205 protein-coding genes and 4 pseudogenes (2 of these 209 only partly in view) are annotated in these 229,443 nt (G+C 61.1%); 88 read left to right on the top strand and 121 right to left on the bottom strand.

The features are described 5' to 3' along the window. The 8 genes and pseudogenes from PSH76_RS30525 to PSH76_RS30490 form a co-directional block, all read left to right on the top strand. Positions 1–781: pseudogene (locus PSH76_RS30525) on the top strand (IS110 family transposase) (it extends 549 nt beyond the left edge of the window). 228 nt (positions 782–1,009) lie between these two features. Beyond that, positions 1,010–1,777, top strand: coding sequence for a DeoR/GlpR family DNA-binding transcription regulator (locus PSH76_RS30520; protein ID WP_032894387.1), 768 nt, complete (start codon positions 1,010–1,012; stop codon positions 1,775–1,777). 10 nt (positions 1,778–1,787) lie between these two features. Further along, positions 1,788–3,620 (top strand): glutamine--fructose-6-phosphate transaminase (isomerizing), encoded by a 1,833-nt coding sequence (glmS, locus tag PSH76_RS30515; protein WP_032894388.1) that lies wholly within the window; start codon positions 1,788–1,790, stop codon positions 3,618–3,620. A 145-nt stretch (positions 3,621–3,765) separates the two neighbouring features. Then, positions 3,766–4,593, top strand: coding sequence for a heteromeric transposase endonuclease subunit TnsA (locus PSH76_RS30510; RefSeq protein ID WP_017781026.1), 828 nt, complete (start codon positions 3,766–3,768; stop codon positions 4,591–4,593). Between the two features lie 13 nt (positions 4,594–4,606). Continuing rightward, a complete protein-coding gene (locus PSH76_RS30505; RefSeq protein WP_017781027.1) occupies positions 4,607–6,667 on the top strand; it encodes a Mu transposase C-terminal domain-containing protein in 2,061 nt (686 codons plus the stop codon). Continuing rightward, entirely contained in the window at positions 6,660–8,270 is a 1,611-nt protein-coding gene (locus PSH76_RS30500) for an ATP-binding protein (RefSeq protein ID WP_017781028.1), read from the top strand. The genes PSH76_RS30505 and PSH76_RS30500 overlap by 8 nt, the downstream gene beginning before the upstream one ends. A gap of 1 nt (position 8,271) precedes the next feature. Further along, a complete protein-coding gene (locus PSH76_RS30495; RefSeq protein WP_017781029.1) occupies positions 8,272–9,774 on the top strand; it encodes a TnsD family Tn7-like transposition protein in 1,503 nt (500 codons plus the stop codon). Next, the gene (locus tag PSH76_RS30490; protein ID WP_017781030.1) at positions 9,767–11,389 is read left to right on the top strand and encodes a Tn7-like element transposition protein TnsE; all 1,623 of its coding nucleotides are present in this window, start codon (positions 9,767–9,769) and stop codon (positions 11,387–11,389) included. Before PSH76_RS30495 ends, PSH76_RS30490 begins: the two co-directional genes overlap by 8 nt. Positions 11,390–12,047: 658 nt before the next feature. Here PSH76_RS30490 and PSH76_RS30485 read toward each other — a convergent pair. From PSH76_RS30485 to PSH76_RS30375, 23 genes and pseudogenes are all read right to left on the bottom strand, one after another. Then, entirely contained in the window at positions 12,048–13,019 is a 972-nt protein-coding gene (locus tag PSH76_RS30485; protein WP_017781032.1) for an ExeA family protein, read from the bottom strand. Next, positions 13,009–14,646: a DDE-type integrase/transposase/recombinase gene (locus tag PSH76_RS30480; protein ID WP_202820957.1), complete on the bottom strand. Its 1,638-nt coding sequence runs from the start codon at positions 14,644–14,646 to the stop codon at positions 13,009–13,011. The genes PSH76_RS30485 and PSH76_RS30480 overlap by 11 nt, the downstream gene beginning before the upstream one ends. 4 nt (positions 14,647–14,650) lie before the next feature. Continuing rightward, on the bottom strand, positions 14,651–15,226 hold the full coding sequence (locus PSH76_RS30475; RefSeq protein WP_021263840.1) for a recombinase family protein: 576 nt from the start codon (positions 15,224–15,226) through the stop codon (positions 14,651–14,653). Between the two features lie 453 nt (positions 15,227–15,679). Further along, on the bottom strand, positions 15,680–16,123 hold the full coding sequence (locus PSH76_RS30470) for a trans-aconitate 2-methyltransferase (protein WP_021263841.1): 444 nt from the start codon (positions 16,121–16,123) through the stop codon (positions 15,680–15,682). A 62-nt stretch (positions 16,124–16,185) separates the two neighbouring features. After that, the gene (locus PSH76_RS30465; RefSeq protein ID WP_021263842.1) at positions 16,186–17,589 is read right to left on the bottom strand and encodes an MATE family efflux transporter; all 1,404 of its coding nucleotides are present in this window, start codon (positions 17,587–17,589) and stop codon (positions 16,186–16,188) included. Positions 17,590–17,647: 58 nt separating this feature from the next. Then, positions 17,648–18,034, bottom strand: coding sequence for a VOC family protein (locus PSH76_RS30460; RefSeq protein WP_021263843.1), 387 nt, complete (start codon positions 18,032–18,034; stop codon positions 17,648–17,650). A 67-nt stretch (positions 18,035–18,101) separates the two neighbouring features. Further along, on the bottom strand, positions 18,102–18,578 hold the full coding sequence (locus PSH76_RS30455; protein ID WP_021263844.1) for a VOC family protein: 477 nt from the start codon (positions 18,576–18,578) through the stop codon (positions 18,102–18,104). Positions 18,579–18,621: 43 nt separating this feature from the next. Continuing rightward, on the bottom strand, positions 18,622–19,056 hold the full coding sequence (locus PSH76_RS30450; protein ID WP_021263845.1) for a glyoxalase/bleomycin resistance/extradiol dioxygenase family protein: 435 nt from the start codon (positions 19,054–19,056) through the stop codon (positions 18,622–18,624). Positions 19,057–19,130: 74 nt separating this feature from the next. Beyond that, a complete protein-coding gene (locus PSH76_RS30445) occupies positions 19,131–19,586 on the bottom strand; it encodes a VOC family protein (RefSeq protein ID WP_047472104.1) in 456 nt (151 codons plus the stop codon). After that, the gene (locus PSH76_RS30440; RefSeq protein WP_021264033.1) at positions 19,583–19,741 is read right to left on the bottom strand and encodes a hypothetical protein; all 159 of its coding nucleotides are present in this window, start codon (positions 19,739–19,741) and stop codon (positions 19,583–19,585) included. Before PSH76_RS30440 ends, PSH76_RS30445 begins: the two co-directional genes overlap by 4 nt. Positions 19,742–19,766: 25 nt before the next feature. Beyond that, the gene (locus tag PSH76_RS30435) at positions 19,767–20,210 is read right to left on the bottom strand and encodes a nuclear transport factor 2 family protein (protein WP_021264032.1); all 444 of its coding nucleotides are present in this window, start codon (positions 20,208–20,210) and stop codon (positions 19,767–19,769) included. An 86-nt stretch (positions 20,211–20,296) separates the two neighbouring features. After that, positions 20,297–20,689, bottom strand: a complete 393-nt coding sequence (locus PSH76_RS30430) for a YciI family protein (RefSeq protein ID WP_021264031.1) — start codon at positions 20,687–20,689, stop codon at positions 20,297–20,299. A 54-nt stretch (positions 20,690–20,743) separates the two neighbouring features. Continuing rightward, positions 20,744–21,124, bottom strand: a complete 381-nt coding sequence (locus PSH76_RS30425; protein ID WP_021264030.1) for a YciI family protein — start codon at positions 21,122–21,124, stop codon at positions 20,744–20,746. Between the two features lie 75 nt (positions 21,125–21,199). Continuing rightward, positions 21,200–22,492 carry an RNA polymerase sigma factor gene (locus tag PSH76_RS30420; RefSeq protein WP_079398510.1) on the bottom strand — a complete coding sequence of 431 codons (1,293 nt, stop codon included), beginning with the start codon at positions 22,490–22,492 and terminating at the stop codon, positions 21,200–21,202. Positions 22,493–22,575: 83 nt separating this feature from the next. After that, positions 22,576–22,884 (bottom strand): annotated as a pseudogene (locus PSH76_RS30415) (recombinase family protein); the annotation flags it as partial. Between the two features lie 176 nt (positions 22,885–23,060). Continuing rightward, positions 23,061–24,125, bottom strand: coding sequence for a LysR family transcriptional regulator (locus tag PSH76_RS30410; RefSeq protein ID WP_021263988.1), 1,065 nt, complete (start codon positions 24,123–24,125; stop codon positions 23,061–23,063). 22 nt (positions 24,126–24,147) lie between these two features. Next, entirely contained in the window at positions 24,148–24,621 is a 474-nt protein-coding gene (locus tag PSH76_RS30405; RefSeq protein ID WP_021263989.1) for a cupin domain-containing protein, read from the bottom strand. A gap of 219 nt (positions 24,622–24,840) precedes the next feature. Next, positions 24,841–25,821: a GlxA family transcriptional regulator gene (locus tag PSH76_RS30400; RefSeq protein ID WP_021263990.1), complete on the bottom strand. Its 981-nt coding sequence runs from the start codon at positions 25,819–25,821 to the stop codon at positions 24,841–24,843. Positions 25,822–25,931: 110 nt separating this feature from the next. Further along, positions 25,932–26,330 carry a periplasmic heavy metal sensor gene (locus PSH76_RS30395; RefSeq protein WP_021263991.1) on the bottom strand — a complete coding sequence of 133 codons (399 nt, stop codon included), beginning with the start codon at positions 26,328–26,330 and terminating at the stop codon, positions 25,932–25,934. Further along, a complete protein-coding gene (locus PSH76_RS30390; RefSeq protein WP_021263992.1) occupies positions 26,327–26,776 on the bottom strand; it encodes a hypothetical protein in 450 nt (149 codons plus the stop codon). Before PSH76_RS30390 ends, PSH76_RS30395 begins: the two co-directional genes overlap by 4 nt. Next, positions 26,773–27,393, bottom strand: coding sequence for an RNA polymerase sigma factor (locus PSH76_RS30385; RefSeq protein WP_046127927.1), 621 nt, complete (start codon positions 27,391–27,393; stop codon positions 26,773–26,775). Before PSH76_RS30385 ends, PSH76_RS30390 begins: the two co-directional genes overlap by 4 nt. Continuing rightward, on the bottom strand, positions 27,390–27,779 hold the full coding sequence (locus tag PSH76_RS30380) for a hypothetical protein (protein ID WP_021263994.1): 390 nt from the start codon (positions 27,777–27,779) through the stop codon (positions 27,390–27,392). Before PSH76_RS30380 ends, PSH76_RS30385 begins: the two co-directional genes overlap by 4 nt. Before the next feature lie 50 nt (positions 27,780–27,829). Next, a complete protein-coding gene (locus PSH76_RS30375) occupies positions 27,830–28,261 on the bottom strand; it encodes an EF-hand domain-containing protein (RefSeq protein WP_021263995.1) in 432 nt (143 codons plus the stop codon). 234 nt (positions 28,262–28,495) lie between these two features. Here PSH76_RS30375 and PSH76_RS30370 point away from each other — a divergent pair, with 234 nt between their 5' ends. The 5 genes from PSH76_RS30370 to PSH76_RS30350 all read left to right on the top strand — a co-directional run bounded on the left by PSH76_RS30370 (position 28,496) and on the right by PSH76_RS30350 (position 32,014). Then, positions 28,496–28,921, top strand: coding sequence for an EF-hand domain-containing protein (locus tag PSH76_RS30370; protein WP_021263996.1), 426 nt, complete (start codon positions 28,496–28,498; stop codon positions 28,919–28,921). Between the two features lie 155 nt (positions 28,922–29,076). Continuing rightward, positions 29,077–29,385, top strand: a complete 309-nt coding sequence (locus PSH76_RS30365; RefSeq protein ID WP_196494983.1) for a BA14K family protein — start codon at positions 29,077–29,079, stop codon at positions 29,383–29,385. Positions 29,386–29,606: 221 nt separating this feature from the next. Beyond that, positions 29,607–30,434 carry a DJ-1/PfpI family protein gene (locus tag PSH76_RS30360; RefSeq protein WP_021263998.1) on the top strand — a complete coding sequence of 276 codons (828 nt, stop codon included), beginning with the start codon at positions 29,607–29,609 and terminating at the stop codon, positions 30,432–30,434. 164 nt (positions 30,435–30,598) lie between these two features. Next, positions 30,599–31,459 (top strand): aminoglycoside N-acetyltransferase AAC(3)-IId, encoded by an 861-nt coding sequence (gene aac(3)-IId / locus PSH76_RS30355; protein ID WP_000557454.1) that lies wholly within the window; start codon positions 30,599–30,601, stop codon positions 31,457–31,459. A 12-nt stretch (positions 31,460–31,471) separates the two neighbouring features. Continuing rightward, a complete protein-coding gene (locus PSH76_RS30350) occupies positions 31,472–32,014 on the top strand; it encodes an AAA family ATPase (RefSeq protein ID WP_000587837.1) in 543 nt (180 codons plus the stop codon). Between the two features lie 481 nt (positions 32,015–32,495). Here the strand turns inward: PSH76_RS30350 and PSH76_RS30345 are convergent, their stop codons facing one another. Beyond that, entirely contained in the window at positions 32,496–32,687 is a 192-nt protein-coding gene (locus PSH76_RS30345; RefSeq protein ID WP_000951934.1) for a hypothetical protein, read from the bottom strand. A 23-nt stretch (positions 32,688–32,710) separates the two neighbouring features. Here PSH76_RS30345 and PSH76_RS30340 point away from each other — a divergent pair, with 23 nt between their 5' ends. The 4 genes and pseudogenes from PSH76_RS30340 (at position 32,711) to PSH76_RS30325 (ending at position 36,668) form a co-directional block, all read left to right on the top strand. Beyond that, positions 32,711–32,938: a hypothetical protein gene (locus PSH76_RS30340; protein ID WP_000248278.1), complete on the top strand. Its 228-nt coding sequence runs from the start codon at positions 32,711–32,713 to the stop codon at positions 32,936–32,938. Between the two features lie 50 nt (positions 32,939–32,988). Further along, complete coding sequence (locus PSH76_RS30335; protein WP_000080860.1) at positions 32,989–34,125, top strand: DUF3883 domain-containing protein; 1,137 nt, start codon at positions 32,989–32,991, stop codon at positions 34,123–34,125. A gap of 114 nt (positions 34,126–34,239) precedes the next feature. Continuing rightward, positions 34,240–35,611 (top strand): annotated as a pseudogene (locus PSH76_RS30330) (IS1182-like element ISCfr1 family transposase). A gap of 691 nt (positions 35,612–36,302) precedes the next feature. After that, positions 36,303–36,668, top strand: coding sequence for a hypothetical protein (locus tag PSH76_RS30325; RefSeq protein ID WP_305493396.1), 366 nt, complete (start codon positions 36,303–36,305; stop codon positions 36,666–36,668). Between the two features lie 150 nt (positions 36,669–36,818). Here PSH76_RS30325 and PSH76_RS30320 read toward each other — a convergent pair whose 3' ends face one another. The 6 genes from PSH76_RS30320 to PSH76_RS30295 are packed head-to-tail and all read right to left on the bottom strand — an operon-like array spanning position 36,819 to position 42,496. Further along, positions 36,819–37,751: a phosphatidate cytidylyltransferase gene (locus PSH76_RS30320; RefSeq protein WP_032894389.1), complete on the bottom strand. Its 933-nt coding sequence runs from the start codon at positions 37,749–37,751 to the stop codon at positions 36,819–36,821. Between the two features lies 1 nt (position 37,752). Continuing rightward, a complete protein-coding gene (locus tag PSH76_RS30315; RefSeq protein ID WP_305493395.1) occupies positions 37,753–38,373 on the bottom strand; it encodes a 1-acyl-sn-glycerol-3-phosphate acyltransferase in 621 nt (206 codons plus the stop codon). 9 nt (positions 38,374–38,382) lie between these two features. Continuing rightward, positions 38,383–38,826: a hypothetical protein gene (locus tag PSH76_RS30310; protein ID WP_032894390.1), complete on the bottom strand. Its 444-nt coding sequence runs from the start codon at positions 38,824–38,826 to the stop codon at positions 38,383–38,385. Continuing rightward, positions 38,816–40,114: a phosphatase PAP2/dual specificity phosphatase family protein gene (locus PSH76_RS30305; RefSeq protein WP_305493394.1), complete on the bottom strand. Its 1,299-nt coding sequence runs from the start codon at positions 40,112–40,114 to the stop codon at positions 38,816–38,818. Before PSH76_RS30305 ends, PSH76_RS30310 begins: the two co-directional genes overlap by 11 nt. A gap of 2 nt (positions 40,115–40,116) precedes the next feature. Next, positions 40,117–41,865, bottom strand: coding sequence for a bifunctional alpha/beta hydrolase/class I SAM-dependent methyltransferase (locus PSH76_RS30300; RefSeq protein ID WP_305493393.1), 1,749 nt, complete (start codon positions 41,863–41,865; stop codon positions 40,117–40,119). A gap of 10 nt (positions 41,866–41,875) precedes the next feature. Further along, positions 41,876–42,496, bottom strand: coding sequence for a CDP-alcohol phosphatidyltransferase family protein (locus PSH76_RS30295; protein WP_305493392.1), 621 nt, complete (start codon positions 42,494–42,496; stop codon positions 41,876–41,878). A 324-nt stretch (positions 42,497–42,820) separates the two neighbouring features. On the opposite strand from PSH76_RS30295, the gene hflK (PSH76_RS30290) reads away from it, so the two are divergent. The 8 genes from hflK (PSH76_RS30290) (at position 42,821) to cfaB (ending at position 51,997) form a co-directional block, all read left to right on the top strand. Further along, complete coding sequence (gene hflK, locus PSH76_RS30290; RefSeq protein WP_305493391.1) at positions 42,821–44,746, top strand: protease modulator HflK; 1,926 nt, start codon at positions 42,821–42,823, stop codon at positions 44,744–44,746. A gap of 9 nt (positions 44,747–44,755) precedes the next feature. Continuing rightward, a complete protein-coding gene (gene hflC, locus PSH76_RS30285) occupies positions 44,756–45,751 on the top strand; it encodes a protease modulator HflC (protein WP_370874672.1) in 996 nt (331 codons plus the stop codon). After that, positions 45,748–46,782 (top strand): protease modulator HflK, encoded by a 1,035-nt coding sequence (hflK, locus tag PSH76_RS30280; RefSeq protein ID WP_032894397.1) that lies wholly within the window; start codon positions 45,748–45,750, stop codon positions 46,780–46,782. The genes hflC and hflK (PSH76_RS30280) overlap by 4 nt, the downstream gene beginning before the upstream one ends. Further along, on the top strand, positions 46,779–48,665 hold the full coding sequence (locus PSH76_RS30275; protein WP_305493389.1) for a cation-translocating P-type ATPase: 1,887 nt from the start codon (positions 46,779–46,781) through the stop codon (positions 48,663–48,665). Before hflK (PSH76_RS30280) ends, PSH76_RS30275 begins: the two co-directional genes overlap by 4 nt. Positions 48,666–48,781: 116 nt before the next feature. After that, a complete protein-coding gene (locus tag PSH76_RS30270) occupies positions 48,782–49,033 on the top strand; it encodes a hypothetical protein (RefSeq protein WP_098949983.1) in 252 nt (83 codons plus the stop codon). Positions 49,034–49,100: 67 nt separating this feature from the next. Continuing rightward, positions 49,101–49,946, top strand: coding sequence for a DUF692 domain-containing protein (locus PSH76_RS30265; protein WP_098949984.1), 846 nt, complete (start codon positions 49,101–49,103; stop codon positions 49,944–49,946). Beyond that, the gene (locus PSH76_RS30260) at positions 49,937–50,725 is read left to right on the top strand and encodes a DNA-binding domain-containing protein (RefSeq protein ID WP_278918728.1); all 789 of its coding nucleotides are present in this window, start codon (positions 49,937–49,939) and stop codon (positions 50,723–50,725) included. Before PSH76_RS30265 ends, PSH76_RS30260 begins: the two co-directional genes overlap by 10 nt. A gap of 87 nt (positions 50,726–50,812) precedes the next feature. Beyond that, positions 50,813–51,997, top strand: a complete 1,185-nt coding sequence (cfaB, locus tag PSH76_RS30255; protein WP_098949986.1) for a C17 cyclopropane fatty acid synthase CfaB — start codon at positions 50,813–50,815, stop codon at positions 51,995–51,997. A 134-nt stretch (positions 51,998–52,131) separates the two neighbouring features. Here the strand turns inward: cfaB and cls are convergent, their stop codons facing one another. Beyond that, positions 52,132–53,571, bottom strand: coding sequence for a cardiolipin synthase (gene cls, locus PSH76_RS30250; protein ID WP_305493388.1), 1,440 nt, complete (start codon positions 53,569–53,571; stop codon positions 52,132–52,134). Positions 53,572–53,701: 130 nt separating this feature from the next. Between cls and PSH76_RS30245 the strand changes: the two genes are divergently transcribed. Continuing rightward, on the top strand, positions 53,702–54,223 hold the full coding sequence (locus PSH76_RS30245; protein WP_003195781.1) for a DUF3617 domain-containing protein: 522 nt from the start codon (positions 53,702–53,704) through the stop codon (positions 54,221–54,223). Here PSH76_RS30245 and PSH76_RS30240 read toward each other — a convergent pair. The 6 genes from PSH76_RS30240 to folE2 are packed head-to-tail and all read right to left on the bottom strand — an operon-like array spanning position 54,220 to position 59,430. Then, positions 54,220–55,557 carry a dihydroorotase gene (locus PSH76_RS30240; RefSeq protein ID WP_305493387.1) on the bottom strand — a complete coding sequence of 446 codons (1,338 nt, stop codon included), beginning with the start codon at positions 55,555–55,557 and terminating at the stop codon, positions 54,220–54,222. The genes PSH76_RS30245 and PSH76_RS30240 overlap by 4 nt on opposite strands. A gap of 3 nt (positions 55,558–55,560) precedes the next feature. Beyond that, on the bottom strand, positions 55,561–56,121 hold the full coding sequence (locus PSH76_RS30235) for a DapH/DapD/GlmU-related protein (RefSeq protein ID WP_005792581.1): 561 nt from the start codon (positions 56,119–56,121) through the stop codon (positions 55,561–55,563). After that, positions 56,118–56,996 (bottom strand): metal ABC transporter substrate-binding protein, encoded by an 879-nt coding sequence (locus PSH76_RS30230; protein ID WP_034134111.1) that lies wholly within the window; start codon positions 56,994–56,996, stop codon positions 56,118–56,120. Before PSH76_RS30230 ends, PSH76_RS30235 begins: the two co-directional genes overlap by 4 nt. Positions 56,997–57,007: 11 nt before the next feature. Then, positions 57,008–57,874 carry a metal ABC transporter permease gene (locus PSH76_RS30225; RefSeq protein WP_003195772.1) on the bottom strand — a complete coding sequence of 289 codons (867 nt, stop codon included), beginning with the start codon at positions 57,872–57,874 and terminating at the stop codon, positions 57,008–57,010. After that, positions 57,875–58,543, bottom strand: coding sequence for a metal ABC transporter ATP-binding protein (locus PSH76_RS30220; protein WP_305493386.1), 669 nt, complete (start codon positions 58,541–58,543; stop codon positions 57,875–57,877). Beyond that, positions 58,540–59,430, bottom strand: coding sequence for a GTP cyclohydrolase FolE2 (gene folE2, locus PSH76_RS30215; RefSeq protein ID WP_305493385.1), 891 nt, complete (start codon positions 59,428–59,430; stop codon positions 58,540–58,542). Before folE2 ends, PSH76_RS30220 begins: the two co-directional genes overlap by 4 nt. Before the next feature lie 128 nt (positions 59,431–59,558). Here folE2 and PSH76_RS30210 point away from each other — a divergent pair, with 128 nt between their 5' ends. Then, on the top strand, positions 59,559–60,770 hold the full coding sequence (locus PSH76_RS30210; RefSeq protein WP_305493384.1) for an N-acetylmuramoyl-L-alanine amidase: 1,212 nt from the start codon (positions 59,559–59,561) through the stop codon (positions 60,768–60,770). Here the strand turns inward: PSH76_RS30210 and PSH76_RS30205 are convergent. Then, positions 60,767–61,135, bottom strand: coding sequence for a glutamine synthetase (locus PSH76_RS30205; protein WP_098949995.1), 369 nt, complete (start codon positions 61,133–61,135; stop codon positions 60,767–60,769). The genes PSH76_RS30210 and PSH76_RS30205 overlap by 4 nt on opposite strands. A 126-nt stretch (positions 61,136–61,261) precedes the next feature. Here PSH76_RS30205 and dksA point away from each other — a divergent pair, with 126 nt between their 5' ends. From dksA to PSH76_RS30185, 4 genes are read left to right on the top strand one after another with little or no spacing between them, the layout of a single operon-like run. Next, positions 61,262–61,666 carry an RNA polymerase-binding protein DksA gene (gene dksA, locus PSH76_RS30200; protein ID WP_032894419.1) on the top strand — a complete coding sequence of 135 codons (405 nt, stop codon included), beginning with the start codon at positions 61,262–61,264 and terminating at the stop codon, positions 61,664–61,666. 27 nt (positions 61,667–61,693) lie between these two features. After that, positions 61,694–62,899: a zinc metallochaperone GTPase ZigA gene (gene zigA / locus PSH76_RS30195; protein WP_278918314.1), complete on the top strand. Its 1,206-nt coding sequence runs from the start codon at positions 61,694–61,696 to the stop codon at positions 62,897–62,899. Then, a complete protein-coding gene (locus PSH76_RS30190; RefSeq protein WP_278918315.1) occupies positions 62,899–63,543 on the top strand; it encodes a DUF1826 domain-containing protein in 645 nt (214 codons plus the stop codon). The genes zigA and PSH76_RS30190 overlap by 1 nt, the downstream gene beginning before the upstream one ends. A 44-nt stretch (positions 63,544–63,587) precedes the next feature. Continuing rightward, the gene (locus tag PSH76_RS30185; protein ID WP_305494507.1) at positions 63,588–64,550 is read left to right on the top strand and encodes a GTP-binding protein; all 963 of its coding nucleotides are present in this window, start codon (positions 63,588–63,590) and stop codon (positions 64,548–64,550) included. On the opposite strand, the gene PSH76_RS30180 is transcribed toward PSH76_RS30185, so the two are convergent. Further along, complete coding sequence (locus tag PSH76_RS30180) at positions 64,544–64,939, bottom strand: DUF3301 domain-containing protein (protein WP_003195752.1); 396 nt, start codon at positions 64,937–64,939, stop codon at positions 64,544–64,546. The two genes, PSH76_RS30185 and PSH76_RS30180, sit on opposite strands and share 7 nt — an antisense overlap. 117 nt (positions 64,940–65,056) lie before the next feature. On the opposite strand from PSH76_RS30180, the gene pdxY reads away from it, so the two are divergent. After that, entirely contained in the window at positions 65,057–65,929 is an 873-nt protein-coding gene (pdxY, locus tag PSH76_RS30175) for a pyridoxal kinase PdxY (RefSeq protein WP_305493383.1), read from the top strand. Positions 65,930–66,060: 131 nt separating this feature from the next. Here pdxY and PSH76_RS30170 read toward each other — a convergent pair whose 3' ends face one another. Beyond that, positions 66,061–66,546: an acyl-CoA thioesterase gene (locus PSH76_RS30170; protein ID WP_305493382.1), complete on the bottom strand. Its 486-nt coding sequence runs from the start codon at positions 66,544–66,546 to the stop codon at positions 66,061–66,063. A gap of 283 nt (positions 66,547–66,829) precedes the next feature. Here PSH76_RS30170 and PSH76_RS30165 point away from each other — a divergent pair, with 283 nt between their 5' ends. After that, positions 66,830–68,587 (top strand): cation:proton antiporter, encoded by a 1,758-nt coding sequence (locus PSH76_RS30165; protein ID WP_305493381.1) that lies wholly within the window; start codon positions 66,830–66,832, stop codon positions 68,585–68,587. A gap of 102 nt (positions 68,588–68,689) precedes the next feature. Here the strand turns inward: PSH76_RS30165 and PSH76_RS30155 are convergent, their stop codons facing one another. The 3 genes from PSH76_RS30155 to uvrD all read right to left on the bottom strand — a co-directional run bounded on the left by PSH76_RS30155 (position 68,690) and on the right by uvrD (position 72,567). After that, complete coding sequence (locus tag PSH76_RS30155; protein WP_003195742.1) at positions 68,690–69,097, bottom strand: SMI1/KNR4 family protein; 408 nt, start codon at positions 69,095–69,097, stop codon at positions 68,690–68,692. Positions 69,098–69,232: 135 nt separating this feature from the next. Further along, complete coding sequence (locus PSH76_RS30150; RefSeq protein ID WP_003195740.1) at positions 69,233–70,099, bottom strand: Tim44 domain-containing protein; 867 nt, start codon at positions 70,097–70,099, stop codon at positions 69,233–69,235. 284 nt (positions 70,100–70,383) lie between these two features. Next, positions 70,384–72,567, bottom strand: a complete 2,184-nt coding sequence (gene uvrD, locus PSH76_RS30145) for a DNA helicase II (protein ID WP_044270067.1) — start codon at positions 72,565–72,567, stop codon at positions 70,384–70,386. A gap of 278 nt (positions 72,568–72,845) precedes the next feature. Here uvrD and PSH76_RS30140 point away from each other — a divergent pair, with 278 nt between their 5' ends. The 3 genes from PSH76_RS30140 to PSH76_RS30130 all read left to right on the top strand — a co-directional run bounded on the left by PSH76_RS30140 (position 72,846) and on the right by PSH76_RS30130 (position 77,709). Next, complete coding sequence (locus PSH76_RS30140; protein WP_032894429.1) at positions 72,846–75,719, top strand: EAL domain-containing protein; 2,874 nt, start codon at positions 72,846–72,848, stop codon at positions 75,717–75,719. Positions 75,720–75,881: 162 nt separating this feature from the next. Further along, positions 75,882–76,748 (top strand): transcriptional regulator HexR, encoded by an 867-nt coding sequence (gene hexR / locus PSH76_RS30135; RefSeq protein ID WP_003177007.1) that lies wholly within the window; start codon positions 75,882–75,884, stop codon positions 76,746–76,748. A 763-nt stretch (positions 76,749–77,511) separates the two neighbouring features. Beyond that, the gene (locus PSH76_RS30130) at positions 77,512–77,709 is read left to right on the top strand and encodes a PA3496 family putative envelope integrity protein (RefSeq protein WP_073526287.1); all 198 of its coding nucleotides are present in this window, start codon (positions 77,512–77,514) and stop codon (positions 77,707–77,709) included. Here PSH76_RS30130 and PSH76_RS30125 read toward each other — a convergent pair. After that, complete coding sequence (locus PSH76_RS30125; RefSeq protein WP_098950000.1) at positions 77,639–78,613, bottom strand: LysR family transcriptional regulator; 975 nt, start codon at positions 78,611–78,613, stop codon at positions 77,639–77,641. The two genes, PSH76_RS30130 and PSH76_RS30125, sit on opposite strands and share 71 nt — an antisense overlap. Before the next feature lie 194 nt (positions 78,614–78,807). On the opposite strand from PSH76_RS30125, the gene PSH76_RS30120 reads away from it, so the two are divergent. Together PSH76_RS30120 and oadA are read left to right on the top strand one after the other, a co-directional pair. Then, on the top strand, positions 78,808–80,223 hold the full coding sequence (locus tag PSH76_RS30120; protein ID WP_003195732.1) for an acetyl-CoA carboxylase biotin carboxylase subunit: 1,416 nt from the start codon (positions 78,808–78,810) through the stop codon (positions 80,221–80,223). 11 nt (positions 80,224–80,234) lie between these two features. Continuing rightward, positions 80,235–82,043: a sodium-extruding oxaloacetate decarboxylase subunit alpha gene (gene oadA / locus PSH76_RS30115; protein ID WP_003195730.1), complete on the top strand. Its 1,809-nt coding sequence runs from the start codon at positions 80,235–80,237 to the stop codon at positions 82,041–82,043. Positions 82,044–82,127: 84 nt separating this feature from the next. Here oadA and PSH76_RS30110 read toward each other — a convergent pair whose 3' ends face one another. Together PSH76_RS30110 and PSH76_RS30105 are read right to left on the bottom strand one after the other, a co-directional pair. Further along, the gene (locus tag PSH76_RS30110) at positions 82,128–83,429 is read right to left on the bottom strand and encodes an autotransporter domain-containing protein (RefSeq protein ID WP_305493380.1); all 1,302 of its coding nucleotides are present in this window, start codon (positions 83,427–83,429) and stop codon (positions 82,128–82,130) included. A 109-nt stretch (positions 83,430–83,538) separates the two neighbouring features. Continuing rightward, complete coding sequence (locus PSH76_RS30105) at positions 83,539–86,505, bottom strand: autotransporter domain-containing protein (protein ID WP_305493379.1); 2,967 nt, start codon at positions 86,503–86,505, stop codon at positions 83,539–83,541. Positions 86,506–86,728: 223 nt separating this feature from the next. On the opposite strand from PSH76_RS30105, the gene PSH76_RS30100 reads away from it, so the two are divergent. Then, complete coding sequence (locus PSH76_RS30100; protein ID WP_305494506.1) at positions 86,729–88,069, top strand: type II toxin-antitoxin system HipA family toxin; 1,341 nt, start codon at positions 86,729–86,731, stop codon at positions 88,067–88,069. Beyond that, entirely contained in the window at positions 88,066–88,344 is a 279-nt protein-coding gene (locus PSH76_RS30095) for a helix-turn-helix domain-containing protein (protein ID WP_305493378.1), read from the top strand. Before PSH76_RS30100 ends, PSH76_RS30095 begins: the two co-directional genes overlap by 4 nt. A gap of 3 nt (positions 88,345–88,347) precedes the next feature. Here the strand turns inward: PSH76_RS30095 and PSH76_RS30090 are convergent, their stop codons facing one another. Continuing rightward, on the bottom strand, positions 88,348–89,118 hold the full coding sequence (locus tag PSH76_RS30090; RefSeq protein WP_014720547.1) for an amino acid ABC transporter permease: 771 nt from the start codon (positions 89,116–89,118) through the stop codon (positions 88,348–88,350). Further along, positions 89,115–89,936, bottom strand: a complete 822-nt coding sequence (locus tag PSH76_RS30085) for an ABC transporter substrate-binding protein (RefSeq protein WP_098950004.1) — start codon at positions 89,934–89,936, stop codon at positions 89,115–89,117. The genes PSH76_RS30090 and PSH76_RS30085 overlap by 4 nt, the downstream gene beginning before the upstream one ends. Positions 89,937–90,050: 114 nt before the next feature. Here PSH76_RS30085 and PSH76_RS30080 point away from each other — a divergent pair, with 114 nt between their 5' ends. After that, a complete protein-coding gene (locus tag PSH76_RS30080) occupies positions 90,051–90,953 on the top strand; it encodes a homocysteine S-methyltransferase family protein (RefSeq protein WP_032894439.1) in 903 nt (300 codons plus the stop codon). A gap of 196 nt (positions 90,954–91,149) precedes the next feature. Here PSH76_RS30080 and PSH76_RS30075 read toward each other — a convergent pair whose 3' ends face one another. From PSH76_RS30075 to PSH76_RS30065, 3 genes are read right to left on the bottom strand one after another with little or no spacing between them, the layout of a single operon-like run. Next, positions 91,150–91,821, bottom strand: coding sequence for a GNAT family N-acetyltransferase (locus PSH76_RS30075; protein WP_305493377.1), 672 nt, complete (start codon positions 91,819–91,821; stop codon positions 91,150–91,152). 10 nt (positions 91,822–91,831) lie between these two features. Continuing rightward, entirely contained in the window at positions 91,832–92,278 is a 447-nt protein-coding gene (locus PSH76_RS30070; RefSeq protein ID WP_047712112.1) for a GNAT family N-acetyltransferase, read from the bottom strand. Next, on the bottom strand, positions 92,275–92,913 hold the full coding sequence (locus PSH76_RS30065) for an FMN-binding negative transcriptional regulator (protein WP_098950008.1): 639 nt from the start codon (positions 92,911–92,913) through the stop codon (positions 92,275–92,277). Before PSH76_RS30065 ends, PSH76_RS30070 begins: the two co-directional genes overlap by 4 nt. 87 nt (positions 92,914–93,000) lie before the next feature. Here PSH76_RS30065 and PSH76_RS30060 point away from each other — a divergent pair, with 87 nt between their 5' ends. Continuing rightward, positions 93,001–94,539, top strand: coding sequence for a PLP-dependent aminotransferase family protein (locus tag PSH76_RS30060; protein ID WP_305493376.1), 1,539 nt, complete (start codon positions 93,001–93,003; stop codon positions 94,537–94,539). A 6-nt stretch (positions 94,540–94,545) separates the two neighbouring features. Here PSH76_RS30060 and PSH76_RS30055 read toward each other — a convergent pair whose 3' ends face one another. The 8 genes from PSH76_RS30055 to PSH76_RS30020 all read right to left on the bottom strand — a co-directional run bounded on the left by PSH76_RS30055 (position 94,546) and on the right by PSH76_RS30020 (position 109,890). Continuing rightward, positions 94,546–95,073: a hypothetical protein gene (locus PSH76_RS30055; RefSeq protein ID WP_305493375.1), complete on the bottom strand. Its 528-nt coding sequence runs from the start codon at positions 95,071–95,073 to the stop codon at positions 94,546–94,548. Beyond that, positions 95,013–99,155, bottom strand: coding sequence for a dermonecrotic toxin domain-containing protein (locus PSH76_RS30050; RefSeq protein ID WP_305493374.1), 4,143 nt, complete (start codon positions 99,153–99,155; stop codon positions 95,013–95,015). Before PSH76_RS30050 ends, PSH76_RS30055 begins: the two co-directional genes overlap by 61 nt. Before the next feature lie 177 nt (positions 99,156–99,332). Next, positions 99,333–100,424 (bottom strand): polyamine ABC transporter substrate-binding protein, encoded by a 1,092-nt coding sequence (locus PSH76_RS30045; RefSeq protein ID WP_305493373.1) that lies wholly within the window; start codon positions 100,422–100,424, stop codon positions 99,333–99,335. Next, positions 100,421–101,455, bottom strand: coding sequence for a histone deacetylase family protein (locus PSH76_RS30040; protein ID WP_305493372.1), 1,035 nt, complete (start codon positions 101,453–101,455; stop codon positions 100,421–100,423). Before PSH76_RS30040 ends, PSH76_RS30045 begins: the two co-directional genes overlap by 4 nt. Positions 101,456–101,582: 127 nt before the next feature. Further along, positions 101,583–102,575, bottom strand: coding sequence for an AraC family transcriptional regulator (locus PSH76_RS30035; RefSeq protein ID WP_278915024.1), 993 nt, complete (start codon positions 102,573–102,575; stop codon positions 101,583–101,585). A 63-nt stretch (positions 102,576–102,638) separates the two neighbouring features. Continuing rightward, the gene (locus PSH76_RS30030) at positions 102,639–107,276 is read right to left on the bottom strand and encodes a hypothetical protein (protein ID WP_305493371.1); all 4,638 of its coding nucleotides are present in this window, start codon (positions 107,274–107,276) and stop codon (positions 102,639–102,641) included. A 114-nt stretch (positions 107,277–107,390) separates the two neighbouring features. Next, positions 107,391–108,368: an asparaginase gene (locus PSH76_RS30025; protein WP_069556857.1), complete on the bottom strand. Its 978-nt coding sequence runs from the start codon at positions 108,366–108,368 to the stop codon at positions 107,391–107,393. A 76-nt stretch (positions 108,369–108,444) separates the two neighbouring features. Then, positions 108,445–109,890: a sodium:alanine symporter family protein gene (locus PSH76_RS30020; protein ID WP_034129133.1), complete on the bottom strand. Its 1,446-nt coding sequence runs from the start codon at positions 109,888–109,890 to the stop codon at positions 108,445–108,447. A gap of 570 nt (positions 109,891–110,460) precedes the next feature. On the opposite strand from PSH76_RS30020, the gene PSH76_RS30015 reads away from it, so the two are divergent. From PSH76_RS30015 to PSH76_RS30005, 3 genes are all read left to right on the top strand, one after another. Continuing rightward, a complete protein-coding gene (locus tag PSH76_RS30015; protein WP_305493370.1) occupies positions 110,461–111,882 on the top strand; it encodes a PAAR domain-containing protein in 1,422 nt (473 codons plus the stop codon). After that, positions 111,879–112,268, top strand: coding sequence for a hypothetical protein (locus PSH76_RS30010; protein ID WP_098950016.1), 390 nt, complete (start codon positions 111,879–111,881; stop codon positions 112,266–112,268). The genes PSH76_RS30015 and PSH76_RS30010 overlap by 4 nt, the downstream gene beginning before the upstream one ends. Positions 112,269–112,808: 540 nt before the next feature. Then, positions 112,809–113,198, top strand: coding sequence for a hypothetical protein (locus PSH76_RS30005; protein ID WP_032894468.1), 390 nt, complete (start codon positions 112,809–112,811; stop codon positions 113,196–113,198). A 129-nt stretch (positions 113,199–113,327) separates the two neighbouring features. Here the strand turns inward: PSH76_RS30005 and PSH76_RS30000 are convergent, their stop codons facing one another. From PSH76_RS30000 to aspA, 18 genes are all read right to left on the bottom strand, one after another. Beyond that, positions 113,328–114,554: a hypothetical protein gene (locus PSH76_RS30000; RefSeq protein WP_305493369.1), complete on the bottom strand. Its 1,227-nt coding sequence runs from the start codon at positions 114,552–114,554 to the stop codon at positions 113,328–113,330. A 451-nt stretch (positions 114,555–115,005) separates the two neighbouring features. Next, positions 115,006–115,965, bottom strand: coding sequence for a PDR/VanB family oxidoreductase (locus PSH76_RS29995; RefSeq protein WP_278915037.1), 960 nt, complete (start codon positions 115,963–115,965; stop codon positions 115,006–115,008). Beyond that, the gene (locus PSH76_RS29990) at positions 115,962–116,996 is read right to left on the bottom strand and encodes an aromatic ring-hydroxylating dioxygenase subunit alpha (RefSeq protein WP_003195686.1); all 1,035 of its coding nucleotides are present in this window, start codon (positions 116,994–116,996) and stop codon (positions 115,962–115,964) included. Before PSH76_RS29990 ends, PSH76_RS29995 begins: the two co-directional genes overlap by 4 nt. A gap of 20 nt (positions 116,997–117,016) precedes the next feature. Beyond that, positions 117,017–117,244 (bottom strand): recombinase-like helix-turn-helix domain-containing protein, encoded by a 228-nt coding sequence (locus PSH76_RS29985; protein WP_032894471.1) that lies wholly within the window; start codon positions 117,242–117,244, stop codon positions 117,017–117,019. A 17-nt stretch (positions 117,245–117,261) separates the two neighbouring features. Further along, positions 117,262–118,404, bottom strand: a complete 1,143-nt coding sequence (locus tag PSH76_RS29980) for an FAD-dependent monooxygenase (RefSeq protein WP_098950019.1) — start codon at positions 118,402–118,404, stop codon at positions 117,262–117,264. Positions 118,405–118,417: 13 nt separating this feature from the next. After that, entirely contained in the window at positions 118,418–119,383 is a 966-nt protein-coding gene (locus PSH76_RS29975; protein ID WP_014720531.1) for a VOC family protein, read from the bottom strand. Then, positions 119,380–120,876: an aldehyde dehydrogenase gene (locus PSH76_RS29970; protein ID WP_305493368.1), complete on the bottom strand. Its 1,497-nt coding sequence runs from the start codon at positions 120,874–120,876 to the stop codon at positions 119,380–119,382. Before PSH76_RS29970 ends, PSH76_RS29975 begins: the two co-directional genes overlap by 4 nt. 9 nt (positions 120,877–120,885) lie before the next feature. Then, a complete protein-coding gene (locus PSH76_RS29965; RefSeq protein WP_032894474.1) occupies positions 120,886–121,689 on the bottom strand; it encodes an aspartate dehydrogenase in 804 nt (267 codons plus the stop codon). Between the two features lie 10 nt (positions 121,690–121,699). Next, positions 121,700–123,385: a thiamine pyrophosphate-binding protein gene (locus PSH76_RS29960; protein ID WP_305493367.1), complete on the bottom strand. Its 1,686-nt coding sequence runs from the start codon at positions 123,383–123,385 to the stop codon at positions 121,700–121,702. Then, on the bottom strand, positions 123,378–124,175 hold the full coding sequence (locus PSH76_RS29955; protein WP_120247433.1) for an SDR family oxidoreductase: 798 nt from the start codon (positions 124,173–124,175) through the stop codon (positions 123,378–123,380). The genes PSH76_RS29960 and PSH76_RS29955 overlap by 8 nt, the downstream gene beginning before the upstream one ends. A gap of 1 nt (position 124,176) precedes the next feature. After that, the gene (locus PSH76_RS29950) at positions 124,177–125,010 is read right to left on the bottom strand and encodes an IclR family transcriptional regulator (protein ID WP_003195671.1); all 834 of its coding nucleotides are present in this window, start codon (positions 125,008–125,010) and stop codon (positions 124,177–124,179) included. Continuing rightward, a complete protein-coding gene (locus PSH76_RS29945) occupies positions 125,007–125,885 on the bottom strand; it encodes an alpha/beta fold hydrolase (protein ID WP_034134084.1) in 879 nt (292 codons plus the stop codon). Before PSH76_RS29945 ends, PSH76_RS29950 begins: the two co-directional genes overlap by 4 nt. A gap of 4 nt (positions 125,886–125,889) precedes the next feature. Continuing rightward, positions 125,890–126,429, bottom strand: a complete 540-nt coding sequence (locus PSH76_RS29940; RefSeq protein WP_014720525.1) for a cupin domain-containing protein — start codon at positions 126,427–126,429, stop codon at positions 125,890–125,892. Positions 126,430–126,442: 13 nt separating this feature from the next. Then, a complete protein-coding gene (locus PSH76_RS29935) occupies positions 126,443–127,210 on the bottom strand; it encodes an SDR family oxidoreductase (RefSeq protein WP_034134083.1) in 768 nt (255 codons plus the stop codon). Further along, positions 127,207–127,983, bottom strand: coding sequence for an ABC transporter permease (locus PSH76_RS29930; RefSeq protein ID WP_034134082.1), 777 nt, complete (start codon positions 127,981–127,983; stop codon positions 127,207–127,209). Before PSH76_RS29930 ends, PSH76_RS29935 begins: the two co-directional genes overlap by 4 nt. A gap of 27 nt (positions 127,984–128,010) precedes the next feature. After that, positions 128,011–129,003 (bottom strand): ABC transporter substrate-binding protein, encoded by a 993-nt coding sequence (locus tag PSH76_RS29925; RefSeq protein ID WP_003195661.1) that lies wholly within the window; start codon positions 129,001–129,003, stop codon positions 128,011–128,013. Positions 129,004–129,042: 39 nt separating this feature from the next. Then, complete coding sequence (locus PSH76_RS29920; protein ID WP_050499539.1) at positions 129,043–129,879, bottom strand: ABC transporter ATP-binding protein; 837 nt, start codon at positions 129,877–129,879, stop codon at positions 129,043–129,045. A gap of 409 nt (positions 129,880–130,288) precedes the next feature. Further along, positions 130,289–131,713, bottom strand: coding sequence for an aspartate ammonia-lyase (gene aspA, locus PSH76_RS29915; protein WP_003195657.1), 1,425 nt, complete (start codon positions 131,711–131,713; stop codon positions 130,289–130,291). A gap of 181 nt (positions 131,714–131,894) precedes the next feature. Between aspA and PSH76_RS29910 the strand changes: the two genes are divergently transcribed. Further along, positions 131,895–132,809, top strand: coding sequence for a LysR substrate-binding domain-containing protein (locus tag PSH76_RS29910; RefSeq protein WP_032894486.1), 915 nt, complete (start codon positions 131,895–131,897; stop codon positions 132,807–132,809). A 62-nt stretch (positions 132,810–132,871) separates the two neighbouring features. Here the strand turns inward: PSH76_RS29910 and PSH76_RS29905 are convergent, their stop codons facing one another. Further along, on the bottom strand, positions 132,872–133,525 hold the full coding sequence (locus PSH76_RS29905; RefSeq protein WP_032894487.1) for a reprolysin-like metallopeptidase: 654 nt from the start codon (positions 133,523–133,525) through the stop codon (positions 132,872–132,874). A gap of 361 nt (positions 133,526–133,886) precedes the next feature. Between PSH76_RS29905 and purE the strand changes: the two genes are divergently transcribed. The 4 genes from purE (at position 133,887) to PSH76_RS29885 (ending at position 136,440) form a co-directional block, all read left to right on the top strand. After that, on the top strand, positions 133,887–134,378 hold the full coding sequence (purE, locus tag PSH76_RS29900; RefSeq protein ID WP_003195648.1) for a 5-(carboxyamino)imidazole ribonucleotide mutase: 492 nt from the start codon (positions 133,887–133,889) through the stop codon (positions 134,376–134,378). An 11-nt stretch (positions 134,379–134,389) separates the two neighbouring features. Beyond that, entirely contained in the window at positions 134,390–135,475 is a 1,086-nt protein-coding gene (locus tag PSH76_RS29895) for a 5-(carboxyamino)imidazole ribonucleotide synthase (protein ID WP_032894489.1), read from the top strand. A gap of 105 nt (positions 135,476–135,580) precedes the next feature. Beyond that, positions 135,581–135,826 (top strand): GlsB/YeaQ/YmgE family stress response membrane protein, encoded by a 246-nt coding sequence (locus PSH76_RS29890; protein ID WP_003195642.1) that lies wholly within the window; start codon positions 135,581–135,583, stop codon positions 135,824–135,826. A 77-nt stretch (positions 135,827–135,903) separates the two neighbouring features. Beyond that, on the top strand, positions 135,904–136,440 hold the full coding sequence (locus PSH76_RS29885) for a DUF3299 domain-containing protein (protein WP_003195640.1): 537 nt from the start codon (positions 135,904–135,906) through the stop codon (positions 136,438–136,440). Between the two features lie 138 nt (positions 136,441–136,578). Here the strand turns inward: PSH76_RS29885 and PSH76_RS29880 are convergent, their stop codons facing one another. Together PSH76_RS29880 and PSH76_RS29875 are read right to left on the bottom strand one after the other, a co-directional pair. Continuing rightward, entirely contained in the window at positions 136,579–137,478 is a 900-nt protein-coding gene (locus PSH76_RS29880) for a D-hexose-6-phosphate mutarotase (protein ID WP_138761980.1), read from the bottom strand. A 58-nt stretch (positions 137,479–137,536) separates the two neighbouring features. After that, positions 137,537–137,941: an acyl-CoA thioesterase gene (locus tag PSH76_RS29875; RefSeq protein ID WP_003176975.1), complete on the bottom strand. Its 405-nt coding sequence runs from the start codon at positions 137,939–137,941 to the stop codon at positions 137,537–137,539. Positions 137,942–138,502: 561 nt separating this feature from the next. On the opposite strand from PSH76_RS29875, the gene PSH76_RS29870 reads away from it, so the two are divergent. From PSH76_RS29870 to PSH76_RS29840, 7 genes are all read left to right on the top strand, one after another. After that, complete coding sequence (locus PSH76_RS29870; RefSeq protein ID WP_192901635.1) at positions 138,503–139,783, top strand: MFS transporter; 1,281 nt, start codon at positions 138,503–138,505, stop codon at positions 139,781–139,783. Positions 139,784–139,969: 186 nt separating this feature from the next. Further along, a complete protein-coding gene (locus PSH76_RS29865) occupies positions 139,970–140,956 on the top strand; it encodes a phosphate ABC transporter substrate-binding protein PstS (RefSeq protein ID WP_003195633.1) in 987 nt (328 codons plus the stop codon). Between the two features lie 484 nt (positions 140,957–141,440). Continuing rightward, positions 141,441–143,474, top strand: coding sequence for an ABC transporter permease subunit (locus PSH76_RS29860; protein WP_305494505.1), 2,034 nt, complete (start codon positions 141,441–141,443; stop codon positions 143,472–143,474). Between the two features lie 15 nt (positions 143,475–143,489). Beyond that, the gene (gene pstA / locus PSH76_RS29855) at positions 143,490–145,160 is read left to right on the top strand and encodes a phosphate ABC transporter permease PstA (RefSeq protein WP_078466300.1); all 1,671 of its coding nucleotides are present in this window, start codon (positions 143,490–143,492) and stop codon (positions 145,158–145,160) included. Between the two features lie 140 nt (positions 145,161–145,300). Further along, complete coding sequence (gene pstB, locus PSH76_RS29850) at positions 145,301–146,134, top strand: phosphate ABC transporter ATP-binding protein PstB (RefSeq protein WP_003195626.1); 834 nt, start codon at positions 145,301–145,303, stop codon at positions 146,132–146,134. 70 nt (positions 146,135–146,204) lie between these two features. Further along, the gene (gene phoU, locus PSH76_RS29845; protein ID WP_003195624.1) at positions 146,205–146,966 is read left to right on the top strand and encodes a phosphate signaling complex protein PhoU; all 762 of its coding nucleotides are present in this window, start codon (positions 146,205–146,207) and stop codon (positions 146,964–146,966) included. Positions 146,967–147,130: 164 nt separating this feature from the next. Then, positions 147,131–148,030, top strand: a complete 900-nt coding sequence (locus tag PSH76_RS29840; RefSeq protein WP_014720514.1) for a response regulator — start codon at positions 147,131–147,133, stop codon at positions 148,028–148,030. Between the two features lie 132 nt (positions 148,031–148,162). Here the strand turns inward: PSH76_RS29840 and PSH76_RS29835 are convergent, their stop codons facing one another. From PSH76_RS29835 to phoB, 3 genes are all read right to left on the bottom strand, one after another. Continuing rightward, positions 148,163–149,503 (bottom strand): hemolysin family protein, encoded by a 1,341-nt coding sequence (locus PSH76_RS29835; protein WP_003195620.1) that lies wholly within the window; start codon positions 149,501–149,503, stop codon positions 148,163–148,165. Positions 149,504–149,772: 269 nt separating this feature from the next. After that, entirely contained in the window at positions 149,773–151,059 is a 1,287-nt protein-coding gene (phoR, locus tag PSH76_RS29830) for a phosphate regulon sensor histidine kinase PhoR (protein ID WP_305494504.1), read from the bottom strand. A 95-nt stretch (positions 151,060–151,154) separates the two neighbouring features. After that, a complete protein-coding gene (gene phoB / locus PSH76_RS29825; protein ID WP_003195617.1) occupies positions 151,155–151,844 on the bottom strand; it encodes a phosphate regulon transcriptional regulator PhoB in 690 nt (229 codons plus the stop codon). A 154-nt stretch (positions 151,845–151,998) separates the two neighbouring features. On the opposite strand from phoB, the gene PSH76_RS29820 reads away from it, so the two are divergent. Then, on the top strand, positions 151,999–152,376 hold the full coding sequence (locus PSH76_RS29820; RefSeq protein WP_032894496.1) for a hypothetical protein: 378 nt from the start codon (positions 151,999–152,001) through the stop codon (positions 152,374–152,376). A 123-nt stretch (positions 152,377–152,499) separates the two neighbouring features. On the opposite strand, the gene ubiA is transcribed toward PSH76_RS29820, so the two are convergent. Beyond that, a complete protein-coding gene (ubiA, locus tag PSH76_RS29815) occupies positions 152,500–153,390 on the bottom strand; it encodes a 4-hydroxybenzoate octaprenyltransferase (protein WP_305493366.1) in 891 nt (296 codons plus the stop codon). Beyond that, positions 153,390–153,953: a chorismate lyase gene (locus PSH76_RS29810; protein WP_305493365.1), complete on the bottom strand. Its 564-nt coding sequence runs from the start codon at positions 153,951–153,953 to the stop codon at positions 153,390–153,392. Before PSH76_RS29810 ends, ubiA begins: the two co-directional genes overlap by 1 nt. 195 nt (positions 153,954–154,148) lie before the next feature. Here PSH76_RS29810 and PSH76_RS29805 point away from each other — a divergent pair, with 195 nt between their 5' ends. The 3 genes from PSH76_RS29805 to PSH76_RS29795 all read left to right on the top strand — a co-directional run bounded on the left by PSH76_RS29805 (position 154,149) and on the right by PSH76_RS29795 (position 155,967). Continuing rightward, complete coding sequence (locus tag PSH76_RS29805; protein WP_014720509.1) at positions 154,149–154,316, top strand: rubredoxin; 168 nt, start codon at positions 154,149–154,151, stop codon at positions 154,314–154,316. Between the two features lie 36 nt (positions 154,317–154,352). Next, positions 154,353–155,501, top strand: a complete 1,149-nt coding sequence (locus tag PSH76_RS29800) for an NAD(P)/FAD-dependent oxidoreductase (protein ID WP_003195591.1) — start codon at positions 154,353–154,355, stop codon at positions 155,499–155,501. A 190-nt stretch (positions 155,502–155,691) separates the two neighbouring features. Beyond that, positions 155,692–155,967 (top strand): HU family DNA-binding protein, encoded by a 276-nt coding sequence (locus PSH76_RS29795; protein ID WP_003213368.1) that lies wholly within the window; start codon positions 155,692–155,694, stop codon positions 155,965–155,967. A 93-nt stretch (positions 155,968–156,060) separates the two neighbouring features. Here the strand turns inward: PSH76_RS29795 and PSH76_RS29790 are convergent, their stop codons facing one another. From PSH76_RS29790 to tssA, 12 genes are all read right to left on the bottom strand, one after another. Then, positions 156,061–156,723 carry a hypothetical protein gene (locus PSH76_RS29790; protein WP_305493364.1) on the bottom strand — a complete coding sequence of 221 codons (663 nt, stop codon included), beginning with the start codon at positions 156,721–156,723 and terminating at the stop codon, positions 156,061–156,063. A gap of 13 nt (positions 156,724–156,736) precedes the next feature. Next, entirely contained in the window at positions 156,737–161,101 is a 4,365-nt protein-coding gene (locus PSH76_RS29785) for an RHS repeat-associated core domain-containing protein (RefSeq protein WP_305493363.1), read from the bottom strand. A gap of 12 nt (positions 161,102–161,113) precedes the next feature. After that, the gene (locus PSH76_RS29780) at positions 161,114–161,548 is read right to left on the bottom strand and encodes a DcrB-related protein (RefSeq protein WP_161903638.1); all 435 of its coding nucleotides are present in this window, start codon (positions 161,546–161,548) and stop codon (positions 161,114–161,116) included. A gap of 15 nt (positions 161,549–161,563) precedes the next feature. After that, positions 161,564–163,507: a type VI secretion system Vgr family protein gene (locus PSH76_RS29775; protein ID WP_032894502.1), complete on the bottom strand. Its 1,944-nt coding sequence runs from the start codon at positions 163,505–163,507 to the stop codon at positions 161,564–161,566. A 142-nt stretch (positions 163,508–163,649) separates the two neighbouring features. Continuing rightward, entirely contained in the window at positions 163,650–166,310 is a 2,661-nt protein-coding gene (gene tssH, locus PSH76_RS29770; protein WP_305493362.1) for a type VI secretion system ATPase TssH, read from the bottom strand. Then, positions 166,303–167,346: a type VI secretion system baseplate subunit TssG gene (gene tssG / locus PSH76_RS29765; protein WP_032894505.1), complete on the bottom strand. Its 1,044-nt coding sequence runs from the start codon at positions 167,344–167,346 to the stop codon at positions 166,303–166,305. Before tssG ends, tssH begins: the two co-directional genes overlap by 8 nt. Next, positions 167,310–169,169 (bottom strand): type VI secretion system baseplate subunit TssF, encoded by a 1,860-nt coding sequence (gene tssF / locus PSH76_RS29760; protein WP_003195564.1) that lies wholly within the window; start codon positions 169,167–169,169, stop codon positions 167,310–167,312. Before tssF ends, tssG begins: the two co-directional genes overlap by 37 nt. Beyond that, positions 169,166–169,681, bottom strand: a complete 516-nt coding sequence (gene tssE / locus PSH76_RS29755; RefSeq protein WP_305493361.1) for a type VI secretion system baseplate subunit TssE — start codon at positions 169,679–169,681, stop codon at positions 169,166–169,168. Before tssE ends, tssF begins: the two co-directional genes overlap by 4 nt. Before the next feature lie 72 nt (positions 169,682–169,753). Next, the gene (locus PSH76_RS29750; RefSeq protein WP_003195562.1) at positions 169,754–170,242 is read right to left on the bottom strand and encodes a type VI secretion system tube protein Hcp; all 489 of its coding nucleotides are present in this window, start codon (positions 170,240–170,242) and stop codon (positions 169,754–169,756) included. Positions 170,243–170,397: 155 nt separating this feature from the next. Then, a complete protein-coding gene (gene tssC / locus PSH76_RS29745) occupies positions 170,398–171,894 on the bottom strand; it encodes a type VI secretion system contractile sheath large subunit (protein WP_305493360.1) in 1,497 nt (498 codons plus the stop codon). A 2-nt stretch (positions 171,895–171,896) separates the two neighbouring features. Further along, complete coding sequence (tssB, locus tag PSH76_RS29740) at positions 171,897–172,403, bottom strand: type VI secretion system contractile sheath small subunit (protein ID WP_003195557.1); 507 nt, start codon at positions 172,401–172,403, stop codon at positions 171,897–171,899. A 54-nt stretch (positions 172,404–172,457) separates the two neighbouring features. Continuing rightward, a complete protein-coding gene (gene tssA, locus PSH76_RS29735) occupies positions 172,458–173,477 on the bottom strand; it encodes a type VI secretion system protein TssA (protein ID WP_032894509.1) in 1,020 nt (339 codons plus the stop codon). A 393-nt stretch (positions 173,478–173,870) separates the two neighbouring features. Here tssA and tagH point away from each other — a divergent pair, with 393 nt between their 5' ends. From tagH to PSH76_RS29670, 13 genes are all read left to right on the top strand, one after another. Continuing rightward, positions 173,871–175,199 (top strand): type VI secretion system-associated FHA domain protein TagH, encoded by a 1,329-nt coding sequence (tagH, locus tag PSH76_RS29730; RefSeq protein WP_305493359.1) that lies wholly within the window; start codon positions 173,871–173,873, stop codon positions 175,197–175,199. A gap of 57 nt (positions 175,200–175,256) precedes the next feature. Next, the gene (gene tssJ, locus PSH76_RS29725; protein ID WP_169855616.1) at positions 175,257–175,766 is read left to right on the top strand and encodes a type VI secretion system lipoprotein TssJ; all 510 of its coding nucleotides are present in this window, start codon (positions 175,257–175,259) and stop codon (positions 175,764–175,766) included. Positions 175,767–175,784: 18 nt separating this feature from the next. Further along, positions 175,785–177,119: a type VI secretion system baseplate subunit TssK gene (gene tssK, locus PSH76_RS29720; protein WP_032894514.1), complete on the top strand. Its 1,335-nt coding sequence runs from the start codon at positions 175,785–175,787 to the stop codon at positions 177,117–177,119. 6 nt (positions 177,120–177,125) lie between these two features. After that, positions 177,126–178,415, top strand: coding sequence for a DotU family type VI secretion system protein (locus tag PSH76_RS29715; protein ID WP_305493358.1), 1,290 nt, complete (start codon positions 177,126–177,128; stop codon positions 178,413–178,415). Next, a complete protein-coding gene (tssM, locus tag PSH76_RS29710) occupies positions 178,412–181,912 on the top strand; it encodes a type VI secretion system membrane subunit TssM (RefSeq protein ID WP_034129106.1) in 3,501 nt (1,166 codons plus the stop codon). Before PSH76_RS29715 ends, tssM begins: the two co-directional genes overlap by 4 nt. After that, positions 181,909–182,562 (top strand): type VI secretion system-associated protein TagF, encoded by a 654-nt coding sequence (gene tagF / locus PSH76_RS29705; RefSeq protein WP_032894519.1) that lies wholly within the window; start codon positions 181,909–181,911, stop codon positions 182,560–182,562. Before tssM ends, tagF begins: the two co-directional genes overlap by 4 nt. Further along, complete coding sequence (locus PSH76_RS29700; protein WP_034129104.1) at positions 182,563–183,282, top strand: PP2C family serine/threonine-protein phosphatase; 720 nt, start codon at positions 182,563–182,565, stop codon at positions 183,280–183,282. After that, positions 183,279–186,257, top strand: coding sequence for a serine/threonine-protein kinase (locus PSH76_RS29695; protein WP_305493357.1), 2,979 nt, complete (start codon positions 183,279–183,281; stop codon positions 186,255–186,257). Before PSH76_RS29700 ends, PSH76_RS29695 begins: the two co-directional genes overlap by 4 nt. Next, the gene (locus tag PSH76_RS29690; protein WP_032894523.1) at positions 186,257–186,961 is read left to right on the top strand and encodes an ABC transporter ATP-binding protein; all 705 of its coding nucleotides are present in this window, start codon (positions 186,257–186,259) and stop codon (positions 186,959–186,961) included. The genes PSH76_RS29695 and PSH76_RS29690 overlap by 1 nt, the downstream gene beginning before the upstream one ends. Continuing rightward, positions 186,961–188,145 (top strand): FtsX-like permease family protein, encoded by a 1,185-nt coding sequence (locus tag PSH76_RS29685; protein ID WP_278918555.1) that lies wholly within the window; start codon positions 186,961–186,963, stop codon positions 188,143–188,145. The genes PSH76_RS29690 and PSH76_RS29685 overlap by 1 nt, the downstream gene beginning before the upstream one ends. Continuing rightward, a complete protein-coding gene (locus PSH76_RS29680; RefSeq protein WP_098950039.1) occupies positions 188,138–189,850 on the top strand; it encodes an SUMF1/EgtB/PvdO family nonheme iron enzyme in 1,713 nt (570 codons plus the stop codon). The genes PSH76_RS29685 and PSH76_RS29680 overlap by 8 nt, the downstream gene beginning before the upstream one ends. 84 nt (positions 189,851–189,934) lie before the next feature. Next, positions 189,935–190,858 (top strand): type VI secretion system-associated lipoprotein TagQ, encoded by a 924-nt coding sequence (tagQ, locus tag PSH76_RS29675; protein ID WP_003195532.1) that lies wholly within the window; start codon positions 189,935–189,937, stop codon positions 190,856–190,858. 124 nt (positions 190,859–190,982) lie between these two features. Continuing rightward, positions 190,983–191,357 carry a hypothetical protein gene (locus PSH76_RS29670; RefSeq protein ID WP_003195530.1) on the top strand — a complete coding sequence of 125 codons (375 nt, stop codon included), beginning with the start codon at positions 190,983–190,985 and terminating at the stop codon, positions 191,355–191,357. Between the two features lie 271 nt (positions 191,358–191,628). Here the strand turns inward: PSH76_RS29670 and PSH76_RS29665 are convergent, their stop codons facing one another. Next, positions 191,629–191,871 (bottom strand): DUF6124 family protein, encoded by a 243-nt coding sequence (locus tag PSH76_RS29665; protein ID WP_057710580.1) that lies wholly within the window; start codon positions 191,869–191,871, stop codon positions 191,629–191,631. A gap of 523 nt (positions 191,872–192,394) precedes the next feature. Between PSH76_RS29665 and PSH76_RS29660 the strand changes: the two genes are divergently transcribed. Continuing rightward, positions 192,395–193,861 carry an S-type pyocin domain-containing protein gene (locus PSH76_RS29660; protein WP_305493356.1) on the top strand — a complete coding sequence of 489 codons (1,467 nt, stop codon included), beginning with the start codon at positions 192,395–192,397 and terminating at the stop codon, positions 193,859–193,861. Further along, the gene (locus PSH76_RS29655) at positions 193,861–194,337 is read left to right on the top strand and encodes a DUF6392 family protein (RefSeq protein ID WP_034134061.1); all 477 of its coding nucleotides are present in this window, start codon (positions 193,861–193,863) and stop codon (positions 194,335–194,337) included. Before PSH76_RS29660 ends, PSH76_RS29655 begins: the two co-directional genes overlap by 1 nt. Positions 194,338–194,524: 187 nt before the next feature. Here PSH76_RS29655 and PSH76_RS29650 read toward each other — a convergent pair whose 3' ends face one another. From PSH76_RS29650 to exbB, 6 genes are all read right to left on the bottom strand, one after another. Then, on the bottom strand, positions 194,525–195,925 hold the full coding sequence (locus PSH76_RS29650) for an aminoacyl-tRNA deacylase and HDOD domain-containing protein (protein ID WP_032894530.1): 1,401 nt from the start codon (positions 195,923–195,925) through the stop codon (positions 194,525–194,527). Positions 195,926–196,137: 212 nt separating this feature from the next. Beyond that, complete coding sequence (recG, locus tag PSH76_RS29645) at positions 196,138–198,213, bottom strand: ATP-dependent DNA helicase RecG (RefSeq protein ID WP_003195525.1); 2,076 nt, start codon at positions 198,211–198,213, stop codon at positions 196,138–196,140. 8 nt (positions 198,214–198,221) lie between these two features. Continuing rightward, entirely contained in the window at positions 198,222–199,142 is a 921-nt protein-coding gene (locus tag PSH76_RS29640) for a hydrogen peroxide-inducible genes activator (protein WP_003195523.1), read from the bottom strand. A 156-nt stretch (positions 199,143–199,298) separates the two neighbouring features. After that, the gene (locus PSH76_RS29635; protein ID WP_003195521.1) at positions 199,299–200,045 is read right to left on the bottom strand and encodes an energy transducer TonB; all 747 of its coding nucleotides are present in this window, start codon (positions 200,043–200,045) and stop codon (positions 199,299–199,301) included. Beyond that, positions 200,042–200,467: a TonB system transport protein ExbD gene (gene exbD, locus PSH76_RS29630; protein WP_003195519.1), complete on the bottom strand. Its 426-nt coding sequence runs from the start codon at positions 200,465–200,467 to the stop codon at positions 200,042–200,044. Before exbD ends, PSH76_RS29635 begins: the two co-directional genes overlap by 4 nt. Before the next feature lie 6 nt (positions 200,468–200,473). Beyond that, positions 200,474–201,457: a tonB-system energizer ExbB gene (gene exbB, locus PSH76_RS29625; RefSeq protein WP_032894531.1), complete on the bottom strand. Its 984-nt coding sequence runs from the start codon at positions 201,455–201,457 to the stop codon at positions 200,474–200,476. A gap of 187 nt (positions 201,458–201,644) precedes the next feature. Between exbB and PSH76_RS29620 the strand changes: the two genes are divergently transcribed. Next, on the top strand, positions 201,645–202,496 hold the full coding sequence (locus PSH76_RS29620; RefSeq protein WP_098950042.1) for an SDR family oxidoreductase: 852 nt from the start codon (positions 201,645–201,647) through the stop codon (positions 202,494–202,496). Positions 202,497–202,959: 463 nt separating this feature from the next. Here the strand turns inward: PSH76_RS29620 and PSH76_RS29615 are convergent, their stop codons facing one another. From PSH76_RS29615 to PSH76_RS29590, 6 genes are all read right to left on the bottom strand, one after another. Continuing rightward, on the bottom strand, positions 202,960–203,700 hold the full coding sequence (locus PSH76_RS29615) for a hypothetical protein (protein WP_003195513.1): 741 nt from the start codon (positions 203,698–203,700) through the stop codon (positions 202,960–202,962). A gap of 56 nt (positions 203,701–203,756) precedes the next feature. Beyond that, a complete protein-coding gene (locus tag PSH76_RS29610; RefSeq protein WP_003176922.1) occupies positions 203,757–204,137 on the bottom strand; it encodes a RidA family protein in 381 nt (126 codons plus the stop codon). Positions 204,138–204,161: 24 nt separating this feature from the next. After that, positions 204,162–206,267, bottom strand: coding sequence for a bifunctional GTP diphosphokinase/guanosine-3',5'-bis pyrophosphate 3'-pyrophosphohydrolase (gene spoT, locus PSH76_RS29605; RefSeq protein WP_003195510.1), 2,106 nt, complete (start codon positions 206,265–206,267; stop codon positions 204,162–204,164). Positions 206,268–206,327: 60 nt separating this feature from the next. Further along, complete coding sequence (gene rpoZ / locus PSH76_RS29600) at positions 206,328–206,591, bottom strand: DNA-directed RNA polymerase subunit omega (protein ID WP_003195508.1); 264 nt, start codon at positions 206,589–206,591, stop codon at positions 206,328–206,330. A 167-nt stretch (positions 206,592–206,758) separates the two neighbouring features. After that, complete coding sequence (gmk, locus tag PSH76_RS29595) at positions 206,759–207,379, bottom strand: guanylate kinase (RefSeq protein WP_003195506.1); 621 nt, start codon at positions 207,377–207,379, stop codon at positions 206,759–206,761. A 10-nt stretch (positions 207,380–207,389) separates the two neighbouring features. Continuing rightward, a complete protein-coding gene (locus PSH76_RS29590; RefSeq protein ID WP_003195504.1) occupies positions 207,390–208,253 on the bottom strand; it encodes a YicC/YloC family endoribonuclease in 864 nt (287 codons plus the stop codon). A gap of 287 nt (positions 208,254–208,540) precedes the next feature. Here PSH76_RS29590 and rph point away from each other — a divergent pair, with 287 nt between their 5' ends. Together rph and PSH76_RS29580 are read left to right on the top strand one after the other, a co-directional pair. Then, positions 208,541–209,263 carry a ribonuclease PH gene (gene rph / locus PSH76_RS29585; RefSeq protein WP_003195497.1) on the top strand — a complete coding sequence of 241 codons (723 nt, stop codon included), beginning with the start codon at positions 208,541–208,543 and terminating at the stop codon, positions 209,261–209,263. Between the two features lie 22 nt (positions 209,264–209,285). Then, a complete protein-coding gene (locus PSH76_RS29580) occupies positions 209,286–209,654 on the top strand; it encodes a DUF4870 domain-containing protein (protein ID WP_032894534.1) in 369 nt (122 codons plus the stop codon). Between the two features lie 59 nt (positions 209,655–209,713). On the opposite strand, the gene PSH76_RS29575 is transcribed toward PSH76_RS29580, so the two are convergent. Next, complete coding sequence (locus tag PSH76_RS29575) at positions 209,714–210,493, bottom strand: exodeoxyribonuclease III (RefSeq protein WP_003195493.1); 780 nt, start codon at positions 210,491–210,493, stop codon at positions 209,714–209,716. 82 nt (positions 210,494–210,575) lie between these two features. On the opposite strand from PSH76_RS29575, the gene pyrE reads away from it, so the two are divergent. Then, positions 210,576–211,220, top strand: coding sequence for an orotate phosphoribosyltransferase (gene pyrE, locus PSH76_RS29570; protein WP_003195489.1), 645 nt, complete (start codon positions 210,576–210,578; stop codon positions 211,218–211,220). 162 nt (positions 211,221–211,382) lie between these two features. Here pyrE and argB read toward each other — a convergent pair whose 3' ends face one another. From argB to coaBC, 4 genes and pseudogenes are all read right to left on the bottom strand, one after another. Then, positions 211,383–212,288 carry an acetylglutamate kinase gene (argB, locus tag PSH76_RS29565; RefSeq protein WP_032894535.1) on the bottom strand — a complete coding sequence of 302 codons (906 nt, stop codon included), beginning with the start codon at positions 212,286–212,288 and terminating at the stop codon, positions 211,383–211,385. Between the two features lie 19 nt (positions 212,289–212,307). Next, positions 212,308–213,714 (bottom strand): annotated as a pseudogene (locus PSH76_RS29560) (phosphomannomutase/phosphoglucomutase); the annotation flags it as partial. Between the two features lie 254 nt (positions 213,715–213,968). Further along, complete coding sequence (gene dut / locus PSH76_RS29555; protein WP_003195482.1) at positions 213,969–214,424, bottom strand: dUTP diphosphatase; 456 nt, start codon at positions 214,422–214,424, stop codon at positions 213,969–213,971. Between the two features lie 5 nt (positions 214,425–214,429). Next, positions 214,430–215,638: a bifunctional phosphopantothenoylcysteine decarboxylase/phosphopantothenate--cysteine ligase CoaBC gene (coaBC, locus tag PSH76_RS29550; protein WP_003195481.1), complete on the bottom strand. Its 1,209-nt coding sequence runs from the start codon at positions 215,636–215,638 to the stop codon at positions 214,430–214,432. 142 nt (positions 215,639–215,780) lie between these two features. Here coaBC and radC point away from each other — a divergent pair, with 142 nt between their 5' ends. Next, a complete protein-coding gene (radC, locus tag PSH76_RS29545; protein WP_305493355.1) occupies positions 215,781–216,455 on the top strand; it encodes a DNA repair protein RadC in 675 nt (224 codons plus the stop codon). 126 nt (positions 216,456–216,581) lie between these two features. Here the strand turns inward: radC and PSH76_RS29535 are convergent, their stop codons facing one another. Continuing rightward, positions 216,582–218,174, bottom strand: coding sequence for an ABC transporter substrate-binding protein (locus PSH76_RS29535; protein ID WP_305493354.1), 1,593 nt, complete (start codon positions 218,172–218,174; stop codon positions 216,582–216,584). 457 nt (positions 218,175–218,631) lie between these two features. Between PSH76_RS29535 and rpmB the strand changes: the two genes are divergently transcribed. After that, positions 218,632–218,865, top strand: coding sequence for a 50S ribosomal protein L28 (rpmB, locus tag PSH76_RS29530; protein ID WP_003176907.1), 234 nt, complete (start codon positions 218,632–218,634; stop codon positions 218,863–218,865). A gap of 11 nt (positions 218,866–218,876) precedes the next feature. Then, on the top strand, positions 218,877–219,032 hold the full coding sequence (rpmG, locus tag PSH76_RS29525; protein ID WP_003176906.1) for a 50S ribosomal protein L33: 156 nt from the start codon (positions 218,877–218,879) through the stop codon (positions 219,030–219,032). 129 nt (positions 219,033–219,161) lie between these two features. Here rpmG and PSH76_RS29520 read toward each other — a convergent pair whose 3' ends face one another. After that, positions 219,162–219,524, bottom strand: a complete 363-nt coding sequence (locus tag PSH76_RS29520; protein ID WP_305493353.1) for a cupin domain-containing protein — start codon at positions 219,522–219,524, stop codon at positions 219,162–219,164. A 230-nt stretch (positions 219,525–219,754) separates the two neighbouring features. On the opposite strand from PSH76_RS29520, the gene PSH76_RS29515 reads away from it, so the two are divergent. Together PSH76_RS29515 and PSH76_RS29510 are read left to right on the top strand one after the other, a co-directional pair. After that, entirely contained in the window at positions 219,755–221,248 is a 1,494-nt protein-coding gene (locus PSH76_RS29515) for an aldehyde dehydrogenase (protein ID WP_003195472.1), read from the top strand. Between the two features lie 159 nt (positions 221,249–221,407). Further along, entirely contained in the window at positions 221,408–222,550 is a 1,143-nt protein-coding gene (locus PSH76_RS29510) for an MFS transporter (protein ID WP_305493352.1), read from the top strand. A gap of 125 nt (positions 222,551–222,675) precedes the next feature. Here PSH76_RS29510 and PSH76_RS29505 read toward each other — a convergent pair whose 3' ends face one another. Both PSH76_RS29505 and PSH76_RS29500 read right to left on the bottom strand, forming a co-directional pair. Then, positions 222,676–224,244, bottom strand: a complete 1,569-nt coding sequence (locus PSH76_RS29505) for a phospholipase D family protein (protein ID WP_305493351.1) — start codon at positions 224,242–224,244, stop codon at positions 222,676–222,678. A gap of 61 nt (positions 224,245–224,305) precedes the next feature. Then, the gene (locus PSH76_RS29500) at positions 224,306–225,730 is read right to left on the bottom strand and encodes a PLP-dependent aminotransferase family protein (RefSeq protein ID WP_305493350.1); all 1,425 of its coding nucleotides are present in this window, start codon (positions 225,728–225,730) and stop codon (positions 224,306–224,308) included. A 166-nt stretch (positions 225,731–225,896) separates the two neighbouring features. Here PSH76_RS29500 and PSH76_RS29495 point away from each other — a divergent pair, with 166 nt between their 5' ends. Next, entirely contained in the window at positions 225,897–226,121 is a 225-nt protein-coding gene (locus PSH76_RS29495; protein ID WP_032894543.1) for a DUF1127 domain-containing protein, read from the top strand. Here PSH76_RS29495 and PSH76_RS29490 read toward each other — a convergent pair whose 3' ends face one another. After that, positions 226,122–227,414: an FAD-binding oxidoreductase gene (locus tag PSH76_RS29490; protein ID WP_305493349.1), complete on the bottom strand. Its 1,293-nt coding sequence runs from the start codon at positions 227,412–227,414 to the stop codon at positions 226,122–226,124. It abuts the gene before it with no gap. Between the two features lie 114 nt (positions 227,415–227,528). On the opposite strand from PSH76_RS29490, the gene PSH76_RS29485 reads away from it, so the two are divergent. Further along, a complete protein-coding gene (locus PSH76_RS29485) occupies positions 227,529–227,882 on the top strand; it encodes a YkgJ family cysteine cluster protein (protein ID WP_003195461.1) in 354 nt (117 codons plus the stop codon). 132 nt (positions 227,883–228,014) lie between these two features. On the opposite strand, the gene PSH76_RS29480 is transcribed toward PSH76_RS29485, so the two are convergent. Next, positions 228,015–228,503: an Lrp/AsnC ligand binding domain-containing protein gene (locus tag PSH76_RS29480; protein ID WP_003176896.1), complete on the bottom strand. Its 489-nt coding sequence runs from the start codon at positions 228,501–228,503 to the stop codon at positions 228,015–228,017. A gap of 156 nt (positions 228,504–228,659) precedes the next feature. Here PSH76_RS29480 and dadA point away from each other — a divergent pair, with 156 nt between their 5' ends. Further along, positions 228,660–229,443 carry the 5' portion of a D-amino acid dehydrogenase gene (gene dadA / locus PSH76_RS29475; RefSeq protein ID WP_305493348.1) on the top strand. It continues 518 nt past the right edge of the window, so the window shows 784 of its 1,302 coding nt (coding positions 1–784); it begins with the start codon at positions 228,660–228,662; its stop codon lies off the right edge, out of view.

Raw genomic sequence — 229,443 nt, 5'->3', positions numbered from 1 at the left:
CGTTGAAGGCGAGCGCGATCCCGATGTACTCGCAATGCTTAGAGACAAGCGTGTTAAAGCCGACCAAGCCACGGTCGCCCGCAGCCTACGGGGTAACTGGCGAGCAGAGCACTTGCATGCGCTGAGTCAGGAATTGGCGGCTTATGATTTCTTGGAAAAACAGATTGGTGAGTGCGACCAAGCCATTGCTTATGCACTTGAACGGCTGCCGACTCTTCAAGCGGATGTTATCGCGCCCAGTAAAACACTACGTAATCCGCACCGTTCGAATGAGCAACAGTTGATCCTGCATCGAGCCTTGAACAAGGTAATGGGGGTGGATTTAACCGCGATCCCCACTATAGGAATCGACACCGCACTGGTCTTAGCTAGTGAGTTGGGAGCGGACTTGTCACGATTCCCGACCTCACAGCACTTCTGCTCTTGGCTCGGACTTGCTCCACCGACGAGGATCTCAGGAGGCAAGCCCCTTCCCGGTAAAACCGTGAAGGTTATCAATCGAGCCGCACAAGCCCTGAAGCAGGCAGCCTCAATCGCCCGCAATGACAAGAGCTTTATCGGTGCCAGCCATCGCGCTCGCCTGACCCGAATGGATACCTGTTGCGCGATCAAAGCGACAGCCCATCAACTGGCGCGCTTGATCTACGCGATGCTGACCAAAGGTCAGCCTTATGTAGAGAGAGGAATCGAGGAATTTGAAGAAAGAAGCCGCGACCGGCAGATGCGTGCCTCGGAGCGCAAGGCACGCAAGCTGGGGATGCAGCTGGTTAAAGCAGCGTGATTTTTAAGAGCAAAAACAATGAGTTATTTTTTGTTTGATAAGAGCGGGCTTGCTCGCGAATGCGCAATGTCAGTCACTGAAGGTGTGCCTGATACACCGCCTTCGCGAGCAAGCCCGCTCCCACATTTGATAGGTGGTGACTTAAAATTCGCTTCCAGTGCTTGACGATCTTTCGCCAATAGGTTTTGATTGCCTTCGTTATCTTTCGAAACGAAACTTATCACTACCATGTCGAAACGAAACACCCCCCAACGACGCCACAACATCCTGACCTTGCTCAACGAACAGGGCGAAGTCAGCGTGGACGAATTGGCCAAACATTTCGAAACTTCGGAAGTGACCATCCGCAAGGACCTTGCTGCCCTCGAAAGTAACGGCCTGCTCCTGCGTCGCTATGGCGGCGCAATCACCATGCCTCAAGAGCTGGTGGGCGACGCTGCTCAGCCGATCTCGGCCTACAAGCGCGCCATCGCCCGTGCGGCCGTGCAGCGTTTGCGTGAACATGCGCGCATCATCATCGACAGCGGCAGCACCACTGCCGCGATGATTCCCGAACTGGGCCATCAACCGGGCCTGGTGGTGATGACCAACTCCCTGAACGTAGCCCGCGCCTTGAGCGAACTGGAACATGAACCGGTCCTGTTGATGACCGGTGGTACCTGGGACCCGCATTCGGATTCGTTCCAGGGCCAGGTCGCCGAGCAGGTGCTGCGTTCCTACGACTTTGATCAGCTGTTCATCGGTGCCGATGGCATTGATCTGCAGCGCGGCACTACCACCTTCAACGAGCTGCTGGGCTTGAGCCGTGTGATGGCCGAGGTCGCCCGTGAAGTGGTGGTGATGGTCGAATCCGACAAGATCGGCCGCAAGATTCCCAACCTGGAACTGCCCTGGAGCAGCGTCCATACCCTTATTACCGATGATCGCCTGCCGCTCGAGGCCCGCGACCAGATCCAAGCCCGCGGCATTACGCTGATATGCGCGGCAATCATCTAGGAGAAGCACCATGTGTGGAATTGTTGGCGCAGTCGCCGAACGTAACGTTACTGCCATCCTGATCGAAGGCCTCAAGCGCCTTGAATACCGCGGCTATGACAGCGCCGGTGTGGCCGTCTTCACCAACGCCGGAAAGCTGGAGCGCATGCGCCGCCCGGGCAAGGTCAGCGAGTTGGATCAGGCCCTGGCCGGTGAGCCGCTGGTAGGGCGCTTAGGGATCGCCCACACCCGTTGGGCTACTCACGGTGCGCCGTGCGAGCGTAACGCCCACCCGCACTTTTCCGGCGACCTGGCGGTGGTGCACAACGGCATCATTGAAAACCACGAAGTGCTGCGCGAACAGCTCAAGGGCCTGGGCTATGTGTTCACCTCGGACACCGACACCGAAGTGATCGCCCACCTGCTCAACCACAAGCTCAAGGACCACAGCGACCTGACCACCGCCCTCAAGGCCACGGTCAAAGAGCTGCACGGTGCCTACGGTTTGGCCGTGATCAGCGCCAGCCAGCCTGACCGCGTTGTGGCAGCCCGCAGCGGCAGCCCGCTGGTGATCGGCCTGGGCCTGGGTGAGAACTTCCTCGCCTCCGATCAACTGGCCCTGCGCCAGGTGACCGACCGCTTCATGTACCTGGAAGAAGGCGACATTGCCGACATCCGCCGTGAAAGCGTGCAGATCTGGGACGTGAACGGTCAGTCCGTCGAGCGCGAAGCCGTGCAATACCGCGATGGCGCCGAAGCCGCTGACAAAGGCGAGTTCCGCCACTTCATGCTCAAGGAAATCCACGAGCAGCCGTCCGTGGTACAGCGCACCCTGGAAGGTCGCCTGAGCCAGAACCAAGTACTGGTGAACGCGTTCGGCCCGCAAGCCGCCGAACTGTTCGCCAAAGTGCGCAACGTGCAGATCGTCGCCTGTGGCACCAGCTACCACGCCGGTATGGTGGCGCGTTACTGGTTGGAAGAACTGGCCGGCATCCCGTGCCAGGTCGAAGTCGCCAGCGAGTTCCGCTACCGCAAAGTGGTGGTGCAACCCGACACCCTGTTCGTGACCATTTCCCAGTCTGGTGAGACCGCCGACACCCTGGCCGCCCTGCGCAATGCCAAGGAACTGGGCTTCCTCGGCAGCCTGGCCATCTGCAACGTCAGCATCAGCTCCCTGGTGCGTGAATCCGACCTGACCCTGCTGACCCAGGCTGGTCGCGAAATCGGCGTGGCCTCCACCAAAGCCTTCACTACCCAGCTGGTGGGCCTGTTGCTGCTGACCCTGTCCCTGGGCCAAGTGCGCGGCACCCTCGCTGAAGGTGTCGAAGCCACCCTGGTGGAAGAACTGCGCCGCCTGCCGACCCGCCTGGGCGAAGCCTTGGCCATGGACAGCACTGTGGAAAAAGTCGCCGAGCTGTTCGCCGACAAGAACCACACCCTGTTCCTCGGCCGTGGTGCGCAATACCCGGTGGCGATGGAAGGCTCACTGAAACTCAAGGAAATCTCGTACATCCACGCCGAAGCCTACCCGGCCGGTGAGCTGAAGCACGGCCCGCTGGCCCTGGTGGACGACGACATGCCAGTGGTCACCGTGGCGCCGAACAACGAACTGCTGGAGAAGCTCAAATCCAACCTGCAGGAAGTACGCGCCCGTGGCGGCCAACTGATCGTCTTCGCTGATGAAAAGGCCGGCATGACCAACGGTGAAGGCACCCACGTCATCAACATGCCGCACATCCACGACACCCTGTCGCCGATCCTCTACACCATCCCGCTGCAATTGCTGTCGTACTACGTTGCTGTGCTTAAGGGCACTGACGTTGACCAGCCGCGTAACCTGGCGAAGTCGGTGACGGTGGAGTAAGCCTTACTGACGTACCCAAAAGGGGTGTGGGATGCAAATAAAGTTTCATCCGTACAAATAAAGTATCATCCTTACAAATAAAGTTTCATCCTAAGCCTGTATCCGCTATGTTGAGGTCATCGACACGGTGGATGCAGGCTTTTTCATGTCTGGAACATTCAAGGGCCTGACCCAGGCACAGATTGATAGAAGGCTCAAGGAGGGGCGTGGCCAAGGCCAGGGACGGGACTACAAGCCGTTCATCTACACCAGGGATGTGTCCTCGTTGGGGCGCTCCCACCGCCTGCCTGGCAGCAAGACCCGGCGTCTGCACCATCTTTTATCCGATCTTGAACTGGCCATTTTCCTGACCTTGGATCGGTCTCCCCAGGTCACTGATATCCGTGAGCAGTTCCCGATGCGGGCCGAAGATACGGTGCGCATCGCCGAGGAACTTGGCCTTGCTCACGGTCGCTACAAAGGAATCCCTCAGGTTCTGACCAGCGATTTCCTGGTGGATTTTGATGACCCCCAGCGCCCATCCGTCGCGATCCAGGCCAAGTACAGTGCCGATCTGCAGAAGCCGGAAGTCATCGAGAGACTTGAACTTGAAAGGCGCTACTGGCAGGAAAAAGGGATTCCCTGGTTCATCATCACGGAGCGCGAGGTATCCAGAGAGGCATTTGCCAATATCCAATGGCTCTATCCGGCCCATGCTGAAGACGACATTGCACAGGATGATCTCGCACACTATCAGCAGCTGTTCTTGCTCGAGTTTCAGCGTCACCCAGACCGGAAGCTGACCGCCATTGCCCAGGAAATGGATACTTCCGGCCAACTGGAGGCTGGTCAAGCACTCTATTGGCTACGCCAGCTGCTGGCTCGGCACTGGTTTCTCTTCGATCTTGACACCCCTTACCGCGTGCTGAAGCCGAAGGATCTAGCTGCCAACCCTCATCAGATTCATCAGGAGCTGATCAGTGTTGTCCGTTAATCAGGTGTTCCGTATGGGAGAGCTCCGAAAGCGCCTGCTCTGGTCCGGTACCGAGCAGGCTGTCTGGATTGATATCGATTTGGACACGGCGCTGCCCGAATCGATATCGGTTGCAGAGCTGGAGCGTCTGATTATTGAGGGTGAGCTGGAGAGCATTGGCGATCCCTTCGAGGAGACGGTCCTTCGGGAGGTGGAGGCAGGCTCCCCTGACCAGCTGAAACGTGATGAGGCGTGGGCGATGCTGGCGGATTATATGCACGATCCCCAGCTTTTCGTGCGGCGCCCCAGAGGGCTCATTGTCGGAAGCATCATGCAACGCCATGGTGTCACCAAACAGACGGTGTACAGATTACTGAGGCGCTACTGGCAACGAGGCATGTGTAGGAACGCCCTCTTGCCGGACTATGTCAACTCGGGTGCCCGTGGCAAGCGCCGAAAGCCGAACAGAGCCAAGCTGGGCAGGCCAAGAGTGGTGATGGCGGGGAAAGGGCGTAATGTCACGCCGGATATCGAGCGCATTTTTCGCCGGGTCATCGAGGAACGCTTGCTCAAGGAAAAACATCCGTCCATTCCTGATGCCTACGCCTCCGGGCTGAACCTGCTCCGTGCTGTTCAGCCGGAGCTGCCGACCTCCGAACTGCCTACATTGGGGCAGTTCCGGTACTTCTATGGGCGCGAATATCATTTCACCGACACCTTGCCGCGCAGGATGTCCGCAGTGGACTTTGCCAAGGACTTCCGGCCGCTCAACAGCACATCGACGACTGAGACCCTGGGTCCAGGATACCGTTACCAAATAGATGCCACCATCGCAGATATTTATCTGGTTTCAGAGCATGACCGCAGCCTTATCGTCGGCAGGCCTGTCGTTTACATGGTGCTCGACGTGTTCAGCCGCATGGTCGTTGGTATGTACGTCGGATTCGAGGGGCCCTCCTGGGTCAGTGCCATGGTGGCATTGGCCAACACGGTCGCCGACAAGGTCGAGTATTGTCGCCAGTATGGTTTGGAGATCGATGCCAGCGATTGGCCGGTCAAGGGTTTGCCGGATGTGATACTGGCCGATAAGGGCGAACTGAACGGCACCAAGGTTGAGGCATTTTCCCAAGCCTTCGGCGTCCGCATCGAGAACGCACCGGCCAGGCGAGGTGATGCCAAGGGCATCGTCGAGCGCTATTTTCGAACGGTGCAGGAGCGTTTCAAGCCTTACGCCAGCGGTGTGGTCGAGGACACTACCAGCCGGAAGCGAGGTGGCCACGACTACAGGCTTGATGCCAGTCTGACCTTGCCCGAATTCACGAAAATCATCATTGCCGGCATCCTCCACCACAACAATTTCCACACCCTGAGCAAATACGACAGGGCTGCGGGAATGCCGGGCGATCTGCCGGCGATTCCAGTCATGCTGTGGAACTGGGGCTTGGCCAGCTTGACCGGTCGGTTGCGCACTGCGCCGGAGGAACTGGTGTGGATCAATCTCTTGCCCCATGAGTCGGCCACGGTTTCGGAGCTGGGAATCAGGCTATTCGGCTGCTTCTACAGTTGCCCGGAAGCAATCAGGGAGGGTTGGTTTCACCGAGGCCAGGGGCGTCGGCCGACAGGGGTAACGGTCGCATACGACCCGCGTAGTGCGGACCATATCTACTTGCGGCCGTCCAATAGTCTCAAGGATTACTGGGTTTGCGATCTTGCCGACCGTAGTCGACGTTTCAGGGGGATGACCTTCTGGGATGTCTGGATACTGTCCAGAGAGGAACGGCGGAGCGATGTCAATGCGGCGTCAAAAGCCTTGGCGGAAAGAGGCAAGCTTCTGGAGCAGATCGAGTCGATTGTTGCCCAGGCAGAGAACGCCAGTCCGCTCAAAACTGGCATTAGCAAGAAAGATCTGGGCACCCAGATCCGCGAGAACAAGCAGCAGGAAAAGCGCCAGGAGCGCCTGAAAACAGCATTTAAACCTGAGAAAGCACAGCGGGCGAAACCCGCGGAGGTGATCCCACTGCGGGGCGAGAAGCAGGAAGATTATGCCTTTCCGGATCTCAGTGACCTGATATTCAAGGAGGAAGAAGATGACTGAAGAATTACAGCGCGGAGTGATTCCCCTGGCGCGTTATCATGAGCAGCAGCTTCCCGAGTATCAGGACAATCCACTCATCAGTGCATTACCTCCGATTCCTGATCTGCAGGAAGTGGTCGGCCTGATGCAGCAACTTCCCAGTTTCGAGCCGCAGGAGGCGCTTCTGGATGGTCGGCTCCGGGCTCATGCCATTGCCCGTCTGTTGCACGGCTTCTTTCAGCCACTCAGCCACCACTTGGAGCTGGAGAGCAAGATCAGCCTGATGATCCGTCAGGGCTACATCGGTCGGAACCCGGCCAGCGGTGCCTGGTATGCACACCTGCAGAATGGCTATCGCCGGGTGGAGGAGGAGGATCTTGATGCGGCGGTGTACCAGAGTGTTACCTCCACAGCCAACAGTTTGTCGCTGTTCGGCTGCTCCGGTTGCGGCAAGACGCGCACGCTGGAGCGGATTCTGGGTATGTACCCCCAGGCTCTCCATCACCCCGATTACAACATCACTCAATTGGTCTATCTGAAGGTCGACTGCCCCATTGACGGTGACCTGGATGAGCTGTGCCTCAGCTTCTTCAACGAGGTAGACAAGATCCTGGGCACCCACTACAGCCGTAGCCACGGACGCAAGAAGCTGGGTACCAAACGTTTGATGGCATCCATGTGCCAGGTGGCCAACCTGCACGCACTCGGAGTGCTGATCATCGATGAAGTTCAGAACCTCAACGAGGCACGCTCCGGTGGTGCCGAAAAAATGCACAATTTTTTCGTGTCGTTGGTGAATACCATTGGCGTTCCGATCATTCAGGTCGGTACTCACCGGGCCAGCAAGTTCTTCCAGCGCACCTTCCGGGCAGCGCGTCGGGTCTCCGGGCTGGGCAGTATTCGCTGGGACAGGTTGCCTCGGGACGAGCACTGGAAGCGCCTGTTGAAGCGACTCTGGAAGTACCAGTGGCTACGAAATGCGGCGCCGCTGGACGATGAGTTGGAATCGACCATGTACGACCTCACACAAGGGGTCATGGACATCGTCATCAAGTTGTTCGCGCTGGCGCAGATCAGGGCAATAGTGACAGGCGTCGAGTGCATCAAGCCGCTGTTGCTGCGCAGGGTTTTCGAGGACGAGTTCAAACCGGTCCACCCGATGCTGGCGGCTTTGCGAAGTGGCAGGCCCGAACTGATCGCTAAATATGACGATCTGCTGATGCCGGAGATCGAGGGACGTTTGCTGACCCTGAGTCGCTCTCTGGATAACCTCCCCCAACCGAAAGCGCCGGCACTTCCGGCAGACGACAAGGCCAAGCGGCTGGCTTCACTGCTCGAAGAGATGGAAATCCCGAGGGATATTGCCATTCCCATAGCCGATGAATTGGTGGTTGAGTATCCGGATATCCCCCTGGCGGCCCTGATTCATAAGGCCACAGCTTACCTCGCACAGGACGTTCCCAAGAGGCCCAGCGTTTCCCGAGTTAAGCGGACGGAGTGGCGATGTCTATCCGAAGAGGATCTGCGTCGACGTTATGCCGATGGGCCTGAAAGTGAGGCCTACGACAGATTCAAGCAGGCTGGTCTGATCCTCGATATGCGGCCTCTGCTGAGAGCGAGCTAACGTGTACTTTCCCAGGCTCTATCCGGACGAGCTGCTCTACAGCGGCATTGCTCGCTGCCGGGTCCATCTGGGGATCAGCAATCACAAAACTCTGCTTCATATGGCGTTCGGTGACAGCAAGGTCGCCGCCATCACCGACCTGCCCACGCACTTGGCCGCTCTGGCGAACAACACTGGGCTGGATACGGCGAACGTGATCATGCATCACACGCTGTTTCCGCTCTATGCCCCCTTCATTCCAGCGAAGCGGCGTAACGATCTGTTCCAGGCCATGCTTGCTTCCGACCGGTCGACCATCGGTCTGGCTGGGTCTTCGGCGGCTTTGGTCAAGTGGCCCGACTGGCTGCGTTACTGCCCTGTCTGTTTTGAGGAAATGGCTGCCCGTTTCGGTGAGACTTATTGGCGGCGAAGCTGGCAGATTAAAGGGGTAGATGCCTGTCCCGAGCATGGCTGTCAGCTCCTGAACTCACCTATCCCGTTCCGTCGAGCGCAGCGGCATGAATTTCATCCGGCCTCGCCATTGTTTCTGCCCTGTGACTCTCGCACGAGCCCGGCGAGCGAAGAAGCTATCAGGCTCGCCAAGACTGCCACGCAACTGCTGGCGCTTGAAGAGGCGCAATCGCCTGGCTACGGTCGCTGGACCAACCTGTACAGGTACCTGGCCACAGAGTGCGGTGCCAGGCGTGGCCGGCAAGTTAGGGCTGAAGTCATATGGGAAAAGATCCTGGAATCTCACTGCAGGAATTGGCTTACTACGAATGGTCTGCTTTCCCACGAAGAGCCTCCGCCCTGGCTGCTGGCGATGTTCAGGAAGCATCGCAAGGGATTCAGTGCGCTGCAGCATCTGATCGTCTGGACTAGCCTGCGCCCCGGCCAGCATGCTGGCGAGCTGATCGGCGAGGCGAAGACACGCCAGGCCGACGTTTCTCCCGATCAGTTTGCCAGGCAACTTCCGGCAAGGGCAGGCCAAACACAGATGTACCGTACCCTTTGGCTGCAAGCACTGGATAATCACGGTGGAGCCAAGGCAGCTCGACAAAATGGCGGGGATGCGTGTTATGCCTGGCTCTATCGTCATGATCGGCACTGGCTGATGGCTGCGAACCAAGCCAGGCAGCGTCGACAGGGCAACAACAGCCACATCGATTGGCGAGCGCGCGACAGGAAGCTAGTACGTCTGCTGATCCGGCTTGGCAAAGACAGCGAAGATGACCTGACCTTGCCACGCAGGAGCCGCAACTGGTTCCTGCAGCAGCTACCCCATCGGGCATCAATTGAGCACCATCTCGATCAAATGCCTCTGTGCCGCACCTTCCTGAATCGCTATGCCGAGTCCGTCGGCGAGTTTCAGATTCGCCGCCTGACTGCAGCGATGCAGGAGGATATTCGGGTCGGCATATCATCCAGGCGCTGGGAGTTGGAAAAGCGTTGTGGGCTGGAAAAAAGCAGTATGGCACCGCTGACCACTGCGTTCATTCGATTGATAGGAAGATGGATTGAATAGGACCTTATTCCGTCAGATCCAGACCGGATCTAGGCTGTTGGCTATTGGAAACTTGTTCAGAGCCCCTACTCCTGGGGCGCAGTGGCGACTGGCGGCACTCTTCGAGGGTAATGGCCAGTCGCAATTGAAGCGGTTTCCACTGGAAATGTCCTGTGTCCTTGCGGTTGGTCGCGAGTTTCCTGGCGAAGAAGGGGCCCCTTACCGGTCCAGTGGTTTCAAGAAGGCGGTGGTGCTGCCTCCAATAGATAGCTGGCGGGAAAGGCAATTGGGTGACTGTCCAAGGCTCGCCAGAAGGCTGGCTGCAAATCCTGAGATATCTGGACAGCGATGCTTTGTGTTCGAGGTTGACGGTCTGACCGTCTGGTTACCGAAATTCGAGCTGGCACGCAAACTGTTCTTCCACGCAGCTTTCATAGTCCGTGCAGCCTTCGAGCCGAATGGTCTAGACATGGCTTTCACAATCTACAAAGAGGGCGATGCTGTTCATATCCATACGCCTACGAAGACGGGCGCGCCAAGTCAGCTTCTCAAAATTAAGGGATATAGGGACCACTTCAGTTGGCTGCTACTGAATCAGGATGTGAAGCGATCCTTCGAGTCAATCTGGCAAAGCCTCAACCAAGAGCAAGAGCGCACATCGCAAGAGTCGGCATATGCCAGGTGGAAGTTCGACTTCATGGCACCCATTTCCCTAGCGGGTACCACCATGAATATGCGAGGCCCTTTTGATCCGAAAAGCAACGAGTTGCTGGTCTGGGAAATCGAAGCGCTTCAAGGCCTCAGCTTCAGCCATCGAGGCGATATTTTTTTCCACCATCCTGCCCTGAAGCAACCAGTGAGGGGAGAGGGTACTGGCTGTGTATCCGTGCCATCGGGAGCTGAAGAGGTGGAAGTAGATGCTATCGAAGAGCCGACTGCTGCCAAGGAACCAAGGCTGATTCATCTACCCGTTGAGGGAATTACTTTTGATGCTCAGTTGAGCACCAGGATTGCCTACAACGGGGAGCGTGCCAGCGGTCATGGCAAGAAGATCGACGATGAGCAATGCCCGAGCAAAGAAGGCCAACTCTTAGGCGTGGCTGATCCTGTGAGCGGTGGCAGCATAGCGCCAGGGGAATTCCAGCAATTGGGCGAGGGTGATAGGGAGGAGCATGAGCGGTTTGCAAATCGCTTCTCGTTGCTCCGTGAGGTCATTGAACAGATCGCTCAGGAGCCTCGAATTACGCTGGTATCACTGGAGGTGAGACCATTGCCACCCGTTCCGCGCTGCAGCTATCACATGCTCGATCACGAAAAACCACGCTGTTATTTGCTGGCAAAATTCAAACTGCCAAACGGCAATCAGCGCTACCTTCTAGAAATAGACACCTCAGACAACCGCAAGACCATGTCAACACGGATCATGGGCTTCAAAGCAGGTGTTGAGGCCGAGAAATGCATCGACAGGATCTTGAGGCAGACAGTGAAAGGTTCGTTGCGCTGGCCGCACACTATGGCGAAGTTCTGTGAGCCTTTGCGCTCTGTACATCACCCGAAAGAAAGCTCATTCGGTGTCAATCATGCCAAGGTGTTCGAATGGAAGCAGCGTATAGAAGCCTGTCTTAGTCGGGAGTAAAAGGCCGGTGGACCCGGCCTTGCGATGCGGGGGCTATTAGGTCACGTAAATGAAAATCTGGGTGCATTCATCACCGGTAGCTACAACCTTGCACTGGATGCGCTCCATGATTTCCTCTCCTAACTGACGCGCTGCGAAGTCGAACCTGAGCAGGTAGGACTTCTCGCTACGCTCGGCCTCCCAATATGAAAGTCCCTGATCGAGCTGGACGGTCAGCTGCCTTCCGGAGCGCAACTGCAGTTGCAGCTGACGGTAGTGCGGCAAAGATGGGAGGCTGAGCACCTCGCCTTCGAAGCCGCAGTACTCCAAAGCCTGACGGATAGCTTCATCGCGCTCCTGAGATGTCCGCCAGTCGTGCCAGCACTGCCAAGGTGAGCGGTTGTCATCTTTCTGGTACTGACGCCCCTGGATGCGGATGGCGAAGTCTCCATCGCTATGCCTGCCCAGCTCATGAATAACGTTGACCAGCAGATTTACGACTAGCTGTAACGACCTGCAAACGAAAACACCCCGACCTGCAATCGACGCGATTTTCGACCGGAATTAACTGCGACTGTCCGGTCCAGCAAACCAGCATTAGCTGCGAATGAACCTGCATTGATCCGTGCGGACCTGCATTCCATTGTCGCCAGCCAGCATTAGCTGCAAATGTCGGGACTCAGATCGGCAAACCCGCTGCCAGCATCTTGTCGCGTAATTCGACGGCCCGAGCCGGGTCGAGCGTGTTGCTGAATAACGCCTTGATCTCGGTAGGCTTGGCGTCGAACTGTTCCACTAGGTCCTTGAGGCGGTAGCCGTGGCGCGTGAGGGTCGGCTCCAGGTCATCCAGCTGTCGCGACAGCACCGAGTGCACGAGTTCCGCCGACACAGGCTTCTCGCCGGTCAGGTAGCCGGCCTCCAGGGCCAGGCTGAGGTGCAGTTGAATTTGCAGTGGCGTGCGCAGCTTGGTGGCCAGCAGGTCAATGGCGTCTTCGGTCAGGATCGACTCGGGTTCGAGCTTACCCTCGGTGCAGGCGTCCAGTAGCCAGTGAATGTATTCGCGCTGACTGCCGGTGATGCCGTCGAGCGAGAAGATGTCGGTGCGGTAGCCGATTTCCTCCATCGTCGGCCGCCGCAGGTCGTTACGCAGCTTGGGGTGTCCGGCCAACACGATCGACAACCGGCCGTTGCCGTCCTCGACCAGTTCCATCAAGCGTTTCAGACCGGTCAGGGTATGGCCGTTGAGGTCGTGGGCCTCATCGACGAACAGCGCAACCGGGCGCTTGTTCTTCCTCACCAGCTCGCGCAGATCGCGCTCACGCTTTTCGCCCTGGGTGGGGATGCGCACCTGCTTTTCGGTGGAGAGGTCGTAGAACAGCGCGGCGATGAAGGTGGCCAGCTTGATGCTGTGCTTCTCGATGGCCAGCGACTTGGAGACCGTGATCTTCTTTTCCTCGTCCATCGCCTGTTGCAGTCGGCGCAACATCACGGTCTTGCCGCTGCCGATGACGCCGCACAGGGCAATCAGCCGCCCTTCGAAGATCGCCCCCTTGATGTCCTTGATCAACTGCTGATGGTGGCCGGTTTCAAAGTAGCCTGCCTGGTTCAGTGGCACCGCCAATCCGTAGTGCTGCATCACTTCAGCCCGCATGTTCTTCTCCTGCTTTCTTGTGGCGGAAGTAGCCCCGCACACGCTCCAATACAATGCGGCGTGTCAGGGTTTCGCTCAGCACCTGGTGGATGAAGGATTGATCGTCGGCGGAGAGCTTAGCCAACGGCTGCGCCAAGTCATCGGCAATGGCGAGCTTGGCGGCGATGGCGCTGGGAAACCGGTATTCGTGCGCCTCGGCATCGAAGGGTTGGCGCAGCAGTGCCATCGGCGTGGCGGGAGGTGCCAGCCGCACGTCGTCGCCGGCCAATGCGGCGATGGGCAGGCCAAGTTGGTCGGCCAGCGCGCGGATGCGATCAGCACGCTCATCCGCCTTGCCGCGTTTGAAGGCGCGGTAACGATGCACAGGGATTGGCCCGGAGACGGGGTAGTAAGGTCCGAAGCGCTCCCCCTCGAATTCGGCATAGAGTTCGTCATCGAACAAGCCCCAGAGCAACACCACGGTTTCGCCGGCCATGTCGGGCTCCACCTCGTAAGCCGTGCCGTCGATGGTGACACGGGCATCGACACCGACCTTGCGCCGCTCGGGTTCGCGGGCGAAGCGGCAGAACTGCTCCCAGGTGCACATCTCGCGCAGGCCCTCGGCTGGCAGGTTGGCCAACCAGTCCTCGATCCGCGAATGCGGTTCGGCACGATGCTCCTGGGTGTTGTAGGTGCACACCAGGTAACTCAGCAGCCACTCGTTGGCTTGGGCCTCGGTTTCCGGCTTATGGAAGTGATACAGCGTCTCGTGAGCCTCCTTCACCGTGCGGAATGGTCGCTCCACCTTGCCTTTCGAGCGGGCCGTGGTGCGGGTGCCATCCTTGCCGGCCGGAATGTGCGTCTGCCATTCGATACTCAGCGCCGCCATGACGTTCTGGAAGACCCGGCGCTTGGCCACCGGGCCGTTGTCCAGGTAGATCATTTTGGGGCGGCCTTGGAAGGGAAAGGTCGGGTCGGCCTTCGGTGCCATGGCGTTGAACAGGAAGCGCAGAGCCGACTCGGCATCTTCGCCATACACACAGTGGTATTCCTGGTAGGCCACTCCGCTGCGGTCGTCCACTACGCTGAACAGCATCAACGTCGGCTCGCCCCTGGCCGGGTCGATCCAGTCCGGCTTGTCGATGTGTTTGAGGTCGGAGGGCGACAGGTCGAATTGCCAACAGTCGTTGCTGTGTGCCGCCTGAAAACGCGTGGCGGGCGGTTGCCGCAACAGTCGTGACTGATCCAGATGCCAGCGGCTGAGGTATTCGTTCGCTGTGCTGCGGGTCAGTATCCCCTTTGGCGCCTTGACCAAGCCCCGCTCGGTTTCCACCCCGTAGTCCTCCAGCAGCTCAATGGCGCGGCGGGTGGACAGGTGTCGGCCTTGCTTGTTGGTGGTGCGCAGCTTCAGCGCCGCGATCAGCTCGCAGTAGCGCTCCAACTCGGCCTGCGGCAACACGCGCGGCCTACCGTGATCGGCGCGGTGGGCCGCGTGGGGTTTATGGAGAAGGTTCAGCGCCCGGTACACGGTGCTCGGTGACACGCCGTACAGTTCGGCTATCGCGGCTACCTGGGCGGTCCGTTCGGGGCTTTTCTTCGGCAGGCGGTCGAGCCGCTGCCGCAACTGCATCAGCGAATCGGTCGGAATGGTTTTACGCCGCCCGCTGGGCATCCCGCTCGGCCTCGGTCAGGTAGTTGTAGAGCGTCGAGCGGCCGATGCCCATCATTCGGCAGATTTCCGCCACGGTATGTTGCCGCTCGTGGTAGAGGCGTAGGGCAAGCTCCTGCTTGGCCGGATCGAGCCGTTTCTTGCGCCCGCCCTTGCGGCCTCGCGCCCGCGCGGCGGACAAGCCGGCCTGAGTGCGCTCGCGGATCAGGTTGCGCTCGAACTCGGCCAGGGCGCCGAACAGGTGAAACACCAGGCGGCCACCAATCGAGGCGGTGTCGATGCTCTCCTGCAAGCTGCGCAGGCCGACGCCGGCGGCGTCCAACTGCTCAACCAGCCGGATCAGGTCCTTCAGTGAGCGGCCGAGGCGATCCAAGCGCCAGATCACCACGGTGTCGCCCCGGCGCAGCGTGGCCAACAAGGCAGTCAGCCCGACTCGCTCGGCCTTGGCACCGCTGGCGGTATCCTCGAACACGCGCTCGCAGCCGGCCGTTGCCAGCGCATCGCGTTGCAGATCGAGGAGTTGGTCGTCGGTCGAGACGCGGGCATATCCAATCAACATGGCCGTCCATCCAACTATTCAGCGATAGTCCAGTGTAGTCGGATGCTGAAAGATGGAGACGGTAGTTGGATGCCCGCGATGCGAGTTTGCGTGGGAATTGCTGTCGTTTTCAGGAGTCGACCGCACGGTATGTCAAGAGTGGACTTCACTAGGCCCGATATGATCGCCCGGATGGGGCGGTGATGCGCTGGACGCTCCTTTGCAGATGATGGCTACCGACCCTGACCCGACGCCCCCTAACGCGAAGGCTGAACAGTGAGCGTTCTTGCCACCGTTCGCAGATTTGTTGATGAGCGAGATCTTGTCATTGGACAGCACGCCGTCGTCTGTCGAATGCCCGATCACTTCTCGGCGCGCCGATCTGCATCATCGATGGGCACGTGCGCAATGGACACCTGACGGGGAGTTGTTAGGAGTCGGATGCACGAGCGGGCGCGAAATCTGGGAATGTACTCAGGCCCCCGCACGATGCATGTCGGCTGGTGCGACCATCATTTGCTCTACCCCATCGATGGCGAGGCGTCCCCCGGGCGCGAGCGCAGCCGCCATCCGCGGCCATGCGCGCGCGCCGGCATCCGGGTGTCGGCCGTCGAACGCGCCGACGCGCACCGCAACGATCAGATCGAAGGGCGCTTCTCCAGGCCCCAGGACGAAGTCCTCTGCGGCGACCTGACGAAAGGACAGATGCCCCGCTGCGATCGCTTCGCCGGACGAGGCCATCGCCTGCTCGATGGCGTGCGCAGAGCGGTCGATGCCGAGCACCTGTCCCGGTGCCACGCGCGCGGCGATCGCCCGCGCGAGCGCACCCGGACCGCAGCCGACTTCGAGCACGCGCAGCCCGGGCCGCAGCGGCAGCGCGTCGAGCATTTGTTGCAGGCGGGGAGAAAGCCGGGCCATGGTGTGAGCTCCTTCAGTGACGGTCACCGCCAGTCGAGGGATGCGAGCACGTATAGCCGCCATCAAACCCGTGCGGCCTTCCAGCGCCCGCGGCTGAACAGCCACAGCGTAAATAAGCCGACTGCGGCCTCGGAGACGAACACGCCCCAGAACACCCCCGAGTGCGCCCAACCCAGCGGCAGGGCCAGCGCCCAGGCGAGCGGGATCTGGATCAGCCAGAAGAACACCAGGTTGATCCAGGTTGGCGTCATCGTATCGCCAGCGCCGTTGAAGGCCTGCACCGACACCATCCACCAGCCGTACACGAAATAGGAATACGCGAGGATGGCGAGCCACTCGCCGCCGATGGCGATCACCTGCGCGTCGTCGGTGAACAGGGCGATGAGCTGGTCATGCAGGAAGAAGAAGGCCACCGACACCGCCAGGGTGAACGCCATGTTCATCCAGCCGATGCGCCACACGGCCGCCTCGGCACGTGCGGGCTGACCCGCGCCGAGGTTCTGCCCGACCAGCGTGGCGGCGGCGTTGGACATGCCCCAGGCGGGCATCAGGGTGAACATCATGATGCGGATCGTGATCGTCGCCCCCGCCACGGCCTCGGTCGAGACGCTGGCGAGGATGCGCATCAGGAAGATCCAGGCGGTCATCGACACGATCATCTGGCCGATCCCGCCGAACGAGGTGCGCACGATCTGCAGCAGCGTCGCACCATGCCAGCGCAGGCTGGCGCGGCGGATGCGCAGGTGTTCGCTGCCGCGCACCAGGATCCACACCTGCATCAGCACGCCGGCGCCGCGCCCGATGTTGGTCGCGATCGCCGCGCCCTCGATGCCGAGCGCCGGGATCGGCCCGAGGCCGAAGATCAGGATCGGATCGAGCACGATGTTGAGCGCATTGGCGACCCATAGCACGCGCATCGCCGCGGCTGCGTCGCCCGCTCCGCGAAAGATGGCGTTGATGACGAACAGCAGCAGGATCACCACATTGCCGCCGAGCATCCACTGGGTATAGCGATAGCCGTGCTCGATGGCCCAGGCGTCCGCCCCCATCAGCCGCAGCAGCTCCTGCGCCCACACGATTCCGGCCAGCGCGAAGGGCAGCGAGACCAGCACCGCCACCAAGATGGCCTGCACCGCGGACAGCGCAGCCTCCTCGCCGCGATGCTCGCCGATGCGGCGGGCGACGATCGCGGTGACCGCCATCGCCAACCCGATCGCGATCGAATACAGCAGGAACAGATAGGTTTCGGTCAGCCCGACGGTGGCCACCGCCGACGGCCCGAGCTTGGCCACGAAGAAGATGTCGACCACCGCGAAGGTCGATTCGAGCACCAGCTCCAGCATCATCGGCACGGCCAGCAGGAACACCGCGCGCTTCAGGGGAATGCGCGTGTAATCGGCGTTCGTGCCGCGCAGCGCGGCGCGAACGTCGGCCCACAGGCCGGTGGAGGCAGTGCCGGTGGACATGCTGGGATCTCCTGTAGGGGGGTTCTAGTTTGGGGGGGGCGGCGGCTGGTCGACGGATTCAGGCCATCGAATACAGGCCGATGCAGTTGCCCTCGGTGTCCGTCACCAGCGCGCAGTGGCCGTACTCGCCGATCGAGAACTTGGGCTTGAACACCTTGCCACCGGCTATTTCGACACGCGCTTGTTCGACGGCGCAATCCTCGCAGCCAAAGTACACCAGCGTGCCACCGCCGCCAGAGGGCACCCCGTCCATCTTGGCCAACATGCCGCCTGCGCCCGGGCCGGGCATGTCCATCGGAAAGGACAGCATCTGCATGTCCTGGGCTTCGCCCTCGGGCGACTTCAGCTCAGCCAGCTGGCACTGGAACACCGTTTCGTAGAACTTGCGCGCGCGCGGCATGTCCTGCACGTAGATCTCAAACCAGACGACGGGATTGGGTTTCATGGGATGCTCCTTGGGGGTTGAGGCATGTGGGTTCCGACCGAAACAGGGTGGGTCAAGGGCAGCGCGCTCAGCGCCCCGCCACGGCCGCCTCGATGGCCGCGACGTCGATCTTGTGCATCGTCATCATGGCTTCGAAGGCACGCCTGGCCTCCTCGCCCCCCGCGGCTATCGCCTCGGTCAGCACGCGCGGCGTGATCTGCCAGGAAAGGCCCCACCGGTCCTGGCACCAGCCGCAGGCATTCTCTGCGCCGCCATTGCCGACGATGGCGTTCCAGTAGCGGTCGGTCTCTTCCTGGTCGTCGGTCGCGATCTGGAACGAAAAGGCCGCGGTCTGCGGGTACGCCGGGCCGCCGTTGAGGCCGAGGCACGGGATGCCCGCGACGGTGAACTGCACGGTCAGTACGTCGCCGGCCTTGCCGGACGGGTAATCGGCGGGCGCGCGATGGACGGCCGTCACCCGGCTGTCGGGGAAGGTCGCGGCGTAGAAGCGGGCGGCCTCCTCGGCGTCCTTGTCGAACCAGAGGCAGATCGTGTTCTTGTGCATGGTCTCTCCTTTCGTGTCGAAGCCGTGTGTGCGGGACAGCCGCTTACGCCTGCACGCCGGGTTGCAGGATCGCCCACTTGAGGCCGAACGGGTCTTCCAGCAGCCCCCAGTCGTCGCCCCAGAACTGGCGCTCGTAAGGAGCGAGCACCTTGCAGCCGGCGGCGACCGCCCGATCCCACCAGGCGTGGCCGTCGGCGACCACGAGTTGCAGGTGGCCGAACTCGCCGCGCTGCGCCGCCGCGTTGCTACCGTCGGCGCATCCGGCGTGATCGGTCATCATCAGCGCGCCGCGATTGATCTCGACTTGGGCGTGGATCAGTCCCGGTGTGCCGTCGGGGAAGGGCATGCGGCCCAGCTCCTTCGCGCCGAAGGCGCGGGCGTAGAAGTCGCAGGCTTCGGCGGCACGGCCAGCCATGGTCATGTAGGGAATCACGCCGTTCATCACGGCGGGGTCGGCGGGGTGGGGTGCGTCGCTCATGGCAGTACTCCTTCGGGTGGGTGAAACGTTTGCGGGTACCTGCTGGTCGTTCGGCGGGTGGCCAAATCGACGGCTCACACCCAGCCTTCGATCTTGAGACCGGAGGCCTTCTCGGCCTCTTCGCGCGTCACCACCTTCACCGTCTGCGCGAACGTCCAGATGTGCCCTTCGGGATCGCGTGCGCGATAGGTCCGGTCGCCATAGAACTGGGTCTGGGGGGGCTGTACGATGACGGCGCCCGCCGCCTTCGCTCGCGCGCAGTGCTTGTCGATGTCCTCGGTCAGGTGAACGTGAACGGTCTGCGTATTCTTGCCGGCGATCGAGGCTGGGCTCGTGTGGTCGGCCGTCCATTCGGTGCCGACCATGATGATGCCGTCGCCGAAGCGCATCTCCGAATGCTCGAGACTGCCCTCGGCGTTCGTGATCACCATGGCGGTTTCGAATCCGAACGCGGCTTCGAGCCATTTCAAAGCCGCCTTCGGATCTCGATAGCAGAGGGCAGGCACTAGCGTCGGGCGCTGCGCGCTCATGACCATGGGCCTCTCGTCGCTTCGTGAATGAGCTCGTCATCCGCGTGACAGTCGAGAATGCTGGCCATGTCGCCGGTCTGGAGCGCTCTCTTCCAAGCGCGAATCAGGTCGCGGACCTGCGCTCCTGGCGGGGTCGTCGAGGTGATGTCGGTCATGGTGTTCTCCTCGGGCTGGAATGCTTCAAGGTTCGAGCCACAGCGCCTTGTAACTCTGCGGGTCGAACGGGGCGGAGAAGTGTTCGTGCACGACCTGCCACTTGCCGTGCTGCTTGCGGAAACAGGCCGTCATGCGCATCCAGCCGGACATCTCCTTGCCGTCCGGTCCGGTACCGCCGCAGCGGTTGAGGCCGTGGGCGAAGGCGAGTTCGTCGCCGGCGGTGATCTGCAGCTCATGGAGTTCGAAGATCATCGGACCGGTGCACATCGTCATGCAGGTTTCCCAATGCTTGCGGTAGGCGTCGGCGCCCTTGAACTGCAGTTGCGCGATCGCATCGAAGGCGACGATGTCCGGCGCGTAGTGGGCGAAGATGCGATCGATGTCCTTGGCGCGAACCGCGTGCGCCCAGTCTTCCAATTGGCTGCGAAGCTCTGTTTCAGTGCGTGCGAGGGTGGATGCGGTGTCCATGACGGGTCTCCTTCGTGTGGGTGAAACGGTCCTGCGTACCGGTTAGTCGATCGGCGGGCAGCCAGATCGACATTCGATCCTCCGGTTCAGCGGGTGGCTTCCGGCGCGGCGAAACCGAGCGCCTGTAGCGTCTGCGCATCCTCCGCGACCGGCCTCACCTCGACGCAGCCGAGCTTTGCTCCCGGGATGCGGGACGCCACCTGGATCGCCTCGTTCAAATCCCGGGCCTCGATCAGGTAGTAGCCGCCGAGCTGGTCCTTGGTCTCGGTCCACGGCCCGTCTGTGACCGACACCCGGCCGTTGCGCACCCGGACGGTGCTGGCGGCATCGGGCGGCAGCAGCCGGTTGCAGCCGAGGTAATGGCCGCTCTGCCGGATGGCGTCGGTGAACTCGCGGTACTCCTCGAAGTGCTTGTCCGCATCGGCACGCGGCATCTGCTCCATCACCTTCTCGGCACAGATCAGGCACAGGTATTTCATGGCTCGTTCTCCTGGTGAATGGTTGATGGGAACCAAATTCGACCCCTACGACGTTCAGCAGTCTTCAGGGTTCGCGTGCCGCAGCACGTCAGCTCTGGCGACGGTTTCGCGGATCGGCCGGATCGGCCGTACTTCGATGCTGCCGACACGCGCTGGCGGGATTCCCGCCGCGAGTCGGATCGCCTTGTCGAGGTCCTTCGCTTCGATCATGTAGAAGCCGGCAAGCTGCTCCTTGGTCTCGGCGAAGGGACCATCGGTGACCGACACCTTGCCCCCACGCACGCGCACCGTGGTGGCGGTATGGACCGATTGGAGCGCTTCCGAGGCGAGACAGTGGCCGCTTGACCGGATCGCCGTGTCGTAGGCGACACAGTCTTCGTCGGGTAGCTCGTCGAGGCGTTGTTCATCGAGGTAGACGAGGCACAGGTATTTCATTGCGTTGCTCCTTCGCGATGGTGTTCGGTTGCGGCTTCCGTACCCTTGGTCGAATGGCAGTTCGCGAGATCGACATCACCCGGACAACTCGGCGAGCCGCCGCTCGAGGAAGCGACGCTCGGGCGCCTGCCGGACCAACGCCAGCGCGCATCGGTAGGCCGCCCGCGCCTCCTCGGTTCTCCCCAGGCGTCGGCACAGGTCGGCGCGGGCGGCGTGCGCGAGGTGGTAGTCGGCCAGCTCGCCGCGGCCGAGGATCGCGTCGAGCGCGGCCAGCCCCGCCGCGGGATCGTGGTGCATCGCCACCGCAACGGCGCGGTTCAATTCCACCACCGGCGACGGCTCGAGCCGCAGCAGCAGGTCATAGAGGGCGACGATCTGCGCCCAGTCGGTGGCGGCGGCGGTGGGCGCCTCGGCATGGACGGCCGCGATGGCCGCCTGTAGCGCGTAGGGGCCGGCGCGGCCCGAGACCAGCGCGTGCTCGACCAGGGCCGTGCCTTCGGCGATCAGCGTCCGGTTCCACCGCGAACGGTCCTGCTCGTCGAGGAGCACCAGATCGCCCTCCGCGGTCGTGCGCGTATCGCGGCGCGACTCCTGCAACAGCATCAGCGCAAGCAGCCCGACGGACTCCGGTTCGGGGAGCAGTTGGGCGAGCAGACGGCCAAGCCGGATCGCCTCGGCCGACAAGTCGGCGCGCGTCAGCGACTCGCCGGCCGAGGCCGAGTAGCCCTCGTTGAACACCAGATAGATCACGCGCAGTACGCTGTCGAGCCGGGCCGGCAGCGCGGCCGGCTGCGGCACTTCATAGGGCACGCGCGCATCGCGGATCTTGCCCTTGGCGCGCACGATGCGCTGCGCGAGCGCGGGCGGTGCGACGAGGAAGGCACGTGCGATCTCCTCGGTGGTGAGGCCGCATACCTCGCGCAGCGTCAGCGCCACCTGCGCCTCGGGCGACAGCACCGGATGGCAGCAGGTGAAGACCAGCCGCAGGCGGTCATCCTCGACGCTGTCGTCGTCGGTCTCTTTGCTCGCCAGGTCGGGCCGGTCATCGAGGTCGTCAACGAAATCGAACCGTGCCCGCCGTCGCAGGCCGTCGATCGCCTTGAAGCGGCCGGTCGACACCAGCCAGGCGCGCGGATTGGCCGGCACACCCTCTCGCGGCCACTGCTCGAGCGCGACACGAAAGGCATCGTGCAGCGCCTCCTCCGCGAGATCGAAGTCGCCGAGCAGGCGAATCAGCGTCGCGAACAGCCGGCGCGACTCGGTCCGGTAGATCACCTCCAATTGCTCGCGCACTGTCCCTGCCGCTCCGGGAGACGTTTCCGGCAAGGGCTGGTGCGATTCGTCCGATGAAACCTTACGGTCGTCCATTTGCGCTTCCTGGGAGTAACGGTGCGGCTTCGAGCCTGTTCCTCACGGCGTACTTTCAACAGCCATTCGTTCTCTGGCAAAGATCATGTTCGCGACAGCAACTTCGCCCCATCCGGGCGCAACTCTCCTTTGGGTGAAACGTGCCTATACAAGGTCTGCCGCGTGATGCCGAGTTCCTGGCAAAGATCGCCCACCTTGGTTTCCGGTTGCCCCATGCTGGCCATCGCCAGACGCAGCTTGGCGGCAGTCATCTTGAACGGGCGCCCCCCTTGCCTACCGCGAGCGCGCGCCGATACGAGCCCGGCAACCGTTCGCTCGGAAATCAACGCCCGCTCGAACTCGGCCAGCGCAGCAAAGATACCGAACACCAGTTTGCCAGCGGCAGTCGCAGTCGCCGTCAAAACCTCGAACGTTCGGACCTGACTCACCTTGTCGCTCATATGACTCTCCTCGTGATTCACGAGGAAAATGAGCCTCAAACCGAAAATCCGCTACGTGGGGTGGCCTACCCGCTTACCATAAGATCATCCTCGCGCATATTTCATCACATCCGACCACGCTCTGACGCTCAGTTGCTTTCACCAGAAGGGTGGCTCTGATTCAGATCGGTCGCCATCGATCGGGCTAAGCTGAGGAGCCGGCGAAGGGCCGGATTGTCGTTGCGCGGCGACCAGATGGCGGAGAATGGAAGGATCTCGGCCGTGATCGGCCGAAACACGATTCCCGGAAAATGGGACGCGGTCATCGCCTCGCTTGTTACAGTCAAGCCGCGGCCAAGCGCTACGAGTGATAGCAAATTGTCCCGACTTACGCGCTGTTCTTGAACCTCGGGGTGGCGGCCGAGGTCGGCTAGGCGCTGTACCAAATAGTCGTGAATCTCTTGTCCGGGCGCGACGTCGCTCACGATGAATGTGGATGTAGCAAGGTCGCGCCAGTCGATTTCGGATTTGGATGTCAGTGGGTGGGAGACAGGCAGGACGGCGAAAACACGCTCGGACCATAAGTGTGCGGTGTCGCAGCCATCCCAAAGCGACGTTCCGGTGAGAAAAGCTACATCAACCCGGAGTTGGCGCACGGCCCCTATGTGGGAATGCGGTTCGCCCTCGACAAAATCAATTCTAACGCCTGGATGGCGATCCCCAAACGTTCGGAAAAGGGTCCAAAGGAAGCCCGAGGCAAGCGACGAAAAGATTCCGACGCGGAGTGTTCCTTCTTCGCCTCTACCGATCTTCGCGACGTCGCGCGTTCCGTCATGAATGGCCTTGAGCCCCTTCCGAGCACGCTGCAGAAATCGCTCGCCGGCAAAAGTGAGCGTAACCCCGGAGCTGTGGCGGTGAAAAAGCGATGCGCCGATCTGATCTTCGAGATCGCGGATACGGCGACTCACGGCTGACTCGCGGACCGAGAGAGCCGCCGCCGCCTTCCTGAAACTTCCAACCTCCGCGGCCACGACGAAATAGCGAATATGGCGCAAACCGAAGCACGGGGTCAGGGTGACAATAGCTTCGTCGGCCGGTGGACTGTCTACCCGGCAATGCTCCGCCCTTATGTTCTGTCGGTCATTGCCAATTCTAGCGACCTCAATCGCGTGCAACGGTGTTGGAGTGCTCGCGATATTCTCGTGCAGACTCATCGGACCACCTCCGCGTCAGCACCTACTCGCTGAACTGATAAGGCGCTCGGGCCGGATTCCCTTTGCTGTCGGTCCAGATGTCGTCCGGAAGGGATCGGTCCCGATGGCAGACAACGCCGTAGTCGGGGTAAGTGATTATGTCGACGGGGGCTCTTGTGCCAACAACAAGGCATCGTGTCGTCGACGCACTCCGGTTCTCAAGGTAGTGACCCACAGCGTCGCCGGCTCGAAATGTCGCCGCGTCGCCAGGTGCAAGAACGGCCTCAGCGTCACCCTCGACCAGGGTGACCGAGCCTTCGAGCACATAGATGAACTCGTCCTCGGCGCTGTGCCAGTGCTTGATCGAGGAACGAGAACCGGGCGGTAATTCTTCGATAAACGCACCGAATTGCGTCAAACCACCGACCTCGCTGATCCAATACACTACGTTGGGACCGCATGGATTGTCGGGCGGCCCTTCCTCGCGGAGCATCTCGTCTGATTTTATTACCGGCATTCAAACTCCTCCAGGGCTGCAGCTACGTTTGCCGATAGCCGAGCCAAAACTGATTGCTCTGTCGTGACGCGGCTGACACTGAACGTAGCCAGCTAGCGCGACGATCAGACCCAGCGGACCTGTCCCTGATGCGTCTCGGGCAGCCTCGCCCTCATGAGGATAGTCGCCGCTAGACGCATCGCTTGGACAAACAACCGTCAACTTCGGCCAGACCTACGATCAGCTGAACCGCTGGCGATACTCGCTGGGTGACACGTCCGCGATTCGCTGGAAGGCTCGACGCAGCGTTTGCTCATCTCTAAAACCGCATACGCTCGCAACTCGCTTCAGGGGTAGATCCCCCTCGGACAGGAGACGTTTGGCCTCTTCAAAACGCATCTTCTCGATTGCGGCAGCCGGGGTTAATCCGACGGCCACACGGAACTTGCGGGTAAAGGAACGCACACTCATGCCAGAGCGGCTCGCCAGTACCTCAACGGAGAGATTCTCCTTTAGATGGCCCGCGGCCCAGGTGAGGAGATCGGAGAAATCGGTGTCCGTCGAAGCCTGAAGCGACAGGCTGGTGCTGAATTGATGCTGATTTCCCGGGCGGCGAAAGTATACCACCAACATCTTCGCGACATCCATTGCAAGCTTCCGGCCGTGGTCATCTTCGACAAGATGCAGCGCAAGATCGATGCCTGCGCTCACACCGGCCGAACTCCAGATGTTGCCGTCGTGTACGAAGATTGGGCCATCAAGAATGGTCGCGCCGTCGCATTTGCGCTTTAGCGTTTCTATGAAATCCCAGTGCGTCGTGGCAAAGCGACCAGCAAGCAAGCCCGCTTCTGCAAGGAGGAACGCCCCGACGCACACGGAGCATACGCGGCGGGAGCGTGGACCATTCTCAGCCAGCCATGCGACTAGCCTAGTGTCGAAGACGCTGTTGTCATTCGGCCTGCCGCCCGGGACGATGATTGTGTCGATCTGCTCGAGGCCGATTTCGCGGAAGGGCCGAGCGAGGATATGCAGGCCGGTCGACGTTGCTACGGCCCCGCCATCCACGGACGCCACCGCGAGATCGTAAAGCGCTACGCCGGTCGTTGCCTTCGAATAACCTGATGCAGTTGAGAAGACCTGCATCGGCCCAACTAGGTCAAGCGCGGTAACGCCGTTGTATGCGATCAGCAATATTTTTCGAACCATCTGGAGCGCGCCCACCTATACCCATCATGCAGAAAACGACTGAAGTATTCCTCGGTTCGATAGGGAAACCTGCCTCCTTCCGGACGAAGATATCGCCCTCGGATGCGCGTCCAACTCCAAATCAATCAGGACGACCTTGTGCGTTCCGTCGAGCGAAGTGCCTCCAAAAGCAGGTCCTGCATCAGGCGCTGGAGCGCATCTGTCGCGTTGCGCACGTCGGTCATCGCCTTCGTCACATCCGCCTCGTTGAGCGGGGACGAACCGGCGACCGAGGCCAATTCGCGACGCGCCTCTCTCAGCTTGCCGAGCGCCGCGACAGTCCGCGGTCTGTTCTCGCGGAGCAATCGTCGGAATTCGGAGCGGACCTCGTCAGGGTAAGCTGAGAACGCACTCTCGGCGAGGATAGACATCGCCGGTGCGTCACGCTGGCTTTTCACTACGTACCCGAGCGAGAAGAAGTTTCCGACCAGCGATGCTGCGAAGACGGCGAACAGAAGCGCTCGCAGCCATGAAAATCGTTTCACAGGCGGCCTCCGTTGCTTCGTGTGACAGTAATGGTCTCCGCAAGCTCAGAAGGCGGAACACCGACAGCAAACGCCAAGAGAGCATTGTCCGATATCTGCGTTTCCACACCGGCGGCCACGTAGCCACCGACCGCTGACACTGTAAGAACAAGTGCCATGCTCGCGGCTGTCGCCGGCATCGACCACGATCCGAGACCGATCGGCAGGCTGAAGGGTCGGCGCTTCGGCAGCGCGATTTTGGCCAACACATTGCGCGCAAGCGCACGCTCGTCAGTCGGCTCGATCGTTGCTTCAAGCACGAGACGGTCGAGTTGCTCTTCCTCGCTGATCGTATCGCGTCGATCAGTCGCTAGAAACAGCAACGCCTCGCGGCGAAACGGTGCCGGCCATGATGCGACATCGGCTCCAAATCGAACTTTCAAACCTTCAAATTCGCCCCTGTTCATCTTGTTTTCCTTCCATTTTGTGGTTCAGCCTTCCCGACCTCCGAAAGCTGGGCGCGTAACGTTCGCCTCGCTCGGACAAGCAGTTGCTCTACTGATCCGGCGCTTGCATCCATCACTTCGGCAATCGCGGGAACGTCGAGGTCGGCGACTGCTCGAAGGAGCAGCGCCATTCGCTGTCGTTCCGGCAGTTTTTCGAGGCCGGCGCGAACGATGGCCAACTCCTGCCGAGCGCCCATCCACGAGTCGACATCGGGGTCTTCCGAAGGAAATCCTTCGTGCGCCTCTTCGAAGCCGATGAACATGCGGAATTTGCGCCAGCGCCTCACGTCGATGCATCGATTTGCAGCGATCCGATAGATCCACGTCGTCGCGCGTCCTTTCGAACGATCGAAGCGCTTCGCGTTCTTCCAGACCGCAATGAAGACGTCCTGCACGACATCCTCGGCTTCATCGGAACCACCAAGATAGCGCCCGGCGAAGAGGCGTAGACCGCGTCCGTGCCTGTCTATCAGCTGCCGAAGGGCAAGCTGCTCGCCCGCAGCCACGCGGGCGAGCAGCACCTCGTCGTCGAGGCGCTCCGGCAGTCTTGCGATTTCCGGGGCACGCGCTTGGCTCACGCGGGCTTACCTCCAGTGGCGGCGAAAGCCGATGCCGACATTTCCGCGCGGGCCGGTGTGAACACCGATGGACCGCACGCCATGGGGGCTCGCGCCGTCACGGTGTTCCCGGAGTAGGTCCGCCCGTTCGGGCCGGTTGCAGAATAGCTGCGCCGGCACCGGTCGACGAACCCGTTGCGGCAGGTCGAATTTGACGTGTAGGTCGCACCATTCGGCCCGACACGTGTCGTCTGGCCGGAATAGATGTTGCCGTCTCTCGTCACGCTACGGGTGATCTGGCCGCCATTCCGCGTATCGCGCGTCCATTCAGCCGACATGGCCGGGGCCGCGCCAAGCAACATGGCAACACCAAGCGCGGCGAAGGTTCTCTTCCAGGAAATAAACATCTTGAACTCCTCAGTACTGATTCAATTCTTGCTCAGAGCTGCGGTCAACCTCAGCGGTCGAACATGATGCCGCGGATGACGAGAAACTCGGCGGCCGACAGCTTCCCGTCGCCATCCCGGTCGGCAAGGTCGAAGAAGAGCGTGCGAGCACGAAATTCGTCCCTCGACACCTTTCCGTCGCCGCTCGTGTCGAGCCGCCGCATCTGATTTCCGAGACGCGCCTGCATGGCCGTCGCGCGATCCATGATCGCATCGCGGAGCATTTCAGTTTCGTCTTCATCGATAACTCCGTCGCTATTCACGTCGAGGCGAGCGAAGAGTTTCGCCCGCGCGGCGACTATCTCGTCGCGCGAGACAGCGCCGTCGTTATTCGCATCGAGCCGCTGAAGAATCGGCGATACCGTTTGCGCGTGAGCCGAGATCCCCGGCAGGGAGAGAGCGGCGACCAGCGCTGAGACCAGCGCGTATGAAGCCTTTTTCATCGAGTGTCTTCCTTCGGTTCTTTGGTTTTCGTCTGCCGATGGGCAGCTACGTGAACCAATACGAACCGCTGGCTCATCTCCTACGCGCTCAATCAAGGATTCCTGACATCTTGGCGGTGGCCGTCGACGGACGCCCCTTGCAAAGAAAAATGCCCGGCGGCGCGTAGGAGCTGCCGTTCCCATGCGTAGAAGCTCGCGTTGATGCCAATCCCACCCGAGGAAGGGGAGAGAATAATGAAGTTGAAATTGCTGGCCTGCGTGATGGTTGTCCTCGCGACTAGCAGCGCTTGCGCGGCGGACGGGCAAAGAGCCCGGCAGGCTTTCCGCCAAATGGACCAAAACGGTGATCGAGCGCTTCAGTTTACCGAGATACAGGCGGCGCGTGCGTCCTTGTTCGACCGGCTGGACGCAAATCGAAATGGCGTTCTCGACAATGGTGAGGCGCAGGCCGCCCTTAAGCGCGTGAGCGAGGGCGGTAGGCTCCAGATGGCAACGGCGGAAGGTCTGGAAACGCAGGCTCGCCGGATGGATGCGAACGGCGACGGCCGAATTACGAGAGCGGAATTCGCTCAATTCATTCCCGATCGGCTTCAGCGCGCCGATGCAAACGGCGACCGTTCACTTTCGCTCTCCGAACTCAGGTCGCTTCGTCAACGCTAATCGTCACCTAGGCTTTCAAAGAACAGGACACACAACGCGATGAGAAAGACTATTGCCTCCATGGGCGCCGCAGCGCTCCTCCTTTTTCCTATGCCGCTCCTGCATCGGCGAATCCTCTCGTTCGATCGTCGGTAACGATCGATAGTGAGGGCCCCGTGCAAGAAGTCGCCCACCGGCACGGCTTCTACGTGGTCCGCGGCGTCCACTACTATAATGGATATCGCGGTGTTGTCGTCGCGCGTCCTGGCTACCGCTTCTATCGAGGATACTGGTTTCCGCCCGCAGCCTTCGCTGCCGGCGTGATCGTCGGCCGAACGCTGGCCCATCCCGTGCCACCGGCGCGCCGTCTGACCGCCGCCCATATCGAGTGGTGCTTCGATCACTATCGGTCATATCGTGCGTACGATAACACCTATCAGCCGTACGACGGTCCGCGCGAACAGTGCTGGTCGCCCTACAACTGACGTAGGAAATGTCGAATGCGTGTGACGAACTGATCGGCAGAGGCACCGCCGGTCGGTTCTTCGTCCATGGGAGAAAGTCGCTGGCGGCAGGTTAGCAGCAAACCTCAAATTGTCGGGCCGAATTCGAAACAGCTCTACGATCTCTTGGCCGAAACTGATGCCGGTTTGTCATTCGACACGACTCCAGGGTCGCTAAGCTGCCGGCGAAACCGGAGGCACCTATGAATCGAGACCTGAACTTCACCCGCCGCGAAGTCTTTTCTGCGCTAACGTTTGCTACAACCAGTGCACTACTAACCAACGATTCGGCCGCGCAAACCGCGGCGAAGGATCAATCGCAGCTGGTCGCCCGCGACTCCGAAAAGCCCTTGACCTGTGGGCTTCTGCTCTTCCCGAATATGACCGCCTTGGACCTTGTTGCGCCCCAGCTGGTGATGTCGAAACTTCCGAATTCAGTCGTTCATCTGATCGCCGAGAGCCAAAGCCCGGTGATGTCGGACAGCGACCTGGCAATCGTCCCGACGATGACTTTTGAACAGTGTCCTGACGAACTGGATGTCTTCTTTGTTCCCGGCGGGCCGAAGGGTACATTGACCGCGCTCCAGAATGATCGGCTTCTCGATTTCGTGTCTCATCGCGGATCACGTGCGCGATACATCACCAGCGTTTGCACCGGCTCCGTCCTTCTCGGAGCTGCCGGTCTCCTCAAAGGTTACAAGGCGGCGTCATACTGGGGCACGCTCGACATGCTTCCAGTGTTCGGGGCGACGCCCGTTAGTGATCGCGTCGTCAAGGATCGAAACCGAATTACGGGCGGCGGGATTACCGCAGGACTCGACTTTGGGCTTGAACTCGCAGCAGAGCTACGTGGCGAGCAGCGCGCGCGCCTGCAGCAATTGATCATGGAATACGATCCCAAGCCTCCTTTTGACAGCGGCTCGCTAAACACGGCATCCGCCGAAACGGTCGCTCATGCGCGTGAGCTTCTTGGTCCTTCGCTGCTTGCTATTCGCGCGGAGGCGGAGCGGGCGGCGAGACGACGCGGATAAACGCTTGGCCAAAAAGCCACCAACGGCGACGGTCCCCCACCTCGGTCAAGCAGCGAGAGGTAGAGTGATATCTCGATAGGTATAGTGTTTTGCAGTTTAGAGGAGATGAGGTAGAGTGATATCTCGATAGGTATAGTGTTTTGCAGTTTAGAGGAGATATCGCGATGCATACGCGGAAGGCAATAACGGAGGCGCTTCAAAAACTCGGAGTCCAAACCGGTGACCTCTTGATGGTGCATGCCTCACTTAAAGCGATTGGTCCGGTCGAAGGAGGAGCGGAGACGGTCGTTGCCGCGTTACGCTCCGCGGTTGGGCCGACTGGCACTGTGATGGGATACGCGTCGTGGGACCGATCACCCTACGAGGAGACTCTGAATGGCGCTCGGCTGGATGACGAAGCCCGCCGTACCTGGCTGCCGTTCGATCCCGCAACAGCCGGGACTTACCGTGGGTTCGGCCTGCTGAATCAATTTCTGGTTCAAGCCCCCGGCGCGCGGCGCAGCGCGCACCCCGATGCATCGATGGTCGCGGTTGGTCCGCTGGCTGAAACGCTGACGGAGCCTCACGAACTCGGTCACGCCTTGGGGGAAGGATCGCCCGTCGAGCGGTTCGTTCGCCTTGGCGGGAAGGCCCTGCTGTTGGGTGCGCCGCTAAACTCCGTTACCGCATTGCACTACGCCGAGGCGGTTGCCGATATCCCCAACAAACGGTGGGTGACGTATGAGATGCCGATGCTTGGAAGAGACGGTGAAGTCGCCTGGAAAACGGCATCGGATTACGATTCAAACGGCATTCTCGATTGCTTTGCTATCGAAGGAAAGCCGGATGCGGTTGAAACTATAGCAAATGCTTACGTGAAGCTCGGTCGCCATCGAGAAGGTGTCGTGGGCTTTGCTCAGTGCTACCTGTTCGACGCGCAGGACATCGTGACGTTCGGCGTCACCTATCTTGAGAAGCATTTCGGAACCACTCCGATCGTGCCTCCGCACGAGGCCGTCGAGCGCTCTTGCGAGCCTTCAGGTTAGAGGCCGTCGACAATGATAATCTGGATCAACGGACCTTTCGGCGCCGGAAAGACGACGCTCGCTAAGCGGCTGCGCGATCGGCGTTCCAAATCGCTGATCTTTGACCCCGAGGAAATCGGGTTCGTGGTGAAAGAAACGGTCCCCATGCCAGCGAGCGGAGACTATCAGGATCTCCCCTTGTGGAGGGGACTTACGATCGCGGCGGTCAGGGAGATTCGAAGGAATTACTCGCAGGACATCATCATCCCAATGACGCTCGTGCACCCGGACTATCTGACTGAGATACTCGACGGGGTAAGGCGGATCGACGATCAGCTGCTGCACATCTTTCTGACGCTCAACGAGGACCTATTGCGTCACCGGATCGCGAACCAGACCATGCATCCTGACCCGAATCGAAATGCGGAGATTCGAGAGTGGCGATTAGCGAATGTCGCCCGATGCTTGGCCGCAAGGGAACGGCTTCCATGCACAACCCGTGTTCTCGATAGTGGTGCACACACCAGCGATGAACTCGCAGCGATGGTGCTCGACGGAATCGATGGGCGCACCTGATCGCCTTCGACGCCTGCGCAAAGCGTAGCGCGAGGGTGGCGGGCTCACGACCAAACGCCCAGAGGTCGATCATCGCAGGGATGTTTGGCTTTGTGGTGCGGACGACGGGACTCGAACCCGTACTCTCACAGAGAAGCAGATTTTCGTACCACCTCGACTTTCGCCGCCGTCTGATGACGTTCGTGGTCTGGACTGTCCCTTCGCCATTGCCCGAAGGCTTTAGGCGCCGCCCGTCCAGTCTCTACACCTTCCCCCGAAGGGGCTTGGCTCGGGATTGGCTTAGGGTATTGCCCGTTAGCGTTCCCCGACTTTGAGCGGTTCTACTCCGCGGATTTCCCCGCGGGCACTCCAATTTTAAAGTCTGCTGCGTCTACCGATTTCGCCACGTCCGCCTTTTTTCGCCGTTCCTAGCGCTCGTGCGATGCACCTATGTTGCACCTAGCGCCGAATCGTTCTTCGTCATCCTGAAAAACCACGTCTCCTAAAGCCTTGCATAGCTTATCTTTTCTCCACCACGAACTTTTTTGTGGGATGGTAGAAAAAAAGACTTTTTAAGTCCGCTGGCTTGCCAGGCCTTGTTAGCTTGTACGGTCATGGTTATCGGGTAAAGAATATTGACGGCATCGCTGGTGTCGGTGGCTGAAAAGCCGGCTCCCATCAGGGCAATAGCCATTTCAGATGCAGGCGTACAGGGCAATGGTCAACAGCTACAGCCTGTCTGACGATTCCGGCGTCATGGCTGCGGCGGCTATCACGCATTTTTTGTTCGGTCAGGCGGTGTTTTCGTACCTCAATGGTTGGAGCGTGTTGATCGGACCTGGTACAGGTTTGGACAGCACGGGCTGCAAATACGCAAGGGATTTAATGGGCCTGGTGGCGTTCACGGCTTTTATCGTGACGTTTCTGTTCAGGGGCTACTCATAATCTCGTGGCTCGGCGGTTCCCGGCACACCATGACAGTAAGGAAGGACCCTGTGTCTCAACTCTCCCAGCTTCGAAGCCCCGCCGCCGTGCAGGCTGCCATCGATGAGTTCGTGCAACTGGGCCGCACGAAATTCCTGGCGCGCCACGGCTACGGCAAGTCCCGCGACTTCCTGGTACGTGATCCGAAGACCGGCACCGATTGCGATTCCAAGGCCATCGCCGGTGTGGCCTTCGGCAAGCAATTTCCCGAGCAGGGCCCGCTCACTGCTGACAGCTTCTCCGGTGGCGAGGCGACCGTCGTTCCGGCGCTGACGCGGCTCGGGTTTCGCATCATTCGCATCGGCGAAGACTGGTCCGAAGAAGAGGTCCTGGCCACGGTCGAAGACTATTTCGACATGCTGCGTGCCGAGGCGGCTGGGGAGCCGTACAACAAGTCCGAGCACAACCAGGCACTGCGCCAACTGCTGAACGGTCGCAGCAAGTCTTCAGTCGAGCTCAAGCACCAGAACATTAGCGCCGTACTCGATGCCCTGGGCCTGCCCTATATCAACGGCTACAAGCCACGCGGCAACAGCCAACTGCTGCTGCGTAAATCCGTACACGCCTACGTTCTGGAACATCAGCAGACGGTCGGCGCTCTTGTCGATGCCCTGGAGGAGGTAAAACTTCCGGGTGACAAAACCTACCGAGCGGCTTTGGTAGAACCACCCGCCCGTGAAGTGCTTGTGCGTACCCCGGCATCTCTACGGCAACGCCTACCGCGAAAGTTCGATTATGCCGCTCGCGATGAAGCCAACCGCAAGCTGGGCCGGGCAGGGGAGCAGTGGGTGATTGGCTACGAACAGCAACGCCTGACCGAGCTCGGCCACCCAGAGCTTTTTCAGCGGCTGGATTGGGTGTCCGACACCCAGGGAGACGGTGCGGGGTTCGACATCCTGTCGTTCGAAGAGGACGCCCATGAGCGCTTCATCGAGGTGAAAACCACCAATGGCGGGGTAGGCTCGTCTTTCTTGGTCAGCCACAACGAACTCGAATTCTCCAAGGAGGCGGGCGATCAATTCCATCTGTATCGCGTGTTCCAGTTTCGGGACGGTCCGCGCCTGTTCACGCTACCCGGCGACCTCAGCCAACATGTGCATCTCAAGCCGACGGACTACCGGGCGAGTTTCCGGAGTTTGGTGGGGTAAAGGCAGGGTTCTGTTGAGCCGAATGGCTGTGTGCGGCCGATTCTGTTGAAAAAGTAGCGGCCTCCCCATGCCGTTGGCAAAATTGCTTTGTCAGCGAGCGTGGGGGCGAACAGCATGATGGGACAGTTACCGGGAGGACAGCAGCGCCTGTTCTACTCGTTCAATCTGGAAGATCACGTCCCGGCCCAACATCTCCTGCGCAGCATCGACCAGTGCTTGGATCTCAGTGATCTACGTGCCTACCTGGCAGATTTCTATAGCCCCATCGGGCGTCCCTCGATTGACCCGGAGTTGATGGTGCGCATGCTGGTCGTCGGCTACTTGCTATGGCATTCGTTCCGAGCGGCGATTGTGCGAAGAGGTGCACCTGAACCTGGCCTATCGCTGGTTCTGCCGGTTGGGTCTGGAAGACGAAGTCCCCAATCACTCGACCTTCTCGAAGAATCGCCATGGGCGTTTTCGTGACAGCGATCTATTCCGCTGGTTATTCAATGAGGTGCTGCGGCGCTGCATGGCAGCCGGCCTAGTCAAGGGTGAAGGTTTCGCCGTCGACGCCAGCATCATTAAGGCGGATGCCAGCCGGCAACGTGGGGTGGCGGGAGATGAGGTCGATTGGAACGATCCAAAGCTCAGCAGCCGCGCAGTGCGCGAGTACCTCGAAGCCCTTGATGAAGAGGCGCTGGCTGAGGCTCTTCCCAAGAAAATTTCGCTCACTGATCCTCAGTCCCGTTGGACAGCAGCGCCAGGTGGCCCGGCCTTTTTTGCCTACTCCACGAATTACCTGATCGACACTGAGCACGGTGTGATCATGGACGTGGAAGCTACCCCGGCGCACCGTACCGCCGAAGTCGATTCGACTAGGACGATGGTCGAGCGTGTCGAGGCGCAGTTCGATCTCACACCGGAACGCCTTATCGGCGATACCGCTTATGGCACCGCCCCGATGCTGGCCTGGATGGTCGAAGAAAAGGACATCGAACCGCATGTGCCGGTGTGGGACAAGACCGAGCGCAAGGACGACAGCCTCTCCAGTAACGACTTTCACTGGAGTCAGGACGCCAATGAATATCGCTGCCCAGCCGGCAAACCGCTACGCAGTGAATGGCGCGCCTTCACCCAGCAAAGGTCGCGGGTAACTAAGGCCAAAACCGTCATTTACCGCTCCAGCCAAACCGACTGCGCCACCTGCCCGTTGAAAGCGAAATGCTGCCCCAACACGCCGAATCGGAAGATCGTCCGCAGCATCCATGAGGCTGCCCGCGACGTGGCTCGACGCATCGCCAAGACACCGGAGTACCTCGTCTCTCGCTGCGAACGAAAGAAGGTGGAGATGCTTTTCGCCCACCTCAAACGGATCATGAAACTCGACCGTTTACGACTGCGTGGCCTAACGGGTGCCACTGACGAATTCACCTTGGCTGCGATGGTGCAGAACCTGCGCCGCATGGCCAAGCTTTTGCCTCAAGGGCCACCGCTGACGGGATAGGTATGCCTGCTACGAGCAGAAACCCTCAAATTAACCCTTAAACCTGAGCAAGGACGCTCAGTGAAACGCCGGAAGGCAACTTGAAGTGGCTTGCAGCCACTTCGACAGCAGGCACACCTGATCGGCAGGCTGCCGCTAAAGCTACTTTTTCAACAGAATCGGCCGATTTGTGCCGGTCGTCAAGGACCGCTTCGGATCACTCTCAACCGGATCGCGGGCCAGCTGATTTGCTAAAACCCGCGCCAAACTCAACGAAGGATTTCGCATGATCCGTTTTTTTTGGCGATCACGCTCGGCCTGATGGTTGGCTGCTCGTCGAGTTCAAGTTCGATCTGATCAGTGAGCGGTAGCGCAAGTGGATCGCCTCAGCCAAGCAGCGTTGTTGCCGGCGGCCGGAAGAAAGCCTTGAACTAGTAGCGGAAAGGATGAAACTTTATTTTTACGATTCTCAGCATTTTCCAAGGTTGAGCGAAAATTAGGATGATACTTTAATGATTCCGGCCTCCATCCCCACAAAACGCTTGCAGATGGCAGAATTGAAATAAGTCATTGTTTTAAATGGATTTTTGCAGGAATTGCTACGTTGCAGGGTCCTGTAGTTAGGATGACACTTTATTTTCCTCCCACAAGGGGCTGTTTTCAACAGCCCCTTTTTTCGTTTTGGATTCGCTCAATTCAAGGATGCGTATTGATGCAAAACCCTTCTGCCACTGTCCAAGCACGTTTGCACAATCGTCGGTTCGTGGTCGCGAATAACGCCCAAGGGGTGTCCGGTACCGGCACCGTGTTTCATTACCAAGTCGAAGACGGGGTGATTTCGAGCACTTACCAGGGGGGCCGAATTAGCCTGGGAACGCAGGTCGGGCGGGTGGCCGGCCCAGATACCATCGAGCTGCTTTATCAGTGCATAACCCTGGATGGGGAACTGCTCGCGGGCTGGTCACGTGGCACGGTAGGTGTGGATCACGCCGGGCTCACAACGCTGAGTTTCGTTTGGGGCTGGCTGTCAGGTGCGACAGGCGGCGGGGAGTCCAGCTATGTCGAGATCACTGCTTAAAGAGCCCGCAGCCGCATTTACTGTAGGAGCGAGCTTGCTCGCGAAAAACGTCAACGATAACGCGTGCTTTCTGAATAAACGCGGTGCCTGTGAGTTTTTCGCGAGCAAGCTCGCTCCTACATGGGGCATTGGGTTTGAGAAAGGTGTGGGTCAGGTCCACCAGTAGCGTACAAGGTGGAAGAAGATCGGCGCCGCAAAGCACACCGAATCCAGCCTATCCAGCATCCCGCCATGCCCTTCGATCATGTGCCCCCAGTCTTTCACGCCGCGGTCGCGCTTGATCGCCGACATCACGATCCCGCCGGCAAACCCCAGCAAGTTGATCAGCAGCGCGATCAAGAATGACTGCCAGGGATTGAACGGTGTGGTCCACCACAACGCCGCGCCAATCAAGGATGACAACAGGATCCCGCCCACAAACCCTTCCACGGTTTTCGACGGCGACAGGTTGGGCGCGATCTTGCGTTTGCCGAACAGCTTGCCGCATACGTACTGCAGCACGTCCGACAGTTGCACCACGATCACCAGATAGGCGATCAGCAGCAGGTTACGGCCTTCGTAGCCCGGTATGTCCAAGGTCAGCAGCGCCGGGACGAAGGACACGCAGAACACGGCGATCATCAAACCCCATTGCACCTTCGATGCACGCTCCAGGAAGTGCGTACTGTCGCCGCCCAGAGAGGCGAGGATCGGTAGCAGCAGGAACACGTACACCGGGATGAAGATCGAGAACAGCCCATACCAGTCGGCGTAGATCAGCAGGTATTGCAACGGCAGGGCCAGGTAAAACGCGGCCACCAGGGCCGGGTAGTCGCTGCGTCGAGTGGGCGTGAGGGTAAGAAACTCGCGCAGGGCGTAGAACGACACCGCGTAGAACAACAGGATCACCGCGCCGGTGCCGAGCCAGAAGGCGATGCCGATGACTACCACCATTACCCACCAGGCGTTTATGCGGGCGTTGAGGTTGTCGATCACGGCATTCGGGTTGCCACGGGTGCGCAGCTTGAGGATCAGGCCGATCAGCGAGGCGATCACCAGGATCGCGCCGATGCCGCCAAATAACATCAGGGTTTGGCTATCCATCTCAGGAATGCTCCGGGGCAAGGGCGAGCAGGGCGTCGCGGCTGCGGGCAAGGAAGGCGGCTTTGTCTTCGCCTTCTTCCAGTTGCAGGGGCGCACCGAAGCTGGTGGTGCATAACAAGGGAAGTGGTAATACGCGACCCTTGGGCATCACCCGGTTCAGGTTGGCTATCCACACGGGGACCAGCTCGGCCTGTGGGTAACTCTTTGCCAAGTGATACAAGCCGCTTTTGAACGGCAGCAAGCCATCCTCCAGATTGCGCGTGCCTTCGGGGAAAATGATCAGCGAATCGCCGCCCTCCAACGCCGCAAGCATGGGCTGCAGAGGGTTATCCACAGGGTCCTTGCGCTCACGGTCGATCAGCACGCCATTGAACACTCGATTGATGATGTAGCGGCGCAGCGCACTCTTGTTCCAGTAATCACTGCCGGCCACTGGGCGCGTGAATTTGCGCAGGTTCTGCGGCAGCGATGCCCATACCAGCACGGAGTCCCCGTGGCTGCTGTGGTTGGCAAAGTAGATACGCTGCACCGGTACCGGCGCGCACCCCAGCCACAGGCTGCGGGCGCCGGTGACGGTGCGGGCCATGGAGGTAATCAGCGTGGCGACCACGGGTTCGAACATGGGAATTCCTTATCCGGAGAAAGGTAGCCAAGGGCTGGCGAGGATGACGCCCAGGGTCAGCAGCGCTTGCGCGCCCAGCAGCCAGGCTTGTTTACGCAACAGTTTGAGGGCGCCACGGCGGCGTTCAGTCCAGGGGCGACCGGCTCGTTTGGGCGATTGCAGGCCAAGCGTCTGCAGGGCCTGGTCCAGGTCTGGCGTGCGGGTAACGTCGCGAGCCAGCAGGGCGAACAAGTCGGCGTCGAAGGCCACCCGCAGCGCCCAATACTTTTGCAACAGCCCCAGCACAATCATCCACAGGGCCAACAGCAAGCAAATGGTGGAAATACTGGCCAGCAACAATTGGGCGAGGCCGAACAGCACACCGAGCAGCGTCAGCCCTGTGGATAACTGATCCAGTGATCGGCCACGGCGCAACAGGCTGGCGACGACCTGAAGTTCCATATCAGCAGGCATTTGGCAAACCCTCCAACGCTTGACGGTGTGCGGGGTGCAGGACCACATCGGCCCGCGCTGTACGAATAATAGCCAGCGCTTGCTCAACCGTGGCGGCGCGCCCCGTGTTCAACAGCCAGGCGGCGACGGCGGTGGCGCTGCGTGAGTAACCGAGGGCACAGCACACCAACAGCGGGCCGCTCGCTTGCAGGCGTTCAATGGCGTGGGCGGCGTTCAGGCATTCATCGGGGGTTGGGGCGATCAGGTCCAGCACGGGCACGCAGACGTAAGCACGGCCTTGTGGATCCATCGGCAGTTCGGCGCATAAGTCGACGATGCTCGCGAATGAGCGCTGTTCACCGGTTGTAGGAATGCGCCCAAGCCAGACGTTATCCACAATCAGGTCCGGCTGTGGATGTTTGCGTGTCCACGCCCGCGAATTGATCCACGCGCCCGCCAGATAAGGCGCATACAACCAGCGTGCGGCAGGCGTCAGGCGGCCATCGTCGCGTTTCTGAAAGCCCGGCGCACCGAGTGCAAGGTAATTGGCCGTAATCAATCCCAAGGAAACCGCTGGCCATAGCAGCCATAGCCACCCGCCACCGAGTACCCAGGCCAGCGCCGTCAGGACCAAGGCACCTAACCCATAGCGCATCCCCAGCCGCCAGCGCTGGGAATCGCGCGTCAATCGCGCGTTCAGTAATGGGCTGGGATGCGCTACAGGCCATAACCACACGCACAGCCATCCCGCGAGGGCGCCTGTGGGTAAGTCGATAAAGTGATGTTGATAAGTGGTCAGCACCGAAACGCCGATCAGCGCGAACCAGCCATGCACCACCCAGCGCCAGAATCCTTGAGTGTGCCGCTGGTACATCACCCACAAGATCACCAGCAGGGCGATATGCAGCGAAGGCGCCTGGTTGAAGGGCTTGTCAAAACCGGCCAGCACTGCAAACAACCAGCCGAACATACCGTCCAGTTCCGGCCGCTCAAACGTGAAGCGCAGTGGCCAGATCAGGAAGCAACTCACGGCAATCACCTGCGCACTCAGCAGGCGCAGCGCATGCTGCTTGAGCTCATGGCGCGTGTTGGGTAGCAGCAGGGAGAAGCCGTAAAGCAGGTCGATGGACCAGTAGGGCACGATGGTCCAGGCCCAGAACGGCATGTGGCTTTCCCAGCCGAACACCAGCGTGCCGACGTCACTACGCTGGCTGGTGACCCAGGTGGCAAAGCCATAGGTGCTGAAAAACAGCGGTGCCAACAGCAGCAGCCAGAGCACCGCTGGTTTCAATAAACCGGGTTCGCGCATGTTCAGATCTTCTGTGCCAGGGACACGGTGAAAATGCCCCACTCATCCACGCGCTGGGTGATCTTGCGAAAGCCCGCCGCTTCGACGAGTTGGTCCATTTCCGCCTGGCTGCGCCGGCGCATCACCCAGGCCTGGCCCTGGCGGTGGCTGGTGAGCGCGCGGGCAATCAGCTCCAGCTGCGGGTGCCACGGTTGGCCGGTGTAGACCAGGTAACCACCCGGCTCCACGGCTTCGGCCAAGCCTGCCAGCGAACCACCGACCATGGCATTGTCGGCGAACAATTCGTACAGGCCAGACACCACGGCCAGTGTCGGCTTGGGGTCCAGGGCCGCCAGGTCAGCGCGGTCGAACGCATCGCCTTTGACGAACTGGGCGATGTCCCCCAGGCCCTTCTCGCGAATCAGCGCGCCACCGTCGCGCACGTTGATGTCGCTGTAGTCGCGCAGCAGGATCGATTCCGGCAGCGGCGATACGCCTTGCAAGGCTTCCAGGATGTAGCGGCCGTGGCCGGCGGCAATGTCGACAATGCGCACTTCGCGTTGGTCATCACGCAGCTTGGCCATGGCCAGACGCAGCAGTTCCTCGACGTTCAGCTTGCGCTGGCGAATACCGCGCCAGCCGATGGAGTTGAGGTAATTGGTGTCGATCATCCGCCCCAGCCCGCCCTTGCCGGCAGGCTTATTGCGATACACGTAGTCGAGCGTGCTGCCGGAGTCGAAACCGGTATCGAAGCCCAGCTTCACCCCGTCCGACAGGTTTTTACCCAAGCCCATGCTGGCGCGGGTCATGCGCCAGTACAGGTCGCGCAGGGAATTGCGCGGCAGCGGCGCGGCCAGGGATTCGGATTCGGCGCAGGTGGCGCCGAGTTTGTCGGCGTCCAGCAGGTTGGCGCGGTCCAGCGGGTGGGCGAAGTTCTGCAAGATAAAGCGTTTGGCGCTGCTCACGGCCACGGCGCGATCACGTTCGCCGAGGGTGTCGTGGAAAAAACCGGGGAGGATATGCAGCTCTTTTTTCAGGCTGCCGAGGCGGTCGAAAAACTGCTGCTGGGGTTTACGGTGCACCACAAAGTCGGAGCCCGAAATAAGCAGTTGGGTCGGCACCTGGATCGCCTGGGCGTCGGCGACAACCCGGTCGGCCGCTTCGTACAGGCCCAGCAGCACGTTCACCGAAATAGCCTTGGTGATCAGCGGATCGTTGTCGTAGGACGCCACGCGTTCCGGGTCATGGCTGAGGAACTTGGCCTTGACGTAGCTGTTGACGAAAAAGTTACCGCGAAACTTGCGCATCAATGCCAGGCCGGGGCGGGCGAAGGGCACGTACAGCTTGACCTTGAAGGCTGGCGAGGCGAGCACCAGGGCGCGGATTTTCGGCGCGTAGTCATGAACCCAGGTGGCCGCGATCACCGCGCCGACGCTTTGGGCGATGACGGCGAGGTCTTCCTCTTCGATGCCGTAGGTGGCATTGATGTGGTCACAGAACGTCTGCACGTCGCGGGCGCTGGTGGCAAAGCTGGGGCTGTCGCCGCGCTCGCCGGGGGATTGGCCGTGGCCACGGGCGTCCCAGGCGAAGAAGTCGAATTCAGGCAGGCCCAGTTCCTCCACCAGGTGGGCAATACGCCCTGAGTGCTCATGGCCGCGATGGAACAACAGGATCGCCTTGCGCGGCCCGGCGCCTGCCGTGGCCGGCCAGTGCCGGTAGAAAAGCTCGACGCCATCATGGGTACTGAAGGTGTGCTGTTGCTGTTCGCGCATCGCAAAATCCTTATGCAGAAGGGGAAGTTTGTTGTTCTTTGAGGCCCTGACGCACCCGGTTGACCAAGGTATAGGCGAGCAGGGCGGCCACCAGCCACATCACCGCCTCAACCCAACCGGCGCCGAGCCAGCCCAGCGCCACGCCAGTGGCCAGCACCCCGAGCACAAACGCCCGGTCACTCTTGCCCATGGGCCCGTCATAACGGCGCGACGCGCCCACCATCGGCCCCAGCACCCCGGCGTACTCGCTGAATACCGCCAGCAGCGTCACCAGCAACACCGGCGCCAGGCTCATCTCGGGGATCAAGGCAAAGGGCAGTATCAGCGCACTGTCGGCGATCACATCGCACAGTTCATTGAGATAAGCACCGAGGCGCGACTGCTGGCCGAATTCCCGGGCGAGCATGCCGTCAATGGCATTGAGGGCCATGCGCACAATCATCCACAGCGGGATCAGTGCAAACAGCCAGAGGTGTTGGGCAAAGCCCGCGATCAACAGCCCCACCAGCACGGAAACAACCCCGGCCAGCACGGTGATCTGGTTGGCGGTGGTGCCGTTGTCATAGAGGCGCTGCACGAGAGGGCGCAGCAGGTTTTGAAAACGCGGTTTGAGTTGGTAGATGGAAATCATGGGGGGTGGCGCTTCCTTGTCCGTGAACCCGCGAAAAACTGTTCTGAAGTGTGCCGACTAATCGCAGCCGACACCAGTGATGGCTCGTGTTTATAGGGGGTTAGTCACATTCTCAGCACAACGAGGGGCCAATGTAGGAGCGAGCTTGCTCGCGAAAAACTCACAGGCGCCGCGTTTATTCAGGAAGCCCGCGTTATCGTTGACGTTTTTCGCGAGCAAGCTCGCTCCTACGGAAGGCACGCCTGTTTTCACCGGGGGTTCGAACAAAAATTTCACGCTTCGTGTTATATCGTAACGAATTGTGTACAAGTGGGCGTTGAGCAGATGCAAGTGGATCTAGAGGCTGACGGGGCTTCGGTTGAAGGCCTCGCGCGTTTTCAGCAAGGGCTGTTCCACGCCCGTCGATTGCGCCAGGCCGGTATCGGCCTGACGACCCTGGCCCTCAGCGGTTGGATATTGGCGCTGTTCGTAGCGTTGTTTGCACCCCTGTCGATCTGGCCGGTGGTATTGATCAACTGCGCCTCGGCCTTGCTGCTGCTGGTGGCCGGGTTACAGTCGGCCTGGTGGGTAGCCGACTGGCGTGCCCAGGCGCTGGAGGCGCCAAGCGGCGAGTTGATCGAACCTGACAGCGAGGCCATTTCTTGGCACAAGGGCCTGATCAACCGGTTCGGCAACGGCCTGTTGGCGCAGATTGGCGCGCCGGTGCTGTGGTTGGGCGGCTGGTCGCTGTTGGCGCTGGTCAGCATCCTGCAGTTCTGGAACCTGGGCTTGCCCGCTGCCGCCATCGGGCAATCGGCAAGTATTGGCGCAGCGCTCGCATTGGCCCTGGCGTTTGGCCTGCTGGTATTCGAACGCCGCCTGGCCCAGGAAACTGCCGCCCAATGGCCGGAAGCCTCACAGTTGGCGCAGTTGAGCCGGATGGCAATTATCTGCCTGGTACTCAGCGCGATCTGCCTGCTGTTTGCCAGTGCAGAGTCGGTCTGGCCGTTGCGCCTGGCCACTCTCATCGGGCTGTTGCCGGCGTTGGTGGCGTTGGAGTTCCTGCTCAGGGGCGTGCTCTCGCTGTTCAGCCCACGCCAGCCGCGCCTCGAACCGCGCTTGATGGCGCAGAGTTTTATCGCCGGCCTGCTACGTTGGCCGCCGCAACCCTTGCTGGCGTTGCAGCATGAACTGCACAACCGCTTTGGCATCGACCTGCGTCAGATCTGGGCCTTTACCTACATGCGCCGGGCGTTTTTCCCGGTGCTGCTGGTGGTGCTGGCGGTAGGTTGGGCGTTGACTGGTGTGCATGAAGTGCCCCTGCAAGGCCGTGGGATTTATGAGCGCTTTGGTAAACCCGTCGAGGTGTTCGGCCCCGGGCTGCATGCGGGTTTGCCGTGGCCGTTGGGCCGCGTACTGAATGTTGAAAACGGCGTGGTGCATGAGCTGGCGACCAGCGTCAGTGACGCCGCCACACCGCAGATGGCTGCCGCGGAAGGCCCGGCGCCGTTGATCGCCAACCGCCTGTGGGACGCCAGCCATGTGAACGACAAATCCCAGGTGATTGCCAGCAGCAGCGGCGACAAGCAGGGCTTCCAGATCGTCAATATGGACGTGCGCTTTGTCTACCGCATCGGCCTCACCGATCAGGCTGCGCTTGCCGCCACCTACAACAGCGCGGATATCCCGACCCTGATCCGCAGCACCGCCAGCCGCATCCTGGTGCACGATTTTGCCTCGCGCACCCTGGATGAATTGCTCGGGGAAGAGCGCACCAGCCTCGCCGACGAGATTGGCCGCAGCGTGCAAGCCGACCTGCAAACCCTCGACAGCGGTGTGGAAATCCTTGCCACGGTGGTCGAGGCTATCCACCCGCCGGCCGGCGCCGCTAACGCTTACCACGGTGTGCAAGCCGCGCAGATCGGCGCCCAGGCGTTGATCGCCCGTGAACGCGGTGCGGCCAGCGAACAGACCAACCAGGCGCTGCTTCAAGCCAGCACTGCCCGCGATCAGGCCCAGGCCAGCGCCCGCGAAGTGAACGCTGGCGCCCAAGCAGCAAACCTGCGCTTTGCCGCCGAACAAAAGGCCTACGCCGCTGCGGGCCAAGCCTTCGTGCTGGAACAGTACCTGGGCCAACTGAGCCAGGGCCTGGCCCAGGCCAAGCTGCTTATTCTGGATCATCGTTTGGGCGGCGATAGCGCGCCGACGATCGATCTGCGTTCTTTTACCTTGCCCGCCGACCCGTCGGCGCCGCGCAAAGCCGTTCAATAAGGAGTTCGTCTGTTGAGCGCTCATTCCCACGATCATGATCACGGTCATCACCACCATCACGGCCACCACCATCACGGCGATGAACAGGCGGCCGGGCCTTTTCCCTGGCGCCGCATGGCGTGGGCGGTGTTGCTGGTGCTGTTTGCCGTGGCAGCGGCGAGCCTGGTGCAAGTGCGTTCCGGCGAGGCCACGGTGATTACCCGCTTCGGCAACCCCGCGCGCGTGCTGCTGGAGCCGGGCCTGGGTTGGCGCTGGCCGGCACCGTTCGAAGCGGCGATCCCGGTGGACCTGCGCCTGCGCACCACGTCCAGCGGCTTGCAGGATGTGGGCACCCGCGATGGCCTGCGGATTATCGTGCAGGCCTACGTGGCGTGGCAGGTGCAGGGCGATGCCGACAACGTGCAGCGCTTTATGCGTGCGGTGCAGAACCAGCCCGATGAGGCGGCGCGGCAGATTCGTACCTTCGTCGGCTCGGCGTTGGAAACCACAGCAGCCAGCTTTGACCTGTCCAGCTTGATCAATACCGACGCCAACCAAGTGCGCATCGCCGATTTTGAAGCGCAGTTGCGCCAGCAGATTGATCAACAATTGCTCACCACTTATGGCGTGCGCGTGGCGCAGGTCGGCATCGAGCGCTTGACGTTGCCGTCGGTGACCCTCACCGCCACGGTTGACCGCATGCGCGCCGAGCGTGAAACCATCGCCACCGAACGCACCGCCGTGGGCAAGCGCGAAGCGGCGCAGATCCGCTCTGCTGCCGAGCGTGATGCGCGCATTATGCAGGCCGATGCCACTGTGAAAGCCGCTGACATCGAAGCGCAGTCGCGGGTTGAAGCCGCGCAGATTTATGGCCGTGCCTACGCAGGCAATCCGCAGCTGTACAACCTGCTGCGCTCGCTGGATACCTTGGGCACGGTGGTCACGCCGGGGACCAAGATCATCCTGCGCACCGACGCCGCGCCGTTCCGCGCCCTGGTGGACGGGCCCAAGGACCTTCAGCCATGAGCGAGCCTGACAGCCCGGACAGCCCGTGGATCCAGGCCGGGCGCCTGACGTTCCTGGCACTCTACGCGGTCACCGTATTGGCAGCGTTGGCCTGGGCCTTTTCCAATGTGCGCCAGATCGACCCGCAGAATCGCGCCGTGGTCCTGCATTTCGGCGCCCTTGATCGCATTCAGAATGCCGGGCTGTTGCTGGCCTGGCCGCAACCCTTTGAGCAAGTCGTCCTGCTGCCAGCGGCCGACCGGGTGATCGAACGCCGGGTGGAAAACCTGCTGCGTTCCGATGCGGCGCTACAGGCCGATCGTGTGGCCAGTTTCGCCACGCCGTTGAGCGATGCCCTGGCCGGTTCCGGCTACCTGCTGACCGGTGATGCCGGGGTGGTTCAACTGGACGTGCGGGTGTTCTACAAGGTGACCGAGCCCTACGCCTTTGTGTTGCAGGGCGACCACGTACTGCCGGCCCTGGATCGTCTGGTGACGCGTAGCGCCGTGGCCCTCACCGCTGCGCGGGACCTGGACACCATCCTGGTAGCGCGTCCGGAACTGATCGGCAGCGACAATGGCGCCGCCGAACGCCGTGAGCGGCTGCGCGGCGACCTGGTGCAAGGCATCAACAAACGCCTGGCGGAGTTGGCGGCCAGCGGCTTGGGGCTGGGTATCGAAGCCACCCGCGTCGATGTGCAATCTAGCCTGCCTGGGCCTGCGGTGAATGCCTTCAACGCCGTACTGACCGCCAGCCAGCAGGCCGATAAAGCCGTGGCCAACGCCCGCACTGAAGCGGAAAAACTCACCCAGACCGCCAACCAGGAGGCTGACCGCCAAGTGCAAGTCGCCCACGCCCAGGCCAGTGAACGCTTGGCCAACGCCCAGGCGCAAACCGCTACCGTTGCCAGCCTCGCCCAGGTCAAAGACCCCGGTTTGCTGTTGCGCCTGTACCGCGAACGCCTGCCGAAGATTCTCGGCCAGGCCGGTTCGGTAACCACTGTCGATCCCAAAGACGACTCCCGTTTGATCATCCAGGGAGCCGAACAATGAGCGCACCCATGCTGACCTCCGCCGAACAGCGCAGCGCTGCCCGGCAATTGACCTTGGCGATGCTCGCCCTGGGCTTGCTCGTGCTGGGCCTGGTGTGGCGCTGGCTCGCGCCGGACCAGAGCGGCGTCAGCCAGCTGCTGCTGGGCGTGGCTTCGCTGTTGGTGGCGGTGCCGGTGATGCGTTCAGCCTGGTACAGCCTGCGCTTTCCGAGCCTGCACGGCATCACCGACCAATTGATCGCCCTGGCCATGCTCGGCGCTTGGGCCACGGGCGATCTGCTCACCGCCGCGTTGCTACCGATCATCATGATCTTCGGCCATGTGCTGGAAGAACGCAGCGTGATTGGTTCCCAGGAAGCGATCCATGCCTTGGGCAAACTCACCCGCAGCCATGCCCGCCTGGTGCAGGCAGACGGCAGCATCACCGAAGTGGATAACGGCACCTTGAACACCGGCGATATCGTCGAAGTGCGTGCCGGTGACCGCGTGCCGGCCGATGGCGTGGTGTTGTCCGGCCAGGCGAGCCTGGACACGGCGCCGATCACCGGCGAGTCGGTGCCGTTGGAAGCCAGCGTGGGCGTGCAGGTGTTTGGTGGGGCGATCAACCTCGATGGCCTGCTGCGCCTTGAGGTCACGCGCACCGGTAACGAATCGACGTTGGGCAAAGTCATTGCGCTGATGCAGAACGCCGAGCGCTCCAAGCCGCCGATCACCCGGCTGCTGGAGCGCTATGCCGGCAGCTACATGGTGCTGGTGTTGCTGCTGGCGGCCGTCACCTGGTTTGTCACCAATGACGCCCAGGCGATGCTCGCGGTGCTAGTAGCGGCGTGCCCCTGTGCCTTGGTGCTGTCGGCACCGGCCACGGCGATTGCCGGGATTGCCGTGGCGGCGCGCCATGGCATCCTGATTCGCAGCTCGGCGTTCCTGGAAGAGCTGGCCGACCTGACATCACTGGTGGTCGACAAGACCGGCACGCTGACTTTTGGCACCCTGCGTTTGCAGTCCATCGAGACCACCGCCCCGGATCGCCAAAAGCTGCTGAACCTGGCGGCCAGCCTCGGTTCGGCGAGCAGTCACCCGGTCAGCCGAGCGTTGGCGGGGTTGGCGAGCCAGGAGCAGATGCTGGTGCTTAGCGACATCCGCGAGCGTCAGGGCCTGGGCGTGGTCGCCCAGACCGAGCAGGGCGAAGCGGCGCTGGGACGGCCGGAGTTGTTTGAACAGTTGGGCATCGTCACCACCGACGTGCCCACCCACGATGGCCCGATTGCCGGGTTAGCGTTGAACGGCAAGTTCCTCGCCTGGATGCTGTTGGCTGATAGCGTCAAGCCCGAGGCACGCCAGGCCCTGCAAGAATTGCGTGACTTGGGCCTGGGCCGCCAACTGCTGCTGACCGGCGACCGCCAAAGCGTGGCCGACAGCCTGGCGCTGGACGTGGGCATCAGTGATGTCGAAGCCCAAGCGCTGCCGGAAGACAAGCTCAACCGCGTGCTGGGGGAAATCAGCAGTGGCTTCAGGCCAATGGTGGTGGGCGATGGCATCAACGACTCTCTGGCGCTCAAGGCCGGCGTGGTCGGCGTGGCCATGGGCGCGGGCGGTGCAGACATCGCCCTGGCCTCGGCGGACGTGGTGTTGATCGGCAGCGACTTGCGCCGCCTGGGCACCTGTGTGCGCTTGAGTCGCCAGTGCCGGCAGACGTTGCAGGTCAACGTGATCATTGGCTTGGGGTGGACGCTGGCCATTGTGGTGTTCGCCGCATTCGGCTGGTTGGGGGCGGCGGGCGCGATGATCGCGGCGGTGCTGCATAACCTCAGTACCTTGCTGGTGTTGGGTAATGCCGGGCGTTTGCTGCGCTTCCAGGAGCCGCTGTTGAAGCTCGATGAATAATTTCAAAAATATTTGCTTACGGCTGTAACGCCGATAGGGGACCTCACTCTAGTGCTGTGTCGAGACTGAACAATCCGTTCAGACCGGCTCCACTACTGATCATGAGGAATACAACAATGAGCATTAAATCCGCTGCTGCTGGTGCCGCCCTCGCAATGGCCGCCGCTTCTCTGTTCGCGGGTGTGGCCACTCAGGTACAAGCCGCAGACGCCACCGTGCACTGCTACGGCGTGACCTCCTGCAAAGGCATGAACGACTGCAAAACCAAGGACCACGCGTGCAAGGGCCAGGGCGCGTGCAAAGGCCAGGGCTTCAAGGCCATGACCAAGTCGGCCTGCGACGCCGCTGGCGGTAAAGTCGGCGAGTAACCGGCACACGAGTGCAACCGCGGCGGCTGCCTGCCACCGCTGCGGACACTTTGCCCAGGAGTGAGACATGTCCGCGTCCCTTCCAAGTCTGGGTTACGGCCTGGGTTTGCGCAGTGAGTACTACCAGCAGATCCTTGAACAGTCGCCGGCCGTGGATTGGTTCGAAGTGATCTCCGAAAATTACTTGGTACAGGGCGGCAAGGCCTTGTACTACCTGGATGCGATAGCCGAGCGTTACCCCTTGGTGATGCACGGTGTGTCGTTGTCCATCGGCGGGCCGCATGCCCTAGATACCGATTACCTGAACCACATCAAACAGCTCGCAGAGCGCATTCAGCCGGCGTGGATTTCCGATCACCTGTGCTGGAGCCGCGGTAGTGCGCATCAGCTACACGATTTGCTGCCCCTGCCTTACACCGAAGAAAGCCTTTATCACGTGGCCGGCCGCGTGCGTCAGGTGCAGGACGTGTTGCAGCGCCCGCTGGTACTGGAAAATGTCTCCAGCTACGTGCGTTCCAAGGCGGATGAGTTCACCGAGTGGGAGTTCCTCAACGCCTTGGCCCACCTGAGCGGCTGCCAGTTGCTGCTGGACGTCAACAACGTCTACGTCAGCGCACGTAACCATGGTTTTGATGCCTGGACCTTCATTCGCAACCTGCCACCCGAAAGCATTCGCCAGCTGCATTTGGCGGGGCATATGGACTATGGCGACTATGTGGTCGATACCCATGACCATCCCGTGTGCGACCCGGTGTGGGCGCTGTACCAGCAAACCCTCGAACATCTGGGCCCAGTGTCGACCTTGCTGGAACGCGATGACCATTTTCCGCCCTTCGAAGAGTTGCTCACCGAGTTGAACAAAGCCCGTGAATTGGGTGCCAGCGCCTTGGCCCGGAGAGCGTTATGCGCCTGATCGACTGGCAGTTGGCGTTTGAACAGCATCTATTATCCGAAGCCCCCGCGGCCAACAGCGGCTTTGCCGCCACCTTGCTGGGAGGGCCGACGTTGGATGTGGACACTGGCCTTGCGATTTACCACAACGCTTACCTGTCACGCCTGCAGGAGGTGCTGCGCCATGACTTCGGTGCCATCTGGTATTGGCTGGGAGATGAGGCGTTTTGCTCACTGACCGAGGCCTACATCCGCCGTTATCCCTCGGCCCATTACAGCGTGCGCTGGTTGGGCGAGCGCTTTGCGATGTTTATCGTGGAGCATCTGATGGCTGCGCAAAGTGCGCCTTTGGCTGAGTTGGCACGCCTGGAGTGGGCGTTCACCTTGGCGTTTGACGCACCCGAAGGGGAGCCGCTGACCTTGAATGACATGGCGCACCTGGCGCCTGAAGATTGGCCCACCTTGCAGGTTGCGCTGGCGCCTTCGGTACAGCAGCTGCTTTGCCGTTTCAACACAGTGGCAATCTGGCGAGCCAGTAAGGATGAATCAGACTTCCCTGGCAGCCATGCGCTGGACCCGGCGCAAATCTGCCTGGTGTGGCGCAACCAGAACCGCTGCCACTACCGCAGCCTGGAAGCCGCTGAAGCCTGTGCGCTGGCGGGCATGGTGACCACGGGTTGGAATTTTTCAGAACTGTGTACTGAGCTGGCGGTCACTTATTCAGAGGGGGCGTCGCTGCAAGCGGCCACTTGGCTGAAACAGTGGGTCCAGGAGGGTTTGCTCGAGCGCCGAGCGCCATAGAAGGGGGGCTATTGATTCGATAGCTTCCTACTTTGTTTGGCATGGTCTACCCTCACAGCAGACGTCTGAAACAAGGGGGGACTACTCATGCTCGCGCAACTTCCACCGGCCTTACAGAATCTTCAGCTACCGCTGCGTCTTCGACTCTGGGACGGCCATGAATTCAACTTGGGCCCTGAGCCCAGCGTCACCATCGTGGTCAAGGACCCCACGGTTGTATCCAGGCTGACCCATCCAACGCTCGACTCGCTGGGCGAAGCCTTCGTTGAGGGAAAACTGGAGCTGGAAGGCTCCATCACCGAAGTGATCAGGGTATGTGACGAGTTGAGTCACGCTTTGGTCGAGGACGACGAGGAGAGTCGTCCGGTGCGCTCGATTCACGACAAGGCCACCGACGCCGCTTCCATTTCCTACCATTACGACCTGTCCAACGAGTTCTACCAGCTATGGCTGGACCAGGACATGGCGTATTCCTGCGGTTATTTCGAAACCGGCAGCGAGTCGATCGACCAGGCCCAACAAGACAAATTCCGCCACCTGTGCCGCAAGTTGCGGCTGCAGCCGGGTGAGTATCTGCTGGATGTGGGCTGTGGCTGGGGCGGGCTGGCGCGCTATGCCGCGCGGGAGTTCGGGGTCAAGGTGTTCGGCATCACCTTGAGCAAAGAACAACTGGCGCTGGCCAAGGAGCGGGTGAAAGCCGAAGGGCTGGAAGACCAGGTCGACCTGCAATTACTCGACTACCGCGACCTGCCCCAGGACGGCCGTTTTGACAAAGTGGTGAGCGTGGGCATGTTCGAACACGTCGGCCACGCCAACCTGGCGCAATACTGCCAGACCTTGTTCGGCGCGGTGCGTGAAGGTGGCCTGGTGATGAACCATGGCATCACCGCCAAGCACACCGACGGCCGCCCCGTGGGCCGTGGCGCCGGCGAGTTTATCGAGCGCTACGTGTTCCCCAACGGTGAACTTCCGCACCTGGCGATGATGACCGCCCAGATCAGTGAAGCAGGGCTGGAAGTGGTCGATGTCGAAAGCCTGCGTATGCATTACGCCCGCACGTTGGACCATTGGAGCGAGCGCCTGGAAGACAACCTGGAAGCGGCAGCGAAGATGGTGCCGGAGCAGGCGCTACGCATCTGGCGGCTGTACCTGGCCGGTTGCGCTTACGCGTTTGCCCGTGGCTGGATCAACCTGCACCAGATACTGGCAGTCAAACCCCATGCCGATGGCGGGCATGAACTGCCGTGGACGCGGGAAGATCTCTACCGCTGAGCTCGTTCAAAACCGTAGGAGCGAGCTTGCTCGCGAAAAACGTCAACGATAACGCGTGCTTGCTGAATGAACGCGGCGCCTGGGAGTTTTTCGCGAGCAAGCTCGCTCCTACATTATTGGTTGTGTATTGGCGGTTAGAGGATGGGTGAGATCAGGCGCGCCACGCGCATGCCCAGTTGCTGCAGGCGACGGGTCTCGCGGCTTTCTTCCTGGCTGACTTCATGGGCCAGGGCGAAGTCGTCCAGCAGCATCTGTTCAACCTGGCTGGCGAAGGCGTCATCCACCGTCAGCAGCATCACTTCAAAATTCAGCCGGAACGAACGGTTGTCCATGTTGGCGCTGCCAATGGCGCTGATTTCGCTGTCCACCAACACCACCTTCTGATGCAAAAAGCCCGGGGTGTAGCGAAACACCCGCACGCCCGCTCGCACCGCTTCGTTGGCGTACAGGCTGGATGCGGCATACACGATGCGATGGTCGGGCCGTGACGGCAGCAGCAGGCGCACATCGACCCCGCGTAACACCGCCAGGCGCAGGGCGGCAAATACCGCCTCGTCGGGGATGAAGTACGGGCTGGTGATCCACACGCGCTCGGTCGCGGCATGGATGGCCTCGACGAAAAACAGCGAGCAGGTTTCATAAGGGTCCGCCGGGCCGCTGGCGAGTAACTGGCAGAGCACGCCGTCCTCGGGGTAGGCGTCCGGCAGGATCAGCGGCGGCAGTTCCCGGGCGGCCCAGAACCAGTCCTCGGCAAACGACTCCTGCAGGCACGCCACCACTGGGCCGGTGACTTGCACATGGGTATCGCGCCATGGCGCCAGCGGCGGTTTTTTACCCAGGTATTCATCGCCTACGTTGTGCCCACCGACAAACCCGGTGATGCCGTCTACCACTACGATCTTGCGATGGTTACGGAAGTTGACCTGGAAACGATTGAGCCAGCCACTGCGGGTGGCGAACGCCTTGACCTGCACGCCAACGTCACGCAGAGCCTGCACGTAACGATGGGGCAGGGCGTGGCTGCCGATGCGGTCGTACAGCACGTAAATGGCCACGCCTTGGGCGGCTTTTTCCTTCAACAGGGCCTGCAACTGGCGGCCCAGCTCGTCATCGTGAATGATGAAAAACTGGAACAGCACGGCGGTCTTTGCGTGACGGATAGCCTCGAAGATCGCGCCGAAGGTGGCATCGCCATTGATCAACAGGCGCACTTCATTGTTGGCCAGGCACGGCATACGGCCCAGCTTGGGCATGGCGCGCAAGGAGGCATAGGCGCTGGAATTGCGCGCTGCGAGCGCTTCCTCCACCCACGGGCGCCAGTTCAACTCGGTGATGGCCGTGTGCATTTCCTGGTTAGCCTGGCGACGGGCCTGGATGTACGCGTCGAAGGTGCTGCGGCCAAAAATCAGGTAGGGGATCAACGTCAGGTAGGGCATGAACATCAGTGACAGCGCCCAGGCGATCGAGCCTTGTGCGGTGCGCACGGTCAGTACTGCGTGGATCGCGGCGAGCGTTCCCAGAAAGTGCAGCGTGGCAATGACGTAGGCGAGCAGGTGCGGGCCAAAGAAATCCATGAACGACGTAACTCCAGGCAGTCCAGTGCGTAACAGACCATGAACGGCTGTGAATGTCGCTATTTTATTTGCCATGCAACACTGGCTGCTTTGCGACGTCTAACGCCCACAATTACCCAGGAGTTACCCGATGAATGCTCGTCTGCTTGGTTTGGCCATGGTTGTTGGTTTGTCGCTGCCTGTGGCGGCACAGGCGCAGATGCTGGCGCCGGGCTTGTGGGAATTGACCACCAGCAATATGAAAGTCGATAACCAAGACCTGCCGGACTTGTCGCTGATCCTCGGTCAGCTCAAGCAACAGATGACCCCGGAACAGCGCGCCATGCTCGAAAAGCAAGGCATCAACATGGCCGGTAAGGGCGTGCAGGTGTGCCTGACCCCGGCTCAGGTGGCCTCCGACTCGATCCCGCTGACCGACCCCCAATCGGGCTGCAAACAGGAAGTCACCGACAAGAGCGGCAACCAGTGGAAGTTCCGCTTCAGTTGTCCGAAAGCCCAGGGCACTGGTGTGGCAACGTTCCAGAGCCAGAAAGAATTCACCACCAGCGTCAACGGTACCTTCAATGCCACCGGTATCCAGCAGAAGGGTAGCCTGGACAGCCACGCCCAGTGGCTGGGCAACGATTGCGGTACGGTCAAACCCCGCGCTTAACGCCCAAACTGCAGGGGCAAGCCCTGGCAACTGTTGACCACCTGGCCGTTGTGCCAGGCCAGGTGGCCGCTGACCAACGTGGTACTCACGCTGTGGCGAAAGCTGCGCTCTGCAAAGGGTGTCCAGCCGCAGCGGGCGAGAATAGGCTGGCTGTTGACCGGCTTGCCAGCAGGCTCCGGTTTGATCAGCACCAGGTCGGCCCAATAGCCTTCACGCACGTAGCCGCGATCAGCAATGGCGAACAGGTCCGCCACGCGGTGGCTGGTCTTGGCGACCAATGTGGTGAGGGGCAAATGCCCGTCGGCCACCAACTCCAGCAACGCCGGCAGGGCATGCTGCACCAGGGGCAAGCCTGAGGGTGCTTGCCGATAGGCCAACTGTTTTTGCGCCCAGGTATGTGGCGCATGGTCGGTGCCAATCACATCCAGACGGTCACTCAACAATGCCAGGCGCAGCGCGTCGCGGTCGGCGCGGGTCTTGATCGCCGGGTTGCATTTGATCTGATGGCCAAGGCGGTGGTAATCGCGGTCATCAAACAGCAGGTGGTGCAGGCAGACCTCGGCGGTGATGTGTTTGTCGGCCAGGGGCTTGTCTTCGAACAACGCCAGTTCACGAGCGCTGGTCAGGTGCAACACATGCAGACGCGTGCCATGACGTTTGGCCAATTCCACGGCGAACGATGACGAGCGATAACAGGCCTCGGCATCGCGGATCAGCGGGTGGGCGACGGCGGGAATATGCTCGCCGAAGCGTTCGCGCAGGCGCTGCTCGTTGGCCAGGATGCTGGGCGTGTGTTCGCAGTGAGCGAGCAGGATGGTTGGCACCTCGGCAAACAGGCGCTCCAGAATGCGCGGGTCGTCCACCAGCATATTGCCGGTGGAGGCGCCCATGAACACTTTGACCCCAGCCACTTCACGGGGATCAAGGGCTGCGACGGTATCGAGGTTGTCGTTGCTCACGCCAAAGTGAAAGCCGTAGTTGGCCACTGAGTGCAGTGCGGCACGGCGCTTTTTATCGGCCAGGGCTTCCAGGTTCAGGGTGGCCGGGCTGGTGTTGGGCATGTCCATGAAGCTGGTGATGCCACCGGCCACCGCCGCGCGGGATTCGCTGTAGAAGCTGCCTTTTTCCGGCGCGCCGGGTTCGCGAAAATGCACTTGGTCGTCGATCATCCCTGGCAGTAGCCACTGGCCGTTGGCATCGATTTCCACTGGTTCGTTAGTGCCTTGAATGCTGGCGGCAATCTTCTCGATACGGCCATTGGCGATCAGTACGTCGGCGTCGAATACCTGGCCTTCGTTGACCAGGCGGGCGTTGCGGATCAGCAGGCGGCTCATGGTTCAGAACTCGTTTTGCAGGGCTTTGTAGCCGCGTACCAGGTCGACGTTGGTGCGTGCCACGTCTTCGGAAAACTCCGAGGCGCTGACACTCACCGGCGGGAACTGCGACAAGTCGGTGTTGGGGCCGATACGCGTGGTGGAGGGCACGTAGAAGGCAGCGGGCAGATCGCGGCCGTCGACCACCGAGTTGTGGCGCACCACGCACCCGTCGCCCACGGCGCAATTGAACAGCACGCTGTTAAAACCGATGAACACGCGATCACCCACCGTGCAGGGGCCGTGGACGATGGAACGGTGGGCGATGGAGGTGAATTCACCGATGGTCACCGCTGCGCCGGATTTGGAGTGGATGACCACGCCGTCCTGAATGTTGGAATTGGCGCCGATGGTGATCGGGTCCATGGCGCCGCTGGCATCGACTTCGTCGGCGCGGATCACGGCGTAAGGGCCGACGAACACGTTCTCGCCGATGATGACTTTGCCGCAGATGATCGCGGTTTTATCGACGTAGGCCGATTCGGCAATGACCGGCAGGTCGCCGGAAGGGTTTTTGCGGATCATGGCTGGCTCAGTGCGGCGCACAGGGTGTTGAGGTTGTATTCGAACAGCCCGATAAAGGTGCTGGCCGGGCCTTCTGCGGCGAGGGCGTCGGAGTACAGCGTGCCGCCGATCTGTGCGCCGCTTTCGTCAGCGATCTGCTTGAGCAGGCGCGAGTCCTTGATGTTTTCCATGAACACGGCTTTGACCTTGTCCTTGCGAATCTGGGTGATCAGCGCGGCAACTTCAGCGGCCGAAGGGTCACGTTCGGTGGACAAACCCTGGGGCGCGAGGAACTGGATGCCATAGGCCTGGCCCAGGTAACCGAAAGCGTCATGGGAGGTGACGATGCGGCGGTTACCCGGTGGCAGTGCGCCGAACTTGGCCTTGGCCTCGTCCAGCAGGCTATGGATTTGCTTGAGGTAGGCCTGGCTGTTGCGCAGGTAGGCGGTCTTGTTGGCCGGGTCGGCGGCCACCAGGGCCTTGGTGATGTTGCTCACATAGATCTCGGCATTGGCCAGGTTGTGCCAGGCGTGCGGGTCGGGAATGGTTTCGCCATCCTCGTCCATGGTGTGGGAAATCACGCCTTTGCTGGCGGTGACCACCGTTGCTTTGGTTTCGGTGCTGGTGACCAGGCGGTCCAGCCACGGCTCGAAACCCAGGCCGTTCTTGATGATGACCTTGGCCTTGAGCAGTGCCTTGGCGTCATCCGGCGTGGGTTCATAGGTATGGGCATCGGCGTCCGGGCCGACCATGTTACTGATCTGGATATGCTCGCCACCGATCTGGTGGGTGATGTCATCGAGAATACTGAAGCTGGTGACCACTTGGAGTTTGTCTGCCGCGTGAGCCATCGACAGCGGCAGCAGCAGACTGAACAGCACGAGTAGAGCGCGCATGGGAAAACACCTCATTGGGATGTGAGCAAAGGCGGGCGGCGCAACAAACCGTGCACCGGACCGAATACCACGGACAACAAATACCCAGCGCCCGCCACCAGCACGATGGCCGGGCCGCTGGGCAGTGAGTAGTAGAACGACAGCAGCAGGCCCAACCACACCGACAGGCAGCCCAGCAGCGCCGATACCGCGATCAGCACCGGTAGGCGACGGCTCCAGAAGCGTGAGGCGATGGCCGGTAACATCATCAAGCCGACCACCATCAACGCACCGATGGCCTGGAAACCGATCACCAGGTTCAGCACTACCAGCGTCAGGAACACGCCATGGGCGAGGGGGCCGAGGCGGCTGACGGTTTGCAGGAACAGCGGGTCGAGGGTGTCCAGCAGCAGCGGTTTGTAGATCAGCGCCATGGCGATCAGGCTGAAACCCGAGACCCAGAGCATGCCGGTCAGGGTGGTTTGATCCACGGCCAGGGCGGAGCCGAACAACAGGTGCAGCAGGTCCAGGCGCTTGCCGGCAAGGCCCAGGATCAGTACGCCGGCGGCAAGAGAGATGGGGTAGATGGCCGCGAGGCTGGCGTCTTCACGCAGCCCGGTGCGGCGGGTGATCCACGCGGCCAGGCCGGCCATGCTCAGGCCCGCACCCAGGCCGCCGAGGGTCAGCGCGGGCAGGCTTAGCCCGGCGAACCAGAAGCCCAGGGCGGCGCCGGGCAGGATGCCGTGGGCTACCGCATCACCGATCAGGCTCATGCGCCGCAGGATCAGAAACACCCCCAGCGGCGCCGTGCTGCAGGCCAGTACCAAACCGCCGATGAGTGCGCGGCGCATAAAAACAAATTCATGAAACGGCAGCCACAAGTGCGCAGTGAAGTGCATTCAGGCCACCTGCATCTGCGGTTGCGGGCGGATCAGCTCTTTGCTGGGGCCGAATACGCAGCCGGTGTTTTTGATCTGCAGTACGTGCTGGGTGTGGTGGCGCACGGAGGCCAGGTCATGGCAGACGATCACCAGGGTGCGGCCTTCGCTGTGCCAGGCATGGATGTGTTTCCAGCACAGCGCCTGGCCATCCTCGTCGAGGGCTGCATGAGGTTCATCGAGCAGCAGGACAGGTGCATCGGCCAGGCTCATGCGTGCCAGCAGGGCGCGCTGCAATTCGCCGCCGGACAGTGCCATCAAGGGGCGGTGTTCCAGGCCAATCAGACACCAGTCTTCCAGTACCGCTTGCAGGCGTTGGCTGCGTTGTTGCGCGGTGTGTTGGGTGCCCCAAAAACCTGCAGCCACCAGTTCTTGCAGGCTGATAGGAAACTGGCGGTCCAAGTGTTGCTGCTGGGGCAGGAAGGCCAGGCCGCCACGGCGTGGAACATCCACGATGACCTTTCCTGCCAGCGGCTTTTGCAGGCCGGCGACGACTTTGAGCAGGCTGCTCTTGCCCGTGCCGTTGGCGCCGATGATGCCGGTGAGGCTGCCTTTGTCCAGGGTCAAATCCAATGCCGGGGTGAGCGGTTGCCCGGGGGCACCCCAGCGCAATGCGTTGCAGGTGATCATGCAGGAGCTCTCGTCCAGCGGCTTTCAGCCACGGCATCGTGCGCGTGCAGGCTTTCGGCGTGGATCACTTTGAGGTGGAAGGCGTTGATGGCATCCGAGCGTTTCAAGGCGAGGTTCAGGCGGCGAGCGGCGTCTTCGCAGAACATCAGGTTCTGCCCGTTGGCCAGGGCGAAGGCTTGTTCGTCTGCGCGTTTCACCGCGGTTTGTACGGCGGTGCCGAGCGCGGCTTCGGCAGCGTTGATCAAGTCGACTATCGGCAGGTCAGTACCTTGCAGTTGAACGTGCAACTGCGCGCTGCTGCGTTGGCTATGGGGTGTGGCGACGATGCCGTTAGCGCTGCCGAGCCAGGCCAGCACCGCTTCGTGCTGTAACGGTGTGTTGGCGAAATCATCGACAAATTGCTGCTGAATCAACTGTCTGGCGAGGGCGGCGGAGCAAGGGCAGGTTGAGGAGTAAGTAACGTCAATTTTTAGTTCCACGTGGAACATCTGGTTTTCTAGACGTGCTTCGATGCTCACCGGGTAGGTCTTCCAGCCAGCTAATGGGCTGACCAGTGCAGGGCGTTTAAGCAGCAACTGGGTATGGATGCGCAGGTAAGCGTTCTTAGATAAACCTTCATGTGTGTCGAGAAAACGCTGCAGTACATTACGCAGCAGTGCAGGTGTCAGCGGCTGTTGATCAAGCATTTCCAGGGCCAGGTACAGGCGTGACATATGAATGCCACGGGCCGAGCCGTCGTCCAGGCTTACGCCCGTGTCAGCGGTGGCGGCCAGGTGTTGACCGTCAATCAGGATCGGCAAGGCGATGCCGCACATCCCCACCCAGTCGAGTGGCAAGGCTTGGCGTGAAGCCTGCGCGGCGATATCCGGCAGAGTCAGCGCATTCATAAGCAGGTCCATGGTTGGAAATAATTCGACATGTTATAGTATAACAATACGAGCTACGATGAATTTTCTGCTCCAGCCTTTGTTCAGTCACGTCGAGTAGGGACGCTCCTTTATCTGCGGTATATGTCATGCACAGACGTCAGCTCCTCAACCTGCTGCTGGTCAGCCCCCTGTTCACCTTGCCTTTGGGGGCTTACGCCACGCAGATTCGCAATGCACGCCTGTGGCGCTCGGACGATAAGCTGCGCCTGGTGTTCGACCTCAGCGGCCCGGTGCAATACAAGACCTTTTCCCTGACCTCACCAGACCGATTGATCATCGACTTGAGTGGCGCCGGGCTCAGCGGCGACTTTTCCCAATTGGCGTTGAAGAACAGTGGGATTACCTCGATCCGTTCCGGGCATTTCGGCAAGAGCGATACGCGCATCGTGCTGGACCTGGTCGCGCCGATGCAGCTCAACAGTTTCGTGTTGCCGCCCCAGGAGGGACAAGGCCATCGCCTGGTGCTGGACTTGACCAACGCGACCCGTGCGCCCCGTCAAATCGCCGCTGAGCCAGCACCCTTGGTGGCGCCGGTAGACAAGGCGCACCCCAAGCGCGACATCATCGTGGTGGTCGACCCCGGCCATGGCGGCAAAGACCCCGGCGCCATCGGCTCCAAGGGCCAGCGCGAAAAAGATGTGGTGCTGTCGATTGCCCAGTTGCTGGCTAAACGCCTGAAACGCGAAAAGGGTTTTGACGTAAAACTGGTGCGCAACGACGACTTCTTCGTGCCGCTGCGCAAGCGCGTGGATATCGCCCGCCAGCATAAGGCCGATATGTTTATCTCGGTACATGCCGACGCCGCGCCACGGCTGACCGCGTCAGGCGCCTCGGTGTATGCGTTGTCTGAAGGGGGCGCCACCTCGGCCACGGCGCGTTTCATGGCCCAGCGCGAAAATGGCGCCGACTTGCTGGGCGCTACCACCTTGCTCAATCTGAAGGACAAGGACCCGATGTTAGCCGGGGTGATTCTCGACATGTCGATGAACGCGACCATCGCCTCCAGCCTGCAACTGGGCAGCTCGGTATTGGGCAGCCTGCAAAACATCACCAGCCTGCATCAGAAACGTGTGGAGCAGGCCGGGTTCGCCGTGCTCAAGTCACCGGACGTACCCTCGATTTTGGTGGAGACGGGCTTCATCTCCAACGCCCGCGACGCCCAGCGGCTGGTGACGGTGCGCCATCAACAGGCGGTGGCGGATGGCCTTTTCGAAGGCCTCAAACGTTACTTCCAGAAGAACCCACCCATGAACAGCTACATGGCCTGGGTGCAGGCGCAGAAAAACAGCCAGGCCTAACAGCCGGTCATTCGGCTGCAGGTGAACTTGGCGCTGGCGCCTCCTGAGCTGGAAAACCGGTTGATAGTGGTCCAGCCCACGCGCCGTGTGTAGCCGACCCACGCCTCGCCATCCGATGCCAACCCGGTAAAAAACGTCAGTTGCCCATACCGGCTGTTGGTCTGCGCCCAATAGCGTTTGCCGATCACTTCGAAACCGCGCAGATACGTAGTGCTGCCGACGGTTGCCACGCTATAGGCATTGCCCAACGGGTCTACACAGGCCAGCAGGGTGGCGCTGCGTGTGCACTTGGCAACCAGGCTGGGGGCCTGGGCGCAGGCAGGCCCGGCCGCTGCCAATAGCAGGGCGCACAGCAGATATCTCATCGGGTTTCTCAGCATAAGAAGGTGACCCAGCATTGCGCCCTTCGTCGCGGCGAGCAAGAGGGATTGGCTTATTTGTATTGTTATACTATAACATAAAAGCACAGCCCGACCCGCGAACCGTTTCCCATGACCGAACAAGATTTGTTGGCCCAACCAGCGGCCGACTACATGAATGAGGCCCAACAACGCTTCTTCCGCGAGCTGTTGCTGGCTCAGCGCGATGACCTGCAAGCCCGTATCGACGCGCAGTTCCAGGCACTGCGCGAGCAGGAAACCAACAGCGACCTGGCGGACATCGGCAGTGCCGAAGAGCAACGCCAATGGCAACTGCGCCTGCTGGAGCGTGAAAAGAAGCTGTTGGACAAGATCGACGACGCCCTGGAGCTGCTGGCCCGTGGCGAATACGGCTGGTGCCGTGAAACCGGCGAACCCATCGGCCTGCCACGCCTGCTGCTGCGTCCCACCGCCACCTTGTGTATCGAAGCCAAAGAACGTGAAGAGCTGCGCGAACGCCATAAACGGGCAGTTTGACCGGCCAACCTTGATGAGGAATACCTGATGCCCAATCGTCTCCCTGTGACCGTGTTGTCCGGCTTTCTCGGCGCCGGTAAAAGTACGCTGCTCAACTATGTCCTACGCAACCGCGACAACCTGCGGGTGGCGGTGATCGTCAACGACATGAGCGAAATCAACATCGACGGCAGCGAGGTGCAGCGTGATGTCACGCTCAATCGTTCGGAAGAAAAACTGGTGGAAATGAGCAACGGCTGCATCTGCTGCACCTTGCGTGAAGACTTGCTTGAAGAAGTGGGAAAACTCGCCAAGGAAGGTCGTTTCGATTACCTGCTGATCGAATCCACCGGTATTTCCGAACCTTTGCCCGTGGCCGAAACCTTCACTTTCCGTGATGAAAACGAGCAAAGCCTGGCCGACATTGCACGCCTGGACACCATGGTCACCGTGGTCGACGGCATGAATTTCCTGCTCGACTACCAGGCTGCCGAAAGCCTGGCTTCACGGGGCGAAACCCTCGGTGAAGAGGATGAACGCTCCATCACCGACTTGTTGATCGAACAGATCGAATTCGCCGACGTCATCCTGATCAGCAAGATCGACCTGATCAGCAGCCGCGAACGCGAAGAACTGATGGCCATCCTCGAGCGCCTCAACGCCCAGGCGGAAATCATCCCGATGGTCATGGGCGAAGTGCCGCTGAACAAGATCCTCAACACTGGCCGTTTCGACTTCGAACGCGCCGCCCAGGCACCGGGCTGGTTGCAGGAATTGCGCGGTGAGCATGTGCCGGAAACCGAAGAATTCGGCATTGCGTCCACCGCTTACCGTGCGCGCCGGCCCTTCCATCCACAGCGGTTTTTCGACTTTATCGACCGCCCCTGGGTCAACGGCAAGCTGTTGCGCTCCAAGGGTTTCTTCTGGTTGGCCAGCAAACATCAGGATGCGGGCAGTTGGTCCCAGGCGGGTGGCTTGATGCGCCATGGGTTTGCCGGGCGTTGGTGGCGCTTTGTGCCGAAAAGCCAGTGGCCGCAGGACGAAGAAAGCGTGGCGGCGATCATGGCCAACTGGCAATTTAGCACCGGTGACTGCCGTCAGGAGCTGGTGTTTATCGGGCAAAACATCGACTTTGCCCAGATGCGTGCCGAGTTGGACGCCTGCTTGCTCAACGATGAAGAAATGGCTCTGGGGGTCGAAGGTTGGCGCCAGTTGCCCGACCCCTTTGGCCCTTGGTACGAGCAGGTCGCCTGATGCTGGCCCCGGTGATTCCCCTGCGCCCAGTCATCCGCCAAAGCTTCGGCGAAACGCCGCTGGCGCTGTCCGATATCCTCAATGACGGTGTCAACCTGGCAATCTGGCAGCGCCAACTGCCCCTGCATATCGCCGAGTTTGGCGCTTTGCTGGTGGCGCTCGATGAGCCACTGGCCGAATCCTTGGTAATCGAGTTGAACAACGAAGACGCGGTGCCGAACTTGCGGGGTCTGGCGTCCAGTTGTCGTGATCTTGAAGGTTACGACGGGTTTATCGCCGATGTGTCGTGGCTGGTCAGTGCCTTCGCTTGCCTGCTTGGTGCCAAGCGCATCGGCGTGCGTTTACGGCTGTTGGACAAAGCCATGTGCCCGCGCTTTCACGTCGATCACGTACCGGTTCGGCTGATCACCACTTACGCCGGTATCGGTAGCCAATGGTTGCGCGAAGATGTCATGGACCGGCGCACATTGAGCCAGGCGGATGCCGTGCCCACTGAGCGTATCGAGCAGATCCACTGCGGTGAAGTGGCGCTGCTCAAAGGCACCAAATGGCACGGCAACGAAGGGCATGGCTTGATCCACCGCTCGCCGGCGCTCAAGGCCGATGAGCGACGGTTGATTCTGACGCTGGATTGGCTGGCATAACCGCGTAGGATCAAACGCTCTAAACGGCCTGAACCATGCCTCTTATGCTGCAGAACATTCCTACCCATGTGATCGCCGGGCCCTTGGGCGCCGGCAAGACCAGCCTGATCAAGCACCTGCTTGCCCAGCGCCCGGCCAACGAGCGCTGGGCGGTGCTGATCAATGAATTCGGCCAGATCGGCCTGGACGCTGCCCTACTCACACAAGACGATGACGGTATCGCTCTGGGCGAGGTGGCGGGCGGCTGTTTGTGCTGTGTGAACGGCGCACCCTTCCAGGTAGGGCTGGGCCGCTTGTTGCGTAAGGCCAAGCCGGATCGGCTGTTTATCGAGCCCTCGGGCTTGGGCCATCCGGCGCAATTGCTCAAGCAACTGCAGCAGGCACCATGGCAAAACGTGCTGGCGGTGCAGCCTTGTGTGCTGGTACTCGATGCCCAGGCGTTGGCGGCGGGCAGGCCGTTGCCCCTGGCACAGCAGGAGGCGTTGGCCAATGCCGGACTGCTGGTGCTGAACAAGGAGGAGACGCTGACGTCTGCGCAACGTCAGGCGATTGAAGCGCAATTACCTGATTGCCCGCTCCATTGGACACGCCAGGCGCAATTGCCACTCAACCTGTTGCCCGGTTTGAAAGCGCAGGCCCAAAGCGCTGTGGATAACTTTGCGGTGCCTGATGCGGTGGGGCAAATGCCGGCGATCTGGAGCGACCCTGGGCTGCCGATCTGTTTGAGCCAGAGCCAGGAGGGCGGCTGGAGCATTGGCTGGCGCTGGCACCCCAGCCAGCGATTCGATGTCAGCCGTCTGCATCAGTGGCTCTCGAGTCTCGACTGGCGCCGTGCCAAATTGGTTATCCACAGCGTCGAGGGTTGGGTGTCCGCGAACGCTGTGGATAACAGTCCACTGCACTGGCAACCCAGCGCTTGGCGGCGCGATTCACGTGTTGAATTGATCTTCAGCGAACCACAGAACGTGACCGCCTTGCAGAGCTCCTTGGCGGCCTGCCGTTACTGATGTTTCTTGCTGGCGTGGTCCTGGCGCCACTGGCTCAATTCGATGATCTCGGCGCTGGGCAGCGGCTCCTTGGTTTCGAACGGGTAGGGCGCCAGTTCGATCTGCGCACTGTGGGCGCCAAATTGGGTGATGACCCCGGCGTGCCGGGTTTCGCCGGTCACGGTGAACTCGAAATTATAGATACGGGCCAAGCGTCGGCGGCCATTGGCATCCTTCACGAAGCCGATGCGTTTAAGTGCCACGGCACCGTCGAGCAGCTCGATATCAAGCTTGGCGCAATGCTGCTTGACCCGCGCCAGCGCCCGTTCACGCAGGCCGTGGTTGTGCCAAACCCAGGCGGCGCCGGTTGCCAGCAGCATCAAGACGAAGATGTTTCCCAGGGTCAGCATTCCATGAACTCCAACAAAGTGAGCGCAGCTTAACTGTGTCGCCGGTCTGTCGTACAGGCTGCGTTTAGTCGCATACTGCTCGGCCAGAAATTCAACGGTTTTACGGAAATCTCCCGCATGAAACGTACACCTCACCTGCTTGCGATCCAGTCTCATGTGGTCTTCGGCCACGCCGGAAACAGCGCCGCCGTGTTCCCCATGCAGCGGGTCGGGGTGAACGTCTGGCCGCTCAACACGGTGCAGTTCTCCAACCACACACAGTATGGACAGTGGGCGGGCGAAGTGTTGGCGCCGCAGCAAATTCCTGCATTGGTGGAGGGCATTGCCGCGATCGGCGAGCTGGGCAACTGTGATGCGGTGCTGTCCGGATACCTGGGCAGTGCAGACCAGGGCCGCGCCATCCTCAGCGGTGTGGCGCGCATCAAGGCGATCAACCCCAAGGCGCTGTACCTGTGCGACCCGGTGATGGGCCACCCGGAAAAGGGTTGCATCGTGCCGCAGGAGGTCAGCGATTTCCTCTTGGATGAAGCCGCCGCCATGGCGGATTTCCTGTGCCCCAACCAACTGGAGCTGGACAGTTTTGCCGGGCGCAAGCCGCAATCGCTGTTCGATTGCCTGGCGATGGCCAGGGCCTTGCTGGCGCGCGGGCCCAAAGCGGTGCTGGTCAAGCACCTGGATTACCCAGGCAAACTGCCAGAAGGCTTTGAAATGCTGTTGGTGACGGCTGATGGCAGTTGGCACTTACGCCGGCCCCTGCTGGCGTTTCCGCGTCAGCCAGTGGGCGTCGGCGACCTGACGTCCGGGCTGTTCCTGGCGCGGGTGCTGTTGGGTGATAGCCTGGTGGCTGCCTTTGAATTCACCGCCGCGGCCGTGCATGAAGTGCTGCTGGAAACCCAGGCCTGCGCCAGTTATGAACTGGAACTGGTGCGGGCCCAGGACCGTATTGCCCATCCGCGTGTGCGCTTCGAAGCCACACCGATCAGCCTGTAATGACACAGAACCCAATGTGGGAGCGGGCTTGCCCGCGATGGCGGTATCTCAGTCAAAGCGATGTCGACTGAACCACTGCTATCGCGGGCAAGCCCGCACACATTTTTTTGAGTTGATTCGCCGCTTGGAGTTTACGGCGCGTCGGCTTTGATTTCCCGGTAGCGCTTTTCCAATTCCTGGCGAATCTGCCGACGCTGCTGAGCCTGCACAAAGCGGCGCTTGTCCTCGCTGTTCTGCGGCTGCCACGGCGGTACAGCGGCAGGTTTGCGCTGGTCGTCCACGGCCACCATGGTGAAGAAGCAGCTGTTGGTATGGCGCACCGAGCGTTCACGGATGTTCTCGGTCACCACCTTGATGCCCACTTCCATCGACGTATTGCCGGTGTAGTTGACTGACGCCAGGAAGGTCACCAGTTCACCGACATGGATCGGCTCGCGAAAGATCACCTGGTCTACCGACAACGTGACCACATAACGACCGGCATAACGGCTGGCGCAGGCGTAGGCCACTTCGTCGAGGTACTTGAGCAGCGTGCCGCCGTGCACATTGCCAGAGAAGTTGGCCATGTCAGGGGTCATCAGTACCGTCATCGACAGCTGGGCGTTTCCGGGTTCCATAGCACACTCACGGGTTGTAGGCATTGGTTGGGGGGAAGGCACCTCTGCGGGTACTCAAGGTCTTTGCAGCGCCATCCCTAACGGGACGCCGTCAGGCGGCTTGCCGTCACGCGCGCAGCGATCTGTTTCCATATATTGCACCGGCTTTCCAGCAGAAGTCGCGGTGTTACCCTTCAAAAGCCCTTCTCAGGGCTTTTCTTACGATCAAGGCAGACTTTTCCGACCCTACAAAGGCGCGGCCGGAAGTGGGAAAAGCGCCGGCACCCTCAAGGAGCCCCTCGCCATGCACGCCATCAGCTTTATCCAGGACTTGGCCGTGATCATGCTGGTGGCAGGGGTGGTCACCATCCTGTTTCACCGCTTCAAGCAGCCGGTGGTGTTGGGCTACATCGTCGCCGGCTTCATTATCGGCCCCCACACCCCGCCGTTTGGCCTGATCCACGATGAAGACACGATCAAGACCCTGGCGGAGCTGGGGGTCATCTTCCTGATGTTCTGCCTGGGCCTGGAATTCAGCCTGCGCAAGCTATTCAAAGTCGGGGCCACGGCGTTTATCGCGGCGTTCCTGGAAATCGTGCTGATGATCTGGATCGGCTACGAGATCGGTCGCTGGTTCGACTGGAGCACCATGGACTCGCTGTTCCTCGGCGCGATCCTGGCAATCTCCTCGACCACCATTATCGTCAAGGCCCTCAACGACCTGAAGATGAAAGACCAGCGGTTTGCCCAGCTGATTTTCGGTGTGCTGATTGTCGAGGACATCCTGGGTATCGGCATCATTGCCTTGCTGTCGAGCATTGCCGTCAGTGGCACGGTCAGCTCCGGCGAGGTGTTCGCCACGGTCGGCAAGCTCTCGCTGTTCATGATCGTCGCCCTGGTGATTGGTATTTTGCTGGTGCCGCGCCTGCTGGCCTATGTGGCCAGGTTCGAAAGCAACGAGATGCTGCTGATCACCGTGTTGGGCCTGTGTTTCGGCTTCTGCCTGCTGGTGGTGAAGTTGGAATACAGCATGGTGCTCGGGGCCTTTCTGATCGGCGCAATCATGGCGGAATCCCGGCAGTTGATTAAGATCGAGGGCCTGATAGAGCCCGTTCGCGACATGTTCAGCGCAATTTTCTTCGTGGCGATTGGCTTGATGATCGACCCGCAGATCCTGCTGCAATACGCCTGGCCCATTGCAGTGATCACTGTGGCCGTGGTGGTGGGCAAGATGCTGTCTTGCGGGCTGGGCGCGTTTATCGCCGGCAACGATGGCCGCACCTCGCTGCGGGTCGGTATGGGGCTTTCACAAATTGGCGAGTTTTCTTTCATCATCGCGGCGATGGGGATGACGCTACAGGTCACCAGCGACTTTCTGTACCCCGTGGCGGTGGCCGTTTCGGCGATCACCACGCTGCTCACGCCCTACCTGATCCGTGGCGCGGACCCACTGTCGTTGAAGATCGCGGCGGTGATGCCCAAGCGTATGAGCCGGGTGTTCGGCATGTATGGCGAATGGCTGCGCAGCATTCAGCCTCAGGGCGAGGGGGCGATGTTGGCCGCGATGATCCGCAAGATCATCCTGCAAGTCGGGGTAAACCTGGCGTTGGTGATCGCGATCTTCTTTGCCGGCAGCTTTTTCGCGGAGCGCATCGGTGGGTATCTGCAGGGCTGGGTCAGCGATCAGAGTTGGCAGAAGGCGTTGATCTGGGGTGGGGCGCTGCTGGTGTCGTTGCCGTTTCTGATTGCGGCGTATCGCAAGCTCAAGGCGCTGTCGATGCTGCTGGCGGAGATGAGCGTGAAACCGGAAATGGCCGGGCGGCATACCCAGCGTGTGCGACGGGTGATTGCGGAGCTGATCCCTATCTTGTCGCTGCTGGTGATCTTCCTGCTATTGGCAGCCTTGTCGGCCAGTATTCTGCCGACCAACAAGTTGCTGGTGCTGATTGCCGTGGTCACGGCGGCGGTGGCTGCAGTGCTCTGGCGCTGGTTTATCCGTGTGCATACGCGGATGCAGGTTGCGTTGCTGGAGACGCTGGATAACCACAAGGACACACCGTAGGAGCGAGCTTGCTCGCGAAGATCGTTAACGATAACGCGGGAAACCTGACACCCAGCGGCGCCCTCAGGTTTCTCGCGAGCAAGCTCGGCTCCTACAAGGGACTCAGCTTTCCAGCCAGACGTCCCGCGCCCAGTGCCACACCGATTCCCAGGTTTCTTCCTGGACAAGTTCTTCTTCGGCAGACCACAACACCACGGTGCCGTCTTCTTCGACGCAGTAGTAGTCATCGCCGTCCTGGCAGATTGGGATCAGGCTGCGATCCACACCGGCATCCCAGGCGTTGGCGGCAACGTCCGGCAGGTAGGTGTGGGACTGCGGGTCGGTGACGGTCACTGGCTCCAGGCTGCCATAGACCACGTCACTGACGGTCAGCAGGAATTCGCGGAAGACAAAGGGGATGTCGATGAACAGTTGTTCTTCGATTTCCACCAGTTGGTCTTCGTCAGGTAGCTCCAAAGGAACCGGGACCGGTTCGTTGGCTTCACGCAGTTGTTCGATGATTTCTTCCACGGCCGGGATCCTCTTGCTAGATGGCGCGGTTTATAGGGGCGTTTTATACAGTAGCTCGCTATAAGTGCAACCGTGAAATAGAAAACCCCGGACATGTCCGGGGTTTTTGTTACCGCTTGCTCAACCGCGCAAGTATTAGCCGTTCTGGCGGATACCGGCGACCAGCCATGGCTGGTCGTCGCCCTGGGCGCGTTCCATGTTCCAGCTTTCGCTGAACACTTCGCCCTGGTCGAAACGCGAGGACTTCGACACACCGCTGAAGGTCAGGGTGGCGATGGTCTTGTCGGCGCGATCATCCACGCCGTCGAGCTGTACGCGCAGGTCGTCGATGTAGGTCGACTGGAAGGCGTCACCGATCTCGGCACGTTCGCGCTTGAGGAACTCCAGCAGTTGCGGGGTCACGAACTCGGAGATCTTGTCCATTTCGTTGGCGTCCCAGTGCTGTTGCAGGGACTGGAAGTGGCTGCGGGCCGCTTCGACGAAACGCTCTTCGTTGAACCAGGCCGGTGCGTTGATCACCGGACGGGCGGCAGGGGCTGCCGAACCACCGAAGATCGAACCCATTGCAGGCTTTTGTTCGAACGCTTCACGCTGCATCGGCGCGCCGGCTGGAGCCAGGTGCTCCTGCTGCTTGCGGCGACGGGCGGCGATAAAGCGGAAGACCAAAAAGGCGATGACGCCCATGATCAGGATGTCGAAGATCTGCATGCCCTGGAAGCCGTCGCCCATGAACATGGACGCCAGCAGGCCACCGGCGGCGATGCCAGCCAGTGGGCCCAGCCAGCGCGAAGCACCGCCGGCCTTGGCAGCAGCGCCAGCGGCACCGGCTGCGCCTGCAGTCGCCGCAGCACCGCCCGCACCGGCGGATGGAGCCATTTGGCTGGTCTGGTGAGTCGGTGCCGCGCCCGAGCTTTTGCCGCCACCGAAGCGTTTGGCGTTGGCGTCGAGGCTCATCGTCAGGCCGATGCACAACGCCATGGCGATGCTAAGAAAACGTTTCATATAGGGAATTCCCATTTGTGGATTGCACGCGCGCCATGTTGCACAGGTGTCGTGGCAGTGGCTAGCGGCATAATGTTTCGGGCTTTTGCGTAAGATCAAATCCGAAGGGTCTGTAGGACTGATTACAGATATTGGCCCGCCCGTGTGAAATACAAGGGCGCAGCCGTATCTTCCTGTAGGAGCGAGCTTGCTCGCGAAAATCGTCAACGATTACGTGGGCATTCTGGATGAACGCATTGTCTGGGCGTTCTTCGCGAGCAAGCTCGCTCCTACAGGAGTGGGGTTCAGACCGCTTCGAGCTTGGCGTAACCCATCATCAGCCACTTGCTGCCCTCGGCGAAGTTCACCTGCACCCGGGCTTGGGCGCCGGCGCCTTCGAAGTTGAGGATCACCCCCTCGCCGAAGATCGCATGCTTGACCTGCTGGCCCAGGCTGAACGGGGTTTCCGGTATTTCGGAGCCGGCAAACATGCTGCTGGAGTTCTGTTGCTGGCCACCGCCGAACGGGCGGCTGACGCTGTTGGACAAGCGCACTTCCTGGATCAGTCCCTTTGGCACCTCACGTACGAAGCGCGACACCTTATTGTAGGTTTCGCTGCCGTACAGGCGTCGGGTCTCGGCGTAGGTCATCACCAGGTTCTGCATCGCCCTGGTAATGCCCACGTAGGCCAGGCGGCGTTCTTCTTCAAGACGGCCAGGTTCTTCCAGGCTCATCTTGTGAGGGAACAGGCCTTCTTCCATGCCCACCAAGAACACGTAAGGGAACTCCAGGCCCTTGGCGCTGTGCAAGGTCATCAGCTGGATGCTGTCTTCATGCTCATCGGCCTGGGTATCGCCGGCTTCCAGCGAGGCGTGGCCCAGGAAGGCGGCGAGCGGCGTCAGCTCTTCGTCGTCATCGGTGTTTTCGAACGCACGCGCGGCGCTGACCAGTTCCTCAAGGTTTTCTACCCGGGCCTGGCCTTTCTCGCCTTTTTCCGCTTCGTGATAGGCGATCAGCCCGGACTGCTCGATCACAGTCTGAGTCATCAGGTGCAGCGGCATTTCTGCGCACTTGGCGGCCAGGTTCTCGATCAGCTCGACAAACACGCCCAACGCCCCGGCAGCACGGCCAGTCAGGCCTTTGTTGGCGATCAGCAAGCGCATGGCTTCCCACATCGACACATCGGCATGGCGCGCATGGTCGCGGATCGCTTCGACGGTTTTCTCGCCAATGCCGCGCGCCGGGATATTGATCACCCGCTCCAGCGCCGCATCGTTACCACGGCCTTCCAGCAAGCGCAGGTAGGCCATGGCGTTCTTGATTTCGGCACGTTCAAAGAAGCGCTGGCCGCCGTAGATGCGGTACGGGATGCGCTCGCGCAGCAAGGCTTCTTCCAGCACCCGCGATTGGGCGTTGGAACGGTACAGAATCGCGATATCGCTGCGGGCCAGGCCAGTTTTCAGTGCGCTTTCGATGGTTTCCACCACGTAGCGCGCTTCATCGTGCTCATTGAACGCCGCGTACAGGTTGATCGCTTCGCCTTCGCCGCCGTCGGTCCACAGCTCTTTGCCCAGGCGCCCGGTGTTGTTGGCGATCAAGGCGTTGGCCGCCTTGAGGATCCCGGCGGTGGAGCGGTAATTCTGCTCCAGGCGGATGGTCACCGCGTCCGGGAAGTCTTCGGAATACTGGTAGATGTTCTCGATTTTCGCACCGCGCCAGCCGTAGATCGACTGGTCGTCATCGCCCACCACCATCAGGCTGTCGCCGCCTTTGGCCAGCAGGCGCAACCAGGCGTACTGCACGGCGTTGGTGTCCTGGAACTCGTCCACCAGAATGTGGCGGAAGCGTTTTTGGTAATGGGCCAGCAAACCGGGGTTGTCGCGCCACAGGTCGAGGGCACGCAGCAGCAGTTCGGAGAAGTCGATGACGCCGGCGCGCACGCAGGCCGCTTCATAGGCTTCATAAATGCTGCGCATGGTGGCCAGGAACAGGTCGCCGCTGGCCTGGATATGTTGCGGGCGCAGGCCTTCGTCTTTCTGGCCGTTGATGAACCACTGCGCCTGGCGCGCCGGCCAGCGTTGTTCGTCCAGGCCCAGCTCGCGGATCACGCGCTTGACCAGGCGTTGCTGGTCGTCGCTGTCGAGAATCTGGAAGGTCTGGCTCAGGCCCGCTTCCTGCCAATGCGCCCGCAACAGGCGGTGCGCCAGGCCGTGGAACGTGCCCACCCACATGCCGGCCGGGCTGATGCCCATCAACTGCTCGATGCGATGACGCATCTCGGCAGCCGCCTTGTTGGTGAAGGTCACCGACAGGATGGAATGCGGGGACGCGTTCTCGACCTGGATCAACCAGGCGATACGGTGCACCAGCACTCGGGTTTTACCGGAGCCAGCACCGGCCAGGACCAACTGACGGCCAACGGGGGCCGCTACGGCCTGGCGTTGGGCATCGTTGAGGGAGTTCAGCAAAAGAGAGAGATCATCGCGCATCGACGCATTCTATGGGCCTTGGGGGGCCTGGGCAAATCCCAATGCCGGATGGTCGATGCAAAACGCCTGCACGCTAGCGCCGGGGCGAGCATTCTGGCGGGGGTGATGACCGGTTGGTCATCGGCCGCAGCCCGTGCCGCGTCTTGCCCAAGCGGTCTGGGCCAAAGGTTTGCGGCCAATCGCAACAGGTTTTTTATGACTTGTAGCAGTTTGGCCCTGGCGCTTGCTTGTGTATGCTCCGTCGACGTTTCGGGCTCACCATTATAAGAACACCGCCTATGACCCTTAGCACCGACCTGTTTGGCCCTTCGCCGGCCCCCGCACAGGTCATCCGTAAACACTATGCAACCGAAATCGCGGTTGAGCGCACGCGCCTGCTCTATCAGGGTTCGTTGCTGCCGACGCTGCTGATGCTGGTCAATGGCCTGGTCTGCGCCTGGTTGCTGTGGAACCCCGATCAGTACCTGCTGGACAGCGTCTGGCTGCTCTGGCTGCTCGCCCTGGTGGCGATGCGCGTAATCCAAGTGGCGGCCTTTGATTCGGCCATGCCCAGCCGGCAGGCCCAGCCCGTGTGGCGGCGTATGTTCATGCTCGGCTCGGCGGTCAGTGGCCTGACCCTCTCGGTTGCGGCCATTGCCTTGGTGCCCACGGACAGCTTCATGCATCAGGCCTGGGTGTTTGGCCTGATTGGCGCCGCCACCTTGTCGGCCAGCGTGGCCTATGCCGTGAGCCTGTGGGCCTACCTGTCGTTTGCCTTGCCGTGCCTGGTGCCGGCCATCGTTTACCTGTTCTGGGATGGCACCCCGCAGCAACAAGGCTGGGGCGTACTCGGGCTGATCCTGCTGGCGTCCCTGAGCCTGGTTGCGTGGCAGGTCAACCGCCTGATCCAGCGCGGGCTGGTGCGCCGTTTCCAGAACCAGGCCCTGATCGAGCATCTACAGCAGGCGCAGCAACGCAGTGAGCAGTTGAACCTGGAGCTGGTGCGCGAAGTCGAGCAGCGCCGCGAGGTGGAGCAGGACTTGCGTGAAGCCCAGGTCGGCCTGCAAGACCGTGTGGCGCAACGCAGCCAGCAATTGGATGCTGCCAGTCTCGCCTTGAGTAAAAGCGAAGCGCGCCTGGCCATGGCCCTGCAAGCCAGTGAACTGGGCCTGTGGGACTGGAACCTGCAAACCGACGAGGTCCACCACACACAACTCAAAGAGTTGTTCGGCCTGGAGCCCGAATACGTCACGGCGATGCTCAGCCACCTCAAACCGCGCCTGCACCCCGACGATCTGCCCTTGCTCAAGCACGCGCTGGTCGAGCATCTCAAAGGCCGCAGCGAGGACTATCAGGTGGAATACCGGATACGTCATGGCGATGGGCATTGGGTGTGGATCCAAGACCGCGGGCGCGCCGTGGAGCGCACACCCAGTGGCCGGGTCATCCGTATGCTCGGCACGCGCCGTGACATCAGCGCCGCCAAGGCGGTGGAAGAGCAGCAACGTCTGGCCTCGACGGTGTTCGAGGCGGCCAGCGAAGGCATTGTGATCCTCGACCCGAACTATGCGTTGATCGCCGTGAACCAGGCGTTCAGCCGCGTCACCGGTTTCGACATCGACGACATGCTTGGCCGCAACGTCGTGGAACTGCCCTGCAGTCGCGATGCGCGGCGCCACTTCCCGCTGATCCGCCAGGCATTGCTCAGCCACGGCACGTGGCAGGGCGAATTGGTGGAAACGCGCAAGAACGGTGAACTCTACCCGCAATGGCTACAGCTGAACGTGGTGCGCGATGTGCGGGGGAACGTCAGTCATATCGTCGGGTTCTTCGCCGATCTGTCCGCCCGGCGCGAGTCTGAAGAGCGCATGCGCTACCTCACTCACTACGACGAGTTGACCGGCCTGGCCAACCGCTCGCTGTTTCGCGAACGGCTGCGCGAAGCTCATCAGCGCGTGCGCCAAGGCGGTCGCAGCCTCGCGCTGCTGCATATCAACCTCGACCGCTTCAAGTTGCTCAATGACAGCCTGGGCCATGAAGTGGCCGATCAACTGTTGCAGAAAATGGCGCGGCGCTTGATCAACGCGCTGCCGGAGGCCGACACCATTGCGCGCCTGTCCGGGGATGAATTCGCCGTGCTGTTTGACGCCTATGGCAACCTATCGAGCCTGGCACGGGTGGCGACCCGGCTGCTGGCGAAACTGCGCGTGCCGGTGAATGTGGAGGGGCATGAACTGGTGGTCAGCGCTTCGATGGGCGTCAGCCTGTTGCCGGATAACGCACGGGAAATTTCTGCACTGGTCAGCCAGGCGAATATGGCGATGCAGCACGCCAAGCATTTGGGCGGGAATAATTTCCAGTTCTTCACCGACAGCCTGCAAGCCAGCACCCTGGAGCGTTTGCAGCTGGAAAACCACCTGCGCAAAGCCATCGATGAGCGTCAGCTCACGGTGTTCTACCAACCCAAGCTGTGCCTGGCCACTGGCAAGCTGAAGGCTGCCGAGGCGTTGGTCCGCTGGGAGCATCCGCAGTGGGGCATGGTGCCGCCGAGTGACTTTATCGGTTTGGCGGAAGAAACCGGCTTGATCGTGCCATTGGGCGAATTTGTGCTGCGCCAGGCCTGCTGGCAGGCCTGCGAATGGCAGCGCCAGGGGCTGGCGCCGATTCGCGTGTCGGTCAACTTGTCGGTGCATCAGCTGCGCCAGGGCAAGCTGGTCAGCCTGGTGCGCCAAGTGCTGGAAGAAACCGCACTGGACCCGCAGTACCTGGAGCTGGAACTGACCGAAAGCCAGTTGCTCGACAGCGTTGAACACATCATCGCCACCTTCCAGCAATTGCGTGACCTGGGGGTGAAGCTGGCCATCGACGATTTTGGCACCGGTTACTCATCCCTCAGCTACCTCAAGCGCATCCCGGTGGACTACGTAAAGATCGACCAGGCCTTTATCCGCGGGCTTGGCCAGGGACGCGAGGATGCGGCGATCACCCGCGCGATCATCGCCATGGCTCACGGGTTGGCGCTCAAGGTAGTGGCCGAAGGCGTGGAGGATCAGCAGCAGCTGGATTTCCTGCGCGGCGAGCAGTGTGACGAGGTGCAGGGTTACCTGATCAGCCCGCCCATGCGGGCTGAAGGGCTGGCGGATTTGTTACGCAAAAATGCAGATTTTTCTTAACGCAGCGTAGGCCGCCTTTATGGCTACATAGCGCCTGCCCGCTGAATCAGGGGGGAGCGGGGCGATTTAGTGATGCATCGGACGGGCAAAACGACAATTCTTGTAGTATAACTACAAGCTTGCTACATCCCTGGCGTCTGCCAATAACAAGAGTCCTGCCCTTTGAACCTGTTGCAACATATCGCCCAGTCGCGCCACCTGTTACGCAAATCGGAACTCAAGGTTGCCGATCATGTGCTGCTTGACCCTGCGGCCGTGATGCACAGTTCCATGGCCGACCTGGCCCACAGCGTGGGCATCAGTGAGCCGACCATCGTGCGCTTCTGCCGCGCCATTGGTTGCTCCGGGTTTCAGGATCTGAAACTCAAGCTGGCGCAAAGCCTGGCTGCCGGTGCGAGCTTCGGCCAGTTTGCGATCCATGAAGACGACTCCGTCGCCGACTACAGCCTGAAAATCTTCGACACCACCTTGCACACCCTGATGGAAGTGCGTGAGAAGCTCGACCCGGTGGAGCTGCAAAAGGCCGTGACCGCGATGTCCCAGGCCCAGCGGGTCGAGTTCTACGGCTTTGGCGCGTCCGGCGCGGTAGCGGCGGATGCCCAGCACAAGTTCTTCCGCCTGCTGCTGACCGCCGCGGCCTACAGCGACCCGCACATGCAGGCCATGTCGGCGGTGACCCTGAAGCCCACTGACGTGGCCATCTGCATTTCCCAATCGGGTCGTTCCAAAGACCTGCTGATCACCGCCAACCTGGTGCGTGAGAGCGGCGCTTCGCTGATTACCCTGTGCCCGAGCCAGACGCCATTGGCGGAGCTGTCCACGGTGAACCTGGCGATCGACGTGCATGAAGACACCGAGATCTACACGCCGCTGACCTCACGCATTGCCCACCTGGTGGTGATCGACGTGCTGGCGATGGGCGTGGCCATGGCCCGTGGCCCGAGCCTGGTCAACCACCTTAAGAGCGTGAAGCGCAGCTTGCGCAGCCTCCGGTTGTCGCCCAAGTCCGTCAAAGCCCTCGACGACTGAGCCCAGGCCATACTTGGTCAAAATGTGGGAGCTGGCTTGCCTGCGATAGCGGTGGGTCAGTTGATAAGGTGGCGACTGGCTGGCCGCTATCGCAGCATAGGTATCTACATATCTTTGGTGTGACGCTGGACCTGTGGCGAGGGAGCGTGCTCCCGTGACGCCCTGACGGCCGGCGCCTATCTCCCTGGCGCCCCAGGATCCAAATGTGGGAGCTGGCTTGCCTGCGAAGACGGCCTGACAGTCAACACAGTTAGACCGGGTGCATATCCATTCCTGCGGTAACGGCCGCTTAGGGTTCCGCCCTGACGGCGGGTCACTTTTGGAAAAGAGCCCCAAAAGTAACCAAAAGGGCTCTTGCCCCACCACTCGGCACCTCGCTTAGGCTCGGTGTGCCCGTAATTCGCCAGTGATTTGGGGGGCCGCCGCCACGCGCCATCCATGGCGCGGGGCGGCTAAACCGGCATCCCTGCCGGTTTACCCCTCAAATCACTGGCGAATTACGGCCAGCGTGGTTTAACGGGGCGCCTAAGATCAAAAGCAGATCAAGATCAAGAGCAAGAGCGGCTCGCTTCGCATCGTAGTTACCGTTGGCTGCTACAGGCTACAAAGTTGTGTAGATACCTATGGCTATCGCAGGCAAGCCAGCTCCCACATGGGTTTGCGCCATATGCGCAAGATTCATCATCCTGTAACCCCCGCGCCGCCAAACCGTCATCCCCCACGCCCATCCTGTACTCCCCGTACTCGCATTGGGAGACTCCAAATGACCCGGCCCTACGAAGACAGCAACAGCACCGTCAAGACCCGTCGTCAGCAGGAAGACCAGCGCCGCATGGCGTTCCGTCGCGCCATCGAAGACCGTTGCGAGGAGCGCCAGTTGCTCCAGAGCATCAGTGACTACCCGGAACTGCATTGGCAGGCACCCGTGGCTGCCCAGCGAAACGCTCAGCCAGCGCGCTGATCTGCACCCGTTCGCTGCGAATAAAGCCCAGGAACGCATGGGCCACCGGTGACAGGCGTTTAGCCTTGGCCTGCACCAGGCACCAACTGCGGTACAGCGGCAGTTCTTCCACCGGCAGCTCCTTGAGCCCGCCGGTGGCCAGCTCCAGGTTCAAGGCGTGGCGCGTCAGCAGGGCCACGCCCAACCCTGCCGCCACACACTCACGCTGTGCCTCCGCCGAGGCCACTTCTACCGTCTGGGTGAAGTGCACGCGTTTTTCCTTGAAGTACTCTTCGCAGGCCAGCCGCGTGCCAGAGCCCGGTTCGCGGATGAGCAGGGTATAAGGCTCCAGGTCCTGCAGGCGCAACGGCCCTTGTAGGCTCAGGGGATGATCCGGCAATGCCACGGCCACAATCGGGTTGTTGAGAAACGGTAGGAACTCCAGGCCCATGTCCTGGGGCACCATGGACATGATCACCAAGTCGTCGCGGTTGTCCGAGAGCCTGCGGATTACCTGGGCACGGTTGACCACCGTGAGCTGCAATTGCACTTCCGGATGCTGGCGCTTGAAGGCGGCGAACAGGTGCGGCACGAAATACTTGGCGCTGGATTCCACCGCCAGTTTCAGTTGGCCTTGCAGTGAACCCTGCATGTCCGATAGCTGCATATCGAGGTTTTCCAGGCGCCCGAAAATATCGCGGCTGGCCCGTTGCAGGGCTTCGGCGGCCTCGGTCATGTAGAGCTTTTTGCCAACATAGTCGAACAGCGGCTGGCCGATCAGCTCTTCCAACTGGCGAATTTGCAGGCTGACCGCCGGTTGGGTGAGGGACATTTCTTCGGCGGCACGGCTGTAGGAACGCAAATCGCACACTTCATTGAAGATCTGCAATTGACGCAATGTCATACGCATCAATGACTTACGCATTTTATAAGCCCTTAGCTCCCCGGTCTTCCGGCCAACTATAAGTCTTTACTTATACACAACCCAATAATTATTGATTTTTGTTAATTCTCCTGTGCGCATAGTGTGTGTCTCGCGACTGTCATGAAACATTTGGTCACGCGCCGGCCCGGCTGCAACGGGTCGAAGCACGCAAATCGGCTCAAGGGAATTTCCAAGTGATAAAAAAGATCCTGATCGCCAACCGTGGTGAAATTGCCGTACGAATCGTGCGTGCCTGCGCCGAGATGGGCATTCGCTCGGTCGCGGTTTATTCGGACGCCGACCGCCATGCGTTGCACGTCAAGCGTGCCGACGAAGCCCACAGCATCGGTGCCGAGCCCCTGGCCGGCTACCTGAACCCGCGCAAGCTGGTGAACCTGGCGGTGGAAACCGGCTGCGATGCGCTGCACCCCGGCTACGGCTTCCTGTCGGAAAATGCTGAGTTGGCAGACATCTGTGCCGAGCGCGGCATCAAGTTTATCGGCCCTTCGGCAGAAGTGATTCGCCGCATGGGCGACAAGACCGAAGCGCGCCGCAGCATGATCAAGGCCGGTGTGCCGGTCACGCCGGGTACCGAAGGCAACGTCGCCGATATCCATGAAGCCCTCACCGAAGGCGACCGCATCGGTTACCCGGTGATGCTCAAGGCCACCTCCGGTGGCGGTGGTCGTGGCATTCGCCGTTGCAACAGTCGCGAAGAACTCGAGCAAGCCTTCCCCCGCGTGATTTCCGAAGCCACCAAGGCCTTCGGTTCGGCGGAAGTGTTCCTGGAAAAATGCATCGTCAATCCCAAGCACATCGAGGCGCAGATCCTCGGTGACAGCTTTGGCAACGTGGTGCACCTGTTCGAGCGTGATTGCTCGATCCAGCGTCGCAACCAGAAGCTGATCGAAATCGCCCCCAGCCCGCAACTCACCCCGGAACAGCGCGCCTACATCGGCGACCTGTCGGTGCGCGCGGCCAAGGCTGTGGGCTACGAGAACGCCGGCACCGTGGAGTTCCTGCTCGCCGAGGGCGAGGTGTACTTCATGGAGATGAACACGCGGGTGCAGGTGGAACACACCATCACCGAAGAAATCACCGGCATCGATATCGTTCGTGAGCAAATCCGCATCGCCTCCGGCCTGCCGTTGTCGGTCAAGCAGGAAGACATCCAGCACCGGGGTTTCGCGTTGCAGTTTCGTATCAACGCCGAAGACCCGAAGAACAACTTCCTGCCAAGCTTCGGCAAGATCACCCGTTACTACGCCCCTGGCGGCCCCGGCGTGCGTACCGACACGGCGATCTACACCGGTTACACCATCCCGCCGTTCTACGACTCCATGTGCCTGAAACTGGTGGTGTGGGCGTTGACCTGGGAAGAAGCCATGGACCGCGGCCTGCGTGCCCTGGACGACATGCGCCTGCAAGGCGTGAAGACCACCGCCGCCTACTACCAGGAAATCCTGCGCAACCCGGAATTCCGTAGCGGCCAGTTCAATACAAGCTTTGTGGAAAGCCACCCTGAGCTGACCAACTACTCGATCAAGCGCAAACCCGAAGAGCTGGCCCTGGCCATCGCCGCCGCCATCGCCGCCCACGCAGGCCTGTGAGGAATATAACAATGAGCAAGAAGATCTTCGTAACCGACACCATCCTGCGCGACGCCCACCAATCGTTGCTGGCCACCCGCATGCGCACCGACGACATGCTGCCGATCTGCGACAAGCTCGACAAAGTCGGCTACTGGTCCCTGGAAGTCTGGGGCGGCGCGACCTTCGACGCCTGTGTGCGCTTTCTCAAGGAAGACCCGTGGGAGCGCCTGCGCCAACTGCGCGCCGCGCTGCCTAACACACGCCTGCAAATGCTGCTGCGCGGCCAGAACCTGCTGGGCTACCGCCATTACAGCGACGACGTGGTCAAAGCCTTCGTGGCCAAGGCGGCGGTCAACGGTATCGACGTGTTCCGCATTTTCGATGCAATGAACGACGTGCGTAACCTGCGCGTGGCCATTGAAGCGGTCAAGGCCGCTGGCAAGCATGCCCAGGGCACCATCGCCTACACCACCAGCCCGGTGCATACCGTTGAGGCGTTCGTGGCCCAGGCCAAGCAATTGGAAGCCATGGGCTGCGACTCCATCGCGATCAAGGACATGGCTGGCCTGCTCACGCCCTACGCCACTGGCGAGCTGGTCAAGGCACTCAAAGCCGAGCAGAACCTGCCGATCTTTATCCACTCCCACGACACCGCCGGCCTGGCCGCGATGTGCCAACTCAAGGCCATCGAAAACGGTGCCGACCATATCGACACGGCCATCTCCAGCTTTGCCTGGGGCACCAGCCATCCGGGCACCGAGTCGATGGTCGCGGCCCTTAAAGGCAGCGAGTTCGACACCGGCCTCGACCTGGAACTGCTGCAAGAGATCGGCCTGTACTTCTACGCCGTGCGCAAGAAGTACCACCAGTTCGAAAGTGAATTCACCGCCGTCGACACCCGTGTGCAAGTCAACCAGGTGCCGGGCGGGATGATCTCCAACCTGGCCAACCAGCTCAAAGAGCAAGGCGCTCTGAACCGCATGAGTGAAGTGCTGGCCGAGATCCCGCGGGTCCGTGAAGACCTCGGCTTCCCGCCACTGGTAACGCCGACCTCGCAGATCGTTGGCACCCAGGCGTTCTTCAACGTGCTGGCTGGCGAGCGCTACAAGACCATCACCAACGAAGTGAAGCTTTACCTGCAAGGCGGTTACGGCAAGGCACCAGGCACGGTGAACGAAAAACTGCGCCGCCAGGCCATCGGCAGCGAAGACGTGATCGACGTGCGCCCGGCGGATTTGCTCAAGCCGGAAATGACCAAGCTGCGCGGCGAAATCGGCGCACTGGCCAAGTCCGAAGAAGACGTGCTGACCTACGCCATGTTCCCGGACATCGGGCGCAAGTTCCTCGAAGAGCGCGACGCAGGCACCTTGGCTCCTGAAGTGCTGTTGCCGATCCCGGAAGCGGGCGGCGTGGCCCGTGCTGGCGGCGAAGGCGTACCGACCGAATTCGTTATCGACGTGCACGGCGAAAGCTACCGCGTGGATATCACCGGTGTCGGCGTGAAGGCCGAAGGCAAGCGCCACTTCTACCTGTCCATCGACGGCATGCCGGAAGAAGTGGTGTTCGAACCGCTCAACGAGTTTGTCAGCAGCGGCGGCAGCAAGCGCAAGCACGCGACCGAACCGGGCCATGTCAGCACGGCGATGCCGGGCAATATCGTTGATGTGCTGGTCAAGGTCGGCGACGTGGTCAAGGCCGGCCAGGCCGTGCTGATTACCGAAGCCATGAAGATGGAAACCGAAGTGCAGGCAGCGATTGCCGGCAAGGTGAGCGCTGTACATGTGGCCAAGGGCGACCGGGTGAACCCTGGCGAAATCCTGATTGAGATCGAAGGCTGATCACAGCCTTCGAAACTAACGTTTAATCCTCGGGGGGGCAGGTGCTCCCCTTTTTTTTCGCCTGCAATTCAGGCGTTCACGGGCTTAGAAGCTCATTTTCCACTGGCCCATCAGGCCTTGGTCGTGGCCATGGTTGCCGGCTTGGCTGGTATAGGTCAGGCCGACGCTGTGTTGGGTGGACAAGGCAAGGTCCAGGCCCGCTTGCAAGTCAAAGCTATCGCGGTCCAGGGCGGTGCCGGTGATGGTGTAACCGTCGATCAGGCCCGGCGCATAGCGCGAGGTTTGGCGGACCTGGCTGTTGACGTCGCCGTAGAGGTGTTTCCAGCTCGTGCTGAGGTGGGGCGTGAGGCTCATGTTGTTGTCGAAGCGATACAGCGTTGCCAGGCGCAGGCCAAAGGTGCTGTTCAGGTTTCGCTGGGTTTGTGGGCCGACGTTCAATGCGGTCACGCCGCCGCTCTCTTTGAAACGGTCGCGCTGATAGCGTTGGTAGCCGAGGCCGACGAAGGGTTCGACAGTGGAATCACCGCTGCCCAATTGATAGCCCAGTTCGGAGAACAGGGTCTGGCTGCTGGCGTTGTATTTGCTTTTGAGCGAGTCGTGGTAATTGAGCAGGCTGACGCTGCGTTTGTTCTGCCCGGCATGGTTGCTGTAGATCGCCCCCAGGCGCAGGGCGAAGGGGCCGTCCTGGCGCACGGCGTAGCCGCCCAAGTGCCAGCTGTCCAGGTCGGCGGCATAACGCGGGGCATCCAAGCGGCTAGAGGTCTTGGCGCCCATGACACCCACCCGCCAGGCATGGTCGACCGCCCAGTCGGCGCCCAGCAACAGGCCTTGGGTATCGTGTTTCAAGCCGGCGCTACCGTGTTGTGCGTCTAGGCTGCCGCCGTTGCCCAGGCCTTGCACCCAGAAGTGGCCGTCGTCGTCAGTAGGCAGTGTGCGCAGAGTGGCCAGCAATTGGCGGCTCAGGTGCTGGGTGGTGGCCTGGGTTGCGGTGGCCAAGTTGGCGTTTTGGCTGGCGGCCAGTTGCTCAAGGGCCGCGCCGATCCCTCCAGGTTGCTTGCTCAATTGTTCGAGCGATTTTTGCAGGTCCTTGAGGTCTTCCGCGTCCAACTCGCCGGAGGCCACCAGTTGAATCACTGCCGGCTCCAGCACCTTGGCGACTTGCAGGCCGTTGTGCGAAGTGGCCTGCTGAGTGAGGAACCCGTCGAAGGGCGGTGGAAGGGGCGGCGCTTCGAACTGGGGTATAAATACTCCGCTATAGTCGGCGGCGTCATAGGGATAGCTGCCGTAGGGCTTGTATTCAATATCGCCGCGCGCATGGGCTGGCTGAAAACTGGCGGCCACTGCCAAGCTGATGACGATTGCGATTCTTTGAAGTGTAAAGGGCATGAATTCCCAACCTCTGATGAATGAGGCCGGGAATTTAGGCGAGGCGCGAGGGGATAACTGTCAGCCTATCGACCGCTGATGTGCGGGAGTTGTCTCTAGTACGGTGCGATTAAAAACTCATCTGCCATTGGCCGGTCAGCGCATGGTTGCGGCTGTTGCTGCCCACTTCGCCGGTATAGCCCAGGCCCAGGCGATGACGGGCGGATAAGCCTACGTCCAGGCCTGCTTCGAGCAACAGGCTGTCGCGGTCCAGGGCGCTGCCTTGCACATTGAAGGCGGTGCCACCGGCCAGGAAAGCCTGGCGTGTGGTGCTGTCGACATCGCCATAGGTGTGCTTCCAGCCAACGCTGGCACGAGGTGTGAGGCTGACGCCGTTGTCCAGCTGGCTCAGGTGCGCCAGGCGCAGGCCGAAGGTGCTGCTGAAGTTGTCCTGGGTCTGGCCCTCGACGTGCAGCGCAGCGGCGCCGCCTTTTTCGTTATAGCCGTCGCGCTGGTAGCGCTGGTAGCCGAGGTTGGCGAACGGTTCTGTGCTCAAGCGACCGCTGCCCAGGGCGTAGCCCAGTTCCGCAAAAGCCTGCTGGCTGTTGGCGTCATAGTCGCCTTTGGGGCGGTCGTTAAAACCGTTGAAGGCCACCGTGCGTTTACTGTCGCCCTGGTGCCCGCTGTAGGCCGCACCCAGGCGCAACGCCAATGGGCCGCTCTGGCGCAGGGCATAGACGCCGGCGTGCCAGCTGTCGACGCTGCCGTCCACACCGGTGGTGTCCAGGTCGGTCTTGGAGTAACCGCCCAGCACACCCAGGCGCCAGTCGCCGTCCAGTGCCCAATCGGCACCGAGCACTGTGCCTTTGGTGCGTTGGGTCAAGCCGTTGCTGCCGTGCTCGCCATCGAGCTTGCCGTAGCTGCCGATGCCTTGCAGCCACAGTCGGCCACGGGCGTTCGGGTCATTGAGGTTGCGCACCTCGGCGGGCACGCCGGTGGCGGCCAGTACCGGCGTATCTTTGTCATTGAGCCCCACCAGCAGTCCCGCACCGCCGCCCACCTGGTGCATGGCGGCGAGCATGCTGTTGCCCACTTGCGCACTGGCATTGAGGGTGGCGCTGGTGAGGTTGGCGGTGCTACTGCCCGCCAGTTGCTCGATAGCGGCACCGGCTGTGGCGGTGGTGGTATTGAGCAGGGCGTTGTACAGCGGGTTGTTCGTGCCCAGGCCTGCCAGGCTGTTGGCGGCGTTGGCGCCATTGCCGGTGCTGGCGAATTGGTTGAAGGCGATGTCGTTACGGGTGTACGTAAGGCCGACCTGGGTGGGGCTGTAATCCAGGGTTGGGGTCAGGAAGGCGTAGTCGCTGGTGACCTTGCCAAACGTGCCATTGATGCTGCCGGCTTGCAGCACGCTGTAATGGCTTTGCCAGGGGTAGGTGCCTTCGTCGGGGTTGACCGCCAGGGTCGCGCCATTGAGGTAAGCGGTGCCGCCGACCTTGATCGGCGCGCTGCTGCCGTCGGCGTTGACGCCATAGGCCAGGGTCGAGCCGCTGCCCATGCGCAAGTCGCGGTTGATGCTGGCGGTGCCCAGCGCGGTGTTGGTCTGCAGGGTGCCGTTCACCACCAGGCTGCCCACCGAGCCGCCGCCGGCATACACACCGCCTGTGTCGACCGTCACGTCCCCGACAATGCCGCCTTGGTTGACCAGCTTGGCACCGCTGGAAATCTCGCCGCCGTCGCTGAAATCACCTTGGCCGGTCAACGTCCAGGTGCCTTGCTTGACGTTCAGCCGTTCGAGGTTGCGGCTGTCGCCAAAACTGCCACCGGCGACGTCGTCCAGGGTCAGTCGGTCGTAACCGCTGCCGCCGTCCACCGCGCCGATAAAGCGGCTACCGTTGCGCAAGATCAGATTGTCATCGCCGCCGCCCAAATCCAGGGCCAGGCCATTACTGCCGCTGATGGTGCCGCTGTTGATGACCGTATCGGCATAGTTGCCGACGAACTTCACGCCAAAGCCATCCAGGCCTTCAATCGTGCCGTGGTTTTCCAGGGTGGTGGCCGCGAGCCCCGGCCCGTCGCTGCCGTCGTCCACCAAGATGGCATTGTTGGCACCACTGACCAACGCGCCTTTGGCGTTGTAGAGAGAGCCACCGCCCAGGGCGATCCCTTCGCTGCCGTTGGCAAAGCCGTTCTTGTCGACACCCCCGGCGCCGACACCCTGGATGACGCCGTAGTTTTCGATATGGGCGATCTTGTCGATGTCCACGCCGTCACCGTCGCCATCCGGTTGCAGCCCGGAGAACGCGCCGGTGATGGTGCCGTGGTTGATCACAGTGCCGTCGCCATCGGAACCAAAGCCCGAGCCGTTGCGACCGATCACCGTGCCGTAGTTGGTCAGCGTGGCGCCCTCGTCCGTGGTGATGCCATGGCGGCCACCGGAAATCAGACCGTAGTTGGTGACCGTCACGCCGCTGGCGGAGTCGATGTCCACGCCATCGAACTTGTCATCGCGGGAGAAGGTGTTGCCGGTGGAGATCTCACCGTAGTTAGTGATAGAGGCGTTGGCGCCGGTCTTCATGCCGTCGCTGGCCTCCCCGCGAATCAAGCCACCGGCACGGTTGATGATCGTGGTAGTGACGTTACTGCTGCGCAGCGCATCCAGGTCCAGCCCTTGGCCGGTGGCCGAGCGAAGGGTGCCGCTGTTGTCGATCAGCACGCTGCCGCTGGCGAAGTTACTGTTGATGCGCAACGCATCATTGGCGCCTTGAATCACCCCACCGGCAAGGTTGTAAATGCTGTACCTGCGCTCCCCGCTGACACTGCCCGAACTGTCGATACCCCGGCCGCCAGTGGAGGCCAGCTTGCCCGCGTTGGTGACTACCACCCCCTCACCGCGGGTGCCGTCCTTGAGCGTCACCGCTACCCCGGAAGTTGTAATGCTGCCAGGCGCCGACGTGGTCAACGTATCACTGCCACCCAGGGTTTGCCCCTGGGTAGTAGGTGTGTCGATCTGCAGGTTTTTTGCTGCGGCGGCTTCAATGAAACCGCCGCTGGCCAACAGGGTGATGGCGAGCGCGAGGCGTTGAGGAGACGGGGGCATGCTGGACGACCTTGTTATGGCAAGCGAGTCGATTGGTATAGCGCAAGGTCGTTGCAGAAATGTGGCGCAGTGATGACGGTTAAGCCGTTTGCATTAAATTGCATATTTTCAGGTATTTTCCCTCGATATCTGCATTTTAATGCGTATATAAAGGCTCGTCATTCGTAGGATATGCACTATATTGCATGTGTCGCTCTCATCACTGCTTAGCAGGTGCACTAAATTGCAGAAAGACACCGCTTACTCTTTGACGCTGCAGATTTTCACCGCCGGGCACTGGCATGATGCTATGCGGCTTGAATTTCCTGAACCGCAACGGGGTTTTGTCGGGCCCTGCAGGTTTCATTACCGCCAGGATTATCTGGTCGATCACCTCGAAGAGATCCAGCAACCTTTCTGCACCGCTGTCAGTGCCCGGTTCCCGCTGGATTGGGACGTGACAGTGCTCAAGTCAGCCCCCGCTTTTTTGCACGATATCGCGCCAGCCGGCGCGGCCAAGCGTTTTTTGATGCAGCGTCTTGGTCGTGAGAAACCCCAGGCCATCGATGACGATTTGTTCTTGCTGGGGCGCAGTACGCCGGCACCGATTGGCAACATGCGGATCAAGGAGTCCATCCAAGCCCTGGGCGGTGAAACACCGATGGGATTTGCACGACATGAGGTCGTCAGTCGCGACAGCCGCTTCCTGGAATATGCCTATGAACAAGGTGCTGCCATCGGCGGTGCGACCGGAGCAGGGGGCGAGGCACCGAAATTATTGATGACCCAAGGTACCGATGGCTTGTTGTACCCAGATGCGATTCTGAATGACGCTGACGTCGCTCAGCACTGGTTCATCAAGTTCGCGCGCAACCAGGCTACGCAGACTGATCAAGATATCCTGCGAAGTGAGTACCACTATTACCGGGCGCTTGAGTCTCTTGGCATCGAAACGGTCGCCACCCAAGGGCTGGCGCTGGAAGAGGCGACAAAACCCAGCCTGTGGATGCATCGTTTTGATCGCAGGCTGGGTGAGGGCGGTGTTGAACGGCTGGCCGTCGAGTCGATCTATTCCTTGGCCGGTGTAACCACCCCTGGCAGCTACATGGATCATCTGGAGGTGGTGAGGCTGTTGGTCGATCAATGGCGAGCAGTGGGCCAAGAGGCCCAAATCGCAGATCTGGTCGCAGAGTACCTGCGCCGGGATTTGCTGAATAAAGTGCTGGGTAATTCCGATAACCACGGCCGCAATACATCGATCATCCGCGAGCCCAAGGCGCTGCGCCTGGCCCCCATTTATGATTTGGCACCCATGGTAATGGACGCTGAAGCCGTCACTCGAACCACCAAATGGCCCAAACCCTTGGAAATCGCCGGGGATATCAATTGGCGAGCGGTATGCGAGGCTCTGGCCGACCTCGTCGACCCCGAGCAAAGCTTTGAACGCCTGCGACAAACAGCCGAGCACCTGCGTGCATTACCGGATCTTCTGGTGACCAGTGGCGTGCCCGCTGTGACCTTGAATCACCCCAGCATCCCATTGGGCAAACTGGACCTGCGCCTCAAGCAGTGGGGGTTGAGATGACTACCAGCATGGACGCCCGTGCGTTGTTGATCGACAGCGTCGAACAAGGCTTGGCCGATGGCTCGCTCGAGCTGGGCGCCGCCGTGCGCCGCCTGCGCACCGAAGTGACCGGCCTGCACCAAAGCCAGTTCGCCAGAATGTGCAAAATCTCGGTGCGCACTCTGGTGCATATCGAACATGGCGAGGGCAACCCAACCCTGAAATCGCTGAATGCTGTGTTTCGGCCTTTCGGTTTGCAGATGGGCGTGATCAAGGTGCGGCGCGACAGGCCCTGACCTTCAACCGCGCCGCACGTAGCCCTTGCCGAAATGCCGCTCCATGCGCGCCTGGATCAATTCCAGCCCCAGGGACATCACCCAATAAATGATCGCCGCCGTCGTGAGCATCTCGATATAGCGGTAGCTTGAGCGGCCATAGGACTGCGCCAGAAACATCACTTCCCACACACCCATCACCGAGATCAGGGAGGAGTCCTTGAGCATCGAGATGAACTGGTTGGTGGCCGGCGGGATGATGGTGCGCATGGCCTGGGGCAGGGTCACGTGCCAGAAGATCGCCCTGTCGCGCATGCCTAGGGCCAGCGCAGCCTCGCGTTGGCCATGGGGCACGCCGAGGATGCCGGCGCGGAAAATTTCACTCAGGTAGGCGCCGTAGTTCAGCGACAGCGCGATGATCCCGGCGACGATGGCGCCTGGCACCAGCCCCAGTTGCGGCAGGCCCAGGTAGATCAACAGGATCTGGATCAGCAGCGGTGTGCCGCGAAAGAACGAGGCGTAGAAACTGGCGATGCCGAACGCCACCGCACTTTTGGACAGGCGCCCCAGCGCGGTGATAAAGCCCAGCACCGATGAGGCGACAATGGCGCACAGGCACAAGAACAGTGTCAGCGCCGCACCTTGCAGGAAGCCGTTGGGCGCAAGGTGCAGGCCGACCAGGTTGGGCAGCTTGTCGAGGATGATCGAGAACTTCAGGTCAAAGCTCAGGAAGAAACTCGCAAACAGGGCGAACAGTGCCGCCCAGGTCAGGTAAAGCCGTAGGCGAAAACTCATCGGCTGATATCGGCGCCGATCCATTTTTGCGACAGCGCGCTCAAGGTACCGTCCTGCTTGAGCTGGGCGAAGACCTCACGCACTTTGCTGTCCCACTGCGGGTCGCCTTTCTCGATGGCCACCGAGTTGGGCTCCGAGTACAGCGGCGCACCGGCGAGCTTGAAGCGCTTGTCCTGGGTCAGGCGCGGCTGCGCGGTGACCAGGTTGGTGAGGATCGCATCCAGGCGCACGCCAGCACCCAGGCCCAGGTCCTGGAATGCCACGTTGTCGGTGTCGTACGGGGCGATCTGCACCTCCTCGAACGGGTACTGCAATTGCGTGTCTTCAGCGCCTTCGATCACCAGGTTCTTGTTCAGGTAGCTTTCGTAGCTGGAGGCGCTGGTGAGGCCGACTTTCTTGCCGCTCAGGTCCCGGGCTTCGTGGATGCGATCGTCCTTGGCATTGACCACGATCACGGCCGGCGAAGCGTAGTACTCCACCGGGAAGTCGAACACCTCGGCGCGTGCCTTGCTTGGGGTCATGGAGCAGATGCAGATATCGTAGCGCCCGCTCCAGCGGCCGGCGGCGATCACGTCCCAGGACGGGGTTTCCAGGCGCAACTTCACGCCCAGTTTTTGCGCCACGGCCTTGGCCACGTCCACGTCGAAACCGTCGAGCTGGTTCTGGTCATTGAGAAATGAAAACGGCGGGTAGCTTTCCATCAGCACGCCGACCAGTTCTTTTTTCTGCTCGACACGATCCAGCGTGGCACCGCCAAAGGCTTGGGTTGAAGCAGCCAACATCGTCAGGCCCAGGGCCAACAGCGGTCTGAATTTCAAAATCGAACACCTGAATAAAAAAGAGGTTGTTATTAACCGAACGGTACGCATTAAATAGTTATAAGAACGACTCTCATAGTGAGTTATTTTCATAAGCATATGAGTAAAAAGCATATGGGCGCAGTAAGCACAGTAATTCTCGATGGCGGCATGGGCCGTGAACTGCAACGCCGTGGCGCGCCGTTCCGTCAGCCGGAATGGTCGGCACTGGCCTTGAGCGAGGCGCCACAAGCGGTGGAGGCGGTGCACGCGGCCTACATCGACAGTGGCGCCAATGTGATCACCAGCAACAGTTACGCGGTGGTGCCGTTCCACATTGGCGAAGCGCGGTTTGCCCAAGAAGGCCAGGCGCTGGCCGCGTTGGCCGGTGAGTTGGCGCGACGGGCGGTGCAAGCCTCCGGTAAAGCCGTGCAGGTCGCCGGCTCACTGCCGCCGCTGTTTGGCTCTTATCGCCCTGATCTGTTCCAGGCCGAGCGCGTCAGTGAGTTGCTCACCCCGTTGGTGAACGGCCTGGCCCCGCATGTAGACCTGTGGCTGGCGGAGACCCAGAGCTCGATCGCTGAAGCACGGGCGATTCATGCCGGTCTGCCTAAAGATGGCAAGCCGTTCTGGCTGTCGTTTACCTTGAAAGACGAAGACACCGACGAGGTCCCGCGCCTGCGCTCCGGCGAACCGGTGGCGGACGCAGCCGAGGCGGCGGCGCAACTGGGCGTGCAGGTATTGCTGTTCAACTGCAGCCAGCCGGAAGTGATCGGCGCGGCCATTGATGCGGCGCGTGCAACCTTCGAACGACTGGGTGTAGCGATTCAGATCGGCGCCTACGCCAACGCCTTCCCACCGCAACCCAAGGAAGCCACGGCCAACGATGGCCTGGACCCGTTGCGCGACGACCTCGACCCGCCGGGTTACTTGCACTGGGCGGCAGATTGGCAGGCACGCGGCGCCAGCCATTTGGGCGGTTGCTGCGGCATCGGGCCGGAGCATATTGCGGTGCTGGCCCAGCGCCTGGCCGACTGATTCAGCGCTAGTCAAACCTGTGGGAGGGGGCTTGCCTAGGTAGGAGCGAGCAAGCTCGCTCCTACAGATGTGAGTTAAGGCTTTTTTGTAGGAGCGAGCTTGCTCGCGAAAAACTCATAGGCGCCGCGTTTATTCAGGCAGCACGCGTTATCGTTGACGTTTCTCGCGAGCAAGCTCGCTCCTACAGAGTTGAGTGTTAATTGCGACACTCTGTGAGTGTCTTCAGTTGGCCCGAACCACTCTGGTTCTCCTCCGACAACCACGCCTCAAACCCGGCACCGACCTTCGGCCATTCCGAATCCAGGATCGAATACCACGCCGTATCGCGGTTCTGTCCCTTGACCACCATGTGCTGGCGGAACACCCCTTCAAAACTGAACCCCAATCGCTCGGCTGCGTACTTGGAACGTGCGTTGCCGTTGTTGCACTTCCACTCCAGCCGACGGTAGCCCTGCTCGAACGCATACTTGGCCAGCAGGTACACCGCTTCGGTGCTTTTCGGCGAGCGCTGCATCGGTGCGCCGAAGGTGACGTGGCCGATTTCGATACGCCCTTGCGCCGGGACGATGGACATCAGGCTGAGGATGCCCTGGACCTGGCCCGTGGCGCGGTCGATCACGCTGAAAAAGTACGGGTCGTTGTGGGCGGCGTGGTTGTTCAGCCAGGCATCGAAGGCACTGCGCTCGGTGAACGGGCCGTAGGGCAAATAATCCCACAGCTTCGGGTCGGCTCCTGGACCTTCAAGGGCTTGCCACAGTTGGTCGGCATGGCGCGCCGGGTCAAGCTTTTCCAGGTGGATAAAACGCCCTTCAAGCAGGTGCGCGGTGGGCGCCGGGGCGCCTTTCCAGTCGGCGAGGGAAGTAGTCATGCTGCGCTCCTTAGAGACCTTTGCGAAATTGAATGAAGCCTGGGCGTTCGGCGATGCGCTCGTAGAGCTGGATCGCGGTGGCGTTGGTCTCGTGGGTCAACCAGTGCACCTTGCAGCAGCCATCGGCCTTGGCGGTGGCGTAGACGAATTCAATCAATTGGCGACCCACGCCGGTGCCTCGTTGTGCCGGGTCTACCAGCAAGTCCTGCAGGTAGCAGGAGTTCTCGATGCTCCAGTTGGAGCGATGGTAGATGAAGTTGACCATGCCCACCGCCTTGCCGTCCTGCCAGGCCAGTGCCGAATGAGTCGGCTCGCTGGGGTCTATCAGGCGTTGCCAAGTGCTCTGGCTGACGGCGTCCGGCAGTTCGGTGTTATAGAACTTCAAGTACGCCTGCCACAGCGGCAGCCAGGCGGCGTGGTCAGCCGCTGTAACCTGGCGAATGTCGATCAAGCTCATTCTGAAACTCCTTGGGGAATAAAGCGGGCCAGGGTCTGGTCGCGTACATCGGCACTGGCGGCCAGGCCGTCACGCACACCGGCCATGTCGGCCGCGCTGCGGTTCTGGCTGAGTTTGCGTTTGCCCACCAGGCGCTCGATCGGCAGGGCGAAGCCGACGATGGCCTTGAGCATGCCGTCAATGTAGTCCGCCGGTGCGTCGCTGACACGCCAGGGTTGGGCGCGGCCGCTTTCATGGCGGTCGGTGAGGGCGGTGACCACCTTGAGCAAGCGCTCGGCGTCGCTGAACACCTCAGGCGTGCCATAGGCGTGCACGGCGATGTAGTTCCAGGTCGGCACCACTTTGCCGTGCTCGGCCTTGGCGGGGTAAAACGCCGGGCTGATATAGGCGTCGGCACCGGCGAAGATCACCAGCGCCTCACTGCCATTTTGCAGCTCGCGCCATTGTGGGTTGGCCTTGGCCAAGTGGCCGTACAGCGTGCCGTTGGGGCCTTCATCGGGGTTGAGCAGCAAGGGCAGATGGCTGGCTTGCAGGCCGTTTTCACCCAGGGTGATCAACTGCGCCAAACGAGTGTGCTGGATCAGTTGCTGGATTTCGGGCAAGTCATCGAGAGCAAAGGCGCGGGGTGTGTACATGGAAATTTTCCTTGGCGAATGCCTGCATCCTAGGCAGGCTATTGGTTCGTTGTAAGAGCCATCTAGCGCTATTTTCATAGGTCCAATATGCCGCCCATTTCGCCGCCGTTGTCCTTCAACCCCGCCGGTATCGAGTTGGACCGCCGCCAGGGGCTCACGCGCCAACTCTATGAGGCCCTGCGCCAGCGGGTGCTGGATGGGCGACTGGTCAGTGGCACGCGGTTGCCCGCAACCCGAGATCTGGCGGCGGCCTTGTCGATTTCCCGCAACAGCGTGGTACGCGCCTACGATCAGCTGTATGCGGAAGGGTTTATCGAGAGCCGGGTAGGTGATGGCACCTACGTTGCCCAATTACCGATGGCCAAAAAACTATCCACAAAAGTATCCACAGGGTTGTCAACAGGCTTATCCCCAGGCTTATCCACAAAATGGGCGAATTTACCCGAAGATTTGGACGATGAAGTTATCCACAGTGCCGGGTTGGCGCGGGTAAAAGACCATCACTTGCCCCAGCCGCCTGTGGGGCCGCCTCGGGCCTTTCGCGTGGGTGTACCGGCCTTTGATCTGTTCCCGTTTGAGGTTTGGGCCAAGCTTAATGGGGCGTTCTGGCGCAAACCCGACCTGGAACAGCTGTGCTATGGCGATCCGGCAGGTGACGGCCGTCTGCGCGGTTTGATCGCCGCGTACCTGCGCAGCTCGCGCGGCATGCAATGCACGGCTGAACAAATTGTGATCACCAGTGGCGCACAGCAGGCCATCAGCCTTTGTGCACAGTTGCTGGTAGAGCCTGGGGACGGCGTGGCGGTGGAAAACCCCGGTTACCGCGCGGCCGGCCATGCATTCGCGTTGGCCGGCGGGCGACTCCATGGCGTGCCGGTCGACGGCGAGGGCATGGATTGCCAAGTGCTCGGTACTCTCAATGACTGCCGTGTGGCGTATGTCACGCCTTCCCATCAGTACCCGCTGGGGGTGGTGATGAGCCTGGCACGGCGCCTGGAATTGCTGGCCTGGGCCGAACGTTCAGGCGGCTGGATCGTGGAGGACGATTACGACGGCGAGTACCGCTACAGCGGCGCGCCGCTGTCACCGTTGGCTGCGCTGGATCGCAATGGCCGCGTGCTGTACGTCGGCACCTTCGGCAAGGTGGCGTTCCCGGCGTTGCGCCTGGGTTACCTGGTGTTGCCCCCGGGCCTGGTGCAAGCCTTCACCCGGCGCCGCGCCGTGGACGTGCGCCACTCCGAAGTCAGCACCCAGGCGGTGATGGCCGAGTTTATGGCGGCGGGGCATTTCCAGCGCCACATTCGCCGCATGCGCCGCGCCGCATTGAGCCGACGCAATGCCTTGCTGGCCGGTTGGCCCGGTGGCTTGCCCGGCGTCGGGCCCTTACCCAGTGTTGCGGCCGGGCTGCACATGACGGTGCGCGTGGAAAGCCTGGCACGTGAACAGGTACTGCTCGCCCAGGCCCATGCCGCAGGTGTCGAAATCAACGGCCTGAGCAGCTATTGGTTGGCAGGCGCCAGCCCACCTGCGGACCAGCGTGCCGGCCTGGTGATGGGGTTTGCTGCCGTGCCTGAAGCCGACATCGCACAAGCGCTGGCACGTTTGCATCAGGCGTGGTTGCCGTAAAGACGTTCAGGTGTTGAAGAACAGCGACTTGGCCAGTGGCTTGCCGATCTTGCGGCGGTGAATCTCGATGATGTCCCAGTCATTAGGGCCAGTGCGTTGATGGGACCCCCCGAGCCCTTGTTGTTCGCGAGTCTTGAGGTGGTCTGCGGTGAAATCCTCAAGGGCGGCATCCTTCGTCCCATAGTGAAAGTGCGCGTACCACAACACCCTGCCGCTCTCTTTATCGCGAATCTCGTACTCGTCCAGATAGCCCTTGTTGGGCCCCTTGAGTGCGCGGCGGCTCACGACCTTGACGATGCGGATCAAGCCTTGGCTATGCAGCCACTCCACGCGCTCGGCAGTGGGTGCTTGATGTTTGACCATCTCCAGGTAGGTTTTTTTGCCGAGCCGATAAAACCGTTGTGCCGCTTCGTTGAGCTTGCGGTTGGTCGAGGCGGCGGAAGTGTGATCGCTCTCGGTAAGGTTGCGGCGAGTCAGGGCCTCTTCAATGTTGTTGGATGCGCTTTCAAGCCTCCTGGCATAGGCATTGAACATGTCTTGAATGTCCTGCGGTGCGTGCCAGGGCTTCCTGGAGAACCCCTGGTTTTTGCGGATTTCAGTCTGTTCTCCATCCAGTAGCGTTTGCCCGCGTTGATGCTGGTGTCCAGGTCAACGGAGGCCGGCGCAGGTGGCTGTGACGAGGTTTTTTGCCGTTTGACCCACACGCCGGGCGCCTTTTCATGGAACGTGGCGATCACTTTGCCGGTGACGCCGGCCTTGATGTCCACCAGGCTGCTGTCGGCTTCACGCGGTTCGCCCATCACCAGGCCGTGATGGCGTGTCTTGATGACTTTGCGCCGTGGCGGGGGCTCGGCCTTTGAGGTGCCGGGCTTGGGTTCCAGAGCTTTTTTCTGGCGCAGGAGGTAAGCCAGGTCGCGCACGGCCCGCTGGCTGAATTCGCCAATCTGCTGGCGTAGGCTTTCCAAGCGAGGCTTGAGCAGGTACCGCGGGTAATCGGCATGCAGGTCCAGCAGGCGCTGATCGGCGCTGGAAAATTGCTCAACCAGGCTGTCCAGGACGTCAATGCGTTCATCCAGCGACGTACCGTTACCGCGCTCCACGATCTCAACGAAACTTTCGACGTTGAGTTCGGCGGTATCGACGACCTGGCCCATTCGCTCGCGCAGTGTGGCTGGGATCTGGCTTTGCGCTTCGTCGATACACAGGTAGCGGCCCAAGCTGATATCCAGCGCCTTGAGTTCGATAAGCGTGAACGAGGGCAATGATTCCATGGTTTTACGAATGACGGCTGCGCCTTCATCTCCCAGGGCTTTGAGATCGCCGAAACGCTCGTTGATGAACGCCAGGCGCTCGATGATCCCCCTGTTCAGAGTGGACAGGTTTTGTGCGCTTTGTGCCTGGTCCTGATAGTTAATATCTGCCTCGGCTTCAAGGACGGGCGACGACGACAGCAGCGCCTCCTTGTAGCTCACCAGTTGCTGTTCCAAGGCAATCTGAGTCAATTGCACTTGTTGCTTCAGGTAGCCGCTCATGTTGCTCTGGTAGGTGGGCACCGCGTCGATGATGCTCAAGGACTTCAACTGGTTGATCGCTTCGTCGTATTCGACCAGCCGGCCATCGACTTTATCGAGGAACGCACTTCGCTGTTGGTCGGTGGAAGGGCCGGCAGCGGCGTCCAGCGCGGGCTTGGATTCAAGCACGTCCAGTTGTTTGCTGGCGGCGACCGCATCGAAAGCGTTGAGCGAAGTCTTGAGCGCCGAAATGCGCGCAGGCTGATCGACCTTGACTGCCCGTCGACGGTTTCGAAGGCCCCCACCGCGCAGTCGCAGCCGCACATCCACAAACCACTGGCCCGCCAGGTTGCCGATCAGCGGTGGGCCGGTGCGCGATGGGGTGTTCGGGTCGATGACGATGACGCTGTCATTGTCGTCGACCATCACCTCGAACCAACGCTTGCCCACCGGGGCATACCACTTGTCTGCAAGCGCATAGAGATTCAGGTGGCGACCGGGGGTTTTGTTCTGTTCGCCCAGTGCCTCAGGTTTGGTCACGCTGAAGCTGTCGAGTGTGCTGGCCAGGCCCAGGTGGCTATGACTCAGGGCCCCGCTGATGTGCACCGGGCCTTGATGCTTGGCGGGTACTTGGCTGTCGGGAATATTGGCTTGTTGATCTGCGCTGAATGTTGCCTCGGGCACCGCAGGCTTATCTATCGTTTGGAGGGCGGTTGATTCGGATTCGGTCTCGACCTTGGGCGCCTCGAAATGCTCCAGTGCGCTAGGGTGGCGCAGAGCGATGTGCAGGGTCAGCGCCATGCCCAGGTTGAGGAATACGTCCACCAGCGCTGTCCAGGACGCGGGCGAGTCGTCCTTGTTCACCGCTTCCTCGGCGGCTTGCAGGTCGTCCATGATTTGCCAGATCCAGGCGGCGACGCCAAGGGTGCGGCCCATGAACGGCAATGCGGCATTGAATATCTGCCAGCCGGCATGTCGAAAGGTCGCCCAGCGCTTTTGCACGTTGGACACCGATTGGCGGGTTGCCAATTCGACCAGGGCATTGGCATTGGCCTTGAACAGCGTGGCCAGTGTGTCATTGCCCACTTCTTCATCGGTCAGCGTGATCGGGCCGCTCATGTACAGCACGGTCAGGGGCTCGACCAGCGCACGCACCACCGTCCAAGGCGACGGCAAGGTGTCGGGAAACACGTATTGGGCGTAATTGAACCGTTGTGCCTCGGGCAGCCAGGCCAAAACCGATTCGCGCAACGATCGTTCATGTTTGATGGCGTACAGCAGGTTTTGCCGCGACGCAAATTGCAGCAGCGCCGGTTCAAGCAGGGGCCGATAGAGCACGCAGGGGCCAGCGTCGGACTGTCGTGGGCCGATCACGAACATATTGGCGACCCCGTCTTGTTCATGCCCAGGGCGCAGGGTGGGCACGAACGCCAGGCAGCGGATGACGATGGGCTGCCCGTCCACCTGGCGCTCATGTTCCTCGGTACGCATCACCGCGGCGACATAGCGGTAACCGCGTTCATCGATACCGCCCTGTTGGCGAATCTTCATCTGCAGGGCCAGCAGCGGCAATTGCACCTGCAAGTGGCTGGTGTAGAGCTGCTGTCGTCGGCTGGATTGCTGCGGGTCCTCGAGGAGTTTCTGTTTGACCAGGGCAGGGTAGTACTGGCCAATATCGATGTCTTCGATTACGTCTTTCAGGTAGCCGTAGGTCAGCCAGTCGGGTACGCCGTTGTCCTTGCCGTTGTAGTGCACCGTGGTATTGCCGGTGGGCAGGCCGGTGAGGTTCTCCAGGGCCAGGTCGATCAGGCTGCGACGGGTAATGTCCACGGCATCGGGGATGATAAAGGTGCCCCACAGGACCGGGCTCTCGATGACGATCTCGATCTTGTCCAGGTTCAGGTGCGCGTTCTCTTTCGGAGCACGGATGCGGCTTTGCAACTGGGTTCGCGCATAGTCACGAATGGCTGGAATGCCGTCCTGGAACGTCTCGCCTTGGTAGTGGGTGTGCAGGTGGGCCAGGTCGATCAGGTAGCGGCTGTGGGCGGCGGTATCGGAGTCTGATGCCGACGCCAGCCAGTTGGGAAGTTGTTGGTGAATGTCGCGGATACTCGACAGTTGATGATCGCTCATCTCTTCAATGCTGGGCACGATGCTCACCACGCCGGGGGCACGGGGTTGTTCCCGCACATCCGTCTCGCCGAAACTGGCAATCACCTGTATTTGCAGCGAAATCAGGATGCAGGCCAGGGCATCGAAGAAGTTGCCGTCGGGTTCATACAGGCGCCATTGCAAGGTGGTGTTTCGTTCTGGAGCACTCAGCCTGGCGGGCAACGAGGCACCGAACGCGGCCAATGATTTGAACGTTTCATACCCACTGACCAATGAGTAAGTGAGGACCATCTGGCGCTTCTGGTACTGGCCCACTAACACGGTGATGTCCAGAAAGTTCACGTGGGTGGATTGACCCTCTGCCAGGATATCCACATCAACCAGGTAGGCATGACTGTTGTAAGGGTCTTTGCGTGAACGCTTGGCCCGGTCGGGTTCCTGAAACACCGTGCGCGCCATGGCGCATTCGTGTTCATCCAAGCCTTGCTCTTCGGTGAGGTTCCATACTTTGCGCAGGGCGTTGGAGAAGGACTGCCAACGAGGGCCGGCGGCGCCGTTGGACGCGTTCCAGAAGTCCAATTGCTGTTCTTGGAACGCAGTGAACAACAGGCCGGACAGCTCGTTGATCAGGCGTGCGATGGCGTCGATTTTCGCGGCCAGGTGGACAGGTGCCGCAGCATTGGGCTGCAGCGTCAGGAAGTGTTGGCCGTCAATGTAGGTGACTCTGTCGTTGGACAGCGCCTGACGCGCGAGCACCGACGTGAGCGATTCGACAAGCGCTGGGGCGCGTTCGACAGCCTCGCCGATCACCTCCCATTGAGGGCTGACCACCACCGCCAGGTCGGGGTCGATATTCAGCGTGGGATACAGCTCTTTGAGTGCCGAGCGCAGTGTGGTGGCGGCCACTTCACGGGTGGTGGGGCCAGTGGTCAGTTGGGTGAGCAGTTCATAGGTCGTCGGTGGGCGGTGGTTATTGGCGATGTCATTGGGCATGCGCAGCTCCTCTGCATTCGATGGCCCGGACGGGCTTCAGGAATGGGCAAGGTAGCGAGCGCCATGGCGGTGAGGGCGGTAGATACGTCGAGGCGCAGCTGCTCAGTGCTGCAAGGGTGGCGAGGGCGCAAGCGGCCCTCGTTTTAAAGAAAAACGTCCAATCAGAGAACCGGTGCGTTACTTCCCGGATTTGATCTTGGTCCAGGCCCGCGTCCTGGCGCGTTCGGCTTTGCTGTCCAGGGGCTTGAGGGTGTAGAGCGTGGCCATGGCCGCGTCGGTCGGGTACAGGTTGGGGTTGTTGCGAATGGCCGGGTCGACCAAACCGCTGGCGTCCTTGTTGGGGTTGGGGTAACCGACAAAGTCGCTGATCGGCGCGATGACGTTGGGTTGCAGCAGGTAGTTGATAAAGGTGTAGGCATCGCCCGGGTTTTTAGCGCCTTTGGGAATGGCGAGCATGTCGAACCAGATCGGCGCGCCTTCCTTGGGCAGGCGCATGTCCACGGTCACGCCATTCTTGGCTTCCTTGGCGCGGTTGGCGGCCTGGAAAAAACTGCCGGAGTAGCCCACCGCCACGCAGATATCGCCGTTGGCGATGTCGGCCATGTATTTGGAGGAATGAAAGTAGGTGACGTACGGGCGGATCTTCATCAACAGCGCTTCGGCCTTGTCGTAGTCCTTGGGGTTGCTGCTGTTGGGGTCCAGGCCCAGGTGCTGCAAGGCCAGGGGCAGGATTTCCGAGGGCGAGTCCAGCAGGGCGACGCCGCATTGCTTGAGCTTGCTGATGTTCTCTTCCTTGAAGATCAGGTCCCAACTGTCCACGGGCGCGTTGTCGCCCAGGGCGGCCTTGACTTTGGCGGGGTTGAAGCCGATCAGGATGGTGCCGTACATGTAGGGCACGGCGTACTGGTTGCCGGGGTCGTTGGCTTCGATCAGCTTCATCAGCTTGGGATCAAGGTGGTTCCAGTTGGGCAGTTGGCTGCGGTCCATCGGCTGGAACACGCCGGCCTCGATCTGCTTGGCCAGGAACACGTTCGAAGGCACCACCACGTCATAGCCGGAGTTGCCGGTGAGCAACTTGGCTTCCAGCGCTTCGTTGGTGTCGAAAATGTCGTACACCAGCTTGATCGACGGGTGCTGGGCCTTGAAGTCTTCCAGCGCCTTGGGCGTGATGTAGTCGAACCAGTTGTAGACCTTCAGGGTTTTTTCTTCGGCCTGGGCTGCGCCGCTGACAACCACGGCGCACAGGGCGAGCGACTTGAGCATGTTCATTGGGCTGCTTCCTCGAAACCTTCCAGCACGTTGACGGCATTGATGCCGATTTCTTCCACCGCGTAGCCGCCTTCCATCACGAACAGCGTGGGTTTGCCCAGGCGGGCAATGCGTGCGCCCATGGCCAGGTAGTCCGGGCTGTCGAGCTTGAACTGCGAGATAGGGTCGTCCTTGAAAGTGTCCACGCCCAAGGACACCACGATGATGTCGGCGGCGTAGCGCTCGATCTCGGCGCAGGCCTGTTCCAGCGCGGCGCTCCAGGCCTGCCAGCCGGAGCGTGCTGGCAACGGATAATTGAAGTTGAAACCAACCCCTTCGCCCTCGCCATGCTCATCGTCATAGCCGAGGAAGAACGGAAACTCCGCCTCCGGATGGCCGTGAATCGAGGTGAACAGCACGTCGTTGCGCGCGTAAAAAATCGACTGCGTGCCGTTGCCGTGGTGGTAGTCCACGTCGAGGATCGCGACCTTTTTACAGCCCTGGTCAAGGAATGCCTGGGCTGCGATGGCCGCGTTGTTGAGGTAGCAATAACCGCCCATCAAGTCGCTGGCGGCGTGATGCCCCGGTGGGCGGCACAGGGCGAAGGCACTGTGGGCGCCTTGCGCGATGGCGGCCTGGGCCGTGAGGGCCACTTGCGCTGCGCTGTAGGCCGCTTGCCAAGTGCCGGCGGTGATCGGCGCGCCACCGTCGAAACTGTAATAGCCCAACTGGCCGTGCAGGCTGGTGGGCAGCACGCGGCGCAACGTGCGCGCCGGCCAGGTGTAGGGCAGCAGGTCGCCGTCCTGGCCGTATTCGGTCCAGCGCTGCCAGGCGTCTTTGAAGAAGTCGAGGTAGTCGCGGCTGTGGATACGTTGCAGCGGCGCCAGGCCGAAATCATGCGGCGCCTGCACCGGCCCCAGCTCCCGCTCTTTGACGCGTTGCAGTACATGGTCGGCGCGCGAGGGCATTTCGAAGCAGGGCATCAGTTGCCCGTCCATCAGCTCACAACGGCCATGGTGCAAATGATGATCGTCCGAGTAGATCGTCAGCATGTTGTTGTTCTCCAAAGGCTCAGGGGTATGCCATGCAGTGTTGCCAGACGCCGGGGTTTGGAGAACGGCAGGAGCGGCCAAAAGGGGATCGATATGGCCAATGTGTTTGTCCGCTATTCGCCCCTTGCTAGGGCCTGAACTGACTCGGCGCCACACCGCTCCAGCGCACGAACGCATGCCTGAAGCTGGCGGTCTCGCTGAAGCCCAGTTGTTCGGCGATGCGGTAGATCGGCAGTTCATCCTCCCCCAGTAACTGCTTGGCGCGTTCGAAGCGTAGCTCGTCGAGCAACTCCTGATAGCTGCACCCCAGATCATGCAAATGCCGGCGCAGGGTGCGTGCCGAACAGTTCATTTGCCCTGCCAGTCCATCCAGGCCCGGAGCGGCATTTAATTGCGCGGCCAGTAACAGGCGCACGCGCCCCAGCCAGGCCTGGCGACCGGTGAACTCGGCGTTCTGCCGACGGCAGCGTTCCACCATGGCGCAGTGGGTGACGGCATCGGCCAGCGGCAGGGGCTGGTTGAGCCAGTCACGGTCGAAGGCAAAAGCATTAATCGGGGCGCCAAATTGCAGCGGGCAGTCGAAGCGTTCGGCGTAGCGTGCTCGATAGTCGGGCGCGGGGTATTCAAAGCGTGCACCGAGCAATGGCAACGGCTGGCCGAGCAGGTCGTCGCAGATGACTTTCAGCGAGAGCAGGCAGAACTCGACATTGAAGGCGCGCAGGGCTGGGTCTTCGCGATAGTCGCTGGCGCGGAACCAGACGCGCTGGTCGTCCTCTTCCAGGCTCAGTTCAAAAAGTGTTCCCAACAGCGCCGGGTAGCGCAGGGCCAGGCGCAAAGCGTCACCGAAGGTGGCACTGGTGAGTAGCGCATAACCGAGCATGCCGTAGGACGACACATGCATGCGCCGGCCCAGTTCCAGGCCGATGTCCCGACGCAACGCCACGGCATTGGCGCATACACGCATTTCCTGATGAGTGGTAATACGCGTGTCGGCGCGGCTCAGGTCGGCACTGGCGATGCCACTGCCAGCCAGCAGGGTCTGGCTGGGTATGCCGTCGGGCTTGAACGTCTCCAGGATCAGCGAGACCGCATTGAGGGTGGTCAGGTGTGAATGCAGCATGATGGAGTCCAGCCTGGGTTTGTCAGGCTGGAGCAAGTTATGTGCCGTTGCGCGAGTGCGCCGTCAATAGACCTCTGGCGGGAAAAACAAGCGCTGGGCTTGGGTCAGGTTGATGGAACTGCGGTAGTAGTCGAGCTGTTGCTCTGCGGTTAAGCCGGTGAGCGTGTCAGCCACCTCTTTGAGCTGTTGTTCTGCTGGGGTTTTGAGTCGTGCGTGAAGAAATCTATTGAGTGAAGCGTGGGCGCTCGAGTATTGGAAATGCGCATACCAGAGAGGTTTGCTGGTAGACAGATCAATGACCGCATACTCATCTTGATAGCTCCAAGTGGCTCCCTTGAGGGGCTGGCGGGTCATGATCTTTTTGATCGCAATTTCGCGGTGGTTAATGAGCCAATCGACATGGGCAATGGTCGGAGGCTGTCGCTTGATGAGCTTGGCCACGGTTTCAGTGGCCCGTTCGTAAAGTGCTTTTGTGGCGGCTTTGAGTCTTCTGCGCAGGTCTGCGCTGGACTGCTTGGTTTGCGCCGTGACTTTGGCTTTGATCAATGCCTCGTCGATATCTTGCTTGCTGCGTTCGAGCAACCAGGCGTGCTGGTGAAACATGTGCTCGATGCCGATGGCTGTGCGCGTGGGATCGTCGGCTTGTTGGCTGGCGCGTTCTTGAAACTTCGGCAATTGGGCGAGTAATTTTTCGCCCGCGGTGGTGGCGTCGTGGAGCGTGAGCGCTGTAGATGTGGCCTGTGCCGGGGACGTTTCGATGTGCTCGACCCACATGCCAGGGGTCTTCTCATGAAAGGTAGCCAGGACCTGGCCGGTTATCGGGGACTTGATATCAACGAACTTTGATACGGTCCCTATCGGGTCCAAGCGGGGTTCGCCAATCAGCACGCCGTTGTAGCGTGTCTGGATAAACCTCTTCAGCGGCCTGGGCGGCGTAGGAGGAGGGGTGGGCTTGATGCGCTTCAGGTTCTGTTCCTCGTGCAGCGGGACAAGTGCCGCCTTGGCGCGATTGGCGAACCCTTGCAGCGATTGGCTCAGGCGTTTCAAGGGTTGGGCCTGGATCTGCTCGGAGAACTCTTGAGAAAGGTCCTGCAAGCGTTCATCGATGAACTTGAATTGCTCCACCAGGTTGCTCAAGGCGTCAATACGCTCGTCCAGGCGATATTCGCTTCGCTCATCCAGGGTGTCACGCAGGGTCTGTACTGCAACGTCGGCGCTGTCGAGCGTGTCGTTGAGCAACTCCCAGGCCTGGGGTTCGGTGGTGAGGGATTCAGGGGCCAGGCACAAGTGACGGGCCAACGTCACCTGCAGGGCCCTGAGATCGTCGCTCGTATAGCTGGGCAGTTTGCGCTGGCGCTCTCTGATCACGTCGAATCCGGCCGGGCCGAATTTGCGCAGCTCGGTGAAGCGTGATTGAGCGTAATCCAGGCGCTTGATCATGCTGTCGCTCATCTCGACGACCTGTTGGTGGTCGGCGATATCGCTGGTATGAGGTGACGGTGCATGGGTTGGGAGCTGGTCCAGGACAGGCGAGAGTTTTGGCGCAAAGGTGATGAGCTCTTCGTTTACCCCCGCTTCATTGAGTTCCAGTTGAGCCTGTAGGTAACCAATGGCTTTTATCTGGAATTCAGGCTCCGAGGTGAAGACGGCCATGGTCAGCAAGTGTTGGCGTGCTTTTTCGTAGTCTTCTGATTGGCGATTGAGCGTGTCCAGGTAGGCCTGGCGTTTGGCTTGGGAACTGGTACTGGGGGCCTCGTCCATTGCTTTGCGGGTTTCTTGCAGTAGGTTCTGCTGGTTTTTTTTTGCGGTTTCAAACGCTTTCAATTTCCTGCGCGATGCGTCGGCTTCGCTGATTGCCAGGTCCTTGGCGGTATTTTTCAACCGATCGGTACTGGATTTACGCAGGCGTATCCGATGATCGACGGACCATTGACCCTGGGCGTTGTGAACCAGCATGGGCCCGATGCGGTGGGTCTGGTTGGGGTCAATGACAACGATGTTTTTATCATCGTCCACTTTCACCATGAACCAGTTTTTGCCGACGGGAGCGTAGTGCTGCTCACCCAACTGATACAGGTATTGGTCAGCAGCCGGCTGGTCTATCACGGAGCCGAGGTCATCGGGTTTTTCTATTTTAAAGCCTTCAAGCATCGAGGTTTCCAGCGCTGGCGTGCGGTTGATTGCGCCGCTCGTGTTCAGCGCGATCTCGTGATCGGGAGGCGGTGCCAGAGAGGTGCGCTCAGGCAGTTGCTCGACGGTGAAGCTTATCGTGCTGGAGGGGCCTGGCGTTTCAGGCGCAAGCTCGGTCGTCTTGACCTTGGTGGGCTCGATCCTGGCCGGTTCGAACTTAGGTCTGCTGCGCTGGGCGCTGTGCAAGGTGATCGCCATGCCCAGGTTAAGCAGCACGTCGGTCAGCGCCGACCATTGTGCGGGTTTATCGCCTTCCTCATGGGCCTGGGCAAAGGTATCCAGTTGTTCGACGATTTGCCAGATCCATGCGCTAGTGCTTGCCACGCGTCCCATAAAGGGCAGGGCCGCGTTGAAGAGCACCCAACCGGCTTGCTTCAACGTGTCCCAGCGGCGTTCGGCATTCGATACCGACTGGCGGTCCGCCAGTTCAACCAGCGCATTGGCATTGCTATCGAACAGTGTCTTGAACCTATCCCCATTGAGCACCTCCTCACCAAGATTCACGGGGCCGCTATAGGTCCATAGATCGCTGGGGTTGACCAGAAACTCGGCGACAAGCCATGGCGAAGGCCAATGACTGGTAAAGACATAATTGGTGTAGTGGTGACGCACCGAGTCCGGTAGCCAGGTAACCACCGAGTCTCGCAAAGTGCGCGACTGGCTGATGGCATACAGTAAGTTCGCCGGTGATGGATATTGCAGCAACGCGGGTTCAAACAACGGGCGGTACAGCACGCAAGGGCCGTCTTGCGCATTTTCTGGGCCGATGATGTACATGTTGGTGACATCATCGTTGCTGTTGATGAGCCGGCGCTTGGGGTTGAAGCTCAGGCGTCGTATCACGATGGCTTTGCCGTCGACGTATTGGTCGCCGCTTTCGTCCTGCATCACAGCTACGACGTAGCGGTAGCCGCGCTCGTCAATCCCGCCAATGCGGCGGATCTTGTGCTGCAAGGCCAACATCGGCAGCTGGACTCGCAGGTGATCGCGGTACAGTTTTTTGCGACGTGAGGCCTCAGCCGAGTCATCCAGCAGTTTGCTGCGGATCAGTTTTGGGTAGGTGGCACCGATATTACAGCGGCTGATCAGTGTCTCAAGGTAAGCCACGGTGATCTGATTCGGTATGGAGTGGCCGACGTCGCTCAGCAACGTTTTATTACCGGTGGGCAGTGCAATCAGGTTTTGCAGGGCCAGTTCGGCAAGGCTGAACGTGGTGGTTTCGTACTGCCCTGGCACGGTGAAAAGGCCCCACACCACCAGGCTCTTGACCTGGATTTTCAGCTTGTCGAGCTTCAGGTGTTGCAGGGTCGGGTGGTCCTTGAGCAGCTCGGTTTTCAACTGGTCCAAGGCGAATTGATGAATGCTGGGAATACCGTCCTCATAGGTCTTGCCGGCATTCAGGCTATTGAGCGCGGCCAAGTCCTTGAGGTGGCGTGCATAGAGTGATTGATCGCTGGCAGAGGCATCGGTCAGCCAGTCTGGCAGCAGGGTTTGATACCAGCCCGGCCCCGGGCCCTTGGCAACCGATTTTTCGGCAGGCGTCGGGAGTGTGAGCAGGGGCGACTGTTGGGTGCTGGGCTGTTTGCCATCACTGGTTTTGAGACCTTCCACGGTCTCAAGCTGCAGGGCGATCAGCTTGCAGGCTGCGTGTTCGAAAAAATCGCCGTCGGGTTCATAAAGGCGCCACTCCAGGCGATCAAAGGCCTCGGGTTGCTCCAGGTGATCCTTCAACGAATCGCCTAGCTGTTGGTAGGTGTCGTATTTCTCGTATCCCTTGAAGGGTGAGTAACAGAGGATCAGCGTTTTGTCTTCGAGTTTGCCCTCCAGCACGGTCATGAACACTTGGTCGGTGTGCTGCGTCTTGGAACCTTTGACTAGGTCGGCATCAATCAGGTAAGCGCGGCTGCTATAACGATTTTTGTCTTGGCGAGCGGAGCGGGTGGGTGCATGGAACAGCGTGCGGGCCATCGTGCAGTCTTCGTCGGTCCAGGCATCGACGTGTTGCACATTCCAGGCTCCGCGCAGGCTCTGGGTAAGTGTTTGCCAGCGAGGACCATTGCCGTTGCTTTGGTTCCAGAACGTTACCAGCTGTTCCTGAAAGGCTCGGTAGACCACCGGCGCCAGGGTGTTGATCAGGTTGGCGACTTCGACAATACGCACTGGCAAATGAAGCGGGGGGTCGGTTACCGGCTTCAGGGTCAGGAAGTGATTGCCCTCGACGCACAGCGTCGGCACTTTGAGGATGGCCTGCCGGGCCAGGATGCTGCTCAGGGTTTCATAATGTGTTGGCCCCGGCACGATCTGGTCATCGATGAGCTCCCAGGTGGAAGTGCCCATTAGTGTCATGGCCGGGTCGATGTCCAGGTCGGGGTATTTCTCCAGCAAAGACTGGCGCAGCAGTTCGCGAGCCGCTTCCCGGAACGAAGGTCCGACGGACAGTTGAGTGGCCAGTTTGTGTGTTTCAGTGTCTGGAGGCGTTTGCTGCGAGGGTGTGGAACTGGAGGTCGTCATGCGGGCATCCCTGTCTTGCCGATCAATGGAAAAGCCGAGCGCAGGCTCGGGTATTCCATGTTAGGTATCGGCAAGCAGGGAATTGCAGTGCTTATGTAGGGCTGTCTTAAGCGTTCAAGCTGGCTGGGTATGCAGGTCCAGCTCTACCAGGCGCCGCACTTGCTCCACGGCAAGGCCGGCACCGAGCAAGGCGTGCAACTTGCCGAACGCGGCTTCGCGGGTCATCCCACCGCCGGACAACACGCCGGCGCCCCGCAAGCGGCTGCCGGCCTCGTAGACATCCAGCTCCACACCGCCTTCATGGCACTGAGTGATGGCGACCACCACCACCCCTTGATCCTGCGCACGCTGCAAGCTGGCGAGGAATTGCGGGTTATCGCTCGGCCCGGTGCCGCTGCCGAAGCACTCCAGCACCAAGCCCTGAATGCCGCTGCCGATGATTGCGTCCAGCTGTGCAGCCTCGAAACCGGGTATCAGCGGCAGTACGCCGACGTTCGCCAAGGCTTTGGGCTGGCGGTAATCCAGCGCTGCCGGCAGGGAGTCGGCACGGGCGAAGTCGTCCTGGCGTTGCAAGGCTGCGAACGGGTTGCGCCCAAAACTGCGAATCTTCGCGCAGCGGGTCGGCGCCATCAACGCGCCGTGGAAGTACAGGTGCACACCCGGCTTCAACCCTTCGCCCAAGGCCGTCAACGCACCGCTGACGTTTTCCCAGGCATCGCTGTCGGGCACACCGGCTGGCAGCATCGAGCCGGTGAACACCACCGGCACCGGCAGGCCCAGCAGTTGGAAGCTCATGGCCGCCGCGCTGTAGGCCAGGGTGTCGGTGCCGTGCAGGATCAGCACGGCGTCGCAGCCGGCATCTACCGCCTCGACCACGGCGCTGCGCAGGCGTTGCCAGTAGGCAGGGTTCATGTTGGCGCTGTCGATCAGTGGCGACATTTCCTGGAAGCGCCACGCGGGCAGGTCTGCGCCCGCAAACTGTTCACGCATGCGCACTTCAAAACCAGACGCGGGCGCCAGGCCATTGGCGCTGGCCTGCATGCCAATGGTGCCGCCGGTGTAGAGCACCATCACGTTGTTAGCTGATTGCATCGAAAATCTCCTGAACGAAAAACGCCGCCGGGCCCAGAGCATGCCCAAGGCCGGGCGGCGTGTCATCTAGCTGTGATTAACGTTGCGCTTGAGCGCTCAGTTCTGCTGCCGGGGCCGCCTCGGTTTTCACCGGGTTGGCCGGCCAGGCCTTGCGGTCCAGGTCCAGGTCGGGGAACTGGCTGGAATCGAACACCGGGGTCTTGATGCCCGCCGCGCGCTGGTTGTCGTAGTCGTTGAGGATGCGCATGGCAATCTTGAACAGGAACGCCAGGGCGAACAGGTTGACGAACGCGAGCATGGTCATGGTGATGTCGGCGAAGGCGAACACCGTGCTCAGGTTCTCGATGGAACCCCAGAAAATCAGCACCAGCACCAGGGCGCGATAACCCATCAGCACCTTGCGGTTGTTGCCCACCAGAAAGCGCAGGTTGCTCTCGCCCAGGTAGTAGTTGTACATGATCGAGGTGAACACGAACAACGCTAGGGCCACGGAGATGAACATGCGGCCCCAGTCACCCACTACCGCCGCCAGGGAGTTCTGGGTCAGGGCAATGCCGTCGCCTTCAAAGCCTGGGGTGTAGAAACCGGACAGCAGGATCAGCAACGCCGTGCAGGTGCAGATCACGAACGTATCGAGGAACACACTGAACGCTTGCACTACGCCCTGGGCGATCGGGTGTTCCACCGACGCCACTGCCGCCACGTTAGGCGCACTGCCCAGGCCTGCTTCGTTGGCGAACACGCCGCGCTTCACACCCATGATGATCGCACTGCCCACCAGGCCACCGAAGGCTTGGTCGAGGCCGAAGGCGCTCTTGACGATGGTCGCGAGCATGGCCGGTACGTGGTCGAATTGCAGCACGATCACGTACAGGGTCACGGCGATGTAGACCAAGGTCTTGACCGGCACCAGCAGGTCGGCGATCGAGGCGATACGCTTGATCCCGCCGATGAACACCAGGCCCAGCAACACCGCCAGGGCAAGGCCGGTGTAGGTGGTGTCGAGGCCAAAAGCGTTGTTCAGCGAGTGGGTCACAGCGTGGGCTTGCAGGCCGTTGAAGGCAAAGCCGAAGGTCACCAGCAGCAGGAACGCCATGACCATCCCCAGCCAGCGCTTGTGCAGGCCGTGCTGGATGTAATACGCCGGGCCGCCACGGTAGGTGCCTTCAGCGTCGGTGCGCTTGTACAACTGGCCGAGGGAGCACTCGATAAAGCTCGACGACATGCCCACCAGCGCGGTGACCCACATCCAGAACACGGCACCCGGGCCACCCAGGGTCACGGCAATGCCGACACCGGCGATGTTACCGGCACCCACGCGGCCCGCCAGGCTGAGCATCAGCGCCTGGAACGAGCTGAGTTGGCCGGCGCTGCTCTTGAGGCTGTCTTTAAACACCGAGAACATGTGGAAAAAGTGACGCAATTGCACGAAACGCGAGCGGATCGTGAAATAACCGCCGAGCCCGACTATGAGCACGATCAGTACTTTCCCTGAGAGGAAGTCGTTGATGACTTCGAGCATGGAGTGTTCCTCGCTGATTTTTCTAATGGCAAACGCAGGACGGTCCGACGCATCGCTCGGCACCAGGCAGTGCACGACGCTCGATCCCCATCCTTTTGCGGGTGTTGTTATTCATGCGCTTTCGCGTGGTTCCCGGGCCTCGTTACCGACGGCCGCAGACGCGAAGAGGGGCGGCACTATACCTAGGTGCGCGCCAGCCGTCTGCAAGGGGTGCAATTGACCGAGGAACGGTCAATCGGAAAAGGCGCGCTGGAGGCGATAAATAGCTTACCTGTGGCGAGGGTGCTTGCTCCCTCGCCACAACAGCCATTTGACGACTGTGTTTGGAGCGTTAGTGGCAAGTAATACGCGCCCGGTGCACGGCATCGGGCGCCGTAGGTACATCAGATTTATACGACGAAACTCACGGAATCGTCTGACTTTACCCTAAGTAAATCCCTCTCCAGAGTTTGGCTTGCTACGTGACTTTTCCTTACTCGTTTACCTCGATTTAAAGGCGCCACGCGTCAGTTTTCTTATCGAGACGAGCAGGAAAGCACGGCTAAAAAAACACGGATAAGAGGCGAAAAAATGAGCGTAGGTCATTTCATCTGTCAAGGTGACAAAACCAGTTGCGGCGGGGAAGTGCTGGGCGTAGATCAAACAACCCACATGAATGGCCGTCTTCGTGCCTGCGAAGGTGACCCAGTTACCTGCGGCAAGGATGGGCAAACGTACAAGATCATCGGCGGCATTTCCTTCATGGAGAGCAATGGCCGGCTTGTTGCCGGTACGGTGGATAGTTACAGCGGCTGTCCCTGTAAAGCCGAGCTGATTCCTTTGGCGTTATTCGGCGAGTACCACGGCAGAGGTGGCTCGGTCGTAAGCGCCAACAGACTGGCCGCTGAGCCGGTCCAGCCAGTAACCCACTGGGCAGCGTCCTCTCAACGCACCTCCACCTCGCCAAGTGAGTCGCCCCAATCCGCATTTGCCGCATTTAAAGCGCTAATAGGCGAAGAACCAGGTTTTTACATCGTGCCCAAAAGCATGAGCCGCGAGGCGCTGGAAGCCACACTTTTTCCGACGCTCGACCCGGCTGTAATGCGCAAGTTTCAATCGCTGAATCCCAACACAGGCCACGTCAAAGCTGGTTCGATGATCGTGCTCAGCGATCCGAAAAACACCTCCTGCACGTATGAAGAAGCTCAGTTGATGCAGGCCGCGCAACACGTCAGCGCATCACTGGACGAACTGACGCCGGACGAGGCTGACTTTCTGTATCGCCACGGTGCAGAGATCGCCGGTTTCATCGGCCAAACCTCAACCTGGCTCGGCGTCAGTGCGGTGGTGATGGAAAAACACCTGAGCAATCTGCGCGAAACGCTCCAGGCCATGGAACGCCTGCATCAGGACAGCTATCGGCAGCACGGGCACCTTAGGTCATCGCAGTTCTTTGCTGATCGCCAGCGGTTGATGAGCCAGTTGGATGCTCATCTGCTCAACTCCACGCGCCTGCGCGGCCAGACAACCTTGGGCGATCACCCCAAGTTGAAAACGGCCCTGGGTATATCCAGTCGCAGCTTGGTACATCACTGGGACAAGGCGGGTGGGCCGGGGCAGATTCCGGGGTATGCGGCTCATGTGGAGGCGACGAGTCGGGCTACCAAGTATATGAAGGCAGGTGGTTACATCGGTATTGGTCTTGGCGGAGTGTCTTCGTTGCTGGCTATTGATCAGGTGTGTAAGGCTGATTCTGGAGCGGCTTGCAGGAAGGTCAAGTTTACTGAGGGAGGAAAATTCATCAGTTCAACGTTCATTGGCGCTTTCAGTGGGGCGGCGGCTGCGTCTGCCAGCGGTTCGATCTGCTTGGCGATTGGCGTAGCCACCGGAGGTATTGGGGGCGTTGTCTGTGTAGCAGCTGTAGTAGGGGGTAGTACATGGGCCGGTACGACAGTCGGTGGATTGGGGGGCGAATACATGGGCGAGTTAATTTACGAGGTTACTCAGCCATGACCAGTATCGATACCTGGCCAACGTGGGTTGCGCTGATTTTTGTTGGAGGTCCAACTCTGCTGGCCATCGTCGGCCTTTCATACAGCTTGTACATGACCCACCACCATCTGGAGGCTATAAAAGAGGCCCTGAAAAACAGCCGTTACATTTACCTTTGGGGGCCGAGCCTAGGGAAGCGTGGCTTGATTTGGTCCCTCTACGAGATGGCAAAGATCGCCGGAATGATAGTGTGGCCCAAGGCAGCGATCATTAACGGAGAACTGGATCCTGTCGATCTGAAAAACTTCCCGCCTCAGCTAAAACGCCGTCTGATTATCCTAACGACAATGTTGTTCACTGGTGTGGCTTGGGCGGTAATGGCTGCGGTGCTGATAAAGCTCAGATAGGTCAACAGCCAACTGTTTCAAACTGACAGCCCCCTAACGGTCAACAGCCAGCCAGTGTTCAACGGGATAAAGTCACAGTCCAGGGGGGGCTGTAGCAATGCTCATCCCCACTGGCGTTGTCTCCCCTGAGGCCCCAGCGAGAGCAAGTTCCCTGGCCACCGATGGCGCTCGCCTTTGATTGACGAGGTACCAGCCGACTCCAGCCTTGAGTAACCACGCGCCCAAAAAAATTGGCCGCTGGTGGGTGACATCAGGTGCCTGCTGTCGTCATTGAAATCGCAGATTTATACGACTAAGAACACGGAATCGTCTGACTTTACCCTAAGTAAATCCCTCTCCAAAGTTTGGCTTGCCACTGACTTTTCCTGACTCGTTTACCTCGATTAGAACGCGCCACGCGTCAGTTTTCTTATCGAGATGAGCAGGAAATCAGGGCAAAAAACCATGGGTAAGAGGCAAGAAAATGAGCGTAGGTCATTTCATCTGTCAGGGTGGAGGGGGCGAGTATTTGGGAGATAAAATTTATGAGGTTTCTCAACCATGACCAGTATCGACACTTGGTCACCTTGGGTTGCGATATTTGTGACTGGGGGGCCAATTATTCTTGGGGTTGTGAGCACTGCATACACCCTTTACCTGAGCCACCGTCACTTGGATGCCATGAAGGAAGCCCTGAAGAATAGCCGCTACATTTATCTATGGGGGCCAAGTTTGGGGAGACGGGGCGTGATTTGGTCTCTTTTGGAAATAGCGAAAATCGCAGGAATGGTCACATGGTCAAAAGCGTATATCCGAACTGGAGATGTAAACCCTGTTGATCTTGAAAACTTTCCGCCCTACCTGAAACGTCTTTTGTTCATTGATGCAGCGATGAAAATCGTTGGTTTTAGCTGGATTATTATCGTGGGCGTATTGCTGAAACTGAAGTAGTGGGTGATTGATAATGAGGCCGCCCCCTGTGGGAGCGGGCTTGCTCGCGAAGGCGGTGGGTCAGTCAACGCATGCAGTGGCTGGTATGGCGCATTCGCGAGCAAGCCCGCTCCCACAGGGGGGGCGATATCAGAAGTAGTAACCGATGTTGACGTTGGTGCGGTAATACCAGTCGTTGCTACCCACCGAATTGGTGCTGGTAAAGCCGCTGCCATTCTCCGCACCACCATAGGGATTGGCGTTACGCGCCCACGTGAGATCGACCCAGGCCATCACTGGCATCGCCAGGAACTGCGCGCCCACGGTGAACATCTGCGAGTCGTCCCAGGCGCTTTTGTCTTTCATCATTCGGCTGTAATCGCTGTACAGCTTGATCTTCTTCAATTGCCCCAGCCGGGGCGTGTGGATGTCGTAGCCGACGTTGAGCGAGGCCAGGCTGGCCTTGGACGCGATCAGGTACGCAGGCGTGAGGCCGTTGCCGCCCATCAGCACCGAGTCGTTGCTCACGCCGCTCGGGTTTTCGGGGTCGTATTCGTAGCGGATGGCTTGGGTGGTGACGGTCCACAGGCCCTTGCTGATGATGGCGTGCACGCCGGCGGCCCAGTAGTCGCCATTGTCTTTGGTGGTGGCGTTGTACAGTTGGGCGGTGGCGAGCGAGGCGCCGACTTCGGTCTTCCAGCCCTCGTTGTTGAAGGTGCGCGCCACGCGGGCGTTGAATTGGTTGCGCTTCTCGTTGTCCTGGCGCGACTGGGTGAAGGCAATCGCGTTGTCATTCAAATCGGCGTAACGCCCCACTTCCGGTGAGTAACGCAGGTCGCTGGGCAGCATGCGTGGGAAATAGCCGAGCTGCACGTCCCAGTCCTGGTCCTTGTAGCTGTATTTGAGGCCGGTGCCGGCACTCACCGCGTAGCCCATGAAAAACGGCAGGTGGTAGCTCCAGCCAAATTGCGGATAAGGCTCCAGGCCGAAGGGTTTGAACGGTGCCCCCAGTTGCAGGTTGGCGTTGGCATTGAGGCGGTAGCCCACAAACCCGCGGTCAATGGAACGCTTGCCGTCATCCTGGAACCAGTAGCCGACATCGCTGTAGAGGCTCTTGTAGGTGGCCTGCACATCCAGACGGAACGTATCGAACAGAAACCGGCCGTTATTCTCGGTAGTGTCCCAATGTTCGTCGCGATAGTTGGTGCGCAGCGCCCCGCCGATGTCCAGGCTGCTGTCGCCGCTATCGCTGCGCCAGGAGATATGCGGGAAAGGTTTGTTGGCGGCGTTGGCCCGCACCGGCTCGGAGGGAATGGGTTCTGCGGCGAAACTGCTGAAACTGGCAAATATCAAACCTGCACACAAGACGCGCTTCATAGAGACCTCTCTACCGGGTGATCGGCAACACTCGTCCGCTTGCCTTTAAAGGCAACTAAGGAGGGAACGGGTCTTACCGGGTTTAAGTGTTGGTTATTATTGTTTTATCGGCGAAACGCCGTTTAATCAGTGAATGCACAGGAGTAGAGCAGGAAGTGTGCCAGGCAGACTGTTAGTTTGTTTTTTATAAAAATCATCATCAAAAACAGTTGTTTATATGGGAAACAAAGCTGTTTGTATAACCCGTGAAACAACCCGCAAGTGCGGTAACAACGTTGCCCGTGATAGGTGCGTATTTATTGCACGCTGCCAATGAAACGGGCACTTTGCGGGTGATCCTGTAGGAGCGAGCTTGCTCGCGAAAAACGTTAACGGTAATACGTGCACCCTGAAATAACGCGGTGCCTGGACGTTCTTCGCGAGCAAGCTCGCTCCTACAAGGGGTGGGGGGTTAGAGGTCGAGCACCAACCGTCGGCTCTTGCAGCCAGAAACGCACACCATCATCGATTTGTTCGCCGCCCGCTCGGCCTTGGTCAGCACCCCGTCGCGGTGGTCGATTTCGCCTTCCACCACCCGTGTCTCACAGGAGCCACACACGCCTTCGCGGCAGCTGTGATCAATGTCGCAGCCCGCTTCCAACAACACATCCAGCAAACTCAAGCCAGGTTCCACCGCCAGGGTTTTGCCGGACCTTTTCAGTTCAACGCTATAGCTGCTCTGGGCGTCTTCGCTGGGCGGCAGTTCGGCGGCGGCAAAGCGCTCGATGTGGGCATGGGGATAACCCAGGCGCTCACAGGTACTTTCGAAAGCGTCGAGCATCGGCGTCGGGCCGCAGCAGTACAGATGGGTATCGGCAGGTTGGCCGGCGAGGTAGGCGGCAAGATCAGGCGGCACGCTTTTTTCGTCGTTGAAGTGGTAGGTCACCCGCGCATCGAGCCCGCTCAAGGCTTCCACCAGCGCTGCCTCCTGGCGTGAGCGGGCGCAGTAGATCAACTCGGCGGATTTTCCCAGCGCCAGCAACTGGCGGAACATGCAGTAGATCGGCGTGATCCCGATGCCACCGGCCACCAGCACACTGTGGCTGGCGCTCAGGTCCAGTTCGAAGTTGTTGCGCGGCGGCGAGATCGACAGCGGCATGCCGACCCGCAACTGGCTGTGTACATACTCCGACCCGCCACGGCTGTTGCGGTCACGCAGGATGCCCACCACATAACGCCCACGGTCGCTGGGCGAGTTGAGCAGCGAATAACTGCGCACCAGGCCGTTGGCCAGGTGCAGGTCGATGTGCGAGCCGGCGTCGAACGGCGCGAATACGGTATCGCCCAAAGGCCGCAGTTCGACGCTGATGATGCCTTCGGCTTCATAGCGCAGGGTGTGGACGCGGGCGTTGAGGAGCGCGGCTTTATTCATGGCAATTGCTTCGCGTCGATCAACTCGAGCTGGGCTTTGGCGGCGTTCTTCAGGTAGCGCCGCAGCCGCACTACGCCCAGGTCGTGCTGGTAGAGGTTTTCACGTTGATTGGCATCTGGCTCCATGAATTCCAGCAGCACCCGATCTTGTTCCAGCACCGCCCAATGCCGCGCTTCCAGACGGTTTTTGTACAAGAAGCGCCAGGTGTCACGCTGCCAGCCGGTCAGTGGGCGGCAGCGCCAGTGAAATGCGGCGGCCAGCGAACGACTGCTGGGGGTGTAGCTGCCGATGATGGTGAAGTTGCCGCCGGGACCGCCGGTTTTCGGATAGGGGATTTCCAGGCGCAACCAGTGGCAGCCGTTGTCCACGAACTCGGTCCAGTCGAAGTTCACGCCGCGCTGGCCTTCCTTCTCGAAGAAAAAGCCGGTGTCGGTGTCGCGGGTGACGAACTTGGCGGTGGCTTCGCCTTCGCTCATCGAGTGCGACATCTTGTGCAGGTAGGTGCCGTGCATCGGGTCCATGACGTTGTCGATCACGTAGCGATAGTCGCCTTTCCACTCGGTGTAGCAGACGAAGCTGCTCCACTCGGGCGAGGTCAATTGTTCGGGCAGCACCAGCTCCGGCGCCACGTCAAGGTGCGGGTCGGTGGCGTTGAACAAGAAGATCGCGCCTGCGGCTTCGCGGGTGTGGAACATACGCGTGGGCCGGCTGCCTTCCAGTTTGCAGCCGGGGCTGCCGGGTACTTTGGTGACGGTGCCGTCGCAGCGCACTTCAACGCCGTGATACGGGCACTGCAGGCGATCGCCCAGCACCGGCCCTTGGGACAGCGGGGCGCCGCGATGGGGGCAATGGTCTTCCAGCGCGTGAACGCTGCCATCGTTGTCGCGCCACAGGGCGATCTTGTAGCCCAGGCGTCGTATCGACAGCGGCTTCTCACCCAAAAGGTCCGAGGGCAATACCGGGAACCAGAGGTCTTTGAGGCCATTGGCCAGATGCTGTTCAACAGGGTCGACGGTCAATTGCATGTTCATTTTTTATTCCTTCTGCCGGGTCATTCGCCCAGCCGGGCCATCAGGGTTTTGTAGGCATCTTCGGTCCACTCGCCGCTGGTCAGCGGGCACGGCGGGCCGGCCAGATTCAAGTGCGCGAGCAGGGCCGCAAGCTCGGTCACGCCACTGCCGAACGCGCGCTCGATGGAGTCGCCCAGCAACTCTTCGAACTGGGTGTTGGGCCGTTTACGCGCCTGATGGGGTTGCAGGTAGGGTTCGTGAGTACTCATGGTGTTGACCTCCGTATTCAGGCTGCGTGAGTTGTCGAGACGCCCCAGGCGTCGTAGCCGTAGACCCAATCGGCGTTACCACCGTCCTTGAGCCACTGGTTGCCCCGCGAGCCGATCTGGATCTGGCTGGTACGCTCAAGACGCGCTTGCTGGTAAGCCTGCAAGGCACCGGCCACCGAGGCCTGGCTGTCGAGGTCTTGCAGATAGCGCGCGAGCACCACCGCATCTTCGATGGCCTGGCCGGCACCCTGGGCCATGAACGGCATCATTGGGTGGCAGGCATCGCCCAGCAGGGTGATTGCGCCCTTGGACCAGAACGGCAGCGGGTCACGCTCATACAGCGCGGTCTTGAGCACATCGGTGCAGGCATCGAGCAGGGCGCGGGCGTCCGGGTGGAACGCCTGGTAGTGGCTGCGCAGCTCATCGGCATCGCCGGCGCTGGTCCACGACTCTTCGTGCCAGCTGTCCTGGGCGGTGGTGGCGAAGATGAAGATGTCTTTGCCCTGGTTCAGCGGGAAGGTGACGATCTGGCTTTGCGGGTTCGGCCCCCACCATTTGGTGAACGCCTGGATGTTCGGCACATGCGCCACCTGCTCGGCCGGCACCACCGCACGATACGCCACCACGCCGGTAAAGCGCGGATGCTCTTCGCCAAACAGCGCGTTGCGCACCACCGAATGGATACCGTCGGCGCCAATCAACACGTCACAGCGGTGCTGGCTACCATCCTTGAAGTGCAAGGTAATGCCGTCGTCCGCCTGTGCGACCCGTTCGGCACGTTTGGCGAACTGCACGTTGCCCAGTGGGAACACCTCGGCCAGGGCCGCGAGCAGGTCGGCGCGGTGGATGGTCAATTGCGGCGCGCCGTATTTCTGTTCGGCGGCGTCGGACATCTCCAGGCGCGAAGTCTCCTCGCCGGTGTCCCACATGCGGCTGATGCGATGGGTGGGCCGGGCCGCCGGAATGCGCACGGCGGGGCCAATGCCCAGGCCATCCAGCGCACGGACTGCGTTGGGGGTGAGGTTGATATCGGCACCGACGCGCAAAAAGGCCTTGGACTGTTCGAACACGGTGACCTGGTGGCCGGCGCGATGCAGGGCGATGGCGGCGGTCAGGCCGCCGATACCGGCACCGGCGATAGCAATATTCAGGGAAGGCATGGGCGACTCCTGCTCAAGGTTTGGGTTTGTCGGTGAGGAACTTGCCTTGCGGCGCCTCGACGTGTTGCTGGCGCCGGGTGTTGCCGTCGATACCGCCAGCAATGGCCCATTCGGCGAACACTGTGGGGCCGGGCTCAAAGGTGCGTGGCTGCCATTCGCCGGTCAGTTGGTCTTCATCGGCGTAGTACTCCACCAGCGCGCCTGCCGGGTTCTTGAAGTACCAGAAAAACGCCGAAGACACCGGATGGCGGCCCGGCCCGATCTCGGTCGGCCAGCCGCTGCGGGACACGTGCATGCCACCACCAAACACCTCATGAACATCGCGCACGGTAAACGCCACATGGTTCAGCCCCGCCCGTGGCGCCGGCAGTTGCAGCATGAACAGGTCGTGATGGCCACCTTCTTCGGCGGTGCGCAAGAAGGCCCCGCGGTCGGGGTAACGGTCCGAGGCCTGGAAGCCGAAACGCTCGTGGTAGAAGGCTTCGCAGGCGTTTACGTCCTTGACGAAAAACACCACATGGCCGACCTCAATCGGTGTGGCGCGTTCATAGATCGGCGCGGCCTTGTTGATCCGGCCCTTGGTCTGCCAGGTGTTGTGGCCGCTGCATTCAATCTCCAGTTCACGCTTGCGCGTGACTTGCAGGCGAATCGCCAAACCGTTGGGGTCGGTGCAGCCGATGCGCCCGTCGCGTTCGATAAACCCGGGGTCATTGGCGATGCGTTGGCTGTACAGCGCCAGGTCGGCAGTGCTGGCCACACCCCAGACCACTTCGCGCACCGTGGAGCCGGCTTCGATGGCCGGTGGCAGGCCCGGCTTGTTCAGGTCGGCAAGCACTACGCGGCAGCCGTTGAGGGTCTCGAATACCACTTCATCCGGTTGCGCGCTGACTTGGGTCAGGCCCCAGTCGCTGAAAAAACGCACACAGGTGTCCAGGTCCTCGACGCCATAGGTGACTTCATCAATCCCTAACACGCTCATTGCGCTACCTCTCGTGGCACACCGGCCCAGGCCAGTGGCTGTTCGTTCATGCCCCAGTAGAGGCTCTTTTGTTCCATGTACTGCAGGATGCCCAGGCGACCTTTTTCCCGGCCCAGGCCGCTGTCGCGCCAGCCGCCAAACGGCGTGGAGATCGAAAACTGCTTGTAGGTGTTGATCCACACCGTACCGGCCTGTAAACGCCGGCCCAGGGCCCAGGCGCGCTTGTAGTCGCGGGTCCAGATGCCAGCGGCGAGGGCGTAGACGCTGTCGTTGGCCTGCTCCAGCAGTTGTGCTTCGTCGTCGAACGGCATGGCGACCAATACCGGCCCGAAGATTTCCTCTTGGCACACTTGCTGGTGGTTGCTCAGGCCCTCGAGGATGGTCGGCGGGTAGAAGTAACCCTGGTCATACAGTTCACCGCTGGGGCGCTGCCCGCCCAGGCGCAGGCGTCCGCCTTCGGCCAGGCCGAGGGCGACGTAACGCTCCACGGACTCGCGATGGCTGGCGCTGATCAACGGGCCCATTTGTGTGTGTTCGTCGGCCGGGTCACCCACCCGCAGGTTCGCGGCGGCGGCGACCAGGCGTTGCATGAAGGGCTCGTACAAAGCACGGGCGATGAACAACCGTGAGCCGGCGATGCATGCTTCGCCCGACGAACTGAAGATGCCGTACAGCACCCCGGCCACCGCATGCTCAAGGTCGGCGTCCTCGAGGACGATGGTCGGTGACTTGCCGCCCAGCTCCAGGGACACCGGCATCATCTTGTCGGCGGCGATATGGGCGATGTGCTTGCCGGTGCGGGTACCACCGGTAAACGACACGCGCTTGACCAGCGGGTGGCGGGTCAGCGCATCCCCCAGCAACGAACCCTTGCCCGGCAGCACGCTGATCAAGCCCTTGGGCAGGCCGGCTTCTTCACACAGACGCGCCAGGCGCAGGGCCAGCAGCGGGGTGATTTCCGCCGGTTTGATCACCACCGCATTGCCGGCTGCCAGTGCCGGCGCAACCTTCTGCGCCTCGCTGGCAATCGGCGAGTTCCACGGGGTGATCGCGGCGACCACGCCCATCGGCTCATACACGCTCATGCTGATGAAATCACCGCGTGACGGCGTGATGGTTTCTTCCAAGGTTTCGCAGGCTGCGGCGAAAAACTGGAAGGTGCCGGCAGCACTGGCTACCAAGGCGCGGGTTTCATTGATCGGCTTGCCGTTGTCCTGGCGTTGCAGTTGCGCCAGCTCTTCGCTGTGCACGCGGATCAGCTCGGCGATGCGGTACAACACACCGGCGCGCTCATGGGGTTTGCGCTGGGCCCAGCCACTGTGCAGGAACGCCTGGTGCGCGCCCTGGATGGCCTCTTCCACATCCTGCAGGTCGGCGGCATTCAGCCAGGCTACGGCTTCGCCAGTGGCCGGGTAGCGGCTGGCGTAGCGCTCGCCACGGCCTGGGCGCCACTGGCCGGCGATGCAGATGGGTAGTGTCTGTTCAGTGTTCATCGACGGCTCCTAAATGGAAATCGCGTGGGCATGGTTGCCCAAGGCACGGACCACGCTGTACACGGTCAGCGCCGAGGTTTTCGGGTTGGCCAGCAAGGGCTTGCCGCGCAGGCTCAACTCGAAGCGGCCAAAGGCGCCACGGGCTTCGAAGTAGTGGACGTTTTCATCGCTGTGGGGGTCGGCGATCAACGTCACATGGGTGCGGTCCAGGCCCAGCCCGGCCAGCGACAGGGTGGCCGCGACGTTGGCGTTCTTGGGGTACAGGCGCGCCGCTTCGCGAGCGCTGCCCTGGAAGATCACCGTGGCTTGCTCGATGGTGTCCAGGTCACAGGCCTGTTCGCCGGGGGTGTTCTTCCAGGCGCGGGCCGGCTTGCGGCCGGTGTAGTTGACCGCGTCCAACCCGCCGACCTTGGCCGCCGACAGCGCATCGATGCCGCCGATGGCACCGGGCAGCAACTCGATGCGGGTCTTGCCGCGCTCGGCGGCCGCCTCCAGGCGTTCCACCAGGCCGACCTCGGACAGCGCGCCCACCGACACAATCAGGCAGGCAATGCCACGCTCCAGCGCCGGCAGCACATGCTCTTCAATGGCGCGATGCCCGGCGCACTCCACCAGCAAGTCCGGGCGGGCATCGGCGGGCAAGGCGGTCAGCACCTGCGGCGGCTGTTTGAAACTGGCCAGGCGCTGGCGCACCAAGGCTTCGGAGCCCTCGGACGCGATGACGTAATCCACGCACAGCTGTGGGTCGTTCTCCAGCAGCTCCAGCACACCGACGCCAATGGCACCGCAGCCGATCATGGTGATATGCAACATGGTGCGATCCTCAGGCGGTGGCCTTCTGGGCTTTGGTTTCGCTGTTGGGCGGGCCGGCGAACTGGGTGGCGAAGTTGCCGACGCTGAGCATGTCCACTTCCAGCAGGAACGGGCCCGGCTGGCTCAGGGCGCTGTCCACCACCTTGCCGAAGTCCTTGAGATCAGTGACCAGGCCATGGCGCAGGCCCAGGGAGTCGGCGAGCTTGGTGTAGTCCGGGGTGTGCAGGTCGACGTAGCAATGGCGGCTGCCGTAGACCGCGTCCTGGATATTGCGGATCACGCCGTAACGCTGGTCGTTCATCAGCAGGATCACCAGGTTGGCGCGCTCCTGCACCAGAGTCGCCAGCTCACCCAGGTTGAGGATGAAACCGCCGTCACCTGCGATTGCGAACACTTTGCGCTCCGGCGCCGTTTCCGCTGCGGCGACGGCTGCGCCGATGCCCATGGCCAACCCCTGGCCAATCCCGCCGCCCAAGGCATGCACACCCGCGCGTGGGTGATACAGGGTCAGCAGGCGGTTGCCCCAGATGCTGTTGGACAGGGTCACGTCGCGTACCCAGGAGAAGTTGCGCCCGGTCACGGCCTGCAATTGCTCGACCATGGCCGAGTACGGCCCGAGGTCGGCCATCAGTTGGCTACGTGATTGTTCGCGCACGGCTTTGAGTTCAGTGAGAAAGCTCGGGTCGGTGTGCAAGCGACCTTCCAGGCGATCCGCCAGGCCCTCGAGCGCCAGCGCCGCATCGCCGCAGACAAACAGTTCGCTGGCGTAACTGCGCCCTTCGATCGCCGGGTTGGCGTCGATGCGCAAGAGATTCGAAGGCAGTTTCAGTGCGTACTTGAAGGTTTCGTTACTGCGCAGGCGCGAGCCGGCGATCAGCAGCGCATCGCAGGTTTGCAGGAACTGTTCGACCCGCTTGTTCTGCGAAAAAGCCCCCAGGCAACGCTCGTCGTCTTCATTGACCACGCCGCGACCTTGCGTGGAGGTGATCACGCCCACGCCCATCGCCAGCAGGCGCTTGACCTGTACGCCGGCATGGCGGGCGCCGCCGCCGAGCCAGAGCATCGGTCGCTTGGCGCTGGCCAGGCGGTCGGCCATCAGGTCCAGGGCATCCGGCGCGGGCACGGCCACCGGGATCGGCAGGGGCGACAGGTCGGTGGGCATCGGGATAAAGGTGGACTGGATGTCGATGGGGATTTCGACGCTGACCGGCCCGGTGGGCGCGGTCAGGGCGGTCTGCACCGCGAGCTTCATGGTGCTCAGGGCGGTCTCGACACTGCGTACGCGAAAGGCGGCCTTGGACACGGCCTTGAGCATGTTCAACTGGTCGCGGGCTTCGTGGATGTAGGCCAGCTCCTGGTCCAGGTACGGCGTTTCGATCTGGCCGGTGATGTGCAGCAGCGGGGTGCCTGCAGTTTGGGCTTCGACCATCGCGCCTGCGGCATTGCCGGCGGCGGTGCCGGTGGACGTCAGGCACACACCCAGGCCGCCGGTGGTGCGGGCATAGGCGTCGGCCATGTTGGCGGCGCCGGCTTCGCCCCGGGCCATGACGAAGCGGATATTGCCGCGCACTGCAAAGGCATCGAGAATCGGCATGTTGTGGATCGAGATCACGCCGAACACAGCCTTGACGTCGCATTGCTCGAGAAAGGCGGTGATGGCAGCGCCCACGGTGACAGTGTTGTTTTCATTACGCATGGCGGGACAGGCCTCCGGATACATCGATATGGCTGCCTGTGGTGTAAGCCGACAGAGGCGAGGCCAGAAACAGGATCGCGCGGGCCGCTTCAATCGGCAGGCCCAGGCGCCCCAAGGGAATGTGTTTTTGTTGTGCCAGCCGTGCGGTCCATTGCGCCCAGCCGAGGTCGCGTTCTTCGCGCGCTTCGAAACGCCTGCGCCATTGCCCGGATTCCACCAGGCCGATCAGGATGCCGTTGACGCGGATGCCTTGCGGGGCGAACTCAGTGGCCATCGAGCGCACCAGGTTCTTGAGCCCGGCGCGTGCGGCAGAGGTGGCGACCATGTGCGGTTCGGGCTGGCTGGCCAGCAGCGAATTGACGCAGACGATGGCGGCGTCAGGCTGGTTTTCCAGCTGAGGCTTAAACGCGCGGACCGGGTTGATCACCGAGAAAAACTTCAGGTTCAGCTCTTCGGTCCAGGCGCTGTCGGTGGTGTCGGCAAAGGTCGAGACCCGGCCTTGCCCGGCGTTGTTGATCAGCACATTGGCCGCTCCCAGCGCAGCCAGGCTGGCGGCGGCAAACGCGTTGACCGACTCGGCATCGAGCACATCGCAGGCCTGGGCCAGCAGGCGGGCCTTTGGGAAGCGCTCGCGCAAACCGGCTTCAGCACGGCGCAGGCGCTCTTGATCACGACCGCAGAAGGCTACTGCCGCACCGGCTTCCAGCAGCAGTTCGACACAGGCCAGGCCGATGCCCGAAGAACCCCCGGTGACAATGGCGACGCGGCCCTGCAATTGGTAAAGGCTCATGTCAGTCTCTCATCAAGGCGGTAACGCGGGGCTGGCCGTTATGGGCGCCGCCGTTGTAGTTGAGCAGGCGTGACAGCTCGTCGGCGCTGCGCCGGACCTGATTCAAGAGTTCTTCAAAGTTGACGTGGCCGATCTGCGCGGTAGGGATGGTCACGCCCAGGGCTGCGACAATGCCGCCGCTCTGGTCACGCACCGGCGCGGCCACCGTGGAAATCGCCGACTCGAAAAAGCCCTCGCCGCTGACAAAACCGCGCTGGCGGTCGGCCTGGACCAGGTCGAACAAGGCCATCACGGTTTTTGGTGTGCAGGGCGAGTGTTGTTCCAGGTGCTCTTCGGGGTACAACTCACGCAACTCGGCCAACGACAGGTCTTCGAGCAGGATGCGCCCCAACACAGTGGCGTGGGCGGGCAGGCGAGTGCCGACGTTGACCGCGTTGGAGAACACCGACGGCGGTGAAACCTTGGCCACGTAGACAATCGAGCGACCATCACGCACCACCAGGTTGCTCGGGTAATTGACCCGGTCGCACAGGCGCGCCAGCAGCGGTTGGCCAAGCTCGGTCAGCTCCAGCGACGCCAGGTACTCGAAGCCCAGGCGCAGCACGGACATGCCGAGGCGGTATTCATTGCCGCTGCGGGTGACGAAGCCCATGGTCTCCAGGGTGGTCAGCAGACGGAAGATGGTCGAGCGAGGCAGTGCCAACCGGCGTGCCAGCTCCGGCGCGGTCAGGGTGCGGTTGCGTCGGCTGAACTCACAGAGCAGGAGCAGGCCGCGCTCCAGGCCTGGAACGATGTATTTGTCCTGAGCGTCTTTGAGCAGATCGGAATCGTTCATAGGGTTCTACCTGTCAGGGATTGATGAATGGCGCAGGCCAGGCGCCCGGCTACCACTTGGGGTTGCTCGATGGGGCTCGCGTGGCCGGCGTCGGCAATCAGGTTGAAGCTGGCGCCCAGCGCCTTGGCCACGCTCAGGCAGGCCTCGGCGGGGGTGATGCTGTCGGCTTCACCGCAATGAACCTCGCAGGGCATGGCCGGTTGGCCATGGCGCAGCAGGTCATCGCCGCACAGCAATTCAATGGCCTGGCGATAACCAACGGGGTTCAGGCGCGCCATGTTCCAGCGCACCCAAGCCAGGGCCTGGGGCGTGGCACGGGGCGACAGCATGTGAGCGCTGCGTTGTTCAGCCAGGCCGGCGATGCCCAGGCGTTGCAGGTTGTCCAGGCGTTGCTGACGCACCTGCTGGCGCTGTTGGCCAAGGGCTGGTGCGCCATAGCCGCGCGCCGGGCTGATCAGCACCAGCCGGTTGACGCGATGGGCCTGTGAACTACGGGCGAATGCAAGGGCGGTGAGGGCGCCGAGGGAATGGCCGACCAGCACACATTCCTCCACACCCAGTGCATCCAGCATCTGCGCCAGACGGGCTGCGTATTGCTCGGCCTTGGGCGCATCCGACTCCAGCGGGCTGGAATCGCCGTAGCCGGGAGCGTCCCAGGCGATGACCCTGGCCTGGGGCGCCAGTTGCCGCGCCACTTGCAGCCAGGATGCCGCTCCGGAGCCGATACCGTGCAGCAACACCACCACCGGCCCCGCGCCACATTCGCGCAATGCCTGCTGCCCACCGGCCGAGGCCACCAGGCGTTGGGGGAAATCACGCTCCAGTTGGGCTTGCAGGTCGGCCGTCGGCGCGGCTTGAGAGAGTCCTGGCAGCATGGGCTTATCCGCGCTTGATCGAAGCCAGAGGGTGCTCTGGCGGGTAGGTCGGCGTGATGGGTTTTTTCGCGCCGAGCATCACGCACATCAACGCGTCTTCATCGCCGATGTTGATCTCCTCGCGGTACACGCCCGGTGGCACGGAAATCACGTCGCGGTCAGTGAGGATGGTCTCGAAGCGCTCGCCGTCTTTTTCCAGCACCACTTTGAGCTTGCCGCGCAGCACGAAGAACACTTCTTCGACATCGATGTGCAGGTGCGGCGGGCCTTCGTGGCCGGCCGGGATCACCATGGTGGAGAAGGTGAAATGCTCCGACGGGATGGTGTTCATGTCGGTGCTGATGCCGGTGCCACCGGTGCCGATGTAGCGCATCTGGGCGCGGCGGAACTTGGGGTCGTAGTCGGCCTGGAACTTCAGCGCATCCCAGTCGTACTTGCGCGTTTCATAACGGGCGATACGGGTGTTCATCCAGCTTTCCAGGCTGGCGCCGGCCGGGCGATCCCAGCTTTTCGGGGTGTCGTTTTGGGCAGATAGATCAGTCATGACAGTCTCCAGATCAAGGCATGACGAACCCGCCGTTGACCGGCAGGGTTTGTCCAGTGATGAAGCGGGCAAGGTCGGACAGCGCGAACAGCACGGCGCCGCTGACGTCTTCGGGCAATTGCGGGCGTTGAATCGCCCGCTGGTCGTTGTACAAACGGTGGCGTGCCTCGGGCACGTAGGCGGTGGCTTCCACCAGCACCAGGCCAGGGGCGATGGCGTTGACCGTGATGTTGTCGGCGCCCAGCTCGCGGGCCAGGCTGCGGGTCATGGCGATGATTGCGCCCTTGCTGGCAACGTAGGCCAACAGGTTCGGCGCGCCCCACAGGGGCGTGTCGGAGGCCAGGTTGACGATGGCGCCGTGGCCGCTGGCACGCAGTGCCGGCAGGCAGGCGGTAGTCATCAGCCAGGTGCCGCGCACGTTGACCTGCATCACCTGGTCCCAGGTGTCGATGCTCAGGTCTTCGCAGCCTTTGCCACCGGAGTTGGTGATGGAGGCGTTGTTCACCAGGCCATCGAGGCCGCCCAGCAAATCGAGTGTCGCGGTGATGCATGCCTGGATCGACTCAGGCTGGGCCAGGTCGACAGTGACAGCCTGCACGTCCAGCCCCAGGGCTTGCAGTTCACACGCCGCCTGTTGCACACGGTCTTGCAGCACATCGGCAATCACCACGCGAGCACCGGCCTGGCCGATGGCCTGGGCGAACCCGTAACCCAGGCCACGGGCGCCGCCGGTCACCAGTACGCGGCGACCTTCGAGCAAACGATTACGGTCGGTCATCATTGCGTGCTCAACATGGCTTTGGGCATGTAGTGCAGGACGCGTTTTTCTGCCCACACCACGGCGCCGTAGGCGACCACCCCAATCAGGGTGAGCATGACGATGGCGACGAATACACCGGCCGTGTTGCCTTGGCCCTCGGCGTCCACCAACAGGAAGCCCAGGCCCTGGTTACCGCCGACCAGCTCGCCGACGGTGACGCCGATCACCGCCAGGGTGGAGGCGATGCGCAGGCCGGAAAACAGCGCGGCCATGGCGGAAGGAAATTCCACCAGGCGAAAGATCTGCCAGCGGCTGGCGTTCATGGTGCGTACCAGGTTGATCATGTCCGGGTCGACCGTGCGGATCGCCGAGAGCACGTTGATCATCACCGGGAAAAACACAATCAGGATTGCGATCAGAATTTTCGGGTAGATGGTGTAGCCCAGCCACATCACGAACAGCGGCGCAAAGGCGACCTTCGGTGCAATCTGCAACGCCAGGATGTAGGGCGACAGCATTGCTTCCGCCGCGGGCGACAGGCCCAGGGACACACCAATCATCACGCCCAGCAAGGCGCCCAGGGCGAAGCCGACGACGATCTCCATGGCGGTGATCAGGGTGTGTTGCAGCAGGCCGCCGCTGTGCCACATCACCAGGCTTTCCTGGGCCACGCGGCTGAGTTTGGGCATGACGAATTCGGGCATGCCGAGCAGCCCGGGGCCCCATTGCCAGAGCGCCAGGAACAGGATCAGCAGCGCCACGCTACCGAGCACGGAGGGGTTCAGGTTTTTCATTGTATGCGTACCTTGTTGTCCGGTGCGTTATTGCGCGGCGACCGGGCTGTCGACGAATTGGTTGGTGAACAGCTCATCCAGCGGGGTTTCCCGGGGGACGATGCCTTCGCTCACGTAGAACTGGCGGACCTTGTCCAGGCGCTCGGGGTCGATGTGCCCCAGTACGCGCTGGTTGGCGTAGACGTGCTCGACATAGAGCTTGAAGATTTTCTCCAGTGAGTCTTCCTTGCCGGCGTAGGTCGGGACCGCTTTGGCAAAGGTGACGGCGGCGGCACGCGGGTCCTGGATAATGTCGTGCATGCCTTTGAGCGTGGCCTGCACCACACCGCGCACCACCTGGGGGTGGTTTTTGATGGCGTCATCCGAGGCGAGGATGGCCTGGGCCATGCTTTCGAAGATCTGTTCCTGGGGAATCAGCTTGATCTGCGCGCCGGCTTCTTCGGCGGTGACCATCCAGTCCGGCACGCCGGCCATGGCCTGGGCCTTGTTGGCCGTAAACAGTTGCCAGACGCCGGCAGGCCCAGCGGCCTGGATGTCCACGTCGTTCTTGCCAAGGCCGGCCTTGCGCAACGAAGCGAGCAGCGCGTAATAGGTGGTGTCGGAATACGACATCACCGTCATGGTCTTGCCCTTGAGGTCGCTGACGTTATTGATGTTGTCCTTGGAATGGGTGGCGATCATGGTCACACCGCCTGCACCCAGCACCGCCACGGCGCGCACCGGAATACCGTTGCCGCGCACCATGATCGGCGTGTCGCCGATGGCGCCGCCGAGCAGGGCATTGCCGGCGCCGATCTGCTTGGCCACATCCACACCGCCCTTGGCGGCAATGAACGTGAGGTTCAGGTCCTGGGCCGCGTAATAGCCTTTTTCCTTGGCGATGATCCACGGTGCAAAGGCTGGCAAGTTGGGCGGGGCCGGCAGCAGGTAGGTGACGTCGGTTGGCTGCGCCTGGGCCGCGCAGGTCAGGCCGAGGCCAAGGCTGAGCGCGCAAAAACGTTGGAACAGAGACTTGAGCATGGGAACTCCTGAATCGGTTGAGGGCCGCAAGCGCGGTAATCAGTGCAGTTCGGTGTCGGCGCCGACGTGCAGCAGCTCCATCAGGCGACCGACCAGCGGGCCGATCTCCGGTAGCTTGCGGCGCTCCAGCGGGTTGTCGCGAAACGGCAGGTCGATGCTGATTTCTTCGATGATGGTGCCGGGGCGGGCGCTCATGACCAGCAACCGGTCGGACATGGCGATGCCCTCGATCAGGTCGTGGGTGATGAACAGCGCAGTCTTCTTTTCATCGAACAGCATCCGCGCCATGTCCTGCTGCAGGATCATCTTGGTCTGGGCGTCGAGGGCGGAAAACGGCTCATCGAGGAACAGCACCTGGGGGTCGATGGCCAGGGTGCGTGCCAGGGCGGCGCGTTGGCGCATGCCGCCAGAGAGCTGGAACGGGTAGTGGTCGGCGAAGCCGTTGAGGTGGCAACGGTCGAGCAAGTCCAGGGCTACCTTCTGCCGGGTCGCGCTGGGCACGCCTTGAATCTCCAGGCCCAGTTCGACGTTGCGGCGAATGCTGCGCCAGGGCATCAGCAAATCTTTTTGCAGCATGAACGCGACTTGCGGCACAGGCCCGGTCACCGGCTCGCCGCCCACGAAGACTTCACCTTCAGTGGGCCGATACAGGCCAGAACCCATATTGAGGATGGTGCTCTTGCCACAGCCGGACGGACCGATGATCGACACGACCTCGCCGCGACGAATCTTGAAGTTCACATCGCGAATGGCAAATGGCGCTTCTGTTTTACCTTTGGCTGGGAAACATTTACCGACATTACGGAATTCAATTTCAGTCGGCTCCAGCTCTTCCTTAAGTGCGGGCGTATTCCATTGGGGCGTCACGGCGTACATCTCTTTCACAGCCATCAGGAAGGTACTCTGGTCTGTTTTATAGGTGATACGCCGTTTAGTGCATGAACAATGCCAGTGAGTTAATTCCTACAAATTTTTGTTGAATTCCCTTTTAAATTAATTGGTTGCGAGACTAAGGTTGCTTATTGAGCGTTTCATATATGAAACCATTGTTTTTATATGGCACGAAACTGCACACCGTTTGTGCATGCAATGGGAACTTGCAATGAATCAATGCTTTTTCAAGTAACGCCGCAGGCGTGATGTTTTATAGGTGAAACGCATTAACAGCGCTTTATATAAGGAGAGGAATTACGGGCAAAAAAAAGGGCCTGAAGAACGAGTCTTCAAGCCCTCAAAAGGTGAGAGGTGTCTAGTCCCTCAGCCTGGTGAGCGGTGCAACAAACGCTTAGGCCTTCAGTGGGACCAAGCGTGGGGCAATCATGTTTTCCGGGCGCAGGATGTCGTCGAGCATGGCGTCGTCGAGCAAGCCTTCTTCGCGTACCAGTTCCAGCACGCCGCGCCCGCTTTCAAGCGCGATACGCGCGATGCGGGTGGCGTTTTCATAGCCGATGTACGGGTTCAGCGCGGTGACCAGGCCGATGGAGTGTTCCACCAGTTCGCGGCAGCGGGCTTCGTTGGCGGTGATGCCGACGATGCAGTGCTCGCGCAGCATGTCCATGGCGCGTTGTAGCAGGCGGATCGAGTCGAAGATCTTGAAGGCGATCAGCGGCTCCATCACGTTCAACTGCAGTTGGCCGCCTTCGGCTGCCATGGTCAGGGCCAGGTCGTTACCGATGACTTGGAACGCTACCTGGTTGACCGCTTCCGGGATTACCGGGTTGACCTTGCCGGGCATGATCGAGCTGCCTGGCTGGCGAGCCGGCAGGTTGATCTCGTTGATGCCGGTGCGTGGGCCGCTGGACAGCAGGCGCAGGTCGTTGCAGATCTTCGACAGCTTCACGGCGGTACGCTTGAGCATGCCGGAGAACAGTACGAAGGCGCCCATGTCGGAGGTGGCTTCGATCAGGTCGGCCGCCGGTACCAGCGGCTGGCCGCTGATGGTAGCCAGGCGTTGTACGGCCAGGGCCTGGTAGCGCGGGTCGGCGTTGATGCCGGTACCGATCGCTGTGCCGCCCAGGTTCACTTCGGTCAGCAACTCTGGCGCCAGGGTTTTCAGGCGGGCCAGGTCTTCACCCAGGGTGGTGGCGAACGCGCGGAATTCCTGGCCGAGGGTCATCGGCACGGCGTCTTGCAATTGGGTGCGGCCCATTTTCAGCACATGGCTGAACTCGGCGCCTTTGGCGGCGAACGCCTGGATCAGGCTGTCGAGGCTGGCCAGCAGCGCGTCATGGCCCAGCAGCAGACCCAGGCGGATCGCGGTCGGGTAGGCGTCGTTGGTCGACTGCGCCATGTTCACGTCGTTGTTGGGGTGCAGGTACTGGTATTCGCCCTTCTGGTGACCCATGGCCTCCAGCGCGATGTTGGCGATGACTTCGTTGGCATTCATGTTGGTTGAAGTGCCAGCGCCGCCTTGAATCATGTCCACCACGAACTCTTCGTGGAAATCGCCGCGGATCAGACGAGCACAGGCTTCGCTGATGGCAGCGTGCTTGGCTTCGCTGAGCTGGCCCAACTCGCGGTTGGCGTCAGCCGCTGCTTGCTTGACCATTGCCAGACCGACCACCAATTTCGGGTAATGCGAAATCGGAACGCCCGAGAGACGGAAGTTATTCACCGCTCGCAGGGTCTGGATGCCGTAATACGCTTGAGCCGGTACTTCGAGTACGCCAAGCAGGTCTTTTTCGGTACGGAAAGATGCAGCAGAGGACATGACGGAAATCATCTCAATATGGACCCGGGACTGGCCGGAACGCTGCGAATGCTAGGCTTGTAGAACTTTTTGGGCCAATGCTGTTAAACACTGGCCTATGCACAAACGGCATAATGTGGATGTGACCCGGTTATCTTGGCGGGCGTGTGTGCCAAAATGGTGCATTCCGTGGGAGGCAGTGATGAACCTTGAGAGCAAGTGGTTGGAAGACTTCAGCGCCCTGGCGGCGACGCGTAGTTTTTCCCAGGCGGCTGAGCGGCGCTTTGTCACCCAGCCGGCGTTCAGTCGGCGTATCCGCAGCCTGGAAGCTGCGTTGGGGCTGACGCTGGTCAACCGTTCCCGCACGCCGGTGGAGCTGACAGCGGCCGGGCAGTTGTTTCTGGTGACGGCGCGCACCGTGGTCGAACAGCTGGGCGAAGTGCTGCGCCATTTGCATCACCTGGAAGGTGGGCAGGGCGAAGTCATGCAAGTGGCGGCCGCCCACTCCCTGGCCTTGGGGTTCTTCCCGCGGTGGATCGCGCAGTTGCGCAACGAAGGGCTGAACATCGCCACGCGATTGGTCGCTACTAACGTCGGCGACGCGGTACATGCCCTGCGCGAAGGCGGCTGCGACCTGATGCTGGCGTTCTACGACCCGGACGCGGCGATGCAAATGGATGCCGAGATTTTCCCGTCGCTGCACCTGGGCAACACCGAAATGCTCCCGGTGTGCGCCGCCGATGCCGATGGCAAGCCGCTGTTCGACCTGGAGGGTGAGGGCAGCGTACCGCTGCTGGCCTACAGCGCCGGCGCGTTCCTGGGCCGCTCGGTGAATTTGCTACTGCGCCAGCGGGCCCTGCGCTTTACGACCATTTACGAAACCGCCATGGCCGACAGCCTCAAGAGCATGGCGCTGGAAGGCTTGGGTATCGCCTGGGTGCCGCAGTTGAGCGTACGTGCAGAGCTGGCGCGCGGCGAACTGGTGGTGTGCGGCGGGCCGCAATGGCATGTGCCGCTGGAGATTCGCTTGTATCGCTGCGCGTTGGTGCGCAAGGCGAATGTGCGGTTGTTGTGGCGCAAGCTCGAGAGTGGCATCGCAGTGAGTTCCTCCGCATGAGCGGAGGCAGGTCAGTGATTGTTCGAGCTGATGGAAGTAAAACGGTAAAAGCGCAGTTGGTATTAATCTTTACTGGCCAGATAATTCTTAATATTTTGCCGATTGGCGGGGCTGAAAGTGTAAGTGGTGGAACTACTACTGTGGGGTGCCATATAGGTATAAGTCTTAATGTCCTCGTACCAGCTTCCGAATAGCCGCCAAGCCTCAAGGAGCTTAATACCACTGGCCCAGCGGCGCTTGATATGCACTTCAGAGTCGTCATGTTTGGCCCCTAGTAAATGACCGATCTCATGCGCGACGACTTCTGGCGAGACCAATGAAGCGATGGCGAATGTTCCGCCTTTGCTTTCCCCATATGTCCTCGCGGCGCCTAAAACTCTATCGTTTAATTTGTCGTTGGTAACGAGAACGACTTTGGTCAAATCATTGGTTTTTAAGCCGTTTTTAGTCATTTCGTCGAGAATTTTAGCGCCGAGAGTTGTCCAGCGTGTTGCAGCGTCATCAAAATCATCACCTTTGTATTCCATACTGCTTTGGGGCTCGCCCTGCGCGAAGATGACATTGATTTTCCGCTCTGCGAAGCTCTCCAGCTCTTTTACGACGGCGTGAAAATAATCAGCGTAAATGGTTTTTCGTTTGGGCTGTGCCACGTCATTATGAATAACAGCGATAATGGTAATGTCTTTTTTGGATGTACCTTCGATTGTCTGAGTCATCCTTTAATCCTTCAAGAAGTTAAAAGTAATTGATAGTGAATCAGGATGCCGGTGAGTTTATTGAATGAGGGCGTTCCCTCTGGCGGTAATTAATTCTCGACGGTACGTCGGTTTGGCGAGCGGACGTGAGTGTCGTGCTTTGGGTGCGTTAGAGGCTGACCTTAGAGTCAATAAATCGCTCGGTAGCTAGGAATGACAGATGGTCATCCCAGGGGCTGTTTATCTGGATTATTACGGTATACTGCGCGGCCTTCGGCCGGTCCAACCGGCCTTAATTCGTACACCAAGCCACGCCGGATTTCCTGCGTGGCTTGTTGTTTTTTGACGCGCCTGCGGGCGCCCAGAGAGAAGAGGCACGACGATGAGTGCATTGGTTGGCGTGATCATGGGCTCCAAGTCCGATTGGTCCACCCTTAGCCACACCGCCGATATGCTGGAAAAACTCGGCATTCCGTACGAAGTGAAGGTGGTCTCCGCCCACCGCACCCCGGATTTGCTGTTCCAGTATGCCGATGAAGCAGAATCCCGTGGCATCGAGGTGATCATCGCCGGTGCCGGCGGCGCTGCGCACTTGCCTGGCATGTGTGCGGCCAAGACTCACCTGCCCGTACTTGGCGTGCCGGTGCAGTCGTCGATGCTCTCGGGCGTGGATTCGCTGTTGTCCATCGTGCAGATGCCGGCCGGCATCCCGGTGGCAACCCTGGCGATCGGCAAGGCCGGCGCGATCAACGCAGCCTTGCTGTCGGCCAGCATCCTGGGCGCCAAGCACCCGCAGTTTCATGCGGTGCTGAAAAAATTCCGTGCTGAGCAGACAGACAGCGTGCTGGACAATCCAGACCCACGCATTGCCTGAGGTTGTTATTGATGAAGATCGGTGTAATCGGTGGCGGCCAACTGGGCCGCATGCTGGCTTTGGCGGGTACGCCGCTGGGGATGAACTTCGCTTTCCTGGACCCGGCGCCTGACGCCTGCGCTGCGGCCCTGGGTGAACACCTGCGCGCTGACTACAGCGACCCGGATCACCTGCGCCAACTGGCTGATGAAGTTGACCTGGTGACCTTCGAATTCGAAAGCGTCCCGGCTGAAACCGTGGCCTTCCTGTCGCAGTTCGTGCCGGTGTACCCAAGCGCCGAAGCCTTGCGCATCGCTCGCGACCGCTGGTTCGAAAAGAGCATGTTCAAGGACCTGGGCATTCCGACCCCGGCTTTCGCCGATATTCAGTCCCAGGCCGACCTGGACGCTGCGGTTGCCAGCATCGGCCTGCCGGCGGTGTTGAAAACCCGCACCCTGGGCTACGACGGCAAGGGCCAGAAAGTCCTGCGCACCGCCGCCGATGTGGTCGGTACTTTTGCCGAGCTGGGCAGCGTCGCCTGCCTGCTGGAAGGCTTTGTGCCGTTCACCGGCGAAGTCTCGCTGATCGCCGTGCGTGCCCGCGATGGCGAAACACGCTTTTACCCGTTGGTGCACAACACCCACGTCAACGGCATCCTGAAGGTGTCGGTAGCCAGCACTGACCACCCGCTGCAGGCCCTGGCCGAAGATTATTCCAGCCGCGTCCTCAAGCAACTGGATTATGTCGGCGTGATGGCGTTCGAGTTCTTTGAAGTCGACGGTGGCCTGAAGGCCAACGAAATCGCCCCGCGTGTGCACAACTCCGGGCACTGGACCACCGAAGGCGCCGAGTGCAGCCAGTTCGAAAACCACCTGCGGGCGGTGGCGGGCTTGCCGTTGGGCTCCACGGCCAAGATCGGCGAGAGCGCCATGCTCAACTTCATCGGTTCTGTGCCGCCGGTAGAGCGCGTGATGGCGATCAAGGATTGCCATGTGCATCACTACGGCAAGGCCTTCAAGGCTGGGCGCAAGGTCGGCCACGCCAACCTGCGTTGCAAGGACCGTGCGACGTTGCAGGCGCAGATCCTCAAGGTTGAAGCGCTGATCGCCGAACAATAAGCCTGGCCCTGGCGGGAACCATTGGGGTTCTGCGTCTCTCTGATTGCAGGATGCCAAAGCCTGACTAGGCTTTGGCATGACTCATACCAATCAGAGGGAAATGCCATGGGTATCATCGGAACCATCTTTATCGGCTTGATCGTCGGCCTCCTGGCGCGCTTCCTCAAGCCTGGCGACGACAGCATGGGCTGGATCATGACCATCCTGCTGGGTATCGCCGGTTCCCTGGCCGCGACCTACGGCGGTCAGGCCCTGGGGATCTACCAGGCAGGCCAGGGCGCAGGCTTCATCGGCGCGCTGGTAGGTGCCATCGTGTTGCTGGTGATCTACGGCCTGGTCAAAAAGAAGTAATCAGCCGACAAAGTCCTCTGCGCTGCGCAGGCGCAGAGGGCTAGAATGCTCGGCACTTGTATTTGCCGAGCCTCTCCATGCGCCGTCTTCTGTTAACGCTTCTTCTGCTGGGCTCTGGCCTGGCGCACGCTGGCGAACTGCCGGAAACCGACTGGCTCGACCTGATGCCGCTGTCGGATCAGAAAGCCCTCGAGGCCATGCCCGAGATCGACCACAACTCCCCCGAAGCCCAAGGCACCTTCACCGAAAAGGGTGGCTTGAAGCAGAGCAAGGGCCTGCCTGCGGTGATGTATTCCACCAAGACCGTAGCGGCCATGAACGGCAAGAATATCCGCATTGGTGGGTATCCGGTGCCGCTTGAAACGGACGCCAAGGGCCGCAGCACGCTGTTCTTCCTAGTGCCTTACCCGGGCGCGTGTATCCATGTGCCGCCACCGCCGCCCAATCAATTGGTGCTGGTGCGCTATCCCAAGGGGCTGAAGCTGGATGATATCTACACGCCGCTGTGGGTCACGGGCACGCTGAAGGTGGAGAAGGTCAATAACGACTTGGCGGATGCTGCGTATGCGCTGGAGGCGGGGAAGGTGCGGGTGGTGAAGGAATCTGATCTCTAAAGCCCAATACCAATGTGGGAGGGTCCTGAACTCTGTAGGAGCGAGCTTGCTCGCGAAAAACGTCAACGATAACGCGTGTTTCCTGAATAAACGCGGCGCCTGTGGGTTTTTCGCGAGCAAGCTCGCTCCTACAATTTACTACAGGGTGATCGCGGTGATGCTTACGCCCAGAGTGTGGCTTTCACCGGGTGCCAAAGCCACCACATCATCCAGCACATTCGCTGTCTCGATGCACAACATACCCTGCCAGCCGTCATCGGCCATATCGTCGAAAGCCTTGGCGCGTTCGGTCCAGGGGTTCCAGACCACGGTGGATTTGGAGCCTTCGCTGGTGAGCTGGATACGGCGCTGCCAGTCGCTATCAACGATATTCAACTGTGCAGGCGTATTCAGGTAAATGCGGTCTGTCTCGGCGCGAAAGTGCAGCAGCCCGGCTTGCTGCTTCTCGGCCCACCCATCGGCGGTATCGATGTAATCCACGCCATCCAGGCCCTCGACCTGCACCTTGCGCACATCGCTCACGGCGAAGTAGGTGTGCAATGCCTGGCTGAGGGTCACGGTGTCGGTGCCACGGTTGTGACTGGTCAGGCGGATATGCAGTTGATCGTCCAGCAGCAGGCTCAGCGTCAGGTCTACCTGATGGGGCCAGCCTGGAAAACCGCCCGCCGGCACCGGCAATACCAGGTCGACTCGCAGCGTCTGGCCGTCGAGTTCGGTGGCGGCCAGTTCCCAGCGGGCGGTGCGCACAAAACCGTGGGCGCCGGCAGGCTGATCGCTCTGGCGCATGGCTTTGACGCTTTGCGGGTTGCGGTCGAACACCCCAAACCACGGCCAGCACACCGGTACGCCGGTACGAATGCCTTTGCCCTGCTTGAACACGGCCTCAGGGTTCGGCCAGATCAGTGGCTGTTCGCCCTCGCGCTGGTAACTGAAGATATGCGCACCCTGTTGGGCCACCATCAACTCGGCGCCGTTGTGGCGGATGCGCCAGCAGTCCAGCTCGTCGATTTTTACCGTCTCAACGTGGGGCGTAGGCATGACAAAGCTCTCTTAGTGGCAGGCAATGGGGCAATTGACCGTTAAAACCCGGCGAGGTTTAACGCGCCCGTGACGGTACCGAGCGCGTGCGGCCGCTGCCATCGATGGCGACGAACACAAATACGGCTTCGGTCACCTTGCGCCATTCGCTGGACAACGGATCGTCGCTCCACACTTCGACCATCATCTGGATCGAGCTGCGGCCGATTTCCAGGGCTTGGGTATAGAAGGAAAGCTGCGCGCCCACGGCCACCGGCACCAGGAACGCCATGCGATCAATGGCCACGGTGGCCACGCGCCCACCGGCGACCTTGCTGGCCATTGCCGTGCCCGCCAGGTCCATCTGTGCGACCAACCAGCCGCCGAAGATATCGCCAAAGCCGTTGGTTTCACGCGGAAGCGCGGTGATTTGCAGGGCGAGATCGCCTTGCGGGATAGGATCTTCTTGTTCGAGTTCGATCATGCCGGGGGTGCCTCTGACCCGTGACTCTTGGACTATGTAATCGGTGAATAGCCGTCTTGGAAAAACGATTCAGCCCCGAACATACTACGTTCGTCACGTTTTTCGAAAGGCGCCTTGAGGGAAACTCTGCGAAATCGGCTGGCCGGTGCCAACGACGGTTTCGCGCAACTTCCACGCAATAGACAGGTGCAGGGCTGGGAGTATATCGGTCGATAGCCTGCGCGACGACCATCTGCTCCTGATTTTGTGCATCTATATAGACGAGTTTCCAGGCGTCAAAAAATTGGCCAAAACGGTCATTCAAGTTGAGGGGTTTGACCATTGTTTCTTTTTAGCGCTGGCCGTCAGTATTTGATGGCGTTTTCGGCCCCCCATAATAATTCGGGAAGGGAATAAGTCGCTTCGCAAGTGGGGATGCTTGCGAGGTGGCGCTGATGCGGCGCAAGGGTTTGGACTGTGCTTTTCCGGGCAATTTGCTATCGTGCCGGACCTGCCAGGCGCAAACCCACGCTGTTGCGGATTCCTGATCTGACTAATAAGAGAAGCCTTGCCATGACCACAGTGCCTTCAAGCATTGCGCCGCCCGCACGACCGCTTAACCGCAACGACTACAAAACCCTGTCGCTGTCTGCCCTGGGTGGGGCGCTGGAGTTCTACGACTTCATCATCTTCGTGTTTTTCGCCACCGTGGTCGGAAAACTGTTCTTCCCTGTCGACATGCCCGAATGGCTGCGCATGATGCAGACCTTCGGCATCTTCGCGGCCGGCTACCTGGCGCGCCCGCTGGGCGGCATCATCATGGCGCACTTCGGTGACCTGCTGGGCCGCAAGAAGATGTTCACCCTGAGCATTTTCATGATGGCCGTGCCGACCCTGATCATGGGCCTGCTGCCGACCTATGCACAGATCGGCCTGTGGGCGCCGCTGCTGCTGCTGTTGATGCGCGTGATCCAGGGCGCAGCGATTGGCGGCGAAGTACCGGGCGCTTGGGTGTTCGTCTCCGAGCACGTCCCGCCGCGCCACATCGGCTACGCCTGCGGCACCCTGACCAGCGGCCTCACCGCCGGTATTTTGCTCGGCTCGCTGGTAGCCACCGCTATTAATACGGCCTATACACCGGAACAGGTCTCTGATTACGCCTGGCGTATCCCGTTCCTGCTCGGTGGCGTATTCGGCCTGCTGTCGGTGTACCTGCGTCGCTGGCTGCATGAAACCCCGATCTTCGCCGAGATGCAGCAACGCAAAAGCCTGGCCGCTGAACTGCCGTTGCGCGCCGTGTTGCGCGATCACCGTGGCGCCATTGTGCTGTCGATGCTGCTGACCTGGCTGCTCTCGGCCGGCGTGGTGGTGGTGATCCTGATGACCCCGACCGTGCTGCAAACCATCTACCACTTCAGCCCTACGGTTGCGCTGCAAGCCAACAGCCTGGCCATCGTGACCCTGAGCCTGGGCTGCATCGCCTCGGGTGCCCTGGCCGACCGTTTTGGCGCCGGCCGCGTGCTGGTAACCGGTTGCGCACTGCTGCTGGCAACTTCCTGGACGCTGTATCACAGCCTGATGGCCCACCCGGACTGGCTGTTCCCGTTGTATGCCTTGACTGGCCTGTTTGTCGGCACCATCGGTGTGGTGCCCTACGTGATGGTCAAAGCCTTCCCGCCGGTGGTGCGCTTCAGCGGTCTGTCGTTCTCCTACAACGTTGCTTATGCCGTGTTCGGTGGGCTGACGCCATTGGTGGTGTCGCTGCTGATGAAGGAGAGCCCGATGGGGCCGGCTTACTACGTGGCTATCCTCTGTGTGATGGGGATGGCGGTAGGCGGCTACCTGTGGAAACGCGGCCGCTAAAAACCGCCTGATCACTGTGGTGGGTGAGTAGGCTTCCTCACCACAGTGAACGTGTTTGTTCTGTTTTTTACTTCGCTTCCCGATAGTGGCCTTTCATCTAATTGTCATATTTAAGACATAGAGTGTTCACACGGCCTGCCGATACTTGGCCCCGATCCAATTATCCCTATCTGCTAGGAGCAAGGCATGAAACTGAAACGTTTGATGGCGGCAATGACTTTTGTCGCTGCTGGCGTTGCGACCGCCAACGCGGTGGCCGCTGGTGTTGATCCGGCAATCCCGGCTTACGTCAAGACCACTGGTGTGTCGGGCAACCTGTCCAGCGTCGGCTCCGATACCCTGGCTAACCTGATGACCCTGTGGGCCGAGGGTTACAAAAAGGAATACCCGAACGTCAACATCCAGATTCAAGCTGCCGGCTCTGCCACTGCGCCACCTGCGTTGACTGAAGGCACCTCCAACCTGGGCCCGATGAGCCGCAAGATGAAGGACACCGAATTGGCGGCCTTCGAGCAGAAGTACGGCTACAAGCCAACCGCTATCCCGGTTGCCGTGGATGCCCTGGCGGTATTTGTGCACAAGGACAACCCGATCCAGCACCTGACCATGGAACAGGTCGACGCCATCTTCTCGTCGACGCGTCTGTGCGGCGCCAAAGCCGATGTGAAAACCTGGGGCGACCTGGGCGTGACCGGCGACCTGGCCAACAAGCCAGTGCAACTGTTCGGGCGTAACTCGGTATCCGGCACCTACGGCTACTTCAAGGAAGAAGCCCTGTGCAAAGGCGACTACAAGCCAAACGTGAACGAACAACCGGGCTCGGCTTCGGTCGTGCAGTCGATCAGCTCCTCGCTGAACGGCATCGGTTACTCGGGTATCGGCTACAAGACCGCCAGCGTGAAGACCGTGCCACTGGCCAAGAAAGGCAGCACTGACTACATCGAAGACTCCGAAGAAAACGCCCTGAACGGCAAGTATCCGCTGTCGCGTTTCCTCTACGTGTACGTCAACAAAGCCCCGAACAAGCCACTGGCGCCGCTGGAAGCTGAGTTCGTGAAACTGGTGCTGTCCAAGCAGGGCCAGGAAGTGGTGGTCAAAGACGGCTACATCCCACTGCCAGCCAAAGTCGCCGCCAAGGCCCTGGCTGACCTGGGTTTGAAAGAAGGCAACTAAGTAGCTGGGCTGGGTAAAACCGGCCCTTCTGTAGGAGCGAGCTTGCTCGCGAAAGACGATAGGGCACCGCGTTTATTCAGAAATGGCGCGTTATCGTTGACGATCTTCGCGAGCAAGCTCGCTCCTACAGAGACTCCTAATTTTTTATCCGCTGCCAGCCCTGCTTCGCGGCGGATTTGTTGCGTCACTGCACTGTCATCTTTCTGTCATACAGGATCGCTAGGGTGTGCGCATGAATGATCTGGCCAATTCCACCATGACGACGACTTCCCCTCCCAAGCGCATTGATTTCAATACGCCTGAGCTGCAACGCAAGCGCCGCATCCGCGCGCTCAAGGATCGCTTCACCCGTTGGTATGTGCTGGTCGGCGGCCTCGCCGTGCTGGCGGCCATTACCCTGATCTTCTTCTTCCTCGCCTACGTGGTCGCGCCCCTGTTCCAGGGCGCCTCGTTGACCAAGGAAGACGCGTTGACGCCCGCCTGGATGCAGGACGCCGGCAAGCCGTTGATGATCTCCCTCGAAGAACAGAACCAAGTCGCCATGCGGGTCTCCGATACGGGCCAGGCGTTGTTCTTTGCCGTGGACACCGGTGCCGAGCTCAAGCGTGTCGACCTGCCGCTTCCGGCCGGTACCAGCGTTGCTTCCATTGGTGAAGACCAGCCGGGCAGCCCGCTGGTGATCCTCGGCTTGTCCAATGGCCAGTCTTTGGTGTTCCGCCACACCTATAAGGTGTCGTACCCGGACGGCAAGAAAACCATCAGCCCAGCGATCGAATACCCCTACGGCGAAACGCCCATCGTGCTGGATGACGCCGGTCGGCCGCTGGAACACGTTGCGCTCAACGCCACCGACACCTCCCTGGTGGTGGCAGGTTCCGCTGGTTCGCACTTGAACGTGCTGACCCTGAGCCGCGAAGAAAACATGATGACCGGTGAAGTCACCAGCGAGCAGAAGCGTGTCGAGCTGCCGCAGATGACCGAGCCGGTGAAAGCGATCTTCATCGACCCACGCCAGCAGTGGCTGTACGTGATCAACGGCCGTGCCCTGGCCGACGTGTTCAGCCTGCGCGACAAGAGCCTCAACGGTCGCTACAAACTGCTGGAAGACGCTGACACGGAAATCACCGCCAGCACCCAGTTGGTTGGCGGCATCTCGCTGATCCTGGGTAACTCCAAAGGCGGCCTGGCCCAGTGGTTCATGGCCCGTGACCCGGATGGCGAGCAACGCCTGAAGCAGATCCGCACCTTCCAGATGGGCACCGCGCCCATCGTCGAAATCAGCGCTGAAGAGCGCCGCAAAGGCTTCACCGCCCTGGATGCTGCTGGCCAGTTCGGCGTGTTCCACAGCACCGCCCACCGCACCTTGCTGGTGGACCCGGTGGTCGACGGCCAGGGCTTGTTCGGCATGTCGCCACGGGCCAACCGTGTGATCGTCGAGGCGGGTGGCAAGCTGCAACCGCTGTTGCTCGATAACCCGCACCCGGAAGTGTCGTGGAGCGCGTTGTGGAGCAAGGTCTGGTACGAAAACTACGACGAGCCTAAATACGTCTGGCAGTCCACGGCCGCCAACACCGACTTCGAACCCAAGATGAGCCTCGCCCCGCTGACCTTCGGTACCTTGAAGGCTGCGTTCTACGCCATGCTGCTGGCGGCGCCACTGGCGGTTGCTGCGGCGATCTACACCGCTTACTTCATGGCACCGAGCCTGCGCCGCAAGGTCAAGCCGGTGATCGAGCTGATGGAAGCCATGCCGACGGTGATCCTCGGCTTCTTCGCCGGCCTGTTCCTGGCACCGTATGTGGAAGGGCACCTGCCGGGCATTTTCAGCCTGTTGATGCTGTTGCCGATTGGCATCCTGGTGGCGGGTTTTGTCTTCAGCCGCTTGCCTGAGTCGATCCGCCTGCGCGTTCCCGATGGTTGGGAAAGCGCGATCCTGATCCCGGTGATCCTGTTCGTGGGCTGGCTCTCGCTGTACATGAGCCCGTACCTGGAAACCTGGTTCTTCGGCGGTGACATGCGCATGTGGATCTCCCATGATCTGGGCATTACCTACGACCAGCGCAACGCCTTGGTGGTCGGCCTGGCCATGGGTTTTGCGGTGATCCCGAACATCTACTCCATCGCCGAAGACGCCGTGTTCAGCGTGCCGCGCGGCCTGACCCTGGGCTCCCTGGCCCTGGGTGCCACGCCGTGGCAGACCATGACCCGCGTGGTCATCCTCACTGCCAGCCCGGGCATCTTCTCGGCGCTGATGATCGGCATGGGCCGCGCCGTGGGCGAGACCATGATCGTGCTGATGGCCACCGGCAACACCCCGGTGATGGAGATGAACCTGTTCGAGGGCCTGCGCACCCTGGCGGCCAACGTTGCGGTGGAGATGCCCGAGTCGGAAGTGGGCGGCAGTCATTACCGCGTGCTGTTCCTCTCGGCGCTGGTGCTGCTGTTGTTCACCTTCATCATGAACACCCTCGCCGAGCTGATTCGTCAGCGTCTGCGCAAGAAATACTCGTCGCTTTAAGAAAGGTAGAAGTCTGTGAAACAGAACTCCCTGAATGGATGGTTCAAGAGCGGCGCTCCCGGCGTCTGGATCAGCGGTGGCGCGGTGTCCATCGCGGTCATCATGACCATTGGTTTGCTGGCTGTGATTGCGGTGCGGGGCCTGGGCCATTTCTGGCCGGCCGACCTGATCCAGGCCAACTACAACGTGCCTGGCCAGGCCAACCACATCGTGATCGGCGAAGTGGTGCAGAAAGAAGAAGTGCCGCGTGAGCGCCTGAAAAGCGCGGGCCTGCCGGTGCCGGACCAAGGCCCGGAATTCATGACCCGTGAGCTGATCAAGGTCGGCAACCGCGACCTGAACGGCAACGACTTCACCTGGATCGTCGGCGAGTGGCTGAAGGACCAGACCAAGCCTGCGAACCTGATGGCCATCGAGCGTCGTGAGTGGGGCAACTTCTACGGCACCCTGGTCAACGTCAAGCAGGATGGCAAGGTTATCGCTGAAGGCGAAGCCGCGTGGCCGGAGCTGCAAGCCCGCGTGGACCGCGTGAACAAGCTCGCCGCTCAGCTCAAGACCTTGGAAAAATCCGATATCGGCGCGATCAACGCAGGCCTGGAGCGCATCCGCCTGCACGGTCGCAAACTGGAACTGGAAGGCAAGCTCGACGCAGCCGCCCAGGCCGACATGGACGCCGACCGCGCTGAGCTGAACGCCCGCTACCAGGACATCGAGGCGCGCCTGGCTGACCTGCACGCACAGTTCAACCGCGACGCCCTCACCGCACGTGACGGCAACGGTAAGGAAGTGGAAATCGGCATCGGCAAAGTGGTGCACGCCTACCAGCCGAACGCCATGGGCACGATGACCAAGATCGGCTTCTACTTCAGCAAGGTCTGGGAATTTCTCAGCGATGACCCACGGGAAGCCAACACCGAAGGCGGGATCTTCCCGGCCATCTTCGGCACCGTGATGATGACCCTGATCATGGCAATGATCGTGACTCCGTTTGGCGTACTGGCCGCGGTGTACCTGCGTGAATATGCCAAGCAGAACACCTTGACCCGCATCATCCGCATCGCCGTGAACAACCTGGCAGGTGTACCGGCCATCGTCTACGGCGTGTTCGGTCTGGGCTTCTTCGTGTATGTATTGGGGGGCTCGGTCGACCGTCTGTTCTTCGCTGAAGCCCTGCCGGCGCCGACCTTCGGCACGCCGGGGCTGCTCTGGGCCTCGCTGACTCTGGCGCTGCTGGCGGTGCCGGTGGTGATCGTGGCCACCGAAGAAGGCTTGGCGCGCATTCCCCGCACCGTGCGTGAAGGCTCCCTGGCACTCGGCGCGACCAAGGCGGAAACGCTGTGGAAGATCGTGCTGCCGATGGCCAGCCCGGCGATGATGACCGGCATGATCCTCGCCGTGGCGCGTGCCGCCGGTGAGGTGGCGCCGCTGATGCTGGTGGGTGTAGTGAAGCTGGCGCCGTCGCTGCCGCTGGACGGTAACTATCCGTACCTGCACCTGGACCAGAAGATCATGCACCTGGGCTTCCATATTTATGACGTCGGCTTCCAGAGCCCCAACGTCGAAGCCGCACGGCCGTTGGTGTACGCCACTGCCTTGCTGCTGGTACTGGTGATCGCCACGCTCAACCTGTCGGCGGTGTGGATTCGTAACCACCTGCGCGAGAAGTACAAGGCGTTGGACAGTTAATTGAAGTGAACGCGAATTAAATGTGGGAGCGGGCTTGCTCGCGAAAGCGGTGTGTCATTCAACACACCTGGCGACTGATACGACGCCTTCGCGAGCAAGCCCGCTCCCACACAATGAATTGGTAGCACAGGGAGCATCCCATGCAACACGAAACCCAATCCCACGGCATCAACATGTCTGCCCTGGGTCGCGACAAGCAGAGCCTGAGCCTGGCCCAGGAAACCGTGGCCATCGAAGTCCCTGGCCTGAGCCTGTACTACGGCGACAAGCAGGCGTTGTTCGACGTCAGCATGAACATTCCCAAGCAACGCGTGACCGCCTTCATCGGCCCGTCGGGCTGCGGCAAGTCCACGTTGTTGCGTACCTTCAACCGCATGAATGACCTGGTGGACGGTTGCCGTGTAGAAGGTGCAATCAACCTCTACGGCACCAATATCTACCGCAAGGGCGAAGACGTGGCCGAGCTGCGTCGCCGCGTGGGCATGGTGTTCCAGAAGCCCAACCCGTTCCCCAAGACCATCTACGAAAACGTGGTCTACGGCCTGCGTATCCAGGGCATCAACAAGAAACGCATCCTCGACGAAGCGGTTGAATGGGCGCTCAAGGGCGCGGCATTGTGGGACGAGGTCAAGGACCGCCTGCACGAATCGGCACTCGGCTTGTCCGGCGGCCAGCAGCAGCGTCTGGTGATCGCCCGTACCATCGCCGTAGAGCCGGAAGTGTTGCTGCTCGACGAACCGTGCTCGGCCCTCGACCCGATCTCCACGTTGAAAGTCGAAGAGCTGATCTACGAGCTCAAGTCCAAGTTCACCATCGTCATCGTGACTCACAACATGCAACAGGCGGCGCGGGTTTCCGACTACACCGCGTTCATGTACATGGGCAAGCTGGTGGAGTTCGGCGATACCGATACCCTGTTCACCAATCCGGCGAAGAAGCAGACCGAAGACTACATCACCGGTCGCTACGGCTAGGAAGCTGTGGTTCTGATTGTACTGACGCTGCGGTTCTCCGCACCTTACCGGACGCTCCAAGGACGCCAACATGATTAGCAAAGAAGGCCTTACCCACCACATCTCCGCGCAGTTCAATGCCGAGCTTGAGGAAGTGCGCAGCCACCTCCTGGCGATGGGCGGGCTGGTGGAGAAGCAAGTCAACGATGCGGTCACCGCGCTGATCGAGGCCGACTCGGGCCTGGCCCAGCAGGTGCGTGAGATTGACGAGCAGATCAACCAGATGGAACGCAATATCGACGAAGAGTGCCTGCGCATTCTTGCCCGCCGCCAGCCGGCGGCCTCGGACCTGCGTTTGATCATCAGCATTTCCAAGTCGGTGATCGACCTGGAGCGCATCGGTGACGAAGCCACCAAGATTGCCCGCCGCGCCATCCAGCTGTGCGAAGAGGGTGAGGCGCCCCGTGGCTACGTGGAAGTGCGCCATATCGGTGATCAGGTGCGCAACATGGTGCGTGATGCCCTCGACGCCTTCGCCCGCTTTGACGCCGAACTGGCGTTGTCGGTGGCCCAGTACGACAAGATTATCGACCGCGAATACAAGACCGCGCTGCGTGAGCTGGCCACTTACATGATGGAAGATCCGCGCTCGATCTCGCGGGTCTTGAACATCATTTGGGTGCTGCGTTCCCTGGAGCGTATCGGCGACCATGCGCGCAATATCTCGGAGCTGGTGATTTATCTGGTGCGCGGCACCGACGTGCGGCACATGGGCCTCAAGCGCATGAAGGCCGAAGTTGAAGGGACTGCTGATCTAATCCCTAATGTTTCGGGCGAATCTGACGATAAGTAAGGTTGCCCGAGAAATTAACGCCCGGCCTCTGGCCGGGCGTTTTCGTTTGTGGCATCTGAATTTTTTGCACAGCAGGCGCCATAAAGTCCTTCTGTGACCCGCGAGTTTTGGCAAAATGCCATCAGTCAGGCGTTTTGCAGACGTTTTTATAGGATGAAGGGTCGATGAGTAAAGTCAGTGTGTTGGTGGTGGATGACGCCTCGTTTATTCGCGACCTGGTGAAGAAGTGCCTGCGCAATTACTTCCCCGGAATCAAGATCGAAGATGCGGTGAACGGCAAAAAGGCGCAATCCATCCTGATGCGCGAAACCTTCGACCTGGTGCTGTGTGACTGGGAAATGCCGGAAATGTCCGGTATTGAGCTATTGACCTGGTGCCGCGAGCAAGCGCACCTGAAGGCCATGCCGTTCGTGATGGTGACCAGCCGTGGCGACAAGGAAAACGTGGTGCAGGCGATTCAGGCGGGCGTTTCCGGCTACGTGAGCAAGCCGTTCACCAACGAGCAGTTGCTGAACAAGGTCAAGCAGGCCCTGCACAAGATCGGTCGCCTCGATGCGCTGATTGCCAGCGCGCCGACCAAGATGAACTCAGCCTTCGGCAACGACTCCCTGAGCGCCCTGACCGGCGGCAAACCCGAAGCGGTCAAGCCGGCCCCGGTGGCGGCGCCCAGCAAAGGCCTGCTCAACACCCCACCCGTGAAGGCCCCCGCAGCAGCGGCGCCGGCTGGCAGTCGCGGTCAGGGCCAGTTGCGCCTCGCAAGCGGCACCCAGCAATGCGTGATCAAGGCCCTGAGCATCAAGGAAGCGTTGCTGGTGGTGAAGCGTGGCGAGGTCCTGCCTCAGGTGCTGGAAAGCGCCGTGCTCGATCTTGAGCAGGGCGACAACGCCGAAGTCGCACGGCTCAACGGCTACCTGCACGCCATCGTCGCCTACGAGCCCAAGCCCGACAGCGACTGGCTGCAACTGACCTTCCGCTTTATCGACCAGGATGCGCAGAAGCTGGACTACATATCCCGCCTGATCGCCCGTGGCACGGCGCAGAAGCACTTCGTGCCGGGGGCGTAAAGCGCTGCCCCCTGTAGGAGCGAGCTTGCTCGCGAAAAACGTAAACGATAACGCGTGCGTCCTGAATAAACGCGGCGCCTGTGCGTTTTTCGCGAGCAAGCTCGCTCCTACAGGAGGCGCCCGGTTCTACAGTCAGTCCAGCAGCAGCACCTTGGCCAACACAATCTTCGGCCCTTTCATCTTCTTGATGATGATCCGCAAGCCTTCAACTTCCAGCACTTCTTCCTCTTCCGGCACGCGCTTGAGCGTGTCGTAGATCAGGCCGGCCAGGGTTTCGGCTTCGATGTGGTCCAGGTCGACGCCCAGCAGGCGTTCCACCTTGAACAACGGCGTGTCGCCACGTACCAGCAATTTGCCGGGCTGGTAGGCGAGGATGCCGCGCTCGGCCTTGCGGTGTTCGTCCTGGATATCGCCCACCAGTACTTCCAGCACGTCTTCCATGGTCAGGTAGCCGATGATCTTGCCGTCGGCTTCTTCCACCAGGGCGAAGTGCGCGCCGCCTTTGCGGAACTGCTCCAGCAGTTGCGACAACGGCATATGCCGCGATACGCGTTCCAGCGGGCGGGTCAATTCGGCTAGGTTGAACGATTCGGGGATATGGTCCAGCGCGGCCAGCTCCAGCAGCAAATCCTTGATGTGCAGCAAGCCGACAAACTCGTTGCGCACCGCGTCATACACCGGGTAACGGCTGAATTTGTGACGACGGAACAGCGCGAGGATTTCTTTGAGCGGGGCGTTGAAGTCCAGGGTCACCAGGTCTTCCCGGGAGTTGGCCCAGTCCACTACTTCCAGCTCGCCCATTTCCACGGCGGAGGCCAGTACGCGCATGCCTTGGTCGCTGGGGTCCTGGCCACGGCTGGAGTGCAGGATCAGCTTGAGTTCTTCGCGGCTGTAATGGTGCTCATGGTGAGGGCCAGGCTCGCCTTGGCCAGCGATGCGCAAAATGGCGTTGGCACTGGCGTTGAGCAGGTAGATGGCCGGGTACATCGCCCAGTAGAACAGGTACAGCGGCACGGCCGTCCACAGCGACAGCAGCTCGGGTTTGCGAATCGCCCAGGATTTGGGGGCCAACTCACCGACCACGATGTGCAGGTAGGAAATCACGAAGAAGGCGGCAAAGAACGAAACGCCCTTGATCACTTCCGGCGACTGCACGCCGACCGCGCCCAGCATCGGCTCGAGGATATGCGCAAAGGCCGGTTCACCGACCCAGCCCAAGCCCAGGGACGCCAGGGTGATACCCAACTGGCAAGCCGACAGGTAGGCGTCGAGCTGGCTGTGCACGGTACGCAGGATCTGCCCGCGCCAGCCGTTCTTATGGGCGATGGCCTCGACGCGGGTAGCGCGCAGTTTGACCATGGCAAATTCCGCCGCAACGAAGAAACCGTTGAGCAGTACCAGGATCAGTGCAAAAAGAATCATGCCGAAATCGGCGAAGAGTGTAGCGAGGGTAATACCAGGGGAAGGGTCCATGATGGGGTTTTGCAGGTTCCGTGTGTTCAATAAGGGGTGACAGGTGGGCCTGAAAGGCAGGCACAAGTCGGCCAATGTAGCGGCTGACGGGGCGCTTGCCTAGTGCCCGCTGCCCGGCGGGGCTGCAATGCTTGCTTTGAAACAACACAAATCCAGTGTGGGAGCGGGCTTGCTCGCGAATGCGGTGGGTCAGTCAGTTTATTCATTCACTGATACCCCGCATTCGCGAGCAAGCCCGCTCCCACATTTAGCCCTGTTGTGTTTCGAGATTATTTATCTTCTTCGAGTGCTCGCGAACGGGTCACCTGCGCCGGCGGAAAATGACAGGTAAACGTACTGCCATGCCCCAGCACGCTACTGATTTCCAGGCGGGCCCGATGGCGCAGCAGCACATGCTTGACGATGGCCAGGCCCAGCCCGGTGCCGCCGGTGTTGGAGTTGCGGCTGGAGTCGACCCGGTAGAAGCGTTCGGTCAGGCGCGGCAGGTGCTTGGCGTCGATACCGATACCCGAGTCCTGCACACTCAGGTGCGCACCGTGCTCGTCGGCCCACCAGCGAATGCGGATATTGCCCTTGTCCTGCGTGTACTTCACCGCGTTGAACACCAGGTTGGAGAATGCGCTGCGCAGTTCGCCCTCGCTGCCCTTGAGCAATACGGTTGGGTCGGCCTCCAGCGTGATCTGCTGCCCGCGTTCGCCCGAGAGGGCCTGGGCATCGTTCTTGATCGTCTGCAACAGGCTCTGCACGGCCACGGGGTGGTTGTCCGAGGGATAGTCCGTGGCCTCAAGCTTGGCCAGCAACAGCAGGTCGTTGAGCAGGGTCTGCATGCGTGAGCCTTGCTGCTGCATCTGTTGCAGGGCACGGCTCCAGCGCGGGTTGATCTCGTCGACATTGTCGAGCAACGTCTCCAGGTAGCCGCAGATCACCGTCAACGGCGTGCGCAGCTCGTGGGAGACGTTGGCGACGAAGTCTTTGCGCATCTGTTCCAGCTGGTGGATACGGGTCACGTCACGCACCAGCATCAAATGCTCGTTGTTGCCGTAGCGGGTCAGGTACAACTGGATGCGCACGCGGTCGTTGGTGGGCGAGGGGATTTCCAGGGCTTCTTCGTAGTTGTCCTGCTCAAAGTATTCCTTGAAGCGCGGGTGACGCACCAGGTTGGTCACCGGCTGGCCGCTGTCCTGGGGCGTCTTGAGGCCCAGCAGGGTCTCGGCGGCACGGTTCCACCATTCCAGGTTGCCGTCGCTGTCGAGCATGATCACCGCGTCCTTGAGCGCGGCGGTGGACTCCTGCACCCGGTCGATCACCGCTTGCAGGCGCCCGCGTACCCGTTGGTCGCGGCGTTGCAGGTGGTAGATGCTGTCGAACACCTCGCCCCACAGGCCGTAGCCATCGGGCGGTGCTTCATCGGGTTTGTGCTGGCGCAGCCATTCATGCAAGCGCAGCAACTGCTTGAGGGTCCAGCCCAGGTACAAGGCGATGCCGGCGGCCAAGCTCCAGCCGTAATAGCCACTGATCAGCCCAACCAACAGGCAGGCAGTGATCAACAGCAGCATGTGGCGGATCAGGGTGCCGTGCCAGTTTTGGTTCACTTGAACATGCGTCCTTGTCAGCTGTTTAAGTCAGGCGATTAAGTCACGAAGCAGCTGGCTCAGCCTTTGGTAGAAAACCGATAGCCGGTGCCGCGCACGGTTTGTACCAGATTCTCGTACGCATCGCCCAAGGCTTTGCGCAGGCGGCGGATATGCACATCCACCGTGCGCTCTTCCACATAGACGTTGCCGCCCCACACCTGGTCGAGCAGTTGGCCACGGGTGTAGGCGCGCTCCTGGTGGGTCATGAAGAATTGCAGCAGGCGGTATTCGGTCGGCCCCATCTCCGCAGGCTTGCCGTCGATGGTCACGCGGTGGCTGATCGGGTCCAGGATCAGGCCGTCGACTTCAATAGGCGCTTCGCCATCGGTCGGGCCGGCGCGGCGCAGCACGGCTTTGAGGCGCGCCACCAGTTCCCGTGGAGAAAACGGCTTGGTGATGTAGTCATCGGCGCCGACTTCCAGGCCCTGGATCTTGTTGTCCTCTTCGCCCTTGGCGGTGAGCATGATGATCGGAATATCCCCGGTCAGCTCGTCACGCTTGAGACGGCGGGCCAACTCGATGCCCGAGGTGCCGGGCAGCATCCAGTCGAGCAGGATCAGGTCCGGCTTGCGGTCGACGATAATGGCGTGGGCCTGTTGGGAGTTTTCCGCCTCCAGGCAGTCATAGCCGGCCATTTCCAACGCAACGGCGATCATCTCGCGAATGGGCGCTTCGTCGTCAACAATCAGAATGCTCCTGCCAACCATGCTCAAAATCCTCTTGTCATTTAACTGTCTTGCGCCGCATTAGATAACGGAATTATTGCAGTCGTGTGACAGTAATTTAGTCGCTTGGGCAATTAACGGCACTCTGGACTACCCTTTGGGTCCGAATCCTGACAACCACAAAAGGAAGGTTCCGATGACTTACAGCACTGTTTCCTGGAAAGCCCTGCTGGTATCTGCGGTGTTGACGCTGCCAGGCCTGGCGTTTGCGGCAGAGCCAGCGATGACCCAAGGCGGGATGTTGGTGGATCACAAGGGGATGACGCTCTACACCTTCGACAAGGACGCTGATGGCAAATCAGTGTGCAAGGACCAGTGCGCGACCAACTGGCCCCCGCTGAAGGCAGAGTCCACCGACACCAAGACCGGCGATTGGACGGTGATCACCCGCGACGACCAGACCAGCCAGTGGGCGTACAAAGGCAAGCCTGTCTACACCTACAAGGACGACAAGAAAGCCGGTGACAAGACGGGTGATGGCAAGGGTAGCGTTTGGCACATCATCAAGCCTTAAGTCTGCGGCGCTGCTGAATCCATCGGGGGCAAGCCCCTCCCACATTTTTTTGATGTGCGAATACAATCAAAATGTGGGAGCTGGCTTGCCTGCGATGGCGCCCCAACAATCACCACAGAATCCTCAGCGAACCGCGTAGTCCACCACAATCCCGACAAAAATCGCCAACCCCGCCCAGTGGTTATGCAAGAACGCCTTGAAGCACTTCATGCGGTCCCTGTCCCGCGTGTACCAGAACTCCCAGACAAAACAGCCCGCCGCCGCCAGCAACCCGAGGTGGAACCACCCGCCCAACTCGAACCGCGAACCGGCCAGCAACAGGCACGCCAGCGCCAGGCCTTGCAGCGTGAGGATGATCACGCGGTCGGCATCGCCAAATAGAATCGCGGTGGATTTCACCCCGATCTTCAAGTCGTCATCGCGGTCGGTCATGGCGTAATAGGTGTCGTAGCCCACCGTCCACAACAGGTTGGCGATGTACAGCAGCCACGCCGTGGCAGGCAAATGGCCGGTCTCGGCGGTAAACGCCATCGGCATGCCCCAGGAAAACGCCGCGCCCAGCACCACTTGGGGGTAATAGGTGTAGCGCTTCATGAACGGGTAGCTCGCCGCCAGAGCCAGGCCGCCCAGGGACAGCAAGATAGTGCTGGCGTTGGTCAGCAGCACCAGCAGGAAACTGATGCCCATCAACACGGCAAAAAACACCAGCGCTTCTTTCGAGCTGATCTTGCCGCTCACCAGCGGGCGTTGCTCGGTGCGTTTCACATGGCCATCGACCTTGCGGTCGGCCCAGTCATTGATCACGCAGCCGCCGGCCCGGGTGAGTACCACGCCCAGCACGAAAATCACGATATTGATCAGCGACGGCGAACCCTTGCCGGCGATCCACAGTGCCCACAGTGTCGGCCACAGCAGCAGGTAGATGCCGATGGGCTTGTCCATGCGCGTCAACTGAATGAAATCCCAGGCCCTGGGGTTCAGGCGGTTCAAGGACTTGAGCAGACGTTGGTACATCAGCAGTTCTCCGGATGAGCGTGCAACGCGTGCCAGAAACTCGGCAGAAAGACTTCCGCCACCAGCACGCTCAGCGCCCCGCGGTCGAAGCGTGAACGGCGCGCCCACAGATTATCGGCCTGGTCCGCTGTCGGCAGCCAGGCACGAGGGTAGTGACACACTTCAATGACCTGGCGGGTAAAGGCGCGGTCGCAGAACAGCAACTCGCCGAGCGAACGGCTGCCCAACTCGTCCATGTGCAGCCCATCGCCCTGCAAGGCACTGCGGGCCGCCACGCTGCGGGCGAACACCCAAGGCTGGCCGTGCCCGCGCAAATACACCTCGCGTACCCAACCGATACTGGCCGGCGGCAGGTCCAGGGCGGCACATTCGTCGTCGCGCAACGGTTGCCAGCCTTCGAACAGCGGCGTCACGCTGAAACCCTCGTTGGACAGCCACGTCAGCCGTCGCGTCAGCGAGCCTTCGTCAAACAGCCAATTGAGGGTCAAGGGCGTGGGCAAGGGGCTCAGAAGGCTCTGGGTCAGCCATTGGCAAGCGTCGGGAAGGGCGATTGAGTGCGGCACGGTGAGTCAGTATTGGCAGCAAAAGAGGCGGCGAGCTTACCATGGCACCCTGGGCTTTTGCCGTGCCAAACCCGTCGTTTGCGTCGAACGTGCTTGCATCTGCCGGCCCCGATCAGTACAAAACGCCCTGAGCCGCGCGGCAACGCTGGATCCATCGACCGCCGGCCAACACGCCTGAACCTGAGGAAGCACGTAATGAAGAAGTGGCAATGTATCGTCTGTGGCCTTATTTACAACGAAGCGGACGGCTGGCCGGATGACGGTATTGCACCAGGCACTTTGTGGCAGGACGTCCCGGAAGACTGGCTGTGCCCGGACTGCGGCGTGGGTAAGTCGGACTTCGAAATGATCGAAATCGCGTAATCCCGAATTTAAGAAACGTACTACAAGGAGAAAGGAATGAACGCACCTGTCGTGATCATCGGCACAGGATTGGCCGGTTACAACGTCGCCCGGGAGTTTCGCAAGCTCGACAGCGAGACCCCGTTGCTGCTGATCACCGCAGATGACGGACGCTCCTACTCCAAACCCATGCTCTCCACCGGCTTTGGCAAGAACAAGGAAGCCGATGGCCTGAGCATGGCCGAGCCCGGCGCCATGGCCGAGCAACTCAAGGCCCAGGTGCGCACCCATACCCGTATCAGCGGCATCGACCCAGGCCACAAGCGCCTGTGGATCGGCGAGGAGGCGGTGACCTATCGTGACCTGGTCCTGGCCTGGGGCGCAGAAACCGTGCGCGTACCGGTCGAAGGCGATGCGGCTGAGCTGATTTTCCCGATCAACGACCTGGAAGACTACGCGCGCTTTCGTGCCGCCGCTGCCGGTAAACGGCGCGTGCTGCTGCTCGGCGCCGGCCTGATCGGCTGCGAATTTGCCAACGATCTGATCCTGGGCGGCTATGAAATCGATCTGGTCGCGCCCTGTGAGCAAGTCATGCCGACCCTGCTGCACCCGGCGGCGGCCGCAGCGGTGCAAGCCGGGCTGGAGGGCATCGGCGCGCGTTTCCACCTGGGCCCGGTGCTCAATCGCCTGCAACGCACGGCTGATGGCCTTGAAGCGCACCTGTCGGACGGCGAAGTGATTCACTGTGACCTGGTGGTGTCCGCCATTGGCCTGCGCCCTCGTGTAGACCTGGCCGCAGCGGCCGGCCTGCAAATCAACCGCGGGATCATGGTGGACCGCCACCTCAAGACCTCCCACGCCAATATCTATGCCCTGGGCGACTGCGCCGAGGTCGATGGCCTGAACCTGTTGTACGTGATGCCGCTGATGAGCTGCGCCCGCGCCCTGGCGCAAACCCTGGCCGGCAATGCCACGGCGGTGAGCTATGGGCCGATGCCCATCACCGTGAAAACCCCGGTGTGCCCGCTGGTAGTGTCCCCTGCGCCACGGGGCACGGAAGGCGTGTGGAGCGTCGAAGGGCAGGGTGCCGACATCAAGGCCCTGTGCCGCGATGCCAGCGGCCGCCTGCTGGGTTATGCGTTGACCGGCAGCGCCGTCATGGAAAAACTGGCGCTGAACAAAGAACTTCCGCCGCTGCTGGCGTAAATACCACCCGTTCTGTCGCAAACATCACGTTCATGCCCCGAGAAAGGCCGCCGCGAGACTGGCGCGGCGCCCGAGGGCATGCCATCCTCACTCCCGTCTGCCGCAGAGTAGAGCCTGCGGCGCCTTGGCGCTGCTCCACCAGAGAGCAGCACGGACATAACAACAAAAAACCGTCAAAGAGGCTTCACATATGCGTAAACCAGAACTCGCAGCCGCCATCGCTGAAAAAGCCGATCTCACCAAAGAACAGGCCAACCGCGTCCTCAACGCCGTCCTCGAAGAAATCACCGGCGCCCTGCACCGCAAAGACAGCGTCACCCTGGTTGGCTTCGGCACTTTCCTGCAACGCCACCGCGGCGCCCGCACCGGCAAAAACCCGCAAACCGGTGAGCCAGTGAAAATCAAGGCGAGCAACACCGTAGCGTTCAAGCCGGGCAAGTCGCTCAAAGACAGCGTCAACCCGTAATAGTGGTACCGCCTGAAGGGAGGCGGGAGGGTATGAAAAATGGGCACGCCGGCGGGTCGGGTGCCCATTTTTTTGCTCTTTGTGTTTGTGTGATCAGCTAAATTGAACGAGGAAATAGCCCCCCATTTCGCCTTCTGTCATTTTTTTCGCTCGATTATCGGCGAACACGTAACCTATACCGCCACCAAATATGCCTTCGTGACGAGCGCTTACTTTTGCGATATCGGTATCGGTCAACTGAGCCAGGAAATAGTAGCGAGGGCTTTCATACAGCGGGTCTTGCAGCCAAGCGGGGCGCCCTAAAACCTTGCTGATACCTACGCCACACTCCACGTCTTCCAGTTCTTCTTCCATTTGTTCGGGAGTCAATGGTTGCTGTGCAATATACTTTCGTGGAATCGGATCAGCCAATGTAGCGGGTGTGAGCTCAGCGGATGCGAGCGTGTGAAGCAGGACACGGCCATGGCCAGTTTGAAGTTTCTGCATCTCGCTTTGTTGATGAACAGCCAACTTGCGCACTGATGCCCGCGTGTAGGTTTCGTCATTTCGCTCAACGCTGACAAACACCGTCAGCGCCATTCCAGGAGGAATGAATGGCACACTCAGAAACGTTGAAGTCATCGTCATCACAGGCAGCATCAATTGGCCGGTTTGTGGATCTCTCGGCCAGAGATCAAGATCTGTCAGCCACGCGCCTCCACCTACTTGTCCAAGGCCATGATCTTGCTCTGAGAGAATGATTTGGTTGATGCCCATAGCGCGTGATCCTTTAGAAACAACCTTTTCGTTTGGCGAATGAAGTGGCGGAGCGCCTCGCCGTTCTGGCCTGTTGTTGCGTAATGATGCCGGTTTTGACCAGCGAGTTGTGTATGGCTTGAGACATGAGGCGAATTTCCAGCTTGCCGCGCTTGAGCATTTGGTTAGGGCCCATGCCGCGAGCGCGCCTCAAACGATTTTCCTCGGCATGTACCATGTCGTGATGCTTAGGGGACAGCGCGATGGACGGGTTGCCCTTGTAGCGGCGACCTTTGGCAATACCTTTTTCTTCCAAAAATTTATTTCGGACAATCTCGTGTGCTTCCAGTCCATCATTCTTGTGGGCCTTTGCACCGTAACCTGCCACTTCGCCTTCTTTGAGCAGCCCAAGCGGGTCAATCCACCCGGACGTATTGGGTGCGTATTGATAGAGGTTATAACCCCCCGCCAAACCAATCGGATCCGGCGTCGTAAACCGCCCCACATCCGGATCATAAAACCGAAACGTGTTGTAGTGCAGCCCAATCTCCCGATCCAGATACTGCCCCTGGAACCGCAAATTCTGCTCTTCGATAAAGTACGCTTCACGCACTTCTTCGTCCGCATTCCCCCACACCTGATAGCGCGCCTGCCACACCGTTTTTCCATCAGCTTCGGTCAGTTGCTCAGGCAATCCATTCAGGTCGTTGTGGTAGTAGCGTACGCTTTGATGCTCGCCCGTGCCGTCCACGCGAGCCAGCGGTACATAGCCGTCTTCTTCATAGAGATAGAGGCTGGTCTGGCTATGCCGATGCTCCTGCAGCAGGCGCAACCCCTCCCAATCAAAGCGGGTTTCACCCAACGGATAACCGTTGCTGTCATGTTCGGTTTTAGCGATGCGCCGTCCGAGGGGGTCGTAGGTCATTTTCACGACCGTTTCGCGTCCATCCTTCTGGCTACGGACTTCGATCAGGCGATGCTCTGCGTCGTAGGCAAAAAACTGTACGCCGCGTAGGGCACTGCGTTTTTCGATCATTCGGCCAAAGCCGTCGTAACGATAGCGTTTGTCCTGATAGGTCAACAGCTTGTTATGCACCACCAGCCCCGCACTGGCTGACGGACCGTCCAGCAGGTTGGCGGCGGCATCGTAGGCAAACGTTTCTCGCTGGCCCTGAGCGTTGTCCTGGCTGGCGATAATGCGCCCGGTGGCGTCGTAGTGGAGCAGTTGGCGCTGATCCCGATGGTTATCGCGGTCACGCTCCAGGCGGCCGATCAGGTTATCGGCCGGGTCATAGTCGAAGTGTTTTTGCTGGGTGGCCGGCAGTTGCGTGGGCTGGCCGTTGGGACGGCGTATCCGTGAGCGCAGGCGGCCGCTGCGGTCATATTCGCTGCGCGTGGTGATCTGGCCTTGGGTCCGCAGGACTTCACGGTGCAGGCGGTCGCGTTCGAAGTCGCAGATGACGCGCCCGTCGAGGTTGATCTGGTGCAGGTGGCCGCTGCCGTAGTACAGGCGGTTGAGCCAACGGCCGTCGGGCAACTGCGTCTGGATCAGGTTGCCGAGCTCATCGTAGTGGTAGTTCAGGCTGCCGGCGGCGCTTTGTTCGATGAGTAGTTGGCCGCGCGCGTCGTAGGCGAAGGCCAGTGCCTGGGTGGTTTCGTCATTGCCGATGAAGGTGACAGCGGTAAGTTGGTCCAACGGGTCGTAGGTGTATTCGGTGCGACCGTCATCGGTTTGTTTCAACAGCAAGCGGCCCACTGCATCGCGTTCGAGTCGATGCACAATTGAAGGCTCAGGTGTCTGCCCTGTGGGCACGTACTCAACGGCGGCTACGTTATCCAGAAGGTCATAGGCATAACGTCGGGCGCTGCCGTCGAGGTCTTGCTGCTCTACCAGACGGTCGCACGGGTCCCAGGTAAAGCGGTAACTCTCACCATTTTCATTGGTCAGGGTTTGGAGGTGTCCGTAGGCGTCGTAGCGGAACTCAATCTGCCGGCCATGGGCATCTATTCGTTGGCGCACCTGCCCGCGGCGTCCGTACTGGTAGCGGGTGGTGTGACCTGCGGCATCGGTATAGCCGATCAACAGACCGCTGGTATCGCGCAGGTACTGCTCGATGCGGCCGTCCGGCATTTCGCTCTGTAGCAACCGGCCTTGGCTGTCGTGTTGATAGCGCTGGCGCTCACCCAAAGCGTCGATGACTACCTGCAAATGACCCTGGCGGTCGTACTCGAACGCTGTGGGGTACCCCGAACAGTCGATATGCTGGATTAACTGTCCGGTTTCATTCCAGCGCAGGGTTTTGCTTTTGCCCGTGGCATCGATGATCTCCACCACCTGTCCAAACGTATCGTAGCGATACCGTGTGACATGCCCCAACGGGTCGATTTCACTGACGCAATTGCCTCGCTGGTCGTACTGATATTGCCACGCGTGGCCTGCCGCATCGGTCTCCACCAGCGGCAGCGACCAATGCTCCAGCCACAACGTCGATTCGATACGCCCCACCGGATCCTGGGTGCTGCACAGGTTGCCGGACTCGTCGTAGCCGAACTGCCATTTGCCGCCTTGTGGATCGGTGGCGCTGAGCAGCTGACGCTCGTCATTCCATTCAAACTGCCAGGTTTTTCCCAGGTTGTCGGTGTACTCGGTTATCTGGTACTGCGGGTTCCAGCGGCGTGTGCTGACCCGTTGCAAGCCATCAGTAATGCGCGTCACGCCACCCGGCAAGTCATAGTCGAACCGGTACTCGTCACCTTCATCGGTCCAGTGCCGCACCACGCGCCATTCGCTACCGTCCACACAGTCCCATTGGTAGTAACAACGCAGCCCGGTGGGCAACTGATGCTCGACCATGCGCTGGCCGCTGTCGTAGGTGAAGCGGCGTTGCACATTTGCGTCGGTATCGCGAACTTCGGCCAGGTCGCCGCGAGCATCGTAGCCGTAACTGACAAGGGTTTCTCGGCTGTGATCGGGGTATAGCCGTTTGACTTGCTCCACTCGCGCAGGCCATTGCTGGCTGTAAACAAATTCGACACGCACATGGTCGAACGTATCTCGTAAGTGGCTCAGCCGACCCTGAATGTCATAGTCAAGGAAGATTCGGTTGTCGTTGCGATCCCCCAATTGGCTAAGGCGCAGGCGTGAGGCGTTACCTGGCGTTGGTTCGAATAGCCGATACAGCCCGTCAACGCTTTCGATCAGTAGTTGGCCATTGGTATTGCGCCGTACGCTCAAGCCTTCTCCTGCGCTGAATACGGCACCGCCCAGCGGGATCACGCCCATGTCGATCTGTCGCGCTTGCTCATCGGTATAGACCAGCCGTTCCCCACCTTCGGGGTGTATGCCGATCTCGACGCAGACCTCGTAGATCACGCTCCAGCTGGCACCGAACAGACCGTCGCGACGCTCGTCCCGGCTGCTGTAGTAGCGCTGCCACTCGATAGGGAGCAGGCCGGGCAGGGCGAAGTCCAGATCGTCTTCCCCATCAAGAATTTTCGCGCCCGTGGAGCTGTGTACCGGGTTAGGCGAGCCTGCTACTGCGGAGGTAATGGCATTGGTCACTTGGCTGGTGCCCCACGACACCAGTCCACCAACGACCATGCACGGCAGCTTGCTGAAAAACTTGGAGCCACCACCGCGCAGCATCAACAGCGCGGTCACCGCCAGCCCGACACCGGGGGTCTTGCCGCTGCGGATCTCGCGCACCACCACGGGGCTGCCGCCAATACGCACGTTGCTGGAGATCATCCCCGACTCGACAATCGATGCGTCGCAGGTACTTCGGTCACCGCTACGGGCGGCCGGCTGACCATTAATCGTGACCTTGCTGGAGCCTTCGGCAATAAACTGCGGTGGCATGGGTGGATGCTTGGTGCAGATGACGATGTCCAGCGGTTTGGGGACTGCGCCTGGAGCAGGAACTGCCACTGTGGGTCGCCACATCTGCGAGAAGAAACCTTTGGCCATGTCAAGGTAGCTGGCTTCTTCGGGACTACCACCTTCGGCGGGCTGCGAGCTGACCGGGCCGATTGCGCCTGCGGCACGTGCAGAGGGAATGCCGTTGGTAAAGGTGTTGTGGGAGCCGGTGGCGATTGTTGCCATCACCACCGGCGGGAATAACGCGTTGCCTATCCAGTCACAAACTTTTGTCAGTCCCTTGTCTGCCCCCGTCTTGCTCATGCCTATGCCGACGATGATGCCCACCACGGCACCCAGTACAAAGCAGCCTAGGCCGCCGGTTACGACCGTAATACCGGTGGCGGCCACAATCGCAGCCGTGGCGACGGCCGTAATAGCGATGTTGGCCGCAATTTCCAGCACGCCGCCCAGGATGTCGGCCATCGCCGAGGTGTGCAGCAGGCCGTCGCCGAGACGTGCCGCCCAGAGAGCGTCAGACATGGATTAAGGGCTTCAAGGTTTGGGATTGAGCTGCAAGGTGCTTTTGATGGTTGCCCAATGGGCGCTTTCAGCATCGCCCAGGGGTTGGGCTTTGACATAACTCAGGGCAAGCATCTGCCGAGTGCCGGGTATCACAAGCGCTAACTGGTATTGATGGATACGCTCGGTGCCCTTGCTGAACTGGTTATGTACTTCGATGGCGTCTATATCCTGCGCCGCGCCTACACGAAGAGCCTTGGCCGGTTGGTAGCGCAAGTCCTGTACCTGCTTTTCCAGCTTCGCCAGTTGCTCTTCGAAGTTGCTCTGCAGCGTCTCGCCATCTCCCAGCAGGCTGCGGCTGACGATCAACGAGGTACCCAGCGCGGCGAACTTCAGGATATTGATGGAAGCATCCTGAACCTCATCGCTGGGCAGGGTGAATTGAAATTCATTGAGTCGATAGGTCATTGAAACGGAGTCTCGTTATTGGCCGGAAGACGGCTTGGGAAACATGGCGTTGACGGCGGCGTCAATGTCGCCCTTGACCCCCTGGCCCATGGGAGTGGTGCCGCCTTTGCCGCCAATGTTCAAATGCAGATTGCCTCCAGTGTTGATCTCGGAGCTGCCTTCGGAATACACATTGATCTGAACGCCGGTGAGATTGATCTGCCCGCTGGCGTTGAGCTCCAGCACGCTTTTGCCACAGACCAGGCGCAGGTTTTCGCCCACTTCAATCAGGTAACTTTTACTGATAGCGTCTGTTTTGCTGAACCCCACCATGAGCATGTCGTCATGCTTGACTGCGCGTACCCGGTCGTTGCCGACGGTCACGACTTCGTCATGCCCAATGCTTTTATTGCGGTCATGCCCCACCGAGTGGCTCTCATCCACCTCCACCACGATGTCCTGATTACGCTCGGCATGGATATACAACTGCTCCAGCCCCTTCTTGTCCTCCATGCGGATTTCATTGAAGTTGGCTGGCGTGCCGCCTTTGCTGGAGCGGCTTTTCATACCGCTCTGGGTGGCGTTCTCCGGCAAATCGTAGGGCACCGTCTGTTCGGCGTTGTAGACGCGCCCGGTGATAATCGGCCGGTCGGGGTCGCCTTCGAGGAAGCTGACGATCACTTCCTGGCCGATGCGTGGAATCTGCATCGAGCCCCAGTTCTTGCCGGCCCAGGATTGCGACACACGAATCCAGCACGAGCTGTTTTCGTTGGATTGGTCGTGGCGGTCCCAATAGAAGTGCACCTTCACGCGGCCATACTGGTCGGTCCAGATTTCCTCGCCTTTGGGGCCTACTACCAACGCGGTCTGCGGGCCTTTGACGATGGGGCGGTGGGTGTTGGCCAGTGGGCGGAAACTCTGTTGGGCGTCGATGCAGGTCAGGCTGCTTTCGAACTGCGCCGAGCCTGAACCGCCGCCGCTTTCCAGGCTTTCCTGCACGATGAAGTAGCGGCAACCGACGATCAGGTATTCGCGGTTCTGGTCCTGGCGGCTGAAGCCGGTGAGGCTGAACAGATGGCCCGACCCCAGGCCGCGCGCATTGCCGCTGAACTCGATCTGCTCATGCAGGGTTTGCAGGGCTTCGATGCGGGTGCGCGCATAGTGTTCGCCGTCGGCGCTTTGCACGTAGGTACCGGGGTAGTCGTACAGCGGATAGTCGCCGGCGGTGTGCGGGCGCGGCATGGCCGAGCGTACGTCGATGCTTGCGCTGGGGCGCTGGAAGTCGTAGTCGTTAAGCTCCAGCGAGCCCGGCTGCACCTCCTGCGCCAGGTGCCAGTTGTGCATATGGTCGCGTTCGCGCTGTTGCTCGTCCTTGGGGTAGTAGGGAATCGACGCATAGCCGGGCACGCTGGTGTGGGCGCCATAGGCGTCGGCCAGCACCAGCACATGGCGGTCTTGTTCATGGCGGAAGAAATAGTAGATGCCTTCCTGTTCCATCAGCCGGCTGACGAAATCGAAGCTGGTCTCGCGGTACTGCACGCAGTACTCCCACTCGCGATATGGCCGGCTGAGGGCGTCTTCGAAGTCGGAAAAACCCAGGTCACGGAACACCTGCTTGATGATCTGCGGGATGCTCAGGTTCTGGAAGATACGGCAATCGGAGGTACGGCTGAGCAACCACAGCCATGGGCGCAGGGTGGCCTGATAACTGGCGAACTGGCCCTGGTCGATGTTCTGGCTGCAACGGGCGACGATGCCATGAAAGTACCGCTCGCCACCGTCGGCCAGTTGCAGGCCCACGCTCATCGGTTTGCCCAGCAACTGGTTGAGGTCGATGTTGGCGTCCAGGGACGTCAGTTGCAGCTCATAGTTGAACAGCCGGCCCAGCTCTTCACCGCCGCCCATTTCGTTGAGCAGCAGCACATCCGGCCCGAGGGGGCTGGTGATTTTGGCCAGGCGTGAGGCTTGGTTGAATAGCATCATTTCATCCGTCAATTTCAACTGTAGGAGCGAGCTTGCTCGCGAAGGTCGTCAACGATGACGCGGGCATTCTGAATGAACGCGGCGATCTTGAGTTCTTCGCGAGCGAGCTCGCTCCTACAGGTGTCAGGCATTGTGGCGCTTATGCCGCGTCGCTGAAGTCGTAGTGCAATTCATTATCCCGACTGCTGATCCGCACTCCCGCCAACGCCTTGCCTTCCAGCATGCGCGTGAGGAACTCGCGGCTCATGTCCGGCAGCAGGCTGTTGGTGAGGATGGTGTCGATCATGCGCCCGCCGCTTTCAGTCTCGGTGCAGCGCGAGACGATCAGGTCGACCACGGCGTCGTCATACTCGAACGCGACTTTATGGGTGTTCTCCACACGCTTCTTGATGCGGTTCAATTGCAGGCGCGTGATCGCCTTGAGCATCTCATCGCTGAGCGGGTAGTACGGAATAGTCACCAGTCGACCGAGCAACGCCGGTGGGAAAATCTCCAGCAGCGGCTGGCGCAGGGCCTTGGCGATTTCCTCGGGCTCGGGGATATTCGCCGGGTCCTTGCAGACGTGGGAGATCAGCTCGGTACCGGCGTTGGTGGTCAGCAGGATCAGGGTGTTCTTGAAGTCGATCACCCGGCCTTCGCCGTCTTCCATCACGCCCTTGTCGAACACCTGGAAGAAGATCTCGTGCACGTCCGGGTGGGCTTTCTCCACCTCATCGAGCAACACCACGCTGTAGGGTTTGCGTCGCACCGCTTCAGTCAGTACACCGCCTTCGCCGTAGCCGATATAGCCCGGTGGCGCGCCCTTGAGGGTGGACACGGTGTGGGCTTCCTGGAATTCGCTCATGTTGATGGTAATGACGTTCTGCTCGCCGCCGTACATGGCTTCGGCCAGGGCCAGGGCGGTTTCGGTCTTGCCCACACCCGAGGTACCGGCCAGCATGAACACGCCAATCGGCTTGCTCGGGTTGTCGAGGCCGGCGCGGGAGGTCTGGATGCGCTTGGCGATCATCTGCAGGGCATGGTCCTGGCCGATGATGCGTTTCTTCAAGTGTTGGTCGAGGTTGAGCACAGTTTCCAGTTCATTGCGCGCCATGCGGCCCACCGGGATGCCGGTCCAGTCGGCGACCACCGAGGCCACGGCCTGGTAATCCACGGTCGGCAGGATCAATGGGGTCTCGCCTTGTAGAGCGGTGAGGCGCTGTTGCAGGTCGACCAATTGCGCACGCAACGCATCGTTGCCGCTGTCCACCACCCCGGCTTTTTCGCGCAAGGTGGCACGGGTGGCGAGCAGTTCATCTACCAAGGCTTTTTCTTCAGCCCAACGGCTTTCCAGGGTCGCCAGGCGCTCGCGTTCGGCGTTCAACAAGGCTTCGCTGTTGCTCTGGCGCGTACCGGTGGCGATGCCGATCGCATGCTCACGGGCGATGATTTGCAGCTCGGTTTCCAGGGCCTCGATACGGCGACGGCTGTCGTCCACCTCCGCGGGTACCGCGTGCAGGCTGATAGCGACGCGGGCACAGGCGGTGTCCAGCAGGCTCACGGATTTGTCCGGCAACTGGCGCGCCGGAATGTAGCGGTGGGAGAGCTTCACCGAGGCTTCCAGGGCTTCATCGAGGATCTGCACCTGGTGGTGTTTTTCCATGGTGGACGCCACGCCGCGCATCATCAGCAGCGCCTTGTCTTCAGACGGTTCGGCAACCTGCACCACCTGGAAGCGGCGAGTCAGGGCCGGGTCTTTCTCGATGTGCTTTTTGTACTCGGCCCAGGTGGTGGCAGCCACGGTACGCAAGGTGCCACGAGCCAGGGCAGGCTTGAGCAGGTTGGCCGCGTCACCAGTGCCGGCAGCGCCACCGGCACCCACCAGGGTATGGGCTTCGTCGATAAACAGGATGATCGGCTTGGGCGAGGCCTGCACGTCTTCGATGACCTGGCGCAGGCGCTGTTCGAACTCGCCTTTCATGCTGGCGCCGGCTTGCAACAGGCCCACGTCGAGGCTACGCAGCTCCACGTCCTTGAGCGCAGGCGGCACGTCACCGGCAACAATGCGCAGGGCGAAGCCTTCAACCACGGCAGTCTTGCCCACCCCGGCTTCACCGGTGAGGATCGGGTTGTTCTGGCGCCGACGCATGAGGATATCCACCAGTTGGCGGATCTCTTCGTCACGGCCGACGATGGGGTCGAGCTTGCCGCTGCGGGCCTGTTCGGTCAGGTCCACCGTGAAACGCTTGAGCGCTTCCTGCTTGCCCATTGCACTGGGCGCCATGGCCCCGCTGGCTTCGCCAGGGACACCGGCATTGAAGCCGTCGCTGGCGCTCAAGGCGTTTTCCGGTGAGTCACCGACGTATTCATCAAAGCGCTCGCTCAGGGCCTCGGCCTTGATCTTGTCAAACTCGCCGGACAAACCCAGCAGCGCATGGCGCAGGCTCGGCGTCTTCAAGATGCCCAGCACCAGATAACCGGTGCGCACCTGGCTTTCGCCAAACATCAGGCTGCCATACACCCAGCCGCGTTCTACGGCCTCTTCCACATGGGAGGACAGGTCGGTGATCGACGTGGAGCCGCGCGGCAGGCGGTCCAGGGCTTCGGTGAGGTCGCGAGCCAGGCGTGCCGGCTCCACGTTGAACTGGCGGATGATGCGGTGCAGGTCCGAGTCCTGCAGTTGTAGCAACTGGTGAAACCAGTGGGCCAGTTCCACATACGGATTGCCCCGCAACTTGCAGAACACCGTGGCGGCTTCGATGGCCTTGTAGGCCACGCTGTTGAGTTTGCCGAACAGTGCGGCGCGACTGATTTCACCCATGCTCTGGATTCCTTGAGGTGGTGGCGTGGTCGGCGTAATGCCGGGCCAGGATTAGGTCGTTGGCGTCATGCGCAGGTTGGCCGAGCCAGGTGTTGAAGCCCAGGCGGAACTGGCCGTTGAGTTGCAGCGCCGGAACTTCGGGTTGTTGCAAAACCAGGTTCAAGTCCCAGTCCAGTTCATGGCCCAGGTACTCGGCCACCCACGCCACCAGCTCGTTGAACGGCTGTTGGCCAGGCAGCATGCCCATGTAGTCATCCAGCGTGAGCGGGCCCAGGCGGATGCGGAATTTGTGCTGGCGGTCCCACACGTGGCTGCCCAGGCAGAAGTCCACGCCCAACTGGTTGGCGCTGACCCCCACGCGGCTGCGTTCGGGCAGTTCCAGCCATTGGCCGACGTATTCTTCGATCGCTACCGGCAGGCCAAAGTACTCGCCGAGGATCGCTTTCAAGCCATCCGGGTAGCGGGTTTGCGCCGACAGATGGCCGCTGTAATGCAGCTTCGCGGTATCGGGGATCAGCCCTTGATTGAGCAGGCTCGGCATCCCACGGCCACTCAGGGCGGCGAGGCGGGCGGACCAGTAGTCATCGTCCGGGCGGTCGTGGCTGACGGTAGGCCGCGCCTCGGCCCAGGCCCGATAGAACAGAGTCAGCAGGCGATGGTGGAACACATCCAGGAACTGCTTGCTGGTGCTGTCGGCGTTGTTGCGTTGGCGCTCGCGTACGTACTCGGTGATGTGCAGCGGCAGCGGGCCGTTGGGGCCGCCGAGGCCGAAGAAGAACTGCTCCAGCCGCGCCGGCTTGCCATCGCCTCCCGGGTCGACCGAGGCGAGGGTGGCGGGTGCGAAGGTGCAATCGGCCTGCTGCCCCAGGCGCAGCGGATCATCGGCCAGGCGCAGGGAATGGCCCAGGCGTGGCAGCTCGGGCGTTTCGCACTCGATGCGCCGCAATGCCTGGAAGAAGTCATATTCCCAGGGCTCCTGGTGCATCGCGTCCAGGGTGCTCACAGGGTCGGACGCCGTCCGGGCTTGGCTTTCCATCGCATGATCTCGCCGCGTTCGGTGGTACGGATCACCGTCTCGGTAAAGCTGTTGATCGACACGTAGCGTGCCAGGAAGCGCTCCAGCACCGCACCGAGCAGGAACACGCCGGTGCCGCGAAACGCGTTTTCATCGAACTCCAAGGTGATTTCCAGGCCGCGCCCAAACACAATCGGGCCAGGCATCGGCAGGCGTCGGGTCACCGCCTTGCTGCTGACTTCGCGCAGGCCTTCGATCTGCAATTGCAGGGCGGCGTCATTGCTGTCGCCGTACAGGCGCAGCAGTTCGCGCAAGGCGCCGGCGCCTTGGCCCTGCTCGCTCAAGGACAGGTAGTTGAGCGACAACTGGCTGATCAGGCGCCAGGCCTTGGCGTCATGCGCATGGCTGGCACGCGGGCGGCTTGGCCCCGCCACGCACCGCACGGCCAGTACCGGCGCGCTGTCGGCCAGGGTGAAGTCGGTCTTGCCGTTGCCCACGCTCATGAACAGCGGCAGATCGCGGTTGGTACACAGCGCCGTCACGCCCAACTGGCGCAGGTCATGGCGATACGGCGCCTGGCGGCTGTCCACCAGGCTGACGAAGGTTTCGCTGCCCACATAAGTGGAGCGCGGGCCATTGCGGCGTTGGTCGCTGGACAGCACCCGCGGCTCGCGGCGCACGCTGTAATAGGCCTGGTCGCGGCCATAACGCGACGGATCGCGCACCGCATAGAACGGCAAGAACGGCTGCTCCGGCCCGGTGCCGTGGCCGGTGATGCCGCTCAAGGAGTGAATCTCGAAATCCATCGGCCGCGTACGGTCGGCGATCACATGGTGTTCATTGACCCGGTCGGACAAGTGGATACGGTCCACGCGCTTGGGGAACAGGTTGATGGCGGGCGTGCAGAACGGCAAAAACTGCGCTGCGCCGACGCTGCCCTCCAGGCTCGGTTCGTGGCGGTCGAACAGCACGATCAGTTCCAGCTCCTGGCCGTCACAGCGCTTGACCGCGCGGCTCAACTCGGCGAATTCAACGAACAGGAAGCGATGGGGCAGGGCGAAGTACTCCTGCAACAGGCGATAGCCCTGGAATGCCCGCGCCACCACCGGCATGGCCGCATCGGCATCGTCGAACCCCCGCGAGCGCAACGCGCCCTGGGGCAGGCGCTCGACCCAATCGCCACCGGGCTGGCGCGCAAACACCGCACAGGCGTTGCCCAGCAGTTGTTCGTAGAGGCGAAACGGTTGTTCATCAGCGCCGCTCAGGTACAGCGGCAAGGTGTCCAGGTCGAGACTGTTGAACGGCAGCTCGGCACCGGTGCGCAAGGTCAGGCGCAGACCGGCCTTGGCCTTCGGTTCGCTGGCGGCCAGGCGCCCGAGCACGGCGGCGGGGTTGCCGAAATATTCGGCGTTGCTGACCTGCAACGGCCACAGCGTCACCGGGTGCGCGGTGCGGTACTCGCAGCAGGTCTGGGTTTCACGGCCCAGGGCGGCACGCAGCACCGTGTCACGGGGCAGCGGGAAACCGCCGGCCAGGGAGCCTTCATCGGGGTCGGTCTGCAATTGCACCACGGTCATCGACGGCGTCGGTGCCAGGTAGTGCGGGTAGGCGATTTCCAGCAAGTTGTGGGTGAAGGTCGGGTACTCGGCGTCGAGCTTGAGCTGCACGCGGGCGGTGAGATAGGCGAAGCCTTCAAGCAAACGTTCGACGTACGGGTCGGCGCAGTCCATACCGGACAGGGTCAGCCGACTGGCGATCTTGGGGTATTCCTTGGCGAACTCGGCGGCGCTTTCGCGCACGTGGTGCAGTTCCTGGTTGTACAGCTCCAGCAGGCGCGGGTTCATGGGCGTCTCCGCTGGTCGGCATTGAGCACGCGCACATGGCCGGACTCCAGGTCCACGTCGGTCTGCAACAGCAAACGCAACGGTACCGGCTGTGCCCACAGGTCGCCTTCAATCTCGAAACTCAGGGCGTTGTGGTTCATCTCGCCATGGCCCATGCGCGCCTTGACCCGCAATGTATGGCGCAAAATACGTGGCTCGAAAGTGGCGATGGCCTGGTAAATCAAGGCTTCCAGGGCTTTGATATCGACGCTCGAAGCGCTGTTGCCCGCCAGTGCCGGCAGGCCGTAATTGACCACCGAGGTGCCGGCCGGGGTGTGCAGCGTGGCATCGGTATCGAGTAACGAGGTGGTGTTAAGCAACCACGCCAAGTCACGCAGCACCGAGGCCTTCAATAGGGTCAGGGACAGCACGCGTTTGTCGGCGCTTTCCTTGGGGTTGGTCGGGTCGTCGTCGGTCAACCGGTCCAGCAGGGACGGTTGCAGACGGTCGCGGGAAGCGATTTCAGTTACCACCAAAGCAGCTCCACGGACGGGTTGCGAGAGGGACACAATGGCCGTGGCACCAGGCCACGGCCACAAGGGCTATCAGCGTTTGGTGTTGGAACGGATGTTCCAGCCGAACTTGATGGCGCCGCCGTCTTTGGTGCCGTCGGCTTTCTGCGGCTGGTAGTCGACCATCACTTGGGCGAAGTTCAGGGTGACGTTTTCGGTCAGGCGATCATCGCTGCCCGAACCGCCGGTGCTCAAGGAGGTGACCAGCACTTCTTCCAGGTTGATCACCATGTACTCGACCTGGCTCTCGCCACCGGCCTTGCGCACGGTCAGCTTAACCTTGTCGATGTGCTTGCCGCTGGCGCAGTGCATCATCAGGTTGGGCGAAGCTTTGTCGACGTATTTGGTCAGCGACAGGTCCTGGATATTCACCTTGCCCGCGCCACCGCCACCGCCGACGTGCATGTTGCCGGACTGGGACATGCCCCAGCTCCAGTTCAACACATCGATTTCGTCCTTGTGGGCCTTGTCCATGGACTCGCCCTTGATGTCGCCGATCTTGATGAAAATATCAACAGCCATGTTTTCTCCCTGTGTGGCCCATGCCACTTGATTGGGTGATCGTTCCCACGCTCTGCGTGGTAACGCATCCTGTGACGCTACGCGTCACCGGGACGCAGAGCGTCCCGGGCGGCATTCCCACGCGGAGCGTGGGAACGAGCTAGCTCAATCGTTACTTATGCGCTTTTTGCCGAAGGCAGCTTCGATACCAAACGCAACGACACCGTCAGCCCTTCAAGCTGATAGTGCGGGCGCAGGTAGAACTTGGAGTTGTAATACCCCGGGTTGCCTTCGACTTCTTCCACGATCACTTCGGCGGCGGCCAACGGGTGCTGGGCCTTGGTGGTTTCGGTGGAGTGTGCCGGGTCGCCGTCGACGTAGTTGAGGATCCAGTCCTGCAACCAGCGCTGCATTTCGCCCTTCTCTTTGAAGGAACCGACCTTGTCGCGCACGATGCACTTCAAGTAGTGAGCGAAACGGCACGTGGCGAACAGGTACGGCAAGCGCGCGGCCAGGTTGGCGTTGGCAGTGGCGTCCGGGTCGTCGTATTCGGCAGGTTTTTGCAGCGACTGGGCGCCAATGAACGCGGCGAAGTCGGTGTTTTTCTTGTGCAGCAGCGGCATGAAACCGTTCTTCGCCAGTTCCGCTTCACGGCGGTCGCTGATGGCGATTTCGGTCGGGCACTTCATGTCCACGCCACCGTCATCGGTCGGGAACGTGTGGGCCGGCAGGTTTTCCACTTCACCGCCAGACTCGATGCCGCGGATGCGCGAGCACCAGCCGTAGTGCTTGAACGAACGGTTGATGTTCACTGCCATGGCGTAGGCGGCGTTGGCCCAGGTGTACTTGGAGCTGTCGGCGCCGTCGGTGTTTTCTTCGAAGGCGAAGGCTTCCACCGGGTCGGTCTTGGCGCCATACGGCAGGCGTGCCAGGAAGCGCGGCATGGTCAGGCCGATGTAGCGCGAGTCTTCCGATTCACGCAGCGAGCGCCAGCCGGCGTATTCCGGGGTGGTGAAGATCTTGGTCAGGTCGCGTGGGTTCGACAGTTCCTGCCACGAGCCCATGCCCATCACAGTCGGCGAGGCCGCAGCGATGAACGGCGAGTGCATGGCGGCGCAGACTTTCGACAGCTCGCCCAGCAGTTCCACATCGGGCGGCGACTGGTCGAAGTAGTAGTCACCCACCAGGCAGCCGTACGGTTCGCCACCGAACTGGCCGTATTCTTCTTCGTACATCTTCTTGAAGATCGGGCTCTGGTCCCATGCAGTGCCCTTGAATTTCTTCAGGGTCTTGTGCAGGTCTGGCTTGGAGATGTTGAGCACGCGAATCTTCAGTTGCTCATCGCTCTCGGTGTTATTGACCAGGTAATGCAGGCCACGCCAGGCGCTTTCCAGTTGTTGGAAATCCTGGTGGTGGATGATCTGGTTGACCTGGGCGGTGAGCTTGGCGTCGATAGCGGCGATGATTGATTCGATCGACTTGATTGCGTCGTTGGACACCAGGTCGGTTTGCGCCAGGGCCTGTTCAGCCAGGGTGCGCACCGCAGTTTCAACGGCTTCGCGGGCACGCTCGGTCTTGGGTTTGAACTCTTGCAGCAGCAGGTTCGCAAACTCGCTGGCTTCTTCGGTGGTACCCAGGATCTGGCTGCCTTCGCGGGCGGTATTGTCCGTCATGATTACTGCTCCCCTGCAGGCTTGGGCGCGCTGGCAAGTGCCTGAAGCAATGCCGGGTCCTTGATCGCCTTCATGATGATTTCTTCAGCGCCAGTCTTGCCGTCCATGTAGGTCAGCAGGTTGGCCAATTGGGTGCGGGCTTCGAGCAGTTGGTTCAGGGAGTCGACCTTGCGCGCCACGGCGGCCGGGCTGAAGTCGTCCATGCTTTCGAAGGTGATGTCCAGGCTCAGGTTGCCTTCGCCGGTCAGCTCGTTGGGGACGTGGAACGCGACGCGTGGCTGCATGGCCTTGAGGCGTGAGTCGAAGTTGTCGACGTCCACTTCAAGGAACTTGCGGTCGGCCACGGGTGCCAACGGCTCGGCAGGCTTGCCGGCGAGGTCGGCCATCACGCCCATTACGAAGGGCAGCTGGACCTTTTTCTCGGCGCCGTAAAGCTCGACGTCGTACTCGATCTGCACTCGAGGCGCACGGTTGCGCGCGATGAATTTCTGAGAACTTTGCTTCGCCACGTTGCTGCTCCTGGTCGCTTGAGCGACGGTGTTGTTACTGCACGGTCCGGCGGCTTACTCGCTTTCGGGGCCGCGCAGGTTTTCAAATTGGGACATGCCATCGGGAATCAGATTGCGCACGATGGCCGCAAAGTCGGCATGCACCAGATTCTTGGCTCGGGTCAACAACACCGGCAGCGGGCTCGAAGGCTCGTGGCGGGTGTAGTACGCGAGGATTTTGTCGAGGCTGCGCAGCACATCGTCGCGGGTGGCGATGTCGCCAGAAGGGCGAGGGGCTGCGGGCGCGGCGGCGTTATCGACCGAGGGGGCATTGTCTTCACTGACGGCCTCGGGATCGCTGCTGCTGTCGGTGCCTGGCACCGCTTGGTTGAGCAGTTGCAGGGCCTGTTTGAGCGGCTGCTTCAAGGCGCTGAGGTCCACGCCCTGGGCGGAACCGACTTGGTCATTGACCTGTTGCTCAATGGCCTCGCACGCCGCACGCGCCGCGCTCAAGGCGTCACGGGTGGCTTGCAGTTGTTCGGGGTCGCTGTCCAGGAACGCGGCGTTGAGTTGCTGGTTGCCCAACTGCTCATCGGCAAAACTTTGCAGGCCGCTGGCGTTGAGCGCTGCGCGCAGGGTCACGGGCCCGAACGTGCGCGAGCGCGTCAGGATGCTTTCGCGCAGCAGGCGAATATTGGTCTCGCAGGTCAGGCCGGTAAGGGCGTTGATGCGCACGGTGGGGTCGTTGTCATCGTCGGCATCCAGGCGCGGGTGCAGCTCCGCCCAGTATTGGCGCAGCAAGGCGTCGATCAGCGTGAGGACTTCGGCCAGCCCGGCCACACCCTGGAGGGCGAGGGTGCTTTGCAGCAGAAAGTGGGTGATGCGCAGGTCTTTGCTGCGCTGCAACAGGTCCAGGCTTTGCTGCTGGATGCTGCGCCACTCGGGCGGCTCAGCGGGCAGGATCGAGTCGCCCATGCTGCGTTCGGGTTGGCCCTTGGCATCACGTTCCAACTGCAGAAATTGCGCGTCATATTCCATGTCCTCGCCACAGGGCGACGTCGCGGAAACGGCGGTGAGCAGCAACGGCACATCCACTGAATTCGATCTCCTTATCGGCCCGCTGGACGGCGGGCAATGCATGCACTAGTTGCGTAATGAACTTTGCATGTTTTCTTGGTCATATACTCAGCGTGCCACTACTGCGCCATCACTGATGTTCAAGAAGTTGTGCATTTTTGGTGTAGTACTTATGGCTTGTCAAGGTAAGCTATTCGCCCTCTGTGACAGATGTGCGGTGTTTAACAACCTGCGCGACTGGCGGGTCGAAAGGCGCGCCCAGAGCGGATTTTTGTCATGGAAGCCAGTTAAGATCAGCGATCATGCTGGTAAAAGCAGATTTTGGCGGTCGTTTTTACGACAGGACGGGACTCTCCAGGGTGGCACTGCCTCCTGGGTAGACTGCGCGCGATGTATCAGCAAGGAGGCAAGATGTCGCTGTGTTTGACTATCACTAGTTATCACAAGATCACCCCCGGGCAATGCCCCGAAAAGTCCATGGATCAGGGCGTGATGGCTATTGGCCGCAGTTCTGAGAATGACTGGGTATTGCCCGACCCTGAGCGTCTCGTCTCTTCGCAACATTGCGTTATTCAATACAAAGATGGCCGTTACTACTTAACCGATAACAGCACCAATGGTGTGGAATTGGTCAAGGCGGGTATTCGTATGCGTCGCGGTAACAGCGAGCCGTTGCAAGACGGTGAGTTGATCCGCATCGGTGATTACGAAATCCAGGCGCGCATCGACTTCAACGTGCAGGCCATCGACAGCCAGCCATTTGCCGGTGACTCACCCAACAGCTTTGAAGCGCTGATGGGCGCCGTGGTGAGCCAGCCTGCGCCCACGCCGATGATCGCCCCGCAATTCCAGGGCGCCTCGGCCATGGAAACCCTGCCCGACCTGTTCGACTTCCTCAGCCCCACCGCCGTGCCGCCGCCCACCGTGGCGGACCATGTGCCGTCCGAGCAACACGATTTTCGCCCCCCGGCTCCGGTGGCCGTACCGGCGCCCGAAAAGCCGGCGGTGCAAGGCTCGGTGATTCCCGAAGACTGGGACCTGTTCGGCGACGCGCCCGCGCCCGTGGTCAATGCTGCGCCCGCCCCAGACCCGATCATCCCGCCGCCACCCGTGGTTGAGCCTGTTGCGCTCCCCGTGGCCAATGCCGAGCTACAACCGGACCTTTTGCAGGCCTTCCTGCGCGGTGCGGGCCTGGACCAGTTGCGCCTGGACAAAGCCGACGCCTGTGCGCAGATGGAAAGTATCGGCCGCAGCTACCGGTTGATGGTCGAGGGCTTGATCGACGTATTGCGTGCCCGTGCCAGCCTCAAGGGCGAGTTTCGCATGCAGCAGACGATGATCCGCCCCGCCGAAAACAACCCATTGAAATTCGCCCCGAATGCCGATGAAGCGTTACTGCTGTTGCTGCGTCATGGCAACCAGGCATTCATGGCGCCGGACCTCGCCGTACGTGACAGTTTCGACGACCTGCGCGCCCACCAGTTGGCCGTGATGGCTGGCGTGGAAGCGGCGATCAAGCACCTGCTCACGCGCTTTGAACCGGCGCAATTGGAGGAGCGCATGGGCAAACCCGGCGGCCTCTCGAGTCTTTTCAACGGTTCGCGCCAGGCCCAGTACTGGCAGCAGTTCACCGAGCTCTACAGCAATATTTCCCGCGAGGCCCAGGATGATTTCCAGGACCTGTTCGGTCGCGAATTCAGCCGGGCCTACGAAGAACACAGTGCACGACAGCGAGGCTGAAAACGCCTCGCACTCATGGATAAAACGGATAGCTAAATACGTCATTGAGGACGCAGGATGATTCCCAGGTTTTTACTCGCAGCCGCTACCGCGCTGCTGCTGACGGCGTGTGCCAACGACGCGGTCAAACCCCAGGCGGCTGCCGAGGCCGAAGCCGACACGGCCGCCGTTGAGCTGCACTTTCACGCGATTGCCGGGCTTAACCCCGGTGTCAACGGCCAGGCCGCGCCGGTGCGGGTGCGCATTTTCGAATTGAAAAACGCCGCGACCTTTTCACGCTCCGATTACTTCGCCCTGGCGGACCGTGCGCAATCCACCCTGGGCCTGGACCTGCTGGACCAGGACGAAGTGATGGTGCAGCCCGGCCAACAACTGAGCGTGCAGCGCGACCTCGACCCCTCCACGCGCCAGATCGGCCTGCTGGTGGGCTACCGCGAGTTGGACCGTGCGCAATGGCGCGCCGTCATCAACGTGCCGCCGCGCCAATACAGCGAATACCAGATCAGCCTCGACGTGCATGCCGTGCGCGCCGACGTCGTGGCTTCCCCATCCAGCCCAGCCCAATAACAAGCAATCGGAGCCCCCATGTCCTGGAACAATCGCGTGGTCTGGTCGGAAGGCATGTTCATCGGAACGCAGCACTTCCAGCAGCATGACCGTTACCTGGAAAACCTGATCGACGCCCGCAGCCGCCCGTTGTCGGCGGGTGCCTGGGGGTTCTCCGAGTTGCTGATCGACCAGGGCCTGCTGGCCCAGGGCAAGCTGGCGATTGTGTCGGCCCGCGGCCTGCTGCCCGATGGCACGCCGTTCAATATTCCCCAGGATGACCTGGCGCCGAGTCCGTTGAACATCGACGACAACCTGCGCGACGGCCTGGTGTACCTGGCCCTGCCGCTCAAGCGCGCCGGCGCCCGTGACACGGTGGACGAGGGCGAGGCCCTGGAAGCCGCCCGCTACGTAAGCCAGGTGCGCGAAGTGCGCGACGACAACGCCCCGTTCGAAAATCGCGCACCGGTGGCCGTGGGTTCGCGGGCATTGCGCCTGCTGACGGCGCAGGACGGCATCAGCGACTACGCCGCCATCGGCCTGGTACGCATCAAGGAAAAACGCGCCGACCGCGCGTTGGTGCTCGATGACACCTACATCCCGCCGGTGCTGGACGTGGCCGCGAGCAAACCGCTGACGGCCTTTCGCAGCGAACTGCTGGGCCTGTTGCACCAGCGTGGCGAAGCCCTGGCCGGTCGCGTGGTGGCCTCGGGGGCTGGTGGTGCCTCGGAGATCGCCGACTTCATGCTGCTGCAACTGGTCAACCGCGCCCAGCCGCTGATTCAGCACTTCAGCCAGTTGAGCCCGTTGCACCCGGAGCGCTTCTTCAGCGAACTGGTCAGCCTGGCCGGTGAGTTTTCTACCTTCTCAACCTCCGGCCGCCGCCCCCAGGAATACCCGCAGTACCAGCACGACGACCTCGCCCTGAGTTACATGTCGGTGATGGCGGCCCTGCGTGAGGCACTGTCGATGCTGATCGACAGCAAGGCCACGCCGATCCCGATTGTGGAGAAAGCCTACGGCATCCATGTGGCGATGCTGGCCGACAAGACCCTGCTCGACAACGCCAGTTTCATCCTCGTGGTGCGCGCCGATGTGCCCGGCGAAACCCTGCGTGCGCGTTTCGGCCAGCAGAGCAAGGTTGGCTCCGTGGAGCACATCCGCGACATGGTCAACCTGCAACTGCCGGGCATCGGCCTGCTGCCGTTGCCGGTGGCACCACGCCAATTGCCTTACCACGCCGGCAGCACCTACTACGAGCTGGACCGTGGCAGCGAGCACTGGCAGCAGCTGAATAATTCCGGCGGTTTCGCCTTCCATATCGCCGGGCAGTTCCCGGGCTTGAACCTGGCCTTCTGGGCGATCCGAGGATAATTGGCGATGCATCCCAATGATGATGACCGCACCCAGTTCATGCCGCGCCCGGGTGGCCGAGAACCTGCACCCGCGCGTGCCGAACCTGCGCCGCTGTCGATGCCGGCCGCGCCGATCCTCACCGGCAAGAGCCAAGGCCTCAACCCGCTGGAAAGCGCTGCCAGCCCGTTGCTGGCGTTGTTGACGCGGTTGCGCAACACCATTGCCCATCCCGCACCGGCCAGCCTGCGTGCGCAGTTGCTGGCGTACCTGCGCCAGTTCGAAGAACGCGCCGAAGCCGCTGGTGTGGCACGCAATGAAGTGCTGTTGGCTCGTTACGCGCTGTGCACCGCCTTGGATGAAGCGGTGCTGAGCACGCCGTGGGGCAGCACCAGTGACTGGGGTAAACAAAGCCTGCTGATCACCGTGCACAACGAAGCCTGGGGCGGCGAAAAGGTTTTCCAGTTGCTTGACCACTGCCTGCAAAGCCCACGGGAACGCCTGTACCTGCTGGAGCTGTTGTACCTGTGCATGTGCCTGGGTTTTGAAGGGCGTTACCGCGTGATGACCGACGGGCGCAGCCAGCTGGAAGCCTTGCGCGAACGCACCGCCGCAGCGATACGCAGCGCCCGTGGCGAGCACGAGCGTGAGCTGTCGCCGCACTGGCGCGGTGTGACCGTGGCCCGTGATCGCCTGGCGCAATTCATGCCGCCATGGATCGCCGTGGCGATTGGCTTGGCGCTGCTGTTGGCGTTGCTGTTCGGCCTGCGCCTGAAACTGGCGGCGGATGCCGAGCCGGTGTTCAAGAACATTCATGCCCTGGGCGAGATTCCCGTGCAGGCCATCGACCGTCCGGTGGTGCAGCCCAAAGTGATCGAGCGCCCGCGCCTGGCCGGGTTCCTGGCCGACGACATCAAGGCCGGCCGCGTGGCGGTGGAAGACAAGGTTGACCGCTCTGTCGTGACCATCCGTGGCGATGAGCTGTTCGCCTCGGCCAGCTCCAGCATCGTCGATGACTACCAGCCGCTGATGCTGCGCATCGCTGACGCCATTCGCAAGGTCAAGGGCCAGGTGCGTGTCACCGGGCACAGCGACAACCGCCCGATTGCCACGCTGCGCTTCCCGTCCAACTGGGCGTTGTCCGAAGCCCGGGCGAAGTCGGTGCTGGAAATTCTCGCGGCCAAGACCGGCCAGGCCGAACGCTTCAGTGCTGAAGGCCGCAGCGACACCGAGCCGTTGGCGACCAACAGTACTGCCGAAGGCCGTGCCCGCAATCGTCGGGTTGAAATCACCGTATTGGCGGAGGGCGTCGAGTGAAGGCGTTTTTCAGTTTCATGATTCGCTGGGTGATTCCCGTGCTGGGCCTGATTGCCCTGAGCCTGATCATCTGGTTTGTTGGCCCGCTGCTGGACGTGCTGGTGCCCGAAGGGCGCCGTTGGGCGCTGATCGTGCTGGTGTTTGCGCTGTGGGTGGCCTACCGCGTGTTCCGCATCATCCAGGCCCGTCGCCAGGCCGCCGAAGTGATGCGCAGCTTGGCCGCAGAAACCCCGGTCGACCCCAACAGCGTTGCGACTGCCGAAGAGCTGTCGACGCTGCGCCAGCGTATGGATGAAGCCCTGGCACTGCTGAAAAAAGCCAAGCTGGGCGGAGATGAGCGCCGCAACCTTTACGAGTTGCCGTGGTACGTGATCATCGGCCCGCCGGGCTCGGGCAAGACCACCGCGCTGGTCAATTCCGGGCTGCATTTCCCGCTGGCGGCGCAATTGGGCGCTGGTGCGGTGCGCGGCGTGGGGGGCACGCGCAACTGCGACTGGTGGTTTACCGACCAGGCCGTATTGCTCGACACCGCTGGCCGCTATACCACCCAGGACAGCAACTCCACGGTGGATAAAGCCGCCTGGCTGGGCTTTCTCGACCTGCTGAAAAAGCAGCGTTCGCGCCGGCCTATCGACGGTGCGTTTATTGCCATCAGCCTCTCGGATCTGTTGTTGGGCACCGACGCCGAGCGCGCCGCCCATGCCGCCGCGATTCGTTTGCGCATCCAGGAGCTGTATACGCAACTGGGCGTGCGTTTCCCCATCTACCTGATGCTCACCAAGCTCGACCTGGTGCCAGGCTTCATGGAGTTCTTCGACAACCTGAGCAAGGAAGAGCGCGCCCAGGTGTGGGGCATGACCTTTGCCCTGGACGACGGCAAAAACAGCGACAGCCCGCTGGCGCACCTGCAAAGCGAATTCGCCGGCCTGGAGCAGCGCCTCAACGAACGCCTGGTCGAGCGCCTGCAACAGGAACGCGACCCGGCACGACGCGACCTGATCTACGGTTTCCCTCAGCAGTTCGGCGCGTTGAAAGATTGCCTGCAAAGCTTTCTCGAAGGCGTGTTCAAACCCAATGCTTTTGAAGAGCGCGTGTTGCTGCGTGGCGTGTACTTCACCAGCGGTACACAGGAAGGCAGCCCGATTGACCGCCTGATCGGTGCCATGGCCCAGAGCATGAACCTGGACCGCCAGCACCTGGCGCGCCAGAGCGGCACCGGGCGCAGTTACTTCATCGAAAAACTCTTCACCGCCGTGGCCTTTGCCGAGCGCGGCTTGGTGGGGGTGAACCCGAAAGTCGAGCGGCGCCGCAAATGGATCGCCCGTGGCGTACTGGCGGCCACCGTCGCGCTGGTGGTGGTGGTCAGCAGCCTGTGGTGGGTGAGCTATCGCGCCAACCAGGCGTATATCGCCCAGGTCGATCAGAAGGTCGCGCCCCTGGGTCAGACCGTCCAGAACCTGAGCCCGGCACAGCGGGAAGTGCTTGCCGTGCTGCCATTGCTCAACGCCGTGAAGAACCTGGCGGGCGATTCGCCGAGCTGGTCCGAAGGGCTGGGGCTGTACCAGGGCGATATGCTCGAAGCCGAGTCCGCCAGCGTGTACCGCAAACTGTTGATCGCCGTGTTCGCGCCACGCCTGGTGACGCGTATCGAAGAGCAACTGCACGGCGGCGGCAATTCCGACTTCCTCTACGAGGGCCTCAAGGCTTACCTGATGCTCGCCGACACCGAGCATTACGACCCGGACTTCATCAAGGCCTGGATCGCCCTGGACTGGGACCGCAACCTGCCCCGCGACCTGCCGGCCGACCAGCGTCAGGCCCTGGCCGGGCACTTGCAGGCGCTGTTCGAACGCCACCCGCCGAGTGCGCGCCTGGACCCGCGCCTGATCGACGACCTGCGTCGGCAGTTGCAGCAACTGCCCGTGGCCCAGCGCGTGTACGACCGGGTCAAGCGCCAGAAGCTGCCCGAGGGTATCCCGGACTTTCGGCTCAATGAGGCCGCTGGCCGCGATGCCGCGCTGGTGTTCAGCCGCAAGAGTGGCAAGCCGTTGGGCGAACCGTTGAGTGGCTTCTTCACCGCCAAGGGCTATCGCCAGGCGTTCTTGCTTAGCAGCCTGAACCAGACCGGCACCCTGGCCGAAGAGCAATGGGTGCTGGGCCATGAACAGGCCGATCAGCAGAACGTGGTGAGCCTGGCCGCCGACGTGCGCCGCTTGTACTTCCAGGATTACCAGCGCCAGTGGGACGCGTTGCTCGCCGACATCGACTTTGTGCCGATCACCAGCGTGGCCCAGGCCGCCGATGTGCTACGGGTGATTTCCGGGCCGACCTCGCCGTTGAAAAAGCTGCTGGTGGCGGTCGCCAGGGAAACCGACCTGCAAGCCGAAGAACGCCAATTGGCCGCCAAAGGCGTGCCGGTGGAAGGCGGCGTGGACAAGCTCAAGGAGCGCCTCGGCAGCTTGCTGGGCGAGGCGCAACCGACGGCGAATGCCCCAGCGCCGGCGGATGATCCGGTGACTGCGCACTTTGCCGAACTCAACAGCATCGTCAGCAAAAACGAAGGCGAACCGGCGGCCATCGACGGCCTGCTGTCGGACATGAATGCACTGTATGTGCAGGTCAGCGCCATGGTCGGTGCCAGCGGCGATGCCTTGCTCGGTGAGGCCAAGAACCAGGCGGCGGCTGCGGCCACGCGGGTCAGCCTGAATGCCGAGCGACAGCCGCCGCTGGTGCAGGGCATGGTCAAGTCGGTGGTCAATTCCACCACCAACAGCATGATGGGCGGGGTGCGTAATCAGCTGAACGCCGCCTGGGTCAGTGAAGTGGTCAACGTGTATCGCCAGTCATTGGCCGGGCGTTACCCGATGTCGCCGGGCAGTGCGCGGGACGCCACCCTGGATGACTTCGGCCAGTTCTTCGGTGTGGGCGGGGTGATGGACAACTACTTCCGCAAATACCTGCAACCCTATGTGGACACGTCGGCACAGACCTGGCGCTGGCAACCGGGGGCGGCGCAGAAGCTGGGGATTGCCCCTGGCGTGCTGCAAACCTTCCAGCGTGCGGCGACGATTCGGGACGCGTTCTTCCGCTCCGGTGGCACCCAGCCCATCGTGCGTTTCGAGCTCAAGCCGGTGTCGATGGACCCCACCATCACCCAGTTCCTGCTGGACCTGGACGGCCAACAACTGAGCTACGACCACGGCCCGAGCCGCCCAGTAGCGATGCAATGGCCGAACCCCGGCAGCATTGGCGTGGTGCGTATTTCCATCATGCCGCCGTCGGCCAGTGGTCGCTCCGGCATCACCCTGGACGGCCCTTGGGCCTGGTTCCGCCTGCTGGAGCAATCGGACCTCACGGCAGGCAACTCGCCGGACCGTTTCAACCTGCGCCTGCGGGTCGATGGCGCGAGCATCGCCTACGAGTTGCGCGCCAACAGTGCCTTCAACCCGTTCAAGAGCCGAGTGCTCAGCGGCTTCAGCCTGCCGGAGCGGCTATGACGACCCTGGGTTTTTACGGCAAGTTGGCCAGCCGCGGCGACTTTGTCAGCCGCGCCTTGCCCCAGAGTTTTATCGGCCCATGGGACAGCTGGCTGGCGGCGGGTTTGCTCGCCAGCCAGAACAGCCTCGGCGCTGACTGGCTGAATGCGTACCTGGTCAGCCCGTTATGGCGCTTTGTGCTGGCGCCGGGCGTGTGCGGGCCGGATGCGGCGGCGGGCGTGGTGATGCCGAGCATTGACCGGGTCGGGCGGTACTTTCCGCTGGCGGTGGTGATCTTGCTGGATCACGACACTAACCCGGCGTCGCTGGTGGGCGGTTCGGACGCCTGGTTCGAGCAGGCTGAAACCTTGTTGCTCAGCACCCTGGACAGCGGCGCAACCTTCGAAGGCTTCAATGCCGGGCTCGACGAGCTGGGTGTGCCGGCCAGCGAGCCGCGTGCGGTGGACAGCCGTTTCGCCGGCCTGCAAAGGGTGGCAGCCACCGTGCCGCACCAGCGTATGACCGCGCTGGCCGAACAGGCGTGCGAGGGTGCAAGCCTGTGGTGGGGGCGAGGTTCGCAGCGTATCTCCCCCGGTTTATTACGGTGCCAGGGCTTGCCTGCCGCCAGCGATTTTGCGCAGTTTTTGCTCGGACAAGAAGGTGTGGTGTAGATGGGCGTGACGTACGAATCCGCGAGCAAAAGCCATGTGGGCATGGTTCGCCAAGTCAACGAAGATGCCTTTCTGGACCTGCCGGAAAACCGCTTGTGGGTGGTGGCCGATGGCATGGGCGGGCATGCGGCGGGGGACTATGTCAGCAGCTTGATCGTCGACAGCCTGCGCCATGTGCCGCTGGGCCGTTCGCTGGATGAATACTCGGCGGCGCTGCGCAACGACCTGCTGCGCATCAACGCGGCTGTGCGCGAAGAAACCGCCAACCGTGGCGTGACCATGATGGGCAGTACCGTGGTGGTATTTGCCGCGCGCGGTTTGCGCGGGGTGTGCTTGTGGGCCGGCGACAGCCGCCTGTACCGCCTGCGCGACGGCGTGCTGGAAAGCATTTCCCGCGACCACAGTTACGTGCAAGACCTGCAAGACAGCGGCCTGCTCAGCGAAGCCGACGCCCGCACACACCCGCGCTCCAATATCGTCACCCGCGCCATTGGTGTGGAGGCCCAGTTGGACGTCGCTTCAGTGGACCTGTTGATCGCGCCCGGCGACAGCTATTTGCTGTGCAGCGATGGCCTGAACAAGACCGTCGAAGACCACGAAATCCGCGACGTGCTCAGCCATGACGCGCCGGATGAAATCGTGCGCAGCCTGGTGCACCTGGGGCTCAATCGCGGCGCACCGGACAACATCACCACCCTCGTCGTGAAGGTCTCGTCATGAACATTGTCATCCCGGGTTATGACATCGAAGGCGAGATTGGCGAAGGCGCCATGGCCAGCGTGTACCTGGCGACCCAGCGCTCGCTGGAGCGCAAGGTGGCGCTGAAGGTGATGGCGGCAGCGCTGGCGGCCGACCCGAGTTTCTGCGAGCGCTTCCTGCGCGAGGGCAAGACCCTGGCGCGCTTGTCGCACCCGCACACGGTGACCATCCATGACATCGGCAACGTCGGTGAGCTGTATTACATGGCCATGGAATACCTGCCCAACGGCACGCTCAAGGAGCGCATTGCCGCTGGGCTGACCCCGGAGCAGGGCGTGACGCTGATCCGCCAGATTGCCTCGGCCCTGGGGTATGCCCATGCCCAAGGGCTGGTACACCGCGACGTCAAGCCGGCGAACATTCTGTTCCGCGCCGATGGTACGGCAGTGTTGTCGGACTTCGGGATTGCCAAGTCGTTGGACGATCGCACCCAATTCACCCAGGCCGGGTTTGCCGTGGGCACGCCAAGCTACATGAGCCCCGAGCAGGCGCGGGGCCAGGAGATCGATGGCCGCGCCGACCTCTACGCGCTGGGCGTGGTGCTGTATGAAATCCTCGTCGGCAAGCTGCCTTACAACGGCACCGATGCGCTCTCCACTGCGCTGGCGCACCTGACCGAACCCTTGCCGGAATTGCCCGTGCACCATGGGCGCTATCAGGGCGTGCTGCGCAAGTTGTTGGCCAAGGACCCAGCGGAACGTTATCCAGATGCGGCAGCGTTGTTGTTGGCGCTGGATCAACTGCCGGCGGATGAATCGGACGCCACGCTGGTGCGGCCGCTGCCGATTCCATTGAGCTTTGATCTGGCGGGCATGACCCCTGTCACCGTCGATATTCCGACGGATAAACCGCAGCCGCAGCCAATAGCGCGTCAACCGGTGGTCACGCCGACGCAGCACAATGCCCCGTCCGAGCAGCGCCGTGGGCCGGTATTGGCCTTGGCCGCCGTGGCGGTCGCCGTCGCGTTGGCCATTGGTGGCGCCAGCTACTGGTGGTTGAGCGGCGGCGATGAACCGGCCCAGCCGCCAGCTGCCGTGGTGCCCAAGGTGACGCCACCGGTGGCTGTCGCTGAAGTGGATGGCGGTCAGCGCCCGTTGCTGATGGCAGGCAAGAAAACCTTGTTCCAGCGCGTACTCAGCAAACCTGGCGCCCAGCTTTCAGCGGACGCAGGGAGCCCGCCGGGTAAAGCGTTGCCGGCGTTTTCCGTGCTCTACGTGTACCAGCGCAAAGACGTCGACGGCAGCCCGTGGGTACGCGTCGGCGCCGCCACCGATGGTCGCAGCGACGGTTGGCTGCCAGCCTCCCAGGTCAGCGACTGGAAACAAAGCCTGGTGCTCAAGTTCACCGAGCGCTCGGGGCGGGCGCCCGTGATGTTCCTGCGCCAGCCCGGTGAAGTGGAAAAACTGCTGGCCGACCCCGCCGCCGCGAAAAGCGCCTTGGCCAAGGCGCAGAACAACCGTGAAGACAACCAGCAAGTTCTGGCCCTGGAACCCACCGCCAGCGCGGTGCCGCAGAACCAGTTCTACCTGTTGCCGATCTTTGATTCCAAAGAGAGCTTCGACGACAACGGCCAACCGGTGCAGTTGCTCAACGTGGCTTCCATCGACCCAGGCAGCCGCGCCACGGCCAAACCGGCCAGCCCGACGCTCAGCGCCCATGCCGACGCGTTCCGCACGGCCGTGGTGCTGGTGGTGGACACCACCGTGTCGATGCAGCCCTACATCGACCAGATTCGCGACGTGGTGCATGAGCTGCAAACCCGCATTGCCGAGCGCGGCGAGTTGGACAGCGTCAGCTTCGGCATGGTCGGCTTTCGCAGCAGCGTCCAGAAAACCCCGGGCCTTGAGTATGTCGCCAAGACCCTGATCAGTCTCGACCAAGGCCGCGACCCGCAGCGCTTTCTGGAGATGGCGCGCCAGGTCAAAGCGTCGACGGTGTCCAGTCACTCCTTCAACGAAGACGCGTTTGCCGGGGTGATGCAGGCGGTGGACGGCATGGACTGGTCCGGCTACGGCGGGCGCATCATCCTGCTGGTTTCCGATGCTGGCGCGTTGCGCAAGAACGACCCGTTCGCCGCCACCCAGATGAACGAAGCCGAGGTGCGCCAGGCCGCGCTGGGCAAGCAGATCAAGATCTATGCGCTGCACCTGCGCACCGACGCCGGCAAGAAAACCCATGCCGGCGCCGAGAGCCAGTATCGCGTCCTCACCGCCGACGCCAACCCGCAGATCGGCGACCTGTACACGCCAGTGCCAGGCGGCGATGTGCGCAAGCTGGGTGAGCGCGTCGATGAGATCGGCACGGTGTTCGCCAACCTCGTGCATCAGGTTCGCAGCAACACGCCGCAGCCCGTGCCGTTGCTCAGTGCCGCGCCGAGTCTGGCGGACAAGTCCGCCGCCGTCGGCTATGCCATGCACATGGACTTTCTCGGGCGCAAAACCGCGAGCCAGGCACCGCAATTGGTCAGCGCTTGGACCGCCGACCGCGACCTGACCAACCCAGCGCTGCCGGCGTTCCAGGTGTGCGTGATGCTGACCAAACTGCAACTCAACGACCTGCAACAATCGTTGAAGTTGATCGTGGATGCGGCGCGCAAGACCCAAAGCTCGCCCAAGGATTTCTTCCAGGAAATCGCCAGTGCCTCGGCCTATATGAGCCGCGACCCGCAGGCCCTGCGCAAGGGCGGCAACCTGGCTGACGGCGGCCTGCTCGGTGAATACCTCGAGGGCCTGCCGTACCGCAGCAAGTCGCTGAACATGACCCAGGACCTGTGGTTGTCATTGAGCGTGGCCGAGCAGGAAGACTTTATCGACGAGCTGGATTCGAAAATCCGCCTGTATGAAACCTTCCATAACGACGTGGCCAACTGGGTCCGTTTCGGCGATGCCGAACCGGGCGATGCGTTGTACCGCGTGCCACTGTCGACGCTGCCGTAATGCTGAACCTGAGCGCGGTGCACAAGAGCCGGGGCGTCGGTAGCCAGCGCTACAGCCTAGTGATCCCGGCATTGCAGCTGGGTGCGGGTGAACAACTGGCGATTGTCGGCCCCAGTGGTTGCGGCAAGAGCACTTTGCTGGACGTGCTGGCGCTGGTGTTGGCGCCGGATCAGGTGGGGCAGTTTGCGTTCAACCAACAGGACATCGGCGCGCTGTGGCGTGCTGATCGGCAATCGGCGCTGGCCGCGTTGCGCAGCCAGCACCTGGGCTATGTGCCGCAGACCGGAGGCTTGCTGGGGTTTCTGGATGTGCGCGGCAATATCGCGCTGTCGCGCCAACTGCTGGGCTTGCAGGACGACGGCTGCGTGGCGCGCCTGGCCGAGCAGTTGCAGATCAGCGACCAGTTGGCCAAGCGCCCGGCTGCCTTGTCGGTGGGCCAACGCCAGCGGGTCAGCTGTGCGCGGGCTCTGGCCCATGGGCCGCAACTGGTGCTGGCCGATGAGCCGACGGCGTCCCTGGACCCGCTCAATGCCGAGCGCGTGATGCAGGCGCTGCTGGCCCAGGCCCGCGAACACCGTGCGGCCTGTGTGATCGCCACCCATGACGAACCGCTGGCTCGCGCCAGTGGCTTGCAGGTGCGGCGTATCCGTTGCCAGCGCGATCCAGACGGCGGCGTCACCGCAACCCTTGGGGAGGCGTGCTGATGCGCATCGGCCTGGTTGCCTCGCTTGCGTGGCAGGACTACCGCAACGATGGGTGGCTGTCGGCCTGTTCGGTGCTGGCATTGGTGGCGGTTATCGCGCCATTGCTGGTGTTATTCGGGCTGAAATTTGGACTGGTTAGCAGTTTGACCGAACGCTTGGAGACCGACCCCGCAAGCCGTGAAATCATCCCATTGGGTGGTGGCCGATTCAGCGCGGCGTTTATCGCGCAACTGGGTGAGCGCAGCGATGTGGCCTTTGCTGTGCCGCGCACACGGCAGATTGCAGCCACGGCGCAGGTGGGCACCTTGACCCTGGAAATGCTGCCGACTGCCGCAGGCGACCCGTTGTTGGCAGGCTTGCCGCTGCCCCACGGCCTGGACCAGATCGTGCTCAGCCATACCGCCGCTGAAAAGCTCGCGGCAAGGCCCGGTGACTGGCTGGAAACCAGCTTTGCGCGGCAGGTGGCGGGGCGCGTCGAGGCCCAGCGCACGCGGTTGCAGGTGCTGGCGGTGTTGCCGCTGGAAGCCTTTGCTCGCGAGGGGCTGTTTGCCGATTTAGCGTTACTGGAGACGGCAGAAGATTACCGCGATGGCCGTGCGGTACCGGCATTGGGTTGGGCTGGTGAGGCGGCGAGCGTGAGCGAACAGCGTATCTACCCGGCGTTTCGCCTGTATGCGCGCAGCCTCAGTGATGTGGAACCGTTGCGGGTGTATTTCGCCGGGCAGAACCTGTTGGTTTCAACCCAGGCGCACACCATCGCTCAAGTGCAATCGTTGAGCCGCAACCTGTCGATTGTGTTCTGGATCATCGCCGGGTTGGCGTTGGCCGGGGCGTTTGCGGCTATTTTCGCGGGCACCCTGGCGGCGGTGGCGCGCAAGCACCGGGAACTCTCGGTGTTGCGCCTGCTGGGGTTTTCCACCGCCGCGTTGTTGCTGTTTGTGCTGCTGCAAGCGCTATACAGCGCAGGGTTTGCCGCTGTGCTCAGCGTTGGGCTGTATGGCCTGGCCGAGGCCGCGTTGAACAAGCTTTTTGTGCAGGTGCCGGGCGAGTACGCCAGCCACCTGTTGGCGCGCCATTACGGCCTGGCCCTGGTGGCGGTGCTCGGCGTCAGTGCCGTGGCGGCCGCCTGTGGTGGTTGGCGGGTGGCACGTATCCAGGCTTCTGAAGGAATCAGAGATGTATAAATTACTGGGCGCCTGCGTGGCGCTGAGCCTGGCCTCGCTGGCCTGGGCCGATGAGGCAAGTGACAAGCTCGACAACCCCAAGCCGTTGCCGGACGACGTGAGCCTGCCGCTGCCCTGCGAAGGCAACATGGTGTTCCGCTACGCCTACATCCTGGCCCAGGGCACCCTGGATGACCGTGAAATCAACCTGGGCTACCCCTTTGCCGAAGGCGAGGCGGGTTATCAGCAGTCGTTTATTTCCGGCTACCGCCGCGACTTCATCAACGGCCAGTTCACCCTCAAGGACTTGCCCAAGGACTGGAGCAAGGTCATCGCGCCGCAGATGCCGAAGACCGACGCCAAGACCCCGCTCAAGCCCATGCTGTATTTCATCGGCAAATACGAAGTGACCGCCCGCCAATACGCCCAGGTGATGGCCCAGGCGCAATCCCTGGCCAGCGGTGAACCGGCGCCGGCGTGTGACGTGCCCACTGGCATGGCCGGGCGTTTGCCCAAGGTGAAACTGTCGCGCTTTGAAGCCGAGCGTTTTTCGGCGGTGTACAGCGCCTGGCTGATGAAATACCACCGCGAGCTGCTGCCGGTGAGCGGGCGCGGTGCGTCCGCCGAAGACGGCGGCCTGGGCTTTGTGCGCCTGCCCACCGAAGTGGAGTGGGAGTACGCCGCACGCGGCGGCCAGGCGGTGAGCCGCCAGGACCTCGAAGGCCGGCTGTATCCACGCCGCGCCGAAGGCAGTGAAAGTGATGGCCCGCTGGCCGATTACGCCGTGTTCAACCAAGTGGCCGGCGGCACCGGCCAGGCGGCGCGGTTGATGCCCATCGGTACCAAGTTGCCCAACCCCATCGGCATGTTCGACGTGATCGGCAACGCTGCGGAAATGGTCCAGGAATCCTTCCAGTTGGTCCACGCCGGCCGCCGCCAGGGCACCTACGGCGGTTTTGTGGTCAAGGGCGGCAACTACCTGGAAGGCGAGGGCACGCTGTTCACCGGCATGCGCCGCGAATACCCCTTGTTTGCCGCTGATGGCACCGAGCAAAGCAACGAGACCACCGGTTTTCGCGTGGCGATTGGCGCGTTGTCGGCGCCGCGCTCGCGCTACAAGGAACTGTTCGCCCAGTGGCAGAAGGAAGGCCGCCTGGCCTCCCTGACCGACGCCATCGACGACGCCCAGGACCCGACCAAGCGCCTGGACAGCATCATCGCCGCCAGTGTCGATCCCAAGCTGCAAGCCGAGCTGGGCCTGGTCAACGAAGAGCTCAAGCGCAACGTGTCGCTGATCGCTCAACAACGTGAAGAGGCGGCGGGCAACCTGATCCAGTCGGCGGCGTTGGTGGCCGAGACCATCAGCAACTACAACATCCGCCTGGCCAACCTGCAGAAGAGTCGCCAGCAGGCGGTGGACAGCAAGGACGAGGCCAGCACGCAGCTGTTCGATATGGCCATCACCAATGGACGCAGCGCGTTGGACGGCGCGGTGGCGATTTACATCGACAACCTGGCCACCGGCACGCGCTACACCGATGCGGTGATCCAGGCGCAGTTTCAACGGATCAAGGAAGAGTTGGATCGCAAGCCAGTGCTCGGCAAGAGCCTGGTGACGCGCGCGACACTGTTCGTTCGCCATGTCGGCAACTACCGCAAGCAACAGCGGGCCGACCCGGCAACGATCTTGAAGGAATTGCTCGCAGCGAGCGGTCAGCGGTCTTGATCGTTGGCTGTCTAGCGAGCTTGGAAGGGACTCAGGCGGCGGTGGGCCGTGCTGGGCAAGTCAAACTTAACAGAGATCACATCTATGCTTTTTTCCCGTAAGGCGGTTTCCAAGCGTCACCTGCTGCTGATCGCAGCTGGTTTCAGCACCGTGTTGACTGGTTGTGCTACGTCGCCTGCGTCCAAGGTAGCGTCGAGCACCAAGGTCGAGTACTACCCCAACTGCTACGAGCCGGTGCAGCACCTGCGCGCCACCGATTCGGACATGACCAAGTCGGTCGTCACCGGTGCCGCGATCGGCGCGGCCGGTGGTGCCCTGCTGGGCGCGCTGACCGGCGACAAGGACAGCCGTGGCCGCAATGCCGCAATCGGTGCCGCAGGCGGCGCCCTGGCTGGCGGCGCGGCGGGTTACTACACCGAGCGTCAGAAGCAGATCACCGATGACAACCAGCGCATCGCGTCCTACTCCACCGACTTCAACAAAAGCGCCTCGGACATCGACCGCAGCACCGCCTATGCCAAGGCCTCGCAGCAGTGCTACCAGAGCGCATTCACCAAGCTGGTGGCTGACCGTAAAGCCAAGACCGTCAACGACACCGAAGGCCGCAAGCGCCTGGCGGAAATCGTCGCGGGCCTGAAGGAATCCAATGACCTGATCGTGACGGTCAACGGCAAAGCCAGCGAAGACCTGAACAACTACACCCAAGCGTACGAGAAAGACCTGCAACAGGTCGGCGTACAGCGCAGCGATGTGGTGACCGTGGCCACCGCCGATACCACGCCAGTGGTCGCTCCGGCCAAGGGCAAGAAAGCCGTCAAGCCAGCCAAGAAGCCGGTGCTGCCAACAGTGCCAAAAGAAGCGGTAACCACCGAGCGCAGCATCCAGACCGTGCAGGCCAAGCAAGCTGAAAGCAAGCAGGTTGCCAGTGCGGGTAAGACCCAGATCGAAGCGACCTGCCGCAATCCAAACCTGGCCGACTGGGCGCCAGTGCCGTGCCCTAACGTTTAAGTACTTGTTGCTATAAGCGTTAAACGCCAACCGATCTGCGCCTAAAGCGCGAGATCGGTGGCGTTCTTTTTGCAAATCGTTACACTGCTGCGGCCACTCCAATAAATACACCGAGGCCGTGTGCATGAAATTTCGTCTTCTCCTGTGGGTGCTGGGCCTGATGATGGGCAAAGCCAGCCGCACCAACCCCGCCTTCCAGCAGCAACTGGGTGACAAAGACCTGGCCTTCCAGCTGCAGACCCTCGACGGCAAGGTTGCCCGTCACTTCATCGTCAAAGACCAGCGCATCACCAGCCGCTCAGGTGTCCACCCGGCGCCGGCCTTCGCGATTGCCTTCAAGGATGCCGCCTACGGCTTCGCCACGATGCAGGCGAAGAACAAGCAACTGGCGTTCATGACGGGGATTCAGGACAAGTCGATCCAGATCAAGGGCAACCCGGCGCTGGTGATCTGGTTCCAGGGGCTGACCAAGTATCTGAAGCCGAAGAAAAAGAAGTAACGATGACGCGGGTTGCCTGCCGCCCCGCGGTGTTCTCAGGTTTTTCGCGAGCAAGCTCGCTCCTACATTGAGGGGGGATGTTCAGGGACACCGCGTTGGATTCATCGCAGGCAAGCCAGCTCCCACAGTGACCGCGTTCCAACTTGGAAATACGGTCAATTGTGGGAGCTGGCTTGCCTGCGATAGCGGTGTAACAGGCGGCGGGTTTACCCCTGGCTGCGCAACAGGCGCACCGCCAGACATACCAGGTTCTCGGGGTATTGCCGTCATCTCACCGGGTTACTTGCCCCGAGACATTGAGTACCCGATCAGCTAGCAACTGTGCCAGTTCGATTAACTGCGCAACGCCCAGCAGCTCCTCTCGTTTTGGTCCTTCAAGGTCAAAGGCCAGATCGCAACTCAGCGCATTGGCCGAGGCCAGTGTTTCGCTGAGGTTGACCAACAGGTCTTCGGTACTGATGCCTGCGGCTACAGTGAACAAGCGGATGGGGGGATGGGGGGTAGGTTGGATCATCGTGAACTTCCTGATTTAAGTGGAGCTGCCACAGATCGCCGCGACGCGATCGGGTGGTAGCTGTACGCAGGTTCGCGGACCGGAATCAGGAAACCGGCATACCCGAAGGTATCCCGCGCACAGCCACCATAACGCCGCACAGTAGACGATAAAAAGGCGTCATCTGAAAGCGGAAATGGCACTTTGCGTCTGATTAAACCGGGCCGCGACGCCCAACCGCTGCGTGTGCAGCGGTGTACGAAGACTAGAGGTCGAGTGTCCTAGGGACAACCTCAAAGCCTTGTAAGACGTTTCTGTTTTTCCCACTACCTAGCCGAACGGACAGTTGTTTGGCTTTGCGCTCGTCAGCAATATCTTCCTTGCGCCATTTCGGCGCCCTTCCTTTTGCATAGCAACGCAACGACCGCGTTTGAGCATCCTTGCGCGCTAAAAAAGGACCAAACATGAAGAGCATTGATTTTCAAGTTCAGCAGCCAGTTGGACCGACCAACGCCAACCTCATCGACTGCATGGAGAACCCAATGTGAGGCGCTACAACATCACCACAGGTTCAACCACCACGGTGGGTGGCAAGGTAACCAGCGGTTGTGAGGGCACCAGTTTCAACGGCGAAATGATCTCGAGGGAGGGTGACCGGGTCGCTTGTCCGGCTTGCGGCACTGAAGGCTTCATCGCGCTTACCGGCCCTCATTTGCACGAAGAGTGGAACGGCAAACAAGCGGCACTGGAGGGTGATCTGTGCATCTGCAAATGCGATCCGCCGCCGGAGTTGATTGCCAATCAGAGTTCCAAATCTCAGGAGTTTGGTCCCCAACCTCAACGTGTCACCCCGATTGTAATGAGGCCGACTGCATCCGCCTCGCCCCCTGCGAATTATGCCGCGCCCGTTGCGTCGAATCGTGCCGCTGATGCCTGCGTTTTTGCCAAGTCCTGCGTTTCGGTACCGGCCGGTTCTACAGCTGCGGGCACCGCCCCGGAAAACGCCAAAAACTTCGGCACCACCGCCCTCATGGCTTCAACCGGTAGCACGGGCGCCGTCGGCAGGGTAGCCGGCACACTCGGCAGCGACCTCGGTGCCTGGGCTGTACGAGGCTTGGCCGGCGCCAGTTCCGCCCTCAACCTCGTGCTGCTGGCATTCTGGCCACGGGATATCGGTGATTCAACGCTGTACACCCCGGAGCAGTTGGAGGGGATACGTTTGGCCAGCACGCGAGTGCGTTTCCAGTTTCGCCAGGATGAGTCCGGTGAACTGCGTGTTTATGGCCTACATACCCAACCTGGCAGTGGCGCTGACCGTGTGCCGGTTGCACAAGCCCGGTGGAATGTGGACAAAAGCGCGATGGTGGCGGTGCTGGATGGCATCAGCATCACATGGACGCCGAACCATGGGCCGGTGGTCAACGCGCCGAGTCCGTATCCGGGTGCACAGGAACGTCTGGATAATTTGTTCGTTCATCCGATTGCAGTGGGGCAAGACTCGGCAATCAGCCACTACCCTGGCCGGGAAGCTAACGAAGTTACCTGGCAGGATACGATCATTTCGTTTCCTGCTGACTCGGGTATGCCGCCGTTGTATTTGGTATTTGCCAAGCCAATGGTTAACCCACTGGAAGTTGGGCCATATGACGACTTGAGCAGTCGCAGCATCAAAGACGGCTATGACATCGATCATCTTCCGGCTCGTAAAGTGCTTGAAGCTGTTTTGCTAAAACTGGACGGAGAAATGGATCCACGGGAAATAAGGGATTACCTTCGGCGAGCCCCAAGCATCGCTATTCCTGCCCGAGTCCACCAAAAATATAGTGAGACCTACGGCGGGCGTAGTACCAAAGCAAAGCAGATGCAGGATGCCTCCGACCTGAGGGCCGCGGTGGACAGCAACTTCAATGCGATTAAACGCGGACTTCTGGAGGAAGGCTTCACCGAAGCAGACGTAGAAGTGGCTCGGGAGCAACTGCATAGGCTCAGTAAAGAACAGGGGTGGTATTGATGAGTGCGCAAACTATTAATGGCTGGATCAGAAATCTGGGCAAACGCTACGAAGATTTGATTACCGAAGGGCTGATACCGAACCAGCCATTACAAGAACTTTATGACGGGCGGGATCGCCTACACTTAGAACCTGCATGGGGACTTTCCCTGAGTTTTTGGGCAGAAACCAAGCGATTGGAAGCGCTGTTCATCACTCTGATTAAAAGCACTCCCTCGACATTGGAATATAAGGGCGAGCTGCCCAAACCTCTCGCTTCTACGATGACGAAATCCGACATTCGGTCGCATTTCGGCGTCCCTGTAGAATCAGGTGTTCCTGTAAAAATGCCACAGCCCGGGGGTATGACTGGAGGGTGGGATGCCTATCATCTTGATCCAAGCACACATCCGAATACCAAGCTGGTTTGCAAGTACACCTCCACTTTTCAGGTAAAAGCGTTGGTGTTTACATTGATTGATAAGAACCACGACTGATCTGCGTTCTGTTCCCAACTGGTTCGCCCCGCGTGGGAACGAGCGTCAAAGACGTAGAGCGTTCAGATGCACCGCGTTGGATTCATCGCAGGCAAGCCAGCTCCCACAGTGACCGCGTTCCAACTTTGAAATACGGTCAACTGTGGGAGCTGGCTTGCCTGCGATAGCGGTGTCACAGGCGCCAGATTTACCCCTGGCTGAACTGGGATGCCAGTTCGCGCAACAGCACTTCGGCATCCAACACTTTACCCACCACGTCCTCCGCCTTCTCGCGGCTCAAGCCCAGGCGCTCAAGCAGTGCATCCGGAATGGATTCATCCGGCCCGGAGCCGATCCCCCGGCTGCGCAACAGGCGCACCGCCAGGCACACCAGGTTCGGGTATTCGGCGTATTGCCCGTCATACGTGGGGTCGTGCTGGAAGCGCAGGGCGGTGCACAGTTCGTCCGGCATGTCCCAGTAACGCATCAACCAGGCGCCGATCTGTTCGCGGCTGATGCCCAGCAAGTGTTGCTCGACGTAGCTGTGGCACAGGTGCGGGTTGACCTCCAGGTGCCGGCAGATCAGCGAGAAGTGCGGCGGAAACACGTGGGCCAGCAGTAGGTAGCCGAAGTTGTGCAGCAAACCTGCCAGGTAGGTCAGGCCGGCTTCCGGGCGCTGGGCGCGGGGCATGGCACGGGTCAGGCCTTCAATCACGGCGGCGGTGTATATCGACTGGTGCCAGTAAGGCGTGGACAGGTGCGGACGGTCCTTGGGCAGGCTCAGGGTTTTGCCCAGGGCCAGGCCCAGCGCCAGGTTGATCACAAGATCAAAGCCCAACACGCGCACGATGGCGTCTTCCACTGAGCGGATCTTGCCCGGCGAGGCGTAGTAGGGCGACGCGGCCCAACTTACGACCTGGGCGGCAAGGGCTGGGTCGGTTTCCACCACGCCAGTGATGTCGTCGATGGTGGCGTTGGGGTCGACACGCAGCTTGATGATCTTCTGCGCGGTATCGGCCAGCGGCGGAATTTCGATGGTCGCTTCCAGGCGTTGCTGGATACGGCGCGCAGTGAACGCTTGCATCGCTTGGGTGATTTCCTCGCGGTCATCATTGGGGCGGTCGAGGTTCGGGCGGATGTTGCTCAAGGGTTCGCCAAACTGCGCGGCGCTGGCCTTGGTGAGCAGGCTCTTGAAGGCGTCGGTGGGGATTTCCAGCAACAGCCCGGCTTCGCCCGAATGCACCAGCAGGCTTGGCTCATTGAGCAAGCGGCCTTCGTACAGGCACGGCGAACTGGTCAGGGGCGGCAAGCCTGGCAGCAGGCTCAAGTCATGCTTGCCCAACATCCGCTCGACACGCTCGGGGGCCACGGCCGTGAGGCGGCGACCGGTGAGTTCGGCGAGGCGGTTGAGGTCCAGCAACTGGCTTTGGGGGAACAGCACCATGAGCGCGCCAACCGCATCCTCAAGCAACACCGCCTGGACCTTTCGGGCAGGGTTCAGGCCAGGCTGTTCGATGACTTCCGTGTAGGGGATGGCGAGCTTTGCGAGCAGCGCCCGAATGACCGGCGGGGCGGTCAGTGGGGCTGTGGCGAGGGCAACTTCTGACATGGCCTGATCCAATTTCTTACATTCATTGGAGTATAACCAGCTTGATACAGGTGTTGGTCGGATAAGTGTTCTTTGTGACGAGGTTGGCTGCGCGCCGATCCCGCTGTAGGAGCGAGCTTGCTCGCGAAGAGCTTCCTGACGGCGCGATTACCCAGAATGTCCGCGTTATCGTTGGCGTTCTTCGCGAGCACGCTCGCTCCTACAGGAGGGGATCAGACTTGGCCGTATTGCTGGCCGTGGCGCAGCCAGCGGTTGAGCAAGGGGCTGACGTGATCGGGCCAACGCTCAAGCAAGGCTTGCGCAGCATCGCGCACGGCGGGCAGCAGGTCGGCATCGCGCATCAGGTCGGCAACCTTGAATTGCAGCAGGCCGGTCTGGCGCGTGCCGAGCATTTCACCTGGGCCGCGCAGTTCCAGGTCTTTTTCGGCGATGACAAAACCGTCGTTGGTTTCGCGCATGATGCCCAGGCGCTGGCGACCGATCTGCGACAGCGGCGGGTGATAGAGCAGCACGCAGTGGCTGGCGGCGCTGCCCCGGCCAACCCGCCCGCGCAGCTGGTGCAGTTGCGCCAGGCCCAGGCGCTCGGGGTTTTCGATGATCATCAGGCTGGCGTTGGGGACGTCCACGCCCACTTCAATCACGGTGGTGGCCACCAGTAATTGCAGGTTGCCGGCCTTGAACTCGGCCATCACCGCGGCTTTTTCCGCCGGCTTCATACGGCCATGGATCAACCCGACCTTGAGCTCACCCAAGGCGCTGGTGAGGTCTTCGTAGGTGGTTTCGGCGGCCTGGCAGGTCAGCTCTTCGGACTCTTCGATCAGTGTGCACACCCAGTACGCCTGGCGGCCTTCGGCGCAGGCACCGCGCACGCGCTCGATCACTTCGACCCGCCGCGTGTCGGTGACCAGCACGGTGTTGACCGGCGTTCGCCCTGGCGGCAGTTCGTCGAGGATCGAGGTGTCGAGGTCGGCGTAGGCACTCATGGCCAGGGTGCGTGGGATCGGCGTGGCGGTCATGATCAACTGGTGCGGGTTCATGCGCCCGCCCACGCCTTTCTGGCGCAGGGCCAGGCGCTGTTGCACGCCAAAGCGGTGCTGTTCGTCGATGATCACCAGCGCAAGGTTCTTGAACTGCACTTCGTCCTGGAACAGTGCATGGGTGCCCACCACCATCGGTGCGCCGGCGGCGATCTGCTCCAGGGCGGCCACACGGTTCTTGCCTTTGAGCTTGCCAGCCAGCCACGCCACTTCCAGGCCCAGGGGTTCGAGCCAGCGCTTGAAGGTGATGAAGTGTTGTTCGGCGAGAATTTCCGTCGGTGCCATCAGCGCCACCTGGTAGCCAGCTTCCAGGGCTTGCAAGGCGGCGAGGGCGGCGACCACGGTTTTGCCGGCGCCTACGTCACCCTGGATCAGTCGCAGCATCGGTTCTTGCTGGCTGAGGTCGTAGGCGATTTCATTGCCCACGCGCTGTTGCGCGCCGGTCGGTGCAAAGCCGAGGTTGGCCAGGTATTGCGCAGGCAGCCGCGTGGCCTTGGGCATTGCCGGGGCGCGCAGGGAACGCATGCTTTCGCGCAGGCGTTGCTGGGACAGCTGGTGCGTGAGCAGTTCTTCAAAGGCCAGGCGATGCTGGGCCCAATGATGGCCGAGGGCGAGTTCGTCCACATCGGCATCGGCGGGCGGGTGATGCAAATACCGTATCGCATCGGCCAGGGGCGCCAATTGATAGTCGCGGGCCAGCTCCAGGGGCAGCCAATCGGGCAGGCTTTGCGGGCCGAGCATGGTCAGGGTCTGCATGCACAACTGGCGCAGACGTTGCTGGGTCAGGCCCTCGGTCAGCGGGTAGATCGGCGTGAGCGTGGTGTCCACCGGTGGCGGTTCATCGCCGGTAATGGCGCGGTATTCCGGGTGGTAGATTTCCAGGCCCGAGGCGCCTGGGCGTGCCTCGCCGTAGCAGCGCACGCGGGTGCCACGCTTGAGGCCTTCCTTCTGCGCGTTGCTGAAGTGGTAGAAGCGCAGGCTCAAACCGCCAGTGCCGTCCTGCAGGCGCACCACCAGGCTGCGGCGCTTGCCCATCACCACGTCGGCGCCACTGACGGTGCCTTCGATCACCGCGTCCTGCCCAGGGCGCAAATGGCCGATGGGCACCACGCGAGTGCGGTCCTGGTAGCGCAGGGGCAGGTGGAACAGCACGTCCTGAAGGTTCTCCAGGCCGACCTTGGCCAGTTTCTCGGCCATGGCCTCACCGACACCCTTGAGTGCCGTCACCGACACCTGCGACAACTCAGTCATACCGTGGCTTAGCTCGCAACGGGCGGCTTGGCCACCGAACACAGGCGGATCGAGTCCGCGAGGATCTCAATCGCTTTGGGGCGCGGGAAGCTGGCGCGCCAGGCAATCGCCACGGTACGGAACGGCACCGGCGGCGTGAGTGGGCGCACTTCGATCACGCCTTGGGCGTAGTGATGGCTGTCTACCGCAGACAGCGGCAGGATCGAAATACCCAGGCCGGAAGCGACCATATGGCGAATGGTTTCCAGGGAGCTGGATTCCACCGTGGTGTGCTTGGCGCCGTCGTTGCCCTTGGTCAGGGTCGGGCAGGCTTCCAGCACCTGGTCGCGGAAGCAGTGGCCTTCACCGAGCAGCAGCAGGCTCTTGTCATTGAGCAGGCCGGCGTCGATGGTGTCCTTCTTGGTCCACGGGTGGGAGGCCGGCATCAGCACGTAGAACGGCTCGTCGTAGAGCGGCAGGGTCAGCACGTCCGCCTCGTTGAAGGGCAGGGCGATGATGATCGCGTCCAGCTCGCCGTTGCGCAGTTTGTCGCGCAGCACGTGGGTGAAGTTTTCTTCGATATACAGCGGCATCTGTGGCGCAACACGGTGCAGTTGCGGAATCAGGTGCGGGAACAGGTAGGGGCCGACTGTGTAGATGGCGCCGACTTTGAGCGGTGCGGTCAGCTGGTTCTTGCCGGCCTGGGCCAGTTCGCGAATGCTTTGCGCTTGTTCCAAGACCTTCTGGGCCTGGGCAACGATGCCTTCGCCCACCGGGGTGAGGCGCACGGCGCTCTTGCTGCGCTCGAAAATCAGCACACCGAGTTCGTCTTCAAGCTTTTTCACACCCACCGACAGCGTCGGCTGGCTGACGTGGCAACGTTCGGCGGCATGGCCGAAGTGCTGTTCTTGGGCGAGGGTCACGATGTAGCGTAATTCTGTAAGAGTCATAGCGGGCGTCCATGAGGTTGCGGGCCAAGCATACCGGCTGCAATCGATAGACGCACGTTATCAGAACTTTGCTGGGGATTGAGTGGGGAATGTCGGAATTTTGCTGAGGTCATAAAGCGCATGTGGGAGGGCGCAGGTCCCTCCCACAGTGCTCTGTCAGCGGCGACGCTTGTCGATGTTGTAAACGAATGGCGCGACCAGTTCGACGCTGCCGTTTTTCAACAGGTCGGCGGGCGGCTTGGGCAGCGGCTGAGCCTTGCGGATCATCTCAAGGGTTGCGCGGTCCAGGTCGGCGTTGCCGGAGCGGCCTTCCAGTTCGTAGGACAGTACATTGCCTTCGCCATCGACCACGAAGCGCAAGCGGTTCATACCTTCCTTGCCACTGCGTTGAGCGCCAGGCGGGTACTTCTTGTACTTCTGCAGATGCGCCAGCAACGTGCTTTGCCAGGAAGCCTGGGCGGCCAGCTGCTGCGCCGATGGGCCCGGCGTAGGTTGTGCGGACTTCTGCGCAGGTGCGTTGCTCGGCGGCGTTTCGCTCGGTGGCTCCTCGGAAGGTTTCTCCTTGGGCGGCTCGGGCTTCTTCTCCACCGGCTTTGGCGGTTGTGGCTTAGGCTTGGGCTTGACCGGCTTGGGCACCTGGATCGTTGGCTTGGGCGCCTCGGCCAGCTTCGGCAGGGGCAGCTCTTCGACCGGTGGCGGCGGCGGCGCGACGACCTTGGGCGGGGCTGGAGGCGGCGGTGGCGCTGGCAGCGGCGCCAGGTCGATGACCATGGCGGCGGGTGGCAGCTGGATCGCCTGCGGCGCGGACCATTGGAGCGCGATGATGATCGCGACGGCATGCACGCCCAGCACGACGGCGAGGCTGGTGCCATAACGCGTCAGTTTGTGGCGCGTCGTGATCATTTCTTGGCTGCCGTCTCAAGTCCGACCAGGCCGACCTTGAGATAGCCGGCTGCCCGAAGGGCATCCATCACGCTCATCAGGTCGCCGTAGTCCACGCCTTTGTCGGCCTGGAAGAAGATCGTCGTGTCTTTCTTGCCTTGGGTCTTGGCATCCAGCACCGGCCCCAGGGTTTCAGCTTTGACTTCTTCTTCGCCCAGGAACAGGCGTTGGTCCGCCTTGACGCTGAGGAAGATCGGTTTCTCTGGCCGCGGCGCCGGCTTGGCGCTGGACGCGGGCAGGTCCACTTTGATGTCCACGGTCGCCAGCGGTGCGGCCACCATGAAGATGATCAGCAGCACCAGCATCACGTCGATAAACGGCGTGACGTTGATTTCGTGGTTCTCGACGAGTTCGTCGTCGCCTTGATTCAAATGCAGGCCCATGGCCGATTACCCCACTTTCACCATGTGCGGTTGCGAGCTGCGCTCGGTAGGCAGGTGATCGAGGTCACGGCTGACCAGCAACAGGACTTCAGCCGATGCATCCGACACCTGGGCCTTGTAGCCGGCAATCGAACGGGCGAAGACGTTGTAGATGACCACCGCAGGAATCGCGGCAACCAGGCCCAGGGCGGTCGCCAGCAGTGCTTCGGCGATGCCGGGGGCAACGACGGCGAGGTTGGTGGTCTGGGTTTTGGCGATGCCGATGAAGCTGTTCATGATGCCCCACACGGTACCGAACAGGCCGACGAAGGGCGCGGTGGAACCGATGGTGGCGAGTACGCCGGTGCCGCTGCTCATGTTACGGCCGCAGGCGGCAACCAGGCGCTCCAGGCGGAAGCTGACACGCTCCTTGATGCCTTCTTTTTCGCGGGTGTTGGCCGACAGGCGCATTTCTTCCAGCGCGTCGTGCACCAGCAGGTTGGCCAGGGTGCCCTTCTTGGTCGCGGTTTCGCTCGCTTCCTTGAGGGTGGTGGCTTTTTTCAGGTGGACGATTTCAGCACGCAGACGACGCTTGGCGCCCAACAGCTCGAAGCCTTTGGCAATCCAGATGGTCCAGGTGATGATCGAGGCGATGGCCAGGCCGATCATCACGGCTTTCACCACTACGTCAGCATTCTGGTACATGCCCCATGGCGACAAGTCGTGGGCCATGCCCAGGGTGTTGTCTTCTTCCAGTACCACGCCGGTTTCGTCGGCAGGTGCGGCAGCACCGGCGGCCTGGGCCGGGTCGGTAGCCACTGGCGCGACGGCAGGCGCTGCCGGGGTCGCGGCATTTTGCTCGGCGGCTGCTGGAGCGGCGGGGGCGGTGGCGTCAGCGAATGCGGCGGTCGGTGCCAGCAGTACGCTGAACAGCATCGCAGCAATCGCACGCCAGGCGCGGGAGGGACTGTGAAGCTTGGTTGGCGAAGCGGGGGTGGTATGACGTGTCATGCTGGCCGGACCTGAGAGAAAAAATGGGTGATCGTCCTTCCAGACCCAAAGGGTCGAGGACAAATGGGCGGTCATTATTGCAAGTAATTCTTGTTAACAGAAGTAATACAGTAACTTTATTTGTGCTTTTTCTGGCCGTCGGTCATGTCTGGCGGCTAATCTGCGCCTTTAAGAATGGAGTTTTGTAATGTCTGCGCCTTCTGTTGTGATTGCCGGTTGCGGCGATGTGGGTAGTCGGCTGGCTAGCCAATTGCTGGCCTCGGAATGGGAGGTCCACGGCCTGCGCCGTGATATTTCGCGCCTGCCCGACGGGGTGATCGGCATCGCCGGCGACCTGTTCAAAAAGGATTGCCCTGACACCTGGCCCATCGGCGGGGTGGATTATCTGGTGTACTGCGCCGCTGCCACTGACCACGACGAAGCCGGCTATCGCGCCGCCTACGTGCAAGGGTTGCTGCATGTGTTGGAGTGGCTGGACGACTACGGCCAGACGCCCAAGCATTTGCTGTTTGTTTCCAGCAGCAGTGTGTATGGGCAGCAAAACGGCGAGTGGGTCGACGAAACGTCCGAGACGCAAGCGAAGGGCTATTCGGGGCAGGTGATGCTGGAAGCTGAGCAAGTGGCGCTCAATAGCGGTATTCCAGCCACCATCGTGCGCTTGACCGGCATCTACGGGCCTGGCCGTGAATGGCTGCTGACCCAGGTGCGTCAAGGCTACCGCGTAGCGGTTGATCCGCCGTTGTATGGCAACCGTATCCACGCCGATGACGCCGCGGGCCTGCTCGCCTTTTTGCTGCGGCATGTGGAAAAGGGCGGCTCGCTGGACAAGGTCTACATCGGCGTTGACGATGCGCCTGCGCCATTGGCCGAAGTAGTGGCCTGGCTGCGCGAGTATCTGGGTGTGACCGAGTGGGCCGAGGACGCCAGTGTGCGCCGTGCTGGCAGCAAACAATGCAGTAATGCGCGTATCAAGGCGTTGGGCTGGGTGCCGACATACCCGACTTACCGGGAAGGCTATGCGGCGATCCTGAAAGGCTGAAACGCGGTCAAAACTGTGGGAGCTGGCTTGCCTGCGAAGACGGCCTCACAGTCAACACAGTTGAACCGGGTACATATCCGTTATTTAGGTAACGGCCACCTAGGGTTCCGCTCTGACAGCGGGTCACTTTTGGAAGGACCCAAAAGTAACCAAAAGGTCCTCGCCCCACCACTCGGCACCTCGCCTAGGCTCGGTGTGCCCGTAATCCGCCAGTGATTTGGGGGGCCGCCGCCACGCGCCATCCATGGCGCGGGGCGGCTAAACCGGCATCCCTGCCGGTTTACCCCCCAAATCCCTGTCGAATTCCGGCCAGCGTGGTTTAACGGGGCGCCTGAGATCAAAAGCAGATCAAGATCAAGAGCGACTCGCTTCGCATCGTGGTTACCGTTGATCGAGTTGTGTGGAGACCTACGATTCTCGCAGGCAAGCCAGCTTCCACATTTTGATTCAGGTGAGGCTTTTATTACTTTTCAAGCAGCCACTGGCGAGGGCCTGGCGTAAACGAAGGCACTTCATCGGCCTGCGCAGTATTGATCGCCTGGAAGATCTCCAGTTGCTCACCCTTGCGCGCGAAAATCCAAGGGTTGCCCTGGCCATTCAGTTGCAGCCAGATGCTGTCATAGCCGCCGCTCATGGAGGCGCAGTCGCCTGCCAGGCAGAGTGAATAACGATCAACCCCCGGCAGGCCGGCGACTTTGCCGTCAGCCTGGAACTGCACCGTGGCGCCGCTGCCGGTGCCGTCGCTGATCTTCCAGTCGCCGCCCATGTAGGCCGCGTACAGTGCGCGTTCGAAGTTGGCGCCCAGTGGCGCGCCTTCTGGGGCCGGGTCTTTGGCGCGGGCAAACAGCTGCTCGGGCTCATTGTCGTTGGCCACTTGCAGCAGTTGCTTGCCTTTGCGCTTGAGTTCGGTGGCAGAGCTGCCATAGAAGTCCACGTTCCACGCGCCGGGTTTTTCACCCGACAACTTGCCTTCCGCCACTTCAAAACCGTTGTAGTAGCGCGCCTGCAAGGCCTTGGTGTTGACCTCCCACTCAAGGTTGGGGCCATAGGACTGCAGGGCTTCACGCAAAGGGCCGCCCTTGGCTGCCGCGTCGATGGCGGCCTGGTTGATCCAGGTGCCGCTCACATCCAGGTCGGCGGGGTTGCTGGCACAGCCGCCGAGCAACAGGGCGAGCAACGAGGAGGCTACAAGCGCTTTGCGCATTACGAAATCCTTCTGAAACGAAGTCGGCGCAGCCTGTTGGGGCTGCGCCGGGTGTTTTACTCGATGACCAGAATGGCGTCCATCTCAACCTGTGCGCCCTTTGGCAGGGCGGCAACGCCGATGGCGGCGCGGGCTGGGTACGGTTGTTCGAAGTACTTGCCCATAATCTCGTTGACCTTGGCGAAGTGGCTGAGGTCGGTGAGGAAGATGTTCAGCTTGACGATGTCCTTGAACGAACCACCGGCAGCTTCAGCCACGGACTTGAGGTTTTCAAAGACCTGTACGGTCTGGGCTTCGAAGCCTTCAACCAGTTCCATGGTCTTTGGGTCCAGTGGGATCTGGCCGGACATGTAGACGGTGTTGCCCGCCTTGATCGCCTGGGAATAAGTGCCGATGGCAGCTGGAGCTTTATCGCTGGTGATAACTGTCTTGGTCATGAATGACTCCTTGTAATGGATCGGTTATGCACGCATGCGGGTGATGCGGATCACACCGGTCAAGGCGCGCAACTTTTTGATCACGCGGGCCAGGTGCACGCGGTCGTGCACGCTGACCACCAGTTGGACCACGCTGATGCGACCATCGCGTTCGTCCATGCTGATTTTTTCGATATTGCCGTCGGCGGCGTTGACGCTGCTGGCCAACAGGGCGATCAGGCCGCGCTGGTGTTCCAGCTCCACCCGCAGCTCGACGTTGAATTCGCCGGTGACATCCTTGGCCCACGAGAGCTGGATGCATTTTTCCGGGTTGTGGCGGATTTCGGTGATGTTGCGGCAGTTGTCCAAGTGCACCACCATGCCCTTGCCTGCGGACAAGTGGCCGACAATCGGGTCGCCCGGGATCGGCGTGCAACATTTGGCGTAGCTGAGCACCAAGCCCTCGGTGCCGCGAATCGCCAGCGGGCCTTCAGGGCTCGGCAGCTGTTCGCCTTCGCCCAGCAGGCGTCGGGCGACCACGTAGGCCATGCGGTTGCCCAGGCCGATATCTTCCAGCAGGTCTTCGATGGTTTCCTGGCGGTACTCGTGGAGCATCGCTTGCACGCGCTCTTGCGGGATCTTGTCCAGGGCGCTGTCGAAGCCGTTGAGTACCTTGTTCAGCAGGCGTTCGCCCAGGCTGATGGACTCGGAGCGGCGCTGCAATTTCAGTGCGTGGCGAATATGCGTACGCGCCTTGCCGGTGACTACGAAGTTGAGCCAGGCCGGGTTCGGGCGAGCGCCCGGTGCACTGACGATCTCCACCGTGGAGCCGCTTTGCAGCGGTTCGGACAGCGGGGCCAGGCGCCGGTTGATGCGACAGGCGATGCAGCTGTTACCGACATCGGTGTGCACCGCGTAGGCAAAGTCGACCGCCGTGGAGCCTTTGGGCAGCTCCATGATCCGGCCTTTGGGCGTGAACACGTAGACCTCGTCCGGGAACAGGTCGATCTTCACGCTTTCGATAAATTCCAGGGAGTTACCGGCACGTTGCTGCATTTCCAGCACGCCCTTGACCCATTGGCGCGCACGGGCATGGGTGCCTTTGGGCTGCTCGTCGCCGCTGGACTTGTACAGCCAATGGGCGGCGATGCCGTTGTTGGCCATCTCTTCCATTTCACGGGTGCGGATCTGGATCTCGATCGGCACCCCGTGCATGCCAAACAGCGTGGTATGCAGGGACTGGTAGCCGTTGGCCTTGGGAATTGCGATGTAGTCCTTGAAGCGGCCCGGCAGCGGTTTGTACAAATTATGTACAGCGCCCAGCACGCGGTAGCAGGTATCGACCTTGTCGACGATGATCCGGAACGCATACACGTCCATGATCTCGTTGAAGGCCCGACGCTTGCCGCGCATCTTCTTGTAGATGCCGTAGATGTGCTTCTGCCGGCCGCTGACCTCGCCCTCGATCTCGTCGATCGCCAGGCAATGGCTCAGGGACTCTTCGATCTTGTTGACGATTTCCTTGCGGTTGCCCCGTGCGCGCTTGACCGCCTGGTAGATGCGTGCCGAGCGCATGGGGTGCATGGCTTTAAAGCCAAGGTCTTCGAATTCGATACGAATGGCGTGCATGCCCAGCCGGTTGGCGATGGGCGCATAGATTTCCAGGGTCTCCTTGGCGATGCGTCGGCGTTTTTCGCCGGACAGCACTTCCAGCGTGCGCATGTTGTGCAGCCGGTCGGCCAGCTTGACCAAGATCACCCGAATGTCTCGGGCCATGGCCATGGCCATCTTCTGGAAGTTTTCCGCCTGGGCTTCGGCCTTGGTCTCGAAGTTCATCTGGGTCAGCTTGCTGACCCCATCGACCAGTTCGGCCACGGTTTCGCCAAATTGCGCACTGAGCGCTTCCTTGGCAATGCCGGTGTCTTCGATCACGTCATGCAGCATCGCGGCCATCAGGCTCTGATGGTCCATGTGCATGTCGGCAAGAATATTGGCCACCGCAAGAGGATGGGTGACATACGCCTCGCCGCTACGTCGGCGTTGGCCGTCGTGGGCTTGTTCGGCGTAGAAATACGCTCGGCGAACCAGGTTGACCTGGTCGGCGCCGAGGTAGGCCGATAAGCGATCGGCGAGGGCGTCTATGCTCGGCAAAGTGTGAACTCCTGCCGATGGCTGTGACCCCGCGCCGTGCTACGTCGACCAGGCATAGGCTTAGACGTCCTCGTTGGACTCGCCTTCGAACGCTGCAAACAGCGGTTCGTCTTCAACGATTTCGGCGTTGGCGATGAACTCGTAGCTCATCAGGCCTTCAGCGATTTCACGCAGCGCTACAACGGTAGGCTTGTCGTTTTCCCACTGGACCAGGGGCTCTTTGCCGCCAGTGGCCAGTTGACGGGCACGCTTGGTAGAGAGCATGACCAGCTCAAAGCGGTTATCCACGTGTTCTAGGCAGTCTTCAACGGTTACGCGGGCCATGGTATTCCTCGGAGCGAATGCAAGATGCGCGCTGCCCGGTTGGGCGAGCGGACTGAGCAGTTTAAAAAATCACCAGCGTTTAGGGAAGCGCTGATTTTTCGCAGGCCTTCGCAAAACCGCTACAAGTGCCAATGTAAGGCCCTTGCAGCTGTTTTGGGAAGAGCCAATCAGCCGAGCAATTCGGCGAGTAATTTGCCGAAACGTTGCTGTTGGCGCTTTTGCTGCAGTTGGTTGGCGCGGAAAATCGCCTTCAAATCGTCCAGTGCGTGGGCAAAGTCGTCATTGATGATCAGGTAGTCGTAGTCGACGTAGTGGCTCATTTCGCTGACGGCCTCACGCATGCGCCCCTCGATGATCTCGTCGCTGTCCTGGCCGCGGTTGGTCAGGCGTTGGTGCAGGGCTTGGAGCGAGGGCGGCAGGATGAAGATGGAGCGTGCCTTGGGCATCAGCTGGCGCACTTGTTCGGCACCCTGCCAGTCGATTTCCAGGATCAGGTCGTGGCCTTCGTCCAGGGTCTGCTGCAGGTGGCTTTGCGAGGTGCCATAGAGGTTGCCGAACACTTCGGCGCGCTCCAGGAAGTCGCCGTGCTCGATCATCTTGACGAACTCGGTACGCTCGACGAAGTGATAGTGCACACCGTCCACTTCGCCCGGGCGCATGGCGCGGGTGGTGTGGGAGACCGAAATGCGGATCTGCTCGTCGGCGTCGGTCAAAGCCTTGACCAGGCTGCTCTTGCCCGCGCCCGAAGGGGCGGAAATGATGTAAAGGGTGCCGGTGCTGTGGGTCATGGAGGGTGCCTTACTCAATGTTCTGTACTTGTTCGCGCATTTGCTCGATCAACACTTTGAGGTTGACCGCCGCCGTGGTGCTGCGCGGGTCGAACGCCTTGGAGCCCAGTGTATTGGCTTCGCGGTTGAGTTCCTGCATCAGGAAGTCCAGGCGCCGACCGGCGGCACCGCCCGACTTGAGTACGCGGCGCACTTCAAGGATATGGGTGCTCAGGCGGTCGAGTTCTTCGGCCACGTCGCTCTTCTGCGCGAGCAGGACCATTTCCTGTTCCAGGCGCGTCGGGTCGAGGTCGGCTTTCATGTCGGTAAAGCGGTCGAGGACCTTCTGGCGCTGGGTGGCGAGCATCTGCGGTACCAGTTCGCGCAGGGTCACCACGTCGGCTTCGATCGACGTCAGCCGCTCGTTGATCAGGCGCGCCAGTTCGGCGCCTTCGCGCTCGCGGCCGGCCTTGAGCTCCTTCAGGCCCTGGTTGAACAGGGCGAGGGCTTCGGCATTCAGGGCCTGCGGGTCGGCCGCGTCGGCCACCAGCACGCCGGGCCAGGCCAATACTTCCAAAGGGTTCAATGCGGCCGGCTGCTTGATCAGCCCAGCGATGGTTTCGGCCGCGGCCACCAGTTGGGCGGCGCGGTCGCGGTCGACCTGCAGCGGCTTGCCGGTGGTTTCTTCGGTAAAGCGCAAGGTGCATTCCAGCTTGCCACGGGAAATGCCCTGGCGCAGCGCTTCACGCACCGCTCCTTCGAGGTCGCGGAACGACTCTGGCAGGCGCAGGTGCGGCTCCAGGTAACGGCTGTTGACCGAGCGCAGTTCCCAACTGAGTGTGCCTTGGGCCCCGGCTTTTTCGACACGGGCGAAGGCGGTCATGCTGTGCACCATGGAGGTACCTCGCGTTGGATAAATAGAAATTGGCCAGGCCGACCCGTAGGAGCGAGCCTGCTCGCGAAGAACGCAAGGGCACCGCGTTGAATCAGGAAGGCCCCGTAATCGTTGACGTTTTTCGCGAGCAAGCTCGCTCCTACCGTCTGGAGGCGCAGGATTGTAGCGCAGTGGGAGGGGGTCGCCCAAACCCGGGCATTGGTAACCGGATTTTTTAGAAGTGCCCCGAACCGGTTCGCGGCTCTATAATGCTCGGCAGTTTTTCGTCCTCAGTACAGGTATCCCCTATGAAACGTCCAAGTGGTCGCGCTGCCGATCAGCTCCGCTCGATCCGCATCACCCGCAACTACACCAAACACGCCGAGGGATCTGTACTGGTCGAGTTTGGCGATACCAAGGTCATCTGCACTGTCAGCGTCGAAAACGGCGTGCCGCGCTTCCTCAAGGGCCAGGGCCAGGGTTGGTTGACCGCTGAATACGGCATGCTGCCGCGCGCCACTGGCGAGCGTAACCAGCGTGAAGCCAGCCGTGGCAAGCAAGGCGGGCGAACCCTGGAAATCCAGCGCCTGATCGGTCGTTCCCTGCGTGCCGCTTTGGATATGTCCAAGCTAGGTGACGTCACCCTCTACGTCGATTGCGACGTGATCCAGGCAGATGGCGGCACCCGCACGGCGTCCATCACCGGCGCCATGGTGGCCTTGGTTGACGCTTTGAAGGTGATCAAGAAGCGCGGCGGCCTGAAAGCGGGTGACCCGCTTAAGCAGATGATCGCCGCTGTGTCGGTTGGCATGTACCAGGGCGAGCCTGTGCTGGACCTGGACTACCTGGAAGACTCGGCTGCCGAGACCGATCTCAATGTGGTCATGACCAGCACCGGTGGTTTCATCGAAGTGCAGGGCACTGCCGAAGGCGCGCCATTCCAGCCGGCTGAGCTGAACGCCATGCTGGCCTTGGCCCAGAAGGGCATGACCGAAATCTTTGAATTGCAGAACGCCGCGCTGGCTGACTGAGCCGGCCCCAAGGAGAAGCACCATGAATGACAGCCAGTTGCCAGTTCCGGCACCGTCCAAGGAAGTACGCCAGTGGGCAATGTTGTGTCATTTCGCGGCATTCCTGGGGTTGGTATTTCCCTTCGGCAGCTTGTTGGGGCCGTTGATCCTGTGGCAGTTCAAGAAAGACATGGACCCGCTCGTCGATGACCAGGGCAAGGAGGCGCTGAATTTCCAGATCACCGTGGCGATCGCCTGGCTGGTGTGTCTGTTGCTTGGCTTTGTGGTGGTCGGCTTCTTGCTGATGACCGTGCTGGTGATTGGTGCGTTGATTCTGACGATCATCGCCGGTATCAAGGCCAACAAAGGCATTGCCTATCGCTATCCGTGGACCTGGCGCCTGGTCAAGTAACCGAGCGGCCACAAAAAAACCGACATCACTGTCGGTTTTTTTGTGCCTGGAGAATGACCTCAGATGGTCAATGTCCAGTCGTAGTCCACGATCAGCGGCGCGTGCTGCGAGAAGCGCGGCTGGCGCGGCAGGCGTGCGCTACGTACGAACCGGCGCAGGCCAGGGGTCAGCAGCTGGTAGTCGAAACGCCAGCCCAGGTTGAGCATCTCGGCCTGTTCGTTATCCGGCCACCAGCTGTACTGGTCGCCTTCGCGGCTGACTTCGCGCAGGGCATCGACATAGCCCATGTTGCCGACAATCTCGTCCATCCAGGCGCGTTCCGGCGCCAGGAAGCCTGGGGATTGCTGGCTGTCGCGCCAGTTCTTGATATCCAGCTTCTGTTGCGCCACGTACAGCGAGCCACAATAAATGTACTCGCGACGTTTGCGTCGCTGTTTATCCAAGTAGCGGGCGAAATCGTCCATTAGCTTGAATTTCTGGTTCAAGTCTTCATCGCCGTTCTGCCCGGAAGGAAGCAGCAAGGTCGCGATGCTGACCTTGTCGAAATCGGCTTGCAGGTAACGCCCGTAGCGGTCGGCTGTCTCGAAGCCGAGGCCGCTGATGACCGCCTTGGGTTGCAACCGCGAGTACAAAGCCACGCCACCTTGGGTGGGCACTTCGGCATCGCAGGCATAAAGGAAGTAGCCATCCAGTTGGAAGGCTGGGTCGTCCAGTTCAAAGGCGGAGGCACGGGTGTCCTGCAGGCAGATGACGTCGGCATTCTGTGCTTGCAGCCAACTGAGCAAACCACGCTCGACTGCAGCCTGAATACCATTAACGTTCACACTGATGATCCGCATAAATGGCCCCAAAAATCGCGTGCGTGTATGATACACGCCGTCCACCCAATTAGCTAAATCCGTGGTATCTGAGGCTTTTTTCATGCAGGCGTATCAGCGCGATTTCATTCGTTTTGCCATCGATCGCGGCGTTTTACGCTTCGGTGAGTTCACCCTCAAGTCCGGGCGCACCAGCCCGTACTTCTTCAATGCAGGCCTGTTCAACTCAGGTTCGGCCCTGGCTCAGCTGGGCCGTTTCTATGCGGCAGCCATCGTTGAGAGCGGTATTTCCTTCGACGTACTCTTTGGCCCGGCCTACAAAGGTATTCCCCTGGCTGCTGCGACGGCGGTTGCCCTGGCGGAGCATCACGGTCAGGACCTGCCGTGGTGTTTCAACCGTAAGGAAGCCAAGGCCCATGGTGAAGGCGGCAGCCTGGTCGGCGCGCCATTGACCGGCGATGTGCTGATCATCGATGACGTGATCACCGCGGGTACTGCGATCCGTGAAGTGATGCAAATCATCGCTTCCCAGGACGGCGCCAAGGCTGCCGGTGTGCTGATCGCCTTGAACCGCCAGGAGCGCGGCAACGGTGAGTTGTCGGCGATCCAGGAAGTGGAGCGCGATTTCGGCATTCCGGTGGTGAGCATCGTGTCGTTGAACCAGGTGTTGCAGTTCCTGGAAGATGACCCGCAGCTCAAGCAGCATTTGCCGGCTGTGCGTGCATACCGCGAGCAGTTCGGCGTCTGACGCCGCTCTCCCTGTAGGAGCGAGCTTGCTCGCGAAAAACTCCCAGGCGCCGCGTTCATTCAGGAAGCACGCTTTATCGTTGACGTTTTTCGCGAGCAAGCTCGCTCCTACAAAAAAAGCCCCGCTCAATTCAATTGAGCGGGGCTTTTTTGTTTGCAGCGATTAAGGCCGCTTGCGGTTACTGATCAGCGTGCCCATACCGGTATCCGTGAAGATTTCCAGCAGTACCGCATTCGGCACGCGGCCATCGATGATCAGCGAGCTGCCGACGCCGCCTTGCACTGCTTCCAGCGCGCAGCGGATCTTGGGCAGCATGCCGCCGTAGATGGTGCCGTCGGCGATCAGGTCATCCACCTGTTGGGTGGTCAAGCCGGTCAGTACCTTGCCTTCCTTGTCCATCAGGCCGGCGATGTTGGTCAGCAGCATCAGCTTCTCAGCCTTCAACGCTTCCGCCACTTTGCCCGCCACCAGGTCGGCGTTGATGTTGTACGACTCACCATTGGCGCCCACGCCGATCGGCGCGATCACCGGGATAAAGTCGCCCTTGACCAGCAGGTTGAGCAGGTCGGTGTTCACCCCCACCACTTCACCCACTTGGCCGATATCGATGATTTCCGGCTGGGTCATCTCGGGCGTCTTGCGGGTAACCGTGAGCTTTTTCGCACGGATCAGCTCCGCATCCTTGCCGGTCAGGCCGATGGCGCTGCCACCGTGGCGGTTGATCAGGTTGACGATGTCTTTGTTGACCTGGCCACCGAGGACCATTTCCACCACGTCCATGGTTTGCGCGTCAGTGACACGCATGCCATCGATGAAGTGACTCTCGATCGACAAACGCTTGAGCAGGTCGCCGATTTGCGGGCCGCCGCCGTGGACGACCACCGGGTTGATCCCCACGGCCTTCATCAGCACGATGTCGCGGGCAAAGCCGGTTTTCAGCTCATCGCTTTCCATGGCATTGCCGCCGTACTTGATCACCAGCGTCTTGCCGACGTAGCGTCGAATATAAGGCAACGCTTCGGACAGGACCTTGGCGGTGTTGGCAGCGGCTTCGCGTTCGAGGGTCATTCAGGGCTCCGGGCAAAAATCAGAACGGTAATTGGAGATCAGGGGCAACACGTTTCAACTGGGCGTGGAACACGTCCTTGATGCGCTGCAACTCCGCTTCGGTATCCGCCTCGAAACGCAGGACCAGCACCGGTGTGGTGTTGGACGCGCGAACCAGGCCCCAGCCTTTGGCGTAATCGACTCGCACACCATCAATGGTGGTCAGGTTGGCGCCTTCACCCCATTGCGCATCGTGCAATGCGTCAATGATGCTGAATTTGCTCTCCTCGGTCACATGGATATTGATCTCAGGCGTAGAAATATCATTCGGGAAGGTCTGAAACAGCTCTTCGGCCGTGGATTTCTCCTTGCTGAGGATCTCCAGCAGACGAGCGGCGCTGTAAATACCGTCGTCAAACCCGAACCAGCGCTCCTTGAAGAAGACGTGACCGCTCATTTCACCGGCCAACAGCGCGCCGGTTTCCTTCATTTTCTTTTTGATCAACGAGTGACCGGTCTTCCACATTAGCGGGCGACCGCCGTATTCCTTGATCAATGGCGTGAGGCGACGCGTGCATTTCACGTCGAAGATGATCTCGGCGTTGGGGTTGCGCGCCACTACGTCACGGGCAAACAGCATCAGCAGGCGGTCCGGGAACACGATCTCGCCGGTTTCGGTCACCACGCCTACACGGTCGCCGTCGCCATCGAAGGCCAGGCCGACGTCGGCGCCCACTTCCTTGACCTTGGCGATCAGGTCCACCAGGTTTTCCGGCTTGCCTGGGTCTGGGTGATGATTGGGGAAGTTGCCGTCCACTTCGCAGAACAGTGGGATTACTTCGCAGTTCAGGGCTTCGAGCAGTTGCGGGGCAATCACGCCGGCTGCGCCGTTGCCGCAGTCCACCACGACTTTCAGGCGGCGCGCGAGCTTGACGTCACGGGTGATTTCATCGGAGTAGCGCTGGAGGATATCGACCTTAGTGATGCTGCCGGTGCCACTGGTCAGGTCGTTGGTCTTCAGGCGGGTGTGCAGGGCCTGGATCTGTTCATTGGCCAGGGTGTCGCCAGCGATGACAATCTTGAAGCCGTTGTAGTCCGACGGGTTGTGGCTGCCGGTGAGCATGACCCCGGATTTGCCCGCCAGTACGTTGGCGGCGTAGTACAGCGCGGGGGTTGGTACCAGGCCGACGTCGCTGACGTGGCAGCCGCTGTCAGCCAGGCCCTGGATCAGTTGCTCGACCAACTCCGGGCCGGACAAGCGGCCGTCACGGCCTACCGAGACGTTGGGTTCGCCCTGGGCCAGGCTCTGGGAGCCGATGGCGCGGCCGATCCAGTAGGCGGTTTCGGCGGTCAGGGTCTTGGGGACCACGCCACGGATGTCATAGGCGCGAAAAATGCTGTCGGGAAAGGTCGGGGCTACGCGGGCTGCGGTACTCATCGCGGGGGAAACTCCATCTGAAAGGGGGCAAGGCAGGCCTGATGTGGCTGGCCGGCAGGCTCAAACTGAAGGGTATGACGGCGTTTTCGGCAGAGAGTTCGTGGTGTAAAAATGCCATCGGCGCTTTGGCGCTAGCATTATTTTTACGTAGTCCTTTGATTTCATTAGAGAAATCTCGATGATTATTTCCGCGCATTCTTCATCCTGAAAAGCCGGGCGGTGGCGCGTGGTCGGACGATGGCGTCCGGCCACGTTCAGCTTAGTCAGTGACTGCCGGAATGCCCAAAACCGCCTGCGCCGCGTTGGGTTTCGTCGAATTCCTGCACCAATTCAAAATGTGCCTGCACCACCGGCACCAGCACCAGTTGGGCGATGCGCTCGCCGATGGCGATGTTGAAAGCCGTCTGGCCACGGTTCCAGCACGACACCATCAACTCGCCCTGGTAGTCCGAATCGATCAGGCCGACCAGGTTGCCGAGCACGATGCCATGTTTGTGACCCAGGCCGGAGCGCGGCAGGATCAGCGCCGCCAAGCCTGGATCGCCGACATAGATCGACAGGCCAGTAGGAATCAGGATGGTCTGGCCCGGCTCAAGGACGGTGTCCTCTTTGAGCATGGCGCGCAGGTCCAGGCCGGCGGAGCCCGGTGTGGCGTAGGCCGGCAGGGGGAATTCGTTGCCGAGGCGTGGGTCGAGGATCTTGGCTTGCAAAGCGTGCATGGAGATTAAACCTGGTTCAGCCGTTGGGCGATAAAAGAGATCAGTTGGCGGGCAATCTTGCCCTTGCTGGTCTGGGCGAAAAGGGTGGCGTGCAGTTCGCGGTCGATCACGCTGCACGCATTTTCCTCGCTGTTGAAGCCGATGCTCGGGTTGGCGACATCATTGGCAACGATCAGGTCGAGGTTTTTGTCTTTCAGTTTGCGTGCGGCGTAGTCCAGCAGGTGCTCGGTCTCGGCAGCGAAGCCGACGCTGAACGGGCGGTCCGGACGGGTGGCGATGGTGGCCAGGATGTCCGGGTTACGCACCATTTGCAGGAGCAGGCCGTCGCCGCTCGTAGGGTCTTTCTTGAGCTTCTGTGGGGCCACGACCTCCGGGCGGTAATCCGCAACCGCTGCCGAGGCGATAAACAGGTCGCAGGGAATGGCGGCTTCGCAGGCTGCCAACATGTCCCGGGCGCTGACTACGTCGATCCGCGTGACACGATCAGGGGTCGGCAAATGCACCGGGCCTGTGATCAACGTGACCCGTGCGCCTGCCTCGACCGCGGCTTCAGCCAACGCAAAGCCCATTTTTCCTGAGCTATGGTTGGTGATGTAGCGCACCGGGTCGATGTTTTCCTGGGTTGGGCCGGCGGTGATCAGCACGTGCTTGCCGGTCAGGGCCAGGTGCTGGAAGCACTCGGCGGCGCATTGCGCCAGGTCGGTGGCTTCGAGCATGCGGCCCAGGCCGACGTCGCCGCAGGCCTGGCTGCCGGACGCCGGGCCGAACACCTTGAGGCCGCGGGTTTGCAGGAGTTGGGTATTGGCTTGGGTGGCCGGGTCGCGCCACATGGCCTGGTTCATGGCCGGTGCGATAGCGACGGTGGCATCGGTGGCCAATACCAGGGTGGTGAGCAGGTCATCGGCAATGCCCTGGGCCAGGCGGGCGATCAGGTCGGCTGTCGCCGGGGCGATCAGCACCAGGTCGGCCCATTTGGCCAGTTCGATATGGCCCATGGCGGCTTCTGCGGCCGGGTCCAGCAGGTCGAGGTGAACCGGGTGGCCGGACAGGGCCTGCATGGTCAGCGGGGTGATGAACTCGCTACCACCACGGGTCATGACCACGCGCACTTCGGCGCCCTGGTCCAGGAGCCTGCGAACCAACTCTGCGCTCTTGTAGGCGGCAATGCCGCCGCCGACGCCGAGAACGATGCGTTTCCGATACAGACGCTGCATTGGTTTGCCTTTCCAGTTCAGTGATGCCAGTTCAGTGACGCCTGCGATGACCCCTCCCCAGGTGAAATCGCCGGCAAAAAAGAGGGCCCTACGATAACACAGCGCCCGCCGGGCAACAGCGGAGCAGATACAGGGAGGTGGGATGAGTATTCGGGATTGGCCCGTGGCGGAGCGTCCGCGGGAGAAGCTTTTGGAAGGCGGCGCGGCGAGTCTGTCCGATGCCGAGCTGTTGGCGATCTTTTTGCGTACGGGGGTTGCCGGCCGAAGTGCGGTTGACTTGGCGCGCCATCTGCTGGCGCAATTCGGTGGCCTGCGCCCGTTACTGGAGGCCAGCCAGACGCTGTTCAGCCAGCATCTGGGGTTGGGGCCGGCGAAGTTCGCCCAACTGCAGGCGGTGCTGGAAATGTCCCGACGCCACCTGGCCGAGCGCTTGCGAGCTGACTCGGTGCTGGAGAGCCCGTTGGCCGTGCGCGAGTACCTCAAGGCGCTGCTGCGCCATGAGCCCCATGAGATCTTCGGCTGCCTGTTCCTGGATTCCAGGCATCGGGTGCTGGGGTTCGAGGTTATGTCCCAGGGCACCATCGACGCTGCGATTGTCTATCCGCGGCAAGTGGTCAAGCGCGCCTTGGCATACAACGCGGCGGCGTTGATCCTGTGCCACAACCACCCGTCGGGGAGTGCGGAGCCCAGCGCGGCTGATCGAAAATTGACCAAGTTGCTGCAAAAGGCGCTGGATGTGGTGGATGTTCGGGTGTTGGACCACATCATAGTGGGCGATGGTGATCCGTTGTCGATGGCTGAATACGGTTGGCTGTAATAACCCCGCCTCTGTCTGTAGGAGCGAGCTTGCTCGCGAAAAACCTGAGAACCCCGCGGGGCTTCAGGCTTGCCGCGTCATCGTTGGCGATTTTCGCGAGCAAGCTCGCTCCTACAGGTGGGGGGCTTAGGGCTTGAGGCTGACCTTCGAGTAGTCCTGGCGGCCGAACGGGCTTACCTGGTACCCGTCGATGTTCTTGCGGGTCAAGGCAAACGCCGTTGGGTGCGCCAGTGGCAGCCACAGTGCCTGCTGCTGAATCTGCGCCTGGGCCTGTTGATACAGCTTGCTGCGCACACCTTGCTCGCTGGTGGTTTTGCCGGCACTGATCAACTTATCCAGGGTGGGGTCGCAATAGCGGGCGAAGTTGGTGCCGGACTTTACAGCGGCGCAGGAGAACTGCGGCGTCAGGAAATTATCCGGGTCGCCGTTGTCGCCGGCCCAGCCCATGAACAGCAAGTCGTGCTCGCCGGCTTTGGCGCGGCGGATCAACTCGCCCCATTCAATCACGCGAATCTCGGCCTGGATGCCAACCTTGGCCAGGTCGGCCTGCAACAGTTGGGCGCCGAGGTTCGGGTTGGGGTTGAGCAGGCTGCCGGTAGGGCGGGTCCATATCGTGGTTTTGAAGCCGTCCTTGAGCCCGGCGCGGCCCAGCAGCGCCTTGGCTTTGGCGAGGTCCTGCGGGTAGCCTGGCAACTCTTTGGCATAGCTCCAAGTGTTCGGCGGGTAGACACCATTGGCCGCTTCGGCGGTGCCTTCGAACACGGCCTTGAGGTAGCTGCCCTTATCAAAGGCCAGGTTGATTGCCTGGCGTACTTCGGGCTTGTCCAGCGGCGGGTGCTGGCTGTTGATGGCGACGAATGCGGTCATGAAGGCGGCGGTTTTTTCCACCTTCAGCGCCGGGTCTTTTTCGGCCTCGCTCACATCCAGGGGCTTGGGTGACAGGGCGATCTGGCATTCATCGCGGTGCAGCTTCTGCAGGCGTACGTTGGCGTCCGGGGTGATGGCGAAAATCAGGTTATCCACCGCCGGTTTGCCGGCGAAGTAGTCCGGGTTGGCCTTGTAACGCACCACGGCGTCTTTCTGGAAACGCACGAACACAAACGGGCCGGTACCGATGGGCTGGCTGTTGAGCTTCTCGGGTGTGCCGGCCTTGAGCAATTTGTCGGCATATTCGGCCGGGTAGATCGAGGCAAAGCCCATGCTCAGCGCCGGCAGGAAGGTGGAGTCGGCGTGGTCGAGGGTAAAGCGCACCGTCAGCGGGTCAAGGGCGTCGATTTTCTTGACCAGTGTGGGCAATTGCAGGGATTGGGCGTGAGGAAAGCCGCTCTGGGCGATCTTGTGCCACGGGTTGGCCGGGTCGAGCATGCGCTCGAAGCTGAAGCGTACGTCTTCGGCGGTCAAGGTGCGGCTTGGGCTGAAATAGCTGGTGCGATGGAATTTCACATCGGGGTGCAGCTTGAAGGTGTACGTGAGCCCATCGGGCGATACTTCCCAGCTGTCTGCAAGGCTGGGTACCAACTTGCCACTGGACGCGTCGAATTCCACCAGGCGGTTCATCAGCACATCGGCCGAGGCGTTGGTGGTGGTCAGCGAATTGTACTGCACCACATCGAACCCTTCGGGGCTGGCCTCGGTGCAAACGCTCAAATTGGTGGCCGCAACGGCCACTGGCGCAATAAAGAGAGGGGCAAGCAATAGGGGTAGGGCAGCGAGGCGCATATTCGGTTTCCTGTGCAGATCGAAGGCCCATCTGCGAGTGCAGTCTGGAAAAAGCCTACCGTAGAGGTCTGATTGATAAATGACTAGCCCATTTTTGCCTGTGCTTTTGGCGCAAATGCTGTTTTGATGGCGCCTGCGCGTGTTGCGCCGTGCACTTCCCTGTGACCGCAGGCGTGGTAAATCATTCTGTGCGACGAGCGGTCGGCTGTTACAGCGGCCCCTCCTGGCAGCGGTTCAGGCACTTGCGGCCGAGATTTACGTTGCTAAAAATACACAGGTTGTTGTTGCACTGGGGTCTTTCTGGTATAAAGCAGCGCTCTTTTCTAGGGGCCCGGTTCCTTCACTGTAGGTGTAGCCGGTAAGACCCTAAAGAAACGCGGCGCCTGGCGCCAAATGACTGAGAGATTAAGCGGCCAACCCATGCCGGGTTGGGCATGTGGTTTTAGAGGGCTGAGGCATGTCGAGAGTCTGTCAAGTTACCGGTAAGGGTCCGGTGACTGGGAATAACATTTCCCACGCAAATAACAAAACCCGTCGTCGTTTCCTGCCGAACCTGCAGCATCACCGCTTCTGGGTTGAAGAAGAGAAACGTTTTGTTCGCCTGCGTGTATCTGCTAAAGGCATGCGTATTATCGACAAGCGTGGCATCACTGTCGTGCTGGCCGAAATCCGTGCCGCTGGCAAGATCTAAGGAGCTCTATCATGCGTGAATTGATTCGAATGATCTCTAGCGCCGGTACTGGTCACTTCTACACTACCGACAAGAACAAGCGTACTACCCCGGACAAGCTCGAAAAGAAAATGTTCGACCCGCGCGTTCGCAAGCACGTGATCTACAAAGAAGGCAAAATCAAGTAATTGATTTTCTTCCTTGTGAAAAAAAGCCCGTATCTCACGATGCGGGCTTTTTTTTGCCTGATCGTTCCCACGCTCTGCGTGGGAATGCCCTCTCGGACGCTCAGCGTCCCGCTGTCGATCAATCAATGATCAGGCTTTCTCTTCAAACACCACATAGATCTTGCGGCACGCTTCCAGCACTTCCCAGGTACCGCTGAAACCGGCAGGGATCACAAAGCGGTTGCCGGCCCGCAGGGTCTTGGCATTCCCCTCGGCATCGCGCAACACCGACACGCCTTGCACGATCTCGCAGTACTCATGCTCGGTGTAGTTGACCTTCCACTGGCCCACTTCACCTTCCCAGACGCCAGCGTTCATCTGGCCGCATGGGCTGTTGTAGTGGTTGTAGAGTGTCTGCTCGGGATCGCCCTTGAGGATTTTCTCGGCGGCAGGGCGGTAACGTTCGGGGGCGGTGTTGGCTTGGCTGAAATCGACGATGTCCTGGATGCTCATGTGCATTTCCCGTCTGGCCTGCGGTTGGAGAGCCCAAAGTCTATGTTTATTAAAATGAACATCGCAAGGGCGTTTGCCACCGTTATGTCAAATATATTGAAACATCCCCAGCCGCTGGTTTAGGGTGGCAGCTGCCTTGAGCCGAACCGCAGGCTGGTCGGGCAAGCATTCGTGATGGCGCCGGGATAAACCTCCCAGGCCCTTGTATTCAATAAGAGGAGGACACTCGCATGACCACCCTGACCCGTGCCGACTGGGAACAACGCGCCAAGGCTCTGAAGATCGAAGGCCGCGCCTATATCAATGGCGAGTACACCGCCGCCGTTTCCGGCGATACCTTCGAATGCATCAGCCCGGTGGATGGGCGCTTGCTGGCCACTGTCGCCAGCTGTGATGCCAGTGACGCCCAGCGCGCCGTAGAAAATGCGCGTGCCACTTTCAATTCCGGCGTGTGGTCGCGCCTGGCGCCGGCCAAGCGCAAGTCCGTCATGATCCGTTTCGCCGCGCTGCTCAAGGCTAACGCCGAAGAGCTGGCGCTGCTCGAAACCCTGGATATGGGCAAGCCCATCAGCGATTCCCTGAACATCGACGTCCCCGGCGCGGCGCAAGCCCTGAGCTGGAGCGGCGAGGCGATCGACAAGATCTACGACGAAGTCGCCGCCACGCCTCACGATCAATTGGGCCTGGTGACCCGCGAGCCCGTCGGCGTCGTGGGCGCCATCGTGCCGTGGAACTTCCCGCTGATGATGGCCTGCTGGAAACTCGGCCCGGCGCTGTCCACCGGTAACTCTGTCATCCTGAAGCCGTCCGAAAAATCCCCGCTGACTGCCATCCGCATTGCCGCGCTGGCCGTAGAGGCCGGTATTCCAAAAGGCGTGTTCAACGTGCTGCCTGGCTATGGCCACACCGTGGGTAACGCCCTGGCGGTGCATATGGACGTCGACACCCTGGTGTTCACGGGCTCCACCAAGATCGCCAAGCAACTGTTGATCCGCTCCGGCGAATCGAACATGAAGCGTGTCTGGCTGGAAGCCGGTGGCAAGAGCCCGAACATCGTGTTTGCCGATGCGCCGAACCTGCAAGCGGCCGCCGAATCTGCCGCCAGCGCCATTGCCTTCAACCAGGGCGAAGTCTGCACCGCCGGCTCGCGTCTGCTGGTCGAGCGCTCGATCAAGGACACCTTCCTGCCGCTGGTGATCGAGGCCCTCAAGGGCTGGAAACCAGGCAACCCGCTGGACCCAGCCACCACTGTCGGTGCCTTGGTGGATACGCAGCAGATGAACACCGTGCTGTCGTACATTGAAGCCGGCCACGCCGATGGCGCCAAGCTGGTCGCAGGTGGCAAGCGCACCCTGGAAGAGTCCGGCGGCACCTACGTCGAGCCGACGATTTTCGACGGCGTGACCAATGCCATGAAGATCGCCCAGGAAGAGATCTTTGGCCCAGTCCTGTCGGTGATTACTTTCGACAGCGCCGAAGAAGCCATCGCCATTGCCAACGACACCCAATACGGCCTGGCCGCAGCGGTGTGGACGGCGGATATCTCCAAGGCGCACCTGACGGCCAAGGCGTTGCGGGCCGGTAGCGTGTGGGTTAACCAGTACGACGGCGGTGACATGACCGCACCGTTCGGTGGTTTCAAGCAGTCGGGTAATGGCCGCGACAAGTCGCTGCATGCGTTCGACAAGTACACCGAACTGAAAGCGACCTGGATCAAGCTCTAAGCAACACTGCTGATCCCCCTGTAGGAGCGAGCTTGCTCGCGAAGAACCTGAAGGCGCCGCGTTTATCCAGCATGAACGCGTCATCGTTAACGTTTTTCGCGAGCAAGCTCGCTCCTACAGTTCGTTTTGCAAACCAGAATTATCCACAGGAGCGTGGCAATGCGTTGGGCGACTTATTTCGCCGTGCTGGCCTCGGTACTCAGCGTTGGCCTGGCCCTGGGTGTCAGCATGCCGTTGGTATCCCTGCGTCTTGAAGGCTGGGGTTATGGCAGTTTCGCCATTGGCGTGATGGCGGCGATGCCGGCGTTCGGCGTGTTGCTGGGGGCCAAGGTCTCCAGCCGCATGGCGTCCTGGCTCGGCACTGCCAACCTGATGCGCCTGTGCCTGTGGGCCGGTGCGGTGTCCATCGGCTTACTGGCGATCCTGCCCAGCTACCCGGTGTGGCTGGTGCTCAGGCTGATGATCGGGGTGATCCTGACCATCGTCTTCATCCTTGGCGAAAGCTGGATCAACCAACTGGTGGTCGAACAGTGGCGTGGCCGGCTGGTGGCGCTGTATGGCTGCAGTTATGCCTTGAGCCAGCTCTCGGGGCCGTTGCTGCTGGGCCTGATTGGCACCGACCATGACTACGGTTTCTGGGTTGGCGCGGGCCTTTTGGTGGTGGCGCCGCTGCTGTTGCTGGGACGCACCGGGGCGCCGACGGCGGATTCGTTCAGCGTGACGTTTAGCGACCTGTGGCGCTTTTGCCTGGGCCTGCCAGCGATTGCCTGGGCCGTGGCGTTGTTTGCTGCCTTCGAAGCGATGATCCTGACGCTGTTGCCGGTGTACTGCCTGCAACAGGGCTTTACCGCCGAGATCGCCTTGGCGATGGTCAGCACGGTGGTGGTGGGTGATGCGTTGCTGCAATTGCCCATTGGCGCACTGGCCGACTACCTGCCGCGACGGACCCTGTTCCTGGCCTGTGCGCTGCTGTTGCTGGCGTCGAGCCTGGCGGTGCCGTTATTGATGCACACCGTGCTGATCTGGCCGGTGTGGGTGCTGTTCGGCGCGAGTGCCGGCGGATTGTTCACCTTGTCGCTGATTTTGATTGGCGAGCGCTACCGCGACGATGCGTTGGTGCGTGCCAACGCTCATGTGGCGCAGCTGTGGGGCATTGGCTGCCTGATCGGGCCGCTGGTGGCGGGGGCGGGCAGCCAGTGGATCAGCGGGCATGCGCTGCCGCTGCTGATGGCGGCGGGGGCGTTAGGGTTGGTGGTGCTATTGCTGCGCCAAGGGGCATTCGGCGCTACACAGTCGGCCTGACCTTGAAATGCAACCCATTGTAGGAGCGAGCTTGCTCGCGAAAAACCGGAGGACGCCGCGTTAAACCAGATGCACTGCGTTATCGTTGGCGTTTTTCGCGAGCAAGCTCGCTCCTACAGGGTTTTTTAGAGCATGCGTTCCAGGCCAACACTGGTGGCGAACCAGGCATTGAACCGCCGCCACCAACTGCCCGGTTCGCGGGTCAGGGTGTGCATCTGGCCGTTGTCTTCTGTCACCCACACCAACTGGCCGTCCTGCAGTTTGGCCTCATAGCTCAACGCTGGCGCCATACCTTCCAGAGCCAAGTTGCGTACGTGTTCGGCCAGCTCGGGGCTGTCCACCAGTACGCCGACTTCGGTGTTCCACAACACTGAGCGCGGGTCGAAATTGAATGAGCCGATAAACGACTTTTCTCGATCAAAAATCATCGCCTTGCTGTGCAGGCTGGAGTCCGAGCCGCGCCAGCTGCCATGCCGAAACAGATGCGGGCTGCTGCTTGCGCTGGGGTCGCCGGGTTGCCTGCGCAGTTCATAGAGCTTCACCCCGTGCTCCAGCAACGCCTTGCGATACGGTGCGTAACCACCATGCACGGCCGGCACGTCGGTGGCTTCGAGGGCGTTGGTCAGCAGGCGCACCGAAACACCCGCATCGGCGCGCCCTGTAAGGTAGACCAGCCCAGGTTGGCCCGGCACGAAGTAAGCCGAAATCATGATCAGCTCATGGCTGACCCCCGCGAGCTCTGGCGCCAGCTGAGTGGTCAGCAGCAGTCGCGGGTCGGGGTCGGCCTTGGCCAGTACCTTGCTCGGTGCGTCCCACAGCGCCTGGTTCCAGGCCCAGATCAACTCGCGGCGCCAGATGTCCATGCGGGGTTGGGTCTGGTACGTGCGCAGGCGGTTATACAGCGCGTGGTTCTGCTGACGGGATTGGGCGAGGGAGGCCTCAAGGCGCCCGCGGGCGACGGCGAGGTCGACCTTGGAGGGTTTGTTCGAGACAAAGTCATCGATCGGCTTGCTCAGGGCGCTGTTCCAGTACTGGTCGAAGCTGTGACCCAATTGCTCGGCCACCGGCCCCACGCTGAGCATGTCGATGTCGGTGAAATTCAGGTTCGGTTCGGCGTCGAAATACTCGTCGCCCAGGTTGCGCCCGCCCACGATGGCCACGCTGTTATCGGCCAGCCACAGTTTGTTATGCATGCGCCGGTGTTGCAGTGACAGGTTGAATACCCGGCCCATGGCGCGTGTAACGCCGGTGCTGCGCCCCAGATGCAGCGGGTTGAACAGGCGTATCTGCACCTTGGGGTGGGCGGCAAGGGTGGCGATGATCTGGTCGAGGCCATCGCTGGTGGTGTCGTCCAACAGAATGCGCACGCGCACCCCGCGGTCGGCGGCTTTGAGCAGTTCGTCCACGAGCATGCGTGTGCTGATGCCGTCATGCACGATGTAGTACTGCAAGTCGAGGCTGGTCTGGGCGTTGCGGATCAACTCGGCGCGGGCCATGAAGGCCTCACTGCTGTTGGGCAGTAAGCGAAAGCCCGAGCGCCCTTGGTGGGGGGCGGCCTGGGCCTGGATCGAGCGACCGAACGAGGAGTCCTGCGCGGGCAGGGCATCGCTGGGGATGCGCGGGGTGTCGACCGTGGCGCAGCCGCCCAGGGCCAGGATGCCCAGCAGGCAAAACGGTAAAAGCCGTCGAATCATCAAGGAAACTGCTTCCAGGTCAGGGCGGTTGTGGCATATGACGGCAATTGCGTGGGAAAGGTCAGTCCGCCGTCTCTTCCAGCATCTTGCCAGCGGCTGCCCCCACCTTGCGCACGGCCTCTTCAATCTGCGCCGTTGGCTTGGCAGCGTAGTTCATGCGCAAGCAATTACGGTATTTGCCGGAGGCAGAAAAAATACTGCCTACCGCCACCTGTACGCCTTGTTCCAACAGCACGCGGTTGAGCTTCAAGGTGTCGAACCCTTCAGGCAGTTCGATCCACAGCATGAAGCTGCCCTGGGGCCGGCTGGCGCGCGTGCCAGCGGGGAAATAACGGCTGACCCAATCAAGCATCAAGTCGCGATTACGCTGGTATTGGGCGCGCATCCTGCGTAAATGCGGCTCGAAATGCCCGCCTTTGAGGAATTCGGCAATCGCAATCTGCGGCTGCGTGGCCGTAGAACCGGTGCTGATGTATTTCATGTGCAGCACCCGTTCCAGGTAGCGTCCCGGTGCGACCCAACCAATGCGCAGGCCGGGCGCCAGGGTTTTGGAGAAGGAGCTGCACAGCAGCACACGGCCGTCTTCATCGAAGGATTTAATGGTGCGCGGGCGTGGGTAGCTGTAGGCCAGTTCGCCATACACATCGTCTTCGATAATCGCCACGTCAAAGCGCTGGGCCAGGGTCAGCAAGGCGCGTTTGCGCGCTTCAGGCATGATGTATCCCAAGGGGTTGTTGCAGTTTGGGGTGAGCTGGATGACTTTGATCGGCCACTGTTCCAGCGCCAGCTCCAGGGCCTCCAGGCTGATGCCGGTGAGCGGGTCGGTGGGGATTTCCAGGGCTTTCATACCCAGGCCCTTGAGGGTCTGCATGGCGCCGTGGAAGCTGGGGGAATCCACCGCAACGATATCGCCGGGCTCACAAATCGCGTGAATGCTGGCGGAGAGGGCTTCATGGCAACCGGTGGTGATCACGATGTCTTCGGCGCTCAGTTGGCAGCCGGAATCCAATGACAGCCGGGCGATTTGCTCACGCAGTTCCATACAGCCGAGGATATTGTCGTAATACAGCCCCGGCAGGTCTTGGCGGCGGCTGACACGGGCGAGGCTACGCAGCAGCGGCTTCAAGGTGGGCGACAGTACATCTGGCATGCCGCGGCCCATCTGTATGACGTCTTTGCGCGGCACTGCGCGAATCAGTTCCAGCACCAGGTCCCACTGGGAGATTTCCACTGGCCGTTGGGCCGGGCGGCCTATCTCGGGCAGCGCCGGCAGTTCACGGCCCACCGGCACAAAATAGCCCGACTTGGGCTTGGGCGTCGCCAGGCCGTTGTCTTCCAGCAACCGATACGCTTGCTGCACGGTGCTCAGGCTCACCCCATGTTCCACACTCAAGGCCCGCACTGAAGGCAGCCGATCGCCCGGCCGATAGAAGCCCTGTTCGATGCGGGTGCCGAGCAATTCGGCGAGGTTGACGTAAAGGGTCATGGTGCTCACTCCCGAGGGACCAGTACAGATAGGGGCAAAATACAGGATTCAGCCACGCAAAGGGAGTATCTGTATGGGTTTAATAAAAGTTGGCTGAATCTGTCATGGTTCTGGCCGCCCGCGCATGCTGGTCACTCAAGGCAACAGGCCAATGAGGGGCAGTCAAATGAGCGGCATGAGCGATGTACGGCTGGCGTTACGCAGTCAGGAACTGGAAGCGGGGCAGGAGCAGGTGATCACTGCCCCGGCGCCTGGCCGCTGGAGTCTGTTCTGGCGCCGTCGCCATACGCGCAAGGCCCTGCTGGACCTGAGCCGCGAGCAGTTACGCGACATTGGGCTGACCGCCGAGCAGGCGCGCCGTGAGGGCTTAAAACCCTTCTGGCGCGATTGATCAGAGCAGTTCTTTGAGGCGGTGCCAGAGCATTCCCAGGGCCAGCAGCGGCGAACGCAGGTGTTTACCACCGGGGAAAGTGATGTGTGGCACTTGGGCGAACAGATCGAAGCGCCCCTGTTGCTGGCCGCTGATGGCCTCGGCCAACAGCTTGCCCGCCAGGTGCGTGGCGTTGAGGCCATGGCCGGCATAGGCCTGGGCGTAATACACGTTGGGTTGATCGGGCAGGCGGCCAATCTGCGGCAGGCGGTTGGCGCCGATGCCGATCATGCCGCCCCATTGGAAGTCGATTTTCACGTCAACCAATTGGGGGAATACCTGCAGCATCTTCGGCCGCATGTAGGCGCCGATATCCTTGGGGTCTCGACCGGAGTAGTGGCAGGCGCCGCCGAACAACAGACGACGGTCGGCGGACAGGCGGAAGTAATCCACCGTCACGCGCTGGTCACACACCGCCATGTTCTGCGGCAACAGGTTGGTGGCCTGCGCTTGGCTCAAGGGCTCGGTGGCAATGATGTAGCTGCCGGCGGGCAGCACTTTGCCGCTCAGTTGCGGGTTGAGCCCGTTCAGGTAGGCGTTGCAGGCCAGTACCAGGGTTTTGGCGCGCACAGTGCCTTGGGCGGTATGCACCTTGACCTCAGGGCCATAGTCGATGCGGGTCACTTGGGAGTGCTCGTACAGCGCCACGCCCAACTGCTGGGCGACGGCAGCCTCACCCAGTGCCAGGTTCAGCGGGTGCAGGTGGCCGGAACCCATGTCGATCATGCCGCCTACATAGCGATCGGAGCCGATGACCGTGCCCATCTCGCTGGCTTGCAACAGGCGCACTTCGTGGCGGTAACCCAGGCTGTGCAGCTCTTCGGCATCTTCGGCCAAGCCTTTCAGGTCGCGGGGTTTGTTGGCCAGGTCGCAGTAGCCCCAGGTCAGGTCACAGGGGATCTGGAAGCGCTCTACACGCTCGCGCACGATCTCCACGGCTTCCAGGCCCATCAGCTTCATCTGGCGCACACCGTCGCTGCCGATCACCTGGGTGAACTGATCCAGCCCGTGGCCGACACCGCGAATCAACTGGCCGCCATTGCGCCCGCTGGCGCCCCAGCCGATCTTGCGCGCCTCCAGCAACACCACGCGAAAGCCGCGCTCGGCCAATTCCAGGGCGGTGTTGAGACCGGAGAAACCCCCGCCGATCACACAGACATCGGCGTTCACCTCACCCGTCAGCGTCGGGTAATCCGGTTGCGGCACGCTGCTGGCGGCGTAGTAGGAAGCGGTGTGCCGGGCGCTGGCGGTCATGGGAACCTCCGTGTCTGGAAAATTTGACGCAGGATACAGTGGTCGCACGACGCTGTCTGCGCGGGGCGTTTTGCGTCAGAATCCACGTCTATTCGCCGTTCGGTATGGGTTTCGATGAGTTGCAACAGTCAGAAAATCAGCGCGCTGCGTCGCCAGATTCCTTCGTTCGAGTGCGTCCCGGGTTGCCACGACTGCTGTGGGCCGGTGACCACCTCGCCCGAGGAAATGTCGCGCCTGCCGCGCAAGACCGCCGCCGAGCAAGAGGCGGCGATGGACGAGCTGAACTGCGTGCACCTGGGCCCCAAGGGCTGCACGGTGTATGACGAGCGGCCGCTGATCTGTCGCCTGTTCGGCACCACCAAGACCTTGCCGTGCCCCAATGGCCGGCGGCCGGTGGAGCTGATTCATCCGCGGGTGGAGAAGCAGATTCATGAGTACATGGCGAGCACCCGGCAGGTGTTGGTCTAGCGGATGTACTCGGTTAAAACTGTGGGAGCTGGCTTGCCTGCGATAGCGGTGGGTCAGCTAGCACCTATGCCTCTGAACCGACGCTATCGCAGGCAAGCCAGCTCCCACATTTGACCGTGTTGTGTCAGTGGGTCAGTCAGGGATCGGTAGGTTCAGGCTCTCTTTCACCTCTTCCATCACGATATAGCTCTTGGATTCGCGCACATGGGGGAGTTTGAGCAGGATATCGCCCAGCAATTTGCGGTACGACGCCATCTCGGAAATGCGCGCTTTCACCAGGTAGTCGAAATCCCCCGACACCAGGTGGCACTCCAGCACATGGGGTAGTTTCAGCACCGCGCGACGAAATTCTTCAAAGGTGTCACCCGACTTGTAATCCAGGCTGATCTCGACAAATACCAGCAAACTTCCCTTCAAATGCTGGGGATTGAGCCGTGCGTTGTAGCCCATGATGATCCCTTCGCGCTCCAGGCGCCGCACGCGCTCGGTGCAGGGCGTGGTGGACAGCCCGACCTTTTCCCCCAGCTCCGTGAACGAGATGCGCCCGTCGGTTTGCAGGATGCGCAGGATATTGCGGTCGATCTTGTCCAGCTCCCGCTTGGTCTGGGTGTTGGTACGCATAGGGGATACGCCTCTGTCAAAAGGGTTTTTGCCAAGAATTGTCGCCAAATATAGGCATTTATATAGTGAAATGCACTGCCGATTGTTTTTTACACTGCGCCCATCATTGCTCGAATAACACACGTCAGCGGCCAAGCCCGCGATGAGGATATAAAAATGCGCGTTCTGGTCTTGGGTAGCGGCGTCATTGGGGTGACCAGTGCCTACTATTTGGCGCGGGCCGGCTTCGACGTTGTGGTGGTTGATCGTCAGCCTGCCGCTGCCATGGAAACCAGTTTCGCCAACGCCGGCCAGGTGTCCCCTGGCTACGCCTCGCCATGGGCCGCGCCGGGTGTGCCGCTCAAGGCCATCAAATGGCTGCTTCAGCGCCACGCGCCGCTGGCGATCAAGGCCACCGCCGATATCGATCAATACTTGTGGATGGCGCAGATGCTGCGCAACTGCACGGCCAGCCGTTATGCGGTGAACAAGGAGCGCATGGTGCGTCTGTCCGAGTACAGCCGCGACTGCCTTGACGAATTGCGCACCGAGACCGGCATTGCCTACGAAGGTCGCAGCCTCGGGACCACCCAACTGTTTCGCACCCAGGCCCAGCTCGACGGCGCCGCCAAGGACATCGCCGTGCTGAAAGAGTCCGGTGTGCCGTTCGAATTGCTCGACCGCGCCGGCATTGCCCGGGTTGAACCGGCCCTGGCCAGCGTCACCGATATCCTCGCTGGTGCCCTGCGCCTGCCCAACGACCAGACGGGCGATTGCCAGATGTTCACCACGCGCCTGGTCGACATGTGCAAACAATTGGGCGTGGAATTTCGCTTCGAACAAGACATCCAGCGCCTGGACTACGCAGGCGACCGCATCAACGGTGTGCTGATCGACGGCACGCTGGAAACCGCCGACCGCTATGTCCTGGCCCTCGGCAGTTACTCGCCCAAGCTGCTCA

This window comes from Pseudomonas sp. FP215 (assembly GCF_030687795.1).
Lineage (GTDB): Bacteria > Pseudomonadota > Gammaproteobacteria > Pseudomonadales > Pseudomonadaceae > Aquipseudomonas > Aquipseudomonas salmasensis.
This window is presented reverse-complemented; position numbering and strand designations above follow the sequence as displayed.

Excerpts from the sequence above, each read along its gene's own strand:
- PSH76_RS30520 (WP_032894387.1), top strand. The coding sequence starts at position 1,010 with ATGTCGAAACGAAACACCCCCCAACGACGCCACAACATCCTGACCTTG.
- glmS (WP_032894388.1), top strand. The coding sequence starts at position 1,788 with ATGTGTGGAATTGTTGGCGCAGTCGCCGAACGTAACGTTACTGCCATC.
- PSH76_RS30510 (WP_017781026.1), top strand. The coding sequence starts at position 3,766 with ATGTCTGGAACATTCAAGGGCCTGACCCAGGCACAGATTGATAGAAGG.
- PSH76_RS30505 (WP_017781027.1), top strand. The coding sequence starts at position 4,607 with ATGGGAGAGCTCCGAAAGCGCCTGCTCTGGTCCGGTACCGAGCAGGCT.
- PSH76_RS30500 (WP_017781028.1), top strand. The coding sequence starts at position 6,660 with ATGACTGAAGAATTACAGCGCGGAGTGATTCCCCTGGCGCGTTATCAT.
- PSH76_RS30485 (WP_017781032.1), bottom strand. The coding sequence starts at position 13,019 with ATGCGGGCTGAAGTGATGCAGCACTACGGATTGGCGGTGCCACTGAAC.
- PSH76_RS30475 (WP_021263840.1), bottom strand. The coding sequence starts at position 15,226 with ATGTTGATTGGATATGCCCGCGTCTCGACCGACGACCAACTCCTCGAT.
- PSH76_RS30470 (WP_021263841.1), bottom strand. The coding sequence starts at position 16,123 with ATGGCCCGGCTTTCTCCCCGCCTGCAACAAATGCTCGACGCGCTGCCG.
- PSH76_RS30465 (WP_021263842.1), bottom strand. The coding sequence starts at position 17,589 with ATGTCCACCGGCACTGCCTCCACCGGCCTGTGGGCCGACGTTCGCGCC.
- PSH76_RS30460 (WP_021263843.1), bottom strand. The coding sequence starts at position 18,034 with ATGAAACCCAATCCCGTCGTCTGGTTTGAGATCTACGTGCAGGACATG.
- PSH76_RS30455 (WP_021263844.1), bottom strand. The coding sequence starts at position 18,578 with ATGCACAAGAACACGATCTGCCTCTGGTTCGACAAGGACGCCGAGGAG.
- PSH76_RS30450 (WP_021263845.1), bottom strand. The coding sequence starts at position 19,056 with ATGAGCGACGCACCCCACCCCGCCGACCCCGCCGTGATGAACGGCGTG.
- PSH76_RS30445 (WP_047472104.1), bottom strand. The coding sequence starts at position 19,586 with ATGAGCGCGCAGCGCCCGACGCTAGTGCCTGCCCTCTGCTATCGAGAT.
- PSH76_RS30440 (WP_021264033.1), bottom strand. The coding sequence starts at position 19,741 with ATGACCGACATCACCTCGACGACCCCGCCAGGAGCGCAGGTCCGCGAC.
- PSH76_RS30435 (WP_021264032.1), bottom strand. The coding sequence starts at position 20,210 with ATGGACACCGCATCCACCCTCGCACGCACTGAAACAGAGCTTCGCAGC.
- PSH76_RS30430 (WP_021264031.1), bottom strand. The coding sequence starts at position 20,689 with ATGAAATACCTGTGCCTGATCTGTGCCGAGAAGGTGATGGAGCAGATG.
- PSH76_RS30425 (WP_021264030.1), bottom strand. The coding sequence starts at position 21,124 with ATGAAATACCTGTGCCTCGTCTACCTCGATGAACAACGCCTCGACGAG.
- PSH76_RS30420 (WP_079398510.1), bottom strand. The coding sequence starts at position 22,492 with ATGGACGACCGTAAGGTTTCATCGGACGAATCGCACCAGCCCTTGCCG.
- PSH76_RS30410 (WP_021263988.1), bottom strand. The coding sequence starts at position 24,125 with ATGAGTCTGCACGAGAATATCGCGAGCACTCCAACACCGTTGCACGCG.
- PSH76_RS30405 (WP_021263989.1), bottom strand. The coding sequence starts at position 24,621 with ATGCCGGTAATAAAATCAGACGAGATGCTCCGCGAGGAAGGGCCGCCC.
- PSH76_RS30390 (WP_021263992.1), bottom strand. The coding sequence starts at position 26,776 with ATGAACAGGGGCGAATTTGAAGGTTTGAAAGTTCGATTTGGAGCCGAT.
- PSH76_RS30380 (WP_021263994.1), bottom strand. The coding sequence starts at position 27,779 with ATGTTTATTTCCTGGAAGAGAACCTTCGCCGCGCTTGGTGTTGCCATG.
- PSH76_RS30375 (WP_021263995.1), bottom strand. The coding sequence starts at position 28,261 with ATGAAAAAGGCTTCATACGCGCTGGTCTCAGCGCTGGTCGCCGCTCTC.
- PSH76_RS30370 (WP_021263996.1), top strand. The coding sequence starts at position 28,496 with ATGAAGTTGAAATTGCTGGCCTGCGTGATGGTTGTCCTCGCGACTAGC.
- PSH76_RS30360 (WP_021263998.1), top strand. The coding sequence starts at position 29,607 with ATGAATCGAGACCTGAACTTCACCCGCCGCGAAGTCTTTTCTGCGCTA.
- PSH76_RS30350 (WP_000587837.1), top strand. The coding sequence starts at position 31,472 with ATGATAATCTGGATCAACGGACCTTTCGGCGCCGGAAAGACGACGCTC.
- PSH76_RS30345 (WP_000951934.1), bottom strand. The coding sequence starts at position 32,687 with ATGGCTATTGCCCTGATGGGAGCCGGCTTTTCAGCCACCGACACCAGC.
- PSH76_RS30340 (WP_000248278.1), top strand. The coding sequence starts at position 32,711 with ATGGTCAACAGCTACAGCCTGTCTGACGATTCCGGCGTCATGGCTGCG.
- PSH76_RS30325 (WP_305493396.1), top strand. The coding sequence starts at position 36,303 with ATGCAAAACCCTTCTGCCACTGTCCAAGCACGTTTGCACAATCGTCGG.
- PSH76_RS30320 (WP_032894389.1), bottom strand. The coding sequence starts at position 37,751 with ATGGATAGCCAAACCCTGATGTTATTTGGCGGCATCGGCGCGATCCTG.
- PSH76_RS30315 (WP_305493395.1), bottom strand. The coding sequence starts at position 38,373 with ATGTTCGAACCCGTGGTCGCCACGCTGATTACCTCCATGGCCCGCACC.
- PSH76_RS30310 (WP_032894390.1), bottom strand. The coding sequence starts at position 38,826 with ATGCCTGCTGATATGGAACTTCAGGTCGTCGCCAGCCTGTTGCGCCGT.
- PSH76_RS30305 (WP_305493394.1), bottom strand. The coding sequence starts at position 40,114 with ATGCGCGAACCCGGTTTATTGAAACCAGCGGTGCTCTGGCTGCTGCTG.
- PSH76_RS30300 (WP_305493393.1), bottom strand. The coding sequence starts at position 41,865 with ATGCGCGAACAGCAACAGCACACCTTCAGTACCCATGATGGCGTCGAG.
- PSH76_RS30295 (WP_305493392.1), bottom strand. The coding sequence starts at position 42,496 with ATGATTTCCATCTACCAACTCAAACCGCGTTTTCAAAACCTGCTGCGC.
- hflK (WP_305493391.1), top strand. The coding sequence starts at position 42,821 with ATGCAAGTGGATCTAGAGGCTGACGGGGCTTCGGTTGAAGGCCTCGCG.
- hflK (WP_032894397.1), top strand. The coding sequence starts at position 45,748 with ATGAGCGAGCCTGACAGCCCGGACAGCCCGTGGATCCAGGCCGGGCGC.
- PSH76_RS30275 (WP_305493389.1), top strand. The coding sequence starts at position 46,779 with ATGAGCGCACCCATGCTGACCTCCGCCGAACAGCGCAGCGCTGCCCGG.
- PSH76_RS30270 (WP_098949983.1), top strand. The coding sequence starts at position 48,782 with ATGAGCATTAAATCCGCTGCTGCTGGTGCCGCCCTCGCAATGGCCGCC.
- PSH76_RS30265 (WP_098949984.1), top strand. The coding sequence starts at position 49,101 with ATGTCCGCGTCCCTTCCAAGTCTGGGTTACGGCCTGGGTTTGCGCAGT.
- PSH76_RS30260 (WP_278918728.1), top strand. The coding sequence starts at position 49,937 with ATGCGCCTGATCGACTGGCAGTTGGCGTTTGAACAGCATCTATTATCC.
- cfaB (WP_098949986.1), top strand. The coding sequence starts at position 50,813 with ATGCTCGCGCAACTTCCACCGGCCTTACAGAATCTTCAGCTACCGCTG.
- cls (WP_305493388.1), bottom strand. The coding sequence starts at position 53,571 with ATGGATTTCTTTGGCCCGCACCTGCTCGCCTACGTCATTGCCACGCTG.
- PSH76_RS30245 (WP_003195781.1), top strand. The coding sequence starts at position 53,702 with ATGAATGCTCGTCTGCTTGGTTTGGCCATGGTTGTTGGTTTGTCGCTG.
- PSH76_RS30240 (WP_305493387.1), bottom strand. The coding sequence starts at position 55,557 with ATGAGCCGCCTGCTGATCCGCAACGCCCGCCTGGTCAACGAAGGCCAG.
- PSH76_RS30235 (WP_005792581.1), bottom strand. The coding sequence starts at position 56,121 with ATGATCCGCAAAAACCCTTCCGGCGACCTGCCGGTCATTGCCGAATCG.
- PSH76_RS30230 (WP_034134111.1), bottom strand. The coding sequence starts at position 56,996 with ATGCGCGCTCTACTCGTGCTGTTCAGTCTGCTGCTGCCGCTGTCGATG.
- PSH76_RS30225 (WP_003195772.1), bottom strand. The coding sequence starts at position 57,874 with ATGCACTTCACTGCGCACTTGTGGCTGCCGTTTCATGAATTTGTTTTT.
- PSH76_RS30220 (WP_305493386.1), bottom strand. The coding sequence starts at position 58,543 with ATGATCACCTGCAACGCATTGCGCTGGGGTGCCCCCGGGCAACCGCTC.
- folE2 (WP_305493385.1), bottom strand. The coding sequence starts at position 59,430 with ATGAATGCGCTGACTCTGCCGGATATCGCCGCGCAGGCTTCACGCCAA.
- PSH76_RS30210 (WP_305493384.1), top strand. The coding sequence starts at position 59,559 with ATGCACAGACGTCAGCTCCTCAACCTGCTGCTGGTCAGCCCCCTGTTC.
- PSH76_RS30205 (WP_098949995.1), bottom strand. The coding sequence starts at position 61,135 with ATGAGATATCTGCTGTGCGCCCTGCTATTGGCAGCGGCCGGGCCTGCC.
- dksA (WP_032894419.1), top strand. The coding sequence starts at position 61,262 with ATGACCGAACAAGATTTGTTGGCCCAACCAGCGGCCGACTACATGAAT.
- zigA (WP_278918314.1), top strand. The coding sequence starts at position 61,694 with ATGCCCAATCGTCTCCCTGTGACCGTGTTGTCCGGCTTTCTCGGCGCC.
- PSH76_RS30190 (WP_278918315.1), top strand. The coding sequence starts at position 62,899 with ATGCTGGCCCCGGTGATTCCCCTGCGCCCAGTCATCCGCCAAAGCTTC.
- PSH76_RS30185 (WP_305494507.1), top strand. The coding sequence starts at position 63,588 with ATGCTGCAGAACATTCCTACCCATGTGATCGCCGGGCCCTTGGGCGCC.
- PSH76_RS30180 (WP_003195752.1), bottom strand. The coding sequence starts at position 64,939 with ATGCTGACCCTGGGAAACATCTTCGTCTTGATGCTGCTGGCAACCGGC.
- pdxY (WP_305493383.1), top strand. The coding sequence starts at position 65,057 with ATGAAACGTACACCTCACCTGCTTGCGATCCAGTCTCATGTGGTCTTC.
- PSH76_RS30170 (WP_305493382.1), bottom strand. The coding sequence starts at position 66,546 with ATGGAACCCGGAAACGCCCAGCTGTCGATGACGGTACTGATGACCCCT.
- PSH76_RS30165 (WP_305493381.1), top strand. The coding sequence starts at position 66,830 with ATGCACGCCATCAGCTTTATCCAGGACTTGGCCGTGATCATGCTGGTG.
- PSH76_RS30150 (WP_003195740.1), bottom strand. The coding sequence starts at position 70,099 with ATGAAACGTTTTCTTAGCATCGCCATGGCGTTGTGCATCGGCCTGACG.
- uvrD (WP_044270067.1), bottom strand. The coding sequence starts at position 72,567 with ATGCGCGATGATCTCTCTCTTTTGCTGAACTCCCTCAACGATGCCCAA.
- PSH76_RS30140 (WP_032894429.1), top strand. The coding sequence starts at position 72,846 with ATGACCCTTAGCACCGACCTGTTTGGCCCTTCGCCGGCCCCCGCACAG.
- PSH76_RS30130 (WP_073526287.1), top strand. The coding sequence starts at position 77,512 with ATGACCCGGCCCTACGAAGACAGCAACAGCACCGTCAAGACCCGTCGT.
- PSH76_RS30125 (WP_098950000.1), bottom strand. The coding sequence starts at position 78,613 with ATGCGTAAGTCATTGATGCGTATGACATTGCGTCAATTGCAGATCTTC.
- oadA (WP_003195730.1), top strand. The coding sequence starts at position 80,235 with ATGAGCAAGAAGATCTTCGTAACCGACACCATCCTGCGCGACGCCCAC.
- PSH76_RS30110 (WP_305493380.1), bottom strand. The coding sequence starts at position 83,429 with ATGCCCTTTACACTTCAAAGAATCGCAATCGTCATCAGCTTGGCAGTG.
- PSH76_RS30105 (WP_305493379.1), bottom strand. The coding sequence starts at position 86,505 with ATGCCCCCGTCTCCTCAACGCCTCGCGCTCGCCATCACCCTGTTGGCC.
- PSH76_RS30095 (WP_305493378.1), top strand. The coding sequence starts at position 88,066 with ATGACTACCAGCATGGACGCCCGTGCGTTGTTGATCGACAGCGTCGAA.
- PSH76_RS30090 (WP_014720547.1), bottom strand. The coding sequence starts at position 89,118 with ATGAGTTTTCGCCTACGGCTTTACCTGACCTGGGCGGCACTGTTCGCC.
- PSH76_RS30080 (WP_032894439.1), top strand. The coding sequence starts at position 90,051 with ATGGGCGCAGTAAGCACAGTAATTCTCGATGGCGGCATGGGCCGTGAA.
- PSH76_RS30075 (WP_305493377.1), bottom strand. The coding sequence starts at position 91,821 with ATGACTACTTCCCTCGCCGACTGGAAAGGCGCCCCGGCGCCCACCGCG.
- PSH76_RS30070 (WP_047712112.1), bottom strand. The coding sequence starts at position 92,278 with ATGAGCTTGATCGACATTCGCCAGGTTACAGCGGCTGACCACGCCGCC.
- PSH76_RS30065 (WP_098950008.1), bottom strand. The coding sequence starts at position 92,913 with ATGTACACACCCCGCGCCTTTGCTCTCGATGACTTGCCCGAAATCCAG.
- PSH76_RS30060 (WP_305493376.1), top strand. The coding sequence starts at position 93,001 with ATGCCGCCCATTTCGCCGCCGTTGTCCTTCAACCCCGCCGGTATCGAG.
- PSH76_RS30055 (WP_305493375.1), bottom strand. The coding sequence starts at position 95,073 with ATGTTCAATGCCTATGCCAGGAGGCTTGAAAGCGCATCCAACAACATT.
- PSH76_RS30050 (WP_305493374.1), bottom strand. The coding sequence starts at position 99,155 with ATGCCCAATGACATCGCCAATAACCACCGCCCACCGACGACCTATGAA.
- PSH76_RS30045 (WP_305493373.1), bottom strand. The coding sequence starts at position 100,424 with ATGAACATGCTCAAGTCGCTCGCCCTGTGCGCCGTGGTTGTCAGCGGC.
- PSH76_RS30040 (WP_305493372.1), bottom strand. The coding sequence starts at position 101,455 with ATGCTGACGATCTACTCGGACGATCATCATTTGCACCATGGCCGTTGT.
- PSH76_RS30035 (WP_278915024.1), bottom strand. The coding sequence starts at position 102,575 with ATGCTGCATTCACACCTGACCACCCTCAATGCGGTCTCGCTGATCCTG.
- PSH76_RS30030 (WP_305493371.1), bottom strand. The coding sequence starts at position 107,276 with ATGACGACCTCCAGTTCCACACCCTCGCAGCAAACGCCTCCAGACACT.
- PSH76_RS30025 (WP_069556857.1), bottom strand. The coding sequence starts at position 108,368 with ATGCAATCAGCTAACAACGTGATGGTGCTCTACACCGGCGGCACCATT.
- PSH76_RS30020 (WP_034129133.1), bottom strand. The coding sequence starts at position 109,890 with ATGCTCGAAGTCATCAACGACTTCCTCTCAGGGAAAGTACTGATCGTG.
- PSH76_RS30015 (WP_305493370.1), top strand. The coding sequence starts at position 110,461 with ATGAGCGTAGGTCATTTCATCTGTCAAGGTGACAAAACCAGTTGCGGC.
- PSH76_RS30010 (WP_098950016.1), top strand. The coding sequence starts at position 111,879 with ATGACCAGTATCGATACCTGGCCAACGTGGGTTGCGCTGATTTTTGTT.
- PSH76_RS30005 (WP_032894468.1), top strand. The coding sequence starts at position 112,809 with ATGACCAGTATCGACACTTGGTCACCTTGGGTTGCGATATTTGTGACT.
- PSH76_RS30000 (WP_305493369.1), bottom strand. The coding sequence starts at position 114,554 with ATGAAGCGCGTCTTGTGTGCAGGTTTGATATTTGCCAGTTTCAGCAGT.
- PSH76_RS29995 (WP_278915037.1), bottom strand. The coding sequence starts at position 115,965 with ATGAATAAAGCCGCGCTCCTCAACGCCCGCGTCCACACCCTGCGCTAT.
- PSH76_RS29990 (WP_003195686.1), bottom strand. The coding sequence starts at position 116,996 with ATGAACATGCAATTGACCGTCGACCCTGTTGAACAGCATCTGGCCAAT.
- PSH76_RS29985 (WP_032894471.1), bottom strand. The coding sequence starts at position 117,244 with ATGAGTACTCACGAACCCTACCTGCAACCCCATCAGGCGCGTAAACGG.
- PSH76_RS29980 (WP_098950019.1), bottom strand. The coding sequence starts at position 118,404 with ATGCCTTCCCTGAATATTGCTATCGCCGGTGCCGGTATCGGCGGCCTG.
- PSH76_RS29975 (WP_014720531.1), bottom strand. The coding sequence starts at position 119,383 with ATGAGCGTGTTAGGGATTGATGAAGTCACCTATGGCGTCGAGGACCTG.
- PSH76_RS29970 (WP_305493368.1), bottom strand. The coding sequence starts at position 120,876 with ATGAACACTGAACAGACACTACCCATCTGCATCGCCGGCCAGTGGCGC.
- PSH76_RS29965 (WP_032894474.1), bottom strand. The coding sequence starts at position 121,689 with ATGTTGCATATCACCATGATCGGCTGCGGTGCCATTGGCGTCGGTGTG.
- PSH76_RS29960 (WP_305493367.1), bottom strand. The coding sequence starts at position 123,385 with ATGCGTAATGAAAACAACACTGTCACCGTGGGCGCTGCCATCACCGCC.
- PSH76_RS29955 (WP_120247433.1), bottom strand. The coding sequence starts at position 124,175 with ATGAGCCTTTACCAATTGCAGGGCCGCGTCGCCATTGTCACCGGGGGT.
- PSH76_RS29950 (WP_003195671.1), bottom strand. The coding sequence starts at position 125,010 with ATGAACGATTCCGATCTGCTCAAAGACGCTCAGGACAAATACATCGTT.
- PSH76_RS29945 (WP_034134084.1), bottom strand. The coding sequence starts at position 125,885 with ATGCTGCCAGGACTCTCTCAAGCCGCGCCGACGGCCGACCTGCAAGCC.
- PSH76_RS29940 (WP_014720525.1), bottom strand. The coding sequence starts at position 126,429 with ATGACTGATCTATCTGCCCAAAACGACACCCCGAAAAGCTGGGATCGC.
- PSH76_RS29935 (WP_034134083.1), bottom strand. The coding sequence starts at position 127,210 with ATGATGACCGACCGTAATCGTTTGCTCGAAGGTCGCCGCGTACTGGTG.
- PSH76_RS29930 (WP_034134082.1), bottom strand. The coding sequence starts at position 127,983 with ATGAAAAACCTGAACCCCTCCGTGCTCGGTAGCGTGGCGCTGCTGATC.
- PSH76_RS29925 (WP_003195661.1), bottom strand. The coding sequence starts at position 129,003 with ATGCTCAAGTCTCTGTTCCAACGTTTTTGCGCGCTCAGCCTTGGCCTC.
- PSH76_RS29920 (WP_050499539.1), bottom strand. The coding sequence starts at position 129,879 with ATGTACGCCGTGACGCCCCAATGGAATACGCCCGCACTTAAGGAAGAG.
- aspA (WP_003195657.1), bottom strand. The coding sequence starts at position 131,713 with ATGTCCTCTGCTGCATCTTTCCGTACCGAAAAAGACCTGCTTGGCGTA.
- PSH76_RS29910 (WP_032894486.1), top strand. The coding sequence starts at position 131,895 with ATGAACCTTGAGAGCAAGTGGTTGGAAGACTTCAGCGCCCTGGCGGCG.
- PSH76_RS29905 (WP_032894487.1), bottom strand. The coding sequence starts at position 133,525 with ATGACTCAGACAATCGAAGGTACATCCAAAAAAGACATTACCATTATC.
- purE (WP_003195648.1), top strand. The coding sequence starts at position 133,887 with ATGAGTGCATTGGTTGGCGTGATCATGGGCTCCAAGTCCGATTGGTCC.
- PSH76_RS29895 (WP_032894489.1), top strand. The coding sequence starts at position 134,390 with ATGAAGATCGGTGTAATCGGTGGCGGCCAACTGGGCCGCATGCTGGCT.
- PSH76_RS29890 (WP_003195642.1), top strand. The coding sequence starts at position 135,581 with ATGGGTATCATCGGAACCATCTTTATCGGCTTGATCGTCGGCCTCCTG.
- PSH76_RS29885 (WP_003195640.1), top strand. The coding sequence starts at position 135,904 with ATGCGCCGTCTTCTGTTAACGCTTCTTCTGCTGGGCTCTGGCCTGGCG.
- PSH76_RS29880 (WP_138761980.1), bottom strand. The coding sequence starts at position 137,478 with ATGCCTACGCCCCACGTTGAGACGGTAAAAATCGACGAGCTGGACTGC.
- PSH76_RS29875 (WP_003176975.1), bottom strand. The coding sequence starts at position 137,941 with ATGATCGAACTCGAACAAGAAGATCCTATCCCGCAAGGCGATCTCGCC.
- PSH76_RS29865 (WP_003195633.1), top strand. The coding sequence starts at position 139,970 with ATGAAACTGAAACGTTTGATGGCGGCAATGACTTTTGTCGCTGCTGGC.
- PSH76_RS29860 (WP_305494505.1), top strand. The coding sequence starts at position 141,441 with ATGCAGGACGCCGGCAAGCCGTTGATGATCTCCCTCGAAGAACAGAAC.
- pstB (WP_003195626.1), top strand. The coding sequence starts at position 145,301 with ATGCAACACGAAACCCAATCCCACGGCATCAACATGTCTGCCCTGGGT.
- phoU (WP_003195624.1), top strand. The coding sequence starts at position 146,205 with ATGATTAGCAAAGAAGGCCTTACCCACCACATCTCCGCGCAGTTCAAT.
- PSH76_RS29840 (WP_014720514.1), top strand. The coding sequence starts at position 147,131 with ATGAGTAAAGTCAGTGTGTTGGTGGTGGATGACGCCTCGTTTATTCGC.
- PSH76_RS29835 (WP_003195620.1), bottom strand. The coding sequence starts at position 149,503 with ATGGACCCTTCCCCTGGTATTACCCTCGCTACACTCTTCGCCGATTTC.
- phoR (WP_305494504.1), bottom strand. The coding sequence starts at position 151,059 with ATGCTGCTGTTGATCACTGCCTGCCTGTTGGTTGGGCTGATCAGTGGC.
- phoB (WP_003195617.1), bottom strand. The coding sequence starts at position 151,844 with ATGGTTGGCAGGAGCATTCTGATTGTTGACGACGAAGCGCCCATTCGC.
- PSH76_RS29820 (WP_032894496.1), top strand. The coding sequence starts at position 151,999 with ATGACTTACAGCACTGTTTCCTGGAAAGCCCTGCTGGTATCTGCGGTG.
- ubiA (WP_305493366.1), bottom strand. The coding sequence starts at position 153,390 with ATGTACCAACGTCTGCTCAAGTCCTTGAACCGCCTGAACCCCAGGGCC.
- PSH76_RS29805 (WP_014720509.1), top strand. The coding sequence starts at position 154,149 with ATGAAGAAGTGGCAATGTATCGTCTGTGGCCTTATTTACAACGAAGCG.
- PSH76_RS29800 (WP_003195591.1), top strand. The coding sequence starts at position 154,353 with ATGAACGCACCTGTCGTGATCATCGGCACAGGATTGGCCGGTTACAAC.
- PSH76_RS29795 (WP_003213368.1), top strand. The coding sequence starts at position 155,692 with ATGCGTAAACCAGAACTCGCAGCCGCCATCGCTGAAAAAGCCGATCTC.
- PSH76_RS29790 (WP_305493364.1), bottom strand. The coding sequence starts at position 156,723 with ATGGGCATCAACCAAATCATTCTCTCAGAGCAAGATCATGGCCTTGGA.
- PSH76_RS29785 (WP_305493363.1), bottom strand. The coding sequence starts at position 161,101 with ATGTCTGACGCTCTCTGGGCGGCACGTCTCGGCGACGGCCTGCTGCAC.
- PSH76_RS29780 (WP_161903638.1), bottom strand. The coding sequence starts at position 161,548 with ATGACCTATCGACTCAATGAATTTCAATTCACCCTGCCCAGCGATGAG.
- PSH76_RS29775 (WP_032894502.1), bottom strand. The coding sequence starts at position 163,507 with ATGCTATTCAACCAAGCCTCACGCCTGGCCAAAATCACCAGCCCCCTC.
- tssH (WP_305493362.1), bottom strand. The coding sequence starts at position 166,310 with ATGGGTGAAATCAGTCGCGCCGCACTGTTCGGCAAACTCAACAGCGTG.
- tssG (WP_032894505.1), bottom strand. The coding sequence starts at position 167,346 with ATGGAAAGCCAAGCCCGGACGGCGTCCGACCCTGTGAGCACCCTGGAC.
- tssF (WP_003195564.1), bottom strand. The coding sequence starts at position 169,169 with ATGAACCCGCGCCTGCTGGAGCTGTACAACCAGGAACTGCACCACGTG.
- PSH76_RS29750 (WP_003195562.1), bottom strand. The coding sequence starts at position 170,242 with ATGGCTGTTGATATTTTCATCAAGATCGGCGACATCAAGGGCGAGTCC.
- tssC (WP_305493360.1), bottom strand. The coding sequence starts at position 171,894 with ATGACGGACAATACCGCCCGCGAAGGCAGCCAGATCCTGGGTACCACC.
- tagH (WP_305493359.1), top strand. The coding sequence starts at position 173,871 with ATGTCGCTGTGTTTGACTATCACTAGTTATCACAAGATCACCCCCGGG.
- tssJ (WP_169855616.1), top strand. The coding sequence starts at position 175,257 with ATGATTCCCAGGTTTTTACTCGCAGCCGCTACCGCGCTGCTGCTGACG.
- tssK (WP_032894514.1), top strand. The coding sequence starts at position 175,785 with ATGTCCTGGAACAATCGCGTGGTCTGGTCGGAAGGCATGTTCATCGGA.
- PSH76_RS29715 (WP_305493358.1), top strand. The coding sequence starts at position 177,126 with ATGCATCCCAATGATGATGACCGCACCCAGTTCATGCCGCGCCCGGGT.
- tagF (WP_032894519.1), top strand. The coding sequence starts at position 181,909 with ATGACGACCCTGGGTTTTTACGGCAAGTTGGCCAGCCGCGGCGACTTT.
- PSH76_RS29700 (WP_034129104.1), top strand. The coding sequence starts at position 182,563 with ATGGGCGTGACGTACGAATCCGCGAGCAAAAGCCATGTGGGCATGGTT.
- PSH76_RS29695 (WP_305493357.1), top strand. The coding sequence starts at position 183,279 with ATGAACATTGTCATCCCGGGTTATGACATCGAAGGCGAGATTGGCGAA.
- PSH76_RS29690 (WP_032894523.1), top strand. The coding sequence starts at position 186,257 with ATGCTGAACCTGAGCGCGGTGCACAAGAGCCGGGGCGTCGGTAGCCAG.
- PSH76_RS29685 (WP_278918555.1), top strand. The coding sequence starts at position 186,961 with ATGCGCATCGGCCTGGTTGCCTCGCTTGCGTGGCAGGACTACCGCAAC.
- PSH76_RS29680 (WP_098950039.1), top strand. The coding sequence starts at position 188,138 with ATGTATAAATTACTGGGCGCCTGCGTGGCGCTGAGCCTGGCCTCGCTG.
- tagQ (WP_003195532.1), top strand. The coding sequence starts at position 189,935 with ATGCTTTTTTCCCGTAAGGCGGTTTCCAAGCGTCACCTGCTGCTGATC.
- PSH76_RS29670 (WP_003195530.1), top strand. The coding sequence starts at position 190,983 with ATGAAATTTCGTCTTCTCCTGTGGGTGCTGGGCCTGATGATGGGCAAA.
- PSH76_RS29665 (WP_057710580.1), bottom strand. The coding sequence starts at position 191,871 with ATGATCCAACCTACCCCCCATCCCCCCATCCGCTTGTTCACTGTAGCC.
- PSH76_RS29655 (WP_034134061.1), top strand. The coding sequence starts at position 193,861 with ATGAGTGCGCAAACTATTAATGGCTGGATCAGAAATCTGGGCAAACGC.
- PSH76_RS29650 (WP_032894530.1), bottom strand. The coding sequence starts at position 195,925 with ATGTCAGAAGTTGCCCTCGCCACAGCCCCACTGACCGCCCCGCCGGTC.
- recG (WP_003195525.1), bottom strand. The coding sequence starts at position 198,213 with ATGACTGAGTTGTCGCAGGTGTCGGTGACGGCACTCAAGGGTGTCGGT.
- PSH76_RS29640 (WP_003195523.1), bottom strand. The coding sequence starts at position 199,142 with ATGACTCTTACAGAATTACGCTACATCGTGACCCTCGCCCAAGAACAG.
- PSH76_RS29635 (WP_003195521.1), bottom strand. The coding sequence starts at position 200,045 with ATGATCACGACGCGCCACAAACTGACGCGTTATGGCACCAGCCTCGCC.
- exbD (WP_003195519.1), bottom strand. The coding sequence starts at position 200,467 with ATGGGCCTGCATTTGAATCAAGGCGACGACGAACTCGTCGAGAACCAC.
- exbB (WP_032894531.1), bottom strand. The coding sequence starts at position 201,457 with ATGACACGTCATACCACCCCCGCTTCGCCAACCAAGCTTCACAGTCCC.
- PSH76_RS29620 (WP_098950042.1), top strand. The coding sequence starts at position 201,645 with ATGTCTGCGCCTTCTGTTGTGATTGCCGGTTGCGGCGATGTGGGTAGT.
- PSH76_RS29615 (WP_003195513.1), bottom strand. The coding sequence starts at position 203,700 with ATGCGCAAAGCGCTTGTAGCCTCCTCGTTGCTCGCCCTGTTGCTCGGC.
- PSH76_RS29610 (WP_003176922.1), bottom strand. The coding sequence starts at position 204,137 with ATGACCAAGACAGTTATCACCAGCGATAAAGCTCCAGCTGCCATCGGC.
- rpoZ (WP_003195508.1), bottom strand. The coding sequence starts at position 206,591 with ATGGCCCGCGTAACCGTTGAAGACTGCCTAGAACACGTGGATAACCGC.
- gmk (WP_003195506.1), bottom strand. The coding sequence starts at position 207,379 with ATGACCCACAGCACCGGCACCCTTTACATCATTTCCGCCCCTTCGGGC.
- PSH76_RS29590 (WP_003195504.1), bottom strand. The coding sequence starts at position 208,253 with ATGGTGCACAGCATGACCGCCTTCGCCCGTGTCGAAAAAGCCGGGGCC.
- rph (WP_003195497.1), top strand. The coding sequence starts at position 208,541 with ATGAAACGTCCAAGTGGTCGCGCTGCCGATCAGCTCCGCTCGATCCGC.
- PSH76_RS29580 (WP_032894534.1), top strand. The coding sequence starts at position 209,286 with ATGAATGACAGCCAGTTGCCAGTTCCGGCACCGTCCAAGGAAGTACGC.
- PSH76_RS29575 (WP_003195493.1), bottom strand. The coding sequence starts at position 210,493 with ATGCGGATCATCAGTGTGAACGTTAATGGTATTCAGGCTGCAGTCGAG.
- pyrE (WP_003195489.1), top strand. The coding sequence starts at position 210,576 with ATGCAGGCGTATCAGCGCGATTTCATTCGTTTTGCCATCGATCGCGGC.
- argB (WP_032894535.1), bottom strand. The coding sequence starts at position 212,288 with ATGACCCTCGAACGCGAAGCCGCTGCCAACACCGCCAAGGTCCTGTCC.
- dut (WP_003195482.1), bottom strand. The coding sequence starts at position 214,424 with ATGCACGCTTTGCAAGCCAAGATCCTCGACCCACGCCTCGGCAACGAA.
- coaBC (WP_003195481.1), bottom strand. The coding sequence starts at position 215,638 with ATGCAGCGTCTGTATCGGAAACGCATCGTTCTCGGCGTCGGCGGCGGC.
- radC (WP_305493355.1), top strand. The coding sequence starts at position 215,781 with ATGAGTATTCGGGATTGGCCCGTGGCGGAGCGTCCGCGGGAGAAGCTT.
- PSH76_RS29535 (WP_305493354.1), bottom strand. The coding sequence starts at position 218,174 with ATGCGCCTCGCTGCCCTACCCCTATTGCTTGCCCCTCTCTTTATTGCG.
- rpmB (WP_003176907.1), top strand. The coding sequence starts at position 218,632 with ATGTCGAGAGTCTGTCAAGTTACCGGTAAGGGTCCGGTGACTGGGAAT.
- rpmG (WP_003176906.1), top strand. The coding sequence starts at position 218,877 with ATGCGTGAATTGATTCGAATGATCTCTAGCGCCGGTACTGGTCACTTC.
- PSH76_RS29520 (WP_305493353.1), bottom strand. The coding sequence starts at position 219,524 with ATGAGCATCCAGGACATCGTCGATTTCAGCCAAGCCAACACCGCCCCC.
- PSH76_RS29515 (WP_003195472.1), top strand. The coding sequence starts at position 219,755 with ATGACCACCCTGACCCGTGCCGACTGGGAACAACGCGCCAAGGCTCTG.
- PSH76_RS29510 (WP_305493352.1), top strand. The coding sequence starts at position 221,408 with ATGCGTTGGGCGACTTATTTCGCCGTGCTGGCCTCGGTACTCAGCGTT.
- PSH76_RS29505 (WP_305493351.1), bottom strand. The coding sequence starts at position 224,244 with ATGATTCGACGGCTTTTACCGTTTTGCCTGCTGGGCATCCTGGCCCTG.
- PSH76_RS29500 (WP_305493350.1), bottom strand. The coding sequence starts at position 225,730 with ATGACCCTTTACGTCAACCTCGCCGAATTGCTCGGCACCCGCATCGAA.
- PSH76_RS29495 (WP_032894543.1), top strand. The coding sequence starts at position 225,897 with ATGAGCGGCATGAGCGATGTACGGCTGGCGTTACGCAGTCAGGAACTG.
- PSH76_RS29490 (WP_305493349.1), bottom strand. The coding sequence starts at position 227,414 with ATGACCGCCAGCGCCCGGCACACCGCTTCCTACTACGCCGCCAGCAGC.
- PSH76_RS29485 (WP_003195461.1), top strand. The coding sequence starts at position 227,529 with ATGAGTTGCAACAGTCAGAAAATCAGCGCGCTGCGTCGCCAGATTCCT.
- PSH76_RS29480 (WP_003176896.1), bottom strand. The coding sequence starts at position 228,503 with ATGCGTACCAACACCCAGACCAAGCGGGAGCTGGACAAGATCGACCGC.